Annotated in this window: 211 protein-coding genes, 7 tRNA genes, 2 pseudogenes and 1 riboswitch (2 of these 221 running past the window's edge); of the genes and pseudogenes, 61 read left to right on the forward strand and 159 right to left on the reverse strand. The window is 70.6% G+C overall.

Annotated elements, in window-relative coordinates:
- Both ACFY1L_RS17165 and ACFY1L_RS17170 read right to left on the reverse strand, forming a co-directional pair.
- Nucleotides 1-161, reverse strand: the beginning of a protein-coding gene (locus ACFY1L_RS17165) for a phosphotransferase family protein (protein ID WP_388824122.1). It extends 937 nt beyond the left edge of the window; the window shows 161 of its 1098 coding nt (coding positions 1-161); it begins with the start codon at nt 159-161; its stop codon lies off the left edge, out of view.
- A gap of 13 nt (nt 162-174) precedes the next feature.
- Entirely contained in the window at nt 175-1275 is a 1101-nt protein-coding gene (locus tag ACFY1L_RS17170; RefSeq protein ID WP_388824124.1) for a hypothetical protein, read from the reverse strand.
- Nucleotides 1276-1414: 139 nt separating this feature from the next.
- On the opposite strand from ACFY1L_RS17170, the gene ACFY1L_RS17175 reads away from it, so the two are divergent.
- A complete protein-coding gene (locus tag ACFY1L_RS17175) occupies nt 1415-1663 on the forward strand; it encodes a hypothetical protein (protein ID WP_388824126.1) in 249 nt (82 codons plus the stop codon).
- On the opposite strand, the gene ACFY1L_RS17180 is transcribed toward ACFY1L_RS17175, so the two are convergent.
- A complete protein-coding gene (locus ACFY1L_RS17180; RefSeq protein ID WP_388824128.1) occupies nt 1626-2798 on the reverse strand; it encodes an acyl-CoA dehydrogenase in 1173 nt (390 codons plus the stop codon). The genes ACFY1L_RS17175 and ACFY1L_RS17180 overlap by 38 nt on opposite strands.
- A gap of 350 nt (nt 2799-3148) precedes the next feature.
- Between ACFY1L_RS17180 and ACFY1L_RS17185 the strand changes: the two genes are divergently transcribed.
- A complete protein-coding gene (locus tag ACFY1L_RS17185) occupies nt 3149-4381 on the forward strand; it encodes a glycoside hydrolase family 18 protein (RefSeq protein WP_388824130.1) in 1233 nt (410 codons plus the stop codon).
- Nucleotides 4382-4444: 63 nt separating this feature from the next.
- Here ACFY1L_RS17185 and ACFY1L_RS17190 read toward each other — a convergent pair whose 3' ends face one another.
- The 5 genes from ACFY1L_RS17190 to ACFY1L_RS17210 all read right to left on the reverse strand — a co-directional run bounded on the left by ACFY1L_RS17190 (nt 4445) and on the right by ACFY1L_RS17210 (nt 9570).
- Nucleotides 4445-5104, reverse strand: coding sequence for a TetR/AcrR family transcriptional regulator (locus tag ACFY1L_RS17190; protein WP_388824132.1), 660 nt, complete (start codon nt 5102-5104; stop codon nt 4445-4447).
- A 120-nt stretch (nt 5105-5224) separates the two neighbouring features.
- A complete protein-coding gene (locus ACFY1L_RS17195) occupies nt 5225-5365 on the reverse strand; it encodes an SCO1431 family membrane protein (protein WP_388824134.1) in 141 nt (46 codons plus the stop codon).
- A gap of 142 nt (nt 5366-5507) precedes the next feature.
- Nucleotides 5508-6860 (reverse strand): peptidase C39 family protein, encoded by a 1353-nt coding sequence (locus tag ACFY1L_RS17200; RefSeq protein ID WP_388824136.1) that lies wholly within the window; start codon nt 6858-6860, stop codon nt 5508-5510.
- 231 nt (nt 6861-7091) lie between these two features.
- Entirely contained in the window at nt 7092-8546 is a 1455-nt protein-coding gene (locus tag ACFY1L_RS17205; protein ID WP_388824138.1) for an amino acid permease, read from the reverse strand.
- 73 nt (nt 8547-8619) lie between these two features.
- On the reverse strand, nt 8620-9570 hold the full coding sequence (locus tag ACFY1L_RS17210) for a hypothetical protein (RefSeq protein WP_388824140.1): 951 nt from the start codon (nt 9568-9570) through the stop codon (nt 8620-8622).
- A gap of 274 nt (nt 9571-9844) precedes the next feature.
- Between ACFY1L_RS17210 and ACFY1L_RS17215 the strand changes: the two genes are divergently transcribed.
- A complete protein-coding gene (locus ACFY1L_RS17215) occupies nt 9845-10465 on the forward strand; it encodes a uridine kinase (protein WP_388825371.1) in 621 nt (206 codons plus the stop codon).
- Between the two features lie 427 nt (nt 10466-10892).
- A complete protein-coding gene (locus tag ACFY1L_RS17220; RefSeq protein WP_388824142.1) occupies nt 10893-12758 on the forward strand; it encodes an AAA family ATPase in 1866 nt (621 codons plus the stop codon).
- Nucleotides 12759-12832: 74 nt separating this feature from the next.
- Here the strand turns inward: ACFY1L_RS17220 and ACFY1L_RS17225 are convergent, their stop codons facing one another.
- The 9 genes from ACFY1L_RS17225 to ACFY1L_RS17265 all read right to left on the reverse strand — a co-directional run bounded on the left by ACFY1L_RS17225 (nt 12833) and on the right by ACFY1L_RS17265 (nt 20138).
- Nucleotides 12833-13918: a hemolysin family protein gene (locus tag ACFY1L_RS17225; protein WP_388824144.1), complete on the reverse strand. Its 1086-nt coding sequence runs from the start codon at nt 13916-13918 to the stop codon at nt 12833-12835.
- On the reverse strand, nt 13915-15240 hold the full coding sequence (locus ACFY1L_RS17230; RefSeq protein WP_388824146.1) for a hemolysin family protein: 1326 nt from the start codon (nt 15238-15240) through the stop codon (nt 13915-13917). The genes ACFY1L_RS17225 and ACFY1L_RS17230 overlap by 4 nt, the downstream gene beginning before the upstream one ends.
- 178 nt (nt 15241-15418) lie before the next feature.
- Nucleotides 15419-15862 (reverse strand): PH domain-containing protein, encoded by a 444-nt coding sequence (locus ACFY1L_RS17235; RefSeq protein WP_388824148.1) that lies wholly within the window; start codon nt 15860-15862, stop codon nt 15419-15421.
- Nucleotides 15863-15890: 28 nt separating this feature from the next.
- The gene (gene hisG / locus ACFY1L_RS17240) at nt 15891-16739 is read right to left on the reverse strand and encodes an ATP phosphoribosyltransferase (RefSeq protein WP_388824150.1); all 849 of its coding nucleotides are present in this window, start codon (nt 16737-16739) and stop codon (nt 15891-15893) included.
- A 51-nt stretch (nt 16740-16790) separates the two neighbouring features.
- Complete coding sequence (locus ACFY1L_RS17245; RefSeq protein ID WP_030946750.1) at nt 16791-17063, reverse strand: phosphoribosyl-ATP diphosphatase; 273 nt, start codon at nt 17061-17063, stop codon at nt 16791-16793.
- A 34-nt stretch (nt 17064-17097) separates the two neighbouring features.
- A complete protein-coding gene (gene ribH, locus ACFY1L_RS17250) occupies nt 17098-17583 on the reverse strand; it encodes a 6,7-dimethyl-8-ribityllumazine synthase (RefSeq protein WP_003988915.1) in 486 nt (161 codons plus the stop codon).
- A 25-nt stretch (nt 17584-17608) separates the two neighbouring features.
- Nucleotides 17609-18898, reverse strand: coding sequence for a bifunctional 3,4-dihydroxy-2-butanone-4-phosphate synthase/GTP cyclohydrolase II (locus tag ACFY1L_RS17255; protein WP_388824152.1), 1290 nt, complete (start codon nt 18896-18898; stop codon nt 17609-17611).
- Nucleotides 18895-19536: a nicotinamide riboside transporter PnuC gene (gene pnuC, locus ACFY1L_RS17260; protein WP_388824154.1), complete on the reverse strand. Its 642-nt coding sequence runs from the start codon at nt 19534-19536 to the stop codon at nt 18895-18897. Before pnuC ends, ACFY1L_RS17255 begins: the two co-directional genes overlap by 4 nt.
- Nucleotides 19533-20138 carry a riboflavin synthase gene (locus ACFY1L_RS17265; protein WP_388824156.1) on the reverse strand — a complete coding sequence of 202 codons (606 nt, stop codon included), beginning with the start codon at nt 20136-20138 and terminating at the stop codon, nt 19533-19535. The genes pnuC and ACFY1L_RS17265 overlap by 4 nt, the downstream gene beginning before the upstream one ends.
- 146 nt (nt 20139-20284) lie before the next feature.
- Nucleotides 20285-20415: riboswitch (FMN riboswitch) on the reverse strand.
- A 231-nt stretch (nt 20416-20646) separates the two neighbouring features.
- On the opposite strand from ACFY1L_RS17265, the gene ACFY1L_RS17270 reads away from it, so the two are divergent.
- A complete protein-coding gene (locus ACFY1L_RS17270; protein WP_388824158.1) occupies nt 20647-21534 on the forward strand; it encodes an RNA polymerase sigma-70 factor in 888 nt (295 codons plus the stop codon).
- A 139-nt stretch (nt 21535-21673) separates the two neighbouring features.
- A complete protein-coding gene (locus ACFY1L_RS17275; RefSeq protein WP_388824160.1) occupies nt 21674-22414 on the forward strand; it encodes an SDR family oxidoreductase in 741 nt (246 codons plus the stop codon).
- Between the two features lie 18 nt (nt 22415-22432).
- On the opposite strand, the gene ACFY1L_RS17280 is transcribed toward ACFY1L_RS17275, so the two are convergent.
- The gene (locus tag ACFY1L_RS17280) at nt 22433-23659 is read right to left on the reverse strand and encodes an ROK family transcriptional regulator (RefSeq protein ID WP_388824162.1); all 1227 of its coding nucleotides are present in this window, start codon (nt 23657-23659) and stop codon (nt 22433-22435) included.
- Between the two features lie 164 nt (nt 23660-23823).
- Here ACFY1L_RS17280 and ACFY1L_RS17285 point away from each other — a divergent pair, with 164 nt between their 5' ends.
- Nucleotides 23824-25038, forward strand: a complete 1215-nt coding sequence (locus tag ACFY1L_RS17285) for an MFS transporter (RefSeq protein ID WP_388824164.1) — start codon at nt 23824-23826, stop codon at nt 25036-25038.
- Nucleotides 25039-25128: 90 nt separating this feature from the next.
- Here the strand turns inward: ACFY1L_RS17285 and ACFY1L_RS17290 are convergent, their stop codons facing one another.
- The gene (locus ACFY1L_RS17290) at nt 25129-26388 is read right to left on the reverse strand and encodes an alginate lyase family protein (protein ID WP_388824166.1); all 1260 of its coding nucleotides are present in this window, start codon (nt 26386-26388) and stop codon (nt 25129-25131) included.
- A gap of 138 nt (nt 26389-26526) precedes the next feature.
- Here ACFY1L_RS17290 and ACFY1L_RS17295 point away from each other — a divergent pair, with 138 nt between their 5' ends.
- The gene (locus ACFY1L_RS17295; protein ID WP_388824168.1) at nt 26527-27930 is read left to right on the forward strand and encodes a uracil-xanthine permease family protein; all 1404 of its coding nucleotides are present in this window, start codon (nt 26527-26529) and stop codon (nt 27928-27930) included.
- Here ACFY1L_RS17295 and ACFY1L_RS17300 read toward each other — a convergent pair.
- Nucleotides 27912-29024: a glycoside hydrolase family 6 protein gene (locus ACFY1L_RS17300; protein ID WP_388825374.1), complete on the reverse strand. Its 1113-nt coding sequence runs from the start codon at nt 29022-29024 to the stop codon at nt 27912-27914. The two genes, ACFY1L_RS17295 and ACFY1L_RS17300, sit on opposite strands and share 19 nt — an antisense overlap.
- Nucleotides 29025-29206: 182 nt before the next feature.
- On the opposite strand from ACFY1L_RS17300, the gene ACFY1L_RS17305 reads away from it, so the two are divergent.
- Nucleotides 29207-29902: a DUF5995 family protein gene (locus ACFY1L_RS17305; protein WP_388824170.1), complete on the forward strand. Its 696-nt coding sequence runs from the start codon at nt 29207-29209 to the stop codon at nt 29900-29902.
- Between the two features lie 88 nt (nt 29903-29990).
- Complete coding sequence (locus ACFY1L_RS17310) at nt 29991-30923, forward strand: LLM class F420-dependent oxidoreductase (protein WP_388824172.1); 933 nt, start codon at nt 29991-29993, stop codon at nt 30921-30923.
- Here the strand turns inward: ACFY1L_RS17310 and ACFY1L_RS17315 are convergent.
- Both ACFY1L_RS17315 and ACFY1L_RS17320 read right to left on the reverse strand, forming a co-directional pair.
- Entirely contained in the window at nt 30920-32620 is a 1701-nt protein-coding gene (locus ACFY1L_RS17315) for a flavin monoamine oxidase family protein (RefSeq protein ID WP_388824174.1), read from the reverse strand. The genes ACFY1L_RS17310 and ACFY1L_RS17315 overlap by 4 nt on opposite strands.
- 55 nt (nt 32621-32675) lie before the next feature.
- Nucleotides 32676-33464, reverse strand: coding sequence for a carbon-nitrogen hydrolase family protein (locus ACFY1L_RS17320; protein WP_388824176.1), 789 nt, complete (start codon nt 33462-33464; stop codon nt 32676-32678).
- A 296-nt stretch (nt 33465-33760) separates the two neighbouring features.
- Here ACFY1L_RS17320 and ACFY1L_RS17325 point away from each other — a divergent pair, with 296 nt between their 5' ends.
- Complete coding sequence (locus ACFY1L_RS17325; protein ID WP_388824178.1) at nt 33761-34309, forward strand: hypothetical protein; 549 nt, start codon at nt 33761-33763, stop codon at nt 34307-34309.
- On the opposite strand, the gene ACFY1L_RS17330 is transcribed toward ACFY1L_RS17325, so the two are convergent.
- The 8 genes from ACFY1L_RS17330 to rpe all read right to left on the reverse strand — a co-directional run bounded on the left by ACFY1L_RS17330 (nt 34278) and on the right by rpe (nt 42355).
- Nucleotides 34278-35483 carry an MFS transporter gene (locus ACFY1L_RS17330; protein WP_388824180.1) on the reverse strand — a complete coding sequence of 402 codons (1206 nt, stop codon included), beginning with the start codon at nt 35481-35483 and terminating at the stop codon, nt 34278-34280. The two genes, ACFY1L_RS17325 and ACFY1L_RS17330, sit on opposite strands and share 32 nt — an antisense overlap.
- A 136-nt stretch (nt 35484-35619) precedes the next feature.
- Entirely contained in the window at nt 35620-36072 is a 453-nt protein-coding gene (locus ACFY1L_RS17335; RefSeq protein WP_388824182.1) for an Lrp/AsnC family transcriptional regulator, read from the reverse strand.
- 38 nt (nt 36073-36110) lie between these two features.
- Nucleotides 36111-37589 (reverse strand): amino acid permease, encoded by a 1479-nt coding sequence (locus ACFY1L_RS17340; protein ID WP_388824184.1) that lies wholly within the window; start codon nt 37587-37589, stop codon nt 36111-36113.
- A gap of 233 nt (nt 37590-37822) precedes the next feature.
- On the reverse strand, nt 37823-38311 hold the full coding sequence (locus ACFY1L_RS17345; protein WP_388824186.1) for a GNAT family N-acetyltransferase: 489 nt from the start codon (nt 38309-38311) through the stop codon (nt 37823-37825).
- Nucleotides 38312-38384: 73 nt separating this feature from the next.
- The gene (locus ACFY1L_RS17350) at nt 38385-39827 is read right to left on the reverse strand and encodes a GuaB1 family IMP dehydrogenase-related protein (protein WP_388825377.1); all 1443 of its coding nucleotides are present in this window, start codon (nt 39825-39827) and stop codon (nt 38385-38387) included.
- 171 nt (nt 39828-39998) lie between these two features.
- On the reverse strand, nt 39999-40415 hold the full coding sequence (locus ACFY1L_RS17355; protein ID WP_388824188.1) for a barstar family protein: 417 nt from the start codon (nt 40413-40415) through the stop codon (nt 39999-40001).
- A gap of 131 nt (nt 40416-40546) precedes the next feature.
- Nucleotides 40547-41590, reverse strand: coding sequence for a sugar-binding transcriptional regulator (locus ACFY1L_RS17360; RefSeq protein WP_388824190.1), 1044 nt, complete (start codon nt 41588-41590; stop codon nt 40547-40549).
- Nucleotides 41591-41668: 78 nt separating this feature from the next.
- A complete protein-coding gene (rpe, locus tag ACFY1L_RS17365; protein ID WP_388824192.1) occupies nt 41669-42355 on the reverse strand; it encodes a ribulose-phosphate 3-epimerase in 687 nt (228 codons plus the stop codon).
- Between the two features lie 134 nt (nt 42356-42489).
- On the opposite strand from rpe, the gene ACFY1L_RS17370 reads away from it, so the two are divergent.
- Nucleotides 42490-44649 (forward strand): MMPL family transporter, encoded by a 2160-nt coding sequence (locus ACFY1L_RS17370; protein ID WP_388824194.1) that lies wholly within the window; start codon nt 42490-42492, stop codon nt 44647-44649.
- On the opposite strand, the gene ACFY1L_RS17375 is transcribed toward ACFY1L_RS17370, so the two are convergent.
- Together ACFY1L_RS17375 and fmt are read right to left on the reverse strand one after the other, a co-directional pair.
- On the reverse strand, nt 44630-46048 hold the full coding sequence (locus ACFY1L_RS17375) for an RsmB/NOP family class I SAM-dependent RNA methyltransferase (protein ID WP_388824196.1): 1419 nt from the start codon (nt 46046-46048) through the stop codon (nt 44630-44632). The genes ACFY1L_RS17370 and ACFY1L_RS17375 overlap by 20 nt on opposite strands.
- An 89-nt stretch (nt 46049-46137) precedes the next feature.
- Nucleotides 46138-47070, reverse strand: coding sequence for a methionyl-tRNA formyltransferase (gene fmt / locus ACFY1L_RS17380; RefSeq protein ID WP_388824198.1), 933 nt, complete (start codon nt 47068-47070; stop codon nt 46138-46140).
- 260 nt (nt 47071-47330) lie between these two features.
- Between fmt and ACFY1L_RS17385 the strand changes: the two genes are divergently transcribed.
- The gene (locus ACFY1L_RS17385; protein ID WP_388824200.1) at nt 47331-47873 is read left to right on the forward strand and encodes a hypothetical protein; all 543 of its coding nucleotides are present in this window, start codon (nt 47331-47333) and stop codon (nt 47871-47873) included.
- 104 nt (nt 47874-47977) lie between these two features.
- Here ACFY1L_RS17385 and ACFY1L_RS17390 read toward each other — a convergent pair whose 3' ends face one another.
- The 14 genes from ACFY1L_RS17390 to pyrR all read right to left on the reverse strand — a co-directional run bounded on the left by ACFY1L_RS17390 (nt 47978) and on the right by pyrR (nt 64859).
- On the reverse strand, nt 47978-50131 hold the full coding sequence (locus ACFY1L_RS17390) for a primosomal protein N' (protein ID WP_388824202.1): 2154 nt from the start codon (nt 50129-50131) through the stop codon (nt 47978-47980).
- Nucleotides 50132-50534: 403 nt separating this feature from the next.
- Entirely contained in the window at nt 50535-51743 is a 1209-nt protein-coding gene (gene metK / locus ACFY1L_RS17395; RefSeq protein ID WP_388824204.1) for a methionine adenosyltransferase, read from the reverse strand.
- A 240-nt stretch (nt 51744-51983) separates the two neighbouring features.
- Nucleotides 51984-53186: a bifunctional phosphopantothenoylcysteine decarboxylase/phosphopantothenate--cysteine ligase CoaBC gene (gene coaBC / locus ACFY1L_RS17400; protein ID WP_388824206.1), complete on the reverse strand. Its 1203-nt coding sequence runs from the start codon at nt 53184-53186 to the stop codon at nt 51984-51986.
- A gap of 99 nt (nt 53187-53285) precedes the next feature.
- Nucleotides 53286-53558, reverse strand: coding sequence for a DNA-directed RNA polymerase subunit omega (rpoZ, locus tag ACFY1L_RS17405; protein WP_003988945.1), 273 nt, complete (start codon nt 53556-53558; stop codon nt 53286-53288).
- A gap of 50 nt (nt 53559-53608) precedes the next feature.
- Nucleotides 53609-54166 (reverse strand): guanylate kinase, encoded by a 558-nt coding sequence (gmk, locus tag ACFY1L_RS17410; RefSeq protein WP_361259447.1) that lies wholly within the window; start codon nt 54164-54166, stop codon nt 53609-53611.
- A 58-nt stretch (nt 54167-54224) separates the two neighbouring features.
- Nucleotides 54225-54548: an integration host factor gene (locus tag ACFY1L_RS17415; protein WP_003977346.1), complete on the reverse strand. Its 324-nt coding sequence runs from the start codon at nt 54546-54548 to the stop codon at nt 54225-54227.
- Nucleotides 54549-54892: 344 nt separating this feature from the next.
- Nucleotides 54893-55738: an orotidine-5'-phosphate decarboxylase gene (gene pyrF, locus ACFY1L_RS17420; RefSeq protein ID WP_388824208.1), complete on the reverse strand. Its 846-nt coding sequence runs from the start codon at nt 55736-55738 to the stop codon at nt 54893-54895.
- Nucleotides 55735-56841 (reverse strand): quinone-dependent dihydroorotate dehydrogenase, encoded by a 1107-nt coding sequence (locus ACFY1L_RS17425; RefSeq protein WP_388824210.1) that lies wholly within the window; start codon nt 56839-56841, stop codon nt 55735-55737. The genes pyrF and ACFY1L_RS17425 overlap by 4 nt, the downstream gene beginning before the upstream one ends.
- Before the next feature lie 73 nt (nt 56842-56914).
- Nucleotides 56915-60223, reverse strand: coding sequence for a carbamoyl-phosphate synthase large subunit (gene carB / locus ACFY1L_RS17430; protein WP_388824212.1), 3309 nt, complete (start codon nt 60221-60223; stop codon nt 56915-56917).
- Entirely contained in the window at nt 60216-61358 is a 1143-nt protein-coding gene (gene carA / locus ACFY1L_RS17435; protein WP_388824214.1) for a glutamine-hydrolyzing carbamoyl-phosphate synthase small subunit, read from the reverse strand. Before carA ends, carB begins: the two co-directional genes overlap by 8 nt.
- Nucleotides 61355-61933 carry a hypothetical protein gene (locus ACFY1L_RS17440; RefSeq protein WP_388824216.1) on the reverse strand — a complete coding sequence of 193 codons (579 nt, stop codon included), beginning with the start codon at nt 61931-61933 and terminating at the stop codon, nt 61355-61357. Before ACFY1L_RS17440 ends, carA begins: the two co-directional genes overlap by 4 nt.
- A complete protein-coding gene (locus ACFY1L_RS17445) occupies nt 61930-63216 on the reverse strand; it encodes a dihydroorotase (RefSeq protein WP_388824218.1) in 1287 nt (428 codons plus the stop codon). Before ACFY1L_RS17445 ends, ACFY1L_RS17440 begins: the two co-directional genes overlap by 4 nt.
- Nucleotides 63217-63221: 5 nt before the next feature.
- Nucleotides 63222-64199, reverse strand: a complete 978-nt coding sequence (locus tag ACFY1L_RS17450) for an aspartate carbamoyltransferase catalytic subunit (protein WP_361259469.1) — start codon at nt 64197-64199, stop codon at nt 63222-63224.
- An 84-nt stretch (nt 64200-64283) separates the two neighbouring features.
- A complete protein-coding gene (gene pyrR / locus ACFY1L_RS17455; protein ID WP_388824220.1) occupies nt 64284-64859 on the reverse strand; it encodes a bifunctional pyr operon transcriptional regulator/uracil phosphoribosyltransferase PyrR in 576 nt (191 codons plus the stop codon).
- Nucleotides 64860-65112: 253 nt separating this feature from the next.
- Between pyrR and bldD the strand changes: the two genes are divergently transcribed.
- Nucleotides 65113-65613: a transcriptional regulator BldD gene (bldD, locus tag ACFY1L_RS17460; RefSeq protein ID WP_030946861.1), complete on the forward strand. Its 501-nt coding sequence runs from the start codon at nt 65113-65115 to the stop codon at nt 65611-65613.
- Between the two features lie 177 nt (nt 65614-65790).
- Here bldD and nusB read toward each other — a convergent pair whose 3' ends face one another.
- The 13 genes from nusB to ACFY1L_RS17525 all read right to left on the reverse strand — a co-directional run bounded on the left by nusB (nt 65791) and on the right by ACFY1L_RS17525 (nt 78752).
- Complete coding sequence (gene nusB / locus ACFY1L_RS17465; protein ID WP_388824222.1) at nt 65791-66225, reverse strand: transcription antitermination factor NusB; 435 nt, start codon at nt 66223-66225, stop codon at nt 65791-65793.
- Between the two features lie 2 nt (nt 66226-66227).
- Nucleotides 66228-66794 carry an elongation factor P gene (gene efp / locus ACFY1L_RS17470; protein WP_289919136.1) on the reverse strand — a complete coding sequence of 189 codons (567 nt, stop codon included), beginning with the start codon at nt 66792-66794 and terminating at the stop codon, nt 66228-66230.
- 51 nt (nt 66795-66845) lie between these two features.
- Nucleotides 66846-67952 carry an aminopeptidase P family protein gene (locus tag ACFY1L_RS17475; RefSeq protein WP_388824224.1) on the reverse strand — a complete coding sequence of 369 codons (1107 nt, stop codon included), beginning with the start codon at nt 67950-67952 and terminating at the stop codon, nt 66846-66848.
- A 148-nt stretch (nt 67953-68100) separates the two neighbouring features.
- The gene (locus ACFY1L_RS17480; RefSeq protein WP_388824226.1) at nt 68101-68955 is read right to left on the reverse strand and encodes a Pro-rich N-terminal domain-containing protein; all 855 of its coding nucleotides are present in this window, start codon (nt 68953-68955) and stop codon (nt 68101-68103) included.
- A gap of 165 nt (nt 68956-69120) precedes the next feature.
- A complete protein-coding gene (gene aroB / locus ACFY1L_RS17485; RefSeq protein WP_388824228.1) occupies nt 69121-70212 on the reverse strand; it encodes a 3-dehydroquinate synthase in 1092 nt (363 codons plus the stop codon).
- A complete protein-coding gene (locus tag ACFY1L_RS17490) occupies nt 70209-70724 on the reverse strand; it encodes a shikimate kinase (protein ID WP_388824230.1) in 516 nt (171 codons plus the stop codon). Before ACFY1L_RS17490 ends, aroB begins: the two co-directional genes overlap by 4 nt.
- Nucleotides 70721-71905, reverse strand: a complete 1185-nt coding sequence (gene aroC / locus ACFY1L_RS17495) for a chorismate synthase (RefSeq protein ID WP_388824232.1) — start codon at nt 71903-71905, stop codon at nt 70721-70723. Before aroC ends, ACFY1L_RS17490 begins: the two co-directional genes overlap by 4 nt.
- 181 nt (nt 71906-72086) lie before the next feature.
- Nucleotides 72087-72902 carry a shikimate dehydrogenase gene (locus ACFY1L_RS17500; RefSeq protein ID WP_388824234.1) on the reverse strand — a complete coding sequence of 272 codons (816 nt, stop codon included), beginning with the start codon at nt 72900-72902 and terminating at the stop codon, nt 72087-72089.
- Nucleotides 72902-74635 carry an endolytic transglycosylase MltG gene (mltG, locus tag ACFY1L_RS17505; RefSeq protein ID WP_388824236.1) on the reverse strand — a complete coding sequence of 578 codons (1734 nt, stop codon included), beginning with the start codon at nt 74633-74635 and terminating at the stop codon, nt 72902-72904. The genes ACFY1L_RS17500 and mltG overlap by 1 nt, the downstream gene beginning before the upstream one ends.
- A gap of 121 nt (nt 74636-74756) precedes the next feature.
- Nucleotides 74757-75221: a Holliday junction resolvase RuvX gene (gene ruvX, locus ACFY1L_RS17510; RefSeq protein ID WP_361259939.1), complete on the reverse strand. Its 465-nt coding sequence runs from the start codon at nt 75219-75221 to the stop codon at nt 74757-74759.
- 35 nt (nt 75222-75256) lie between these two features.
- Nucleotides 75257-77929, reverse strand: a complete 2673-nt coding sequence (gene alaS, locus ACFY1L_RS17515) for an alanine--tRNA ligase (protein WP_388824238.1) — start codon at nt 77927-77929, stop codon at nt 75257-75259.
- Nucleotides 77929-78288 carry a hypothetical protein gene (locus ACFY1L_RS17520; RefSeq protein ID WP_388824240.1) on the reverse strand — a complete coding sequence of 120 codons (360 nt, stop codon included), beginning with the start codon at nt 78286-78288 and terminating at the stop codon, nt 77929-77931. Before ACFY1L_RS17520 ends, alaS begins: the two co-directional genes overlap by 1 nt.
- A gap of 8 nt (nt 78289-78296) precedes the next feature.
- Nucleotides 78297-78752 carry a DUF948 domain-containing protein gene (locus tag ACFY1L_RS17525; protein WP_388824242.1) on the reverse strand — a complete coding sequence of 152 codons (456 nt, stop codon included), beginning with the start codon at nt 78750-78752 and terminating at the stop codon, nt 78297-78299.
- Between the two features lie 152 nt (nt 78753-78904).
- On the opposite strand from ACFY1L_RS17525, the gene ACFY1L_RS17530 reads away from it, so the two are divergent.
- Nucleotides 78905-81058, forward strand: a complete 2154-nt coding sequence (locus ACFY1L_RS17530) for an ATP-binding protein (RefSeq protein WP_388824244.1) — start codon at nt 78905-78907, stop codon at nt 81056-81058.
- A gap of 24 nt (nt 81059-81082) precedes the next feature.
- Here the strand turns inward: ACFY1L_RS17530 and rpsD are convergent, their stop codons facing one another.
- The 3 genes from rpsD to ACFY1L_RS17545 all read right to left on the reverse strand — a co-directional run bounded on the left by rpsD (nt 81083) and on the right by ACFY1L_RS17545 (nt 84051).
- Complete coding sequence (gene rpsD, locus ACFY1L_RS17535) at nt 81083-81697, reverse strand: 30S ribosomal protein S4 (protein ID WP_361259509.1); 615 nt, start codon at nt 81695-81697, stop codon at nt 81083-81085.
- A gap of 297 nt (nt 81698-81994) precedes the next feature.
- Nucleotides 81995-83350 (reverse strand): replication-associated recombination protein A, encoded by a 1356-nt coding sequence (locus ACFY1L_RS17540; protein WP_388824246.1) that lies wholly within the window; start codon nt 83348-83350, stop codon nt 81995-81997.
- A gap of 44 nt (nt 83351-83394) precedes the next feature.
- Nucleotides 83395-84051 (reverse strand): vitamin K epoxide reductase family protein, encoded by a 657-nt coding sequence (locus ACFY1L_RS17545; RefSeq protein ID WP_388824248.1) that lies wholly within the window; start codon nt 84049-84051, stop codon nt 83395-83397.
- 146 nt (nt 84052-84197) lie between these two features.
- Here ACFY1L_RS17545 and ACFY1L_RS17550 point away from each other — a divergent pair, with 146 nt between their 5' ends.
- The 4 genes from ACFY1L_RS17550 to ACFY1L_RS17565 are packed head-to-tail and all read left to right on the forward strand — an operon-like array spanning nt 84198 to nt 87725.
- Nucleotides 84198-85064, forward strand: coding sequence for an ABC transporter ATP-binding protein (locus ACFY1L_RS17550; RefSeq protein ID WP_388824250.1), 867 nt, complete (start codon nt 84198-84200; stop codon nt 85062-85064).
- The gene (locus tag ACFY1L_RS17555; protein WP_388824252.1) at nt 85061-85906 is read left to right on the forward strand and encodes an ABC transporter permease; all 846 of its coding nucleotides are present in this window, start codon (nt 85061-85063) and stop codon (nt 85904-85906) included. Before ACFY1L_RS17550 ends, ACFY1L_RS17555 begins: the two co-directional genes overlap by 4 nt.
- Nucleotides 85903-87102 carry a sensor histidine kinase gene (locus ACFY1L_RS17560; protein WP_388824254.1) on the forward strand — a complete coding sequence of 400 codons (1200 nt, stop codon included), beginning with the start codon at nt 85903-85905 and terminating at the stop codon, nt 87100-87102. Before ACFY1L_RS17555 ends, ACFY1L_RS17560 begins: the two co-directional genes overlap by 4 nt.
- Nucleotides 87099-87725, forward strand: coding sequence for a response regulator (locus ACFY1L_RS17565; RefSeq protein ID WP_388824256.1), 627 nt, complete (start codon nt 87099-87101; stop codon nt 87723-87725). Before ACFY1L_RS17560 ends, ACFY1L_RS17565 begins: the two co-directional genes overlap by 4 nt.
- A 47-nt stretch (nt 87726-87772) precedes the next feature.
- Here ACFY1L_RS17565 and hisS read toward each other — a convergent pair whose 3' ends face one another.
- Both hisS and ACFY1L_RS17575 read right to left on the reverse strand, forming a co-directional pair.
- Complete coding sequence (hisS, locus tag ACFY1L_RS17570; RefSeq protein WP_388824258.1) at nt 87773-89035, reverse strand: histidine--tRNA ligase; 1263 nt, start codon at nt 89033-89035, stop codon at nt 87773-87775.
- 13 nt (nt 89036-89048) lie between these two features.
- On the reverse strand, nt 89049-89762 hold the full coding sequence (locus tag ACFY1L_RS17575; protein WP_388824260.1) for an MBL fold metallo-hydrolase: 714 nt from the start codon (nt 89760-89762) through the stop codon (nt 89049-89051).
- Between the two features lie 190 nt (nt 89763-89952).
- Here ACFY1L_RS17575 and ACFY1L_RS17580 point away from each other — a divergent pair, with 190 nt between their 5' ends.
- Nucleotides 89953-90801 (forward strand): peptidylprolyl isomerase, encoded by an 849-nt coding sequence (locus ACFY1L_RS17580; RefSeq protein ID WP_388824263.1) that lies wholly within the window; start codon nt 89953-89955, stop codon nt 90799-90801.
- A gap of 157 nt (nt 90802-90958) precedes the next feature.
- Nucleotides 90959-92188 (forward strand): DUF349 domain-containing protein, encoded by a 1230-nt coding sequence (locus tag ACFY1L_RS17585; protein WP_388824266.1) that lies wholly within the window; start codon nt 90959-90961, stop codon nt 92186-92188.
- A gap of 63 nt (nt 92189-92251) precedes the next feature.
- On the opposite strand, the gene ACFY1L_RS17590 is transcribed toward ACFY1L_RS17585, so the two are convergent.
- The 15 genes from ACFY1L_RS17590 to pgsA form a co-directional block, all read right to left on the reverse strand.
- A complete protein-coding gene (locus ACFY1L_RS17590) occupies nt 92252-94825 on the reverse strand; it encodes a RelA/SpoT family protein (RefSeq protein WP_388824269.1) in 2574 nt (857 codons plus the stop codon).
- A 369-nt stretch (nt 94826-95194) separates the two neighbouring features.
- Nucleotides 95195-95734: an adenine phosphoribosyltransferase gene (locus tag ACFY1L_RS17595; protein ID WP_388824272.1), complete on the reverse strand. Its 540-nt coding sequence runs from the start codon at nt 95732-95734 to the stop codon at nt 95195-95197.
- Complete coding sequence (gene secF, locus ACFY1L_RS17600) at nt 95731-96849, reverse strand: protein translocase subunit SecF (RefSeq protein WP_388824274.1); 1119 nt, start codon at nt 96847-96849, stop codon at nt 95731-95733. Before secF ends, ACFY1L_RS17595 begins: the two co-directional genes overlap by 4 nt.
- Nucleotide 96850: 1 nt before the next feature.
- Nucleotides 96851-98608 carry a protein translocase subunit SecD gene (gene secD, locus ACFY1L_RS17605; RefSeq protein WP_388824277.1) on the reverse strand — a complete coding sequence of 586 codons (1758 nt, stop codon included), beginning with the start codon at nt 98606-98608 and terminating at the stop codon, nt 96851-96853.
- Nucleotides 98609-98743: 135 nt separating this feature from the next.
- On the reverse strand, nt 98744-99235 hold the full coding sequence (gene yajC / locus ACFY1L_RS17610; protein ID WP_388825381.1) for a preprotein translocase subunit YajC: 492 nt from the start codon (nt 99233-99235) through the stop codon (nt 98744-98746).
- 191 nt (nt 99236-99426) lie between these two features.
- A complete protein-coding gene (gene ruvB, locus ACFY1L_RS17615; RefSeq protein ID WP_388824280.1) occupies nt 99427-100497 on the reverse strand; it encodes a Holliday junction branch migration DNA helicase RuvB in 1071 nt (356 codons plus the stop codon).
- A gap of 50 nt (nt 100498-100547) precedes the next feature.
- Nucleotides 100548-101153, reverse strand: coding sequence for a Holliday junction branch migration protein RuvA (ruvA, locus tag ACFY1L_RS17620; protein WP_388824283.1), 606 nt, complete (start codon nt 101151-101153; stop codon nt 100548-100550).
- Nucleotides 101150-101689, reverse strand: coding sequence for a crossover junction endodeoxyribonuclease RuvC (ruvC, locus tag ACFY1L_RS17625; RefSeq protein ID WP_388824286.1), 540 nt, complete (start codon nt 101687-101689; stop codon nt 101150-101152). The genes ruvA and ruvC overlap by 4 nt, the downstream gene beginning before the upstream one ends.
- Before the next feature lie 133 nt (nt 101690-101822).
- Complete coding sequence (locus tag ACFY1L_RS17630) at nt 101823-102575, reverse strand: YebC/PmpR family DNA-binding transcriptional regulator (protein WP_388824289.1); 753 nt, start codon at nt 102573-102575, stop codon at nt 101823-101825.
- Nucleotides 102576-102623: 48 nt separating this feature from the next.
- Complete coding sequence (pdxT, locus tag ACFY1L_RS17635) at nt 102624-103229, reverse strand: pyridoxal 5'-phosphate synthase glutaminase subunit PdxT (protein WP_388824292.1); 606 nt, start codon at nt 103227-103229, stop codon at nt 102624-102626.
- A gap of 20 nt (nt 103230-103249) precedes the next feature.
- Nucleotides 103250-104161 (reverse strand): pyridoxal 5'-phosphate synthase lyase subunit PdxS, encoded by a 912-nt coding sequence (gene pdxS, locus ACFY1L_RS17640; protein WP_388824295.1) that lies wholly within the window; start codon nt 104159-104161, stop codon nt 103250-103252.
- Nucleotides 104162-104310: 149 nt separating this feature from the next.
- Nucleotides 104311-104853, reverse strand: coding sequence for a hypothetical protein (locus ACFY1L_RS17645; protein WP_388824298.1), 543 nt, complete (start codon nt 104851-104853; stop codon nt 104311-104313).
- Between the two features lie 39 nt (nt 104854-104892).
- Entirely contained in the window at nt 104893-106062 is a 1170-nt protein-coding gene (locus ACFY1L_RS17650; protein ID WP_388824301.1) for a glycosyltransferase family 4 protein, read from the reverse strand.
- The gene (locus tag ACFY1L_RS17655) at nt 106059-106967 is read right to left on the reverse strand and encodes a phosphatidylinositol mannoside acyltransferase (protein WP_388824304.1); all 909 of its coding nucleotides are present in this window, start codon (nt 106965-106967) and stop codon (nt 106059-106061) included. The genes ACFY1L_RS17650 and ACFY1L_RS17655 overlap by 4 nt, the downstream gene beginning before the upstream one ends.
- Complete coding sequence (gene pgsA, locus ACFY1L_RS17660) at nt 106964-107701, reverse strand: phosphatidylinositol phosphate synthase (protein ID WP_388825384.1); 738 nt, start codon at nt 107699-107701, stop codon at nt 106964-106966. Before pgsA ends, ACFY1L_RS17655 begins: the two co-directional genes overlap by 4 nt.
- A 217-nt stretch (nt 107702-107918) precedes the next feature.
- Between pgsA and ACFY1L_RS17665 the strand changes: the two genes are divergently transcribed.
- On the forward strand, nt 107919-110117 hold the full coding sequence (locus tag ACFY1L_RS17665; protein ID WP_388824307.1) for an elongation factor G-like protein EF-G2: 2199 nt from the start codon (nt 107919-107921) through the stop codon (nt 110115-110117).
- 218 nt (nt 110118-110335) lie between these two features.
- Nucleotides 110336-111997, forward strand: coding sequence for a hypothetical protein (locus ACFY1L_RS17670; protein WP_388824309.1), 1662 nt, complete (start codon nt 110336-110338; stop codon nt 111995-111997).
- Nucleotides 111998-112000: 3 nt separating this feature from the next.
- Here ACFY1L_RS17670 and ACFY1L_RS17675 read toward each other — a convergent pair whose 3' ends face one another.
- Nucleotides 112001-112558 (reverse strand): HIT family protein, encoded by a 558-nt coding sequence (locus ACFY1L_RS17675; RefSeq protein WP_388824312.1) that lies wholly within the window; start codon nt 112556-112558, stop codon nt 112001-112003.
- 67 nt (nt 112559-112625) lie between these two features.
- Between ACFY1L_RS17675 and ACFY1L_RS17680 the strand changes: the two genes are divergently transcribed.
- Entirely contained in the window at nt 112626-113282 is a 657-nt protein-coding gene (locus tag ACFY1L_RS17680) for a potassium channel family protein (RefSeq protein ID WP_388824315.1), read from the forward strand.
- Nucleotides 113283-113330: 48 nt separating this feature from the next.
- Here ACFY1L_RS17680 and thrS read toward each other — a convergent pair whose 3' ends face one another.
- From thrS to ACFY1L_RS17695, 3 genes are all read right to left on the reverse strand, one after another.
- On the reverse strand, nt 113331-115307 hold the full coding sequence (gene thrS, locus ACFY1L_RS17685; RefSeq protein ID WP_388824318.1) for a threonine--tRNA ligase: 1977 nt from the start codon (nt 115305-115307) through the stop codon (nt 113331-113333).
- A 111-nt stretch (nt 115308-115418) separates the two neighbouring features.
- Nucleotides 115419-116654 (reverse strand): hypothetical protein, encoded by a 1236-nt coding sequence (locus ACFY1L_RS17690; RefSeq protein WP_388824321.1) that lies wholly within the window; start codon nt 116652-116654, stop codon nt 115419-115421.
- Nucleotides 116651-117217, reverse strand: coding sequence for a DUF4365 domain-containing protein (locus tag ACFY1L_RS17695; protein ID WP_361259571.1), 567 nt, complete (start codon nt 117215-117217; stop codon nt 116651-116653). Before ACFY1L_RS17695 ends, ACFY1L_RS17690 begins: the two co-directional genes overlap by 4 nt.
- A gap of 169 nt (nt 117218-117386) precedes the next feature.
- Between ACFY1L_RS17695 and ACFY1L_RS17700 the strand changes: the two genes are divergently transcribed.
- On the forward strand, nt 117387-118112 hold the full coding sequence (locus ACFY1L_RS17700; protein ID WP_388824324.1) for a 3'-5' exonuclease: 726 nt from the start codon (nt 117387-117389) through the stop codon (nt 118110-118112).
- 38 nt (nt 118113-118150) lie between these two features.
- Here the strand turns inward: ACFY1L_RS17700 and ACFY1L_RS17705 are convergent.
- Together ACFY1L_RS17705 and ACFY1L_RS17710 are read right to left on the reverse strand one after the other, a co-directional pair.
- Nucleotides 118151-118222: transfer RNA gene (locus ACFY1L_RS17705), tRNA-Val, on the reverse strand.
- Between the two features lie 39 nt (nt 118223-118261).
- The gene (locus ACFY1L_RS17710) at nt 118262-118708 is read right to left on the reverse strand and encodes an SRPBCC family protein (protein WP_388824327.1); all 447 of its coding nucleotides are present in this window, start codon (nt 118706-118708) and stop codon (nt 118262-118264) included.
- 119 nt (nt 118709-118827) lie between these two features.
- Here ACFY1L_RS17710 and ACFY1L_RS17715 point away from each other — a divergent pair, with 119 nt between their 5' ends.
- Entirely contained in the window at nt 118828-121203 is a 2376-nt protein-coding gene (locus tag ACFY1L_RS17715; RefSeq protein ID WP_388824330.1) for an SCO7613 C-terminal domain-containing membrane protein, read from the forward strand.
- 85 nt (nt 121204-121288) lie between these two features.
- Here ACFY1L_RS17715 and ACFY1L_RS17720 read toward each other — a convergent pair whose 3' ends face one another.
- The 7 genes from ACFY1L_RS17720 to ACFY1L_RS17750 all read right to left on the reverse strand — a co-directional run bounded on the left by ACFY1L_RS17720 (nt 121289) and on the right by ACFY1L_RS17750 (nt 128779).
- Entirely contained in the window at nt 121289-124024 is a 2736-nt protein-coding gene (locus tag ACFY1L_RS17720; RefSeq protein ID WP_388824333.1) for a Tat pathway signal sequence domain protein, read from the reverse strand.
- 115 nt (nt 124025-124139) lie between these two features.
- A complete protein-coding gene (locus ACFY1L_RS17725) occupies nt 124140-124730 on the reverse strand; it encodes a hypothetical protein (RefSeq protein ID WP_388824336.1) in 591 nt (196 codons plus the stop codon).
- Nucleotides 124731-124749: 19 nt separating this feature from the next.
- The gene (locus ACFY1L_RS17730) at nt 124750-125622 is read right to left on the reverse strand and encodes a carbohydrate ABC transporter permease (RefSeq protein WP_388824339.1); all 873 of its coding nucleotides are present in this window, start codon (nt 125620-125622) and stop codon (nt 124750-124752) included.
- On the reverse strand, nt 125619-126575 hold the full coding sequence (locus ACFY1L_RS17735; RefSeq protein WP_388824342.1) for a carbohydrate ABC transporter permease: 957 nt from the start codon (nt 126573-126575) through the stop codon (nt 125619-125621). Before ACFY1L_RS17735 ends, ACFY1L_RS17730 begins: the two co-directional genes overlap by 4 nt.
- A gap of 14 nt (nt 126576-126589) precedes the next feature.
- Nucleotides 126590-127879: an ABC transporter substrate-binding protein gene (locus ACFY1L_RS17740; RefSeq protein WP_388824345.1), complete on the reverse strand. Its 1290-nt coding sequence runs from the start codon at nt 127877-127879 to the stop codon at nt 126590-126592.
- A 333-nt stretch (nt 127880-128212) separates the two neighbouring features.
- Nucleotides 128213-128284: transfer RNA gene (locus tag ACFY1L_RS17745), tRNA-Val, on the reverse strand.
- Nucleotides 128285-128326: 42 nt separating this feature from the next.
- On the reverse strand, nt 128327-128779 hold the full coding sequence (locus ACFY1L_RS17750) for a TIGR02611 family protein (RefSeq protein WP_388824348.1): 453 nt from the start codon (nt 128777-128779) through the stop codon (nt 128327-128329).
- 191 nt (nt 128780-128970) lie between these two features.
- On the opposite strand from ACFY1L_RS17750, the gene ACFY1L_RS17755 reads away from it, so the two are divergent.
- Entirely contained in the window at nt 128971-129384 is a 414-nt protein-coding gene (locus ACFY1L_RS17755; RefSeq protein ID WP_004002642.1) for an SsgA family sporulation/cell division regulator, read from the forward strand.
- 238 nt (nt 129385-129622) lie between these two features.
- A complete protein-coding gene (locus ACFY1L_RS17760; protein ID WP_388824351.1) occupies nt 129623-130183 on the forward strand; it encodes a CGNR zinc finger domain-containing protein in 561 nt (186 codons plus the stop codon).
- 66 nt (nt 130184-130249) lie between these two features.
- Here the strand turns inward: ACFY1L_RS17760 and ACFY1L_RS17765 are convergent, their stop codons facing one another.
- Nucleotides 130250-130426, reverse strand: coding sequence for a hypothetical protein (locus ACFY1L_RS17765; RefSeq protein ID WP_361259961.1), 177 nt, complete (start codon nt 130424-130426; stop codon nt 130250-130252).
- 131 nt (nt 130427-130557) lie between these two features.
- Nucleotides 130558-131001 (reverse strand): hypothetical protein, encoded by a 444-nt coding sequence (locus ACFY1L_RS17770; protein ID WP_388824354.1) that lies wholly within the window; start codon nt 130999-131001, stop codon nt 130558-130560.
- Nucleotides 131002-131229: 228 nt separating this feature from the next.
- On the opposite strand from ACFY1L_RS17770, the gene ACFY1L_RS17775 reads away from it, so the two are divergent.
- Entirely contained in the window at nt 131230-131751 is a 522-nt protein-coding gene (locus ACFY1L_RS17775; protein WP_388824357.1) for a DsbA family protein, read from the forward strand.
- A 55-nt stretch (nt 131752-131806) separates the two neighbouring features.
- Here the strand turns inward: ACFY1L_RS17775 and ACFY1L_RS17780 are convergent, their stop codons facing one another.
- The 3 genes from ACFY1L_RS17780 to ACFY1L_RS17790 are packed head-to-tail and all read right to left on the reverse strand — an operon-like array spanning nt 131807 to nt 134549.
- Nucleotides 131807-132631 (reverse strand): GNAT family N-acetyltransferase, encoded by an 825-nt coding sequence (locus ACFY1L_RS17780; RefSeq protein ID WP_388824360.1) that lies wholly within the window; start codon nt 132629-132631, stop codon nt 131807-131809.
- A 53-nt stretch (nt 132632-132684) separates the two neighbouring features.
- Complete coding sequence (locus ACFY1L_RS17785) at nt 132685-133506, reverse strand: aminotransferase class IV (protein ID WP_388824363.1); 822 nt, start codon at nt 133504-133506, stop codon at nt 132685-132687.
- Complete coding sequence (locus ACFY1L_RS17790; protein ID WP_388824366.1) at nt 133503-134549, reverse strand: chorismate-binding protein; 1047 nt, start codon at nt 134547-134549, stop codon at nt 133503-133505. Before ACFY1L_RS17790 ends, ACFY1L_RS17785 begins: the two co-directional genes overlap by 4 nt.
- A 178-nt stretch (nt 134550-134727) precedes the next feature.
- Here ACFY1L_RS17790 and ACFY1L_RS17795 point away from each other — a divergent pair.
- The 5 genes from ACFY1L_RS17795 to ACFY1L_RS17815 all read left to right on the forward strand — a co-directional run bounded on the left by ACFY1L_RS17795 (nt 134728) and on the right by ACFY1L_RS17815 (nt 135200).
- Nucleotides 134728-134800, forward strand: a tRNA-Gly gene (locus ACFY1L_RS17795).
- Between the two features lie 39 nt (nt 134801-134839).
- Nucleotides 134840-134913: transfer RNA gene (locus tag ACFY1L_RS17800), tRNA-Cys, on the forward strand.
- Nucleotide 134914: 1 nt separating this feature from the next.
- Nucleotides 134915-134986: transfer RNA gene (locus tag ACFY1L_RS17805), tRNA-Val, on the forward strand.
- Nucleotides 134987-135022: 36 nt separating this feature from the next.
- A tRNA-Val gene (locus ACFY1L_RS17810) sits at nt 135023-135094 on the forward strand.
- A 34-nt stretch (nt 135095-135128) separates the two neighbouring features.
- Nucleotides 135129-135200: transfer RNA gene (locus ACFY1L_RS17815), tRNA-Val, on the forward strand.
- 49 nt (nt 135201-135249) lie between these two features.
- Here the strand turns inward: ACFY1L_RS17815 and ACFY1L_RS17820 are convergent.
- The 4 genes and pseudogenes from ACFY1L_RS17820 to ACFY1L_RS17835 all read right to left on the reverse strand — a co-directional run bounded on the left by ACFY1L_RS17820 (nt 135250) and on the right by ACFY1L_RS17835 (nt 137670).
- Nucleotides 135250-135552 carry a zf-TFIIB domain-containing protein gene (locus tag ACFY1L_RS17820; RefSeq protein WP_361259601.1) on the reverse strand — a complete coding sequence of 101 codons (303 nt, stop codon included), beginning with the start codon at nt 135550-135552 and terminating at the stop codon, nt 135250-135252.
- Between the two features lie 61 nt (nt 135553-135613).
- Nucleotides 135614-136567, reverse strand: a pseudogene (locus ACFY1L_RS17825) (phosphotransferase family protein); the annotation flags it as partial.
- A gap of 431 nt (nt 136568-136998) precedes the next feature.
- On the reverse strand, nt 136999-137196 hold the full coding sequence (locus tag ACFY1L_RS17830) for a hypothetical protein (RefSeq protein ID WP_388824369.1): 198 nt from the start codon (nt 137194-137196) through the stop codon (nt 136999-137001).
- A gap of 198 nt (nt 137197-137394) precedes the next feature.
- Nucleotides 137395-137670, reverse strand: coding sequence for a hypothetical protein (locus ACFY1L_RS17835; protein ID WP_388824372.1), 276 nt, complete (start codon nt 137668-137670; stop codon nt 137395-137397).
- A 196-nt stretch (nt 137671-137866) separates the two neighbouring features.
- Here ACFY1L_RS17835 and ACFY1L_RS17840 point away from each other — a divergent pair, with 196 nt between their 5' ends.
- The gene (locus tag ACFY1L_RS17840; RefSeq protein ID WP_388824375.1) at nt 137867-139288 is read left to right on the forward strand and encodes a protein kinase; all 1422 of its coding nucleotides are present in this window, start codon (nt 137867-137869) and stop codon (nt 139286-139288) included.
- Between the two features lie 19 nt (nt 139289-139307).
- On the opposite strand, the gene ACFY1L_RS17845 is transcribed toward ACFY1L_RS17840, so the two are convergent.
- The 10 genes from ACFY1L_RS17845 to ACFY1L_RS17890 all read right to left on the reverse strand — a co-directional run bounded on the left by ACFY1L_RS17845 (nt 139308) and on the right by ACFY1L_RS17890 (nt 152273).
- Complete coding sequence (locus tag ACFY1L_RS17845) at nt 139308-139700, reverse strand: NUDIX domain-containing protein (protein ID WP_388824378.1); 393 nt, start codon at nt 139698-139700, stop codon at nt 139308-139310.
- Nucleotides 139701-139704: 4 nt separating this feature from the next.
- Nucleotides 139705-140523 carry a TrmH family RNA methyltransferase gene (locus tag ACFY1L_RS17850; RefSeq protein ID WP_388824381.1) on the reverse strand — a complete coding sequence of 273 codons (819 nt, stop codon included), beginning with the start codon at nt 140521-140523 and terminating at the stop codon, nt 139705-139707.
- Nucleotides 140524-140587: 64 nt separating this feature from the next.
- On the reverse strand, nt 140588-141820 hold the full coding sequence (cobA, locus tag ACFY1L_RS17855) for a uroporphyrinogen-III C-methyltransferase (protein WP_388824384.1): 1233 nt from the start codon (nt 141818-141820) through the stop codon (nt 140588-140590).
- Between the two features lie 139 nt (nt 141821-141959).
- Nucleotides 141960-146162 (reverse strand): nicotinate-nucleotide--dimethylbenzimidazole phosphoribosyltransferase, encoded by a 4203-nt coding sequence (gene cobT, locus ACFY1L_RS17860; protein ID WP_388824386.1) that lies wholly within the window; start codon nt 146160-146162, stop codon nt 141960-141962.
- Between the two features lie 390 nt (nt 146163-146552).
- On the reverse strand, nt 146553-147764 hold the full coding sequence (cbiE, locus tag ACFY1L_RS17865) for a precorrin-6y C5,15-methyltransferase (decarboxylating) subunit CbiE (RefSeq protein ID WP_388824389.1): 1212 nt from the start codon (nt 147762-147764) through the stop codon (nt 146553-146555).
- An 84-nt stretch (nt 147765-147848) separates the two neighbouring features.
- Complete coding sequence (locus ACFY1L_RS17870; RefSeq protein WP_388824392.1) at nt 147849-148487, reverse strand: GNAT family N-acetyltransferase; 639 nt, start codon at nt 148485-148487, stop codon at nt 147849-147851.
- 141 nt (nt 148488-148628) lie between these two features.
- Entirely contained in the window at nt 148629-149465 is an 837-nt protein-coding gene (locus ACFY1L_RS17875; protein WP_388824394.1) for a MetQ/NlpA family ABC transporter substrate-binding protein, read from the reverse strand.
- A 67-nt stretch (nt 149466-149532) separates the two neighbouring features.
- Nucleotides 149533-150270 (reverse strand): methionine ABC transporter permease, encoded by a 738-nt coding sequence (locus tag ACFY1L_RS17880; protein WP_388824397.1) that lies wholly within the window; start codon nt 150268-150270, stop codon nt 149533-149535.
- Nucleotides 150267-151301, reverse strand: coding sequence for a methionine ABC transporter ATP-binding protein (locus ACFY1L_RS17885; protein ID WP_388824400.1), 1035 nt, complete (start codon nt 151299-151301; stop codon nt 150267-150269). The genes ACFY1L_RS17880 and ACFY1L_RS17885 overlap by 4 nt, the downstream gene beginning before the upstream one ends.
- Nucleotides 151302-151622: 321 nt before the next feature.
- Nucleotides 151623-152273, reverse strand: coding sequence for an HAD-IA family hydrolase (locus ACFY1L_RS17890; RefSeq protein ID WP_388824403.1), 651 nt, complete (start codon nt 152271-152273; stop codon nt 151623-151625).
- 69 nt (nt 152274-152342) lie between these two features.
- Here ACFY1L_RS17890 and ACFY1L_RS17895 point away from each other — a divergent pair, with 69 nt between their 5' ends.
- Together ACFY1L_RS17895 and ACFY1L_RS17900 are read left to right on the forward strand one after the other, a co-directional pair.
- Nucleotides 152343-152702, forward strand: a complete 360-nt coding sequence (locus ACFY1L_RS17895) for a hypothetical protein (RefSeq protein WP_388824406.1) — start codon at nt 152343-152345, stop codon at nt 152700-152702.
- The gene (locus tag ACFY1L_RS17900) at nt 152683-153135 is read left to right on the forward strand and encodes a hypothetical protein (RefSeq protein ID WP_388824409.1); all 453 of its coding nucleotides are present in this window, start codon (nt 152683-152685) and stop codon (nt 153133-153135) included. Before ACFY1L_RS17895 ends, ACFY1L_RS17900 begins: the two co-directional genes overlap by 20 nt.
- Here the strand turns inward: ACFY1L_RS17900 and ACFY1L_RS17905 are convergent.
- The 3 genes from ACFY1L_RS17905 to ACFY1L_RS17915 form a co-directional block, all read right to left on the reverse strand.
- Nucleotides 153125-153622 (reverse strand): GNAT family N-acetyltransferase, encoded by a 498-nt coding sequence (locus ACFY1L_RS17905; RefSeq protein ID WP_388824413.1) that lies wholly within the window; start codon nt 153620-153622, stop codon nt 153125-153127. The genes ACFY1L_RS17900 and ACFY1L_RS17905 overlap by 11 nt on opposite strands.
- Nucleotides 153623-153668: 46 nt before the next feature.
- Nucleotides 153669-154175 carry a sigma-70 family RNA polymerase sigma factor gene (locus ACFY1L_RS17910; RefSeq protein WP_388824415.1) on the reverse strand — a complete coding sequence of 169 codons (507 nt, stop codon included), beginning with the start codon at nt 154173-154175 and terminating at the stop codon, nt 153669-153671.
- A 74-nt stretch (nt 154176-154249) separates the two neighbouring features.
- Nucleotides 154250-155413, reverse strand: a complete 1164-nt coding sequence (locus tag ACFY1L_RS17915) for a glycerophosphodiester phosphodiesterase (protein ID WP_388824418.1) — start codon at nt 155411-155413, stop codon at nt 154250-154252.
- 346 nt (nt 155414-155759) lie between these two features.
- Here ACFY1L_RS17915 and ACFY1L_RS17920 point away from each other — a divergent pair, with 346 nt between their 5' ends.
- Entirely contained in the window at nt 155760-156434 is a 675-nt protein-coding gene (locus ACFY1L_RS17920; RefSeq protein WP_361259634.1) for a lysophospholipid acyltransferase family protein, read from the forward strand.
- An 81-nt stretch (nt 156435-156515) separates the two neighbouring features.
- Here ACFY1L_RS17920 and ACFY1L_RS17925 read toward each other — a convergent pair whose 3' ends face one another.
- The 5 genes from ACFY1L_RS17925 to ACFY1L_RS17945 all read right to left on the reverse strand — a co-directional run bounded on the left by ACFY1L_RS17925 (nt 156516) and on the right by ACFY1L_RS17945 (nt 162382).
- Entirely contained in the window at nt 156516-158039 is a 1524-nt protein-coding gene (locus ACFY1L_RS17925) for an MFS transporter (protein ID WP_388824421.1), read from the reverse strand.
- Nucleotides 158036-158587 (reverse strand): TetR/AcrR family transcriptional regulator, encoded by a 552-nt coding sequence (locus ACFY1L_RS17930; RefSeq protein ID WP_388824424.1) that lies wholly within the window; start codon nt 158585-158587, stop codon nt 158036-158038. Before ACFY1L_RS17930 ends, ACFY1L_RS17925 begins: the two co-directional genes overlap by 4 nt.
- An 83-nt stretch (nt 158588-158670) precedes the next feature.
- Nucleotides 158671-159642 (reverse strand): aldo/keto reductase, encoded by a 972-nt coding sequence (locus ACFY1L_RS17935; RefSeq protein WP_388824427.1) that lies wholly within the window; start codon nt 159640-159642, stop codon nt 158671-158673.
- 84 nt (nt 159643-159726) lie between these two features.
- Nucleotides 159727-161157, reverse strand: coding sequence for an argininosuccinate lyase (argH, locus tag ACFY1L_RS17940; RefSeq protein ID WP_388824430.1), 1431 nt, complete (start codon nt 161155-161157; stop codon nt 159727-159729).
- Nucleotides 161158-161182: 25 nt separating this feature from the next.
- A complete protein-coding gene (locus ACFY1L_RS17945) occupies nt 161183-162382 on the reverse strand; it encodes an argininosuccinate synthase (protein ID WP_388824433.1) in 1200 nt (399 codons plus the stop codon).
- Between the two features lie 194 nt (nt 162383-162576).
- On the opposite strand from ACFY1L_RS17945, the gene ACFY1L_RS17950 reads away from it, so the two are divergent.
- From ACFY1L_RS17950 to ACFY1L_RS17960, 3 genes are all read left to right on the forward strand, one after another.
- Complete coding sequence (locus tag ACFY1L_RS17950; RefSeq protein WP_388824436.1) at nt 162577-163437, forward strand: hypothetical protein; 861 nt, start codon at nt 162577-162579, stop codon at nt 163435-163437.
- Nucleotides 163438-163570: 133 nt separating this feature from the next.
- A complete protein-coding gene (locus ACFY1L_RS17955) occupies nt 163571-164158 on the forward strand; it encodes a pyridoxamine 5'-phosphate oxidase family protein (RefSeq protein ID WP_388824439.1) in 588 nt (195 codons plus the stop codon).
- 3 nt (nt 164159-164161) lie between these two features.
- The gene (locus ACFY1L_RS17960) at nt 164162-164872 is read left to right on the forward strand and encodes a L,D-transpeptidase (protein ID WP_388824441.1); all 711 of its coding nucleotides are present in this window, start codon (nt 164162-164164) and stop codon (nt 164870-164872) included.
- Here ACFY1L_RS17960 and ACFY1L_RS17965 read toward each other — a convergent pair.
- The gene (locus ACFY1L_RS17965) at nt 164859-166316 is read right to left on the reverse strand and encodes a sensor histidine kinase (protein ID WP_388824444.1); all 1458 of its coding nucleotides are present in this window, start codon (nt 166314-166316) and stop codon (nt 164859-164861) included. The genes ACFY1L_RS17960 and ACFY1L_RS17965 overlap by 14 nt on opposite strands.
- A complete protein-coding gene (locus ACFY1L_RS17970; RefSeq protein WP_388824447.1) occupies nt 166313-167053 on the reverse strand; it encodes a response regulator transcription factor in 741 nt (246 codons plus the stop codon). Before ACFY1L_RS17970 ends, ACFY1L_RS17965 begins: the two co-directional genes overlap by 4 nt.
- 149 nt (nt 167054-167202) lie before the next feature.
- Here ACFY1L_RS17970 and ACFY1L_RS17975 point away from each other — a divergent pair, with 149 nt between their 5' ends.
- From ACFY1L_RS17975 to ACFY1L_RS17995, 5 genes are all read left to right on the forward strand, one after another.
- Nucleotides 167203-168555 carry a ferric reductase-like transmembrane domain-containing protein gene (locus tag ACFY1L_RS17975; protein ID WP_388824450.1) on the forward strand — a complete coding sequence of 451 codons (1353 nt, stop codon included), beginning with the start codon at nt 167203-167205 and terminating at the stop codon, nt 168553-168555.
- Nucleotides 168556-168565: 10 nt separating this feature from the next.
- Nucleotides 168566-169021 carry an FMN-binding protein gene (locus ACFY1L_RS17980; protein WP_388824453.1) on the forward strand — a complete coding sequence of 152 codons (456 nt, stop codon included), beginning with the start codon at nt 168566-168568 and terminating at the stop codon, nt 169019-169021.
- Nucleotides 169022-169096: 75 nt separating this feature from the next.
- Nucleotides 169097-170479: a ferric reductase-like transmembrane domain-containing protein gene (locus ACFY1L_RS17985; protein ID WP_388824456.1), complete on the forward strand. Its 1383-nt coding sequence runs from the start codon at nt 169097-169099 to the stop codon at nt 170477-170479.
- A 29-nt stretch (nt 170480-170508) separates the two neighbouring features.
- Nucleotides 170509-171318: an FMN-binding protein gene (locus tag ACFY1L_RS17990; RefSeq protein ID WP_388824459.1), complete on the forward strand. Its 810-nt coding sequence runs from the start codon at nt 170509-170511 to the stop codon at nt 171316-171318.
- A gap of 55 nt (nt 171319-171373) precedes the next feature.
- Entirely contained in the window at nt 171374-172114 is a 741-nt protein-coding gene (locus ACFY1L_RS17995) for an FAD:protein FMN transferase (protein WP_388824462.1), read from the forward strand.
- Nucleotides 172115-172186: 72 nt separating this feature from the next.
- On the opposite strand, the gene ACFY1L_RS18000 is transcribed toward ACFY1L_RS17995, so the two are convergent.
- The 9 genes from ACFY1L_RS18000 to ACFY1L_RS18040 form a co-directional block, all read right to left on the reverse strand.
- Nucleotides 172187-172726 (reverse strand): arginine repressor, encoded by a 540-nt coding sequence (locus ACFY1L_RS18000; RefSeq protein WP_388824465.1) that lies wholly within the window; start codon nt 172724-172726, stop codon nt 172187-172189.
- 19 nt (nt 172727-172745) lie between these two features.
- A complete protein-coding gene (locus tag ACFY1L_RS18005) occupies nt 172746-173942 on the reverse strand; it encodes an acetylornithine transaminase (RefSeq protein WP_388824468.1) in 1197 nt (398 codons plus the stop codon).
- Nucleotides 173939-174847 (reverse strand): acetylglutamate kinase, encoded by a 909-nt coding sequence (gene argB, locus ACFY1L_RS18010; RefSeq protein WP_388824471.1) that lies wholly within the window; start codon nt 174845-174847, stop codon nt 173939-173941. Before argB ends, ACFY1L_RS18005 begins: the two co-directional genes overlap by 4 nt.
- Nucleotides 174844-175995 (reverse strand): bifunctional glutamate N-acetyltransferase/amino-acid acetyltransferase ArgJ, encoded by a 1152-nt coding sequence (gene argJ, locus ACFY1L_RS18015; protein WP_388824474.1) that lies wholly within the window; start codon nt 175993-175995, stop codon nt 174844-174846. Before argJ ends, argB begins: the two co-directional genes overlap by 4 nt.
- Complete coding sequence (argC, locus tag ACFY1L_RS18020; RefSeq protein ID WP_388824477.1) at nt 175992-177020, reverse strand: N-acetyl-gamma-glutamyl-phosphate reductase; 1029 nt, start codon at nt 177018-177020, stop codon at nt 175992-175994. The genes argJ and argC overlap by 4 nt, the downstream gene beginning before the upstream one ends.
- A 45-nt stretch (nt 177021-177065) precedes the next feature.
- Nucleotides 177066-177449: a GtrA family protein gene (locus ACFY1L_RS18025; protein WP_388825387.1), complete on the reverse strand. Its 384-nt coding sequence runs from the start codon at nt 177447-177449 to the stop codon at nt 177066-177068.
- 29 nt (nt 177450-177478) lie between these two features.
- Nucleotides 177479-178429: a glycosyltransferase family 2 protein gene (locus ACFY1L_RS18030; protein WP_388824480.1), complete on the reverse strand. Its 951-nt coding sequence runs from the start codon at nt 178427-178429 to the stop codon at nt 177479-177481.
- A gap of 22 nt (nt 178430-178451) precedes the next feature.
- A complete protein-coding gene (locus ACFY1L_RS18035) occupies nt 178452-181076 on the reverse strand; it encodes a YfhO family protein (protein ID WP_388824483.1) in 2625 nt (874 codons plus the stop codon).
- A 196-nt stretch (nt 181077-181272) separates the two neighbouring features.
- A complete protein-coding gene (locus ACFY1L_RS18040; protein ID WP_388824486.1) occupies nt 181273-181869 on the reverse strand; it encodes an ABATE domain-containing protein in 597 nt (198 codons plus the stop codon).
- 81 nt (nt 181870-181950) lie between these two features.
- Between ACFY1L_RS18040 and ACFY1L_RS18045 the strand changes: the two genes are divergently transcribed.
- The 3 genes from ACFY1L_RS18045 to ACFY1L_RS18055 are packed head-to-tail and all read left to right on the forward strand — an operon-like array spanning nt 181951 to nt 184095.
- Nucleotides 181951-183183: a cysteine desulfurase gene (locus ACFY1L_RS18045; RefSeq protein ID WP_388824489.1), complete on the forward strand. Its 1233-nt coding sequence runs from the start codon at nt 181951-181953 to the stop codon at nt 183181-183183.
- Nucleotides 183184-183232: 49 nt separating this feature from the next.
- Nucleotides 183233-183658, forward strand: coding sequence for a MerR family transcriptional regulator (locus ACFY1L_RS18050; RefSeq protein WP_388824492.1), 426 nt, complete (start codon nt 183233-183235; stop codon nt 183656-183658).
- Nucleotides 183655-184095, forward strand: a complete 441-nt coding sequence (locus ACFY1L_RS18055; protein WP_388824495.1) for a carboxymuconolactone decarboxylase family protein — start codon at nt 183655-183657, stop codon at nt 184093-184095. The genes ACFY1L_RS18050 and ACFY1L_RS18055 overlap by 4 nt, the downstream gene beginning before the upstream one ends.
- Here the strand turns inward: ACFY1L_RS18055 and ACFY1L_RS18060 are convergent.
- Nucleotides 184082-186568 carry an alpha-L-arabinofuranosidase C-terminal domain-containing protein gene (locus ACFY1L_RS18060; RefSeq protein ID WP_388824498.1) on the reverse strand — a complete coding sequence of 829 codons (2487 nt, stop codon included), beginning with the start codon at nt 186566-186568 and terminating at the stop codon, nt 184082-184084. The two genes, ACFY1L_RS18055 and ACFY1L_RS18060, sit on opposite strands and share 14 nt — an antisense overlap.
- Nucleotides 186569-186711: 143 nt before the next feature.
- On the opposite strand from ACFY1L_RS18060, the gene ACFY1L_RS18065 reads away from it, so the two are divergent.
- Nucleotides 186712-186966, forward strand: coding sequence for a hypothetical protein (locus tag ACFY1L_RS18065; RefSeq protein ID WP_388824501.1), 255 nt, complete (start codon nt 186712-186714; stop codon nt 186964-186966).
- Between the two features lie 2 nt (nt 186967-186968).
- Entirely contained in the window at nt 186969-187412 is a 444-nt protein-coding gene (locus ACFY1L_RS18070) for a DUF6314 family protein (RefSeq protein ID WP_388824504.1), read from the forward strand.
- Here the strand turns inward: ACFY1L_RS18070 and ACFY1L_RS18075 are convergent.
- The 3 genes from ACFY1L_RS18075 to ACFY1L_RS18085 form a co-directional block, all read right to left on the reverse strand.
- Nucleotides 187394-187987: a histidine phosphatase family protein gene (locus ACFY1L_RS18075; protein ID WP_388824507.1), complete on the reverse strand. Its 594-nt coding sequence runs from the start codon at nt 187985-187987 to the stop codon at nt 187394-187396. The genes ACFY1L_RS18070 and ACFY1L_RS18075 overlap by 19 nt on opposite strands.
- 118 nt (nt 187988-188105) lie before the next feature.
- On the reverse strand, nt 188106-188543 hold the full coding sequence (locus tag ACFY1L_RS18080; RefSeq protein ID WP_388824510.1) for a GNAT family N-acetyltransferase: 438 nt from the start codon (nt 188541-188543) through the stop codon (nt 188106-188108).
- Nucleotides 188544-188664: 121 nt separating this feature from the next.
- Nucleotides 188665-190101, reverse strand: a complete 1437-nt coding sequence (locus ACFY1L_RS18085) for a PLP-dependent aminotransferase family protein (protein ID WP_388824513.1) — start codon at nt 190099-190101, stop codon at nt 188665-188667.
- Between ACFY1L_RS18085 and ACFY1L_RS18090 the strand changes: the two genes are divergently transcribed.
- Complete coding sequence (locus tag ACFY1L_RS18090; protein WP_388824516.1) at nt 190100-191017, forward strand: DMT family transporter; 918 nt, start codon at nt 190100-190102, stop codon at nt 191015-191017. The genes ACFY1L_RS18085 and ACFY1L_RS18090 overlap by 2 nt on opposite strands.
- 93 nt (nt 191018-191110) lie before the next feature.
- Nucleotides 191111-191305 carry a DUF1918 domain-containing protein gene (locus ACFY1L_RS18095; RefSeq protein ID WP_388824519.1) on the forward strand — a complete coding sequence of 65 codons (195 nt, stop codon included), beginning with the start codon at nt 191111-191113 and terminating at the stop codon, nt 191303-191305.
- A gap of 13 nt (nt 191306-191318) precedes the next feature.
- Here ACFY1L_RS18095 and ACFY1L_RS18100 read toward each other — a convergent pair whose 3' ends face one another.
- Nucleotides 191319-192578 carry a glycoside hydrolase family 10 protein gene (locus ACFY1L_RS18100; RefSeq protein ID WP_388824522.1) on the reverse strand — a complete coding sequence of 420 codons (1260 nt, stop codon included), beginning with the start codon at nt 192576-192578 and terminating at the stop codon, nt 191319-191321.
- Nucleotides 192579-192765: 187 nt separating this feature from the next.
- Here ACFY1L_RS18100 and ACFY1L_RS18105 point away from each other — a divergent pair, with 187 nt between their 5' ends.
- Both ACFY1L_RS18105 and ACFY1L_RS18110 read left to right on the forward strand, forming a co-directional pair.
- Nucleotides 192766-193626, forward strand: coding sequence for a 3-hydroxybutyryl-CoA dehydrogenase (locus ACFY1L_RS18105; protein ID WP_388824525.1), 861 nt, complete (start codon nt 192766-192768; stop codon nt 193624-193626).
- 224 nt (nt 193627-193850) lie between these two features.
- Nucleotides 193851-194108, forward strand: a complete 258-nt coding sequence (locus ACFY1L_RS18110; RefSeq protein ID WP_388824528.1) for a hypothetical protein — start codon at nt 193851-193853, stop codon at nt 194106-194108.
- 108 nt (nt 194109-194216) lie between these two features.
- Here the strand turns inward: ACFY1L_RS18110 and ACFY1L_RS18115 are convergent, their stop codons facing one another.
- From ACFY1L_RS18115 to infC, 10 genes and pseudogenes are all read right to left on the reverse strand, one after another.
- The gene (locus ACFY1L_RS18115; RefSeq protein ID WP_030945812.1) at nt 194217-194756 is read right to left on the reverse strand and encodes an NUDIX hydrolase; all 540 of its coding nucleotides are present in this window, start codon (nt 194754-194756) and stop codon (nt 194217-194219) included.
- A 75-nt stretch (nt 194757-194831) separates the two neighbouring features.
- Nucleotides 194832-196172: a transcriptional regulator gene (locus tag ACFY1L_RS18120; RefSeq protein ID WP_361259708.1), complete on the reverse strand. Its 1341-nt coding sequence runs from the start codon at nt 196170-196172 to the stop codon at nt 194832-194834.
- Between the two features lie 338 nt (nt 196173-196510).
- Nucleotides 196511-197584 (reverse strand): PP2C family protein-serine/threonine phosphatase, encoded by a 1074-nt coding sequence (locus tag ACFY1L_RS18125; protein ID WP_388824532.1) that lies wholly within the window; start codon nt 197582-197584, stop codon nt 196511-196513.
- Between the two features lie 175 nt (nt 197585-197759).
- Nucleotides 197760-200273 (reverse strand): phenylalanine--tRNA ligase subunit beta, encoded by a 2514-nt coding sequence (gene pheT, locus ACFY1L_RS18130; RefSeq protein ID WP_388824535.1) that lies wholly within the window; start codon nt 200271-200273, stop codon nt 197760-197762.
- Nucleotides 200273-201394 (reverse strand): phenylalanine--tRNA ligase subunit alpha, encoded by a 1122-nt coding sequence (gene pheS, locus ACFY1L_RS18135; RefSeq protein ID WP_388824538.1) that lies wholly within the window; start codon nt 201392-201394, stop codon nt 200273-200275. The genes pheT and pheS overlap by 1 nt, the downstream gene beginning before the upstream one ends.
- A gap of 139 nt (nt 201395-201533) precedes the next feature.
- The gene (locus ACFY1L_RS18140; protein ID WP_388824541.1) at nt 201534-202670 is read right to left on the reverse strand and encodes an ATP-binding protein; all 1137 of its coding nucleotides are present in this window, start codon (nt 202668-202670) and stop codon (nt 201534-201536) included.
- Between the two features lie 53 nt (nt 202671-202723).
- Entirely contained in the window at nt 202724-203572 is an 849-nt protein-coding gene (locus ACFY1L_RS18145; RefSeq protein WP_388824544.1) for a TrmH family RNA methyltransferase, read from the reverse strand.
- A gap of 96 nt (nt 203573-203668) precedes the next feature.
- Nucleotides 203669-204052, reverse strand: a complete 384-nt coding sequence (rplT, locus tag ACFY1L_RS18150) for a 50S ribosomal protein L20 (protein ID WP_004933571.1) — start codon at nt 204050-204052, stop codon at nt 203669-203671.
- A gap of 102 nt (nt 204053-204154) precedes the next feature.
- The gene (gene rpmI, locus ACFY1L_RS18155) at nt 204155-204349 is read right to left on the reverse strand and encodes a 50S ribosomal protein L35 (RefSeq protein WP_388824547.1); all 195 of its coding nucleotides are present in this window, start codon (nt 204347-204349) and stop codon (nt 204155-204157) included.
- 111 nt (nt 204350-204460) lie between these two features.
- Nucleotides 204461-205145 (reverse strand): annotated as a pseudogene (gene infC, locus ACFY1L_RS18160) (translation initiation factor IF-3).
- 351 nt (nt 205146-205496) lie between these two features.
- On the opposite strand from infC, the gene ACFY1L_RS18165 reads away from it, so the two are divergent.
- Entirely contained in the window at nt 205497-205871 is a 375-nt protein-coding gene (locus tag ACFY1L_RS18165) for a DUF1844 domain-containing protein (RefSeq protein WP_361259721.1), read from the forward strand.
- 29 nt (nt 205872-205900) lie between these two features.
- Here the strand turns inward: ACFY1L_RS18165 and ACFY1L_RS18170 are convergent, their stop codons facing one another.
- Nucleotides 205901-206632, reverse strand: a complete 732-nt coding sequence (locus ACFY1L_RS18170) for an SseB family protein (RefSeq protein WP_388824550.1) — start codon at nt 206630-206632, stop codon at nt 205901-205903.
- A gap of 150 nt (nt 206633-206782) precedes the next feature.
- Here ACFY1L_RS18170 and ACFY1L_RS18175 point away from each other — a divergent pair, with 150 nt between their 5' ends.
- Nucleotides 206783-207781, forward strand: a complete 999-nt coding sequence (locus ACFY1L_RS18175; protein ID WP_388824553.1) for a serine hydrolase — start codon at nt 206783-206785, stop codon at nt 207779-207781.
- On the opposite strand, the gene ACFY1L_RS18180 is transcribed toward ACFY1L_RS18175, so the two are convergent.
- From ACFY1L_RS18180 to ACFY1L_RS18190, 3 genes are all read right to left on the reverse strand, one after another.
- Nucleotides 207770-208159, reverse strand: a complete 390-nt coding sequence (locus tag ACFY1L_RS18180) for a hypothetical protein (RefSeq protein ID WP_388824556.1) — start codon at nt 208157-208159, stop codon at nt 207770-207772. The two genes, ACFY1L_RS18175 and ACFY1L_RS18180, sit on opposite strands and share 12 nt — an antisense overlap.
- Before the next feature lie 111 nt (nt 208160-208270).
- On the reverse strand, nt 208271-209455 hold the full coding sequence (gene mycP, locus ACFY1L_RS18185) for a type VII secretion-associated serine protease mycosin (protein WP_388824559.1): 1185 nt from the start codon (nt 209453-209455) through the stop codon (nt 208271-208273).
- Nucleotides 209452-211344, reverse strand: a complete 1893-nt coding sequence (locus tag ACFY1L_RS18190) for a hypothetical protein (RefSeq protein WP_388824562.1) — start codon at nt 211342-211344, stop codon at nt 209452-209454. Before ACFY1L_RS18190 ends, mycP begins: the two co-directional genes overlap by 4 nt.
- Nucleotides 211345-211621: 277 nt before the next feature.
- Here ACFY1L_RS18190 and ACFY1L_RS18195 point away from each other — a divergent pair, with 277 nt between their 5' ends.
- Nucleotides 211622-212824, forward strand: coding sequence for an amino acid deaminase/aldolase (locus ACFY1L_RS18195; protein ID WP_388824565.1), 1203 nt, complete (start codon nt 211622-211624; stop codon nt 212822-212824).
- Here the strand turns inward: ACFY1L_RS18195 and ACFY1L_RS18200 are convergent.
- From ACFY1L_RS18200 to ACFY1L_RS18215, 4 genes are read right to left on the reverse strand one after another with little or no spacing between them, the layout of a single operon-like run.
- Complete coding sequence (locus ACFY1L_RS18200; protein ID WP_388825390.1) at nt 212821-213732, reverse strand: DUF2510 domain-containing protein; 912 nt, start codon at nt 213730-213732, stop codon at nt 212821-212823. The two genes, ACFY1L_RS18195 and ACFY1L_RS18200, sit on opposite strands and share 4 nt — an antisense overlap.
- Before the next feature lie 52 nt (nt 213733-213784).
- Nucleotides 213785-214576 carry a 3-oxoacyl-ACP reductase gene (locus tag ACFY1L_RS18205; protein WP_388824568.1) on the reverse strand — a complete coding sequence of 264 codons (792 nt, stop codon included), beginning with the start codon at nt 214574-214576 and terminating at the stop codon, nt 213785-213787.
- Nucleotides 214573-215952 (reverse strand): aldehyde dehydrogenase family protein, encoded by a 1380-nt coding sequence (locus ACFY1L_RS18210; protein WP_388824571.1) that lies wholly within the window; start codon nt 215950-215952, stop codon nt 214573-214575. The genes ACFY1L_RS18205 and ACFY1L_RS18210 overlap by 4 nt, the downstream gene beginning before the upstream one ends.
- Before the next feature lie 8 nt (nt 215953-215960).
- Nucleotides 215961-217325 (reverse strand): glutamine synthetase family protein, encoded by a 1365-nt coding sequence (locus ACFY1L_RS18215; protein WP_361259739.1) that lies wholly within the window; start codon nt 217323-217325, stop codon nt 215961-215963.
- A gap of 95 nt (nt 217326-217420) precedes the next feature.
- Here ACFY1L_RS18215 and ACFY1L_RS18220 point away from each other — a divergent pair, with 95 nt between their 5' ends.
- Nucleotides 217421-218155 (forward strand): FadR/GntR family transcriptional regulator, encoded by a 735-nt coding sequence (locus tag ACFY1L_RS18220; protein ID WP_388824574.1) that lies wholly within the window; start codon nt 217421-217423, stop codon nt 218153-218155.
- Nucleotides 218156-218221: 66 nt separating this feature from the next.
- Nucleotides 218222-218926 carry a gamma-glutamyl-gamma-aminobutyrate hydrolase family protein gene (locus ACFY1L_RS18225; protein WP_388824577.1) on the forward strand — a complete coding sequence of 235 codons (705 nt, stop codon included), beginning with the start codon at nt 218222-218224 and terminating at the stop codon, nt 218924-218926.
- Nucleotides 218927-218968: 42 nt separating this feature from the next.
- On the opposite strand, the gene ACFY1L_RS18230 is transcribed toward ACFY1L_RS18225, so the two are convergent.
- A complete protein-coding gene (locus tag ACFY1L_RS18230; protein ID WP_388824580.1) occupies nt 218969-219904 on the reverse strand; it encodes a LysR family transcriptional regulator in 936 nt (311 codons plus the stop codon).
- A 70-nt stretch (nt 219905-219974) separates the two neighbouring features.
- Between ACFY1L_RS18230 and ACFY1L_RS18235 the strand changes: the two genes are divergently transcribed.
- Nucleotides 219975-221141, forward strand: a complete 1167-nt coding sequence (locus tag ACFY1L_RS18235; RefSeq protein WP_388824583.1) for a TDT family transporter — start codon at nt 219975-219977, stop codon at nt 221139-221141.
- Here ACFY1L_RS18235 and ACFY1L_RS18240 read toward each other — a convergent pair.
- From ACFY1L_RS18240 to ACFY1L_RS18260, 5 genes are all read right to left on the reverse strand, one after another.
- On the reverse strand, nt 221053-221772 hold the full coding sequence (locus tag ACFY1L_RS18240; RefSeq protein WP_388824586.1) for a helical backbone metal receptor: 720 nt from the start codon (nt 221770-221772) through the stop codon (nt 221053-221055). The two genes, ACFY1L_RS18235 and ACFY1L_RS18240, sit on opposite strands and share 89 nt — an antisense overlap.
- 258 nt (nt 221773-222030) lie before the next feature.
- Nucleotides 222031-222609, reverse strand: a complete 579-nt coding sequence (locus tag ACFY1L_RS18245) for a helix-turn-helix domain-containing protein (RefSeq protein WP_388824589.1) — start codon at nt 222607-222609, stop codon at nt 222031-222033.
- Between the two features lie 120 nt (nt 222610-222729).
- Nucleotides 222730-223488 (reverse strand): hypothetical protein, encoded by a 759-nt coding sequence (locus ACFY1L_RS18250; RefSeq protein WP_388824592.1) that lies wholly within the window; start codon nt 223486-223488, stop codon nt 222730-222732.
- 353 nt (nt 223489-223841) lie between these two features.
- A complete protein-coding gene (locus tag ACFY1L_RS18255) occupies nt 223842-226457 on the reverse strand; it encodes an ABC transporter permease/substrate binding protein (protein WP_388824595.1) in 2616 nt (871 codons plus the stop codon).
- On the reverse strand, nt 226450-227480 hold the 3' portion of the coding sequence (locus tag ACFY1L_RS18260) for a glycine betaine/L-proline ABC transporter ATP-binding protein (RefSeq protein ID WP_388824598.1). Its footprint extends 19 nt past the window's final position; the window shows 1031 of its 1050 coding nt (coding positions 20-1050); its start codon lies beyond the right edge, outside the window; its stop codon occupies nt 226450-226452. Before ACFY1L_RS18260 ends, ACFY1L_RS18255 begins: the two co-directional genes overlap by 8 nt.

Here is a 227480-nt window from a genome sequence, read left to right on the forward strand (position 1 = left end):
TCGAAGAGCAGGGTCTCGCTGGACATGCCGTTGGACGCGGGGACGGTGACGCCGACCGCCTTGGCGCCGGGCAGGCGGGTGCCGAGCCAGGCGGTGAGGCGGTGGGCGATCTCCTCCGGGTCGCGGGTGGTGGTACGGGGACGGGGTGCCGTGGCCGCCATGTCGCAAACCCCCTTACGGAGCTACCGATGTGAAGTCCGCGAAGCCGCTCGGGTCGTGCCGCCCGAACGTGCCGTGCTCGAAGATGCCGTGACCGACCCTGCCGTCCAGCCGGAAGCGGGCGGCATGGTCGGTGACCCCGTAGGCGGCCAGGGGGTGCGGCTCGGTGAGGTCGTAGGTCCGGCGGTCGGTCCAGCCGCGGCCGCGCCAGGTGCCGTGCTGCCAGTCGTCGGCGGGCGGGTAGCCGGCGCCGATGGCCAGCGGGGAGGACGTCAAGGTCTCGACCTCCAGCTCCTGCGGCTTGCGGACGTCGCCCAGGTGGATGAGGGCACGTTCCGGGACCCGGGTGCCCGAGCGGTACGTGATCTCCGGCTGGGGCCAGCCGAGTTGGCGGTCGCGGTGGCCGGGGCGGACGAGGGTGGCGTCGTTCAGGGAGCGGTATCCGTCAGCGTCCTCCTGGACGATCACCATCAGGAACCGGTCCTCGAAGCGGACCGGGCACCACAGCCAGTGGAAGCCCTCGGTCGGGTGCTCCTCGGCGAGGCGGCCGCCCTCCTCCCCCGGTATGGGCCGGACACCCCAGCTGCGGTCGCGGGTGCCCGTCCACTGCGTGGCGGTCACCCGGAACTCCTCCCCGGCGGCGCGGATCACGCCCTCCGCGCTGCCCGCCTGGACGAAGCGGCGCCCTTCGAGGGTGAGCCGGTCGCCGCGGCGCTGCAGGTGGTGGGGTTCCCACAGGGCCGGGAAGTCGGCGGTCCAGGTGAGGTCGTACGACAACAACTCGTCGTCGCTGCGGAGCCGCAGTCGCCGCAGTGGCTCCTCGACCTCGATCCTGAGCGGGCCGACGGCGAGCCGCATGCGGTCCTCGCCCAGGGCGTCCGAGGCACGCACCGCGTGCAGTTCGTCGCCGGTCCGCAGGGTCGCGTAAGCGTCGATCACACCGACGTTCGGGTAGACGCCGAGGCCGACGATGAGCAGCGCGCGGCCCTCGTGGTCGAGGACGTGGAAGATGCAGCGGTCGTACGCGTTCCGGTCCCCGGTCGCCACGTGCTTCATGGAGAGGGGGACCTGGTGCACGGGGTACTCGTCGAGCGGTACGGGACGGTCGTCGGCCATGCCAAACCTCCCTGGAGAGAGCCTGGCTGACGGTACGTCAGACGGCCGCAGGTGGCCAGACGCGGAGCCGGACGTCCGCGAACTCACGCCCGATTCCGCCCAGCGGTGACCTGTCCGCCTACCTCCGCGTTGCCCTGGTATGACCCCCTCTTTTCCAGCGATCGGGCGTCAGCGCCGCATCTTCGTCCCGCCACCCGCAGGAACGGTTCCGTCGGCGCCGCCGCAGCACCAGGACCCGCCGATCTACCGCGATCTCATGCGCACCTGGGCCGACCGGGGCCGCACCCTGCCGGGCCGCCACGACCCGGAGTGGGTCAGGCTGGCGGCCCCGCAGGTCGCACCGGGGCAGTTCAGCGGGTTTCCGGACCCGCGAGGTGACGGGCGATGACCATCCGCTGGATCTGGTTGGTGCCCTCGACGATCTGCAGGACCTTGGCCTCGCGCATATAGCGCTCGACCGGGAAGTCCGCGGTGTAGCCGTACCCACCGAGCACCTGCACAGCGTCCGTGGTGACCTTCATCGCGGTGTCCGTGCAGTGCAGCTTGGCCATGGCCGCCTGCTTGGCGAACGGGCGGCCCGCGTCGCGCAGCCGTGCCGCCGCGAGGTACAGGGCTCGGCCCGCCTCGATCTGGGTCGCCATGTCGGCGAGCATGAAGCGCAGCCCCTGGAAGTCGGCGATGGGCCGCCCGAACTGCAGCCGCCCGGTGGCGTACGCGACCGCCTCGTCGAGCGCCGCCTGGGCGAGGCCGATCGCGCAGGCCGCGATGCCGAGCCGGCCGGAGTCGAGCGAGGCCAGCGCGATCGCGAAGCCCTGGCCCTCCTCGCCGACGCGCCGCTCGTCCGGGACGCGCACCCCGTCGAAGTGGACCTGGGCGGTGGGTGAGCCCTTCATGCCCATCTTCTTCTCGGGCATCGCACCGCTCAGGCCTTCCGCGTCGCCGGGGACCAAGAAGGCAGTGATGCCGCGCGGCCCGTCCTCCCCCGTCCGGGCCATGACCGTGTAGAAGTCGGCGATTCCGCCGTGCGTGATCCAGGCCTTGGTGCCGCTGATCACCCAGTCGTCGCCGTCCCGGACCGCCTTCGTACGAAGCGATGCGGCATCGGAGCCGGACGCCGGCTCGGACAGGCAGTAGGCACCCAGCAGGCCTCCGCCGAGCATGGCGGGCAGGTGCTCGACCTGCTGTTCCTTGCTGCCGTATGCGGCGAGTGCGTAGGAAGCGAGCGTGTGGACGCTGACGCCGAGTCCGACGGTGAGCCGGGCCGCGGCGAGCTCCTCGAGGACCTGGAGATAGACCTCGTACGGCTGGTCGCCGCCGCCGTATTCGGCGTCGTAGGGCAGGCCGAGCAGACCCGACTCCGAGAGCAGGGTGAAGACCTCGCGCGGGAAGCGACCGGCGTCCTCCTCCTCGGCCGCCTTCGGGGCGATCTCGCGCTGGGCGATGTCACGGACGAGCGAGATCAGGTCCCGGGCCTCGTCCGTGGGCAGTTGACGGTCCACCGGCTGCGGGGCGCGGTCGGGCATGGCGACGCTCTCCTCCCTGTTTCGGGCACATCGACGGACGTGCGCCCTGGGTGGGGGCGGCTCCGCCGGGTCGTACTGAGGCCTGGCCGATGCTCGCTCTCCCGGGTCTCGGAAGCTGCTGACCAGCGGCTGTGCGCTGTGAGTATGCCCGATCGCAGGCATCCCGTCACCAGTTAACGACCGCTTACTTCAAGAATATCTCGACCCGACCGGAAGTCCTGTCCAGCGGTCGCGAAATTGGTCCGCACCATTGACCGAACTGGTCTAGTCCTCCTACTCTCCATGACCAACGCTTTACCGCGTTCATGCCAATCGGCGCGCGTTCCCTCTCCCCCACGAGGAGACACCCGATGCACATTCCGCACCGCCCCCGCGCCTCCTTCCGGGCGCTCGTCTCGGCCGCGTGTTGCGCGGTCCTGGGCGCAGGGCTGCTCGCCGGCGCGGGCACCGCCTCCGCCAAGCCGTCCGCCCAGGAAGCGGCGGGCTCGAAGGTCGTCGGTTACTTCACCGAATGGGGCACCTACGACCGCAAGTACTACGTCAAGAACATCGAGACGTCCGGCTCGGCGACCAAGCTCACGCACATCAACTACGCCTTCGGCAATGTCACCGGCGGCAAGTGCGCGATGGGCGACTCGTACGCGGCGACCGACCGTGCGTACACCGCGGCCGAGTCGGTGGACGGCGTCGCCGACACCTGGGACCAGCCGCTGCGCGGCAACTTCAACCAGCTGCTGAAGCTCAAGAAGAAGCACCCGGGTCTCAAGGTGCTCTGGTCCTTCGGTGGCTGGACCTGGTCGAGCGGCTTCGGAGAGGCGGCGAAGAACCCGGCGGCGTTCGCCCAGTCCTGCTACGACCTGGTGAAGAACTCCAAGTGGGCGGGTGTCTTCGACGGCATCGACATCGACTGGGAGTACCCGAACGCCTGCGGCAACACCTGCGACACCAGCGGCAAGGAGGCCTTCAAGAACCTGATGGCGGCGCTGCGTTCGAAGTTCGGGAGCAGCTCGCTGGTCACGGCCGCGATCACTGCGGACGCCACGAGCGGCGGCAAGATCGACGCCGCGAACTACGCGGGTGCGGCACAGTACGTCGACTGGTACAACCCGATGACGTACGACTACTTCGGTGCCTGGGACGCGAGCGGCCCGACGGCCCCGCACTCGCCGCTGAACTCCTACTCCGGCATACCGAAGGCGAACTTCTACACCTCGGCGACCATCGCCAAGCTCAAGGGCCTCGGCATCCCGGCCTCGAAGCTGCTGCTCGGGATCGGCTTCTACGGCCGCGGCTGGACCGGTGTCACCCAGGCGGCGCCCGGCGGCACGGCGACCGGCCCTGCGGCGGGGACGTACGAGCAGGGCATCGACGACTACAAGGTGCTCAAGAGCAAGTGCCCGGCTACCGGCACGGTGGGCGGCACCGCGTACGCCAAGTGCGGGAGCAACTGGTGGAGTTACGACACGCCCGCGACCATCGGCACGAAGATGACGTACAAGAACCAGCAGGGTCTGGGCGGCACGTTCTTCTGGGAGCTGAGCGGGGACACCGCGAACGGTGAGCTGATCAAGGCCATCAACTGACCGCGGAAGCACGGTGGTCGGGGCGGGGGCGTCGGAGCCTCCGCCCCTCGCGCGCGCAGCCGGTCAGACGTCCCGGCGGGCCGGCTCCGGAGCCGGGTAGGCGGGGTCCATCTCCTCGATGGCGCGCATGGCACCGCCGAGCATCTTGACCAGAAGTTCGCGCATGGTCTCGCGGGACAGCTCGGGGCGGTCGATCCAGTCGAGGGTGGCGCCCTCCACGCTGCACACCCAGCCGAACAGACCCATGCGGGCCAGCGGGGAGATGTCGGTGCGGCCGTAGGCCCCGTCGGCGACGGTCGCGACGATCGCCTCGCGCACCCCGTCCCGGACCGCGTGCACCTCGGCGTCGAAGCCGACACCGCCGCTGACGATCGTGCGGTAGGCGGCCTGGTTGTGCTCGGCCCAGCGCAGATAGCTCTCCATGGTGCGGTGGACCCGGTCCACCTGCTGCAGTTCGAGTCCGCTCGCCGCGAAGCTGACCAGGTCGGCGACCGAGTCGTGGATGATCGCCAGGTAGTAGCCGCGCTTGGACTGGAAGTAGTAGTAGATCAGCCCCTTCGCCACATGCGCCTGCCGGGCGATGTCGTCCATCGAGAGCGCGTCGTACGACGTGTCGGCGAACAACTTGCGCCCGATGGCGATGAGTTCGGCGCGGCGCGCCAGCGAGCGCTCGGTTCCGCGCGCACGGGGGCGTACGGCCTCGCTCTGTTGGCTGATCTTCAATTTCGACCCTGGTCTCGGGCTGGCGGCGGGACATCCGCAGTATGTCAGAACAACAACGCCCACTCGTTCGAGTCCGATCGAGGAACTGGAGCGGGCGCTACCGGGGTTGCACGGCTCAGATCACAGCAGGCCGAGCTGGGTGACGAGCATCGCGACGACCACGACGAGGGCCCAGCCCATGACGTGCTCGAGGATCTTCGGACCGTGGTCCTCGGGGCCGCCGGTGCGGGTGCGGGCGGCGCTGGCTGTGTGTGCGGTCATGGCGTCTCGCTGAGGTCGGGTGCGGTGGACTCCCCCCAGGGTTCTGGCCACCTTGCCACCCCGAACGGCTTTTGCGGCAGAGATGTTGGTCACAGCGGAAAGGCCCCGGTTTCCCGGGGCCTTCACGCATGAACACATGGGCTCAGCGCACGCCGACCGCCGCGAGCGCCTTGCGCTGGCGGGGCGTGGGCCGCGCCGGGAAGTACAGGTAGCAGACGCCGCCGGTGCCGGAGACGACCTTGCCGCTGGCGTTGTATCGCTTGGTGCGCAGCCAGATGTTCTCCCACTCGCGCCGCTTGTAGACCCGCCGCACGGCGTCGTCGCTCGGCGAGAACGGGTCGTTGGCGATCACGTCGCCGTCGGCGGTGAACCCGATGACGGTCATCAGATGGCCCGAGGTGCCGTAACCCGCCCCCGTCAGCTCCTCCTTGAGGAACGACTGGGACGTTATGGCCGGGATGCCGGCCGCGATCAGCGTCTCCAGGTCGGTGAGCGAGCCGAGCCGGGTGACCACGCCCTGCAGGCCCTTGTAGGTTGCCGCGTAGGCCGCGTTGAACGGCCAGTTGCCGCAGCCCTCGTACTGGTAGTCGAAGGTGAAGCGGGCGGCGTGACAGACCTGCGGGTCGGCGAACGTCGGGTCCACCCAGGCCAGTTGCTCGGGGGTGAGCCGGCCGCCCCAGTACTCGATGATCATCTGCGAGGAGGTGGGGCTGCACCAGGCCTCGCCACCGTTGTCGTACTCGGGGTACTGGCCCTTGTGGATCTCCTGCGAGTAGCGCGGGACGATCAGCTCCTGGGCCAGGCCCGGCGTGGAGGCCGGGACGGTGAAGCGGTCGGGGATGTCCGAGCCCATCGCGCCCAGGCGCCAGACCGTGGGGGTGAGCTTGGTGCCGGGCTTGCGGTAGAGGGTGAGCCGGAGGCGGTACGAGACCAGGCGCAGGCCGGTCGTCGCGTCGTCGATGGCGAAGGTGTCCGTCCAGACGGTGCTCTTGCCGTCCTTCTGGTCGTCCACCGAGGTCCGCTTGATGTCCTGGTCACCGGCGGCCCAGCGGCCCATCACGTACCAGGGGGTCTCGGTGCCGTCGGAGTAGGTGCCGAGCAGTTCCACCTGGAGCCAGGTGCCGGCCGGGGTGTGCGCGTTCCAGGAGGCGATCACCTCTGTGGAGGGGACGCGGAGCTTGTGGACCGGAGCGGTCCAGGTCGCGTACTCCCAGGTGGCGGTCGTGCCGGTGTGCGGGTCCGTGTAGTCGGTGGTGCCGGCGGGGGCGGCGATCACCACGCCGGGGCGGGCGCCGGCGACGGCCCGGGTGCCCTTCGTGGTTCCGCTGCGCCAGTCGGTGTACGAGGTCCAGGAGCGGTAGTCGACGGGGCGGGCCGGGGCCACGGCCGGCTCCTCCGCGTCGGCCACGCCGGCGGTGACCGCGGGGCCGACCACGGCGGCAGCCACAGCGGCGGCGAGGACGGTTCTGCGGGACGGCTGTTCGGCTCTGCTCATGGGCGGAAAGACCCCCAGGTGTCCGAGTCGGGGCAGGTCCAATTGCGCGGTTGCGCTGCACTGTTGTGCGCCAACTATGGCCGCAGGCGGATCGTCCTGCCAGCACTTCGGCCCATGCCGCGCCCACGAATATTGGCCTGGACCACTGGCATGACCTGCTGGGCCGTCCGGCCCGGCGCACCCACCCCGCGGGATACGCCGGGACCGGCCTCGGACGAGGTCCATCGTTACTCAGATCAGGTCCATCGCCGCGACCTCGTCGGGGCGGCCGTAGCTGACCGGGCCCTGGAAGCGGCGGCGGGCGGTGGCGAACCACCAGACCGTGGCGACGACCAGCACGACGGCGAGGGCGATCGGCGCGTAGTTGAAGGAGTCGACGGTGATCGGCGAGGCCTGCGGCAGCATGAACAGGACGCTGCTCAGCAGGATCCAGGCAACCGCCACCACGCCGACGGGCCGGCTCCAGCGGCCCAGGTGCCACGGCCCCGGCTCGAAGTCGGCGCCCAGGTTCAGCCGGAGCAGGATCGGTACGGCGTAGGCGAGGAAGAGGCCGACGACGTTCACGCTGACGATGGCGGTGAACGCCGTGTGCGACCACCAGCCGGGCAGCACGAGCGCCAGGGAGCAGCCGACCGCGAGCCAGACCGCCTTGACGGGGGTGCGGGTGCGCGGCGAGACCGAGTGCCACAGGCGCGAGCCGGGCATCGCGCCGTCGCGGGAGAAGGCGAAGATCTGCCGGGTGTTGCTGGTGAGGTTGGCGAGACCGCAGAAGAGCATTGCGCCGATCACGATCAGCAGGAGCACCTTGGCGGTGCCCACGCCGAGTCCGTCGATGAGAATCTGGACGGGCGGTGCGGAAGCGCTCGCCACATGGTCGTAATCGCGAATGCTGTAAACCAGCGCGAGCATGAGGATCAGGCCGGTGATCGCCGAGTAGCCGATGGCCCGGGTGATCCCCTTCGGTGCGTTGACCGTGGCACGAACCGTTTCCTCGGACATGTGGAAGCTGCCGTCGAAGCCGGTGAACGTCCAACTGGTGACGAGCAGGCCGAGCATCCCGCCGTAAAGGCCGCTCGTGAAACCGGTGTTGTTCGCGAAATGCGTGACGAACGAGGCCGACCGGTGCTGGTCGGGGCCGACGATCAGGGCGCCGACGATCACCACGAGTCCGATCAGCAGCCACCACACGGAGATCCGGTTCAGCAGGGCGACCAGTTGGACGGTGTAGGTGTTGGCGAGCCCCTGCACCACGATGAGCAGCGCCGTGATCAGCACCGTCTGGTGGGCGGTCGGCACATAGGAGGACCACTGCAGGGCGATGAAGGCCTGGATGAAGGTGGCGGCGGCGTAGCCGGTGGCGGCCGTGCCGCCGACCTGGCCCACGAAGTTCAGCCAGCCGGTGTACCAGGACCAGGCGCCCTTGTGCCGTTTGGCGAGTTTCCCGGCTGAGAAATACAGCGCCCCGCTCGTCGGATAGGCCGAGGCGACTTCCGCCATCGCGGCGCCGACCAGGAGAACCATGACGGAGACGCCGATCCAGCCGAAGACGAGAATGCGGGGACCGCCGGCGTTCATGCCGAATCCGAAGCCCGAGAAAATGCCCGAGATGATGTTGATGATGGTGAACGATATGGCGAAATTGTCGAACGCCTTGAAGCGGCGTGTGAGTTTTCTCGGATAACCCATCGCATGCAGGGTGGCGTCGTCGTCGAGCTCAATCGGTTCTGCTGTTCGTTCTGACACTTGCCGGCCTTTCTCTCTATGGGGGGACGGGGAGCCCGCAGGCGCGGCGGGCGCGGGAGAGCTGGTCGGCCGGGTCGCCGAAGGCGGACCAGGGCATGCGCGAGGCGTACGGCCCCATCGCCGCGAAGACCGCCCGCGCCTCGAACTCGCGCTTGCCCATGACCAGCGCGTGCGCGAGGTAGGCCAGGTCGAGGACCGGGGTGAAGCGGTAACCCGCCACCCGGGGCAGCCAGTTCTGGTAGATCGCGAGTGCGGTGGAGCGCCACTGCGGCTGCTCCCAGACGCGGTCGGCCAGCAGCTGGGTCGGGTTGTAGCTCTCGACGAGGGCGACCAGCGGGAGCAGGCGCAGCGGGGAGTCGACGGGCGCGCGCTGGCCGAGGAAGGCGGCGACGTCCCAGGCGGCGTTGACGGAGCCGCCGTGGCGGGCGAAGAAGCAGGCCAGGAAGCGGTGGTGGGCCTCGCGGTGCCACGGGTCGAGGGACAGCACGTGCGCGAACAGCCGCCACGGTCCGGGCGGCGCGGTGAGCAGACCTCGCGGCGCGGGTTCGGTCAGCCGGTGCAGCCGCGCCATGGCCAGCCGCGCGACCCAGGGCGTGGGGTCGGCCGGGTCCGTCGCCGACGCCCGGTCGCAGGCCGCGAGCGCAATGCGCTCCAGGGCCTCTGCCCGCTCGTCCTGCGCGTCGGCCGCGCGCAGCGCCCGCAGCACGGCCACCCGCGCCCACAACAGCGCGGCCTCCGGCGTCGGCTCCTCCGCCAGCCAGCGCTCGGCGAGGTCGGAGTCGGCCGCCTCCGAGGCGAGGACCAGGGAACGATGGGCGCGCAGCCCGAAGTCGCCGCGTGTTTCGGCGAGGGCTTCGTGGGCGCTCAGGTAACGGCCGGCGCGTATGTCCACGCATACGCGCGCGAGCACTCGGTCGTCGGCCGCCGGATGCCACACATACTGCCCTTCGAATAACCCAGCGGCCATCTGCTCCTGTCTCCCCGTACGACGCCTCGCAGTTGTGCACCTGGCACCCTACTCAGCAACGAGCGCAACCGGAACGCGATTTTCGAGATGTTGTCCGTGATTATGCGACGTGAATAAGACTGGCCGCGGGCCAATCAACGAGGACCCCTTGCAACTTGTTCAATACGGCACTACTCATCACCCCGTTCGCCACCCGTCCATTCGCCCCGATATCGCCCGCCACTAGAATGTTCCTGCCGAATATGCCCAACCTCCCGTCGGTCAAGGAATCGCCATTCACCACCTCGCCTCCCGGCTCCGTCACCTCCCCGCGTCCTGCGGCCCGGTCCGCCTGATCGGCGTCGACGGACACGCCGGCTCCGGAAAGTCCACGTTCGCCGGGCAGTTGGCCCGGGCGCTGGACGACGCCCCCGTGCTGCACCTCGACGACATCGCCAGCCACGACGAGCTGTTCGAGTGGACGGGACGACTGCTGACCCAGGTGATCGAACCGCTCGGCCGCGGCGAGAGTGCCTTCTACACCCCCTACGACTGGCGCACCCGCGCCTTCGAACCGCCCCGCGCCCTGCCGCCGGCCCCGGTGATCCTCGTCGAGGGGGTCGGCGCGGGCCGCCGCGCGCTGCGCCCGTATCTGGCGCATCTGCTGTGGATGGAGCTACCGCACGAGGACTCCTGGGCACGCGGACAGCACCGCGACGGGGAGGAGCAGCGGGAGTTCTGGGCCGGGTGGGTCACGGCGGAGCGACGGCACTTCGCCGAGGATCCGTCGAGACCGTACGCCGATCTCCTGGTACGGCAGTTGGAGAAGGGTTACGAGATACTCCCGGGGCCCGCGAAGAGAGTTGGACCGGACCAGATGCTCACGCACGGTGACGGGCCATCGGCAGTGTGCTGAACTTGTGAAGACCCCTGCCGGAGAACTTTCCGGAGTCCCTCAACTCGGCTTGACCGGGGGGCCGTACAGGACTTACGTTCTCAATGTGCGGCCATTCGACGCCGCCCAATGTCGCGAAGCCCCCGGTTGTTCCCCCGTGATCGGGGGCTTCGTTCTGCCCTCGTCTCATTTTCCGGACGCTGCGCGGTGTCTTTCGCTCACCCACGGTCACCGTCCGAAGTACGCCCCATCTGCTCCCACCTCGCCAAACGGCCTGTGCGGCACCCTACGGCGGGCCCCGCCACCGCAGGTACGATGCCCTCGGTGCGACCTGACGGACGGCTGCGCGCACCGCAACTCCGGTCCGCGGCACGGCGGTTCGATCAATGCGGCCGACGGACGCCGGTCCGGCGGACAACCGACGGGGGCACGGTTTGTGGGGGACGTGATGGATTTCGGCACGCAGGGCCCCGAGGCCCCGGCCGACCTCGCCTGGCTGCGAGGTGTGGACGCCTACACGATGGGCGCCTATCCACAGGCGGAGGAGGAGTTCCGGGCCGCGGTGCGGATGGATCCCGGGATGGCCGACGGCTGGCTCGGACTGCACGCGCTGCGCGTCGACACGACGACCGCGCTGCTGCGGATGTTCCGCCACCGGGACCGCTTCGGCGAGCAGCGCGCCCGGCACCGGCGCTCCCTCAACTCCTGGTACTGGCTCGGCTGGTGGGTGCAGCCCGTGCTGGAGAGCCCGCGCGACCTGCTGCTCGCGCACGCCTCGCACTGGCTGGACGGCCGCCATGTCCCGGAGCTGGACCGGGCGCTCGCCGGGCTCCCGCCCGTGGACGCCGACCCCCAGGTCCGCTTTCTGCACGCGTGTCGCGCCTATCTCGTCAAGGACTGGGAGCAACTGGTCCGCCACACCGACCCGTTGATCGACGACGCCCTGCTCGGCATCGAGGCGGGCCTGTTCGGCGGCATGGCCCGGGTCCGCCTCGAGATGTACGGCCAGGCCGAACCACTGCTCTCCGCGGCCTTGATGCGCTGCCGCAGCGAACAGCCGCAGCGCAAGGAACTGCGCTACTGGCTCGCGCGAGCCCACGAGGGCACGGGCCGCTCGGCCGCCGCGCTCCCCCTGTACCGGGCCGTGCACCGCGTCGACCCCGCCTTCATGGACACCTCGGCCCGGCTCGCGGCGATCGCCGAGGGCGACGGGTACGACGACGCGGCCGACCTCGCGGCGATCACGCTCTCCGGCAGCCAGGACGTCCTGGAGGGCCCTGACGCCCTCGACCCGCTGTTCGGCGCCGAGGGCCGGGACCTCAGGCTCACCGAGTCCGACCTGCCGCCGGTCGGCCCGCTGCCCTCGGCGATCGACCCGGCGGTGCGCGAGAAGACCTTAGGACCGCCGGGATCCCCGCTGCCCGCCGGGCCCACCGACCCCGCACTGCTCGAGGAGGCGCTCGCCGAGCTGGAGCGGATGGTGGGCCTGGAGCCGGTGAAGCGCCAAGTCAAGGCGCTGTCCGCCCAGTTGAACATGGCGAGGCTGCGGGCAGGTCAGGGACTGCCGGTCCAGCCGCCCAAACGCCACTTCGTCTTCTCCGGCCCCTCCGGCACCGGCAAGACCACGGTGGCCCGCATCCTGGGCCGCGTCTTCTACGCCCTCGGCCTGCTCGGCGGCGACCACCTCGTGGAGGCCCAGCGGGCCGATCTGGTCGGCGAGTACCTGGGCCAGACGGCCGTGAAGGCCAACGAACTGATCGACTCCGCGATCGGTGGTGTGCTCTTCGTCGACGAGGCGTACTCGCTCTCCAACTCCGGCTACGGCAAGGGCGACGCGTACGGCGACGAGGCGCTGCAGGTCCTTCTGAAGCGGGCCGAGGACAACCGCGACCACCTGGTGGTCATCCTGGCCGGCTACCCGGAGGGCATGGACCGTCTCCTCGCGGCCAACCCCGGCCTGTCGTCCCGCTTCACGACCCGCGTCGACTTCCCGTCCTACCGCCCCCTCGAGCTCACCTCGATCGGCGAGGTGCTGGCCGGGGAGAACGGTGACGTGTGGGACGAGGAGGCCCTCGACGAACTGCGCTCGATCGCCGGGCACGTGGTGGACCAGGGCTGGATCGACGAGCTCGGCAACGGACGCTTCCTGCGCACGCTGTACGAGAAGAGCTGCGCGTACCGGGATCTGCGGCTGTCGACGTATCCCGGGGTGTTGTCACGGGACGACTTGTCGACTCTGCGGCTGCCGGATCTGATGCAGGCGTATGGAGAGGTGCTGTCGGGGCGGGGGCCGCAGGATCCGTCTGCCATGTGACATGGCACTGGCCGCGACATGTCACACGGCACTGGCCGCGGTATGTGACATAGCACAGCCCCCGCCCGCCCCACCTACGTCGCCAGCACTCCCTCCGGCTCCCCGCTGGCCCGCGGCTCCGTCACCCGCACCTCCGGCACCTCCCGGTGCGCAGGGTCCGTGACCTCGCCGACCAGGAGTTCCAGTACGTCCTCCAGGGCGACCAGGCCCAGGACCTTGCCGGACGCGTCGGCGACCTGGGCCAGGTGCGTGGCGGCGCGGCGCATGACCGTGAGGGCGTCGTCCAGGGGGAGTTCGGAGCGCAGCGTCGTCATCGGCCGCCACAGGTGCTGCGGCACCGCCCGGTCCGAGTCCTCCAGGTCGAGTACGTCCTTCACGTGCAGGTAGCCCATGAAGGCGCCGTTCTCCGCCGCGATCGGGAAGCGGGAGTACCCGGTGCGGGCGGTGAGTTCGACGATCCGGCCCGGGGTGACCGACGGGCTGACCGTCACCAGCGACTCGCGCTTCAGGAGCACGTCCGTCACCGGGCGGGAGCCCAGCTCCAGGGCGTCCTCGAGGCGTTCCTGCTCCTCGGGGTCCAGCAGGCCCGCCTGTCCTGAGTCCTCCACCAGGCGGTTGAGCTGCTCGCTGGTGAAGACGGCCTCGACCTCGTCCTTCGGCTCGACGCGGAAGAGCCGCAGGATCGCCTGGGCGACGGCACCCAGGGCGATGGTGATCGGCTTGCAGAGACGGGCGAAGGCGACCAGACCCGGTGCGAGCCACAGCGCGGCCTTCTCCGGGGCCGCCATGGCGAGGTTCTTCGGGACCATCTCGCCGATGACGAGGTGGAAGAAGACCACGGCGGCGAGCGCGATGACGTAGCCCAGCGGGTGGATCATGCCGTGGGGCAGGTGGATCCACTCGAAGACCGGTTCCAGCAGGTGCGCGACGGTCGGTTCGGCGACCGCGCCCAGCGTCAGCGAGCAGACGGTGATGCCGAACTGGGCCGCGGCCATCATCTGCGGCAACCGCTCCAGGCCGTAGAGGACCTGGCGGGCGCGGGCCGTGCCGAGGGGTTCGATCTGGCTGCGGCGTACCGAGACGAGGGCGAACTCGGCGCCGACGAAGAAGCCGTTGGCGAGTACGAGCAGGGCGGCGAACAGGAGTTGGAGCACGCTCATCGGGCGACCTCCACGACCGACCCGGTCCGCACGAGCCGTACCCGCTCGGCGCGGTAGTGGCCGACGCGGCGCACGGTCAGCCGCCAGCCGGGCAGTTCGGCCCGGTCACCGGCGGCCGGAATGCGTCCGAGCAGGTCGGCGACCAGCCCGGCGACGGTCTCGTACGGCCCCTCGGGCACGTCGAGTCCTATGCGCTGCAGGATGTCGACGCGGCAGCTGCCGTCGGCGTCCCAGGCGGGCCTGCCCTCCTCCGGCGGGGCGGCGGCGAGTTCGGGCACGTCCTGACCGTCGTGCTCGTCGCGGACCTCGCCGACGATCTCCTCGACGATGTCCTCCAGCGTGACCACGCCGGCCGTACCGCCGTACTCGTCGACGACGACGGCGATGGGCTGCTCGCTGCGCAGCTGGGCCAACAGGGGCTGCACGGGCAGCGTCTCGGGGACCAGCAGCGCCGGGCGGGCGATACGGCCGACGGGGGTGCGCAGCCGCTCGTGCACCGGGACGGCGAGGGCGTCCTTGAGGTGGACCATGCCGACGACCTCGTCGATCCGCTCCTTGTAGACGGGGAAGCGGGACAGGCCGGTGGCGCGGGTCAGGTTGACCACGTCCTCGGCGGTCGCCGACGACTGCAGCGCGCTGACCTTCACGCGCGGGGTCATCACATGCTGCGCGGTCAGCTCGGCGAGCGACAGGGTCCGTACGAAGAGGTCGGCGGTGTCCTGTTCCAGGGCGCCTGCCTGTGCGGAGTGCCGGGCCAGGGAGACGAGTTCGCCGGGGGTGCGGGCGGAGGCCAGCTCCGCGGTGGGCTCGACGCCCAGGGCGCGGACGAGGCGGTTGGCGACCGCGTTCAGCGCGGCGATGACCGGGCGGAACAGCCGGGCGAAGGCGTGCTGCGGGCCGGCGACGAAGCGCGCGACCTGCATGGGCTTGGACACCGCCCAGTTCTTGGGCACGAGTTCGCCGATCACCATCTGTACGGCGGAGGCCGCGAGCATGCCGACGACCACCGCGACGCCGGAGACGGCGCCCTCGGGGATGCCGATCGCGGTGAACGGGCCGTGCAGCAGCTCCGCCAGCGCGGGTTCGGCGAGCATGCCGACGACGAGGGAGGTGATGGTGATGCCGAGCTGGGTGCCGGAGAGCTGGAAGGACAGCTCCCTGAGCGACTCGGCGACCCTGAGGGCTCGCTTGTCGCCTTCGGCGGCGGCCTTCTCGGCGTCCGTCGACTCGACCGTGACCAGGCCGAACTCGGCGGCCACGAAGAAGCCGTTGGCGAGGATCAGCAGGAAGGCCGCTCCGAGGAGCAGCAGGGGGGTGGTCATGATGCCGCCGCCTCGGTATGTCGTGAGGGGGCGGCGCAGGTACTACAGGACGATCCGTCCATCGCTGGAGGGAGTCACTCCTCGGGTTGCAGGGGGCCGCTGTGGGCCCGGCGGGAACATCAGCGGCGGAGGCGCGACGAAAACGCCTCCGCCAACAGATTAATCAAGACATGGGCCGTTACGGCAGATCCCTTGTCGAGCGAGCCTCGGCGAGCGCACGCAGGGTGCGAGCGTCGGCGATGGCACGCTCCTTGGCGATGCCCGGCTGGATGCCGAGCGCGGGCAGGCTGGTGCCGTCGCTGAGGTTGAGGAACACCCAGGGGTCGCCGGGGCGGAGGTTCACCTGGATGATCTCGGCCCAGTCCAGGCGCCGCCTGCTGGCGATGTTGACGACGGTGACACCGGACTCGTCGGCGACGACCTTGACGCGGGCGAGCAGGGCCAGCACCCCGGCGAGGAGTGCCGCCGTGAAGATGAAGCTCAGGCGCTCGCCCGGGCTGAGCTGCTCCAGCAGGAACGCGACCGTCGTGATGACGACGAAGATCGCGACGCCGGCGGTGAGCAGGACGGCCCGGGTACGGCCCGGCCGGAACGTGACGGGGAGGGTGGGCAGCTCGGACATCTCTCGGTGTCTATCGGATCGGTGTCGCTCAGAGACGGCAGGCGTGGATGGCCGTGGTCAGGATGGCCCGGGCGCCGAGGTCGTACAGGTCGTCCATGATCCGCTGGGCCTCCTTGGCCGGGACCATCGCGCGGACGGCGACCCAGCCCTCGTTGTGCAGCGGGGAGACGGTCGGCGACTCGAGACCGGGGGTCAGGGCGACGGCCTTCTCGAGCTGCTCGACCCGGCAGTCGTAGTCCATCATCACGTACGTCCGGGCCACCAGAACGCCCTGGAGGCGGCGCAGGAACTGCTGCACCTTGGGCTCCTCGCCGTCCGCCCCGGTGCGGCGGATGACGACGGCCTCGGACTTCATGATCGGCTCGCCGAAGACCTCCAGACCGGCGTTGCGCAGCGAGGTGCCGGTCTCGACGACGTCCGCGATGACCTCGGCCACACCGAGCTCGATGGCGGTCTCGACGGCACCGTCGAGGTGGACGACGGAGGCGTCGATGCCGCTGTCGGCCAGGTGCTTGGCGACGATCCCCTCGTACGAGGTGGCGACCGTCTTGCCGTTGAGGTCCTCGACGCCGCTCGCCGCGCCCTGCTTGGAGGCGAAGCGGAAGGTGGAGCGGGCGAAGCCGAGCGGGAGGATCTCCTCGGCGTTGGCGCCGGAGTCGATCAGCAGGTCGCGGCCGGTGATGCCGATGTCGAGCTGGCCGGAGGAGACGTAGATCGCGATGTCGCGCGGCCGGAGGTAGAAGAACTCGACGTCGTTGACCGGGTCGACGATCCGCAGCTCCTTGGACTCGCGGCGCTGCTGGTAGCCGGCCTCATGCAGCATCTCCGCCGCAGGGCCTGACAGGGAACCCTTGTTGGGGACGGCGATGCGCAGCATGAGGTCGGCTTCCTTTGTTCGTGCGTACGGTGCTGGTGTGCGGGTTACGGCTCAGAGGTGGGCGTAGACGTCGTCCAGGGAGATCCCGCGGGCGACCATCATCACCTGAACGTGGTACAGCAGCTGCGAGATCTCCTCGGCGGCCGCTTCCTTGCCCTCGTACTCGGCGGCCATCCAGACCTCGGCGGCCTCTTCGACGACCTTCTTGCCGATGGCATGGACGCCCTTGCCGACCAGTTCTGCGGTGCGGGAAGTGGCGGGATCGCCGTGGGCGGCCTTGTGCTGGAGCTCGGTGAAGAGCTCCTCGAACGTCTTATTGGACATGGTGTCGCTCAGCCTATGCCAAACGGCACCTTCGTCAGCGCCACGGTTCAGATACTGAGCGGAGGGTCGCGGCGGTGGCCACCGCCGCGGTCACCGCCTCGTGCCCCTTGTCCTCGTTGGAGCCCTCGATGCCGGCCCGGTCCAGGGCCTGCTCCTCGGTGTCGCAGGTCAGTACGCCGAAGCCGACGGGGACGCCGGTCTCGACGGACACCTGGGTGAGGCCCTGGGTGACGCCCTGGCAGACGTACTCGAAGTGGGGGGTGCCGCCGCGGATGACGACGCCCAGGGCGACGATCGCGTCGTAGCCGCGGCCCGCGAGGACCTTGGCGACCACCGGGAGCTCCCAGCTGCCGGGGACCCTCAGGAGGGTCGGCTCGTCGATGCCGAGGTCGTGCAGGGCGCGCAGAGCGCCGTCCACCAGGCCGTCCATCACCTTTTCGTGCCACTGCGCCGCGATGACGGCGACCCGCAGGTCTCCGACGTTGCGTACGGACAGCTCCGGTGCGCCCTTGCCGCTCACGTTCTCTTGTCTCCTCGAGGTGCTGTTACTGGTTGCTGCAGGTGGACACCGGGGTGGCGTCCAGCCAGGGCAGGTCGTGTCCCATCCGGTCCCGCTTGGTGCGCAGGTAGCGGAGGTTGTGCTCGCCCGCCTGTACGGGCATCGGCTCGCGGCCGGTGACCTTGAGGCCGTGGCGGACAAGAGCATCCGTCTTGTCGGGGTTGTTGGTCATCAGGCGCACGCTGCGGACGCCCAGGTCCTCCAGGATCTGGGCCCCTGCGCCGTAGTCCCGGGCGTCGGCGGGCAGGCCGAGCTCGAGGTTGGCGTCGAGGGTGTCACGGCCGCGCTCCTGGAGCTCGTACGCGCGCAGCTTGGACAGCAGACCGATGCCGCGCCCCTCGTGGCCGCGCAGGTAGACCACCACTCCCCTGCCCTCGGCCTGGATGCGCTCCAGGGAGGCGTCCAGCTGGGGGCCGCAGTCGCAGCGCAGGGAGGAGAAGATGTCGCCGGTCAGGCACTCGGAGTGGACGCGGACCAGGACCTCCTCGCCGTCGCCGATCTCGCCGTGGACGAGGGCGACGTGCTCGACGCCGTCGACGGTGGAGCGGTAGCCGTAGGCCTTGAACTCGCCGTGGGCGGTGGGGAGATGAGTCTCGGCCTCGCGGCGCACGGTGGGCTCGCTGGTGCGGCGGTAGGCGATCAGGTCCTCGATGGAGATGATCGTCAGGCCGTGCTTGCGGGCGAACGGGATCAGCTCGGGCAGGCGCAGCATGCGGCCGTCCTCGCCGGCGATCTCGACGATCGCGCCGGCCGGGCGCAGGCCCGCAAGGCGGGCGAGGTCGACGGCGGCCTCGGTGTGGCCGTTGCGGGTCAGGACGCCGCCGGCCCGGGCACGGAGCGGGAAGATGTGGCCGGGGCGGACGAAGTCGGTCGCCTCGGCGTCGCCGCTCGCCAGGAGCTGGAGCGTGGTGGCGCGGTCGGCGGCCGAGATGCCGGTGGTCACGCCGTGCGCGCCGGAGGCGTCGACGGAGACCGTGAAGGCGGTCTTCATCGACTCGGTGTTGTCCTGGACCATCTGCGGGAGCTCGAGCCGGTCCAGCTCCTCGCCCTCCATGGGGGCGCAGATCAGGCCGCGGCACTCGCTCATCATGAAGGCCACGATCTCGGGGGTGACCTTCTCGGCGGCGACGACGAGGTCGCCCTCGTTCTCGCGGTCCTCGTCGTCGACGACGACGATCGGGCGGCCGGCCGCGATGTCGGCGATGGCCTGCTCGATCGGGTCGAGCGACCAGTCCTCGATGCCGTCGGTGCTGTAGAGAATCGGTGCCGCGGTCATGCCGGCGCTCCTTCCAGGACGGGCTGCGACGTCCTGCGGGAGCGCAGCCACCAGTCGCGCATGCCCCACAGGACGAGTGCGCCGTAGATGACGTAGACGAAGCCGGAGAAGGCGTAGCCGTTGGCGAAGTTGAGGGGGACGCCGACCAGGTCGACGAGGAGCCAGGCGATCCAGAACTCGACCATGCCGCGCGCCTGGGCGTACATGGCGACGATGGTGCCGACGAAGATGTAGGCGTCCGGCCAGGGGTCCCAGGACAGGGACGGGTAGGCCTTGAAGAGCAGGGCGACCGCGACCGTGCCGACCGCGGCGGCGGCGATCATCGCGCCGCGCTCGCGCCAGGTGGCGAAGCGCGGGGCGATGTGGCCGTCCTCCGACTGGCCCTTGTTGCGGTTCCACTGCCACCAGCCGTACAGGGCGACCACCATGACGACGACTTGCTTGCCGGCGCTGCCCGCCAGGTGGCCGTAGAAGGCGATGAAGAGGACCACGCCGGAGAGGAACTGGACCGGCCAGGTCAGCAGGGAGCGGCGCCAGCCGAGGGCCAGGGTGATCAGGCCGAGGATGTTGCCGATCATGTCCGACCAGATGATGCGCTGGTCGAGGAGGGTGAACGCCTCGGAGTTCAGCCAGTTCACTTGGCCGCCCCCTGCGAACTGGCGAGCAGGCGCTCGACGTACTTGGCGACGACGTCGACCTCGAGGTTGACCGGGTCGCCGGGCTGCTTGATGCCGAGCGTGGTCAGGGCGAGGGTGGTCGGGATGAGGCTGACCGTGAAGTAGTCCGGGCCGGCGCCGACGACGGTGAGGCTGATGCCGTCGACCGTGATGGAGCCCTTCTCGACGACGTAGCGGGTCAGCTCCGCGGGGAGGGAGATCTTGATGATCTCCCAGTTCTCGGACGGCTTGCGCTCGAGGACCCGGCCGGTGCCGTCGACGTGGCCCTGCACGATGTGGCCGCCGAGGCGTGCGCCCACGGCGGTGGGGCGCTCGAGGTTGACGCGGGAGCCAGCGGCGATGGCACCGAGGCTGGAGCGGTCGAGGGTCTCCGCCATGACGTCAGCAGTGAACTCGTCGCCCTCGTGCTCGACGACGGTGAGGCAGACGCCGTTCACCGCGATGGAGTCACCGTGCTTCGCGCCTTCGGTGACGACGGGGCCCCGCACTCGGAAGCGACAGGCGTCGCCGAGGTTCTCGACGGCGGTGATCTCGCCCAGCTCTTCGACGATTCCGGTGAACACTTCCCGGGTCCTCCTGCCACATCGGGGCACGGACTCCGGGGCTGTCGATGACGACAGAATGTACGAGCAGGGACACCGGGGGCGACGCCGGACGCACCCGTCCCGCAGGACGGACCGATACGGCGGCGCGCACGAATGCCCGCCCGCCGCGCACTGCCTCCCATCCGGACTTTAACCGTCGGTCCAGGAATTTCACCTGGTCAACCGGCCGCTGGAAGCGGCCGGGTCGCGGACTGTAACCGCCGGTTCGGACTTTCACCGACCCCGGAGTGCGCTGCTTCTGGTACAGAGCCAGTGTGCCACGCCTGATCGAGGTCCATACGGGTGAACGGTGTGGGGTGGCTCACAAGGGACGTCGCTGGACTTCTCAACCCGCCTTCCCTGATGGACCCTTTGGTCTAGTCCTTTCGGGATCTTCGCAGACCGGCCCGGCGGTGGTGACGACGGCCCTTGCCCGCCGCCGGGCCTCATCATCCGTGTCCGGCCGGGCTCTGGCAGGGTGATGGGTATGACGACTGCGCTCGCCGAGGAGTTCGAGAGTCACCGCCCACGCCTGTTCGGTCTGGCCTACCGCATGCTGGGCTCGGCCGACGAGGCGCAGGACGCCGTACAGGACGCGTATCTGCGTTTCAGCGGCGCCGACCGCGCCGGCATCGAGTATCCGGGGGCCTGGCTCGCCAAGGTCGTCACCAACCTCTGCCTCAGCCGGCTGACTTCGGCGCGGGCCCGGCGCGAGCAGTACGTGGGGGCCTGGCTGCCGGAGCCGGTGGTCACCTCGGACGGCGCCCTCGGCCCGCTGGAGTCGGCCGAGCAGCGCGACGCCGTGTCGATGGCGATGCTGGTACTGCTGGAGCGGCTCACCCCGACCGAGCGCGCGGTGTACGTGCTGCGGGAGGCGTTCGGCTACGGGCACCGCGAGATCGCCGGCGTACTGGACCTGACCGAGCCCAACTGCCGTCAGCTGTACCGGCGGGCGGTGCAGCGGGTGGGCGAGCCGCAGTCCCGGTTCGAGCCGGCGCCCGAGCTGCAGGAGGAGCTCGTCGCGTCGTTCCTCACGGCGGCCCGGGACGGTGATCTGGCCGGTCTGGAGAAGCTGCTGGCGGCCGATGTGACCTGGACGAGCGACGGCGGCGGCAAGGTCAGCGCGGCCCGGCGGCCGGTCGAGGGCCGCGACAAGGTCGCCCGGCTCACGGCGGGCGGCGCCGAGAGGTTCGCCGCGGGCCTGGACTTCACGACGACCGAGGTCAACGGCGAGCCCGGGCTGGCCGCTTGGGCGGGCGACACGCTCGTCGCCGTGGTCGCGTTCGATGTCCGCGACGGTCTTATCGCGCATGTGCGAGCCGTGGTGAATCCGGACAAGCTGGGCTTTGTGCGCCGTCAGCTCGCGCGGTCGTAGTGCTATGTCACATTCCACCCGCGGCGGTATGTGACATACCACCCGCAGTGGCATGTCACATTCCACACCGGCTGCCCGGTCTCAGCTCACGTAGGGCGCTCCACCCGGGAGCGCCCCGCGTCAGAAGGGGCTGAACAGCATGACCACGATCCTGGTGACCGGCGGGACCGGAACCCTCGGCCGGCTCGTCACCGCGCGGCTGCGGGCGGACGGGCACGACGTGCGGGTGCTGAGCCGGCACAGGGAGCCGTACGCCGTCGATCTGCGCCAGGGCGGTGCCGGGCTGGACGCGGCGGTCGAGGGCGTGGACACGATCGTGCACTGTGCGACCACGAAGACCGGCGGCGACGAGAAGGCGGCCGCGCATCTGATCGCGGCGGCGCGCCGGGCCGGGGTGGGTCATCTGGTCTTCATCTCGATCGTCGGTGTCGACCGGGTTCCGTTCGGCTACTACAAGGCCAAGCTCGCCATCGAGAAGGCGATCGAGGAGTCGGGGCTCGGCTGGACGGTGCTGCGGACGACCCAGTTCCACGATCTGCCGGTGATGCTGCTCAAGGCGCTGTCCAAGTCGCCGGTCGTGCTGCTGCCTGCCGATGTGCGGGACCAGCCGATCGAGGTGGCCGAAGTCGCGGACCGGCTGGCCGAGTTGGCGGTGGGCGAGCCCGCCGGGCGGGTCGAGGACATGGGCGGGCCGGAGATCCGCACCTTCGAGTCGCTGGCCCGCGCCTACCTCAAGGCGGCGGGACGCCGGCGGGCGGTCGTGAGCGTGCCGCTGTGGGGCAAGGCGTACCGGGCCTTCCGCGAGGGCGGGCACCTCACGTCGGAACACGCTGTGGGGAAGGGGACGTTCGAGGAATACCTGGCGCGACGGCAGAGGTGAGCCACCTCAGGCGACGGGTCAGCGTTCGGGAGGTGCGAACAGCTCGTCCTGAGCGCGGTCCCGTGCGGTGAGGAGCGCTCCGCGCAGCACGGCACCGCCACCGAGCTCGCCGGCGCGGACCTCGATGGGCAGCGGCGACATCCGGCGGACCCGTTCCTCCACGCGGGCGGCAAGCTCGTCTCCGCCGGCCTGTCCGACCTCGCCGCCCAGGACGACGCATCCGGGGTCGAGGATCGCCACGACGGAGGCGACACCCACGGCGAGCCGGTCGGCCAGGGCGTCCAGGAAACCGGCCGCGGACCCGGCATCGGGGACGAGCACGCCGCTTCCTGCATCCGTCCCCGAAACAACGGCCACCGCCGCCTGTACGACGGCTGCGGCGACCGGTTCGCGTTCCACACCCTCCGCCGCCACTCCGTACTCCCCCGCCAGCTCCACGATCGCCGCCGATCCCGCCAGCGAGTGGAAACCGCCCTCGCAGTCCGTCGCCGAGGGCAGTCCGCTCGACCCCGGCACCGGCAGGAAGCCGATCTCCCCGGTGCCGCCTGAGGCACCGCGCCGCAGCGCGCCGTCCAGGACCACCGCCGCGCCCGTGCCGTGCCCCAGCCACAGCAGCACGAACGTGTCCCGGTCGCGGGCCACGCCGTCGCGCTGTTCCGCCAGCGCCGCGAGGTTGGTCTCGTTCTCGACGTTGACGCGGGCCTCGGGAAAGCGTTCCTGAAGGGCTGCGCACAGGCGACGGTGCCATTCCGGCAGGCCCGAGGAGTCGCGGAGCTCGCCGGTGGACGGGTCGATCAGGCCGGGGGCGCCGATGCCGACGGTGTGCAGCCGGTCCGCCCCGGCCTCCTTCGCCACGCGTTCGACCAGCGCGACGGACTGTTCCACCGCGGGTCCGGTCCCGATGTCGCCGCCGATGGGCACGGACGCTTCGGCGAGCACCCCGCCGATCAGGTCGGAGACGACCACCCGGACGCCTTCGGTACGTACGTCCAGCGCCGCGAGGTGGGCCCGGTCGGCGACGATGCCGTACAGCCGCGCGTTCGGCCCGCGCCGCTGTTCGCCCGCCTCGCCGACCACGGTGATCAGGCCGGATGCCGTGAGGCGTTCCACGAGGTCGGCCACGGTCGGCCGGGACAGGCCGGTCAGCTGCTTCAACTGCCCTGCCGTCAACGGGCCCTCCTGCTGGAGCAGACGCAGGGCGAGCCGGTCGTTGATGGCCCGGGCGGTGCTCGGTGATGCGGGCATGCCGGGATCCTCCCAGATCGACGGGGCCGCGCAGGGGGCGGCCGGATGTCCCCGTCCCGTGGCCGCGGCCATTAATCCTCTATCTATCAGGCAGGGTCCCTGATAGTTTACGCGGCGCGAGTGAGAACCGGAGAAATTCCAGCGGGAACCGGAGGGGGCCGAGAATGGGCGACGTGGTCTACGACCTGCGCGAGGTGAGGCGGGCGCGGTACGCCGTGGCCGCCGTGTTCGCCGTGCACGGCGCGGTCACCGGCTCCTTCGCGACGCGCGTGCCGTGGATCCAGGACCACGCGGGGCTGAGCGCGGGTCAGCTGGGCTTCGCGCTCGCCTTCACGGCATTCGGCGCCTCCTGCTCCATGCCGCTGGCCGGCCGGATCAGCCACCGTTTCGGCAGCCGGACGGCGCTGCGCGGACTGATCGCGCTGTGGACGCTGGCCCTCGTGCTGCCGTCCCTCGCGCCGAACATGCCCACCCTGTGTCTGGCGATGTTCGCGTACGGCGCGAGCGCGGGCATGGCCGACGTCGCGATGAACGCGCTCGGCGTCGAGATCGAGCACCAGCTGAACAAGTCGATCATGTCCGGTCTGCACGGCATGTGGAGTGCGGGCGCCCTGATCGGCTCTGCGGGCGGCACGCTCGCCGCGCACCTCGGTTCGGACGCGCGCCTGCACTTCGCGCTGGCAGCGGCCACCCTCACCCTCCTCGGCGTGCTGGCCTGTCAGTGGGTCCTCGACCTGCAGCCCGCCGAGGACGAGGAGCCGCCGCCCCGGTTCGCGCTGCCGCCGAAGTCCGCGCTGCTGATCGGCACCGTCGGCTTCTGCGCGGTGTTCGCGGAGGGCGCCAGTCTCGACTGGTCGGCGGTCTTCCTCCGCGACCAGTTGGACACCTCGGCGGGCCTCGCCGCGGCCTGCACGACCGGTTTCATGCTCACCATGGCGCTGGCCCGGATCGCGGGCGACGCGGTGGTGAACCGCTTCGGCGCGGTCCGCACGGTGCGGGCGGGCGGCGGGTTCGCCGTGCTCGGCGGGCTGCTGATCGTCTTCGCGGGCCACCCGGCCGTGGCGATGACAGGGTTCGCGCTGCTCGGTCTCGGCATCGCCGTCGTCGTACCGCTGTGCTTCGCGGCGGCGGGCCACAGCGGCCCGAACCCGAGCCAGGCGATCGCGGGCGTCGCGACCATCACCTACACCTCGGGCCTGATCGCGCCCAGCCTGATCGGCGGGGTGGCGCAGGCGACGAGCCTGGTGGTGTCGTTCGTGCTGGTGACCGTCCTGTCCGGCGGCCTCGCGGTCTTCGCGGGGGTACTGCGCACCGGCGACCGCCGCACCCGGTCCGAGGTCGGTCCGCAGGCCGCGGCGGTTCCCGACCCGCGGCCCTGAAGCCGGAGGGACTCCCGGGCGTCGCGGGACGGAGCGGTGGGGACACTCCATCCCGAGCGGACGCTCAGGAGTCCCGGTCGGAAGGCCTGGTCAGCCCGCTATGGAGTCCAGCTGCTCGGCCGCCGGGCGCAGCGCCCAGAGGTCACCGCCGGGCGGTGCCTCCAGCTTCGGTACGGCCTTCTGCGCCGCCCTGTCCCCCGCGTCCGCCGCCGCGTGCACCACGTCGGCCGCCGCGAAGCGGTGGAACTCCAGCTCCGGGTACGGCCACGCGGCGGCCCCGGTCGCGGCGGGCAGCAGATAGTCCACGGCCTTGAACAGGCCCTGTCCGTCCGGCCCTTGATAGGCCCACAGGTTCACGCCGACGTGCCGGCCGATGGCGGCGAGCCGGGTGTACGCGACCAGGTCGAAGGTCGAGTAGTGCCAGCTCCGCGTCCGCGCGAGCTCCTGCGGCTGGCTGCCGTCGGCGGCGATCTGCGGGTCGATGCGCTTGGCGCGCGCGTCGAGGACGGTCCGCCGGGCGAGCGCCTTGTCGCCGGTCGCGTATGCGAGGGCGGCGAGCTGCATGTCGTAGAACGTGCCGTGGTTGTTGGCCGCCGCGCCCTCCTCCTTGCCGAAGTCGCTGTTCTTCAGCCAGCCGAGGAAGTCGGAGTTCCACTTGCCCATGGCGGTGCGGTCCTTGGCGCTCCAGCCCGGGGCTCCGGTCGCGAGGACGGCCTGGGCGTCGAGCACGCTCGTGTACGACTGCGAGAAGTCGATGATGCCGATGGCCCGGCCGTCGTACTTGCAGGGGATGAACTGCGCGTGGTTCAGGTTCGGGTTCATCCGGGTGGCCGGGTCGAGGAACCAGGCGCGCAGGATCTGGGCCGCCTTCTCGGCGTACTGCCGCTTGCCCGTGTAGTACCAGGCCAGGGACAGGTCGTATGTCGAGTCGAAGACGTGCTCGACGTCCTGGCGGTCGGTGCCGGAGTCGACCTCGGGGTTGCGCTGTCCGTCGCGCTGGACGTAGGGGCAGCCCCACGGGTTGTCGGCGGTCGGGGTCGTGGTGGGCCACCAGTAGGGGGCCTGGCTGAGGTAGTCGTGGACGTCGCCGCCGGGTGCGGGCTTCGGCTTGTCGACGACCGTCCAGGGGCCCTGGGCAAGCCAGTTGTCGGCGCGGGTCGTCAAGTTGCGCAGGGCGCGGCGCAGTTGGGGATCGCCCCGGTCCAGCCGGACCTTCGTCTGTTGCAGCCGGCTGCCGTCGAGGACGGCGGTGTCCGGGGCCTTCGGGGTCGCATGTGCCGAGGGGACGAGGACGGCTCCGAGACTCACCATCGCGGCCAGCAGGACGGCCGCACGGGATCTTCCTCTCATCTAGCACTCCGATCCATCGAACGACTGGTCAGGAATGTGAACACGGTTCATGAGTAGGACCGTGCGAGCGTAGAACCCCGAGGTACCCGTGACAATGGTCCGGACAGACTTCACGTACAGAGAAAGCGAAACCCCACCATGGACCTCGGCGTGCGCTGGAAGCTGCACGGAGACGGCCGAACTCCCGCGCCCGGAGCGGTGGTACGCCCCGACGAACGCCTCTCCTGGCCCCGCACGGTCGGCCTCGGCGCCCAGCACGTGGTGGCCATGTTCGGCGCGTCCTTCGTGGCCCCGGTGCTGATGGGCCTGGATCCCAACCTCGCGATCATGATGTCGGGCGTCGCGACCGTGATCTTCCTGCTCGCGACCCGCGGTCGAGTGCCCAGCTACCTGGGCTGCTCGCTGTCGTTCGTGGGCGTGGCCGCCGTGATCCGCGCGCAGGGCGGCACGAGCGCCACCGTCACCGGAGCGGTGCTCGTCGTCGGAGTGGTGCTGTTCCTCGTCGGTCTTGCCGTGCAGCGCTTCGGCGCGCGGATCATCCATGCCGCGATGCCGCCGATCGTCACCGGCGCGGTCGTGATGCTGATCGGCTTCAACCTCGCGCCCGTCACGGCCTCCACCTACTGGCCGCAGGACCAGTGGACGGCCCTGCTGGTCATGCTGTTCACCGGTCTGGCCGTCGTCTGTCTGCGCGGTTTCTGGTCACGGATCGCGATCTTCCTCGGGCTGGTCTTCGGCTACGGCATCTCGTGGGCCTTCGACCGTATCTTCGGCAAGATCCACTCGGTCGACGCGAGCGGCAGGCTCACGGATCACTGGCGGCTCGACCTCTCCGGCGTCGGCAAGGCCGACTGGATCGGACTCCCCTCCTTCCACGGGCCGTCCTTCCAGTGGTCGGCCGTCCTCGTCGCCCTGCCCGTCGTCATCGCCCTCGTCGCCGAGAACGCCGGGCACATCAAGGCGGTCGGCGAGATGACCGGCGACCCGCTGGACGACAAGCTCGGCACGGCGATCGCGGCCGACGGCATCGGCTCGGTGCTGTCCACCGCGGTCGGCGGCCCGCCCAACACGACGTACTCCGAGAACATCGGCGTGATGGCCGCGACCCGCGTCTACTCGACCGCCGCCTACTGGGCCGCCGCCGGCTTCGCCCTTCTCTTCGGCCTCTGCCCGAAGTTCGGCGCAGTGGTGGCCGCCATCCCGGGCGGCGTCCTCGGCGGCATCACCGTCATCCTCTACGGCATGATCGGCCTGCTCGGCGCCCAGATCTGGACCAACTCCCGGGTGGACCTGCGCAATCCGCTGAACCTGGTCCCGGCCGCCGCGGGCATCATCATCGGCGTCGGCAACGTCACGATGAAGTTCACCGACAACTTCTCCCTCAGCGGAATCGCGCTGGGCACGCTGGTCGTCATCACCGGCTACCACGCGCTGCGGGCGTTCGCCCCGGCCCACCTCAAGACGCAGCATCCGCTGCTGGACGAGGGGACCTCGTCGTACGACGAAGCCGCTCGGGACGACGGTCAGCGCGCCAAGTCGTAGGCGTACGACGGTGTGAACGTCCCCGGCGACCCCTTGCAGCCGTCCGACTCCCCCGGCAGCTTCACCCACAGATACGCGTCGATGCGCGCCGCGCCCGTGCTGAGCGTCGGCGCGCGGCCGATCCTGCGGCCCGCCGGGTCGCACCACTGGCCGTCGGCGGGGGCGCCGTTGCCGTTGCGGCTGGTGTCGATGACGGCGCCCAGGTCCGACGGTCCGCCGAGGGCGGCGAGGACCTGTCGGTCGTAGGCGATCTCGTCGGACGTGGTGTGGAAGTTGGAGACGTTGCTGAAGATCCCGTCGGAGGAGGCGGCCGAGGCGGCGCCCGCCTGTTTCAGCAGCGCGGCCTGTTTGCCGGGGGCGTTCCAGCCGGAGTGGCCGGCGTCGTAGTAGACCCGGGCGTTCGGGTTCACGGCCTTGAGGACGCGGCCGGCGCGGGCCAACGAGGCGAAGCGGTCGGCGCGCCCGCCCTCGGAGAGGCAGTCGGACTGGGCTATGGAGTCGGGTTCCAGGACTACGACGACCTCGCCCGAGCCCAGTCCCGCCGCGAAGTTCTCGATCCAGGCGTCGTACGCGGAAAGGTCGGGCGCCCCGCCCTCGGAGGCGCCGCCGCAGTCGCGGCCCGGTATCGCGTACGGCACCACGACCGGCACCCGGCCCTGCGCCGCGGCGCCCGAGGTGACCGCGCGGACCCGGGAGGCGATGGTCGCGGGCGTGTAGTCGGCGAACCACACCGCGGCCGGCTGGTCGGCGATGCGCGACTCTATGACCGACGTGCGCGGGTCGCCCGGGTGGGAGCGGACCCAGTCGAGCACCTGGGAGTCGGGGTGGCGGTAGAGGCGGGCGGACACGGCGGCCGGCTGCCGCTTCTTCTCCGTCTTCGTCGGCGAAGGACTGGCCTTCTTCGACGAACTCGGCGTCGGCGAGGCGGACTTGGTGGCCGTGGCCGACGGGGACGGCACCACCGGCAGCTGCTCCAGCCGCGGCGAACTGGTCACCTCGGGCTTCGCCTCGTCGGCGCCACGGCCGTCGTCGAGGGCCGAGACCATGCCGGTCACCGTTCCGACGGCGACCACGACCGAGGCCGCCGCGACCATGGCACCGCGCCGGGCGGCGCGCCTGCGCTCGGCCCTGCGTGCCGCCAGCCGCTGCGCGCGTAAGCCTGGCACCGTACCGCTCCCCCCACTTTTCCGGCCCTGCGACTCGTGCGTTCCCCCGTTCTGGGGAAGCGCCGGGCCCGCCGACATTCCCGTCAGCCTATGACTGGGACCCTTCCCCCATGGGGCAATTGGAACAGTTCACCAAACCCGTGGACACAGTCGACACAGTCGTCTCACGTATGCGCGCACTGGACGCCACCCTGCCCGAGCGCGACGGCGTGGCCGTCTTCAACCGCGTCTACCTCGCCGTCACCGAGGCGGTCGACCGGCGTATCGACGGCGGTGGGTTCCCGGACTCCCGGGCCGCGATCACGCTGGACGTGCGGTTCGCGGAACGCTATCTGGCCGCCGTCGACGCGGTCGCCCGCGAGCGTCGACCGCCGGCCTGCTGGCGGCCCCTGTTCCAGCTGCGCCGTCATCCCGGAGTACGTCCGCTGCAGTTCGCGCTTGCGGGCATCAACGCGCACATCGGCCACGACCTGGCGCTCGCCGTGGTGGACAGTTGTCGTAGCCTCGGCTGCGAACCGGCCGAGCTGGAGGACGAGTTCGACCGCGTGGGTGACCTCCTCGTCTCGCTGGAGGAGCGCATCCGCGAAGATCTGATGCCGGGCCCCGACCTCCTCCAGATCGCCGACCCGCTGACCCATCTGCTCGGCGCGTGGAGCCTCGAGCGCGCCCGGGACGCCACCTGGACCGCGGCGCGTGCGCTGTGGGCCCTGCGCGGACTGCCGGACGTCGCCGCCGAGTTCACCGAGCGCCTGGACACAGCGGTGGGCTTCGCGGGCCGCATGCTGCTCACGCCGCTGCCGGACTGATCCGGCCACTCCTCCGCCGAGGCCCCTCAACTCCTGGATGAACGTTGTACGTTCGACAGAAGCGGACCTACTGCAAAGGAGCACAGGTATGCCGGTACGGCTCGGACTCGGACTCCCCCAGAACAAGCAGTACGACCTCGGCAGGGACGTCCCCGACGTCGCGCGCACCGCCGAGGAGATCGGCTACGAGAGCCTCTGGGTGTACGAGCGGCTGCTGGTCCCGGATCCCGCCATCCAGGGCCTGTACGGCATCGAGGGCCTGCCCTGGCCGGACGCGTACCGTGGCGTCGCCGAGCCCCTGGTCACGCTGACCCTCGCCGCCGCGGCCACCCGGCGGGCCCGGCTCGGCAGCAGCGTCCTGGTCGCCCCGCTGCATGTGCCGTTCCAGCTCGCCAAGGCCCTGGCCACGCTGGACGCGGCGAGCGGCGGCCGGGTCGTCGCGGGCCTGGGCACGGGCTGGTCGCTCGACGAGTACGCGGCCGCCTCCGTGCGCCCCTTCGAGGAGCGCGGCCAGGTCCTGGACGAGCTGATCGAGGTGTGCCGCGCGGTCTGGGGCCCGGACCCGGTGTCGTACGAGGGACGCGTCACGACGATCAACCCGTCCGTCGTCGGGCCCAAGCCCGCCCGGCCCATCCCGATCCTGCTGGCGGCCGGTTCCAAGAAGGCCAGGCGCCGCCTCGTCGACCATGCCGACGGCTGGCTGCCGGTCGGCATGGGGGGTCCCGAGGCGCTGGCCGCGCAGTGGAAGGAGCTGCAGGAACTGGCCGCCGAACGCGGGCGCACCGAGCCGATCCAGACGGTTCTGCGCGCCAACACCCGCTACCGGCCGGGGGGTTACGTAGGCGCCGACCGTCAGCCCTTCCACGGCAGCGTCGACCAGATCGTCGAGGACCTGGTCGCGCATGCCGAGGTCGGAATCGACGAGATCCTCGTCGATCTCCAGCACGACCTGCGCGACGCCCAGGAGCTCAAGGACCTCGCCGCCGAGGTGTACGAGAAGGCACGTGCCGCCGGGATCTAGTCCTCCGGCAGCTCGACCGGCGCGATCTCCTCGTACACGTCACCCGGGCCCGGGTTGGTCGCGTCGGTCGTGCCACCGAGGTGGTGCATGACGCCCCAGACCGCGTTCAGCGCGGTCTGGATCGCGCCCTCGGCCCAGCCGGCCGTCCAGGAGATGTCGTCGCCGGCGAGGAAGATGCCCCGCTTGTCCTCGGGCAGCCGGTCCTGCATGAAGTGCGTGAACAGGCGCCGCTGGTAGCGGTAGTGGCCGGGCAGGTTGGCCTTGAACGCGCCCATGAAGTACGGCTCGTTCTCCCAGGACACGGTCACCGGGTTGCCGATGATGTGCTTGCGGATGTCGACCTTCGGATAGATCTCGCCGAGCGACTTCAGCATGACCTCCATCCGCTCGTTCGCGGACAGCGGCAGCCACTTCAGGCTGTCGTCGCACCAGGTGTAGGAGAGGCAGATGACGGCCGGCTTGTCGGGACCGTCGTCGAGGAGGTAAGTCCCGCGCGTCATACGGTCGGTGAGCGTCATCGACATGACGTCCCGGCCGGTCTCCTCGTCCTTGTCCAACCAGAACGGCCGGTCGACGGGCACGAAGAGCTTCGACGACTCCATGTAGTGGGTCCGCTCGATCGCCGTCCAGTGGTCGATCGGGAAGAGCGAGTCGTCGCAGGCGATCTTCGAGAGCAGCATCCAGGACTGGGCGGTGAAGATCGCCGCCTTGTACGTACGGATGTCTCCGTTGGCGTCCGTCACGGTGATGCGGTTTTTCGCCGTGCGGTGCAGCCGGGTCACGGCCGGGCGCGGTTCGCCGTTCTCGTGCAGCTTCGCCAGCGAGGTCCCGTGGGCCCAGTGGACGATCTTCTCCGGCTCGCGCTCCCACATGCGCAGCGGCAGCTGCTGGCTGCCGCCGACGATGCCGCGGTGGTGGTCGTCGGCCTCGGTGTAGACGACGCGGAGGATCTCCAGGATGGAGTTGGGGAAGTCGGTGTCCCAGCCGCCGGTACCGAAGCCGACCTGGCCGAAGATCTCGCGGTGCCGGAAGGACTTGAAGGCCTCCGAGTCGCAGAGGAAGCCGTAGAAGGTCTGGTTGTCGAGCTTCTCGACCAGCTTCGCCCAGATCTCGCGGATGCGCGGCACGTCGCGCTCGCGCATCGCGCGGTTCATGTCGGAGAAGTCGGCGCCCTCTTCGAGGCACTTGTTCCAGGCGGCGGCGACATCGCGGTAGACCTGCGGCAGGTCGTCGATCGTCTCGGCGTAGTGCGACTCGCCCTTGAGGTCGACGACGGTCGAAGGGGTCGCCTCCGCAAGGGGGTTGGGGAAGGGCTGGGTCTTCAGGTCCACCAGGTCGATGTAGTGCTGGAGCGCCGTGGAGGAGGGCGGGAAGCGCATCGCGCCCATCTCGGCGGTGAGCCCGTCGGTGCCGGGGCCGTCGAAGCCGACGGTCCGCAGGCGCCCACCGATCCGGTCGGCCTCGTACACGACGGGCTTGAGACCCATCTTCATCAGCTCGTACGCGGCCACGATGCCGGACAGGCCGCCGCCGATGACCGCGACCTCGGTGCCGAGCTCGGTCGCCGGTATCTGGCCGAGGCCCGCCGGATGGGCGAGGAAGTCGTCGTACGCGTACGGGAAGTCCGGGCCGAACATGGTGATCGGCGGCTGGTGCTCGTCTGCGTGCTCGACGGCGTTGGGCACGGTGGACGTCATGGGGTACGGACTCCTTGCACGAAAGCTACTGAGGGGAGGCTTTTTCTGCGGGGCTTCAGACCAGGGACCCGTAGAGGCCGGGGCGGCGGTCCTTCAGGTACGGGTTCGCCTCGCGGGAGGCGGCGAGGAAGGCGGGGTCGGCGTCGGCGAAGACGAGCTCCTCGCCGCGGCCGGCCCGGGCCCGGGCGACCCCGTCGGGACCGGCCAGCGCGGAGAGCCCGACGAAGTCGAACTCACCTTCCTGGCCGACCCGGTTGACGTAGGCGACGTACATCTGGTTCTCGAAGGCACGCACCGGGATCATCGACTCGGCGACGAACTGGAAGGGGTGCATCTGCGCCGTCGGGACGACCAGGAGGTCGGTGCCGGCCAGGGCGTGGGCGCGGACGTTCTCCGGGAACTCGACGTCGTAGCAGATCATGAGGCCGATGCGGAGGCTGCCCAGCTCGGCCTGGACGACCGGCTGCTCTCCCGGCGTGAAGTGCTCGCGTTCGAAGCAGCCGAAGAGGTGGGTCTTGCGGTAGTTCGCGAGGCGGATGCCCTCGGCGGAGATCAGCTGGGCGGAGTTGAAGACCGTCTCGCCGTCCCGCTCCGGATACCCGTACGCGATCGCGAGCCCGTGCCGTCCGGCGAGGTCGGCGATCGCGTCCGCGGAGTCGCCGTCGGCGGGCTCGGCGAGGCGGCCGATGTCGTCGCCGATCGCATAGCCGGTCAGGAACATCTCCGGCGCCACCAGCAGCCCGGCCCCCGCGGCGGCGGCACGGCCCGCGGCAGCGTCGAGGACCTTGAGGTTCTCGACGACGGAGCCGGGGCGTCCGGAGCTCTGGAGCAGGGCGGTGCGCATGCTGGTTCCTCAACGGTACGGAAGGGTTCTGGGGGTCACTTAGACGGTACGGGCGCGGGGCTCGGACCAGCAAGAAGGAGCCGTTGCGCGCTGATGAGCGGTTCGTTGCGTGCGGCGTCCGTCCGGCGGCGATTCGTTGCGCGCCGTCAGGCGTAGTTCCGGTCCTCCTGGAGGCGCAGGGCGCGGTGGTGCCCCCGCCGGGCGGCGGAGGCGGGGTGCCGACTCGGGCGCGATGTGGTCGGGGCGCGGCGCCGGGACAGTGGTGAGCGTCCGCTTCACCTGCAGAAAGGACCGTCATGCAGCGTCGTACTCGCACGAGGATCGCCGTGCTCGGGGCCGTGCTCCTGCTCACCGCCGGCGCGACAGGAGCCGCCGTGGCATCCGGAGACGGCGGCCCCCCGCAACGAGAGGCCGCCGCGCTCACCGGAACCGCGAAGCTCTACCGCGTCGCGGGCGACGACATCACCTTCACTTTCGACGCCCATCTCGCGGCGAAGGACAACGACAACCCGCTCAAGGCCACCGGCAGCTTCCGCTGGAGCCACTACGCGGCGAACGGCGAGGGCGGCTGGGCGAAGGCGAAGGTCGACTGCCTGGTCACCGGCGGCAAGGTGGCCGTCGTCTCCGGCGTCATCACGGACACCGATCTGGACGGGGTCAAGGGTCACCGCGTGGGCATCACCGTCCACGACACGGGCGGTGTCGACCGGCTCGGGTACAGCTGGGCGGCGAGCGAGGACATGGGGCCGAAGGACCTGCCCAAGTGCGTGAGTTCGGCGCCGTTCGAGAAGGTCAGGAAGGGCACCGGCGATTTCAGGGTCGTGCCTTGGCAGCCGGGCTTCTAGTCAGGGCCAGCAGCACCGCCGTCACCAGATACGGCAGCGCGAACAGCGCGAAGGCGGTGCTGTGTTCGGTCCTCGTCGCGATCGCCGCATAACCGGCGTACACGGCGACCGTGACCAGTTCCGTGCCCAGGCCCGCGACCGAGGTGAGGGTGGCCCGGCCGGTGTCGTCGATGCGCTGCTGGAGGCGGACGTCGGCCAGGACGGTCGCCAACTGGAAGCCGCCGAAGGCGAGGGCGACAAGGCCGAGGGCGACCGGGGTCCGGGCCGCGGCGCCCACGGCCAGCGCCACGGCCGCTCCGCCGAGCAGCCAGGCGAGTCCCGGCGTCCCGAGGCGTTCGAACCGGCCGGACAGCAGGCTCCCGGCCGTCGCGCCAGTCCAGATCAGCAGGAGCAGATACGGCACCGTCGCCTCGGCCACGCCGGTGTCCCGCGCGAGCAGCGGTGTGTACTCGTCGAGCGCGCTCCATACGGAGCTGACGACGGGGATGAGCAGGATCGCCCCGCGCAGCGACCGGTCCCGCCGGACCTCCGCGAGCCCGGCCTTCAGGGTCACGGCCCAGCTGTCGCCGCCGCTCTCCCCCGGCACCCGGTGCTCCGGGAACCGGGCTGCCGTCGCGGCGGAGGCCAGACAGGCCAGCACGCTCGCCGCGCCGACGGCCGGGTAGCCGCCCCAGGCGAACACGGGCCCGGCGAGGCCCATCGCCGCCATGACCGCGACGAGCCCCGCGGCCCGGGCCCGGCCCATGACGTGGGCGTACCGATCGGCCGTACCGAGCCGCTCCAGCTCCTCGTAGACGAGGGCCTCCAGCGCACCGGAGCCGAGCGCTCCGCGCGCGCCCCACAGCACGAAGCCGAGGGCGAAGGCCCAGTACGACGGGGTGAGCACCCACAGGGCGAAGCCGGCCGCGGTGAGCAGCGGCCCGACCCAGAGCAGCAGCCGCCGGGAGACGGCGTCGGCCCAGGCGCCGGAGGGCACCTCCAGCACCACGCCGGTGATCGACCAGATGGCGAACAGCGAGGACAGCTGCCAGACGGACAGACCGGTGTCGCTGAACAGCAGCGCGTACACCGGGTAGAGCAGGACGAAGTCGTCGAGGAACGCGTAGCCGTACAGCGTGGCCGTGAGCCGCCGCACGCCGGTGGCGGCGGGCACGCGTGCAGGTGAGAGTGTCATGAGGCCTTCCCGCAGGGACAGTTCGGACGCTCGGAGTACGGCGTCCGAGGCGGCCCTCGGGAGGCACGGCTGGTGGATCAATGTCGCCAGGTCATGTCACCGATGGTAGACAGACCCGGCGCACCCGTCAGGGGTATTACGTCGGCGAACCCGACGAGAAGCGGCGCAGCAGCGGCGACAGCACCAGCACGGACTTGGTGCGCTCGACGAACGGCTCCCCGGCGATCCGCTCCAGGACCCGCTCGAAGTGCCGCATGTCGGAGGCGAAGACCTGGACGATCGCGTCCGCGTCGCCGGTGACGGTCGACGCGGCCACGACCTCCTGGTAGCGCTCCAGGCCCCGCCGGATGACCTCCGGCGAGGTGTTGTGCCGGCAGTAGATCTCGACGAACCCCTCGGTCTCCCAGCCGAGGGCCGACGGGTCCACCCGTACGGTGAACCCGGTGATGGCACCGGTGGCGCGCAGCCGGTCCACGCGCCGCTTCACGGCGGGCGCGGACAGGCCGACGAGCTGCCCGATGTCCGCGTAGGAGCGGCGGGCGTCCTCGGCGAGGGCGTGCACGATGCGTTCGTCGAGATCGTTCAGCACTGGGGGTCGTTCACTTCACTTCTGGTGGCGCGGGCACTTCAGGTGTTTGCGGGCACTTCCGGTGCGGCGAGGCGGGATCGCCGATACCCGTACCCGAAGTAGAACACGAGCCCGACGGCCATCCAGACACCGAAGACCACCCAGGTGACGGCGGACAGGCTGCCCATCATCCAGACGCAGAACGCGAAGCCCAGCGCGGGCAGGACCGGCGAGAGCGGGACGCGGAAGGTGCGGGTCATGGTCGGGCGGGTCCGGCGCAGCACCACCACGGCGATGTTGACCAGGGCGAAGGCGAAGAGCGTGCCGATGCTGGTGGCGTCGGCGAGCTGCCCGAGCGGGATCGCGGCGGCGAGCACACCGCAGAACAGCGACACGATCACGGTGTTGGCGCGGGGCGTGCCGGTCTTCGGGTGGACCTTGGCGAACACCTTGGGCACGAGCCCGTCGCGGGACATCGCGAAGAGGATGCGGGTCTGGCCGTAGAGCACGGTCAGCACGACGCTCGCGATGGCGATGACGGCGCAGGCCGCGAGCAGGGTGCCCCAGAAGCTCTGTCCCGTGACGTCCCGCATGATCTGGGCGAGCGCGGCTTCGGAGTCGTTGAACCGCCGCCAGGGCTTGGCACCGACGGCGACGGCCGCGACGAGCACGTACAGCGCGGTGACGATGACCAGCGACAGCATGATGGCGCGGGGCAGGTCGCGCTGTGCGTTCGTCGCTTCCTCACCGGCGGTGGAGGCCGCGTCGAAGCCGATGTACGAGAAGAACAGCGTCGCCCCGGCGGCGCTCACACCCGCCATGCCGAGCGGCATGAAGTGCTCGTAGTTCCCGGACCTGAACCCCTGGATGCCGATCGCGCAGAACAGCACCAGCGCGGCGATCTTCACGCACACCATGACGGTGTTGGCACGCGCGGATTCCCGGGCGCCACCGATCAGGAACGCCATGGCAAGGAGGACGACGATCAGCGCGGGCAGGTTGAAGACGCCGCCGTCACCGGGCGGGGCCGACAGGGCGTCCGGGATCGTGACCCCGATCGTCCCGTCGAGCAGCTCGTTGAGGTACTCGCCCCAGCCGACGGCCACGGCGGCGACCGAGACGCCGTACTCCAGGACCAGACACCAACCGCAGATCCAGGCGATCAGCTCGCCCATCGTTGCGTATGCGTACGAGTACGAGGAGCCGGAGACCGGGATGGTGCCCGCCAGCTCGGCGTACGAGAGGGCCGAGAAGAGCGCCGTGAGACCGGCGATCACGAAGGAGAGGGTGACGGCGGGACCGGCCTTGGGGACGGCCTCGCCGAGGACCACGAAGATGCCGGTGCCGAGGGTGGCACCGATGCTGATCATGGTGAGCTGCCACAATCCGAGGGAGCGCCGCAGGCTGCCACCCTCGCCCTGGCCGCCCTCCGCGACCAGGCGTTCCACCGGCTTGCGCCGCATGAGGCGCGCGACGGCGCCCGGGGACTGTGGGGCTGTCGGGGTGCGGTCGGTCGGGGGTGCGCCTTGATCCAGCACGCGCTGACTCCTTCGTCGCTGCTGTCTGGGCGGCGGGGACCGGCGGCATGCCTGCGCGAGCAGGAACCCACCGAGCGGGGTCCCCGCCACGCCACGTACAGCGCATGACCCTATTTGCCAGGCCTTCACGGGCGTAATGCAGCAACCTTGCGCATACCCGCAAGATCCTTGCGTTCATCGCATCCGTGCGCGGTTTCGTTGCGCGGGCGTTTTCGGACGTTGCGAGGGGACGGTTACGCCAACCGCTTCGTCAGGAACGTGCACGGGTCGACGCATTCGTGCTCCACGCCGTCCGTGCCGACGTACGTGTAGCGGTCCAGGTAGTCGACCACCGGGCGGTATCCGAGCCGGGCGTACAGCGTGGCGGCGCGCGGGTTGTCCCTGCCCACGCCGATGCCGACCACCGGCAGGTCCCGCTCCCGGGCCAACTCCTCGGCGGCACGGATCAGTTGGGTGCCGATGCCGCGCGAGCGCAGTTCCTCCGGCCAGACGCCCAAACCGCCGATCTCGGGGCAGTCCACGGTGACTTCGGGAGCGTCGCAGCCGATCCAGCGCATCTCCGTGTGCCCGACGGGCCGCCCGTCCAGCCAGGCGACGAGGTACGTGCACTCCCCCGCCTCCTGGCGCGCGAACCGGCGGGCGTGGAAGGACGTGGCCGCGGTCGCGCCCATGTACCGGTCGAGCAGCGGCACATCGGCGGCCCGGCAGACGGTGATCTCCATGCCCCCGACGGTAGAGCCCCGGCACGCGTACGGCTCCCGAATTTCAACGGGGGCCGTACGCCAGGGACTTGGCTCAGCTCCAGCTGGCATGCAGCGGCTTGCCCTCCGCGTAGCCGGCGGCGCTCTGGATGCCGACGACGGCCTTCTCGGCGAACTCCTCCAGGGAGCCCGCGCCGGCGTAGGTGCAGGAGGAGCGGACGCCCGCGATGATCGAGTCGATCAGGTCCTCGACGCCCGGCCGGACCGGGTCGAGGAACATGCGGGAGGTCGAGATGCCCTCCTCGAACAGCGCCTTGCGGGCACGGTCGTACGCCGACTCGTCGGACGTCCGGTTGGCCACGGCCCGCGCGGACGCCATGCCGAACGACTCCTTGTAGAGGCGGCCGTTGGCGTCCTGCTGCAGGTCGCCCGGCGACTCGTACGTCCCCGCGAACCAGGACCCGACCATCACGTTGGACGCACCGGCCGCGAGCGCCATGGCGACGTCGCGCGGGTGCCGGACACCGCCGTCGGCCCACACGTGCTTGCCGTACTTCTTGGCCTCGGCCGCGCACTCCAGAACCGCGGAGAACTGCGGCCGGCCGACGCCGGTCATCATGCGGGTGGTGCACATGGCGCCGGGTCCGACACCGACCTTGATGATGTCGGCGCCGGCCTCGATCAGATCCCGCACACCCTCCGCGGCGACGATGTTGCCGGCGACGATCGGCACCTGCGGGTCGAGCGCCCGCACCACCTTGATCGCGGCGATCATCGACTCCTGGTGGCCGTGCGCGGTGTCGATGACGAGCGTGTCCACGCCCGCGTCGAGCAGCTGCTTGGCCTTGCCCGCGACGTCGCCGTTGATGCCGACGGCGGCGGCGATGCGCAGCTTGCCGTTCGCGTCGACGGCCGGGGTGTACAGCGTGGCGCGCAGGGCGCCCTTGCGGGTGAGGATGCCGGCGAGGCGGCCGTCCTTGTCGACGGCGGGCGCGTAGCGGCGGTTGGCGTGGTCCAGGCGGTTGAAGGCCTCGCGCGGGTCGATGTCCGCGTCGAGCAGCAGCAGGTCCTTGGACATGACGACCTCGAGCTGCGTGAAGCGGTCGACGCCGGTCAGGTCCTGGTCGGTGACGACACCGACGGGCCGGCCCGCCTCGTCGACGACCACACCGGCGTTGTGCGCCCGCTTGGGCAGCAGGGCCAGTGCGTCGGCGACGGTCTGGTGCGGGGTGAGAACGATCGGGGTGTCGAGCACGTGATGGCGGCTCTTCACCCAGGAGACGACGTCGGTGACGACCTCGATCGGGATGTCCTGCGGGATGACCACGAGCCCGCCGCGCCGGGCCATGGTCTCGGCCATGCGGCGCCCGGCGATGGCGGTCATGTTGGCGACGACCAGCGGGATCGTGGTGCCCGTGCCGTCCGGGGAGCTGAGGTCCACGCCCTGCCGCGAGCCGACCGCACTGCGGCTCGGAACCATGAAGACGTCGTCGTACGTCAGGTCGTACGCGGGCTGGATGTCGTTGAGGAAACGCACGTGCTGCACATCCCAGTCGTTCAGAGGTGGCCCCCGGACAGGTCAGCCAGGGGGAAGAGCACGTACTTCATTGTCCCATGTCGACGGGTATGCACGGCCTGGTCGGAACGTCCAGGCAGGCCGACGGACCGTTCGTGTCATCCTCCGACATCGCCCTGAGGTCGGTGCTGATCAGCCCAGCGTCATCACGACGGCCAGACCCGTGTCCGTGTCGCGCCAGTGGGCCGCCGCGTCGGCGAAGATCTCCTGCAGAACACCCCAGCCCTTGGGATCGGCCGCCGCATACGCCTGCCAGTTCCGCACGAGGATCAGCCGTCCCCGCTCGGCGGGCCACCATGACAGGTCGGTCAGGCAGTCGGCGAGGGCGTCCCAGTTGGCGCCGAACCAGTCGGGCAGCCGCAGCGCGACCGCGCTCGCCGCCATGAGCCCGGCCTTGTCCAGGACTCCGGACAGCTCCAGAACGGCCGTCTCCCAGCCCGCGTCGCGGGCTTCGTCCAGGGCTCGCTGCGCCGGCAGTTCGGCGGGCCAGGACAGCACGCCGGGTGGCGTGTCCCCCGACAGGACCTGGACGAGCGGGTCGTGGGTCATCTCAGCACCGCCCTGAACGACGAGTAGTGATCACCGGTGTAGTAGATCTCGTCGCCCGCCCGATGACAATCCGCCGGGCCCTGCGCTCGCGCGAGCCCGACGTGTTCGCCCCTCCGTCGGGGTCCCCTCCGTCAGGGCCCGTCCGGATCCGCCCTGTTGAGCGCCGGCTTCGGTGTCTGACCCGCCGTCATCAGGACGTCCGCCGCCGACGTGTCCGTCACCAGGCTGGTGACGAGCCCCGAGCGCAGCACCGCGTCGATGGCGGACGCCTTGCGCGACCCGCCCGCGATCGCGACGACCTCGGGGATACGACGGAGCTGGTCCGCCTTGACGGTGATGCACCGCTCGCCGAGGTCCCGGCCGACGCGGCGCCCCTCGGAGTTGAAGAGGTGCGCGGACATCTCGGCGGCGACGCCGAGCGAGGCGTAGTGCGCGCGCTCCTCGTCGCTGAGCATGTCGTGCACCGTGGAGATGCCCGGCTCCCAGGAACCGATGGAGACGCAGGCGACGGTGACCTTGTCGAAGTACTCGAAGGCCCGGGCGATCCCGGTCTGGTTGCGCAGCGCCGCCGCGGTCGCCGCGTCCGGCAGCAGCATCGGCGCGTAGATGGGGTGCGCGTCGCCGCCGGACACCTGCGCGGCCCGGCGCACGGCCTCGACGGAGCCGCGCTCGGCGGTCCCGGCGTCGTACACGCCCGTCAGCTGCACCACCGTGCACGGCGGCAGCCGGTCCAGGGCCGCGGCCATGTGGATGGTGGAGCGGCCCCAGGCAAGGCCGAGCACGTCGCCCTCGTTGACGAGTTCGCCGAGCAGGTCGGCGGCCACCTCACCGAGGTTCTCCGGGTCGGGCGAGTCCTCGGCCTCGGCCGGCGACTCGACCACGACGGCGTGCCTGAGGCCGTAGCGGGCGCGCAGCGCGTCCGAGCGCTCGGCGTCCAGCTCGGCCGGGACGCGGATCTCGATGCGTACGAGATCCCGTTCGAGAGCCGTCTCCAGGACCCGGGCCACCTTGAAGCGGCTGACGCCGAACTCCTCCGCGATCTGGATCTTGGACTTGCCCTCGAGGTAGAAGCGGCGGGCCATGGCCGCCGCCTGCACCAGCTCAGCGGGTCCCATCCGCACTGCTGACCGGCCCGCCGACATACCCGACACGGCGATCTCCTCACTGCTGTTCACACTCTGGATTCGCCGTTCATCCTTGCAGATCCGGCGCAGTTGATCCGCCCCGATGGGCTCCGTTCACGTACCTGTGGCTCAGTGGTCGCATGCCCAGGACGCCTTCGCGGTCACCGCCTCCGCCTGGTTGCGCAGTGCACGTACCGCCTCGGCCGGGTCGTCGGCGTTGTACACCGCCGAACCCGCGACGAAGACGTCCGCGCCGGCCTCCGCACAGCGCTCGATGGTGGCGGCGGAGACTCCGCCGTCGACCTGGAGCCACAGCTCGAGACCGTGCTTGCTGATCAACTCGCGGGTGCGGCGAATCTTCGGGAGCATGATGTCGAGGAACGCCTGCCCGCCGAAGCCCGGCTCCACGGTCATGATCAGCAGCATGTCGAGCTCGGGGAGCAGGTCCTCGTACGGCTCGATGGGCGTCGCGGGCCGAAGCGCCATGGAGGCGCGCGCGCCCTTGGCCCGGATCTCCCGGGCGAGTCGCACCGGAGCGGTGGCCGCCTCGACGTGGAAGGTGACGGATCCGGCCCCCGCTTCGACGTACTGCGGGGCCCAGCGATCGGGGGCCTCGATCATCAGATGGCAGTCCAGCGGGGTGTCCGTCGCACGGGCCAGGGACTCTACGACCGGCACACCGAGCGTGAGGTTCGGGACGAAATGGTTGTCCATGACGTCTACGTGGAGCCAGTCGGCTCCTTCGACCGCCTTCGCCTCGTCCGCGAGGCGGGCGAAGTCGGCGGACAGGATGCTGGGGTTGATCTGCACGGCCATGACCCAAGCCTGCCATGTCCGGGCACGTTTGTTCGCGCCGGTCCAGACCTAAGCCGTTCATCGGATGTTGTCCGCGGGCGACGCGTGCCATGCTGGGCCGCCGACCGGCACCACGTACGGCCACGGGGGTCGCCATGAGGCAACTCGACGTTTGGAAGCGGAACTCCATTCGGTTCGTGTGCGGACGGCGCTCCAAGTGGCTGATCGTGGTCCTGTGGCTGGTGGTCCTCGTGATCGCGGCCCCGTTCGGGATGAAACTCAACGACGCCCAGGACAACGACGCCCAGTCCTGGCTGCCCGGCTCCGCGGAGTCCACCCAGGTTCTCAACGCTTCCGAGGACTTCAGGCCCGAGCAGATCCCGGCGGTCGTCGTCTACGCACGCCCGGGCGGACTGACCGTCCAGGACCGGCAGCAGATCGCCGAGGACGCCCGCCAGATCAAGGCGCTGCACGACCACGGCATCCGCGGCGCGGAGACCCGTGGGCCCGTCTACGACCGGCAGACGGCACCGCGGGCCGCGCAGATCTACGTGCCGATCACCATGGACGCGCAGGGCTGGCAGCGCATCGCGCCCGCGGTCGACTCGATCCGCGACCAGACGGGCAAGGGCGGCGGCGGGCTCGCCGTGCACATCACGGGGCCGGGCGGCACGTCCGCCGACTTCTCCAAGGCCTTCGAGGGCATCGACTCGACGCTGCTGTTCTCCGCGATGGCCGTCGTGATCGTGATGCTGCTGATCACGTTCCGCAGTCCGACCCTGCTGTTCGTGCCGCTGATCGGAGTGGTGGCGGCCCTGTTCACGGCGCAGGCGCTGATCTATCTGCTCGCGAAACACGCCGGTCTGACCGTCAACGGCCAGAGCGCGGGCATCCTGACGGTGCTCGTCTTCGGTGCGGGCACCGACTACGCGCTGCTGCTGGTGGCCCGCTACAGGGAGGAGCTGCGCCGCCACACGAGCCGGCACGAGGCGATGGAGCTGGCCATGAACCGGGCCGGCCCGGCGGTCATGGCCTCCGGTGCGACGGTCGTCCTGAGCATGCTGGTCCTGCTGGTCGCCGAGATGAACTCGACCCGGGGCCTCGGCCCCGTGGCAGCCATCGGCGTCGCGATCGCGCTGCTGGCCATGCTCACCCTCTTCCCGGCCCTGCTGCTTATCTTCGGCCGCTGGATCTTCTGGCCGGCGATCCCTCACCACGGGTCCGCCGATCCGACCAAGAGCGGCGTCTGGGCCCGCATGGGCCGCGCCATCGCCCGCCGTCCACGCATGGTCTGGAGCATCACGGCGGCGGTGCTCATCGCACTGTCTCTCGGCCTGTTCCAGCTGCGCGCGTCGGGAATCGCCAACGCGGACGCCTTCACCAACACCCCGGACTCGATCACCGGCCAGAAGGTCTCCGCACGCTACTTCCCGGCGGGCACCGGCGATCCGCTCGTCATCGTCTCCGACAAGGCGCAGGCCGAGCAGGTGGGCCGGGCCGTCGCCGCGGACCGCGGGGTCGTCCCGCAGAGCATCGGCGTACCGCCCGGCACCACGCCCGAGCAGAACGGGCAGGTGCTGTTCGAGGCGACCATGCGCGCCCCGGCCGACAGCGACGCGGCCAAGGCGACCGTGGAGCGGGTCCGCGACGCGGTGCACGCCGTGCCCGGCGCCGACGCCCAGGTGGGCGGCGGCACGGCAGCCCTGCTGGACATGGAGAACGCCCAGACACACGACAACTACCTGGTCATCCCCCTGGTCCTGGCCGTCGTCCTGCTGGTGCTCGGCATCCTGCTGCGCGCCCTGGTGGCCCCGCTGCTGCTGATCGGGACGGTCATACTGTCCCTGGCCACGGCACTGGGCCTGAGCGCCCTGGCCTTCCGGTACGTCTTCGACTACGCGGGCGAGGACGTGGCCTTCCCGCTGTTCGTCTTCGTGTTCCTCGTCGCGCTGGGCATCGACTACAACATCTTCCTGACCACTCGTATCCACGAGGAGGCCAAGCGTCAGGGCACCCGCCCCGGCGTGGTCACGGGCCTGGCCGCGACCGGTGCGGTGATCACCTCGGCCGGCCTGGTCCTCGCCGGGACGTTCGCCGCCCTGGGCACACTGCCGATGGTGGGCTTCGCCGAGATCGGCTTCGCGGTCGCACTGGGCGTACTGCTGGACACCTTCGTCGTCCGCTCCGTGCTGGTCACCTCCCTCTTCCTCGACGTGGGCAAGAAGGTGTGGTGGCCGCACCATCTGGCGCACGAGGACGGGGAGACCCGCGCCGCCGAGGCGGTCGGCGCGAAGGTCAGCCAGTCCTCCGAATGAGGGCCAGGTACATGGCGTCGGTCCCGTGCAGATGCGGCCACAGCTGGACGTCGGGACCGTCGCCGAGGTCCGGCATGCCCGGCAGGAGGGGGCGCGCGTCGATCAGCTCCGCCTCGGGGTGCTGCTTGAGCAGGTCGTCGACGACCGCCCGGGTCTCCGCAAGGTGCGGCGAGCAGGTCGCGTAGCCGATGACACCGCCGACCCGCACCGCGTCCAGGGCGGAGCGCAGCAGGTCACGCTGGAGCGGACCGAACCCCTCCAGGTCCTCGGGACGGCGCCGCCAGCGCGCCTCTGGCCGCCGCCGCAGGGCGCCGAGCCCGGTGCAGGGCACGTCCATCAGCACGCGGTCGAAGGAGCCGGGCCGCCACGGCGGCCGGGTCCCGTCGGCGGCGATGACCTGGTAGGGCCCGGGATTGCCGTGCAGCGCCTTGGCGACCAGCCCGGCCCGGTGCGGCTGCTTCTCGGAGGCGAGCAGTACGGCACCCCGCTCGGCGGCGAGCGCGGCAAGCAGCGCGGCCTTGCCACCGGGCCCGGCACACCCGTCGAGCCACTTCCCGTCGGGCCCGTCGAGGGGCGCATTGGCCAACGCCAGCGCCACGAGCTGACTGCCCTCGTCCTGTACGCCCGCGCGCCCCTCCCGCACGGCCTGGATGGCCCCGGGCTCCCCGCCCTCGCTCAGCCGCACGGCATACGGCGACCAGCGCCCGGCCACCGCGGCCTCCTCGCCGAGCAGTTCCTCGGTGGTGGCCCGTCCGGGGCGCGCGACCAGGGTGACCTCGGGCCGCTCGTTGTCGGCCGCCAGCAGCTGCTCGATGCCGGCCCGGCCGCCGCCGAGCGAGTCCCACAGCGCGGAGACGACCCAGCGCGGATGCGAGTGCACGACGGCGAGATGGTCCTCGGGATCATCGTCGTACGGCGGCGCCACGCGCTCGATCCAGGTGTCGAGGTCGTCCTGCGCGACCTTCCGCAGCACGGCGTTGACGAACTTGGCCCGCCCGTCACCGAGCACGACCCGGGCGAGCTCGACGGAGGCGGACACGGCGGCATGCGTCGGAATCCGCGTCCCGAGCAGCTGATGCACCCCGAGACTGAGCACGTCCAGCACCGGCGGATCGACCTCACGCAGCGGCCGGTCTACACAGGCGGCGATGACCGCGTCGTACGTCCCCTGCCGCCGCAGGGTCCCATACACCAGCTCGGTCGCGAGCGCCGCGTCCCGCCCGTCGAAGTCGCCCTTCTCGCGCGCCTTGCGCAGCAGGGGCGGGAGTACGAGGTTGGCGTACGCGTCCCGCTCGTCCACCGCCCTCAGTGCCTCGAAGGCGAGGATGCGGACGGGGTCCTTCTTGGGCCGCCGGTAGGGCTTGCCGGGCTTGCGCGGCCCACGGGAGGTGTCGCTCACGAAAAAGGTGCTCCGGAAGTTTGTTTTGGATACGCCCCAAGGGTACGTCCCGCTCGTCCCCCCGCTACCCGCCGGGCGCCTCCCCGTTGCTACCCGCCGAGCGTCTCGCCGTCCGCGATGCGCACACCGCGCGCCCAGTCCGCCGCCCGCATCGGCTTCTTGCCCTGGGCCTGCACCCACAGCAGCTCCACGGCGTACGAACCGGTCCCGACATGAACGCTGTTCTTGCCCACGGCGAGCTGACCCGGCGCCAGGTCGGTCCGCTCCGGCACGGGCGTGACCTGGATCAGCTTGAGCCGCTCGCCCCGGAAGGTGGTCCAGGCACCGGGAGCGGGGGTGCACCCGCGCACGACCCGGTCGACCCGCAGGGCCGGGGTGGACCACTCCACCCGGGCGTCCTCGACGGTGATCTTCGGCGCGAGGGTGATGCCTTCGCCCGGCTGCGGTACGGCCTTCAGCGTGCCGTCCTCGATGCCGTCCATGGTCGCGGCGAGCAGCCCGGCACCGGCGAAGGCAAGGCGGGTCAGCAGGTCGCCGCTGGTGTCGGTGGACCGGATCTCCTCCGTGACCGTCCCGTACACGGGCCCTGAGTCGAGCCCTTCCTCGATGAGGAAGGTGGAGGCCCCCGTGATCTCGTCCCCGGCCATGATGGAGTGCTGCACGGGCGCGGCGCCCCGCCAGGCGGGCAGCAGCGAGAAGTGCAGGTTGACCCAGCCGTGGGCGGGGACGTCGAGGGCGACGCGCGGCAGCAGCGCGCCGTAGGCGACGACGGGACAGCAGTCGGGCCCGATCTCCCGCAGCCGCTCCAGGAACTCCGGGTCCCGCGGCCGGACCGGCTTCAGCACCTCGATCCCGGCCTCCTCCGCCCGCTGCGCCACGGGCGACGCGACCAGCCTGCGCCCCCGCCCGGCCGGCGCGTCGGGCCGCGTGACGACGGCGGCCACCTCGTGCCGCCCGGAGGCGATGAGAGCGTCCAGAGCGGGAACGGCGACCTCGGGGGTCCCGGCGAAGACGAGCTTCATGGGTGGGTACGGGCCTCTCGGGCAGGGGCGGTTGCGGGCGACACACAAGTCTATGACCAAGGCTGTGCGGCGAGTTCTCGCGACGACGGGGAAAGCCGCCGACGGCGCACACACCCCCTCCCGGGGGCGTACGCATATGCCCACACGCCCCCACTGCGTGACCCGCGGACCGCTCCCGCGTTGGTCAAGAAAGAGTTGACCACAACGGGCCGCAATCGCGCGGCCCTGTCCTTTTCAACGCCGGTTCGAGAGGCTTGTTCATGGCCGACCACGCAACCCACGACGCCCAGGCTCGGGCCAGCCTGCACTTGCTGGTGCGGGACATCGAGCGGGTCCGCCGGCAGGTGGACGCACTGCGCACGCTCACCGCCCAGTTGGGCAATGTCTACCGCCCGCGCCGCTCCGGCCCCTCCACGGGCTTCGTCGTCTACGGACGCGCTCCCGCCCCGACGGTCCGTCTCGCCCAGGAGCTGCGGGACAGTGTCGAGACCCTGGTCACGGCCGCGGTCGACTTCGACCGTTCCCTCGGCTTCTCGTGGGACGCGGTGGGTTCCGCGCTGGGGGTCACCAAGCAGGCGGTCCACCGCCGTTACGGCGCCCGTCGTGCCGCGGCCCAGGCGGCCGCCGAGACCGAGCGGGCCGCCGAGCCGACGGCACCCCGGACCGTCAGCGTGAACACCGGCATCCCCACGGTGCCGACGGTTCCCGCGGCCCGTTCGATGCCGACCCAGCCGACGGCGGGCAGCCCCGCCCTCCGCGACGAGGTCAGGCCAACGGCTTTCCCCGGCCCCCGCAACGGCTGAGCCACCTTCCCCCCTCCTGCCCTCCCGGCACGCATCCGGGAGGGCAGACGCAGGTCGGGACCTGCTTGCAGGTCGAGCCGCTCCCCACCTCGTGCCGGGCGACCTCAGCCGATGTCGGGCGGATCGATCCGCACCCGGACCACGGCCTCCCCGGCCCCCCGCGCCATCCGCGCCGCCTGCGCGGCCTTCAGCGCCGATGCCAGTGCGGCGCCGCTCCCCGGCGGCACCCTGACAAGCGCTCGCTCCCAGTGCTCCCCCGGCGGCGGTGCCCCCACCCGCCGCGGCCGCCCCGCTGCCGCGACCGGCAACGGCACCGGCCCCAACACCTGGGCCTCCCGCGGCATCTCGACCGCACGCAGGAACTCCGCGACCGCCTCCCCCGTACCGGACACGGCCGCCATCCGCGACACCGGCGGAAAGCCCAGCTCGGCCCGCTCGGCGAGCTCCCGCACCGCATGTCCTACGGGATCCCAGCGCACCAGCGACTGCACGGGCCGCAACGTCGGCTCGGCCACGACGACCACCGTGCCCCCGGCCCCCTGTGGACGCACGAGCGCGGCGGCCGCGATCCACCGTCTGAGCGCGTCCTCGCCGGCGCGCAGATCGGGCCGTCCGAGCATCGCCCAGCCGTCCAGCAGCAGCGCCGCCGCATATCCGCCCTCGGCCACCGGCTCGGCTCCCGGTGTGCTCACGACCAGCGCGGGCGCCCCCGGCACGGTGTCGAGTACGTGCTCGCGCCCGGACGTCCGCACCGGAACAGCGGGAAACGCCCGCCCCAACTCCTCGGCGGTCCGCCGCGCCCCCACCACCTGGGCCCGCAACCGGAACCCACCGCACTCCTGGCAGTGCCAGCCGGCTTCGTCCCGCCCGCACCACCCGCACCGCAGGGCCGTCCCCGATTCCTGCGCCTCCAACGGCCCTGAGCAGTGCCGACACCGTGCGGGCGCCCGGCAGTTGGCGCACGCCATCCGCGGGACGTATCCCCGCCGGGGCACCTGCACGAGCACCGGCCCGTGCCGCAGCCCCTCCCTGACGGCCTGCCAGGCGAGCGTCGGCAGCCGGGCCGCCCGCGCGGCCTCGTCGCGCGCAAGGTCCTGGTCCCCGACGGTCCGCACGAGCGGCGCGGCCCCCCGCACCTGCTCCCGCCCGGCGACGATCGGCCGCGCCCAACCGCTCTCGACCAGCTGGGCCGCCTCCACGGTGCAGTTCCAACTGCCCAGCAGAAACGCGCACTTGTCCTGGGCGGCCCGCAACAACAACACCTCACGCGCATGCGGCTGCGGTGCGTGCTGCTCGCTGTGGCTGTCGTCCCCGTCGTCCCAGATGGCGACGAGCCCGAGATCCTGGACGGGTGCGAACATGGCGGCCCGCGTCCCGATGACCGCCCGCACCGCTCCTCGCCGCACCGCCAGCCACTCCCGGTACCGCTTCTCGGGTCCGGCGTCGGCGGTGAGCACGGCATGCCGCCCGTCCCCCAGCAGCGCGGTCAGCGCGGCGTCGACCCGCGCGACCGCCCGCCCGTCGGGCAGGACGGCCAGCGCGCCACGTCCGGAGGCCAGCGTCGCCACGACGGCCCGCGCAAGCTCCTCGCTCCACTCGGGCCCGGGCAGCGCGTTCCACACGGCGCGCGGCGCACCTCCCGACGCCAGCGACTCCAGAAACGCGCCCCCGTGCTCGTATCGCACCCAGGACCCCGCCTCCGGCGCCGCGGGCGCCGGGAGCGGCTCGGGCGAGGGTCGCTGCTCGGCGCGCGCACTGCGCGGCGGCACGGCAAGCTGCAGCACATCGGCCAGACTCCCCGCATACCGATCGGCCACGGCCCGGGCCAGCCCCAGCAACTCCTCGCTCAGCACCGGCTCGGGCGAAACGACCTGAGCCAGCGCGGCCAACGGCCCGGAGTAGTCGGACTCCGCCAGCCGCTCGACGAGAAACCCGTCGATCAGCCCGCCGCCCTCACGCCGCCCGTCCCGCACGCGATGCCGCCCGGCCCCGAACCGCACCCGCACCCGCACCCCGGGCTGAGCGTCGGCATCCAGCTCTTCCGGCACCGCATAGTCGAAGTACCGGTCGAGATGCAGCACACCCTTGTCGACCAGCACCCGCGCGACCGGCAGCTCCCTGGCCAGCGCGGCCCCCCGCCAGGTGCGCGGCTTGGCCCGCGGCACCTCGGCCTTCCGCACACTCTCCCTGATGAGCGCAAGCTGCTCGGGCGGCGCCCCTTCGACCCCGCCACCCGACTGCTCGTTCTCGCTGCTCACGCTTGCATTCTTACCAAACGCCGCTGACAACCGACGCGCGCCCGAGATCAGTCCGGCGGCGGATCACGAACGCCACGAGGCGCTTCTGCCTTGGGCCACTCGGCCATACCGGTCCGGGACCGGCAGCAGGATTCGAACCTGCGAGGGGATTACCCGGAAGTACCCGCAGCCATCGCACCGGGCCGCATCGGTCGGCTCTCCCGAGATCAGAACGGCAGCGGCACACCGTTTTCCAGATTCACCGCACGCACAGAGCGCACTCCACCGAAGGAACCGCGGCCATCGCACCGGGAGATCATCATGGTACGGATCCACCGGTTCGGACGGCCAGCCAATTCCGGCTGGGAACGCGCCGAGGCCCGGCTCCCGAACGGGAACCGGGCCTCGCGAGGAAGCTCGGGACTTACAGCCCCGCAGCCTTCCGCAGTGCGTCCACGCGGTCCGTCTTCTCCCAGGTGAACTCCGGCAGCTCGCGGCCGAAGTGGCCGTACGCCGCGGTCTGGGCGTAGATCGGGCGGAGCAGGTCGAGGTCGCGGATGATGGCGGCCGGGCGGAGGTCGAAGACCTCGTCGATGGCCTTCTCGATCTTCTCGGTGTCGATCTTGGCGGTACCGAAGGTCTCGACGAAGAGACCCACGGGCTCGGCCTTGCCGATCGCGTACGCGACCTGGACCTCGCAGCGGGAGGCCAGACCGGCCGCGACCACGTTCTTCGCCACCCAGCGCATCGCGTACGCCGCCGAACGGTCCACCTTGGACGGGTCCTTGCCGGAGAAGGCGCCACCGCCGTGGCGGGCCATGCCGCCGTACGTGTCGATGATGATCTTGCGGCCGGTGAGGCCGGCGTCGCCCATCGGGCCGCCGATCTCGAAGCGGCCGGTGGGGTTGACCAGGAGGCGGTAGTTCTCCGTGTCGATCTTGATGCCCTCGTCCAGGAGCGCCTTCAGCTCCGGCTCGACGACGAACTCGCGGATGTCGGGCGCGAGCAGCGAGTCCAGGTCGATGTCGCTCGCGTGCTGCGAGGAGACGACCACGGTGTCGAGGCGGACGGCCTTGTCGCCGTCGTACTCGATGGTGACCTGCGTCTTGCCGTCCGGGCGCAGGTAGGGGATGGTGCCGTTCTTGCGGACCTCCGAGAGGCGCTTCGACAGGCGGTGCGCCAGGAAGATCGGCAGCGGCATGAGGGTCGGCGTCTCGTCGGTCGCGTAACCGAACATCAGGCCCTGGTCGCCCGCGCCCTGGCGGTCCAGCTCGTCCTCGTCGCCCTCGACCCGCGACTCGTACGCCGTGTCGACGCCCTGCGCGATGTCCGGGGACTGCGCGCCGATGGACACCGAGACGCCGCAGGAGGCGCCATCGAAGCCCTTCTTCGAGGAGTCGTAACCGATCTCGAGGATCTTGTTGCGGACCAGCGTCGCGATGTCCGCGTAGGTCTTGGTGGTGACCTCTCCGGCCACGTGCACCAGGCCGGTGGTGATCAGGGTCTCGACCGCGACCCTGGAGGTCGGGTCCTCGCGCAGAAGCGCGTCGAGAATGGTGTCGCTGATCTGGTCAGCGATCTTGTCGGGGTGACCCTCGGTCACGGACTCCGAGGTGAACAGGCGACGGGACACAACGCTCCCTGGGGTTGCAGCGGCTGCTGGCTGATCATTGGCGGACGGGCTCGGGGGCTGCGCCCGGCATCGTCCGAGAACAGTTTATCGGTCGCACTCTGCCACCGGCCCCCCTGTCTCGCCTCTCGGGAGCGCTGTGACCTGCGGCACGGGCATTCTGCCCAATCCCCGGCGGCCTTGACCAGGGCCGCCACACCTCTGTGGCAGAGGTTTGAGGGGACCGAGAAGCGAATGAAACATTCAGCTGAGGCGCTCCGCCACCAGGTCCCAGACGGTTTCGGCCAAATGCTCCTTCGGGCCCCGGTGGACGGGGGTCTCGCTGCCGTCGGCGCCCAGCACCACCGCCTCGTTCTCCTCGGAGCCGAAGGTCTTGCGCTCCCCCACCTCGTTCACCACGAGCAGGTCGCAGCCCTTGCGCTCCAGCTTGGTGCGGCCGTTGGCCAGCACGTCGTCGGTCTCGGCGGCGAAGCCGACGATCACCTGCCCGGGACGGGCGCGCTCCGCCGAGATCTCCGCGAGGATGTCCGGATTCCGCACCAGCACGATGGGGTCCGGGTCCTGGCCGTCCTTCTTCTTGATCTTTCCGGCGGCGTATGTCTCCGGGCGGAAGTCCGCGACCGCGGCCGCCATGACGACGGCGTCGGCGTCCGGGGCCGCCTTGAGGACCGCCTCGCGCAGCTGCACGGCCGTGCCGACCTGGACGACGTCCACGCCCGCCGGGTCGGGCAGTCCGGTGTTCGCGGCGATGAGCGTGACGCGGGCCCCGCGCGCGGCCGCGGTGCGGGCCAGGGCGTACCCCTGCTTGCCGGAGGAGCGGTTGCCGAGGAAGCGGACCGGGTCGAGCGGCTCGCGGGTGCCGCCGGCGCTGACGACGACGTGCCGGCCCTTGAGGTCGGGCTCGGTGACGCCCCGGGACAGTACGCGGCGGCAGATGCCGTAAATCTCCGTCGGGTCGGGCAGACGGCCCTTGCCGGTGTCGACGCCGGTGAGGCGGCCGACGGCGGGCTCGATGACGACGGCACCCCGGCTCCGTAGCGTCGCCACGTTCTCCTGGGTGGCCGGGTGCTCCCACATCTCGGTGTGCATGGCGGGCGCGAAGACGACCGGACAGCGGGCGGTGAGGAGGGTGTTGGTCAGCAGGTCGTCCGCCAGTCCGTGGGCGGCCTTCGCCAGGATGTCCGCGGTGGCCGGGGCCACGACCACCAGGTCGGCGTGCTGCCCGATGCGGACATGCGGGACCTCGTGGACGTCGTCCCAGACCTCCGTGGAGACCGGGTTGCCGGAGAGGGCGGACCAGGTGGCGGCACCGACGAAGTGCAACGCGGAGGCCGTGGGCACCACGCGCACGTCATGGCCCGACTCGGTCAGTCTGCGCAGCAGCTCACAGGCCTTGTAGGCGGCGATGCCACCGCTGACGCCCAGCACGACCTTCGGCTTGTCCACCAGGTCTCCCCTTCGTCGAACCTACGACTCCATGACACACCACAGGCCCGACAGTCGCGCTGCCGGGCCTGTGGAAAAGCCAACTGCAATGTGAAAGTACTACTGCGCGGGGCCCTCAACGGCCTCGGACGTCAGCAGACCCGCGTTGATCTCGCGCAGGGCGATCGAGAGCGGCTTCTCGTGGACGTGGGTGTCGACGAGCGGACCGACGTACTCGAGGAGGCCCTCGCCGAGCTGCGAGTAGTACGCGTTGATCTGGCGAGCACGCTTGGCCGCGTAGATCACGAGGCTGTACTTCGAGTCGGTGGCCTCGAGGAGCTCGTCGATCGGCGGGTTGATGATGCCCTCGGGCGCGGAGATGGAAGAGGACACGCTCTACCTTCCGATGGATGGGAAAAGATCGTCATGATCACAGATCGTGATCACACTACGTCCATCAAGGCTAGCAGCTCGCGCGCCACGTCCTCGACGGAGGTGTTGACCAAGGTCACGTCGAACTCCGGCTCCGCGGCCAGCTCGATCTTCGCCGCTTCGAGGCGGCGCTCGATCACCTCGGGCGGCTCGGTGCCCCGCCCGGTGAGCCTGCGCACGAGCTCCTCCCAGGAGGGAGGAGCCAGGAACACCAGCTGGGCCTCCGCCATGGACTCGCGGACCTGCCGCGCCCCCTGGAGGTCGATCTCCAGCAGGACGGGCTCACCCGCCTCCAGGCGCTCCAGCACGGCCGCACGCGGTGTGCCGTAGCGGTTGCCGGCGAACTCGGCCCACTCCAGCAGCTCGCCGTTGGCGATCAGCTTGTCCATCTCCTCGTCGGTGACGAAGAAGTAGTGGACTCCGTGCTTCTCGCCGGGGCGGGGCTTGCGGGTCGTCGCCGACACCGAGAGCCAGACCTCGGGGTGTTCCTTGCGCATATGGGCGACGACCGTGCTCTTGCCGACCCCGGAGGGGCCGGAGAGCACGGTCAGCCGCGGACGTTCACTCATGCAGCGATTATTCCAGCAATCCCGGAGTGCCCGGGACTCCCGGTCCGGACTGCCCGGATCAGGAGCCGGTGCTGCCGAACTCACGCTCCAGGGAAGCGATCTGGTTGGAACCGAGGCCGCGCACACGACGGCTCTCGGAGATGCCGAGTCGCTCCATGATCTGCTTGGCGCGGACCTTGCCCACGCCCGGCAGGGACTCGAGCAGGGCGGAGACCTTCATCTTGCCGATGACGTCGTTCTCCTGGCCCTGCTTGATGACCTCGTGCAGGGAGGCGCCGGAGTGCTTGAGTCGATTCTTGACCTCGGCCCGCTCCCGGCGAGCCGCGGCGGCCTTTTCGAGCGCGGCTGCGCGCTGTTCAGGGGTAAGGGGCGGAAGAGCCACGCCTACGTCACCTCGGATGTCGAACTGTCGGATACGGACCGGTGAGGAACCTAGTCGCCCCACACCTGGGGAGCCACGAGCAACACGCTTGCCCGTTCACTCTGCGTCGGAGACTAGCGGCCAACTCCGCCAGAGTCAGCGAGAACAGCGGAAAAGTCCTGGTCAGCCTCCGTCAGGCCGGACATTTAGGACATAATGCCCTGGATTTGAGGATGTATTCAGCCTCAAGCAGGCCTCGGACCACTCATCGGAGGTCTCGTGCGAGCTGCTCGAACACCCGCGACGACCGTCGCGAAAGCCGCATACGGTCGTCGCAGAAGTTTCCTACGGTCGTCACAGAAGCGTCAGACGGTCGCCAGCGCAGTCCGGATCTCCTCGGCGAAACGGTCCGCGGAGGCTCGCAGCGCGCTGACGTCGGGCCCCTGCCGCAGCACACCTCGGCTGACGTTCGGGACGACGTTGCGCACCGCGGCCCCGAAGACCCCGGGAAGGTCCGCCGGGGTCGCCCCCTGGGCGCCGACGCCGGGGGCCAGGAGCGGGCCGTTGATGTCCAGGTCGTACGAGGACAGGTCGCCGAGGGTGGCGCCGACGACGGCTCCGAAGGAGCCCAGGGGCTCCTCTCCCTCGTTCTCGGCGGCGAGGTGGGCCAGCATCGTCTCTCCGACGTTCCTGCCGTCCGCACGGACGGCGTGCTGGACCTCGCCGCCCTCCGGGTTGGAGGTCAGCGCGAGCACGAACAGGCCCGTGCCGTTCTCCCGGGCCAGCGCGATCGCCGGCGAGAGCGACCCGTAGCCGAGGTACGGCGAGACGGTGAGGGCGTCCGAGAACAGCGGGGAGTCCTTGCGCAGGAAGGCCTCGGCGTATCCGGCCATGGTCGAGCCGATGTCGCCGCGCTTGGCGTCCATCACGACGAGTGCACCGGCCGCCCGCGCCTCCTCGACCGACTTCTCCAGGACGGCGACTCCGCGCGACCCGAACCGCTCGAAGAACGCGCTCTGCGGCTTCAGGACAGCGACCCGGTCGGCCATCGCCTCGACGACCGTGCGGCTGAACCGCTCCAGGCCGGCCACGTCGTCGTTCAGTCCCCACTCGGTCAGCAGCGACGCGTGCGGGTCGATGCCGACGCAGAGCGGGCCGCGCTCGTCCATGGCCCGTCGGAGGCGTGCACCGAAGGGTTCGAGGACAGTCATCCGTTCTTCCTTACGTCGGCGCCGACCGCGTCGGCGAGGGTGGCGTACGGGCTCGTACGCAGGCGGGCGGCGAGGCCCTTGTGGATGGCGCGGCCCCAGAAGGGACCCTCGTAAATGAAGGCGCTGTAGCCCTGGACCAGCGTGGCGCCCGCCAGGATGCGCTGCCAGGCGTCCTCGGCGTTCTCGATGCCGCCGACGCCCACCAGGGTGACGCGGTCGCCCACGCGCGCGTAGAGGCGGCGCAGCACCTCCAGGGAGCGGGACTTGAGGGGTGCGCCGGACAGGCCGCCGGTCTCCTTCACGAGAGACGGTTCGGATTTCAAACCGAGTCCGTCGCGCGCGATGGTGGTGTTGGTGGCGATGATCCCGTCCAGGCCGAGCTCGACGGCCAGGTCGGCCACGGCGTCGACGTCCTCGTCGGCGAGGTCCGGCGCGATCTTGACCAGGAGCGGGACGCGACGGTTGGTGACGATGCGGTCTGCGGCCTCGCGGACGGCGCTCAGGAGCGGGCGCAGCGCCTCGGTGGCCTGGAGGTTGCGCAGGCCGGGCGTGTTGGGGGACGAGACGTTCACGACCAGGTAGTCGGCGTACGGAGCCAGCCGCTCGGTCGACTTCACGTAGTCCGCGGCGGCCTCGTCCTCGGGGACGACCTTGGTCTTGCCGATGTTGACGCCCACGACCGTCTTGAAGACCGGCTCACGGGACGCCAGACGGGCCGCCACGGCCAGCGAGCCCTCGTTGTTGAAGCCCATGCGGTTGATGAGCGCACGGTCCTTCACGAGGCGGAACAGCCGCTTCTTGGGGTTGCCGGGCTGTGCCTCCCCGGTCACCGTGCCGATCTCGACATGGTCGAAGCCGAGCATCGACATCCCGTCGATCGCCACCGCGTTCTTGTCGAAGCCGGCGGCGAGCCCGAAGGGGCCGTGCATGCGCAGCCCGAACGCCTCGGTGCGCAGCTCGTTGTAGCGGGGCGCGAGCGCGGCGGCGACGAAGGTGCGCAGGACAGGGATGCGGACGGCGCGGCGGATCCAGCGGAAGGCGAGGTAGTGCGCCTGCTCCGGGTTCATCCGTTTGAATACGAGCTTGAAAAAGATCTTGTACATCGAGTGTCCTCTTGAAGTCTCAGGTGACCTCACGAAGAGGGGGACACCGTTTCCGGTGTCCCCCTCAGGGCTGCTAGTCGCGGGCCGCGGTCAGGTGTTCCGCGTGTTCCTGGAGCGAACGGACGCCCACGTCACCGTGGTTGAGGGCGTCGATGCCCTGGACGGCTGCGGCGAGCGCCTGGACCGTCGTCAGGCACGGGACCGACCGCGCCACGGCCGCCGTACGGATCTCGTAGCCGTCGAGGCGGCCTCCGGTGCCGTACGGGGTGTTGACGATGAGGTCGACCTCGCCGTCGTGGATCAGCTGGACGATGGTCTTCTCCCCGTTCGGGCCGGTGCCCTCGGACTGCTTGCGCACGATCGTGGCGTTGATGCCGTTGCGCTTGAGGACCTCGGCGGTGCCGGACGTGGCCAGCAGCTCGAAGCCGTGGGCGACCAGCTCGCGCGCCGGGAAGATCATCGAGCGCTTGTCCCGGTTGGCGACCGAGATGAACGCGCGGCCCTTGGTGGGCAGCGGACCGTAGGCACCGGCCTGCGACTTGGCGTACGCCGTGCCGAAGACCGAGTCGATGCCCATGACCTCGCCGGTGGAGCGCATCTCCGGGCCGAGAACCGTGTCGACACCGCGGCCGTGGATGTCGCGGAAGCGCGACCACGGCATGACCGCCTCCTTGACGGAGATCGGCGCGTCGAGCGGGAGCTCGCCGCCGTCGCCGTTCGCCGGGAGCAGGCCCTCCGCGCGCAGTTCGGCGATGGTCGCGCCCAGCGAGATCCGGGCGGCGGCCTTGGCCAGCGGCACCGCGGTCGCCTTCGAGGTGAAGGGGACGGTGCGGGACGCGCGCGGGTTGGCTTCGAGGACGTAGAGGATGTCGCCGGCCATCGCGAACTGGATGTTGATCAGGCCGCGGACGCCGACACCCTTGGCAATGGCCTCCGTGGAAGCCCTGAGCCGCTTGATGTCGAAGCCGCCCAGCGTGATCGGCGGCAGTGCGCACGCCGAGTCTCCGGAGTGGATGCCGGCCTCCTCGATGTGCTCCATGACGCCGCCGAGGTAGAGCTCCTGGCCGTCGTAGAGCGCGTCGACGTCGATCTCGATCGCGTCATCCAGGAAGCGGTCGACCAGGACCGGCCGGGAGGGGCTGATCTCGGTCGACTCGGCGATGTAGGAGGACAGCCGGGTCTCGTCGTAGACGATCTCCATGCCGCGTCCGCCGAGGACGTACGACGGCCGGACGAGGACCGGGTAGCCGATCTCGTCGGCGATGGCCTTGGCCTCGGCGAAGGTGGTGGCGGTGCCGTGCTTGGGGGCCGGAAGGCCGGCCTCGGCGAGCACGCGCCCGAAGGCGCCGCGGTCCTCGGCGGCGTGGATGGCCTCCGGCGAAGTGCCCACGATCGGCACGCCGTTGTCCTTGAGCGCCTGCGAGAGGCCCAGCGGGGTCTGGCCGCCCAGCTGGACGACGACGCCCGCCACGGGACCGGCCTGCTGCTCCGCGTGGACGATCTCCAGCACGTCCTCGAGGGTCAGCGGCTCGAAGTACAGGCGGTCGGAGGTGTCATAGTCCGTGGAGACGGTCTCCGGGTTGCAGTTGACCATCACCGTCTCGTAGCCCGCGTCGCTCAGCGCGAAGGAGGCGTGGACACAGGAGTAGTCGAACTCGATGCCCTGGCCGATGCGGTTGGGGCCGGAGCCCAGGATGATGACCGCCGGCTTCTCGCGGGCAGCGACCTCCGTCTCCTCGTCGTACGAGGAGTAGAAGTACGGCGTCCTGGCCGCGAACTCGGCGGCGCAGGTGTCGACCGTCTTGTAGACCGGGCGGATGCCCAGCGCATGCCTGACCTCGCGCACGACGTCCTCGCGCAGGCCCCGGATCTCACCGATCTGCTGGTCCGAGAAGCCGTGCCGCTTGGCCTCGGCCAGCAGCTCGCGGGTCAGCTCGGGCGCCTCGGCGAGCTCGTCGGCGATCTCCTTGATCAGGAAGAGCTGGTCGACGAACCAGGGGTCGATCTTCGTGTACTCGAAGACCTCCTCCTGCGTGGCGCCTGCGCGGATGGCCTGCATGACCGTGTTGATACGGCCGTCAGTCGGGCGCACGGCCTCTTCGAGGAGGAGAGCCTTCTCGCCGGGCTCGCCGACGAAGGTGAACTGGCTGCCCTTCTTCTCCAGCGAGCGCAGCGCCTTCTGGAAGGCCTCGGTGAAGTTGCGGCCGATGGCCATGGCCTCGCCGACCGACTTCATGGTGGTGGTCAGCGTGGAGTCGGCCTGCGGGAACTTCTCGAAGGCGAAGCGCGGGGCCTTCACGACCACGTAGTCGAGCGTCGGCTCGAAGGAGGCCGGGGTCTCCTGGGTGATGTCGTTCGGGATCTCGTCGAGCGTGTAGCCGACGGCGAGCTTCGCCGCGATCTTGGCGATCGGGAAGCCGGTCGCCTTGGAGGCCAGGGCCGAGGAGCGCGACACGCGCGGGTTCATCTCGATGACGATCACGCGACCGTCCTCGGGGTTGACCGCGAACTGGATGTTGCAGCCGCCGGTGTCGACGCCGACCTCGCGGATCACGGCGATGCCGATGTCGCGCAGGATCTGGTACTCGCGGTCGGTCAGCGTCATCGCCGGGGCGACGGTGATCGAGTCGCCGGTGTGCACGCCCATGGGATCGAAGTTCTCGATGGAGCAGACGACCACGACGTTGTCGTGCTTGTCGCGCATCAGCTCCAGCTCGTACTCCTTCCAGCCGAGGATGGACTCCTCCAGGAGCACCTCGGTGGTCGGCGAGAGCGTGAGGCCCTGGCCCGCGATGCGGCGCAGCTCCTCCTCGTCGTGCGCGAAGCCGGAGCCGGCGCCGCCCATGGTGAAGGACGGGCGCACGACGACCGGGTAGCCGCCGAGCGTCTCGACACCCTGGAGCACGTCCTCCATGGAGTGGCAGATGACCGAGCGGGCGGACTCGCCGTGCCCGATCTTCCGGCGGACGGCCTCGACGACCTCCTTGAAGAGGTCGCGGTCCTCGCCCTTGTTGATCGCCTCGACGTTGGCGCCGATCAGCTCGACGCCGTACTTCTCGAGGGTGCCCGCCTCGTGCAGCGAGATGGCCGTGTTGAGGGCCGTCTGGCCGCCCAGGGTGGGCAGGAGCGCGTCCGGGCGCTCCTTGGCGATGATCTTCTCGACGAACTCCGGGGTGATCGGCTCGACGTACGTGGCGTCGGCGATCTCCGGGTCGGTCATGATCGTCGCCGGGTTGGAGTTGACCAGGATGACCCTGAGGCCCTCGGCGCGCAGGATGCGGCACGCCTGGGTGCCGGAGTAGTCGAACTCGGCGGCCTGGCCGATGACGATCGGGCCGGAGCCGATGACCAGGACGGACTGGATATCGGTGCGCTTAGGCACGCTGGCCCTCCATCAGGGATACGAAGCGGTCGAACAGGTAGGCGGCGTCGTGCGGACCCGCTGCCGCTTCGGGGTGGTACTGGACGCTGAAGGCCGGCTGGTCGAGGAGCTGGAGGCCCTCCACCACGTTGTCGTTCAGGCAGACGTGGGAGACCTCGGCGCGGCCGTAGGGGGTGTCGGAGACCTTGTCGAGCGGGGCGTCGACGGCGAAGCCGTGGTTGTGCGCGGTGACCTCGACCTTGCCGGTCGTACGGTCCTGCACCGGCTGGTTGATGCCCCGGTGGCCGTACTTGAGCTTGTACGTGCCGAAGCCCAGGGCGCGGCCCAGGATCTGGTTGCCGAAGCAGATGCCGAACAGCGGGGTGCCGCGCTCCAGGACCGCCTGCATGACGGAGACCGGATGGTCGGCGGTGGCCGGGTCGCCCGGGCCGTTGGAGAAGAACACGCCGTCCGGGTTGACGGCGTAGACGTCCTCGGCGGTCGCCGTGGCCGGCAGGACATGCACCTCGATGCCGCGCTCGGCCATCCGGTGCGGGGTCATGCCCTTGATGCCGAGGTCGACGGCGGCGACGGTGAACCTCTTCTCGCCGATCGCCGGGACGACGTAGGCCTCCTTGGTGGCGACCTCGGCGGAGAGGTCGGCGCCCTTCATCTCGGGGGCCTGGCGCACCTCGGCGAGCATGGTGCCCTCGTCGGGCAGCGCGTTGCCGGAGAAGATGCCGACACGCATGGCGCCGCGCTCGCGCAGATGACGCGTCAACGCGCGCGTGTCGATGCCGGAGACGCCGACGACGCCCTGGTGGCGCAGCTCGTCGTCCAGGGAGCGGCGGGAGCGCCAGTTGGACGGCACGCGCGCGGGGTCGCGCACGACGTAACCGGCCACCCAGATCTGCTTGGACTCCGGGTCCTCGTCGTTGACGCCGGTGTTGCCGACGTGCGGGGCGGTCATGACGACGACCTGGCGGTGGTACGACGGGTCGGTGAGGGTCTCCTGGTAGCCGGTCATCCCGGTGGAGAACACGGCCTCGCCGAAGGTCACCCCCACGGCCCCGTAGGCACGGCCGCGGAAGATCCGGCCGTCCTCCAGGACGAGTACCGCGGGAACCTTCGAGGCTCCCCTTGTGGAGGTCGTCATCGTGCGCCTTCCGTTTCCGTCTTGTTGATCATGGAGTTGATGGCGGCGACCCACTCGGTGTGCTCGGCCGCGCGGTCGGAGCGGAACCCGGAGTCGATCAGCCGCTCGCCGTGCGCCCAGGTCACCACGAGCAGCCCGCCCTCGGTCAGGACCTTGCCGGCGATGCCCTTGTCGAGCCGGGCCTCGCGAAGCTGCGCCACGGGGACGAAGAAGTCGCTCGCACCGGGGCGTACGACGTCCAGTCCCGCGTCCGTCAGCGTGAGCTCGACCCGGCTGCGGGTACCGAGGCCGTGCGCCACGATGCGGTCCAGCCACTGACCTGCCGTGGTCGAGCCGTGGTAGCGGCCGCTCATCGTCAGTCTCGCCGCACCCGGCTCTTCCGGCGCGGTGGGCAGCTCCGGGAGGTCGCCCTGGAGCGTGCCGCGCCACTTCCAGCCCTCGCGCATCAGCCAGTAGACGAGCGCGACGAAGAGGGCGAGTCCGACGAGCCAGCCGGCGCGGGCGGCCCAGTCGGTGACCTCGGCCGACTTCTTTTCGGCGGCGAGTCCGGCTGCGAGCAGAGTTGCAGGTGTCACGTGAGCTTCCCGTCGACGAGCGTGGCCTTGCCCCGGAGCCACGTGTGCGTCACACGGCCCGGCAGCTCACGCCCCTCGTACGGGGTGTTCCGGCTGCGCGAGGCGAAGCCCGCGGGGTCCACGGACCCACGGTATTCCGTGTCGACGAGCGTGAGGTTGGCGGGCTCACCAGCCGAGACGGGACGCCCGTGCCCCTTCGCCTGCCCGATCTCGGCGGGCTTGAAGGACATGCGCTCGGCGACCCCGGCCCAGGTGAGGAGCCCGGTGTCCACCATGGTCTCCTGCACCACTGACAACGCGGTCTCCAGGCCCACCATCCCCATGGCGGCCGCGGCCCACTCGCAGTCCTTGTCCTCGTGCGGGTGCGGGGCGTGGTCGGTGGCGACGATGTCGATCGTGCCGTCGGCGAGCGCCTCGCGCAGGGCGAGCACGTCGCGCTCGGTGCGCAGCGGCGGGTTGACCTTGTAGACCGGGTTGTACGACCGCACCAGTTCGTCGGTGAGGAGCAGGTGGTGCGGGGTGACCTCGGCGGTGACGTCGATGCCGCGGGACTTGGCCCAGCGGACGATCTCGACGGACCCGGCGGTCGACAGGTGGCAGATGTGGACGCGCGAACCGACGTGCTCGGCGAGCAGGACATCCCGGGCGATGATCGATTCTTCGGCCACCGCGGGCCAGCCCCCGAGCCCCAGCTCGGCCGAGACGATCCCCTCGTTCATCTGGGCGCCCTCGGTCAGCCGCGGCTCCTGCGCATGCTGGGCGACGACCCCGCCGAAGGCCTTCACGTACTCCAGCGCCCGCCGCATGATCACGGCGTCGTCGACGCACTTGCCGTCGTCGGAGAAGACGGTGACCCCGGCGGCCGACTCGTGCATGGCGCCGAGTTCGGCGAGCTTCTTGCCCTCCAGGCCGACGGTGACGGCGCCGATGGGCTGCACATCGCAGTAGCCGTGCTCCCGGCCCAGTCGCCAGACCTGCTCGACGACGCCGGCGGTGTCGGCGACCGGGAAGGTGTTGGCCATGGCGAAGACGGCCGTGTAGCCGCCGCTCGCCGCCGCGCGCGTGCCGGTCAGCACGGTCTCGGAGTCCTCGCGGCCGGGCTCGCGCAGATGGGTGTGCAGGTCGACGAGGCCCGGGAGCAACAGCTTGCCGCCGGCCTCGACGACCTCGGCGCCCTCGTCGGAGAGCCCCGTACCGACGGCCTCGATGACCGCTCCGTCGATCAGCACGTCCTGCGGCTCGCCGCCGAGCACCTTCGCACCACGGATCAGGATCTTGCTCATGGGTCTTACTTCTCCTCGGTACGGGTGTGGGTGACGGCGGGCTCGTTTCCACCGAGCAGCAGGTACAGGACGGCCATCCGGATGGAGACTCCGTTTGCGACCTGCTCGACGACGGTGCAGCGGTCGGAATCGGCGACCTCGGCGGTGATCTCCATGCCGCGGACCATCGGGCCGGGGTGCATCACGATGGCGTGCTCGGGCATCCGGGCCATGCGGTCGCCGTCGAGGCCGTAGCGCCGCGAGTACTCGCGCTCGGTCGGGAAGAACGCGGCGTTCATGCGCTCGCGCTGGACGCGCAGCATCATCACCGCGTCGGACTTGGGCAGCGTGGAGTCGAGGTCGTACGACACCTCGCAGGGCCAGTTCTCGACGCCGACCGGCACCAGGGTGGGCGGTGCGACGAGGGTGACCTCGGCGCCGAGGGTGTGCAGCAGGTCGACGTTGGAGCGCGCGACGCGGCTGTGCAGGACGTCGCCGACCAGCGTGATGCGCTTGCCGGACAGGTCCTGGCCGAGCCCGGCGTCCCGGCCGACCAGGCGGCGCCGCATGGTGAAGGCGTCCAGCAGGGCCTGGGTCGGGTGCTGGTGGGTGCCGTCACCGGCGTTGATGACGGCGGCGTCGATCCACCCGGAGGTGGCGAGCCGGTAGGGGGCTCCGGAGGCGCCGTGCCGGATGACGACGGCGTCGACACCCATGGCCTCGAGGGTCTGGGCGGTGTCCTTCAGGGACTCGCCCTTGGACACGCTCGACCCCTTGGCGGAGAAGTTGATGACGTCCGCGGAGAGGCGCTTCTCGGCGGCTTCGAAGGAGATACGCGTGCGCGTGGAGTCCTCGAAGAAGAGGTTGACGATCGTGCGGCCGCGCAGGGTCGGCAGTTTCTTGATCGGCCGGTCGGCGACCCGGGCCATCTCCTCGGCGGTGTCGAGGATCAGGACGGCGTCGTCGCGGGTGAGGTCGGCGGCCGAGATGAGATGACGCTGCATCTGTCAGGCTCCGTAAGGCAGTTCAGGTTTCGGGAGAATCCGGGCAGGCGAGGGCGCACCGAGACGATGCGGCCCCTTCGGCTGCTACTGGGTCGACTTCGCACCGAGCAGCACGGTGTCCCGACCGTCCTCCTCGGCGAGCTGGACCTTGACCGTCTCCCGCAGCGACGTGGGGAGGTTCTTGCCGACGTAGTCGGCGCGGATGGGCAGTTCGCGGTGGCCGCGGTCGACGAGGACCGCGAGCTGCACCGCGCGCGGACGCCCGATGTCGTTCAGGGCGTCGAGGGCTGCGCGGATGGTTCGGCCGGAGAAGAGCACGTCGTCGACGAGGACGACGAGGCGGCCGTCGATGCCGTCACCGGGGATCTCGGTTCGGGCCAGCGCACGCGGCGGGTGCATGCGCAGGTCGTCGCGGTACATGGTGATGTCGAGCGAACCGACCGGGATCTTCCGCTCGGTGATCTCCTCGAGCTTGGCGGCGAGCCGCTGGGCGAGGAAGACGCCTCGGGTGGGAATGCCGAGGAGCACCACGTCGTCGGCACCCTTGGCGCGCTCGACGATCTCGTGGGCGATGCGGGTCAACACCCGCGCGATGTCAGGGCCTTCGAGTACGGGCCGGGCATCGGACGCCGGAATTCCGGACGTGTCCTGCTTGTCCATATGAAACGGACCTCCTTCTCCGCCTCACGGGACGGACCTTAAAGGACGTCGGATTTGCGCCATCCACGGTAGCAGCCCCGGGCGACACCCCTGATCACCCCCCTGGCGTAATCGGCCACCGCCGCCACGGAAGAGTCGGTGTGGACCATTCGGCTTGACGCGCAAGAGTCACGCTGCGTAACCTCACAGTGAGTTACCAGACGCGCGGCGCGGGACCACTGCAGCCGCGTCGACACAGTGTCCGGGGAGCTATATGTCCAGCGAATACGCCAAACAGCTCGGGGCCAAGCTCCGGGCCATCCGCACCCAGCAGGGCCTTTCCCTCCACGGTGTCGAGGAGAAGAGCCAGGGACGCTGGAAGGCGGTCGTGGTCGGTTCGTACGAGCGCGGCGACCGTGCCGTGACCGTACAGCGCCTCGCCGAACTGGCGGATTTCTATGGGGTCCCGGTGCAGGAGCTCCTGCCGGGCACCACCCCGGGCGGCGCCGCCGAGCCGCCGCCGAAGCTGGTCCTGGACCTGGAGCGGCTGGCGACCGTGCCGGCCGAGAAGGCGGGCCCGCTGCAGCGCTATGCGGCGACCATCCAGTCGCAGCGCGGTGACTACAACGGCAAGGTGCTGTCGATCCGCCAGGACGACCTGCGCACACTCGCCGTCATCTACGACCAGTCCCCCTCGGTCCTCACCGAGCAGCTGATCAGCTGGGGCGTGCTGGACGCGGACGCGCGCCGCGCGGTCGCCCACGAAGAGGTCTGACGGCTCTCAGGCTCTCAGCAGAAACGTGCCGCCGGGGTGGCCGGAACTTCACGGTTCCGGCCACCCCGGCGGCGTTCTGCGGCCTTGGGGAGCCTCCCGGGCACAGGAACGCCAGGGGGCCCACAGCAGTCACGCTGCGGGCCCCCTGGCAATGCCGTACCTCTTGCGCTCGGCCTCTCAGGCCTCGTCCCGGCGCAGCGAGGGCTTCAGCTCCTTGAGCCGGCCCAGCAGACCGTTGACGAACGCGGGCGACTCGTCCGTGGAGAACTCCTTCGCCAGCTGCACCATCTCGTCCAGCACGACGGCGTCCGGCACCTCGTCGGCCCAGATCAGCTCGTAGGCGCCGAGGCGCAGGATGTTGCGGTCCACGACCGGCATCCGGTCCAGCGTCCAGCCGACCGAGTACTGCGCGATCAGCTCGTCGATGCGCTTCGCCTGCTTCGCGTAGCCCTCGACCAGCTGCATCGTGTACTCGCTCACCGGCGGCTGCCGGGTGTCGCCCCGGGAGAGCCGGATCCAGTCCGCGAGGACCGTCAGGACATCGGCGCCGCGCTGGTCGCCCTCGAAGAGGATCTGGAAGGCACGCTTGCGGGCCGTGTTGCGGGCAGCCACGGTTAGCTGTTCACCCGGCCGAGGTAGTCGCTGGTGCGGGTGTCGACCTTGATCTTCTCACCGGTGGTGATGAAGAGCGGGACCTGGATCTGGTGGCCGGTCTCCAGGGTGGCGGGCTTGGTGCCACCGGTGGAGCGGTCGCCCTGCAGGCCCGGCTCGGTCTCCTGGACGACGAGCTCGACGGCGGCCGGAAGCTCGACGAAGAGCACCTCGCCCTCGTGCTGCGCGACGGTGGCCGTGAAGCCCTCGATCAGGAAGTTGGCGGCGTCGGCGACCGTCTTGCGGTCGATCATCAGCTGGTCGTAGGTCTCCATGTCCATGAAGACGAAGTACTCGCCGTCCATGTACGAGAACTGCATGTCGCGCTTGTCGACAGTGGCCGTCTCGACCTTGACGCCGGCGTTGAAGGTCTTGTCGACGACCTTGCCGGAGAGCACGTTCTTGAGCTTGGTGCGCACGAAGGCCGGGCCCTTGCCGGGCTTGACGTGCTGGAACTCGACGACGGACCAGAGCTGGCCGCCTTCGAGCTTGAGCACAAGGCCGTTCTTGAGGTCGTTCGTGGAAGCCACGGTTGCGGAATCTCCTGGACTGACGTGGACGACCCCGGCGCACGCCACTGCCTAGAGGGCGAGCAGCTCCTTGGTCGTGATGGTGAGTAGCTCGGGTCCGCCGTCCGCCTCGGGGCGGACGACGAGCGTGTCATCGATCCGGACGCCGCCCCGGCCCGGGAGGTGGACCCCCGGTTCGACGGTGACCGGCACGCAAGCGTCCAGTTTACCCATGGCCGAAGGGGCCAGCTGCGGGTCCTCGTCGATTTCGAGCCCCACACCGTGGCCCGTGAGTCCAGGGAGCCTCTCCCCGTACCCCGCCGAATCCAGCACCTGACGTGCGGCACGGTCCACATCGCGGTAGGTCGCGCCGGGTGCGAGCGCCTCCCGTCCGGCGCGCTGGGCGGCGAAGACGAGGTCGTACAGCTCGATCTGCCAGTCCGCGGGGGACGTGCCGATGACGAATGTACGGCCGATCTCGCAGCGGTAGCCGCGGTAGGTGGCGCCGAGACAGACGGAGAGGAAGTCGCCCTCCTCCACGCGCCGGTCGGTGGGCCGGTGGGCACGCCGGCCGGCGTTGGGGCCGGTGGCGACGGAGGTGGCGAAGGCGGGGCCGTCGGCGCCGTGGTCGACCAGGCGGCGTTCGAGTTCCAGGGCGAGGTGCCGTTCGGTGCGGCCGACGAGGATGGACTCCAGGAGTTCCCCGAGCGCCTGGTCGGCGATCTCGGCGCCGATGCGCAGACAGGAGATCTCCTCCTCGTCCTTGACGACCCTGAGCTGCTCGACCGCGCCACCGAGGTCCGCGAGGCGGAGGCGGGGGGCGACGGAGCGGATGGCCCGGTGCCGGGCCACGGTGAGGTGGTGTTCCTCCACGGCGAGGGATTCGGCGCGCTGGCCTTCGGCGAGGTCCGCGGCCGCCACCGCGGGGTCGCCCGCGCCGCCCGACAGGGACTGCACGCGCAGCGCCTCGTCCGGGCGGCCCTCGGCGGCTCGGTCCTCCGGCGGGCCGGTGCAGAGGAGCAGGTCCTCGGTCTTGCCCAGGAGCAGGACGGAACCGTACGGGGCGGGGCCCGCGAGGTAGCGGACGTTGGCGGGGCGGGAGATCAGTGCGGCTTGGCTGCCGCCGGCATTGCAGCGTGCCCTCAGCCGGGCTCGGCGGATCGCGTACACCTCTGACATGAGACGAGCGTAGGAGGGTTGGGCGATTTGTGCCGGTTCTGAGGGCGTTCGGGGGACGGGGTGCGGTTTGAGGTTCTGTGCCGTCTGCAGGCGCGTGGGGGCTGGTGCAGTTCCCCGCGCCCCTTTGGGTCGGTCCAGCCCCCGGCAGCTACCAGGTCGGGGGGCTTGCGATCGATCTTGCCAGTACGTCGTCCAGAACCCTGGCTGTCTGGGGTACGTCCAGTTGGCTGTTGTCGATGATCGGGAGGCCCGAGCCGTACCAGCCCGCCATGCGGCCGTGGATGCGGGCCACCTCCTCGTCGGTGAGGCGGCGGTTGCCGGAGCGTTCCGCGTTGCGTTCCAGGACGATTTCCAGGCCGGGGAGGAGGACGACCGGGAGGAGGCCGGGGCCCACGTGACGCTTCCAGCCGCCGAGGCCGACGACCGGGCGGTCGGGGAAGACGGCGTCGTCGAGGATGCAGGAGATGCCGTTGGCCAGGAAGTTGCGCGCGGCGAAGCCGCAGGTGCGGCGGGCCAGGCGGTACTGGGCCTCGGAGTTGTCGTTCCACCCGGACTGGGGGTCGGCGAAGCCCGAGCGGACCCATTCGCGTACGTCGTCGAGGCTGATGTGGGCGGTGGGCACCCGGCGGTGGTCCGCCCAGTACTTGGCGACGCTCGTCTTGCCGGCGCCCGCGGGGCCGATCAGCAGGACGGCGAGGGTCGTGGCGGTCAGATCGGGCGCGGCCGTGGCCGGCGGCGCGCTGGGCACGGCGACCGGGCCGCCGGGCGGCAGCGGGACATGGCCGGTGGTGTCCGGGACCGGTGGGGCCGGGGCGTGGTGCGGCGCGGGTGGAACCGGGCCCGGGGGTGTGAAGCCCGGTGCCGGGGGCGGCGGGGGCACGGGCGCCGAACCCTGGTGCGGGCCCGGGTTGCCCGGGTGGTGCGCGGCCGGCGACCAGCCGGCGGCCGGTCCGTGCCCCGGCTGGTGGGGCGGCGGCAGCGGAGAACCCACTGCGTGCTGCATCCGGTGCCACTCCGTCTCGTACAGGCAATTGACGCTGGCAGCAGGGTTCGGACCCCGCTCCTTACCGAACGGTACCTTCCCCGGCCGCCGTTTGGTGAACGGCCGGGGACGGCCCGAAGTGCCCATGCCCGTAAGGCAAATCGGACGGACGACGCTCCGCCGGACTTACTCGCCCACTTCTCCGTACGCGGCGAGCAGGACCGCCGGGTCGGGGCCCTCCAGGACGGTCGGCTTGGCCAGGCCGTCGAGGACGATGAAGCGCAGCAGGTCGCCGCGGGACTTCTTGTCGACCTTCATGGTCTCCAGCAGCTTGGGCCACTGGTCGTAGCGGTAGTGGAGGGGAAGACCGACCGATTCGAGGATCGTGCGGTGGCGGTCGGCCGTCGCGTCGTCCAACCTGCCTGCCAGACGGCCGAGTTCGGCGGCGAAGTGCATGCCGACGGCGACCGCGGCGCCGTGCCGCCACTTGTAGCGCTCGTTCTTCTCGATGGCGTGGCCCAGCGTGTGGCCGTAGTTGAGGATCTCGCGGAGTCCGGCCTCCTTGAGGTCCGAGGAGACGACCTCGGCCTTGACCCGGATCGAGCGCTCGATGAGCTCCGCGGTGTGCGGGCCCGCCGGGGTGCGCGCGGCCTCGGGGTCGGACTCGATGAGCTCCAGGATCACCGGGTCGGCGATGAAGCCCGCCTTGATGATCTCGGCGAGCCCGGAGACGTAGTCGTTGACCGGCAGGGACTCCAGCGCAGCCAGGTCGCACAGCACGCCGGCGGGCGGGAAGAAGGCGCCCACCAGGTTCTTGCCCTCGGCGGTGTTGATGCCGGTCTTGCCGCCGACCGCCGCGTCCACCATCGCGAGGACGGTGGTGGGGATCGCGATCCAGCGCACGCCGCGCAGCCAGGTCGCGGCCACGAAGCCGGCCAGGTCGGTGGTCGAGCCGCCGCCGACGCCGACGATGACGTCGGTGCGGGTGAAGCCGGACTGTCCGAGCGCCTTCCAGCAGTAGGCGGCGACCTCGGCGGTCTTGGCCTCCTCCGCGTTCGGCACCTGGATGGCGACGGCCTCGTAGCCCTGCTCGGCGAGGTCGGCACGCAACGCTTCGCCGGTCTCGGCGAGCGCCTCGGGGTGCACGACGGCGACCCGCTTGGCCTTCTCCCCGATCAACCCGCCGAGTTCGCCCAGGAGTTGACGGCCCACCAGAACCTCGTACGGGTCGCTGCCCGCGGTCCCGCCGACCTGGATCCGGGTGACTGCCTCGCTCATGCTTCTTTCAACTCCAGTGCGTCCAGGGCGACTTGGGTGACCTCTTCGGGCGTACGGCCGTCGGTCGCCACGACGACGGTGGCGACCTCCTCGTACAGCGAGCGCCGCGCCTCCATCAGCTCGCGCCACTGCTTGCGCGGATTGACCGCCAGCAGCGGGCGGGCCGCGTTCAGCCCGGTGCGCTTGACCGCCTCCTCGACGTCCATCGAGAGGTAGACGACCCGCTGCCCGGCCAGCAGCGCGCGCGTGTCCGCGTCGAGGATCGAGCCGCCGCCCAGCGCGAGGACGCCGTCGTGCTCGGCCAGCGCCTTCTGCACGGCGGCCTTCTCGATCGCCCGGAAGACCGGCTCGCCCTCGTCGACGAAGATCTCCGCGATCGTGCGGCCCTCGGCGGCCACGATGTCGTCGTCCGTGTCGCGGTAGCCGGCCCCGAGCCGCTCGGCCAGCAGCTGTCCGACGGTGGACTTGCCCACACCCATCGGCCCGACCAGGACGACCTGCGGAGCGCTCACCGGATGGCCAGGTTGTCGAGGTAGGACTGCACATTGCGGCGGGTCTCGGGCACCGAGTCGCCGCCGAACTTCTCCGCCACCGCGTCCGCCAGGACGAGCGCGACCATTGCCTCGGCGACGATCCCGGCCGCCGGCACCGCGGACACGTCCGAGCGCTGGTGGTGCGCCTGCGTGGCCTCGCCGGTGGCCACGTCGACGGTCTGCAGGGCGCGCGGCACGGTCGCGATCGGCTTCATCGCCGCCCGCACCCGCAGCAGTTCACCCGTGGTCAGGCCGCCCTCGGTACCGCCGGAGCGACCGGAGACGCGCCGGATGCCCTCCGGGGTGCCCACGATCTCGTCGTGCGCCTTGGAGCCCGGCACCCGCGCGAGCTCGAAGCCGTCGCCGAGCTCGACACCCTTGATGGCCTGGATGCCCATCAGCGCACCGGCCAGGCGGGCGTCCAGCTTGCGGTCCCAGTGCACGTGCGAGCCCAGCCCGACCGGGACCCCGTAGGCCAGGATCTCGACCACGCCACCGAGGGTGTCGCCGTCCTTGTGGGCCTGGTCGACCTCGGCCACCATCGCCTTCGACGCGTCCGCGTCCAGGCAGCGCAGCGGGTCGGCGTCCAGCTTCTCGACGTCGGCCGGCGTGGGGTACACACCCTGAGGAGCCTTCACGGAGCACAGCTCCACGACGTGGCTGACGATCTCGATGCCGGCCGTCTCCTTCAGGTACGACCGGGCCACCGCGCCCAGCGCCACACGCGCCGCCGTCTCCCGCGCGGACGCACGCTCCAGGATCGGCCGGGCCTCGTCGAAGCCGTACTTCTGCATGCCCGCCAGGTCGGCGTGGCCGGGGCGCGGGCGGGTCAGCGGGGCGTTGCGGGCCAGGCCGGCGAGGATCTCGGGGTCGACCGGGTCGGCCGACATCACCTGCTCCCACTTGGGCCACTCGGTGTTGCCCACCATGATCGCGACCGGGGAACCGAGGGTGAGGCCGTGCCGGACGCCGCCGATGAAGGTGACCTCGTCGCGCTCGAACTTCATGCGCGCACCGCGTCCATAGCCGAGCCGGCGCCGGGCCAGGTGGTCCGCCACCATCTCCGTGGTGATCGGCACGCCGGCGGGAAGGCCCTCCAGCGTCGCCACGAGTGCGGGACCGTGGGACTCCCCCGCGGTCAGCCAGCGCAACCTGCTCAACGGTGCTCCTCAGTGCTCGCGCCCTGGTACTGCCTGCGTACGCGCGTCCTCGCGTACGGCGACGGCGCGACCAGGTGCGCGGCCCCGGCCCGCCACCTCCGATCCTCCCACGTCCGCGAGGCGACTCCGATCGGAGTCCGACAAACGGACAGGGCGAACGGCGCCGGGAGAGCCTGCCGGGTCAGCGGCGCACGGCGGCCTCGCGCATCGCGGCCAGCGGGGAGCGTGGGTCGCCGGTGAACTGGTGGAACTGGAAGACGGCCTGGTGCACCAGTAGGTCGAGGCCGCTGAGTACCGGCCCGCTGCGCTCCTGCCAGGCTGCGGCGAGGGGTGTGGGCCAGGGGTCGTAGAGCACGTCGAAGAGGGTGCCGACCTGGGCGGGGAGCTGTCCGGCCAGTGCGTCGGTGCCTCCGGCGGGCGTCGTGGAGATCACCAGGGGCGCCTCGAAGGCCCGCGCCGCGTCGGCCCAGTCGGCCGGGCGGACCTGGACGCCGAGTCGCTCGCCCCACTGGCGCATCTCGGCCGCCCGCTGCTCGCTGCGCACGTAGACGGTGACCTCGCCCGTGCAGATCCGCGCGAGCGCGGCGAGGGCGGACGAGGCGGTGGCGCCGGCGCCCAGGATCGCCGCCGACTCGGTCTTCTCGACGCCGCGCTCGTGCAGTGCGGCAACCAGACCGGGGATGTCGGTGTTGTCGCCGACCTTCCGCCCGTCGGGCCGGAAGACGACGGTGTTGACGGCCTCCACCGAGGCCGCCGTTTCGGTGATCTCGTCGAGGAGAGGGATCACCGCCCGCTTGAGCGGCATGGTCAGCGACAGCCCCGCCCACTCCGGTCCGAGCTGCGCGAAGAACCCGGGCAGCGCCGACTCCTCGATCTCGAACCTGTCGTACGACCATCCGTCCAGGCCGAGCGCCCGGTAGCCCGCGGTGTGCAGCTGCGGCGACAGGGAGTGGGCGATGGGCGAGCCGAGCACGGCCGCCCTGCGGGGTGTCGTCATCAGTCCTTGTTCCTCGACGCGTTGAACTCGTCGACCAGCTTGTTGTGCTCGGCGAGCGTCTTCGTGAACTTGCTGGTCTTGCCGTCCAGCGAGATGAAGTAGTACCAGCCGTCGTGCGTGGGGTTGAGCGCGCCCTTGAGCGCCTCCTCGCCCGGGTTGTCGATGGGACCGGGGGGCAGGCCCTTGATGTAGTACGTGTTGTACGGGTTGTTGTACTTCCTGAGCTCGGCGATACTCAGGTCGATCTTGCTCTGGTTCTTCACGTAGTTGTACGTGGAGTCGAACTCGAGCGAGCCGTAGGTCTCGGGGTTGCCCGGCTTGAGGCGGTTGTAGACGACCTCGGCCATCTTGCGGAAGTCGTCGTGGCTCGTACCCTCGGCCTGCACCAGGCTCGCCACGGTGAGCAGCTGCCAGGGGCCGTCGAGTCCGAGGCTCTTCGCCTTCTTCTCGAGGCCGAGCTCCGCGTACTTCCCGTTGGCACGGGAGACCATGTCCTTCAGGACCGTCTCGGGCTTCTGGCCCTTGGTGGCCGCATAGCTGGAGGGGTAGAGGAATCCTTCCAGCGGGTCCTTCACATTGGCGTGGTTCAGTGCCCAGGAGGGCAGGCCGAGCTTCTTGTAGTCCTTCTTCGCGACCTTCGCCGTGGTGCCCTCGGCCACGCCCAGGCGGGTGTCGATCAGCTTGTAGACCGCCGAGTTGCGAGAGCCCTCGGCGATGATCAGGTTGCTGCGGCTCTTCGGACTGAGCATCAGCTCGACGGCGCTCGCCGCCGACATCTGCTTCTGCAGCGTGTAGACGCCGTCCTGGATGGTCTTGCCCTTGGGGTTCGCCTGCTGCGCCGAGACGAACGCGTCGACGCTCTCGACGACGCCCTTCTCCTTCAGCTTCTGGCCGATCACATAGCCACCGGCGCCCTTGGGGATGACGACCGTGACCTGGTCGCCGTTGCCGTCGCCCGCGTAGTCGGGTGCCGGGCCGAAACGGTCCTGGTAGAACTGCCAGCCGAAATAGCCGACACCGCCGAGGCCTCCGGCGAAGAGCATCACGAGTACGAGGCAGGCGCATCCGTTGCGGCGCTTCTTCGGCTTCTTGCCGCCGCGCCCCTTGCGGTCGGCCCGCGGGTCGTCGTCCTCGTCCTCGTCCTCGGCCCCGCCTGCGAAGAAGGCGTGTTCGCCCTGGTCGGGCCCGGGGTCCCAGTCGGTCCGCGGCTCGGGCTCGGCCTGCCTGCGGGCGGGGGGCTCGGGCGGCGGGTAGGCGTCGGGCGCGCTGTAGTAGTCGTGCTGCTCCCCGCCGTACCCCGCGGACTGCTGCCCGTACGGATCCGACGGGTCGGTGTACTGGACGTGCCCGTGGGTGCCCGTGCCCCAGCCGCCGTTGTCGTACTGCTGCTGTCCTTGACCGCCGTTGTCGTACTGCTGCCCTTGACCGCCGTTGTCGTAAGGCTGCTGCCCCTGACCTGCGTAGTTCTGCTGTCCCTGGTCGCCGTACTGCTGTCCGTACTGCTGGTCGTACTGGGGGTAGTGCTGCTGCGCCTGGCCGTACGCGGATTGCCCGCCGTTGCCCCAGCTGCCGTAGTGCTGCTGCTGCGGCTGCTCCGGATAGTGCTGTGGCTGGCCGCCGTAGGGGGACTGCTGGCCCGTGTGGGCCTGCTGTCCACCCCATCCGTCGTCCCCGTACAACGGGTCCTCCGGATGCCACGGTTCGGAGCCTTGGCCCCGGCCATACTCAGTCATCGATCCCCTAGAGCCGCGAGGCGGCGGATACGCGGCTTATGGCCGGTTTCCGTTCCGCCTCTTGCTATGCACCGGCTGTTCGAACAGCGGCACAGTCGCGCGGAACGTTACCGTATCGCGATCAGATGACCACTTCGACGCCCTCGCCGGGTGCTTTACCTGACACCCGTTCGGATTCCAAGGCCTGCTGCAGGATGATCACAGCGGCTGCCTGGTCGATGACCGAGCGGCCCTTCTTGCTCTTCACCCCTGACGCGCGCAGTCCCTGACTGGCCGTCACCGTGGTCATCCGCTCGTCCACGAGCCGGACCGGGACGGGTGCGATGCCCTGCGCGAGCTGCTGTGCGAAGCCGCGAACCTTTACCGCGGCCGGGCCCTCGCCCCCCTTGAGGGAGCGAGGGAGGCCGACGACGACCTCGATCGGCTCGTACTCCTCGACCAGTTGTTTCAACCGGCGCTGGGCTGCCGGGATGTCACGTCCGGGGACCGTCTCCACCGGGGTGGCGAGGATCCCGTCGGGGTCGCACGAGGCGACTCCGATGCGGGCGTCCCCGACGTCGATCGCGAGGCGACGGCCCCGGCGCATCACCGGGCCGTCCTCGCCCGACCGTTCCTCGGTGCTCACTTGGCCGTTTCCGCCACGAGCCGCTCCACGGCGTCGACGGCGTCGCCGATCGCGGCCGGGTTCTGGCCGCCGCCCTGGGCGACGTCCGGCTTGCCGCCACCGCCGCCGCCGAGGGTCTTGGCGGCCGTACGGACCAGGTCACCGGCCTTGAGACCGCGCTCGCGGGCGGCGTCGTTGGTGGCGATGACCGTCAGCGGCTTGCCGTTGTTGACCGTGAAGAGGGCGACCACGACGGCCCGTCCGCCCTGGATGCGGCCGCGCACGTCGAGGACCAGCTTGCGCAGGTCGTCGGGGGTCGTGCCGTCCGGGACCTGGCCGGTGACGACGGCGATGCCGCGGACGTCCTTGGCGGACTCGGCGAGACCGGCGGCGGCCTGCAGCACCTTCTCGGCCCGGAACTTCTCGATCTCCTTCTCGGCGTCCTTCAGCTTGCCGAGCATGGCGGAGACCTTCTCGGGCAGCTCCTCCGAGCGGCCCTTGAGCAGTTCGGTCAGCTGGTTGACGACCGTGTGCTCGCGGGCGAGGAAGTTGTAGGCGTCGACGCCTACGAGGGCTTCGATACGGCGGACACCGGAACCGATGGAGGACTCGCCGAGCAGCTTCACCAGGCCCAGCTGGGCGGTGTTGTGCACGTGCGTGCCGCCGCACAGCTCCTTGGAGAAGTCGCCGATGGTCACGACGCGGACCCGCTCGCCGTACTTCTCGCCGAACTCGGCGATCGCGCCCTGCTTCTTGGCCTCGTCGATGCCCATGATGTCGGCGCGGACGTCGAGGTCGCGGGCGAGGACTTCGTTGATCTTCTGCTCGACGTCGGTCATCACGGCCGTGGGAACGGCGGACGGGGAACCGAAGTCGAAGCGGAAGCGGCCGGGCTGGTTCTCGGAACCGGCCTGGGCGGCCGTCGGGCCGAGCGCGTCGCGCAGCGCCTGGTGGGTGAGGTGGGTGGCCGAGTGGGCGCGGGCGATGGCCGTGCGGCGACGGTTGTCGATGGCGGCGTGGGCCTTGGCACCGACCGTGACCTCGCCGACCTGGACGACGCCCTTGTGGACGTAGACGCCCGGGACCGGCTTCTGGCAGTCGCGGATCTCGATGACGGCACCGGTGTCGACCTTGATCCTGCCGGTGTCGCCGATCTGGCCGCCGCCCTCGGCGTAGAACGGGGTGCGGTCGAGGACGATCTCGACCTCGTCGCCCTCGGTGGCGGCCGGGGAGGAGGCGCCGTCGACGAGGATGCCGACGATCGTGGACTCGCCCTCGGTGTCCGAGTAGCCGATGAAGTCTGTCTCGCCCACCTTGTCGGCGATCTCACGGTAGGCACCGGCGCCAGCGTGGCCGGTCTTCTTGGCCTGGGCGTCGGCCTTGGCGCGCTCCCGCTGCTCCTTCATCAGGCGGCGGAAGCCGTCCTCGTCCACGGAGAGGCCCTGCTCGGCGGCCATCTCCAGGGTGAGGTCGATCGGGAAGCCCCAGGTGTCGTGGAGCAGGAACGCCTTGTCACCGGGCAGGACCGAGGAGCCGGCCTGCTTGGTCTCGGTGACGGCGGTGTCGAGGATGTTGGTGCCGGCCTTCAGCGTCTTGAGGAAGGCGTTCTCCTCGGCGACGGCGACCTTCTCGATGCGCTCGCGGTCGGTGACCAGCTCGGGGTACTGCTGACCCATCATGGCGATGACGGTGTCGATCAGGTCGAGCACGACCGGGCCGGTGGCACCCAGCAGGCGCATGTTGCGGATGGCGCGGCGCATGATGCGGCGCAGGACGTAGCCGCGGCCCTCGTTGCCGGGGGTCACGCCGTCGCCGATGAGCATCACCGACGTACGCATGTGGTCGGTGACCACGCGCAGGGAGACGTCCGAGTCGTGGGCGTCGCCGTAGGCCACGCCGGTCAGCTCGGTGGCCTTGTTGATGACGGCCATGGAGGTGTCGATCTCGTACATGTTCTGCACGCCCTGCAGAATCATGGCGAGTCGCTCCAGGCCGAGGCCCGTGTCGATGTTCTTGCTGGGGAGCTCGCCGAGGATCTCGAAGTTGTCCTTGCCGATGCCCTCACCGCGCTCGTACTGCATGAAGACGAGGTTCCAGATCTCGACGTACCGCTCGTCGTTGACGGCGGGGCCGCCCTCGACGCCGAACTCGGGGCCGCGGTCGTAGTTGATCTCGGAACAGGGGCCGCACGGGCCGGGGACGCCCATGGACCAGTAGTTGTCCTTCATGCCGAGGCGCTGGATGCGCTCCTTCGGCACACCGACGACCTCGTGCCAGATGCGCTCGGCCTCGTCGTCCTCCAGGTAGACGGTGATCCAGAGCTTCTCCGGCTCCAGGCCGTAACCACCCTTGTCCTGAGGGCTGGTGAGCAGCTCCCAGGCGTACTTGATGGCGCCTTCCTTGAAGTAGTCGCCGAAGGAGAAGTTGCCGCACATCTGGAAGAACGTGCCGTGGCGGGTGGTCTTGCCGACCTCTTCGATGTCGGGCGTGCGCACGCACTTCTGCACGCTGGTCGCACGCGCCCACGGCGGCTTGACCTCACCGAGGAAGTACGGCTTGAAGGGCACCATGCCGGCGGGGACCAGGAGCAGAGTCGGGTCGTCCGCGATGAGCGACGCCGAAGGGACGACGGTGTGACCGCGCTCCTCGTAGAAGCTCAGCCAGCGGCGGCGAATCTCGGCCGACTCCATCAGTGGTCCTCATTCCGGTTGTACGAGTACGTCTGGTACGTCGAGCCCTCGACGTACTTCGGGCTGTTGCGGTTCTCGATGGCGGCGTACCGCCGGGGTGCGGGGAGTTCGGGGTCGACGGAGGCGTTCAGCCCGAGCGCGTCGCCGAGCTCCTCCTCCCGCTGCGCCATGTTGTCGCGGACATCGAGCGCGAAGCCGACCGCGCGGTCCTTGAGCCGGTGACCGGCCTCGAGCGCCTTGTTGGCCGCGCTGACGGCGAGGTTCTCGGGGGTCAGCTGCTTCAGCTTGCGGTTGACCTTGGTGGTGGCCCACACACCGGCGGCCATGCCTGTGGTGAACCAGAACGTACGGCGGAACATCGGTTCGCTCAGTCCTTCTTTCCGCGGTACTTGCGCTTCTCCCGCCGCGCCGCGGGGACCGTCCGGCCCACGATCACGGTACGCCGGGACTCCTTGGCGGGCACGTCGTCCCGGCGGGCGCCGAGGGCCCGGCGGACGCCATAGCCGAAGGCCGCGACCTTGACCAGGGGGCCGCCGAAGGTGGAGGCGACGGTGGTCGACAGTGCCGAGGCGTTCGACGTGACCTCCTGGACGTCGGTCGCGATCGCGTCGACCCGGTCGATCTGGGTCTGCGCGGAGCGCACCGCCGCGGAGGCGTCGGCCAGCAGCGGGACAGCCTGGTCGGTCACGTCCGCCACCAGCTTGGTGGTCGCCTTGAGCGTCTGGGCCACCCTCGCCAGCGCGACGGCGAGGAAGGAGACCAGGATCGCCCAGAAGACGGCCACCAGGATCCCGGCTACCTCTCCACCGGACACCGTGTGCACCCGCTCCCTGAAACGTGCCTGAACATCGAAAAGTAGTGGACCGAGCCTATCGCGCCGGGGACTGGGCTCCGCACCGGATTACCCTCCGCGCGCTGCCGAGTTGCGCGAAGCGATTGTACGGAACGAACACGCCTCAGTACGCTCCGTATTCCATGCAGGATCATCAGCGCAGCGCCACCTCCGTGGACGGCAATCTGCCCCTGGAACCCGACTCCTTCGTCGGGCGTACGGCCGAACTCGCCGGGCTGGCGCGGGCGCTCGACGCCGCTCGGCTGGTGACGGTGACCGGTGCGGGCGGGGTCGGCAAGTCACGGCTCGCGGCGCGGGCGGCCGCACGGTGCGCGCCGCGTGACGGGGTGTGGCGGGTGGAGCTGGCGCCGGTGCGCGATCCGGAGTTCCTCGACTACGCCGTCGTAGAAGCTCTCGGGCTGACGGACCACACGACGCGGTTGCCGCGGGAGACGCTGCTCGCGCATCTCGCCGAGCGTCAACTCCTGCTGGTTCTGGACGGGTTCGAGCATCTGGTGGATGCGTGTGCCGGGCTGGTCGGCGAGTTGCTGGGGCGGGCGCCCGGGCTCAGGGTGCTCGCCGCCGGGCGCAGACCGCTGGCCGTGGCGGGCGAGCGGGTGTTCCCGCTGGCGCCGCTGGGCGAGGACGAGGCGGTGGCGTTGTTCGCCGACCGGGCGGAACGGCACGGGGTGGCGGCCGGCGACGACCCTGCCGTACGGGAGGTGTGCCGGCGTCTGGACGGGATCCCGCTCGCGGTCGAACTGGCCGCGGGGCGGCTGCGGGCCCTGTCCCCCGGGCAGTTGCTGGAGCGGTTGGACGACCGGTTCCGGCTGCTGACCGGCGGCGGTCGGGACGCGCTGCCCCGGCATCGGACGCTGCGCACGGCGATCGGCTGGAGTCATGAACTGTGCACGCCCCAGGAGCGGTTGCTGTGGTCGCGGCTGTCGGTGTTCGCCGGGCAGTTCGACCTGGAGGCCGTCGAGTACGTGTGCAGCGGGCACGGTCTGGTCGCCGACGACGTCCTCGACGTGCTCACCGAGCTGCTCGCGCAGTCCGTGGTCGCACGCGAGGAGACACCCGCGGGCGTGCGCTACCGGATGCTCGACACGGTCCGGGCGTACGGCGCCGACTGGCTGGAGGCGACGGGTGACGCACTCCGGCTGCGGCGGCGGCACCGCGACTGGTACCTGGGCCTGGCGACCTGGTGCGAGCTGGACTGGTTCTCGCCGCGCCAGGCCGAGGTGGCCGCGCGCGTGGAGGCGGAGCTGCCGAATCTGCGCTGTGCGCTGGAGCACTGCCTGAGCGAGCCGGACGAGGCGCATCTGGGCCAGTACCTGGCGGGCTCGCTGTGGTTCTACTGGGCGGGCTGCGGGCGGCTGTCGGAGGGACGGCACTGGCTGGAGCAGGTCGTACAGTCGACCTCGGGGCACGAGCAGTCCCGGCTGAAGGCGCTGTGGGTGCTCGGCTACGTGGCGATCCTGCAGGGTGACACGGTCCCCGCGCTGGCGGCGCTGCAGGAGTGCCGGGAGGAGGCGGAACGCGCCGCCGACCCGACGGCCGTCGCGTATGCGGAGCACCGCACCGGCTGTCTGGCCCTGGTCAGCGACGACATGGCGCGCGCGGAAACACTGCTGCGCTCGGCGCTGCGCCGCTACCAGGAGATCGGCGAGCTCAACAGCAATGTGCTGATGGCGCAGGTCGAACTGGCGATGACCCGCGCCTTCCAGGGCGATCTGCCGGGTGCGGTGCGGCTGTGCGAGGACGTGCGCCAGGTGTGCGAGGACCACGGCGAACGCTGGACCCGTGCCTACGCCCTGTTCGTCCTGGCGTACGCGGCCTGGGCCGAGGGCGATCCGGCACGGGCCCGTGCCCTGCTGACCGACTGCCTCACCGGCGCCCACGCCTTCCACGACCTGCTCGGGTCGGTGCTGTCGGTCGAGCTGCTGGCGCTGGTCACGGCGGTGCAGGGCGATGTGGCGGAGGCCGCGGTGCTGCAGGGCGCGGCGGGCCGGATGTGGATCTCGGTGGGTCTGCCGCTGTTCGGCTCGGCGTACTACAACGCCCCGCACGAGCTGTGCGAGGCCATGGCCCGCGAGCGGCTGGGCGACGAGCGGTACGAGGAGTGCGTACGGGAAGGGGCGCGGCTGGTGCGGGAGGCGGCTGTGACGCGTGCGCTGGAGCGGCCGCTGAACGCCGTGCCCTCGCCGCGGGGGCCGGTGCGGCACGCGACGGCGCGGGTGGAGATGCACGAACCCGCCGCCTCCCGCGCCCGGAAGGGCGGGGAGACGGCGGGCTGAGGTGGTGCTACCGCCTGCTGAAGATCAGCGGGCGTAGTACTCGACGACGAGCTGCTCGTCGCAGATGACCGGAACTTCCTTGCGGTTCGGCTCGCGGTCCAGGCGGAACGCCAGGGCCTTGAGGTTCACCTGCAGGTAGCGCGGGGTCTCGCCCTCGGGGGCGAAGCCGCCCTCACGGGCGATCGAGAAGAGGGTCTTCTCACGGCTGCGCTCGCGGACCATCACGACGTCGTCGGGACGGACACGGAACGACGGCTTGTCGACCTTCTGGCCGTTGACCTCGATGTGGCCGTGAACGACCATCTGACGGGCCTGGTAGATGGTGCGGGCGATGCCCGAACGCAGGACCAGGGCGTCGAGACGGCGCTCGAGCTCCACGATCAGGGCCTCACCGGTCTTGCCCTGCACCTTGGAGGCACGCTCGTAGGCGCGGACCAGCTGGCGCTCGGAGATGTCGTACTGCGCGCGCAGACGCTGCTTCTCCAGCAGACGGACCTTGTAGTCCGAGTTCTGCTTGCGGCCACGGCCGTGCTCACCCGGCGGGTAGGGGCGGGCCTCGAAGTACTTGACGGCCTTCGGGGTCAGCGCGATGCCGAGGGCACGCGACTTCTTGACCTTGGGGCGGGACTGATTCGCCACTGTCTCTGTCTCATTTCTTGGTTTTCGGCTTGTCAGGGTTGAGGGAGGTCGCATCCGCAGCCGGGGAAACCCTTCTCGTCCGAGTGGACGGGGTGGGCAGCCGCTCCCCTGGTCTGGGCACATACGTGCAGCACGCGAGTGGCCCACCGACCGTTCCCGTCGTACGACGAGTGGTGGTGGGCTGCCCGCGACACCGTTCGACGGTGCGCGACGCTCCTGGAACCCGCTGGGGGTTCCGGCTGGATGTCCTGCTCTGACTGCGCGGGACTCAGCACTTCGGCGAAGTCTACAGGGTGCTCAGGACCGCTTACGACCGAGGTGCTTCCTGGTCCACTCCACCGCGTCCGCGTACCGCGCCTCCGCTCCGTGCCTGGTCGGGGTGTAGTACTCGCGGTCCTTGAGGGCGTCCGGTGCGTACTGCTGCTCGGCGATGCCCTCCGCCAGATCGTGCGGATACACGTACCCCTGTGCGTGCCCGAGCTTGGCGGCGCCCTTGTAGTGGCCGTCGCGCAGGTGCGGCGGCACCTGTCCGGCCAGTCCCTTGCGTACGTCGTCCAGGGCGGCGCCGATCGCGGTCGTCGCGGCGTTGGACTTCGGGGCCAGGGCGAGGGCGATGGTGGCGTGGCTGAGGGTGAGGGCGGCCTCGGGGAAGCCGATCATGGCGACGGCCTGGGCGGCGGCGACCGCTATGGGCAGGGCGTTCGGGTCGGCCAGGCCGATGTCTTCGCTCGCGGAGATCATCAGACGGCGGGCGATGAAGCGGGGGTCCTCGCCGGCCTCGATCATGCGGGCCAGATAGTGCAGGGCGGCGTCGACGTCGGAGCCGCGGATGGACTTGATGAGGGCGCTGGCGACGTCGTAGTGCTGGTCGCCGTCGCGGTCGTACTTCACCGCCGCCCGGTCGACGACCTCTTCCAGGGTCGTCAGGGAGATCTCCGTCTCGCCCTTGTCGAGGGCCGCCCCGGCCGCGGCCTCCAGGGCGGTGAGCGCGCGGCGGGCGTCTCCGCCGGCGATGCGCAGGAAGTGGTCCTCGGTGTCCTCGGGGAGGGTGACGGCGTCCTTCAGGCCGCGCTCGTCGCTCAGCGCCCGCTTCAGGAGGCCCCGGACGTCGTCGTCGGTGAGCGGCTCGAGGGTCAGCAGCAAGGACCGCGACAGGAGCGGGGAGATCACCGAGAAGTACGGGTTCTCCGTCGTCGCCGCGATCAGCGTCACCCAGCGGTTCTCCACCGCCGGCAGCAGGGAGTCCTGCTGGGCCTTGCTGAAGCGGTGGATCTCGTCGAGGAAGAGGACGGTCTCCTTGCCGTACCCGCCGGTGGCGCGGCGGGCGCCGTCGATGACCGCACGGACCTCCTTGACGCCCGCGGTGATCGCCGACAGTTCGACGAAGCGCTTGTTGGTGGCCTTGGAGACGACGTACGCCAAGGTCGTCTTGCCGGTGCCGGGCGGGCCCCAGAGGATCACCGAGGACGGTCCGGCGGGGCCGCCCGCGCCCTCGCCGACCAGTCGGCGCAGGGGCGAGCCGGGCTTCAGCAGATGCTGCTGGCCCACGACCTCGTCGAGGGTGCGCGGGCGCATCCGCACCGCCAGGGGACTGCCGGTCGGGTCCTTCTCCTGGCGTTCTTCTGCGGCTGCGGTGAACAGGTCGGGCTCCACGTCCAAAACCCTAAATCACCGCACTGACAACGCGGCAGGCGATGTCAGCTGGTCCAGAAGTCCCACCAGCGGGTCAGGACCAGCATGCCGATGATGCCGACGTGCAGCACGGGCACGACCCAGGTGAACTCGCCGAAGAAGCTCTTCAGCCAGCGCGGGGTCGGCAGGAAGTCGTTGCGGATGTTGAAGGACGTGACGTACCAGAACATCGTGATCGTCGCTACCCAGGCCAGGGAGCACCACAGGCACAGCGCGTTGATGCGGTACAGCGACTGGAACTGCAGCCAGGTGCAGAAGGCCACGCCGAAGAGCGTGCCGAAGTTGAAGGTGAGCCAGTACCAGCGCGGGAAGCGGGCGCGGGCCAGCAGGCTCATGCCGACGCAGATGACGATGCCGTAGGCGACCAGGCCGAGCATCGGGTTCGGGAAGCCGAAGGCCGCGGCCTGCTTGGACTCCATGACGCTGCCGCAGGAGACGACCGGGTTCAGGCTGCAGCCGGGGGTGAAGGTCTTGCCCTCGACCTTGGCCTCGAGCAGCTTGAACTTGTCGATCGTGATGACCCAGGCCGCGAGCAGACCGGCGGCGCCGGTGATGATCAGCAGCAGGGCGAAGGCACGACTGCCGCCCACCGTGCGCGGCTCCGGGGCCGCGCTGCTCGGCTCGGGCTCGGTGGAGACGTCCTTGACTGTCGTCTTGCTCATCACGCCGATTCCGTCTGCTTGAGAGTTGGACCTTCTTCGGGCACGGGCCATTGTGCCGCACCAGGGCCACTGTCCACCGTTCGGTGGACATAAGGAAGTACGCACGGTCGTCCCTGAGCGTTCGGTTCCGGACGACGATCGACGGCATGACAACACACGCGAACGAACTCGCGGTGGACGTACGGGGGCTGCGCAAGCAGTACGGGGACGTGACCGCGGTGGACGGCATCGATCTGGGCATCCGGCGCGGAGAGGTGTTCGGCCTGCTCGGGCCGAACGGCGCGGGCAAGAGCACCACGGTGGAGATCCTCCAGGGCAACCGGAGCCGGGACGCGGGCGAGGTGTCCGTGCTCGGCGCGGACCCGGCGAGCGGCACGCGCGCGTGGCGGTCACGTGTCGGAATCGTCTGGCAGGACGAATCCGCGCCCGCCGAGTTGACGGTCCGCGAGACCGTACGGCACTTCGCCCGCTACTACCCGCGGCCGCGCGACCCGGAGGAGGTCATCGGCCTGGTGGGCCTGGAGGCCAAGGCGGGCAGCCGGATCAAGGCGCTGTCGGGGGGCCAGCGCCGTCGGCTCGACGTTGCCCTGGGGGTGATCGGCGATCCCGAGCTGCTGCTCCTGGACGAGCCGACGACCGGTTTCGACCCGGCGGCCCGGCGGCAGTTCTGGGACCTGATCCGGCTGCTCGCCGACGAGGGCACGACGATCCTGCTGACCACGCACTACCTGGAGGAGGCGGAGGCGCTCGCCGACCGGCTCGCCGTCGTCGCCAAGGGCCAGGTCGTCGCGGAGGGCGAACCGGCGGCGCTCCGGGAGCGGTACGGCACCCAGGCCACCGTCGAGTGGACCGAGCCGGACGGCGTCACGCGCACCGAGCGCACGGACACGCCCACCCGGACGGTCGCCGGGCTCATGCACCGCTTCGACGGCGAGATCCCGGGCCTGAAGGTGACCCGCCCCACCCTGGAGGACGTCTACCTCCGGCTGACCGGACAGGAGGACGCGCGATGACCACGACCGCCGTACGGACCCGGACCGAGGCGCCCGCCGAGCGGCTGCCCGGAGCGTGGGGGCTGGGGCTGCAGCGGGGCGCGCTGGAGATCAAGCAGTTCTTCCGGCAGCGCGACCAGGTGGTGTTCACGTTCGCGTTCCCGGTCGTGTTCCTCTTCCTGTTCGCGTCGATCTTCAAGGACGACGTGCAGGACGCGGGCATCACCGCCTCCCAGCTGTACGTCCCGGCGATGATGGCGGCCGGCATCATGTCGACGAGTTTCCAGTCCCTCGGCATCTCGATCGCGATCGAGCGGGACGAGAAGGTGCTGCGCCGGCTGCGCGGCACGCCGATGCCGCCGGCCGCGTACTTCCTCGGCAAGATCTGGCTGGTTCTGTTCACCGGTCTGCTCGAGACGGCGATCCTGCTGGTCGTCGGCACCACCCTGTACGACGTCGATCTGCCGTCCGGCGCGACCCGCTGGTTCGACTTCGCGTGGATCTTCGTCCTCGGTCTTACGGCGTGCGCGCTGCTCGGTATCGCGATCAGCTCGGTCCCGAAGTCCGGCAAGAGCGCGACCTCGGTGGTCGTACTCCCCTTCCTCATCCTGCAGTTCATCTCCGGGGTGTACATCGCGATCGACACCATCCCCGACTGGATGCTGAACATCGGGGCACTGTTCCCGCTGAAGTGGATGTGCCAGGGGCTGCGCGGGGTGTTCCTGCCGGACTCGGCGCGGATCCTGGAGCAGACCGGCAGTTGGGAGTTCGGGAAGGTGGCGCTGGTGCTCGCGGCCTGGTGCGTCGGAGGATTGGTGCTGTGTCTGCTGACCTTCCGGTGGAAGAACCGGCGCGACGGATGAACGAGCCGGCGGGGGCGACCGGCGCCTACACCTGGGATCGCTCCTTCCGGCTGTGGGACACCTATTTCGCCCTCATCTGGCTGGCCACCCTGGCGTTCGTGCTCGGCACGGGACACCCGGGGTGGCCGGTCCGCATCACCGCGGCGGCGCTGCTGGTTCCGCTGATCCCCCTTTTCGTGTGGGTGGGCCGTCCGCTGCTGAAGGGTGATCCGCCGCCCGAGCGCCAGGCCCTCGGCTACCTCGTCGCGATGACGGCCCTGTTCCTGCCCTCGGCAATCCTCGTCGGCGAGACGCGGCTCATGACCTTCGCGCTCGTCCCCCAGTGCTTCATGACGCTGCGGATGCGGTGGGCAATCACCACGGTGGCCGTGATCAACCTGGCGCCGGTGGTGGGCTGGGCGCTGCTGTGGTGGCCGAGCGACCAGGACGTCTTCTTCAACGGGCTGTTCGCCGTGGTCACCCTCATCTTCTCGGTGGCCGTGGGCAGTTGGGTGATCCGGATCATCGAGCAGAGCCAGGAGCGTGCGGAGCTGATCGCCGAACTGGACGCGAGCCGCCACGAGATCTCGCGCCTCTCGGCCGCGCACGGTGCCCTGACCGAGCGCGAACGCATGGCCCGCGAGATCCACGACACGCTCGCGCAGGGCTTCACCAGTCTGCTGATGCTGATCCAGGCGGTGGAGGCCGAGCTCGACCACGACCTCCCGCAGGCCCGCCGCCACCTCGCGCTGATGGACGAGACGGCCCGGCAGAACCTCGCCGAGGCCCGCGCCCTGGTCGCGGGCGGCGCACCCGCCGACCTCGACGGCACCTCCCTCCCGGACGCGCTGCGTCGGCTGGCCGCCCGCCACCAGGCGATACTCGACGTGACCGGGCCGGTACGCCCGCTGTCCGCCGGCCCCGAGGTCGTCGCGCTGCGCTCCTGCCAGGAGGCTCTGGCCAACGCCCGCAAGCACGCAGGGAGTTCGGCCGTGGTGGGCATCGAGCTGGCGTACGCCGAGGACACGCTCACCGTCTCCGTACGGGACGACGGCCGCGGCTTCGATCCCGACGTCCCCGGCGACGGCTACGGTCTGGCGGGTCTGCGCGCGCGTGCCGTCGAGGTCGGCGGAACGGCCCGGATCAGCAGCACACCGGGCGACGGCACGACGGTGACGGTCAGTCTGCCCGTATCACCCGTAAGGAGTTCACCGTGATCCGGATCGTCCTCGCCGACGACCATCCCGTCGTACGGGAGGGGCTGCGGGCGATGCTCAGCGCCGAGCCGGACCTGGAGGTGGTCGCCGACGCGGCGAGCGGTCCGCAGGCGGAGGCGCTGGCGGCTGAACTCCGCCCCGACATCGTGCTGATGGACCTGCGGATGCCGGGCGGCGGAGGCGTCGACTCGATCGTGCGGATGGGCGAGGCGAGGCTGCCGTGCCGGGTGATCGTCCTGACGACGTACGAGACGGACCGGGACATCCTGCGGGCGGTGGAGGCCGGCGCGGCGGGCTACCTGCTCAAGGACATGCCACGCAGCGAACTCGCGGAAGCGGTACGGGCGGCCGCCCGCGGTGAGACGGTACTGGCACCGTCGGTCGCGGCCCGCCTGGTCGACCAACTGCGCACGAAGCCCGAGCGGCCACGGCTGTCGGAGCGGGAGAGGGCGGTGCTCCGGCTGGTGGCGGAGGGCTGCACGAACGCGGAGATCGGACGACGCCTGTTCATCGGCGAGTCGACGGTGAAGACCCATCTCCTGCGCGCCTTCGGCAAGTTGGGCGTCGACGACCGCACAGCGGCCGTCACCAGGGCCATGCGGCACGGGCTCCTCGACCAATGACGAAGGCGCCGGTTGCCCTTCAGGCACCCGGCGCCCTTGTCGATCCGCTAGCCGAGCCGAGACTCCAACTCCGCCACGATCTCGTTCACCCCGACCGCCGCCTGCTCCCCGGAATCCATGTCCTTGAGCTGTACGACGCCCTCGGCGAGGTCGCGCTCGCCGGCGACGATCGTGTAGCGGGCGCCGCTGCGGTTGGCGTTCTTCATGGCGCCCTTGAGCCCCTTGGCGCCGTAGGAGAAGTCGGCCGCGATGCCCAGCTTGCGGAGCTCGGTGACCTTCGCGAACAGCACCCGGCGGGCCTCCTCGCCCAGCGGCACCGCGAACACGCTGGTCGTGGAGGGGAGTTCGAGCTCGACGCCCTCCGCCTCCAGCGCCAGGACCGTGCGGTCGACGCCGAGCGCCCAGCCGACGGACGGCAGCGCGGGGCCGCCGATCATCTCCGACAGGCCGTCGTAGCGGCCGCCGCCGCCCACCGCGGACTGCGAGCCCAGACCGTCGTGGACGAACTCGAAGGTCGTACGGGTGTAGTAGTCCAGGCCGCGCACCAGCTTGGGGTCGTCCTCGAAGGAGACGCCCGCCGCCGTGATCAGCTCACGGACCTCCTCGTGGTACGCCTTGCAGGCGTCGCACAGGTAGTCGCGCAGGAGCGGGGCGTCGCCGAGCTGCTTCTGGACCGACTCGCGCTTGTCGTCCAGGACGCGCAACGGGTTGATCTCGGCGCGGCGGCGCGTGTCCTCGTCGATGTCCAGCCCGCGCAGGAAGTCCTGCAGCGCAGCCCGGTAGACGGGACGGCACTCCTTGTCGCCCAGGCTGTTGAGCAGGATGCGGAAGTTGCTCAGGCTCAGCGAGCGGTACGCCTGGTCGGCCAGGATGATCAGCTCGGCGTCCAGCGCCGGGTCCTCCGCCCCGATCGCCTCGGCGCCGACCTGCGAGAAGTGCCTATAACGGCCCTTCTGCGGGCGCTCGTAGCGGTAGTAGGAGCCGGAGTACCAGAGCTTGACCGGGAGGTTGCCCAGCTTGTGCAGGTTGGCCTCCAGCGCCGCGCGCAGCACGGACGCCGTGCCCTCGGGGCGCAGGGCCAGCTTGTCGCCGCCCTTGGTCTCGAAGGCGTACATCTCCTTGGTGACGATGTCGGTGGACTCGCCGACACCGCGCGCGAAGAGCTCGACGCTCTCGAAGCCGGGGGTCTCGATGTAGCCGTAGCCGGAGTTGCGCAGCGGGGCGGCGATCGCCTCGCGGACCGCCAGGAACTTCGCGCTGTCCGGCGGGATCAGGTCGTACGTGCCCTTGGGGGCCTTGAAGGTGCTCACGGGAAGTCTCTCGTCACATTCCTCGTCGGGGAGCGGCATCGGGGTTCGCTCCCGGGCCGGCGGCCACCTGCCGCAGATACGGGTTGGTGGCGCGCTCCTGGCCGATGGTCGTCTGGGGGCCGTGGCCGGACAGGACCACGGTCGAGTCCTCGAGCGGCAGGCACACACGGGCCAGCGAGTCGAGCATCTCGGCCATGTCACCGCCGGGCAGGTCGGTGCGTCCGATGGAGCCGGCGAAGAGCAGATCCCCGGAGAAGAAGACCGAGGGGATCTCGGTCGTCTCGGGCATCTGGAAGGTCACCGACCCCTTGGTATGGCCGGGCGCGTGCGCGACGGAGAACTCCAGACCCGCCAGCGCCAGCTTCGCGCCGTCGGTCAGCTCCTTGACGTCGTCCGGCTCCCCCACGGTCAGCTCGCCCATCAGCGGCATGCCGATGGAACGGCCGAGCGCCTTCTCGGGGTCCGCCATCATGTAGCGGTCCTCGGGGTGGATCCACGCCGGTACGTCGTGTGCGCCGCACACCGGGACGACCGAGGCCACGTGGTCGATGTGGCCATGGGTGAGGACGACGGCGACGGGCTTGAGCCGATGCTTCTTCAGCGCTTCCTCGACGCCTTGGGCGGCCTGGTGGCCGGGGTCGATGATCACGCACTCCTCACCGGCGGCGGGGGCGACGAGATAACAGTTCGTCCCCCAGGCCCCGGCGGGGAACCCGGCAATGAGCACGATCGTCCTTCGTTGTGTCGATTAGGGCGGCTACGACAGCTGTCGGTGAACGGCTGCAGCTGTCGTCAGAGCCTACCGGCGCTGCCGATTCCTCAGCGAACCCATATACGGTACGGGGCACACGCAGGCGGTCGGCTCACAAGACACACGCGTACGGGTCGACGTACGAGACGCATGAGGAGAGAACCCGGTGGTCACCCAGGAACAGCGCAAGCGTCAGCTCGCCCGGGAGAAGTTCTTGCGCCAGCAGCAGCGGCGTACGGATGCGCGGCGCAAGGCGAAGATGCGCAACTCGGTGATCGCGTCGGTGCTCGGCGTGATCCTGATCGGCAGCGTGGCGATCTACACGACCGGGGTACTCAAGGACGACGACAACAAGGCCAACGCGAGCTCGCAGACGAGCCCCAGCGCCGCCGCGACCAGCAAGGCTCCCGACCCGTGCGCGAAGCCGGCCAAGGGCTCGGTGAAGAAGCTGAGCTGGAAGAAGGAGCCGGCGATGACCATCGACAAGTCGGCGAAGTACACGATGAACCTGGCGACGACGTGCGGTGACATAGGCATCGCGCTGAATGCGTCGGCGGCGCCGCACACCGTCAACTCGTTCAACTTCCTCGTCGGCAAGGGCTACTTGGACCACACCAAGTGCCACCGCCTGGTCACCCAGGGCATCTACGTGCTGCAGTGCGGCGACCCCACGGGCACCGGCACGGGCGGTCCCGGCTACACCATCCCGGACGAGAACCTCAAGGACAAGAGCCTCAAGGGGCAGGTGTACCCGGCCGGAACGGTCGCCATGGCCAACCAGTACAACTCCCAGACGCAGAAGGGCCGCAACAGCGGCGGCAGCCAGTTCTTCCTCGTCTACCAGGACAGCCCGCTGCCGGCCGACTACACCCCGTTCGGCACGTTGACCAAGGACGGCATGAAGGTCCTCAAGAAGATCGCCGCCGCCGGAGCCGAGGCCGCCGACCCGACGACGGGCAACACGGCGCCGAACGCGACCGTCGTGATCAACAAGGCCACGGTCACGAAGTCCTGACCGCTCCAGGGGTCTCGTCGGGACCCCGAGGTGCGAATTTCGGTCGCGCGGGATGCGGACAGGCAACCCGCCGGTCGCCTATGTTGGCCGTGACGAAACTGTGGACGATGCCCGGGGGCGCTGAGGCCCCTCGCAGGCATCATGTGGAGGAGGCGCTGTGAGCAGCGACCCGTGGGGACGCGTCGACGAGACGGGGACCGTGTACGTGCGTACGGCCGACGGCGAGCAGGTCGTCGGATCCTGGCAGGCCGGCTCCCCCGAGGAGGCGCTGGCCTACTTCGAGCGCAAGTACGAGGGCCTGGTTGTCGAGATCGGCCTCCTCGAGAAGCGAGTGAAGACCACCGACCTGTCCGCGAAGGATGCCCAGACCGCCATCGACCACATCCGCGAGCAGGTCGACGCGCACCACGTGGTCGGTGACCTGGACGCCCTGCGGACCCGCCTCGACAAGCTGGTCGAGACGGTCGAGAAGCGGCGCGAGGAGCGCAAGCAGCAGCGGGCCAAGCAGTCCGACGAGGCGCGGCACGCCAAGGAGGACCTGGTCACCGAGGCGGAGCAGCTGGCGCAGTCCGACCAGTGGCGGGCGGCCGGTGAGCGGCTGCGGGCGCTGGTGGACACCTGGAAGGGTCTGCCGCGCCTGGACCGCAAGTCGGACGACGAGCTGTGGCACCGCTTCTCGCACGCCCGCTCGGCGTTCTCCAAGCGCCGCAAGGCGCACTTCGCGTCGCTGGACGCGCAGCGCGAGGAGGCCCGCAAGACCAAGGAGCGGCTGGTCGGCGAGGCCGAGGCGCTCTCCGGTTCGACGGACTGGGGTCCGACGGCCGCGCGCTACCGCGAGCTGATGACGGAGTGGAAGGCCGCCGGGCGCGCCCAGCGCGAGCACGAGGACGACCTGTGGAACCGCTTCCGCGGCGCCCAGGACATCTTCTTCGCCGCCCGCAGTTCGGTCTTCGCCGAGCGGGACGCCGAGCAGTCGGAGAACCTGAAGCTCAAGGAGGAGCTGGCTGGGGAGGCTGAGAAGATCCTCCCGGTCACGGACCTGAAGGCGGCTCGCGCCGCCTTCCGCTCGGTCAACGAGCGCTGGGAGGCCATCGGCCATGTGCCGCGGGACGCGCGCCCGAAGGTCGAGGGCCGGATGCACGCCGTCGAGCGTGCCATCCAGGAGGCCGAGGAGACCGAGTGGCGCCGGACCAACCCGGAGGCACGCGCGCGTGCCGAGGGTCTGACCGGTCAGCTCCAGGCCGCCGTCGACAAGCTGAGGGGCCAGATCGACCAGGCGCGCGCTCAGGGCAACAACGCCAAGGCCGACAAGCTCGAGCGGGAGCTGGAGGGCCGCCAGGCACTGCTGGACCAGGCGCTGAAGGGTCTGCAGGAGTTCGGCGGCTGACGGACGCGGAAACGACGAAGAGGGCCCCGCACTTCCGGTGCGGGGCCCTCTTCGTCGTATGTGCTACGTCCTGTTGCGCGCCGACGTCACGCGGTACACGTCGTAGACGCCCTCGACGCCCCGTACGGCCTTCAGGACGTGCCCGAGGTGCTTCGGGTCGCCCATCTCGAACGTGAAGCGCGAGGTGGCCACCCGGTCGCGGGACGTCTGGACGGCCGCCGAGAGGATGTTGACGTGCTGGTCGGACAGGACGCGCGTGACGTCGGAGAGGAGCCGGGAGCGGTCCAGGGCCTCGACCTGGATGGCGACCAGGAAGACCGAGGACTGGGTGGGCGCCCACTCGACCTCGAGGATGCGCTCGGGCTCGCGGGACAGTGACTCCACGTTCACGCAGTCGCTGCGGTGAACCGATACTCCGCTACCGCGCGTGACGAAACCGATGATCGGGTCGCCGGGCACGGGCGTACAGCAGCGGGCCAGCTTGACCCACACGTCCTCGACGCCCTTGACGACGACGCCCGGGTCGGCGCTGGAGCGGCGCTTGCGGCTGCGGCCGCGGGTCGGCGGGACCGACTCGTCGATCTCCTCGGTGGCCGCCTCCTCGCCGCCGAGCGCCGAGACGAGCTTCTGCACCACGTTCTGCGCGGAGACGTGGCCCTCGCCGATCGCCGCGTACAGCGCGGAGATGTCCGGGTAGCGCATCTCGTGCGCGAGTGTGACGAGCGAGTCGCCGGTGAGGATCCGCTGGATCGGCAGGTTCTGCTTGCGCATCGCGCGGACGATGGCGTCCTTGCCCTGCTCGATCGCCTCGTCGCGGCGCTCCTTGGAGAACCACGCCCGGATCTTGTTGCGGGCGCGCGGCGACTTGACGAAGCCGAGCCAGTCGCGGGAGGGGCCCGCGCCGGCCGCCTTGGAGGTGAAGACCTCCACCAAGTCGCCGTTGTCCAGGGTGGATTCGAGCGGTACGAGGCGGCCGTTGACCCGTGCTCCTATGGTCCGGTGGCCGACCTCCGTGTGGACCGCGTACGCGAAGTCCACCGGGGTGGCCCCGGCCGGGAGCGCTATGACGTCGCCCTTCGGGGTGAAGACGAAGACCTCGTTGCGCGACAGGTCGAAGCGCAGGGACTCCAGGAACTCGCCCGGGTCCTCGGTCTCCTTCTGCCAGTCCAGCAGTTGGCGCAGCCACGCCATGTCGTTGAGGTGGTCGTCCTTGCCGGTGCTCTTCGGCGCGTCCGAGCGCACCTTGGAGGTGCCGGCGACGGCCTCCTGCTTGTACTTCCAGTGCGCGGCGATGCCGTACTCGGCGCGGCGGTGCATGTCGAAGGTGCGGATCTGCAGCTCGACGGGCTTGCCGTTGGGGCCGATGACCGTCGTGTGCAGCGACTGGTACATGTTGAACTTGGGCATCGCGATGTAGTCCTTGAACCGGCCGGGGACCGGGTTCCATCGCGCGTGCACGGTGCCGAGGGCGGCGTAGCAGTCGCGGACGGTGTCGACGAGGACTCGGATGCCCACCAGGTCGTAGATCTCCGCGAAGTCACGGCCGCGGACGATCATCTTCTGATAGACGCTGTAGTAGTGCTTCGGCCGGCCGGTGACGGTCGCCTTGATGCGGGCCGCGCGCAGGTCCTGCTGCACCTCGTCGGTCACTATGGCGAGGTACTCGTCCCGCTTGGGGGCACGCTCGGCGACGAGCCGCACGATCTCGTCGTACATCTTGGGATAGAGGATCGCGAAGGCGAGGTCCTCCAGCTCCCACTTGATGGTGTTCATGCCCAGGCGGTGGGCGAGCGGCGCGTAGATCTCGAGGGTCTCGCGCGCCTTCTTCTCCTGCTTCTCGCGCTTGAGGTAGCGCATGGTGCGCATGTTGTGCAGGCGGTCGGCGAGCTTGATGACCAGGACGCGCGGGTCCTTGGCCATCGCCACGACCATCTTGCGTACGGTCTCCGCCTGCGCGGCCTCGCCGAACTTGACCTTGTCCAGCTTGGTGACGCCGTCGACGAGCAGGGCGACCGAGTCGCCGAAGTCGCGGCGCAGCTGGTCGAGGCCGTACTCGGTGTCCTCGACGGTGTCGTGCAGCAGGCCCGCCATGAGGGTGGCCGGATCCATGCCCAGCTCGGCCAGGATCGTGGTCACGGCGAGCGGGTGCGTGATGTACGGGTCGCCGCTCTTGCGCTTCTGGCCGCGGTGCCAGCGCTCGGCGACCTGGTAGGCCTTCTCTATCTGGCGCAGCGTCGCCGTCTCGATCTTCGGGTCGTTGCTGCGCACTATCCGCAGCAGGGGCTCCAGGACCGGGTTGTACGGATTGGAGCGCTGGACGCCGAGGCGGGCGAGGCGGGCGCGGACGCGGTTGGAGGAACCGGAGCGGGCGGGCTGGCCGGTGTTCGGGCGGACCGCGGGCGACGGGGATCCCCCCGCTCGAGCGGAGTCGGGAGCGGGGGACGACAGGGGCCGCTCGGGTGGCGCGGGCTTGGGACGCGACTGCTCGGCCGACTTGTCGACGGGCGCGGACTGGCCGTGCTCCACCGGCCCGCGGGCGTCGTTCTTCGCGTGCGGCGTGGTCGGCGCGGGCTTGGCCGCTGCCGCCGAGGCGGACTCGGGCTTGGCGGCGGTCAGGTGCTGGGCCTCGTCTGGCAAGAGGACTCCTCGTGCGCGATCCGGGTCCCCCGGTCAGGCTCCGGAGACCCCATGGTAGCGATCCTGGGCCGCAGGATCGCCTTCAGGCCAATGTGAGGGCCGTCTACCCGTGAAACACGAGGGGCTGCCGCCGGATTCCTGGGGGTGGCTTGGGGGTGATCCGGGGGTGGCTTTGGGGTGGCTGAGGGTTTGCGTGGGGGGCGGGTCGGGAGTCCCGCGACCGAAGGAGGCCGAAGGAGGCCCAAGGAGGAAGGTGCCGCTCCGCAGGGTCAGTGACGCGAGAACAGACGTCGGGGCGTCCCAAGAAGCCGAGAACGGCCGTCCCAGAAGCCTGGGAACGGCCGTTCTTCGTGGCTCGGGCCCTCGTCGTCAGACGATGAGCAGCGCCTCCAGCGGAGCTCCGGCGAGAACCGGTTCCAGGCGGGTTCGGCCGCCGAGGAAGCCGAGTTCCATCAGGACGGCGAGGCCCGCGACCTCGGCTCCGGCCCGGCGGATCAGCTGGATCGAGGCCTCGGCGGTGCCACCGGTGGCGAGGACGTCGTCGACGATCAGGATGCGGTCGTCGGCGGTCAGGTCCTCGGCGTGTACCTCGATCTCCGCGGAGCCGTACTCCAGGTCGTACGCCTGACCCAGGGTGGCTCCGGGGAGCTTGCCCGCCTTGCGTACGGGGATGAAGCCGAGGCCGGCGCGGACGGCGACCGGGGCGCCGAGGATGAAGCCCCGGGCCTCCAGGCCGACGACCTTGGTGGCACCGGTGTTCGCGGCGATCTCGGCCAGCGCGTCCGTGAGCGCCGTGAACGCCGCCGGGTCCGCCAGGAGCGGGGTGATGTCCTTGAACATCACGCCCGGCTCCGGGTAGTCCGCCACGTCACGGATACGGCTGAGCAGCAGCTCCTCGATGCCGGTCATCGGCGCTTCCCCGACGGACGGCCACGGCCCCGGTTGCGGGACGCGGGCTGGTTGCGCGGGCCGACCACCGCGGCCGCCGCGTCCTCGTGCTCGTCGGCGTACTGCTCGTCCGCGGGCTCCGGCTCGGGCGTCTCGCCCTGCGCGGCGGCCTGGGCGCGCTTGGCGAGCACACGCTTCCTCAGGGCCTTCATCTGCGGCTCGCGCTCCTTGAGGTCGGCGACGAGCGGCGTGGCGATGAAGATCGAGGAGTACGCACCGGCAGCGAGGCCGACGAACAGCGACAGCGAGATGTCGTTCAGCATGCCGGCGCCGAGGAAGCCACCGCCGATGAAGAGCAGGGCGCCGACCGGCAGCAGCGCCACCACGGTCGTGTTGATGGACCGCATCAGCGTGCTGTTGATCGAGCGGTTGGCGACGTCGCTGTAGGTCCAGCGGGTCTGCTTGGTGATGTCCTTCGTCTGCTCCTTGAGGCTGTCGAAAACGACGACCGTGTCGTAGAGCGAGTAACCGAGGATCGTGAGCAGACCGATCACTGTGCCCGGCGTGACCTCGAAGCCGACGAGGGCGTAGATGCCGGTCGTGATGGTGATGTCGTGGATCAGCGCGACGAGGGCCGCGAACGCCATGCGCCACTCGAAGGCGATCGCCAGGTAGATCACGACCAGGACCATGAAGATCGCCAGGCCCTGCCAGGCCTTGCTGGCGATCTGCTCACCCCAGCTGGGGCCGACCAGGTCGGCGTTGATGTTCTCGGAGTTGACCTTCAGGTCGTTGGCGAGCTTGTCCTTGATCGTGTCGGACTTGTCGGTGTCGATGCCCGCGATCTGGATGCGCAGGCTGCCGTCGCCGAGCTTCTGGACGATCGCGTCGTGACCGGAAGCGTCCTCCGCGTACCCCTCGGCCGAGGCGACCGAGGCGGTCATGTGCTTCGGGGTGGTGAAGACGGCGCCGCCCTGGAACTCGATGCCCATGTTCAGGCCGCGCACCGCCAGGCCGACGATGGCCGTGATGGTGATCAGGATCGAGATGCCGTACCAGATCTTGCGGTTGCCGACGAAGTCGTAGCCGACCTCGCCGCGGTGCAGTCGGGCGCCGAGGCTGCCGAGTTTCGACATCTCACGCCTCCTTCGGGTCGACGGGGGCGGGACGGCGGGTGCGGCGCAGCGGTGGCTTGGCGCCGAGGGCCTTCGGGTCGAGGCCGGACCACTTGTGGCCCTGCGCGAAGAACTTCCGGCGGGCGAGGATCGTCATCAGCGGCTTGGTGAACAGGAAGACCACGACCACGTCGAGCACGGTGGTCAGACCGAGCGTGAACGCGAAGCCCTGCACCTTGCCGACGGTGACGATGAACAGCACCGCCGCGGCGAGGAACGACACGAAGTCGGAGACCAGGATGGTGCGCCGGGCGCGCGGCCAGGCCCGCTCGACCGCGGGGCGCAGCGAGCGGCCCTCACGGATCTCGTCCCGGATGCGTTCGAAGAACACGATGAACGAGTCCGCGGTGATACCGATGGCGACGATCGCACCGCAGACGGCCGGCAGGTTCAGCGCGAAGCCGATGGCCGGGCCGAGCAGCGCCATGATCACGTACGTGAGGATCGCGGAGACGATCAGCGAGGGGATCGCGATGACCGACAGGCCCCGGTAGAAGAGCAGCAGGTAGATCACGACCAGCCCGAGGCCGATCGCGCCCGCGATCAGACCGGCGTGCAGCTGCTCACCGCCGAGCGCGGCGGTCACCGTGGTGACGCTGTCCTCCTTGAAGGTCAGCGGCAGGGCGCCGTACGACAGCATGTTGGCGAGGCTCTGGGCCTCCTCCTGGGTGAAGCTGCCGGAGATCTCCGCGCTGCCGCCGGTCAGCGCCTGGCTGACGGACGGGTCGGAGACCACGTCGCCGTCGAGGACGATGGCGAACTGGTTCTGCGGCTGCGTCTTCTGCGCCAGCTGGCCGGTGATGTCGCCGAACTTCTTGGTGCCCTTGCCGGTGAAGTCCATGGTGACGGTCCAGCCGGCGGCGGTCTGCGTGTTGAAGACGGCCTGGGCCTTCTTCACGTCCGTGCCGTCGACCGCGGCGGGGCCGAGGATGTACTTCTGCCACTGGCCCGACGAGTTGCCGCAGGCGATGGTGGCGTCCGTGGGCCTGTAGCCCTTGCCGGCCTTGGCGCGCTGCGCCTTGTTGGTGCAGTCGAGGGCGGCGTACTGCGCCTCGAGCTTGTTGGCGGCGGCGCTCGCGGAGCTGCTCGCGGACGGGGAGGCGCTCGAAGAGGCCTTCGCACCGGAGGAGGCGGTGGCGCTGGGCGACGAGTCGGCCTTCAGGGCGTCCGTGACGGCGCGGCCCTGCGAGGTGGCGGTGGCCGAGGGCGTCGCGGAGGAGGACGCGGTCGACTTGTCCGTCGCCTTGTCGGTGGCCTTGCCCGAGGCGCTGCTGGAGGCGCTCGGCGACGGGCTCGCCGTCGCGGCACCGCCGGAGACCTCGGTGGCGAGCACCGGGCGGAAGTACAGCTTGGCGGTGGTGCCTACCTGCTGCCGCGCCTCCTTGGAGTTCGTGCCCTTGGGGATGTTGACGATGATGTTCTTGTTGCCCTGGGTCTGAACCTCGGCCTCCGAGACACCAAGACCATTGACACGGCGGTTCATGATGTCGACCGCGGTGTCCATGTTGGTCTTGTTGATCGCGGACTCCTGGCCCGGCTCTGCGACCGCCCGGAGCGTGATGCTCGTACCACCGGCCAGGTCGATGCCGAGACGCGGAGTGGTGTGCCCCGAGGCGAACATTCCTCCGGTGAGCGCCACGATGGCGATCAGGATGAGGGCCAGCGAGCGTCCTGGCTTGCTCTGGGCACTCGCGCTCCGGCCCCTCTTAGGTGCTGCCACCTTCTCGTACTCCCTCTCGGGCCGCTCCGCGCCGGGTTCAGCGCGGTGTCGGCCATGACATGGTGTCGGGATCCCCGTGTGCGAGACGCCAGCGTCCCGGGGTGCGCGAGGTCGGCCGCGCGCCCCGGGACGTGACTACTTCGCCTCGGAGTCGCCGTCGGTCTTCTTCGGCTCTTCGTCCGACTTCGCCTCGGCGGCCACGGTTTCGTCGGCCGGCTCCTCGGGCGCGTCCTTCTTGCCGAGGTCGACGGACTTGTCGTCGGAGGCGGCGGCAGCTTCGTCGGCGGAGTCGTCGGTCTCGGTGAGGGAGGAGGCGTCGTCCGGGACCACGTCGGTGTCGGACTTCAGGTCGTGCTCGATGCCGTGGACGATGCGGTTGTATTCGTCGTCGGTGAGGACGGCACCGATGGCGTTCTTCGCGAAGAGGAGCTCGACGCCCGGACCGGCGTCGAGGAGGACCGTGTCCTCGTTGACCTCCTTGACCGTCGCGTACATGCCCCCGATCGTGCGGACGCCGCTGCCGGGCTGCAGCTCGTTGCGCATCGATGCGGCCTGCTGCTGCTTGCGCTTGGCCGAGCGGGTCATGAGGAACATGGCCCCGATGAGCACGATGAACGGGAGGAGCATGCCGATGTTATTCACGGGACGGAATTTCCTTCGCACGACCGCGATGGAGAGCGGCCTCATGGATTGGGGGTATGTATACCGCCGACAAAGGCGGCATCGGCGGAGTCTAAGCGAGTCCGCGCGCATGGAACAACGCTCAGCATGGCACCTGGGTTCCTGACCCGGCCAATGCCCGCGCCGTCACGAAGGCATCACGTCCCGAACAGGTCCTGTTGTCCGTTTCCCGCAGTGGCCGAGCGGGGCGGGGTGAGGCCGAGATGCGCCCATGCGGCAGGCGTGGCGACCCGGCCGCGCGGGGTCCGGGCCAGCAGCCCCTCTCGTACGAGGAAGGGCTCGGCCACTTCTTCGACGGTCTCGCGCTCCTCCCCCACCGCGACGGCGAGGGTGGACAGGCCGACGGGGCCGCCACCGAAAAGCTTGAGCAAAGCCTCCAGGACACCGCGGTCGAGGCGGTCGAGGCCGCGGGCGTCGACCTCGTAGACCTTCAGTGCGGCAGCCGCGATCTCGCGGGTGATCAGCCCGTCGGCCTTGACCTGCGCGTAGTCGCGGACCCGGCGCAGCAGGCGGTTGGCGATGCGGGGCGTGCCGCGGGAGCGGCCGGCGATCTCGGCGGCGCCGTCGGCCTCGATCTCGACGTCGAGCAGGTTCGCCGAGCGGTGGATGACGCGCTCCAGCTCGGCGGGCTCGTAGAACTCCATGTGCGCGGTGAAGCCGAAGCGGTCGCGCAGCGGGGGCGGCAGCAGGCCCGCGCGCGTGGTGGCGCCGACCAGGGTGAACGGGGGCAGTTCGAGGGGGATGGCGGTGGCGCCGGGGCCCTTGCCGACGATGACGTCGACGCGGAAGTCCTCCATCGCCATGTACAGCATCTCCTCGGCCGGCCGGGACATGCGGTGGATCTCGTCGAGGAAGAGGACCTCGCCCTCCTGGAGCGAGGAGAGGATCGCGGCCAGGTCGCCGGCGTGCTGGATGGCGGGGCCGGAGGTGATCCGGATCGGGGCGCCCATCTCGGCCGCGATGATCATCGAGAGGGTGGTCTTGCCGAGGCCGGGGGCGCCGGAGAGCAGCACGTGGTCGGCGGTGGCGCCACGCGCGCGTGCGGCGCGCAGCACCAGGTCGAGCTGCTCGCGGACCTTCTCCTGGCCGATGAACTCGTCCAGGTCCTTGGGGCGCAGGGCGGCCTCGACGGCCTGGTCCTCACGGTCGGCGACAGAGCCCACCAGCCGCTCGGCCGCGGGGGTGTCGGTCGTGTCGTCCCAGTTCATTGAGTGTGCCTCGGGTCTCGTGGGGGCGCGGGTGGTTCAGCAGGCCGTGGTCAGCGGGCTCTGTTCAGAGTCTGCAGGGCCGCCTTCAGCAACTGGCCGACCTGAGGCGTGCCTTGGGCCGCCTCCGCCTGCGGCGCCACGGCGGAGACCGCCTCGTCGGCCTCCCGGGTGGCGTACCCGAGGCCGATCAGGGCGGCGTGCAACTGGTCGCGCCAGCCCTGGGTGATCGGTGCGCCGACCACAGGAGCGCCGATGGGCTCGCCGAGGCGGTCCCTCAGCTCCAGGAGCAGCTTCTGGGCGCCCTTCTTGCCGATGCCGGGGACGGCGATCAGCGCCTTCTCGTCGCTGGTGGCCACCGCCCGGCGCAGGGCGTCCGGGGTGTGCACGGCCAGCATCGCCTGCGCCAGCCGCGGGCCGACCCCGCTCGCGGTCTGCAGCAGTTCGAAGACCTGGCGCTCGTCGTCGTCCACGAAGCCGTACAGGGTCAGCGAGTCCTCCCGTACGACAAGGGAGGTGGCGAGCTTGGCCGGCTGGCCCAGGCGGAGCGTGGACAGTGTGTTCGGTGTGCACTGCACGGCCATGCCGACCCCGCCGACCTCCACGACGGCGGCGTCCGGGGCGAGTGCGGCGACCGTGCCGCTCACGAAGGCGATCATGCCGTACGGCCTTTCGTTGCTTTGGCTGCGTGCAGGGCGACCGCCTGCTGGAGTCGGTTCTGTGCGGGGGCGCGCCAGATGTGGCAGATGGCGAGCGCGAGGGCGTCGGCGGCGTCGGCCGGCTTCGGAGGCGCGTCGAGCCGGAGCAGGCGGGTGACCATGGCGCCGACCTGGGCCTTGTCGGCGCGGCCGCTGCCGGTGACGGCGGCCTTGACCTCGCTGGGGGTGTGCAGGGCGACGGGGATGCCGCGGCGGGCGGCGCAGAGCATGGCGACGGCGCTGGCCTGGGCGGTGCCCATCACCGTACGGACGTTGTGCTGGCTGAACACCCGCTCCACGGCGACGAATTCGGGCCGGTGCTCGTCCAGCCATGTTTCGATGCCCTGCTCGATGGCCACCAGGCGCTGCCCCAAGTCGGCGTCCACGGGCGTGCGTACGACGCCGACGCCGAGCATCGTCAGCGGCCGGCCCGCGACTCCCTCGACGACACCGACACCGCATCGGGTCAGCCCGGGGTCCACCCCCAGTACGCGCACCGCGCCCCTCCCTTCGACCGCCTGTTTGTGCAGGCTATCCGGTGCCACCGACAACGGCCGACATGGCGACGGGCCGACGGGGTGTGTCCCGTCGGCCCGTTGAGCCGCTGTGTCCGCTCGGCTCGCGGCAGCGTTACGCGTCGACCTTCTCCATGATCTCGTCGCTGACGTCGAAGTTGGCGAAGACGTTCTGCACGTCGTCGCTGTCCTCGAGGGCGTCGATCAGCTTGAAGATCTTCTTGGCGCCTTCCTCGTCCAGCTCGACCTGGACGGACGGCACGAAGCTGGACTCGGCGGAGTCGTAGTCGATGCCGGCCTCCTGGAGGGCGGTGCGCACCGCGACCAGGTCGGTGGCCTCGCTGATGACCTCGAAGGTCTCGCCGAGGTCGTTGACCTCCTCGGCGCCCGCGTCAAGGACCGCGCCGAGGACGTCGTCCTCGGTCAGCTCACCCTTGGGGACGATGACGACGCCCTTGCGGCTGAACATGTACGACACGGAGCCCGGGTCGGCCATGTTGCCGCCGTTGCGGGTCATGGCGACGCGGACGTCGGAGGCGGCGCGGTTGCGGTTGTCGGTGAGGCACTCGATGAGCACCGCGACACCGTTCGGACCGTAGCCCTCGTACATGATCGTCTCGTAGTCGGCACCGCCGGCCTCGAGGCCACCGCCCCGCTTGACGGCGGAGTCGATGTTCTTGTTCGGGACCGACTGCTTCTTCGCCTTCTGGATGGCGTCGTAGAGGGTCGGGTTGCCCTCGATGTCGACGCCGCCCATGCGCGCAGCGACCTCGATGTTCTTGATCAGCTTCGCGAAGAGCTTGCCGCGCTTGGCGTCGATCACGGCCTTCTTGTGCTTCGTCGTGGCCCATTTAGAGTGGCCGGACATCTGCCTGTCTCCTTCGCGTAACCCATCTATGAACGAACGCCAGAGATCCTACAAGGACTCCGCTGCCCGGTTCGCGCGAACCATGTCGACGAACAGGGAGTGCACGCGGTGGTCGCCGGTCAGTTCCGGGTGGAACGACGTGGCGAGCGCGTTGCCCTGGCGGACCGCGACGATGTGGCCGTCGTGCTCGGCGAGCACCTCGGCCTCGGCGCCCACGGACTCGACCCAGGGGGCGCGGATGAACACGCCCTCTACAGGATCGCCCGCGATTCCCCTGACGTCGACCGTCGCTTCGAAGGACTCGTTCTGACGCCCGAAGGCGTTGCGGCGCACGATCATGTCGATGCCGCCGATGGTCTCCTGGCCCGAGCGCGGGTCGAGGATCTTGTCGGCGAGCATGATCATGCCGGCGCAGGTGCCGTAGACGGGCATGCCGTCGCGCACGCGCGCGCGTAGCGGCTCCATCACGCCGAACAGGACGGCCAGCTTGGAGATGGTGGTGGACTCGCCGCCGGGGATGACGAGGCCGTCCACCTCGGCGAGTTCCTCGGGGCGCCTCACCGGCCTGGCCACGGCGTCGGCCGCGGCCAGGGCGACGAGGTGCTCCCGGACGTCGCCCTGGAGGGCCAGGACGCCTATGACAGGAGTGCTCATGGGGTGTCTACCAGCGCCTCTTACCAGCCGCGGTTGGCGTAGCGCTCGGCCTCGGGGAGGGTGTCGCAGTTGATGCCGACCATGGCCTCGCCGAGGTTGCGGGACGCGTCCGCGATGATCTTGGGGTCGTCGTAGAAGGTGGTCGCCTTCACGATGGCGGCGGCGCGCTTGGCCGGGTCGCCGGACTTGAAGATGCCGGAGCCGACGAAGACACCCTCGGCGCCGAGCTGGCGCATCAGCGCGGCGTCGGCCGGGGTGGCGACACCACCGGCGGAGAACAGCACCACCGGGAGCTTGCCGAGCTCGGCGACCTCGCGGACCAGCTCGTACGGGGCGCGCAGCTCCTTGGCGGCGGCGTACAGCTCGTTGTTGTCGTAGCCGCGCAGGCGGGCGATCTCGTTCTTGATCTGGCGCAGGTGGCGGACGGCCTCGACGACGTTGCCGGTGCCGGCCTCGCCCTTGGAGCGGATCATCGCCGCACCCTCGGCGATACGGCGCAGGGCCTCACCGAGGTTGGTGGCGCCGCAGACGAAGGGGGTCGTGAAGGCCCACTTGTCGGAGTGGTTGACCTCGTCGGCCGGGGTGAGGACCTCGGACTCGTCGATGTAGTCGACGCCGAGGGACTGCAGGACCTGGGCCTCGACGAAGTGACCGATGCGGGACTTGGCCATCACCGGGATGGAGACGGCGTCGATGATGCCCTCGATCATGTCCGGGTCGGACATCCGGGCCACGCCGCCGTCCTTGCGGATGTCGGCGGGGACCCGCTCCAGGGCCATGACGGCGACGGCGCCCGCGTCCTCGGCGATCTTCGCCTGCTCCGGCGTGACGACGTCCATGATCACGCCACCCTTGAGCTGCTCGGCCATGCCGCGCTTCACGCGCGCGGTGCCGGTCTCGGGGGCCTGGTTTTCGGAGAGCGTGCTGGACACGGGTTGACCTCACTCGGTGAAAGAGGGTTTCTGCAGTCTCCGAGGAAACGGGAGTGGGCCAGTCCACTGCAAGGGCCAATGGCAAGCCGGTGGATCCTTTTCCCGGCTCCCACGGGAGTTCTCGCGGACTACGGCTCCCGAGGACTCTGCTAGGCGGCCCGGTCCACCAGGGCCGTCGGCGGCTCGTCGTCCATCTCGAAGGCCATCGGGAAGGGGGCGTGTCCGGCCAGCCGGAACCAGCGGACCTTGCGGTGCTCCCGGAGCCTGCGGGCCGCGCCCACCGCGTCGTTGTGGAAGCGCCGGGCCATCGGCACCCGCCGTACGGCCTCGGTCAGTTCGCGGGTCGCCGCGTCTCCCCCGGGTGCCTCGCGCACCGCCTCCACCTGTTGGGTCTCCCCGAACACGGCGCGTAGCGCCTGGCTCAGCTCGCTCTCGGCGACCTCCCGCTGCTCCTCCTCGGCCTGCCTGGCCGCGTGCGCCGCCTCGTACAGGACGATCGAGGCGGCCGGGTCGAGGACGCCGGAGGTGGCGAGTTCCTGGGCGACTGAGGCTCGGCGCAGCAGCTGCGCGTCGAGCGCGGCACGGGCGGCGTCGATCCGGGCGTGCAGCCGGTCCAGCCGCCCCGCCGTCCAGCTCAGGTACAGGCCGATGGCGACAAGGACGGCGAGGATCCAGATCAGGGTTGCGGTCACGGGCGGTCACGTTACCGGTGCCGTCACCAGGGGTTGAGCTCAGTCCCGCGCCAGCCCGAACCGGGCCCTCAGCCCCGGCCCCCGCTCGTCGTCCGCCGCGGCGACCGCAGCCGCCCCGTCCGTCACCGTCTCGTACACCGACAGGATGTCCGCCCCGACCGTCGACCAGTCGAAGCGGCGTACGTGCGCGCTGCCGCGCTCGCGCAGCTCGGCCCGGCGCACCGGGTCGCCCAGCAGCCGTACCGCCGCCGCTGCCAGCGCCTCGGAGTCCTCGTTGGGGAACAGCTCCCCCGCCGCGCCCTGGTCGAGGACCTGGGCGAAGGCGTCCAGGTCGGAGGCGAGCACCGGGGCCCCGGCGGACATGGCCTCGACCAGGATGATCCCGAAGCTCTCGCCGCCGGTGTTCGGCGCCACGTACAGATCGACACTGCGCAGGAAGCGGGCCTTGTCCTCGTCGCTGACCATGCCGAGGAACTCGACGCGCGAGCGCAGTTCGGCGGGCAGCGACTCCACCGCCTCCTCCTCGTCCCCGCGGCCGGCGACCAGCAGCCGGGTCCGCGGGCGCTCGGCGAGGATCCTGGGCAGGGCGTTCATGAGGACGGGCAGGCCCTTGCGGGGCTCGTCGATGCGGCCGATGAAGCCGATCGTCTCGCCCTGCCACTCGGCCTTGGGCTCGGCCCGTGCGAAGAAGTCGACGTCGACGCCGTTCGGGATGACGACCGCGTCGCCCCCGAGGTGTTCGACCAGCGTGCGGCGGGCGTACTCGCTCACCGCGATCCGGGCGCTGATCTTCTCCAGGGCGGCCTGGAGGATCGAGTAGGCGGCGATCATCGCCCGCGAGCGCGGGTTGGAGGTGTGGAAGGTCGCCACGATCGGGCCGGAGGCCGCCCAGCAGGTCAGCAGGCCCAGCGACGGCGAGGTCGGCTCATGGATGTGGACGACGTCGAACTCGCCGTCGTGCAGCCAGCGGCGGACCCGGGCGGCCGAGAGGAAGCCGAAGTTCAGGCGGGCCACCGAGCCGTTGTACGGCACCGGGACCGCGCGGCCGGCCGATACGACGTACGGCGGAAGCGGAGTGTCGTCGTCGGCGGGGGCGAGCACGGAGACCTCGTGGCCGAGACGGATGAAGTACTCGGCGAGGTCGCGGATGTGGAACTGGACGCCACCCGGTACGTCCCAGGAGTACGGGCAGACGATGCCGATCCTCACGAGGGCCCCTTACTGGGGTCGAGATCCTTGAGCCACAAGCGCTGCAGCATGTGCCAGTCCTCCGGATGGTCGGCGATCCCCGTGGCGAAGGCATCGGCCAGCGCCTGTGTCATGACAGACGTCTTTTCGGCGCGGGTACCTGTCTCGGGCACCTCGACCGGAGGATGCACGCGTCCCTGCATCACGGGCGACTCGTCGTACCAGAGCGTGACCGGCAGCAGGAGTGCGCCGGTCTGCTGGGCCAGCAGGGCGGGGCCTGCGGGCATGCGGGTGGCCTCGCCGAAGAACTTCACCTCGACGCCCGAGGACGACAGGTCGCGCTCGGCGACCAGGCAGACCAGGCCGCCGTCGCGCAGCCGCCGGGCCAGCGTGCCGAAGGCGGTGCCGCCGCTGTGCGGCAGGACCTCCATGCCGAGGCCCTCGCGGTAGGCGACGAAGCGGTCGTAGAGCGTCTCGGGCTTGAGGCGCTCGGCGACCGTCGTGAAGGGGGTTTCGAGCTTGGTGGTGACCCAGGCTCCGGCGAGGTCCCAGTTGGCCATGTGGGGCAGCGCGAGGACGACGCCCCGGTCGGAGGCGATCCCGTCGGTCAGGTAGTGGACGTCCTTGGGGTCGAAGCCGCCCTTTATGCGCTCGGCGCTCCAGGCCGGGAGCCGGAAGGACTCCATCCAGTAGCGCAGGTACGAGCGCATGCCCGCGCGCGAGAGCTCGGCCAGGCGCTCGGGGCTTGCATCGGGCACCACGCGCGCGTAGTTGCTCTCCAGGCGCCGCACGCCCTTGCCGCGCCGCTTCCAGGCGAGGTCGGCGATGGCGCGGCCGAGCCGTACGGCGACCGGCTCCGGGAGCTTCTTGACCGTGCTCCAGCCCAGGCCGTACAGCCCGTCGGTCAGCTGATCCCGGGCGCTCACTTCGCCGCCTCGCTCCCCTGCGAGGCGTTCTCCTGCGAGGCCGCCGCGGCCTCCGCCTCGGCCGACTCGCGGCGGACGGTGACGACCCGCTGGATCAGCGTGACCAGGCTGCCCACGGCGACGATCCACAGGGCCACGGGCAGCAGGTACTGGATGCCCGGCACGCCGAACTTGTGCAGGCCCGCGAAACCGGCCGCGACCAGCGAGATCACCAGGCGCTCCGCGCGCTCGACAAGGCCGTTGACCGCGACCGGCAGGCCGATCGACTCGCCACGGGCCTTGGTGTACGACACCACCTGGCCGCTCGCGAGACAGAAGATGGAGACGGCACACAGGACATTGTCGTCCCCGTTGCCCGCGTACCACAGGGCGAAGCCGCCGAAGATCGCGCTGTCGGCCACCCGGTCCAGCGTGGAGTCCAGGAAGGCGCCCCAGCGGCTGCTGCGGCCGAGCTGGCGGGCCATGTTGCCGTCGACGAGGTCGGAGAACACGAACAGCGTGATCACGACCGTGCCCCAGAAGAACTCCCCCCGGGGGTAGAAGACCAGCGCGCCCGCGATCACGCCGGCGGTGCCGACGAGCGTGACCGCGTCGGGGCTGACGCCCCGGCGGATCAGAAACGCGGCGAACGGTGTGAGGACACGCGTGAAGAATGCACGCGCGTACTTGTTCAGCATGGCCTTCCCGAGGGTCGGTGTCGCCGTACGGCCCCTGCTGGCCACCGGCTGGCCCATCGTAGCCACGCGCGCGTGTGTGCGACGGTCGGGCACCCGCACCAGGTGTCACGGGCCCGAGGGGATACGGCCGGCGGCGCGATCGCGTCCTTCGTATGGACGCACCGTGACGGGAGTGGAAAGCTCGAAGGACCGCGGGCGTCATCGGAGCCGCCACCGCACGCGGCCCGGCATGCCCGCGCCCACAGTGACCTCACCGTGCACGGGAGGCAAGGCCATGGGCGACAAGGCAAACGCACACCCCGGAGCCGCCGGCAGGGCAACGGCGGCCGACCACCCCGCGTCCGTACGGAATGTGGTGCTGGTCGGCCACTCCGGATCGGGCAAGACGACATTGGTGGAAGCTCTCGCGCTCACCGCGGGGGCAGTGAACCGGGCGGGCCGCGTGGAGGACGGCGGCACCGTCTCCGACTACGACGAGATCGAGCACCGGCAGCAACGTTCGGTGCAGCTCTCCCTGGTGCCGGTGGAATGGGACGGCATCAAGGTCAATCTTCTGGACACCCCCGGATACGCCGACTTCGTCGGAGAGTTGAGGGCCGGTCTGCGAGCGGCGGACGCGGCCCTTTTCGTCGTCTCGGCCTCCGACGGCGTGGACGGCTCGACGCGCATGGTGTGGGAGGAGTGCGCGGCCGTGGGAATGCCCAGGGCGATCGTGATCACGCACCTGGAGGCGGCCCGGGCGGACTTCGAGGAGATGACACGGATCTGCGCGGAGGCCTTCGGCGGGGACGACCCCGACGCCGTGCTCCCGCTGTACCTGCCGCTGCACGGCCCGCAGGGACCCGACGGGCACGCGCCCGTGCACGGGCTGACCGGGCTGTTGTCGCAGAAGGTGTTCGACTACTCCTCCGGTGAGCGCAAGGAATCCGAGCCGGGCGAGGACCAGCTGCCGGAGATCGAGGATGCCCGCAACCGGCTGATCGAGGGGATCATCGCGGAGAGCGAGGACGAGACCCTCATGGACCGCTACCTCGGCGGCGAGCAGATCGACTTCAAGACGCTCGTCGAGGACCTGGAGCGGGCCGTGGCGCGCGGGGTCTTCCACCCGGTCCTGGCGGCCGCCCCCGCGGCCGAGGGCGCCCGGCAGGGGCTCGGCACGGTCGAGCTGCTGGAACTGGTCACGGGAGGCTTCCCGACGCCGTTCGAGCACCCCACGCCGGGAGTCACGACCATCGACGGCAAGTCGCGCGAGATCAAGGCCTGCGACACACAGGGTCCACTGGTCGCCGAGGTCGTGAAGACGGCGTCCGACCCGTACGTCGGCCGGGTCTCGCTGGTGCGCGTCTTCTCCGGCACGCTGCGCCCCGACGAGACGGTCCATGTCTCCGGGCACGGGCTGTCGGACCGCGGGCACGAGGACCACGACGTCGACGAGCGCGTCGGCGCACTGTCCACGCCGTTCGGCAAACAGCAGCGCACGGTGACGCACGCCATCGCGGGCGACCTGGTGTGCGTGGCGAAGCTGAACCGCGCCGAGACCGGCGACACGCTCTCCGCCAAGGACGACCCGCTCCTGATGGAGCCGTGGGAGATGCCCGACCCGCTGCTGCCGCTCGCCATCGAGGCGCACAGCAAGGCGGACGAGGACAAGCTCTCGCAGGGCCTGTCCCGGCTGGTCGCCGAGGACCCGACGATGCGGCTCGAACAGAACCAGGACACCCACCAGGTGGTGCTGTGGTGCCTGGGCGAGGCGCACTCGGACGTCGCGCTGGAACGGCTGCGCAGCCGCTACGGCGTCCAAGTCGACGTCGTGCCGCACAAGGTCTCCCTCCGGGAGACGTTCGCGACCAAGTCGGCGGGGCGCGGGCGGCATGTGAAGCAGTCCGGCGGGCACGGGCAGTACGCGATCTGCGAGATCGAGGTGGAGCCGCTGCCCGGCGGCTCGGGCATCGAGTTCGTGGACAAGGTCGTCGGCGGCGCGGTGCCGCGGCAGTTCATCCCCTCGGTCGAGAAGGGCGTAAGAGCCCAGGCGGCAAGGGGAGTTGCGGCCGGCTATCCGCTCATCGACGTCCGCGTGACGCTGCTGGACGGCAAGGCGCACTCCGTGGACTCCTCGGACGCGGCCTTCCAGACTGCGGGTGCGCTGGCGCTGCGGGAGGCGGCGGCCGACGTGAAGATCCACCTGCTGGAGCCGGTGGCCGAGGTGAGCGTCCTGGTCGGCGACGACTACGTGGGCGCCGTGATGAGCGATCTGTCCGGGCGGCGTGGCCGGGTGCTGGGGACGGAACAGACCAGCGGCAACCGGACTTTGGTGCGGGCCGAGGTGCCCGAGATCGAGATCGGGCGGTACGGCGTGGACCTGCGCTCGCTCTCGCACGGCACCGCGCGCTTCAGCCGTTCCTACGCACGGCACGAGCCGATGCCCCCGCAGATCGCAGAAAGGATTCGTGAAGAGGCGCGCGACGCCTCGTAGTTGGCGCCGGGCGCTCCCGAGTGGCTTTTGTGGAACGCTCCCCTCCGCGTCGGCGGGCGGCTTCGGCCGTCCGCCGACGAATGTCGGTGCCTGCGGATACGCTGAAGACCTGATCAAGTTGTCACGCGATCAACACGGCGGCCTGATCAACAGGTGTGCGGAGCAAGGAAGTCGGGAAAAGCCGCAGAGGCGACATCCGGCAGCGATCGGGGGCGGGAATGACCGTTGACAGCGGCTACGGGGACATCTTCGGTCCGCAGGTGCCGCGCACGGGCGACGAGGGCCAGACGGCGACGTTCGCGCTGGCGTCGGCGGCCTATCGGGACAACCCGGTCGCGGACATCAAGAAGGCGGACAACGAGTGGCACCAGACCACCGTCAAACCCGGCCTGAAGTGGGGGAGCATATTCCGGCCCAACCTGGGTGAGGCCTTCTCCCGCGCGGTGGTCGACCGCATGGTGGGCCCCGGCCGCAAGCCGCTCATCCAGTCCTTCGGCGCCGAGCCGCAGGTCACCGTCGAGCACGCCCTCGCGGCGAACAACATCCGCAAGGCCCGCGACCAGATGCTGAGCATCGTCATGGTGCTGTGCGGTGTGCTGTTCCTGCCGGGGCTGCTGGTCTGGCTGCTGGTCTTCTCGATCCGTACGACGGTCGCCAAGCGGGAGGACAAGCGGGCCGGCGCGATGGCGACGACGCTGCTGGTGGCGGTGGGCGCGCTCGCCGTGATCTTCCTGATCCGGATGCCGTTCACCGGCTTCTGGGCCTGGTATGCGCGCGCGTGCGTCGTGATGCCCGTCATCGGCTGGTTCTGGGCCAGGCAGATCTGCGAGCGCACGGCGAAGGACCTGCGCGGGCGCTGGGACAGCCTGCTGGCCGGCAGCAGCGTCGGCGCCAAGGTGCCCGAGGCGGTGCCGACCAGCCCGGGCGAGACCAAGGCGGACCAGCTGCGCCAGGCGCTCGCCAAGCTCAGCGCCGAGCAGCAGTCCAACTCGGTGTTCTACGCCGGTCCCAAGGGCATCCTCGGCATGGGCACGCGCTGGGGCAGCTGGCAGCTCGCCGAGGACCTGGTGCAGGCCGACCCGACCCGGGAGATCCACCCCTTCCGCAGCTGGGACGTCATACGGTCGATCCACGACCAGCTGCGCATGCTGGAGCGGAACACGCTGAACACGGGCGGTTTCCCGACCCCGTCCGTACGGCACTGGGTCGTCACACCGATCGGGGAGGGCGCGACCGCGGTGTCCCGGCCCGAGGGCACGGACGTGGACGCGTACCAGGTCAAGTCGCACGCGATACAGGACATCTGCAACAAGCAGCAGTTCGGCGCGGGTGACCGGCACTACCTGGGCGTGCAGTGGACGCTGTGGGACGGGCAGCTGGTCATCACCATGATGATCACGGTGACGGTGCTGCACGAGACGCTGCGGATCGAGGTCACCGGGCATGCGCTGGGTCCGGTGAACTCGCTGTTCACCAGCAAGCCCGAGGCGCCGACGAAGGAAGTGCAGAAGTCGTTCAAGCCGTGGGAGACCCGGAAGGTGGCCCTCCCACTGGTCACCACCGACGAGGTCGTACGGCTGGCCGTCCGCGCCCCGATCAGCTGGTACCCGCCGCTGCTGAACTGGCTCGGCGGCACGATAGCCCTGCCCGAGCCGTTCGGCCTGCGGCACGCGTGGGCCGATCAGCCGTGGCGGCACCGCTTCATGGCTGACGACGCGCTGCGCGCCGCCACGCCGGTGCTGCGGGTCGTGCATGCCGCGGCGATACGGGTGCTGGCGGAGAACGGCGTGGACACGGAGAAGTTCGGCACGAGGTCGGCCTTCCTCAGCACGGCTGTGCAGGACCCGACGCCGAGCAAGGCGGACGTGTACGACGCGTAGCGGTTACGCGGGCCAGGCCTCCGCCAGCATCTTCCTCGTGTCCGCCAGCAGCTGCGGCAGCACCCTGGTGTGGCCGACGACGGGCATGAAGTTCGTGTCGCCGCCCCAGCGGGGCACGATGTGCTGGTGGAGGTGGGCCGCGATACCGGCGCCCGCGACCGTGCCCTGGTTCATGCCGATGTTGAAGCCGTGGGCGCCGGAGGCCGTGCGCAGGGCGGTCATCGCCTGCTTGGTCAGGGCGGCGAGCTCGACGGTCTCGGCGTCCGTGAGGTCCGTGTAGTCGGCGACGTGACGGTAGGGGACGACCATGAGGTGGCCGCCGTTGTACGGGTACAGGTTGAGGACGGCGTAGACCTGCTCGCCGCGCCTCACGATCAGGCCGTCCTCGTCGGACTTGGCCGGAATCGAGCAGAAGGGGCAGCCGTCGTCCGCACCCGGGCCGGTCGGCTTGTTCTCGCCCTGGATGTAGGCCATCCGGTGGGGCGTCCACAGGCGCTGGAACGCGTCCTGGATGCCCACTCCCAACTGCTGCTCCGGCTCACTCGTCATGCAGTGCAGCATATGGCGTCGCCCGTTCGCGGCGTGTCGGCGGGGTTGCGGGAAAAGCCCGCCGGGCGAAGCTGGGGCAGTGGACGATGACAGTCGAGTGACCCGTTGGCAGAGGCGCACGGAGCTTCCACTGGCGTTGGCGTCGCTGGCCTTCCTCGCCTCGTACGCGGTCCTGGTCCTGGCCCCCGGCCTGCACGACGCGTGGCAGGACCTGTGTCTCGCGGTGCTGCTGGGCTCCTGGGCGCTGTTCGCCGTCGACTACGCGGTGTCCTGGCGGCTGAGCGGGCAGCGGCTGCGCTTCGTACGGGCGCACGTGCTGGACACCGTGGTGCTGGCGCTTCCGCTGTTGCGCCCGCTGCGGATCGTCAAGGTCTACGAGGCCGTGCAGCGGCGGCACGGCAAACCCCGGCTCGCGCTGCACGCGCGCGTGATGGCGTACGCCGGGCTGGCCACCACATTGCTCGGTTTCGCCGGAGCCCTCGCCGTCTACCAGCAGGAGCGCGGGGCACCGGGCGCGACCATGCGGACGTTCGGGGACGCCGTCTGGTGGACCTGCGAGACCCTCACGACCGTCGGCTACGGCGACATCGTCCCGGTGACACCGAAGGGCCGGCTGATCGCGGTCGGCATGATGGTCATCGGCCTGGCGCTGCTCGGCGCGGTGACCGGTACCTTCGCCTCCTGGCTGCTGCAGGTCTTCTCGCGCGAGGACGACGAGAGGCCCCCGGGAAGCTGATCTCCCGAGGGCCTTTCGTCAACGACCGCCTCCGTACGAGACGAAGGATCAGACCTGCGCCCGCTCCTCGACGACCTTCACGATCTTCGCGATGGCCTCGTCGAACGGGATGCCGTTCTCCTGCGAGCCGTCGCGGTAGCGGAAGGACACCGAGCCGTTCGACATGTCCTCGTCGCCCGCGATGACCATGAAGGGCACCTTCTGCTTCTGGGCGTTGCGGATCTTCTTCTGCATGCGGTCGGAGGAGGAGTCGACCTCGACCCGCAGGCCCTGCTTCTTCGCCGCCGCGGCGAACTTCTCCAGGTACTCGACGTGCCCGTCGCCGATCGGGATGCCGACCGCCTGGACCGGGGCCAGCCACGCCGGGAAGGCGCCCGCGTAGTGCTCCAGGAGCACCGCGAAGAACCGCTCGATCGAGCCGAACAGCGCGCGGTGGATCATGACCGGGCGCTGCTTGGAACCGTCCGGACCCGTGTACTCCAGGTCGAAGCGCTCCGGCAGGTTGAAGTCGAGCTGGATGGTCGACATCTGCCAGGTGCGGCCGATGGCGTCCTTGGTCTGGACGGAGATCTTCGGGCCGTAGAAGGCGGCGCCGCCCGGGTCGGGAACCAGGGGCAGGCCCTGCTTCTCGGCCACCTGGCGGAGGGTCTCCGTGGCCTCCTCCCAGACCTCGTCGGTGCCGACGAACTTCTCCGGGTCCTTCGTCGACAGCTCGAGGTAGAAGTCGGTCAGGCCGTAGTCGCGCAGCAGGCCGAGGACGAAGGTGAGCGTCTTGTCGAGCTCCTCCGACATCTGCTCACGGGTGCAGTAGATGTGCGCGTCGTCCTGCGTGAAGCCGCGGGCACGGGTCAGACCGTGCACGACGCCCGACTTCTCGTACCGGTACACGGTCCCGAACTCGAAGAGGCGCAGCGGCAGTTCACGGTAGGAGCGACCGCGCGCGTCGAAGATCAGGTTGTGCATCGGGCAGTTCATGGGCTTGAGGTAGTAGTCCACGCCCTCGTCGAGCTGCATGGGCGGGTACATGCCCTCGGCGTACCAGTCCAGGTGCCCGGACGTCTCGAAGAGCTTCCCCTTCGTCGCGTGCGGGGTGTAGACGAACTCGTAGCCCTCTTCCTCGTGCCGGCGCCGCGAGTAGTCCTCCATGACCCGGCGGATGATGCCGCCCTTGGGGTGGAAGACGGCGAGGCCGGAGCCGATCTGCTCCGGGATGGAGAACAGGTCGAGCTCGCTGCCGAGCTTGCGGTGGTCGCGCTTCTCGGCCTCGGCGAGGAAGTCGAGGTGCGCCTTCAGCTCCTCCTTGGACGGCCAGGCGGTGCCGTAGATGCGCTGGAGCATGGGGTTCTTCTCGCTGCCGCGCCAGTAGGCGGCCGCGTTGCGCATCAGCTTGAACGCCGGGATGTTCCGGGTGGTGGGCAGGTGGGGACCGCGGCAGAGGTCCTTCCAGCACAGGTCACCGGTCTTGGCGTCCAGGTTGTCGTAGATCGTCAGCTCACCGGCGCCGACCTCGACGTCCGCGCCGTCGTCGCTGGACGCGGAGCCCTTGAGGCCGATCAGTTCGAGCTTGTACGGCTCGGCAGCCAGCTCCTCACGAGCCGCCTCGTCGGTCACCACACGACGGCTGAAGCGCTGACCGCGCTTCTGGATCTCCTGCATCTTCTTCTCGATGGCCTTGAGATCCTCGGGCGTGAACGGCTTCTCGACGTCGAAGTCGTAGTAGAAGCCGTCCTTGACCGGCGGGCCGATGCCCAGCTTGGCCTCGGGGAAGAGCTCCTGCACGGCCTGCGCCATCACGTGCGCGGTGGAGTGGCGCAGGATGTTGAGACCGTCCTCGGAGGAGATCTCCACCGGCTCCACGACCTCGCCCTCGGCCGGGGCGTAGGCGAGGTCCTTGAGCTCGCCGGCCACGCGCGCGGCGACGATCGAGCGCTCGCCGGCGAAGAGCTCGGCGGCCGTAGTGCCCGTCGTCACCACGCGCTCTTCCCGCTCGGAATCGCGTTGGATGATCACACGGACGTCTGACACCGGTCTCTCCTGACTGAAGGTGGGGTGCGGCGCCATACCAGGAGCGCGCGCATTAGGGGATCGTACCGACCCCGACCCACCGACCGCGAAACGGTCACCGACCGCAGGCGCTCAGTCGCAGTCCTCCCCGCTGCACGCCTCCTCGAAGAAGTCGAGGTTCTCCTGCAGCGACTTCATCAGCCGGTCCCGCTCGGCCTCCTCCACCTGCACCGGCGCGACCCCGGAGGCCCCGGTCAACCGCCGGAAACCGCCCCGGCTCTCCAGCCGCCCGTGCACCCGGACCGGCAGTCCCACGAGGTGGGCGTGCCCGGCGATGCGGTAGTCCTCCTCGTCGAGCGTGATCCGCAGATGCGGGATCTCGGCGCCCGCGATCACCCGCAGCCGTACGCTGCCCTCCCCGCGCGGCCCCGGCCTGCGCATCCGTACGACCGTGCCGGTGATCCGCACGGGCACGGACGGTTCGTCGCGGAGATAGCGGGCCCCGGCCTCGCGCAGCACGGGCAGGTCGCCCGGCGAGAACTCGACCGGCTCGACACCCGCCACGCAGTCCTCGGGCACCCCGGCGGCCGGCGCCCACTCCACCCCGATCCTCGCCCCCTCGGTGCCGCGCACCAGGGCGATCAGCGCCTCGGTGAGCTCTCGGCTCACGCCCGCCTCGACGGCGCCGTCGAAGGCGTCCATGCCGCCGGTGGCCCGCTGGTAGTCGATGGCCTCGCGGGCGGCGTACAGGGCCTGGTGGAGCCGTACGGCGAGCGGTCGCCCCCCGCCCACGGGCACGAAGGCGGTGAGCCGGCCGTCGCCGACGGCGGGACCGACGAGGACGCTCTCCAGCAGCGCGGCGGCGGCGCGGCGGTGCCGAGCGCCGTAGTAGCCAGCACGCGCGCGCGTGGCGAGCGCGCCCGCCAGCAGCATCTGGCGGGCGGCGGTGCGCAGTTGCTCCTCGACGACCCAGGGGGCGGCGTCCGCCGGGCCGGTCGGCACGTCCCGCCACCAGCGGATCTCGTCGCTGGGCACGGCGAGTGAGACCAGGACCTCGCGCGCGGAGGGCGTGCCACTGCGGGTCAGGGCGAGCAGCGCCTCGCCGAGAAGGTCGTCGCTGTCGGGGAAGGCGCGGCTCTCGGGCACCAGCAGGCTCGTGCCGCCGCCTCCGGGTCCGGGCGGCGTCCAGCGGCCGTAGCGTCCGACGGCCCCGCCGCGGCGCTGCCAGCCGTGCCGGTGCAGCAGGGCGCTGAGGACCGCGGGGTCGACCTGGTCGGGCTCGGGGGGCCGGTGCCAGGCCGCAGCGGCGATGTCGTCGGGGTGCGGCCTCACCGGCCGCAGTGGCTCCTCCAGGGGGCGGTGCGTCATGGTCTGCCTCCCGTCCCGACCCGCGTCATGATCTCGCAGAGCGCTCGGTCGTCGAAGATGCGTGAGGTCGGTATCCGCACGGTGGTCCGGGTCCGCCCGGTGATCGGGTGCCCGGCGAGGTTGACCCAGTAGCAGCAGTGCCGCAGGTCGAGGCGGTCGTGGCTGGCTCTGAGCCAGTCGTCCTGCGCCCGTGGGACGAGCATCACGACGAGGATCTTGTGCACCGACACCGGGGTGCGCGCGAGCTTGCGCAGATGTTCGTTGTCGAGCGTGAAGGAGAAGAAGCGGCCCGGTGGGTTCGGCGGGATCTGGTACGTGCACTTCAGCTGCACCTTGATGGTCACCTCGTCGTCGACGGTGTGCCCGGGTGAGCCGTGACTGACGTGCCAGTCGATGCCGTTGTCCGGAAAGGGTTGCGACAGTGAGCAGCCGGCCGCCGCGGCGACGGCATGCAGATAGCCCACCTGCAGTGTCTCCATGCAGGCGGTGGTGGCGAGTGTGCCGCGAAGGGGGCCCGTGCGCTCGGGCAGCAGCCCGCCCCGCTCGGGCTGCGCTATCGCCATGACCAAACAGCCTTCCAAGCCAAGTGAATCCCCGCGTCGGGCCGCTGAACTGCAAAGACCCGTACTCCTGTTGTGTCCTTCCGGCGTACGGCGCAAACAGCCCGGGTATCACCAAACAGGCAGAAGACGGGACGTCAGCTGCCGTGGGTGAACGAGGAGTTGTGTAGGCATGACGTGCTGGTACGAGGGGCCCCTGGCCGCCTTCGACACGGAGACCACGGGCGTTGACGTCGAGACCGACCGGATCGTGTCGGCCGCCGTCGTCGTCCAGGACGCCCCGGGCTCCCGGCCCCGGGTGACCCGCTGGCTGGTCAACCCGGGTGTGCCGGTGCCGGAGGCGGCGACGGCGGTGCACGGGCTGACGGACGAACACCTGCAGCGCAACGGCCGCTGGCCGGCGCCGGTGATGTACGAGATAGCGGAGGAACTGGCCGAGCAGGCGGCGATGGCCCGCCCGCTGGTCGTGATGAACGCACCCTTCGATCTGACGCTCCTGGACCGCGAGTTGCGCCGCCATCGCGCCTCGTCGCTGGACGGCTGGTTCGAGACGTCGGCACTGCGTGTGCTCGATCCGCGGGTGCTCGACAAACACCTGGACCGCTACCGCAAGGGCCGCCGCACCCTGACCGACCTCTGCGCCCACTACGGCGTCACGCTGGAGGGTGCACACGACGCGGCCGCGGACGCACTGGCCGCGCTGGATGTCGTACGAGCGCTCGGGCGCCGTTTCGCCGCCCGGCTGGAACGCCTCTCCCCCGCCGAACTGCACACCCTGCAGACGACCTGGCACGCGGCCCAGGCGCGCGGTCTGCAGGCGTGGTTCACGAAGAGCGGCGCCGAGGAGATCGTGAACACGGAGTGGCCGCTGCGGCCCGATCTCCCGGCGGCAGCATGACAAAAGCCGGTCCGCTGCTGCGGACCGGCTTTCCCCGGTGGGCGATACTGGGTTCGAACCAGTGACCTCTTCGGTGTGAACGAAGCGCTCTCCCACTGAGCTAATCGCCCGGGAACGGACTGAACAATACAGGTCCGCAGGGGCATGCATCAAACCGCTTCCAGGTACGCGACCAGCCCCCGTCGTCCGGCCCGCATCATCAGCCGGTGGTTGACGCGGAACACCGGCCGCCCCGGCACGGCGAACCGCCTGAGCAGCGGCTTGTGCACGTCGACGACCTGCTCGTAGCGGGCCAGGGTGCCGGTGCCGTCCGCGGTGAGCGTCCAGCGCGCCCAGCCCTCGAGGTCGCCGGACATGGCGATCTCCAGTACGCCGGCCACCGGGTCGCGGCGCACCTCACGGGCGGTGAAGTGCAGGTCGTAGGGGAGGACCGACCGGATCCGGATGACGCCGGTGGTGTCGTCGAGCCGCGTCACCTCCCGCACCTGCGGCCACCACCGGGGGTACTCCTCGGCCTGCTCCAGCGCCTCGTACACGGCGGCGGGCGGCGCGGCCAGGGCCCAGCGGCAGCGGAAGCGGTAGTGCGTCCAGTCCATGAGGGAAGTCTGCCCGTACCCGGTCGCTCCGTCCTGGATCCGAGTACGTTCCGGATCTGAGTACGTCCTGAGTACCTGCACTCATGCCGTACGACGTGACGCGGACCACACTCCGAGACATGACGCATGTTCCGCCCCCGGCGGAGGAGTTGCGGCTCCTCGACGCCGAGCTTTGGCAACTGGACGCCCGTCGGGCCCAGTTGCTGACCCGCCGGGCCTGGCTGGTCTCCGCCCTGCAGCAGCCCGCGCCCGTGTGGCCGCTGCCGGTCGCGCCGCCGCGCCCAGAGGCCGGCGCACCGCGGGTGCAGAACGTGCTGCTCCTCCTCGGCGGGGTGCTGCTGACCATCGCGGCGATGGTGTTCACGCTGGTCAGCTGGGGGCATCTGGGGATCACCGGGCGGGCCCTGGTGCTCGGCGCGGTCACGCTCGCCGTCCTGGCGGCGCCGGCCGCGCTGCTGCGACGCGGGCTGGGGTCGACGGCCGAGTCGGTGGCGGGACTGGGCCTGGCGCTGACGGCGCTGGATGCGTACGCGCTGCACGAGACCGTGTTCGCGCGGACGGACGGCACGTCGTACGCGGCGGTGACGACGGCGGTCCTGGCCGCCCTGTGGACGGCGTACGACCGCCTGCTGGTCACCACGAGCCGCGCCTCGGCGGAGGGTGCCCTCCGCCTCCCCCTGTCCGCCGCGTTGGCAGCGGCCCAACTCCCGTTGCTGCTCTGGGCGATCGCAGTCTCCGCGGGTCCCTACGGCATCACGGCCGCACTCCTGCTGACGGCCGGGTTCGACACGATTGTGGCGCTCCGAAGCACTGCCACGGCCGTACGTCTCGTCGCCGCTCTCGGCGCGTACGGCATCGGTGGCTGGGGCGCACTGGCGGCCGGCTGGCTCTCCTGGGACGCAGCCGGCCCGAGCGCCGCCGCCCGTGCGGCGGCGCTCCTCACCCTTGCCGCGGCGATCGCGCTGGGCGCGGCCTGGCGGCTGCCCGGCCCGGCCGCGGCGACCGGAACCGCCGTGGCGGCCGGTCTGTTCCTGGTCGCGGCGGGCGGTGGCGTGCTGCGGGTGGTGCTGCCCGCCGGCTGGACGGTGCCGGGGTATCTGGCGTGCGGTGTCGCGCTGTTGGCGGCGGTGCGGGTGGGGCTGCCTCAGCCCGTACGCCGGGGTCTGGTCCTGGCCTCCGGTGCCGTGCAGGCGGCTGCCGTGGTCTGTGCGCTGCCGCTGATCGCGGTCGCACTGTTGGGCCCGCTGGGCTGGGCGGAGCGCCCGTGGTCCGGCGTGCCGGCGGACGCCCGCGCCGCGGTCACCATCCACACGCCATGGCCGCCGTTCCCCGCCCAACTGCTCCTGGGCCCGCTGGTGGTCGCCGCCGTACTGGCCCTCCTGGTCCGCGGCGAAACCCGACGGCGGCACGCGCTGACCGGCGCGACGGTCCTCGCCTGGGCCACCGTCACGGCAGTGCCGGCGGTCTTCCAACTCCCCTACCCAGCAGCCCTGTTGCTGGAAGGCGCGACGACGATCGCGGCCCTCGCAGCTGCGGTCTTCCTGGTCCTCCCCGTGACCGCCACCGCCCTCGCCCTGGGCGGCTCACTCTCCCTCGCCTTCCTCGCCCTGCCCTCCCAGGCAGCCACGCTCATCGTCCTGTCCGTCCTGACGGCCGTGTTCGCGACGGCCTCCGTACGACCGCACCTCACGCCCGTCTTCGCCCCGACCGCACTCGTGTACGCCGCCGCGCTGGCCTGCGCGACGGGCGCGGCGGCGGACTGGCAGCCGCAGTACACGGCGCTGCTGGTCCTGGCGGTCCCGGTGGCTGCGACACTCCTCGCCCCGCGTCAGGGCAATGCCCACGCGCGCGTGCCCGTCGAGCTGACCGGTGCCGCCGCCGGCCTCCTCGCGATCGGTCTCGCGGTCACCGACCCGCCGATGCTCGCGCTGGTGCTGGCGCTGTGCGGAGTGATCGCCGCCGGCACGGCGATACGCCCCGACCGCAGGTCCGTCGGTTACGCAGCGGCCGTGCTGTTCCTGCTGGCCACGTGGGTACGGCTCGCGTCCTGGGGAGTCGGCACGGTGGAGGCTTACACGATCCCGGTCACGGTCCCCGCACTGTGCATCGGCGCCTGGCGCAGGCGCCGCGACCCGATGGCCTCGTCCTGGACGGCGTACGCCCCCGGCCTCGCCGCCACACTCCTGCCGAGCCTCACCGCAGCCTGGCACGACCCACACTGGACACGCCCACTGCTCCTGGGCACGGCGGCCCTGCTGATCACCTTGCTGGGCGCCCGCCACCGCCTCCAGGCCCCACTCGTACTCGGCGGCTCGGTGCTGGCCCTGGACGCCATGCACGAACTGGCCCCGTACCTGGTCCAGTTGACCGGCGCGCTCCCCCGTTGGCTACCTCTCGCCCTCGCCGGCCTCCTACTGCTCACCCTCGGAACGACATACGAGCGACGCATCAGGGATGCTCGCCGCATACGGGACATCCTGGAAGGCATGCACTGAAGCAAGCGCCCCGTCAGGGGCGCGGGGGACTGCGCGACCAGCCACAACCGACCCGCAGTCCCCCACGACCATCCCCGCTACGGCGCTAGGGCATCTTGTCCCCGAGCAGAGCCAAATTCTCGATGGCTGCAAGCCCATACAGGGCGGTGTCATTCGTGGACACCCAACTCGCCTCACTCCCGGCGACCAACGCCATCGGCCCAGTCACCTTCTCCGTCTTCCACGGCGAGGACTCGGTGTACCCGTCCGAGCCGTAGAACTTCGTCCACGCCCGCTTGGCGAGCCCCTCGTCACCGGTCTTGACGGCCGCGTACGCATCGAGCCGCGAATGCCCCTGGAAAAGCAGCAGACTCCCGAAGTCGGAGCCGTAACGAGCCTTCTGCTCGGCCTTGGTGGCGTTGAAGTACCGGCAGTAGTCGAAGTACGCCTCGTTGAACTTCGGGATGTCGACCAGGTCGATCAGCTCCGCGCACAGCTCGTTGAGCCCGAAGACGGCGGACAGGTGCGACACACCGACCACCGGCGTCGTGGCGACAGCGAACCTGCCGGTGTCGAGGTCGTACAGCCCACTCCCCTGGACAAAGCCGTTGGGCTGCGCGGCGATGCCCTCCATCGTCGACAGCACGCGCGCCTTGGCCTTCTCCCACTTAGGCCCCTTGCGCTCCCACTCGGTCAGCCAGGCCGACACGAGACCGCTCCAGTCCGTACCGAAGCCGATCGACAGGGCGTGCCGGTCGGGCGTGTAGGGATCGGTACGCACCTTCCGCAGCGGGTCCAGGACCAGGAACGTCTCGTCGGAGTCGACGTTGGCGTGCATGAGGTCGCCGACCCGCTCGTCGGCGGTGAGGAAGTAGTAGTAGCGCCGGTACGTGGTGTTGGCGATGCGCTGCTGCTTGGCGCTGTCGGCGAAGTGCTGCACACCGTGCCGGGTGCCGAGGCCCGCCCACTTGCCCAGGTGGTAGACGTCGACCTCGCCGGTGTGCCGGGTCATGGCCTCCGCGAACCGGAAGATGTCCGCGCGACCGGAGCGCAGATACGCGAACCAGAGCCAAAGGTCGGGCGACAACTCGGAGTTGTCCCAGGCGTAGCCGCCGATGTCGTACCGCCACACGTGCCGCACGGTGTCGTACGTGTGCATGATGTCGCCGTAGTCCCAGAAGCCGTACCAACGGCGTTGCTCCACCTGGTCCTTGTAGTAGGTGAAGAGGAAGTCGAGGTGGTCCTCGATCTTCGCCTTGGCCGGTGTGGAGCGGTCGGGCTCGGAGTAGAGGCCCGGTCCGAACACCTTGGCCCTGATGAGCTGTTTGGGCGGGGCGGCGAGCTGCGGCAACACCCGTACGGCTTCGACCTGTTGGGCCAGCTTCTCCGGCGACGGCGTCGACTCGTTGGCCCAGAAGAGGAGTTCGGAGGTGCGGGCGATGCCGTACGGGGTGCCGAACTCGGGCTCGTAGTCCTCGTAGGTGATGTTGAGGCCTTCGAGCTGCTCGGCGTACGTGTCCTGGCCCATGCCGTCGTGGTAGAAGCGCAGGTCCATGGGCTGTGCCTCGGGCGACCAGAGCCAGAGGGTCACCTCGGCCTCGTCGGTCTGGGCGTCGCGGATGTCGAGCTGGGCGGGGTGCTTCTCCCAGAAGTCCCGCAACCCGAAGGAGAATCCGCCGCTCGCGCCACCGACGTAACCGAAGCCGGAGGCCCGCTTGCCGCCGCCGGCGCCGATCCAGCCGTACCCCTTCCTGGTCCTCTTCCGCAGTGTGAAGGCGTCGGCGGACAGCTGCGAGAGCGTGTAGTCGCCCCACGCCGGGATGTACTGCAGCCGGGTCGTCACCCGCTGGTCCCAGGTGGACGGGTCGGGCAGCTTCTGCCCCGCGTACTGCGCCGCCTGCACGGCCGCGCCCGGGTCGCGGCGCAGACCGGTGATGCCCTTGACGGCCTCCCGCAGCAGCCCGGTCCCTTCGCCGCCGATGCGGATGTGCCGGTCGTAGGCGGCATCCCGCATGGGCACGGTGAAGCGCACGCCCAGCCCGCGGATGAAGTCGCCGCTCCCCTTGCCGGGTTCCTGTGTGCCGTCGTAGGTGATGGTGTGCACCATGCGGAAGGAGTCGGCACCGGCGTAGAAGTACAGCCGGATCGAGAACGGCAGCCAACTCCGGCTGCCCTTGCGGTGCTTGCCGTCGATGCGGACCACGGCACGGACCGGCCCGTCCTGCTCGACCGTCACCTCGCCGATGGCACCGTCGAAGCGCTCGGTCCTTACCGTGCCCTGGTCCTCGTCCTCGATCTCGGGCTGGCGGATGAGGACGAGCCGACCGTTCTTGGCGATCTCCGTGGATCCTCTGGTGACCGACTTGACGAGGGTGGAGCCGTCCTTGCCGATCTTCACGGTGATGACGCCGGTCGACACGTCGACCGTCCCGCCGCTCTTGTCGACGGTGACCTTCTTGTCGGGCGCGGCCGCCTCACCCGCGCCGAGGGTGAGCTTGCCGGAGCCCGAACTCACCGCGTGCGCCGACCACTTCAACGACCCGTCCGGCCAGTAGGCGATCGGCCAGGACTGCACGGGTACGTCCTTGCCGTCCGCGTCCGTGAGCGCGAAGGTCTGGTCGGCCTCGTAGACGCCCTTCGGCCACGGGACACCGACGGTCGAGCCGGGCGCGGCGCCCAGGCCGCCGTCCTCCAGCCAGTCCAGGGTCACCGGATCGGCGTCCGCGGCCTCGGCTCTGGGCGCGGCCTGCGCGTCCCTCGCTCCAGTCGCCCAGCTGAACTGCGCGGCGGCACCGGCGACGGCGGCCGCCTTGAGGAGGGACCTGCGGGGGATGGGAGACATCAGAGTTCAGCCTTTCCTTTCCGTGCGGAACGTCTTGTTCCGTGCAGCTGGTCAGGGGCATGACAGATAGAGGTACGACGCGCGGTGCGCCGACCCGGTACTGCGGCACCGCTCGTCAGCGGTGCCGGTGGCGTTCCTCCACGGCGACGGCGGCCGCCGCGACGGCTCCCAGGACGGGAACCGCCAGCGGCGCGATGAACCAGGCGGACAACGCCACGACAGCCAGCCCGCCGACGATGAGGAAGGACCCGGCGGGATCGAGCACGGTCCGGCGCCCGGCGTCCGCGACCAGCGCCCGCCAGGAAGCGCCGGGCGTCCAGACGGCGGCCGCTCGTAGCAGAGCCACGACGAGTCCGATCAGCGCGAAGACGCCGACGGCCCCGGCGACCGGCCCACCGGGGATCCCGGCCCGCGCGGCCAGGACGTCCAGCCAAACCGCCGCGGCGGCCGCCCAGCCGACGAGCCCGACGGCCCACCCGCCGCGCACGGCCGCCCGGAAGTCCGCGACGAACTCCCGCAGGCCACCCCTCTCGTGGGCCGTGCGACGCCGCAGATGCCGTGCGCCGGCGGCGAAGGCTGCGGGGTAGGTGACGCCCCCGAGACAGGCCACGGCGATCCACACGCCGGTGAGCAGGCACTCGGCGAAGACCGCGAAGCGCTCGCCGAACACGGACTCCTTGCGGGCCTTCACACGTGCTTGCGCCATGGTGACCGCCTCAGTCCTTTCACTTCAGTCCGGAAGTCGCCATGCCGTCGATCAGATAGCGCTGGAAGGCCATGAAGAAGGCGACGACCGGCACCAGCGCCACCAGCGACATCGCGATCATGCTGCCGTAGTTGGAGATGCCCTCCTGGTCGCGGAACATCATCAGGCCAAGCGAAACGGTGTACTTGGAGGGGGTGTTGAGGTAGATCAACGGCCCCATGAAGTCGTTCCACGCGTTGATGAAGGTGAAGATGGCGCTGGTGATGATCGCGGGGCGACACAGTGGCAGCACTACGGACCAGTAGGTCCTCAGGTGTCCGCAGCCGTCCAGCTTGGCGGCCTCGTCCAGCTCGCGCGGCAGCCCGCGCATGAACTGCACCATCAGGAAGACGAAGAACGCCTCCGTGGCCAGGAACTTGCCGGCGACGAGCGGCACCAGCGTGTCGACGAGCTCGAGCTTGCGGAACATCACGTACTGCGGAATGAGAAGCACGTGATACGGCAGCAGCAGCGTCCCGATCATCAGCGTGAACAGCAGGTTCCGCCCGGCGAACCGGATCTTGGCGAAGGCGTACGCGGTCAGCGAGCTGGACAGCACGACTCCGACCACGGCCAGCACCGCGTACATCAGCGAGTTCACGAAGAAGCTGCTGATGGAGATGCCGGAGATGCCGTCGGCGAGCCCGGAGAAGTTCGCCCAGACCGGTTTGGCGGGCAGCAGGTCGAGGCTGGCGATGATGTCCTTGCTCGGCTTGAACGCGGCCCCGACCACCCAGAGCACGGGATACAGGACGACCGCGAGGACGAGCAGCGCGCCCACGTGCCAGGCGATCGATCCGGTGCGCCGCCGCTCGTCTGTGGTGCGCACGACAGGGGTGCTGACACTGGTCACTTGGCGGCCTCCTCGTAGTGCACCCACTTCTTCTGCGACCAGAAGAGGACCGCCGTGACGAGCGCCACCGCGATCACCAGCGTCCAGGCCATCGCGGCGGCGAAGCCCATCTGGGCCTCCTTGAAGCCCTTCTGGTAGAGGTAACAGGTGTAGACGAGCGTGGCGTCGGCGGGCCCGCACCGGGTGTCGGAGACGACGTACGCAGAGCCGAACACCTGGAACGCGTGGATGGACTCCAGCAACACGTTGAAGAACAGCACCGGGGAGATCATCGGCAGCGTGATGTTCCAGAACCGCCGCAAGGGACCGGCCCCGTCCATCGCGGCGGCCTCGTACAGCTCCTGCGGGACCTGCTTGAGCCCGGCCAGGAAGATGACCATCGGCGCGCCGAACTGCCAGATGCTCAGGGCCACCAGGGCGTAGATGACGTAGTCCGGATTGCCGATCCAGCCTCCGACGTCGAGGCCGAAGATCTTCTGCGTACGGTCCACGATCGCGTCGTCCGAGAACAGCGCCCGCCACACGAAGCCGACGGAGACGCTGGCACCGATGAGCGAGGGCATGTAGAACGCGGCCCGGTACAGTCCCTGTCCGCGCCGCTTCTGTGCGAGCAGCAGCGCGACGCCGAGTGCGAGCAGCAGCTTCAGCGGGGTGGCCACGACGACGTACTTGAGCGTGACCTGCACCGACTTCTGCCAGCGCGGGTCCTGGAACATCGTCGTGAAGTTGTCCAGCCCCACCCACTTGGGCGGCGTGAACAGGTTGTAGCTGGTGAACGCGTAGTACAGCGACGCGATCATGGGCCCCGCCGTGAGCAGCAGGAACCCCGCGATCCACGGCGACATGAAGAGGTATCCGGCGAGGTTCTCGCGGCGCCGCCCGCGCCGCCCGGCGGCGGGAGCGGCGGACCGCTTCTTCGCCGGGTGCGCGGGCGCTTCCTTGACGAGCGTCATGGTGGTACGTCCCCTCAGCCCGCGAACGCGGCCTTGGCCTCGGAGAACAGCTGCTTCGCCGCGTCGGCCGGCTTGCTCTTGCCCTGGGCGACCTCGCCGCCGATGCGCAGGAACGCCGCCTCGATGACATCGGCGCCGGACGGGTGCGGGGTGATCTTGCCGAGGACGCCGGCCTTGGCGACCTCCTCCTCGTAGGCCGCGATGCCCTTGTTCTGGGCGTCGGCGGGCTTGAACGCGTCGTACTGCTCGGTGGTGGCGAGAATGCCGCGGTCGTAGCCCATGATCTTGCCGACCTCGGGGTCGTGGACCATGAAGTCGATGAACTGGGCGGCCTCCTTGGGGTGCTTGGTCCCGGAGAAGGCGCTGAGCATCAGCGAGCCGAGGTACTGGCCGGTGTGCTTGCCGTCCGTGGTGGGGATCGGCGCGAGCCCGTAGTCCGACTTGCCCTCGCCCTCGTACCGGATGGAGAAGTTGTCCCAGGTGAACTCGGACGCGGCGAGCCCGGCCGACAGACCCGACTTGGGCTTGACCTGCTCGATCTTCTTCGGGTCGGCGACGAGCCCGGACTTCACGCGCTTGTAGCCGTCCTCCCACCACTGCGTCAGATCGTCCTCGGTGAAGCCGAGATCGGTGTCGGTGAAGAAGGCCTTGCCGTTCTGACGCAGATACAGGTCGTAGAGGTACATGATGGTGAAGTAGCCGGTGTCACCGGCGATCTTCAGCTTGTCCTGGATCGTCTGCAGAGCGTCGAAATACTCGTCCCAGGTCCAGCCGAACTTCGCGTCCACGCCCGCCTTCTTGAAGGCCTTGAGGTCGATGACGAGGGCCATGGTGTTGGCTCCGACGGGTATGCCGACCTGCTTGTCGTCGACCTGACCGTTCGCCAGAACGCCGTTGCGGAAGTTCTCCAGGTTCAGATTCCCCGCGTTCCCCTGGGACTTGAGATCCATCAGAACACCGCGCTTGTCGTACTTGCGCAGAAAGCCGACCGCATTCTGGAAAACGTCCGGCGGATTCCCACCGGAGGCCTGGGTCTGGAACTTCTCCCAGAACGCCTCGTAGTCGGTGAATTCTGGCTTGATTTTGATCTTCGGGTACTTCTTCTCGAAGAGCGCGATCGTCTTCTTGATGGCGATGGTGCGCGGCTCGCCACCCCACCACGCGTAACGGAGCGTCACCGTCCCGTCCGCCGACGTCCCGCTGTCACCCCCGCACCCGGTCGTCGCGGCCAGCCCCAGCGTGGCCGCCGAAGCCCCCACGGCCTTCAGGACCGTACGCCTCTCAACATTCCTGCTGGTTCCCACAGTCGGGCCCTCCCCGGCGTCGTTGCCACCTGCATGAATCGTTTCAAGTAAGCGCTTGCTGGCACAAGTTACGGAGGGCCTCGGGGTGCGTCAATGATTCGGACAGGAATTTCTTGCGGGGCGGCCGGGAGAGTTGACGGCGCATCAGCACCGGAAGCCGCCACCGTCAGAGCGACTCCGCAGGTGAAGCGCACGCGATCGACGGGCCGAACATCAACTGGCCGTCCGCACATGGATGTCGCTGGGCCGAAACCCTTCGGAGTGCGGAGCCCGCACGAAGGGGCACGTACGACTGCGGCCCGCCTGCTCTCGCAGACGGGCCGCCGATCCGGGTGGGCGATACTGGGTTCGAACCAGTGACCTCTTCGGTGTGAACGAAGCGCTCTCCCACTGAGCTAATCGCCCGGACGCAGGGAGAACATTACCCCAAGTCAGAGGGTGCCCGTGTCACTGGTCCTTGATCTTCCAGGGCATGACGACGCCGAACTTCCAGAGGTAGATGCCCACCAGGACGCCCACGATCACCAGGCCGATCACGGTCAGCGTGATGTTGCGGCGGCGCACCTTGGGATCGAGGGCCCGCTGGGCCGCCTCGGTGACCTTGCGTTTGGTCCAGCGGAGCACCAGCTGCGCCCAGACGAACTCGGTCGCCCAGATGGCCATGCCGGCGAAGATCACGACCCAGCCGGGTCCCGGCAGCGGCAGCATGATGATGCCGAGGCCCACGACCGCGAGCCCGATGACAAAGACGCCGACCTGCCAGCTCAGATGCAGTGCGCGGCGCGCCTTGATGAACTGCGGCGCCCTGGAGCCGAGCCCCTGCTCGCTCTGCGCCCCGTCCGCCTTCGTCTCGTCCGATGCCACGGCAACCTCGCCCGGCTCGTCACTCCCCGTATTCATACGGCCAAACTTTACCCGAAGGAAACCAGTCACCGGAATGGTCGTACCTCGCGAACGCGCTCTCGGCCGGAAGAGTTACGTAAAGGCACGCAAAACACTCAGAGGGGTTTACAACGGCACCGTAGGTGGCATGTCGATTTCGCCGACGTGCGAATCCCCGAGCGCACACTGAGCGAAAGGCCCTGGCGCTTATGAACACCACGGTCAGCTGCGAGCTGCACCTGCGCCTCGTTGTGTCGAGCGAGTCCTCCCTGCCTGTCCCCGCAGGCCTGCGGTACGACACGGCCGACCCCTACGCCGTGCACGCCACCTTCCACACCGGAGCCGAGGAGACCGTCGAGTGGGTGTTCGCCCGCGACCTCCTCGCGGAAGGCCTCCACCGGCCCACGGGCACCGGCGACGTCCGTGTCTGGCCGTCGCGCAGTCACGGTCAGGGCGTCGTGTGCATCGCCCTGAGCTCCCCGGAGGGCGAGGCCCTCCTGGAGGCCCCGGCGCGGGCGCTGGAGTCCTTCCTGAAGCGAACGGATGCCGCGGTGCCTCCCGGCACAGAACATCGGCATTTCGATCTCGATCAGGAGCTCTCGCACATCCTGGCGGAGAGCTAGGGCGAGGCTCTGCAAAGCCGCCCGGCGCCGTCTTCTCGGGGTGACGGCTCGGGCCAGGACAACTTCATACGGTACGCACCGGCGCCGCCCAGTCATGGGCGGCGCCGAATGCGTTCGTGTCGGCCTCGTCCGGAAGCGGGCCCCGCACGGGCCGGAGCCGGTACGGCGCCCGGGGAAGCCACTACCATCGGCCAGCAAAGGCGGGCATCTGCCCGATCCGCAGGCCAGGGAGCGAAACGTGCTGATCACCCACGACACCCGGTGCGCCCTCGACGCCGTGGTCGATCTGGTGAACACCGCACCGGAGGACGCGACGACGCCGGACGGGCTGTCCGATGTCGCGGCTCTCGAGGATTTCGTACGAAACCACGAAATCAGCGATGTCGGGGTGCTGTCGGAGTTCGATCTCTCCGCGGTGCGCAAGATCCGCGGACGGTTCGCCTCGGTCTTCGCGGCGCCGGACGCCCGGACCGCCGCCGGGCTGATCAACGAGCTGATCGCCGCCGCGGGCACCACTCCCCGCCTCACGGACCACGACGGCTACGACTGGCATGTGCACTACTTCGCGCCCGGCGCCTCCGTCGCCGATCATCTGTCGGCCGACTGCGGGATGGCGCTGGCGTTCTTCGTGGTGGCCGGAGAGCAGGAGCGGCTGCGGCGCTGCGAGGCTCCCGACTGCCGGCGTGCCTTCGTCGACCTCTCCCGCAACCGCTCGCGGCGGTACTGCGACAGCCGTACCTGCGGAAACCGCCTGCATGTGGCCGCGTACCGGGCGCGGCGCAAGGAAGCGGCGGGCTGACGTCCGACCGGACGGGTGGTGTCGACGTGGTCCCCGGCGGGTGGCGCCGGGGACCACGGGTACGGCTCAGAGCAACAGCAGATCGTGCAGCGAAGCCATGAGCAGCAGACACCCGATCACCGCAAGGAAGATCATCAGCGGTGGCTGGGAAAGGGCGAAAAGACATCCGCGCGGCTCGTCCTTCGGCGGCGCGGCATCGCTCTGTGTCGTGTCCAGCATCTCGCGGGCGATGATGACGCACACGGCACCCCTGGCGCGATCAACACGCCCGGAATGAGCGGTAGTTCGCCGGAATACGTGATGTCCCGCACCGGGCGTGATCGTTTCGCGGCACAGCGCTGATCCACTGTGTCGTTTCAGCCGTCATGCGCGGGTCATATGCCGTGCTTCTTGAGGATGGCCTCGATGTCGCTGAAGTCCTCCGCGGACTCGGTGCGGGGCGCGGTCGCGGGCCGGGTCGCCGCGCGGGTCCCCGGCCCCAGGGAGGCCGCCGAGGCCGTCGGGGCGACCGCGTCGCGGCGGCTCGCGGCCCTGGCCTCCTTGCGGTCCTTGCGGGTGCCGCCCCGGCGGCGCTCCACCGCGCGTGTGGTGGAGAACAGCAGCCAGGCGGCGCCGAGGACACCGAAGCCGGCCCAGGCCGTCGGGCTGAAGGCGGTGTCCGCCAGCCACTCCACGATGCCGGTCATCACCAGACCGATGGGCACGAGCGAGTAGGCGGCGATGCGGGCGGCCGCGAGGAAGCGCTTGCGGTACGCCGTGACCGCCGCGATGCCCAGGCCGGCCGCGGAGACGGCGGAACAGACGGTCTCGGCAATCATCCGGTCCTCCAGGGCAGGGCTGGTCGGGCAGGGGCAGTTCGTCCCTTCCATCCTGCACCGACCGGACCCCCCGCGGCCATGCTCCGGGCGGACATCAGGGACATCTCCGGGTCGGCTCCTCCGCAAGTGCCGGTCGCGGGCCCTCCCCTGGTTGCGGTCGGGGTCGGACCAGGGGCGCCGTCCCCGGTCCGATTGGGTCGGCCGGGCCGGGACTGGGAGACTGTGCGCATGAGCGACTCCTCCCCCGTTTCTCCCGCCGCGCCCGTTCTCGACGTCTGGTGCGAACTCCAGTGCCCGGACTGCCGGAGCGCCCTGGAGGACCTCCGTGCCCTGCGCGCCCGCTACGGCGACCGGCTGGAGCTGCGGCTGCGGCACTTCCCGCTGGAGAAGCACAAGCACTCCTTCGCCGCCGCGCAGGCCGCCGAGGAGGCCTTGGAGCAGGGGAAGGGCTGGGAGTACGTCGAGGCCGTGCTGGGGCGGGTCGAGGAGCTGGACCGTAAGGGAGAACCCTTCCTGGTCGAAGCGGCCGGTGAACTCGGTCTCGACGCCGAGGAGTTCGACACCGCGCTGATCGACGGCCGGCACATCCTGATCGTCGACGCGGACCAGGCCGAGGGCAAGGCGATCGGCGTGACCGGTACGCCCACGTACGTCATCGGCGGGGAGCGGCTGGACGGCAGCAAGAGCCAGGAGGGGCTGCGCGAACGGATCGAGGAGATCGCGGACCGACTGCTCGCCCAAGAGGCCTGAGCCTCGGAGAACCCAAACGGCCCGAGCCTCGGCGAAGTTCTCTCGCAGCAGTTCCTCAGAACAGCTCTTTGGCCAGGTTGTACTGGATGGTCTCGTAGCCGAGTGACTCGTAGAGCCGCTCGGCCGCGGCGTTGTCGGCGAAGACGTGCAGGGCGATGCGGTCCTTGCCGCCGGCGACCGCCTGGGCCTCGGCCAGCAGCATCAGTGCCCGTCCGTGGCCTCGGCCGCGATACCGGCCATCGGCCTCGACATCGAGCACGTAGGCCGTCTCGGGCCACAACCCCAGCCACAGCGTGCCGACCGGCGTCCCCTCGTGCTCCAGCACGCTGATCAGGGTGTTCTCGGTGGCCAGGCCGTCCGGCAGAAACCTGGCGTGCCCGGCGTCCGCCCTGGTGTACGCCTCGTCGGCGGGCACCCCCCGTTCGATCATGCTCCGGGCGAAGTGCTCGAGCTCGTGCGCCGTCCACGGGCCGTACTCGGCCTCGGTCATGGGCCGGGCCGTGCTGCCCGCGGGAAGCTCGGGCGGGGTCGCGTCCAGCCGCTTCGCCATGTTCCGGCTCCGCAGGACGTACCCGAGCGCGGTGGCGAGCCGCAGCGCGGTGTCGGCGTCGCCGGGCACGGGTGCCTCGATGCGCTTGCAGCCCCAGCTCCGCGCGATCTCCTCCGCGGCGAGCGCGGCCACCGTGCCGCGGCCCCGCCTGCGGTCGGGCTCCTCGATGTGCAGGTCCGAGACGCGGGCCACGTTCGGCCCGGACTCGGGGACGGTGGAGAGGCGTATCCCGCCCACGGGACGGCTGTTCACGCACACCTGGTAGCGGCGTGACTGCGCCCCGTCGGCGGTTCGCTGGAGCGGCTCGGTGGGCCGCAGGGTCGTGGTCATCAGGGGAGTTCTACCCGCCGCGCCGACCCTCGTCAGCCCATTTTCCCGGGCTCTTACGGATCCAGGTCGTGCCCGGACCGCTCGTCGAAGATCCGCACAGCCTTGGCAGTCACCGGGCCCGATGCGCCGGGCAGTTCGCGGTCGTCGACGCGGTGCACGGCCTGGATGTCGCGCAGGCTGGAGGTGAGGAAGACCTCGTCGGCCCGCTCCAGGACGTCCAGCGGCAGGTCGGTCTCCTTGGCGCCGGTCCACTCGACGGTCAACGCGCGCGTGATGCCCGCGAGGCAGCCGGAGGCGACCGGCGGGGTGTGGATCTCGCCGTCGAGGACGACGAAGACGTTCGACCCGGTGCCCTCGCAGAGCTGTCCGACGGTGTTCGCGAACAGGGCTTCCGATGCGCCGTGTTGGTGGGCGCGGGCGAGGGCCACGACGTTCTCGGCGTACGACGTGGTCTTCAGGCCGGTGAGTGCGCCGCGCTCGTTGCGGGTCCACGGAACCGTGATCACGGCCGTGGAGTCGGGGCGCCGGGTCGTCTCGCCGAGGGCGACGACCAGGGTCGGACCGTGCTCGCCCCGGTCGGAGCCGAGGGGGCCGTGACCTCCCGTGTAGGTGATGCGCAGGCGGCCGAGCGGCATGGGGTTGGCCTCGATGACGGCGGCGCAGGCGCGGCGGATCTCGTCGTGGTCGGGGTCGGGCAGGCCGAGGCCGCGTGCGGAGCGGGTCAGCCGGTCGAGGTGCCGGGTGAGCGCGAACGTCCTGCCGTCCACCGCCTTCACGGTCTCGAAGATGCCGTCGCCCACGGTCAGCCCGTGGTCGAAGACGGAGACGCGGGCGGACTCGATGTCCTGCAGAGCGCCGTCGAGCCAGATCTTCACGTCGTGATTCCCTCTCCAGTCACCGCGTATGTCCCCGACGCTACCGCGAGCAGCCGGGCCGCCTTCAGTTCGGTCTCCCGCCACTCAGCCTCGGGGTCGGAGCCCCAGGTGATGCCTGCGCCCGTACCGAAGCGCAGCACCCCTTCGGCCCGGTCGATCCAGAAGGTACGGATGCCTACGGCCAGCTCACCGGTTCCGCGGTCGGCGTCGACCCAGCCGATGCCACCGCAGTACGGGCCGCGGGGCGCGGTCTCCAGTGCGTCGATGATCCGCAGTGCGCTGGACTTGGGCGCGCCGGTGACCGAGCCGGGCGGGAAGGTGGCGTCGAGCAACTCCGGCCAACCCGCTTCCTCGCGCAGCTCGCCGCGGACCGTGGAGACGAGGTGCACGAGCCCCGGGTGCTTCTCCACCGCGCACAGGTCGGGGACGGTGACGCTGCCGGTGGCGCAGACACGCCCGATGTCGTTGCGGACCAGGTCCACGATCATCACGTTCTCGGCGTAGTCCTTCTCGAGCAGATCCGCCTCGGTGCGCCCGGTCCCCTTGATCGGCCCGGACTCGACGACGCGGCCGGCACGCCGGAGGAAGAGCTCGGGTGAGGCCGTGGCTATCTCGACCCCGTGCCCCGGCAGGCGGATCGTTCCTGCATACGGCGCCGGGTTGCCGCGGGCCAGCAGTGCGGTGAGGGCGTCCACGTCCGCGTCGGGCGCCACGGGCGCGGAGAGCACCCGGCAGAGGTTCGCCTGGTACACCTCGCCGGCCGCGATGTGCTCCCGGATCCGCCGCACGCCGGCCGTGTACGCGGCGCGGTCGAGGGAGGACGTCCAGTCACCGGCCCCGGGCCCCCGCCACTCCCCCGGCACCGGGGCGGGCACGTGTTCCTCTCGTACGTCCTCGAAGCGGGCGCAGGTCAGGCGGCCCTCGAAGTCCGCGACCACGGCCCAGAAACCGGTCGAGTCGAGAGCCGCGGGATCGCTGGTGACGTCGCGGAGCCCGGTGGCGACGCGGGTGCCGAAGCGGGCGAGGGGAGGGAGGTCGAGCACGCAGTCGAGTCTATGGCCGGTGTCCGAAAGGTGGCGTCGGCATGTCCCTGCGGATGCGCTGGCCACGCACGTGAGCAGGCGCAGCGCAGCACGCTGCGCAAACGCGTTTTTGTGCTGGCCCCGGAATCCGCTAGAGTTCAACTCGTCGCCGGGCCGCGGGAGCGGACCGAAACGACAAGCGGACGTAGCTCAGTTGGTAGAGCGCAACCTTGCCAAGGTTGAGGTCGCGAGTTCGAGCCTCGTCGTCCGCTCGATGGAAACAGGGGATCTTCCCGAACCCCTGCACTCCTGGTGGAGTGGCCGAGAGGCGAGGCAACGGCCTGCAAAGCCGTCTACACGGGTTCAAATCCCGTCTCCACCTCCAAGGACGATTAGCTCAGCGGGAGAGCGCTTCCCTGACACGGAAGAGGTCACTGGTTCAATCCCAGTATCGTCCACTGGATCTTCCAGCACGTACGGCAAGATCCGCACCCGCGCGATTAGCTCAGCGGGAGAGCGCTTCCCTGACACGGAAGAGGTCACTGGTTCAATCCCAGTATCGCGCACGCAGTACCCACGACCTGCGGGTTGTGGTCCCGAGGACGATTAGCTCAGCGGGAGAGCGCTTCCCTGACACGGAAGAGGTCACTGGTTCAATCCCAGTATCGTCCACACACCGAAGCCCCCGGCCCTGCGGCCGGGGGCTTCCTCGTGGTTCCGGTCAGCTGGAGAACAGCATGTGCCCGAAGCTCTTGTGGCGGTGGTGACCGCCGTGGTGTCCGCCGTAGTGACCACCGCCGTGGCCGCCGTGCGGGGCTCCCCAGGCGGGCGCGGGCGGAGCCGGGTAGGCCTGCGGGGCGCCCGGGGGCGGCGGGGCGGGCTGCTGCCACTGGGACTCCAGGCGGGTCAGCGACTCCAGCTCGCCGTAGTCGAGAAAGATCCCGCGGCAGCCGCTGCACTGCTCGATCTGGACGCCGTTGCGGTTGTACGTGTGCATCGGCGCATGACACTTCGGACACTGCATGGTCGGCTCAACTCCTCGCCGGTCGGTCCTGCTTCGCGTTTCGCCAGGACAGACTCTGTCAGGGTGCGGTCGGTTGCACCCTACTTCGCGAATTCCGGGCCCAACTCCGGCGGAGGGAGCCGATTCGGGCACATGCGTCGATCATGGACAGTTCGACCTCGTCCAGGGGGCGGTCCTCCGCCACGGCCTTGGCTGTCGCGCGGGCGGCGGTCTGCACGGTGAGGGCGCGGGCCGGGACGTCCAGGGCCGGCCAGGGGTCGCCGTCGGCGGGGACGGCCGGGCCGCCCGCTGTGCGGTAGGCGGTCAGGAAGCGGGTCCACTCGTCGGCCGGGAGGAGGCCGCAGGCGTACCAGGCCGCCGGGCGGGCGAGGTCCCAGGCCGGGACGCCGGTGCCGAGGTCGTCCACGTCTATGAGGAGCCAGGGGCCGTCGGGGGCGGGGTGGCGGACCAGCTGGCCGAGGTGGAGGTCGCCGTGGCACAGGGTGGTCGTGTCCGGCATGGGGGTCTCGGCCCGGGCCCAGGCGGGGAGGGTTTCCCAGGCGCGCAGGACTGGCGGTACGGCGGGGTGCGGGCCGATGCCTTCGAGGCGGGCGACGGCTCGGGCGGCCTTGGCGGGCCCGCGCATGGGCGGCAGGGCGGTCGGGAGGGGGGTGTTGTGGAGCCGGGCGAGGAGGGTGGCTGCGGCTTCCCAGGGGGCGGCGTCCGGGTCTTCCGGATTTACGGGGGTGCCGTAGGGCCAGAACGTCACGAGGCGGCCGTGCAGGTCTGCGGAGGCCTGGGTGAGCGGGGGCAGGAGGATGCCGGGGAGGTGGGTGGCGGCGGTGAGGCGGGAGGTGAGGTCGGTGGGGGGTGTGTCCGGGGCGTGGGCCTTGGCGACCGTGTTGGCGTGGCGGACGACTGTGGCGTCGGGGCGGTCGGCGAGGGTGGCTGCTCCGCAGGGGCAGGAGGATGTGCGCGCGTGTGCCGTGGCCTTGGCTCGGGCGGTGAGGTCGGAGAGCAAGGGGGTGGGGGTCACGGGGCTCCCTGCGGGCGGGGGGTCTGGTCGTGAGGGTACGGGGGTTGGGTGCGGCGGGGTGGTGCCGGGGGTTTCTCGCCCCCCGCCGCCCCTACCCGTCCCATCCCCAGGGGCGCTGCCCCTTCGACCCCGCCAGGGGCTCCGCCCCTGGACCCGGCGGGCACTGCGTCCCCTGCACCCCTCACGGGGCTCCGCCCCTGCACCCCGCCGGGGCTCCGCCCCGGACCCCGTTCGGCCCTGAAGAGCCTGGTCCTCAAACGCCGGACAGGCTGAAAGAACCAGTGATCAAGTGCGCGGTTCCGGGCAAAGCAATGCCGGCGCAGCTCCCCAGCTGCGCCGGCATTTTTGCCGTCCGCCGCACCCCCGTCCCCACGGGGTTTCATGGGTGGATGTCCCCGCCCGGACCGCTCTTCCGGGCCTGGGGTCGCCGCTCAGCGCCCCAGCATCACTCCCACGGACGACGCCTGTGTTGCCACTGTCTCCCAGCCGTCGAAGACGAAGAAGAGCAGGGCCGCCAGGGGAAGGGCCATGAGTGTCGCCACCAGGGGGTGGCGGCGGCCCGTGCGGCGGGGGCGGAGCGAGATGCGCTCCTGTGTGCGGATCAGTGTCCGCGGTGCCGTTAGGGCCATGGTCCCTCTCCTGACCGTTCTCGGTTGTGGTTGGCAGCGGCGGGTGTCTGACCTCGGGGGACGAGTGCTGCACCCGCCGCTTGACCTCAAATCTAGGCTTCGGACGCTCTGCGCACGTCATGCCCTCGTACCGATTGCCGGGCCTCCCGGAGGATGAGCCACCGGCCTGGGAGTACTCCCCTGGGTGGAGACGAAGACCTAGGTCTCAGGGTCTTCCCCGAGGGGGCGCCCGCTGTGTACCGGCTTTTCCGAGCTGTCCTCCCTCGGTACCGGCTGCTCGACCAGGGCCAGGACCCGGGTCGCCATGAAGCGGGCCGTGCGGACCACGGAGCCGCTGCGGGTGACTTCGCTCACTTCCACGACACCTCGGCGTACCGCCGTCTCCACCCTGCGTCCCGCTCTGCTCGCCACCACCTCGTACGTGCGGGTCGTGTCCCCCGCGTCCACGACTATCTCCACGCGATCACCCTTCACGGGTTCAATCCCCCTTCTGTGATGGGTGGTTGGGAACGCGGATGTGGTGAAGTCCGGCTGTTCGCGCGCTCCCTGACCACCCCTCAAGTCTCCCACCCGGCACTGACAATCGATCTGGGCGAGAGGGCGCGGCCTCTGCGCGCGGGCGGCCGTGGAAACGTAAGCTGTGCCACGTCACACGGACCGGGCAGCGGGGATGAACATGGCGATGATGCGCCTGAGGCGCGAGGACCCGCGCGTCGTCGGCTCGTTCAGGCTTCACAGACGGCTCGGCGCGGGTGGAATGGGCGTTGTGTACCTGGGCTCCGACAAGAAGGGGCAGCGGGTCGCCCTCAAGGTCATCCGGCCGGATCTGGCGGAGGACCAGGAGTTCCGGTCGCGGTTCGCGCGTGAGGTCTCCGCCGCACGGCGGATCAGGGGTGGGTGTACGGCTCGGCTCGTCGCCGCCGACCTGGAGGCGGACCGGCCGTGGTTCGCCACCCAGTACGTGCCCGGGCCCTCGCTGCACGACAAGGTCGCCGACGAGGGGGCGCTGAGCGCGGCCGACGTCGCGGCCGTGGGAGCGGCCCTGTCGGAGGGGCTCGTCGCGGTGCACGAGGCCGGTGTCGTGCACCGGGATCTCAAGCCGTCCAACATCCTGCTGTCCCCGAAGGGGCCGCGGATCATCGACTTCGGTATCGCCTGGGCGACCGGGGCGTCCACCCTTACGCATGTCGGGACCGCCGTCGGTTCGCCCGGCTTCCTCGCGCCGGAGCAGGTGCGCGGCGCCGCCGTCACGCCGGCCACGGACGTGTTCTCGCTCGGGGCGACCCTGGCGTACGCCTCGATGGGGGACTCACCCTTCGGGCACGGCAGTTCCGAGGTGATGCTCTACCGCGTGGTGCACGAGGAGGCGCAGCTGCACGGCGTTCCGGACGCCCTGGCTCCGCTGGTGCGCGCGTGCCTCGCGAAGGACCCCGAGGAGCGGCCCAGCACGCTCCAACTGTCGCTGCGCCTCAAGGAGATCGCCGCCCGCGAGACGCAGGGTCTGGCGGATGTACGTCCGCCCGCGCCCCGCACCGCGGAGGCGGACCGGCCCACCGGACGGCTCGCCGACACCTACCCGGAGCCGCAGCGCCAGGAGCTGCGTGAGCAGCGGCGGCCGCAGGGGCCCCCGCCGCCGCGGGGTACCTCGTCGCGCGGTCCCGCTTCGCCTCGGGGCCCGGTGCCTTCGCGAGGCGGCGGTGCGGCGCGGGGCGGTGCGATCCCGCCGTCACGGAACGCCGGGGCCTCGTCCTCGCGCTCCGGGGCCCGGCCCACGCCGGCCCCTCGCAACGCGGGCCGCTCGGGCAATGCCGGTCGGCCCGCTCCGCGCAGCGGTGCCGGGCGTCCCGGCCCCCGGCCCACGGGGACCGGACGGCGGCCGGCCAATCCGCGGCTGCTGCGCCAGCGGCTGTTCGTGTTCGTCGTCGTGACGCTGCTCGTGGCGCTCGGCATCGCCGCGGCCCAGGGCTGCCAGGGGCCATCGCGGGGACTCGGCGACGACCGCGACGTCGTACGGAAGCAGTCGTCTCAGGTGCAGGTGGACGAGCGGTCGGGGCGTACGGCGGTGGACCCGCCCGTCACGTCCGAGCGGTAGGGAGCCGCCGTCAGCGGCGTCAGAGGTTCGGCAGGATTCGTTCGAAGAACTCTCGGTCGCCTTCGAAGATCGGGGTGAGCACGAGGAATTCCTCCGGAGTGACCCAGCGGGTGTCGGCGACCTCCCCCGGGTCGGGGATCACCTCGCCGGCGGTCGCGTCCGCTGTCCACCAGTGGAGGCGGAACTGGCCGTCGTCGGTGTCCGACTCCCAGACCTTGGCGTCCGCGGTGACTGTGAGGCCCACCTCCTCGTGGACCTCGCGGATCAGGGCCTCCTGCTGGGTCTCCCCCGGTTCGACCTTGCCGCTGAGGGGCTGCCAGTAGCCGGGGCGGGCCACGGCCGGGCCGCGGCGGATCGCCAGCACCCGGTCCCCACGGCGCAGGACCGCGACGATCGCCTCCCGCTGCGACAAGGCGCTACACCTGCGGGCGGCCCGTGGCCACCGCGTAGAAGGCGACCGCCGCGGCCGCGCCCACGTTGAGCGAGTCGACGCCGTGGGACATGGGGATGCGGACCCATTCGTCGGCGGCGACCAGGGCCTGGGTGGACAGGCCGTCGCCCTCGGCGCCGAGCATCAGGGCCACGCGGTCCATCTTGTGCGGGGCGGCCTCGTCCAGGGACCTGGCCTTCTCGTCGGGGGTGAGCGCGAGGAGCGTGAAGCCGGCCTCGCGGACCGACTCCAGGCCCTTGGGCCAGGTGTCGAGGCGGGCGTAGGGGACGGAGAAGACCGCGCCCATGGAGACCTTGACGCTGCGGCGGTAGAGCGGGTCGGCGCAGTCGGGCGAGAGCAGGACCGCGTCCATGCCCAGGGCCGCCGCCGAGCGGAAGATCGCGCCGATGTTGGTGTGGTCGTTGACCGACTCCATGACGACGACCCTGTGGGCGGTCTGCAGGAGTTCGGCCGCCGTCGGCAGCGGCTTGCGCTGCATGGAGGCGAGCGCGCCGCGGTGCACGTGGTAGCCGGTGACCTGTTCGGCGAGCTCCGGGCTGACCGCGTAGACGGGGGCCGGGAGCTCGTCGATGACGTCGCGCATGACGTCGACCCACTTGGCGGACAGCAGCATCGAGCGCATCTCGTACCCGGTGTCCTTGGCTCTACGGATGACCTTCTCGCCCTCGGCGATGAACAGACCCTCGGCCGGTTCGCGCTTGCGGCGCAGTTCGACGTCGGTCAGGCCCGTGTAGTCGCGCAGGCGCGGGTCGTCGGGATCCTCAACGGTGATGAGATCGGCCACAGGGTGATACTGCCTTGTCCTGGGTGTGGTGCCAACGGCTGGGAACGAGTTGGGTTACCCGCGGTTACGCGGATGCCTGCGGGCCTACGTTGACGACCTCGCCGATGACAATGACCGCCGGCGGCTTGACCTCCTGCGATCGGACCGTCTCGCCGACCGTCGCCAGGGTCGCGTCGACGCGGCGCTGGGCGGCCGTGGTGCCCTCCTGGACGAGGGCGACGGGGGTGTCGGCGGGCTTGCCGTGCGCGACGAGCGTCTCGGCGATCTTTCCGATCTTGTCGACGCCCATGAGGATCACGAGGGTGCCGGTGAGCCGGGCCAGGGACGGCCAGTCGACCAGGGAGCGCTCGTCGTCGGGGGCGACATGACCGCTGACCACCGTGAACTCGTGGGCGACACCGCGATGGGTGACGGGGATGCCGGCCGCGCCCGGGACCGAGATCGAGCTGGAGATGCCGGGGACGACGGTGCAGGGGATGCCGGCCTCGGCGAGGGCGTGCAGTTCCTCCATGCCGCGACCGAAGACATAGGGGTCGCCGCCCTTGAGTCGTACGACCGACTTGCCCTGCTTGGCGTGCTCGATCAGGGCGTTGTTGATGGCCTCCTGGGCCATGAAGCGGCCGTACGGGATCTTCGCCGCGTCGATCACCTCGACGTGCGGCGGGAGTTCGGCGAGGAGGTCGCGCGGGCCAAGGCGGTCGGCGATGACGACGTCGGCCTCGGCGAGCAGACGGCGGCCTCGGACCGTGATGAGGTCCGGGTCGCCCGGGCCACCGCCGACGAGGGCGACGCCGGCGGTGCGGGTGCGGTGGTGGGGGGCGACGAGGGTGCCGTCGCGCAGGCCCTCGACGACCGCGTCGCGGATGGCGGCGGTGTGGCGGGGGTCGCGGCCGCGGGCCTCGGTGGTGAGGACGGCGACCGTGACGCCCTCGCTGTGGCCGGTCGCCGGGGTCCAGGCCGTGGCGGCATCGGCGTCGTCGGAGCGGACGCACCAGACGCGGTGCGCCTCTGCCTCGGTCGATGCAGCGGCGTTGGCCTCGGGATCGCTGGTGGCGATCAGGGCGTACCAGGCGTCCGAGAGATCCCCTTCGGCATACGAACGCTTCTGCCAGGTGATCTCGCCCGCGTCCGCCATGGCTTCGACGGAGGGGGTCGCCCCGGGCGATACGAGGAGGACGTCCGCGCCTGCTGCGATCAGCGCCGGGAGGCGGCGCTGGGCCACCTGGCCACCGCCGAGGACGACCACTTTGCGGCCGGTGAGGCGGAGGCCTACGGGGTAGGCGGGGCTTTCGGCCATGAGGTGCGGCTCCTCGTCCTGGCAATGCGATGGGTGCTACGGCGCTGGAGCAGCCCTGACGTGCGGATTTCAAAGATGGGTTCAGCGTACGGCCGGGGTGGGGCGCACGCAGGAGCGCGTACCCCACCCCGCTGCGGAGTCACTTCTCGGTGACGCCCGCCGAGTCGAAGGTCGCCACCTCGTGCATGGCCCGGGCCGTGCTCTGCACCAGCGGCAGAGCGAGGAGGGCGCCCGTGCCCTCGCCGAGGCGGAGGTCGAGGTCGACCAGGGGGCGCAGGCCCAGCTTGTTGAGGGCGGCCACATGGCCGGGCTCGGCGCTGCGGTGGCCCGCGATGCAGGCCGCGAGGACCTCGGGGGCGATGGCGCGGGCGACCAGGGCGGCGGCACCGGCGCTGACGCCGTCCAGGATCACCGGGGTGCGGAGGGAGGCGCCGCCCAGCAGGAGGCCCACCATCGCCGCGTGTTCGAAGCCGCCGATCGCGGCGAGTACGCCGATGGGGTCGGCCGGGTCCGGCTGATGGAGCTCGATGGCGCGGCGGACGACCTCGGTCTTGCGGGCCAGGGTCTCGTCATTGATGCCGGTGCCGCGGCCGGTGACCTCGGCGGGGTCGGTGTCCGTGAAGACCGAGATCAGGGCGGCGGACGCGGTGGTGTTCGCGATGCCCATCTCGCCGGTGAGAAGCGCCTTGTTGCCGGCCGCGACCAGGTCACGGGCCGTCTCGATGCCGACCTCGATGGCCTGCTTGGCCTCCTCGCGGGTCATCGCGGGGCCGGTGGTCATGTCGGACGTGCCGGCGCGGACCTTGCGGGGCAGGAGGCCGGGCGTGGCCGGGAGGTCGGACGCCACGCCGACGTCCACCACGCAGACCTCGGCGCCCACCTGTCCGGCGAAGGCGTTGCAGACCGCGCCGCCGCCGAGGAAGTTGGCGACCATCTGGGCCGTCACCTCCTGCGGCCAGGGTGTGACGCCCTGGGCGTGCACGCCGTGGTCACCGGCGAAGATCGCGACGGCCGCGGGCTCCGGGATCGGCGGCGGGCACTGGCGCGAAAGCCCGGACAGCTGCGCGGAGATGATCTCCAGCATGCCGAGCGCACCGGCCGGCTTGGTCATCCGCTTCTGCCGCTCCCAGGCCTCGCCGAGCGCCTTGGCGTCCAGCGGGCGGATCTGGGCGACGGTCTCGGCGAGCAGGTCGTGCGGCTCCTCGCCGGGCAGCGCACGACGGCCGTACGTCTCCTCGTGCACGACCCACGACAGCGGGCGGCGCTTGGACCAGCCGGCCTGCATCAGCTCGGGCTCGTCCGGGAACTCGTCGACGTAACCCACGCACAGGTAGGCGATCACTTCGAGGTGCTCGGGCAGCCCCAGCGCGCGGACCATCTCGCGCTCGTCGAAGAAGCTGACCCAGCCGACACCGAGGCCCTCGGCGCGGGCGGCGAGCCAGAGGTTCTCGACGGCGAGCGCGGCGGAGTACGGCGCCATCTGCGGCTGCGTGTGGCGGCCCAGGGTGTGGCGGCCGCCACGGGTCGGGTCGGCGGTGACGACGATGTTCACCGGGGTGTCGAGGATGGCCTCGATCTTCAGTTCCTTGAACTGCTTGGCCCGGCCCTTGGGAAGGGACTTGGCGTACGCGTCCCGCTGCCGCATGGCCAGTTCGTGCATGCTGCGCCGGGTGTCGGCGGAGCGGATGACGACGAAGTCCCACGGCTGCGAGTGGCCGACGGAGGGAGCGGTGTGCGCGGCCTCCAGGACACGGAGCAGCACCTCGTGCGGGATCGGGTCGCTGCGGAAGCCGTTGCGGATGTCGCGGCGCTCGCGCATGACCTTCATGACGGCCTCGCGCTCGGCCTCGTCGTAGGCGGGCGCGGCCGGACCGGTGGACTGTCGTACTTCTTCCACTGCGGCCGTGCTCTCTTCTTCCTGGTCGGCGGCCCGGGTGTCCAGGTCCTCCGCGTGCTGTACGAGTTCGGTGTCGGCCTGACGGGGGCCGGGGACCACCGGGACCGGCTGCGGCGCCTGCGCTTCCTCCGCGGGCACCCTGAACGCGTGCGGCGGGGTCGGGGCGAGGTGCGGGGTGGTCGGCACGGAGCCCTCGACGGGGACGAACTCGCCCAAGGGAGCTTCGTCCTGGGGGTGCTGGGCGGGAAGCACCGGGTCCGTGTGCGGGAGCTCGCCGGCCTCTGCGAACCGGGGCTGCTCGGCGGGGTCGGCCGCGAACGGCTGGGGGGTGGGGTCCTGCGGGGCGGCCGGGCCGAGGTCGGGGGCCTCGACGGCTTCCGCGGGGAGTTCGGGGTGAGGCTCGGAGGGGGGTACGGCGGTCTCGGGCGCGGGCTCGGCGGGGGCAACCACGACGGGCGGCTCTGTCGGATACGCGGTGAGGGCGGTGGCCGGGTCAGCGGCGAGAGCAGTCGGACCCGGGGCCACCTCGGCTGCTGCGGGCAGGGGCTGCGCGGTGACGTCCTCGGCGATCGGGGCGTCGGCGGCCACGGCGAGCGGGTGCGCGTCGGGGGACGGCTGTGCGTCCGGGGTGGACTGCGCGACCAGGTCGAGAGGCGCGAGCTCGTCCTGGGGAGTCGGCTCGGCGTCCGTGGGCTGGAGGGTGGGGGCCGGTGCGACGGTGAGGTCCACGGCCGGCGCCGGGGAGGCGTCCGCGGGAAGCGGGGTGGAGGTTGCGTCCGCAACCGCCGGGACGGGGTCGCCTTCGACGGCCTCGGGTGCGGGCGTGGGTACGGCCTGCTCGGCAACCTGGACGGGCTCGGCCTCGGCAATCCGGACGGGCTCGACGGTGACAGCCTGGGCGGGCTCGGGGGCGACAGCCTGGGCTGCATCGAGGTCTGCGACCTGGGCGACGGCGTCCGAAGCCACCGCTTCGGCAACCGGCGCGGGCTCGGGCACGACCGCCTCGGGCAGCTGCCCGGCATCGGGCGCGGCCGTTTCGGGTGTGTTCACGAACTCGGGCGCCACGGCCTCGGGAAGCCGGCCGTTCTCGGGCGCAATGCCCTCGGCGACCTGCTCGCTCCCGGGCGCGACGCTCTCAACGATCTGCTCGCTCACCGGCACAGGAGCCTCGGCGACCCGCGCACCCTCGATGACGACAGCCTCCATGAGCTGCTCGGGCACGGCAGCCTCCGCGACCTGCGCCGCCTCGGCCTCCATCACCGCCTCCGGAGCCTGCGGGGTCACGGGAACCTGAGGGGCTTCCGGCACGGTTCCGGCCTCGGGAGCTGCCTCGGGCTCGTGCCCGGCCGCAACTGCATCGGCCCGCCCGCCCTCCGGTGCGAACCCTGCGCCGGACATCGGCACGGACGCGGCGTCGTCAACCGGCCCCGCTTCCGCGGCACTTACAGGGCCAAGGCCCTGGTCGCCGTCCGCGGCAGATCCGGCGTGAGGAACATGCCCGCCGTCCGCAGGCGCCCCCGCCGGAGCAACGTGTCCGCCGTCCCCGGCCGAACCGCCGACAGCAGCATGGCCAGTGTCCACGGCCGTTCCGCCGGGAGCGATGTGTCCGCCCTCCCCGGCGAAACCGCCCGGGGCGACCTGGCCGCCCTCCGCAGCGAACCCGCCCTCGACGGACCCGGCCGGTGCACCGTGCCCGCCCTCTACGGCAGACACCCCCACCGGAACCTGCCCGCTCTGCGGGCCGTACGCCGCCTGCGCGCCGTATGCGGACTCAGGGGTCTGAACACCGTGGGCGAAGTCACCGTTCGGCGTCTGCGTCGGTGCCTCCGTCTCCGTCGCGATGCGGGCCATGACGGCCTGGGCCGCGCCCACCGGTTCGGCGTTCGGGGCCGGGGTCGGAACAACCGTTTCCGCAGCCGTCACCCCGTGGCTCACCGGAGCCTGCGCCTGCGCGCCCCAGGGGACCGCGCCCTGCGGGGACATCTCGCGGAGGTGCGGGGCGTCGAGGTACTCGGGGCCGGCGGCCGTCGCCGGGCCGGACGGGCGCACCGGTGCGCCCGCGGGGCCGCGGTCGGCCAGCGAACGGACCGGGCTCGCGGACGCGTCGGGGATCGGCGGGCCGAGGTGCAGCGGGCGACGCGGCGGCACGGGAGCCTGCGTCGGGTTGGGCAGGCGGACCCCGCCGAGGTCGACCGAGCCGCTGTCGCGGCCCGCCGTCTCGTGCGGGCCCGGCTCGTGGACGGCCTCGACGACCGGCTCGGGCGCGGGCGGGGCCACCTCGTTGCCCCAGGGGCTCTGCGCGCCCGGCAGCAGCAACAGGTCTTCGTCCTCGGCGGTGGTCTCGGAGAGGTAGGTGTACGCACCGTGCGCGGGGGCGCCCGGCTGCTCCACCATGCCTGCGTTCTCCGGCAGTCCCTCGCCCGGGACCTGGCCGGTGTCGGTCATGCGTACCCCTCGCCCATCGGTTAGTGCTTCTCGGTCCAGCTCACCGGGGACGGCGCACCGACCGCCCCGCAGTGAAGAACGAGCGTGCGCGCCCAGCGGCACGAACGACCCGCCCGGAAAAGGCGACAAAGCCATTCAGTGGCATTGTCCCGGTCGTCCCACCGCCGCGACAGGTTGATCCGCAACGGCCCGCTGTGGACTGCGCCACGTTGCGCGTCCTCCGGTTCTGCCGTACCACACCCACCCCAAAAGGGGCGTGTTTTCCGGACATTGACGAACGAAGTGCCGGGCCACCCGGTGCGGTGCAACGGTCGGCCAGCCTACCGCGAGCGATACGACTACAGGATCACCGGGACGGCAGAAAACAGGATCACTGGGACGGCGCCCGGGTCACGTTGCGCGCTCCGGGAGCGTGCCGCTGAGCAGGAACGCGACGCTCCGCTCCCTCTCCGTCCAGGCCCGCGTGTCGAGTTCGACGGACTGGAGCAGGGCGCACTCGACCTCGTAGCCGTGCTCGGTCAGGTCGCGGCCGATGAGTTCGGCGGCGTCGCGGGTCGCGGCGTGCGTGACGATGCGCTGCGGGCGGCGGTCGGCGACCGCCGAGACCACGGCCGCTCCCCCGCCGCCGACGCGCACGACGTCCGGCTCGGGGAGGTTCTCCAGGACGTGCGGAGCGGTGCCCTGGACGATCTGCAGCTGGACCCCGAACGCACGGGCGTTGGACCCGGTGCGTTCGCAGGCCCGTGGGTCCCGGTCGACGGCGATGACGGCGGCCCCGGCCCGGGCGGCTTCCGTGGCGAAGGCGCCACTGCCGCAGCCGATGTCCCACACGAGGTCGCCGACGCGCGGGCCGAGCCGGGTGAGTTGGGCCGCCCGGAGCGGTTCCAGTTCCCCTTCGCCCATGAGGCCGCCGTAGGACTCGGCGGGCTGGGTCCAGCCGCGCGGTGCGGCGCCCGGGTCGCGGCCGGCGATCCACCCGCTGCCGTCGGCCGCGGTGCTGGTGCCGCCGATGACGATGACGATGTTCGGGTCGCGCCAGGTGTGGTCGGGGGCCTTGTCGGAGGTGACGACGGTGACCTGTTCGCGTTCGGTGCCGAGTTCCTCGCAGATGACGAAGGTGCGGTGGACGCCATCGAGGAGCAGGCCGAGTTCGGCGGGTCCGGCGCCCGGCGAGGTGAGGACGGCGACCTTGGTGTGGGCGCGGCACACATTCACCGCGCGTCGCAGGGTGCGGCGGTGTGCGACGACCACCTGTGCGTCGTCCCAGGGCATCCCGGCGCGGGCGAAGGCGGCGGCGACGGAGGAGACGGCGGGGACGACCTCGACCTCGAGGCCGAACTCCGGTGCGCGCAGGGTCCGTACGACTCCGAAGAACCCGGGGTCGCCGTCGGCGAGCACGACCGCGGTGCCACGGTGGCCGGCGATGCGGCGGGCGGCGAGGGCGACGCTGCCGAGGCGGATGCGCTCGGCGGTGGGCGGCACCTCGGGCAGCGCCAGGTGGTGGGCGGCGCCGGCCACCAGCGTGGCGGCGCTCAGGGCGGAGCGGGCCGCGGCGGTCAGGGGCGAGCCGTCCCAGCCGATCACCGTGACGCGGTCGGCCATCGTCGTCAGTCTCCAGGGGGTCTTGCGCAGGTCGGGCTCCGTGAGGGTACCTGGTGGCAGGTGCGGGCCCTCGAGCCCCCGGGTTCAGTTCCAGTCGGTGAAGGTCGTGAAACCACCGGTGTCGGCCAGCTGATCGCCCGCGCCGTCGAGGTCCTCGGGCAGCAGGCTCCAGACGATGTAGTCGGTGCGTACGTCGGCCCAGGTCCCGTCGTCGGCGCGGACGTGCGCTATGCAGGCGCCCCGCAGCACGCCCTCGCTGATGCAGCCGATCTTCTGGGCGACCTGCTGGGAGGCGGTGTTGTCGGCCGCCGTGCGCAGCTCGATGCGCTCCAACTTCTGGTCGCCGAACAGCCATTGGGCGGTGGCGAGCGCCGCCTCGGAGGCGTAGCCCTCGCCGCGGGCCCAGGGGGCGATGATGTACGACAACTCGGTGGAGCGGACGTGCCAGTTGGTCTTGGCGAGCTGGACGATGCCGACCAGGCGCTGGGTGAGGAACTCGGTGACGGCGAGGTCGAGTCCACGGCCCGACTCCCGCTCGGCGGGCGCGTACTCGGTGATCCAGCTGCGGGCCTGGTCCTCCGAGTAGGGCTGGGGCACGTCGGTCCAGGCGCCGACCTGCTCGTCGTTCATCATCGCGGCCAGTTCCCGCACATCGTCCTCGTCGAGGGGACGCAGCACCAACCGCTCCGTGCTGATGGAGATGTTGGGGAAGGTGCTAGTCATGCGCCGCTCCGTAACCTTCGGAAAACCTTCAGGGCCTGCGAACTGCCCAGCATGCAGCATGAAAGCAATGAACGGCACCACGGGGTCCACTCCTGGTGAGCGAGTGGACCCCGTGCGTGGCGATACGCGGTATACGCACCGTCAGAAGGACGCGACGACCGAGCCCTGGTACTTGTCCTCGATGAACTTCTTCACCTCGGGCGAGGTGAGGAGCTTCGCGAGCTTCTTCACCCGCGGGTCCTTCTCGTTGCCCTTCTTCACGGCGAGGAAGTTGCCGTACGGGTTGTTCTTCGCCGACTCCAGGACGAGGGCCTCTTCGGCGGGCTTGATCCCCGCGGAGATGGCGTAGTTGCCGTTGACGACCGCGGCGTCCACGTCCTCCAGGGAGCGTGCGGTCTGGGCCGCCTCGACCTCCTTGAACTTGAGGTTCTTCGGGTTCTTGGCGATGTCCTGCGGGGTCGCCTCGTTGCCCGCGCCGTCCTTGAGCGTGATGAGGCCGTTGGCGGCGAGCAGCTTCAGGGCGCGCGCCTCGTTCACGGCGTCGTTCGGGACGGCGATCGTCGCACCGCTCTTGAGCGCGTCGGCCTTCTTGACCTTGTGGGAGTAGAGGCCGAGCGGCTCCAGGTGGACCGTGACGACGGGCACGATGTGGGTGCCCCGCTTCTTGTTGAAGTCGTCCAGGTACGGCTGGTTCTGGAAGTAGTTGGCGTCCACCGAGCCGTCCTCGGTCGCGGTGTTCGGGACGATGTAGTCCTGGAACTCCTTGACCTCCAGGTCGAGTCCGGCCTTCTTCGCCAGGTTCTTCTTGACGAAGTTCAGGATCTCGGCGTGCGGGGTCGGGCTCGCGGCGACGACCAGCGGTCCGCTGTAGTCGGAGGAGGTCGAGGCCGAGTCCGTGCCCGAACCGCACGCGGTGAGCCCGAAGGTGAGGGCTCCGGCGGCGAGGACGGCGGTGGTGAGCTTTGCGGTGTTACGCACGAAAAGTGCCTTTCCTTATGGGTGCAGCGACCCCGCGGTTGGTGGTGCGGGGAGTCTGAGGGGGTGCTTACGCGGCCTGGTTGACGTCGGCGGGAGCCGGCTCCTCGGCCTTCAGCAGGCGCAGCTTCGGCGCCGGGCCGGAGCGGCCGCCGCGGCTGTGCAGGGAGCGGGCCGCGAAGTCGCCGGCGAACTGGATGACCGAGATGACGACCGCGAGGATCGCCACGGTGATCCACATGAGCTCGGTCTCGAAGCGCTGGTAGCCGTAGCGGATGGCGATGTCGCCGAGGCCTCCGGCGCCGACCGTGCCGGCCATGGCGGAGTAGCCGATGAGCGCGACGATCGTGGTGGTGGTGCTGGAGATCAGCGAGGGCAGCGACTCGGGTACGAGGACCTTGCGGACGATGGTCCAGGTGCTGCCGCCCATCGACTGCACGGCCTCGACCAGTCCGCCGTCCACTTCGCGGACAGCCGTCTCGACGAGGCGTGCGAAGAAGGGGATCGCCCCGATGGCGATCGGCACGATTGCGGCCTCGCGGCCGATGGTCGTCCCGGTGACCCAGCGCGTGAAGGTCGTCAGCGCCAACATCAGGATGATGAACGGCATCGACCGTGCGATGTTCACGATCTGCCCGATGACCTTGTTGGCGACGATGTTCTGCAGCAGTCCGCCCCGGTCCGTCAGGACGAGGAGGACGCCGAGCGGAAGTCCGCCGACGACGGCGATGAGCGTGGACCAGCCGACCATGTAGAGGGTGTCCCAACACGCCTGGGACAGCAGCGGCGACATCTCCGACCAGCTCACTTGACACCCTCCACAAGCAGAACGGGCTCCTGGCCCACGACATCGATCTGCAGGCCCTGTTCGCGCAGGAAGCCGATCGGCACGACGTTGTCCTCGTAGCGGCCGGGCAGTTCGATGCGCATACGGCCGACCTGGAGGCCGCCGACGGTGTCGATGGCGGCGCCGAGGATCGAGATGTCGATGTTGTAGGTGCGCGAGAGCTGGGAGATGACGGGCTGGGTGGCGGCCTCGCCCTGGAAGGTGACGTCGACGACGGTGCGGTCGGCGTCGGTGGCCTCGCCGCCCACGGGGAAGAGCGCGGCGGCCAGCTCGGAGCCGGGGGTCGCGAGCAGCTCGCTCACCGTGCCGGACTCGACGATGCGGCCCTGCTCCATGAGCGCGGCGGAGTCGCAGATCGACTTGACGACGTCCATCTCGTGCGTGATGAGCAGGACGGTCAGGCCCAGCTGCCGGTTCAGGTCGCGCAGCAGCTGGAGGATCGAGCGGGTGGTCTCCGGGTCGAGGGCGCTGGTGGCCTCGTCGGACAGGAGGACCTTGGGGTCGCCGGCCAGGGCGCGGGCGATGCCGACGCGCTGCTTCTGGCCGCCGGAGAGCTGGGCGGGGTAGGCCCTGGCCTTGTCGGCGAGCCCGACGAGGTCCAGCAGCTCCAGCGCCTTCCGCGAGCGCTCCTTGCCGGACTTGCCGAGGATCTCGAGCGGCAGCTCGACGTTGTCCTGGACGGTCCGCGAGGACAGCAGGTTGAAGTGCTGGAAGACCATGCCGATACGGCTGCGCGCCCGCCGCAGCTCCTTGCCGGCACGGGGCCCGCGCCCGGCGAGGGCCGTGAGGTCCTGCCCGGCGACGGTGACCGTCCCGGACGTCGGGCGCTCCAGCAGGTTGACGCAGCGGATGAGCGAGGACTTGCCGGCGCCGGACTGGCCGATGACGCCGTACACCTCGCCTTCGCGGACGTGCAGGTCGACACCGTCCAGGGCGGTGACCTCACGGCCGCGCGAGCGGTAGACCTTGGTCAGGCCTGATGTCGTGATCACAGGGGTGTTCCGTCACTGTCGAGTACGCGGGCGTGGGTGTGCCCTGGTACGAAAGGGAAAGTCATGCGCGGGCGGCTCGGTCACGTACGGCGTTCATGGCGTACGGACATGCCGCGGCAGCTCGCTTCGGGGCGCGAGGCTCAAGGGTGGTGCAGGGGCCCTCTAGAAGGCGCGCATTCGACACAGACAACGAGCACCGGGCGTCAGGGTCGCCTCGGTCGCAGAAGTGCGGCAGCTCGTCGTGGTCATGCGATCAGTAAATCAGACGTATTGAAGTGACCAAGAACCGCTGTCCGCATGCCGGACAGCGGTGGACAGTTTTCAGCCGCGGACGGAGATCTCCACTCCCCCGTCGGTGACCAGTGCGGACAGGGCCGAGAGGTCCTTGACGACCAGGTCCGCGTCGAGCTCGTGAGCATGGTGGGTTGTGGTCAATGCCACGGTGGTCATGCCGGCGGCGCGCCCGGCCGCGAGACCTGCGGGCGCGTCCTCGAAGACGATGCACCGGGCCGGGTCCACGCCCAGCTGCCGGGCGGCGAGGAGATAGGGCTCGGGGTCGGGCTTGCCGCGGGTGATGTCGTCGGCGGCGATCAGGGTCTTGGGCAGGATGCCGACGGCGTCGAGCCGGGCCTCGGCCAGCCGCCGGGTGGCCGAGGTGACGACGGCCCAGCGGTCGGCGGGCAGCGCGTCGAGGAAGTCCTTGGTGCCGGGCAGCAGGTGTACGCCCCCGTTGGGCACGTCCTCCACCTCCAGCTGCTCGATCCGCGCGACCGCCTCCGGCACGACCTCGGCGGGCAGCAGGTCGGCGGCTATCTCCACGGCCGGCCGCCCGTGCAGTTCGACCCGGCCGAAGTCCTCGGCGGTGAGGCCGTACTCCTGCGCCCACCGCGTCCAGCAGCGCTGCACGGAGTCGAGGGAGGAGACGAGGGTGCCGTCGTTGTCGAACAGAAGAGCCTGTGCCTGGAACATCATGGTCTAGACCCTACGGCGTACAGCGGGGGCGGCGGCATCGGGTCCTTTGGCCCGTAATAAGGTCGCGGCATGCTCAATGCCCTGACGCTGGCGACCGGTGTCGCAGCGCTCCTGCTCGCCGCCTGGTGCGGGTGGGCCGCCTATCGCGATCAGCCGACCAAGGACTGGCACTTCATCGGTATGGGCGTGGTGTCGCTGCTGGCCGTGGTGCAGCTGGTGATCGGGATCGTGCAGCTGGCGCGGGGCGAGAAGCCGGACCAGGGCACGACGATCTTCGTGGCGTATCTGCTGGGCGCCTTCGCGTGCATCCCGGCGGCGGGGTTCATGTCGCTGGCCGAGCGCACCCGGTGGGGCTCGGTGACGGTCGCCGCCGGCGGTGTGGTGCTGGCCGTGCTCGAGGTGCGGCTCTATGACATCTGGGGAGGCTGAGGTGGCCGTGGCGGAGGAGAAGCCGGCGAAGCCCGCGAGGACGCGGCTGATCAGCGGGCCGGGCATGCTGCTCGTCTGGTTCTACGGCGTGATGGTCGTCGGTGCGGTCTCGCGCTCCGTCTACCAGATCGCCACGGAGTTCGACCGCGCACCGCTGGCCTACTCCCTGTCCGCGATCGCGGGCGTGGTGTACGGCTTCATCACGTACACACTGGTCCGCGGCGGCGAGACGGCCCGCAAGGCGGCACAGGTCTGCTGCGCCGCCGAACTCGCGGGTGTCCTGATCGTCGGCACCTGGACCCTGGTCGAGCCCTCCGCCTTCCCGGACGCCACGGTGTGGTCGGACTACGGCATGGGGTACGTCTTCATCCCCGTACTGCTGCCGCTGTCCGCGCTCTACTGGCTCCGCAGGAACCGCACCGTCACGCAGTAGCCACGTACGCGCCGGCCGGCTTCTCCAGGACGATCATCGGTACCCCGTCGTCGCCCTGCGCCGTACCCACGGCCTGGTAGCCGACCCGGCGGTACAGGCGGAGGTTGCCCTCGCTGCGGTGGCCGGCCTCGAGACGGAACCGCGTGGCGCCGCGCTGCTCGGCGAGGGCCGATTCGGCCGCGCGCAGGAGCCGGGCGCCGATGCCGTGGCCCTGGAGGCGGGGGTGGACGCAGAGTTTGCCGATGGCGGCCGAGCCGTCCTCGGTGACCCGGCCGCGCACCGAGCCGACCACTTCTTCGCCGAGCCGAGCCACGAAGACGCAGTCCGCGGCCACCTCCTGACGGACCGAGTCCAGGGTCTGGACGAGCGGGTCGATGCGGTAGTTGCCGTACAGCGCCGCCTCGCTCTGGAAGCACAGGTACTGGAGCTTGAAGATCTGCTCTGCATCCTGCTCGGTCGCCACCGAGATGGTCACGCTCATGCCCATGTGCGCACGCCTCCCGCTCACCTGATCGCCAAGTTGTCCCTCACTCCTATCCCCGCGGTTCGCGGGCCGCAACCTCCGGCGCGAGCAAACGACGCAGACATCCCAGGCATCTGGAACGTTCCGGGCCGAGACTTCCCTGTGAGATACCCAACTCCCCCGCGATTTCCCGGTATGTCAGGTCTTTCGGGGAGAGCAGGGCCTCCATGAGGCTGGGGCAGCGGCCGGGCAGCCGGCGGACCGCGTCGCGCAGCGCCCGGCGCCGGGCCGCCGCGAGAGCGAGGAGTTCGGGGTCGCTGTCCACGTCCTCGACGGGTTCGATGCCGTACGGCCGTTCGAGACGGGTCGTACGGCGGGTGCGGCGCACCTCGGAGCGGACGGCTCGGCGCAGCCAGTCCTGCGGGTCGGGCGGCGGGCCGTCGGAGTCGAGGCGTTCCAGGAGGCGGAGCCAGACCGCCTGTTCCAGGTCGCCGGGCTCGGTACCGGAGGCATGCGCCTCCGCGGAGGCCTCGGCGGTGAGCAGTGGGCGCAGGGCGGCGACGAGGTCGTGCGTCATATGCGGCACGACGCGGCCGCCCGGGCACGAGGTTGCCCGGGCGGCCGACTGTCACCCCAACCGGGGCCGGTGGCTCAGCCGTTGACGAAGTCCTGGCGGGCCAGGACGCCGGTGTCGGCATTGTCGGTGAAGACACCGTCGATGCCGGTCGCGAAGTAGGTCCTGAAGGCGCCGAAGGGGTCGCCGTAGCCGTCCGCGTCGGTGCCCTTGCGGAAGTCCGCCGGCAGGAAGGGGTTCTCGTTGCGCATGGTGTACGGGTGCAGGATCAGGCCGACCTTGTGTGCGTCGGCGACGAGGGTGGTCGTCTTGTCGAGGCTGCCGTCCGCCTTCTTCGTGATGATCAGGTCGAGGGTCGGGCCGAGACCCTGCGCGTAACCGGCGATCTCCCTCAGGCCCTTCGGGGTGATCAGGTCGGCGACGGTGCGCGGGTCGCCCGCCTCGACGAAGTCCCAGGGGCGGGTGCTGGCCGCGGACAGCAGCACGACGAGGGGGTTGTCGACCAGGGTGTTCAGGCGCTGGATGCTGCTCGGCTCGAAGGACTGCAGGATGACCGGCGAGTCCCGCTTGTCCTTGCCGTACTTGTGCAGCAGCTTGGCGACCCGCTCCTCCAGGCCGAGGCCCAGCTTGCGGAAGTAGGTGGGGTGCTTGGTCTCGGGGTAGATCCAGACCTGCTTACCGCGCTTGCGGGTCTGCTCGTCCTGCCACCTCAGGACTTCCTCGAAGGTGGGGATCTCCCAGCGGCCGTTGTAGATCGTGTTGTGCGGGCGGTTGGCCGGGATGCGCTCGATCGCGCGCAGCGTCTTCAGCTCGGCGAGCGTGAAGTCCTCGGTGAACCAGCCGGTGGTGGAGACGCCGTCGAGGACCTTGGTGGTCTTGCGGTCGGCGAACTCCGGGTGGTCGGCCACGTTCGTCGTCCCGCCGATCTCCGGCTCGTGCCGGCAGACCAGATGACCGTCCTTGGTGGGCACCAGGTCGCCGGCCTCGACGATGTCGGCGCCCAGGTCGAGGGCGAGGTTGTACGAGCCGAAGGTGTGCTCCGGCCGGTAGCCGCTGGCGCCGCGGTGGCCGATGATCGTCGGCTTGGGCAGGCTCTTCAGGCCGCCGCCCCCGTGCCCGGCACCCGCGGCTCTCGCCGTACCGGACAGGCCGAGGACGGCTCCGCCCGCGCCCAGCACCGCCGCACCGAGGAGCGCGCGTCGCCCGGTGCCGCCTGTCTGCTCGTTCTCCTGCGTTCCCATGAGCGCCTCCCCTGACGTCGACTCCTTCGGATGCGGGCCGATCGTAGGTGCGTGGACATGACGGGTGGGAGACCTCGGCCGGAACACGTGGGTGACTCGGGATGTCGTATGGGAAAGCAGTTCTGACGAACCGTGGCGGAGCGCTGCGGCTCCCCCGTTCGGCGGCGCGACCTCGGTCACATCGTTCCGTCCCGGTTACCGGCAGGCAACGGGGCGTCACCCCAGGTGAACCCACGTCAACAGTGCGTAAGACCTCGGTGAACCCGATGTGCAAGACCCGGGAGACCGGGAGTATCGTCCTCACCTGCACAGACTCATACCGAAACCCTTGACATCGGAGGGCCCGTTGTCCCGCTTCGCGCTCATCAAGGCAGTGCTCGGACCGATCATGCGCCTGATGTTCCGCCCACGGGTGGAAGGCGCGGAGCACATCCCGGGCGACGGTCCGGTCATCCTGGCCGGCAACCACCTGACCTTCATCGACTCGATGATCCTGCCGCTCGTGTGCGACCGGCAGGTGTTCTTCATCGGCAAGGACGAGTACGTCACCGGCAAGAGCCTCAAGGGCCGCCTGATGGCCTGGTTCTTCACCGGCGTGGGCATGATCCCGGTCGACCGCGACGGCGGCCGGGGCGGGGTCGCCGCGCTGATGACCGGGCGGCGCGTGCTGGAGGAGGGGAAGGTCTTCGGGATCTACCCAGAGGGCACGCGGTCGCCCGACGGGCGGCTGTACCGGGGGCGTACCGGGATCGCGCGGCTGACCCTGATGACGGGGGCGCCGGTCGTTCCCTTCGCGATGATCGGCACGGACAAACTGCAGCCGGGCGGGGCGGGTATGCCCCGGCCCGGGCGGGTCACTGTTCGGTTCGGTGAGGCGATGGAGTTCTCCCGTTACGACGGGATGGACCGGGATCGGTATGTGCTGCGGGCGGTGACGGACTCCGTGATGGCGGAGGTCATGCGGCTGTCCGGCCAGGAGTACGTGGACATGTATGCGACCAAGGCCAAGGAAGCTGCGTAAGGGTTCGTTGTCGGGCGCGGATCAGTGGGGGTTGCTCGCGCCCACGCGGCGGAGCCGCACATCGACACGGCCCCGCGCCCCTCACTGCCTGCTGTCCAACCGTTGGTCGCGGAGCATGAACCATGCTGCCAGCGCCGTTGTCAGCAGGACGATTGCACCGACCGCCGACGCGATCGAGAGGCCGTTGACGAAGGCGTCTCGGGCCGAGGCGAGGAGTTCCTGACCCGCATCCGTCGGCATACCGGCCGCCGCCTCCACCGCGCCGCCCAGTGACTCGTGCGCCCCTGCCGGAGTGCCCGCCGGAGCGGTGAAGCCTCGGTAGACGCCCGTCACGATCGTGCCCAGGATGGCGATTCCGAGCGCCGCACCCAGTTCGTATGCCGTCTCCGATACGGCTGAGGCTGCGCCCGCCTGTTCCTTCGGTACGGAGGAGAGGATGACGTCGGCCGTCACCGTGAAGGAGAAGCCGGCGCCGACTCCGACGACCAGGAGCGCGGTGCCGAGGAGCGGGTAGCCCGTTGACCGGTCGATCAGGGTCAGGGCGGCCAGGGCGAGGCCCACCGCCGCCAGGCCGCCCGCGACCACCGCGCGGACCGAGAAGCGGCGTGCCACGCGCCCGGCGACGAGACCCGCCGCCACCGCGCCCACCGCTGCGGGCAGTTCGGCCAGACCCGCCTCGAACGGGCGCCTGCCCTGCACGAGTTGCAGATACTGGGAGAGGAAGAACACCAGCCCGGACAGGCCGAGGATGGTCAGCAGGTCGGCCAGGACCGCGGCGCTGAAGCCGCGGTTGCGGAACAGGCGCATGTCCAACAGGGGGGTGGGCAGCGTGAGTTGGCGGCGGACGAACCAGGCCAGGGCTGTGGCGCCCAGTGCGCCTGCGGCGAGCACCGGCCACTCGAAGCCGTGCGTCGCGGCCTCCTTGACCGCGTAGACGACGCCGATCACACCGACCAGCGACAGGACGACGCTGGTCAGGTCCCACGGACCCGGGTTCGGGTTGCGGGACTCGGGCAGCGTGCGGATGCCGACCAGGACCAGGACCGCCATCACCGGCAGGTTGATCAGGAAGACCGAGCCCCACCAGAAGTGCTCGAGGAGGAAACCGCCGGCGATCGGGCCGATCGCCGTGCCCGCGGAGGCCGTCGCGCCCCAGATGCCCACCGCGAGGCTGCGTTCGCGCGGGTCGTGGAAGAGATTGCGGATCAGGGCGAGGGTGGCCGGCATGAGGGTCGCGCCCGCGACGCCGAGCAGGGCGCGGGCCAGGATCATCAACTCCGGTGTCGTGGCGTAGGCGTTGAGGACCGATATCGCTCCGAACGCCGTGGCGCCGACCAGGAGGATGCGCTTGCGGCCTATGCGGTCGCCGAGGCTGCCCATCGAGACGAGCAGTCCGGCGATGACGAAGGAGTAGACGTCGCCGATCCACAGGAGTTGCGTGCCGGAGGGCTTCAGGTCCTCGCTGATGTAGGGGGTCGCGAGACCGAGGACGGTCGCGTCGACGGCCACCAGCAGCACGGCGAGCACGAGGACGGACAGCGCGAGCCAGCGGCCGGGGCGCTTCACCGCCTCGGTCGTGGTGGCCGGCTGCAGGGTGCTGGTCATGCTTCCTCTCTCCGTAGTGCGCCGCCGAGCAGCAGCTCGGCGGTCATGTGGGTGAAGTCCTTGGGGGCGCCCTTGCCGCTCTGCACCATCCAGGCGCCGGAGGCCAGCAGTCCGAACAGCGCCTCGGTGAGCCAGGCGGGCGTGAGGTCGATGCGGAACTCGCCGCTCTGCTGACCGCGCCGGAACAGGGCGGTGATGCGGTCGTCGATCCGGGACCAGCCGACGTTCTGTTCCTCGCCCTCGAACAGCTGGTTCTCGGTGTAGAGGAAGGCGAGCAGGCCGGCGGCGGGTTCGATCTCGCGGACGAGCCGTCGCACGGCGTCGCCGGCGGGGCCCTCGTCCAGGCGCGACGCGTCCAGCGCCGCCTCGCACTCGGCGATGCCGAGCGACTCCAGCGCCCGTACCAGCGCGTCGCGGCCCGCGAAGTGGCGGTGCAGTGTGGCCCGGCTGATTCCGGCCGCCTTGGCGACCTCGTCCATCGTCGCGGTGGATCTGCGGGTCAGCAGTGCTGCGGCGGCGCGCAGCATGTGGTCACGATCGACAGCCATGAGACAACCATAGCCCAAGTGAGACGTCAGTGTCTCATCATGGGCATGCGCGTCTCATGGGCGGATGGGTCGTGCCGGTTGCCTCAGTGCCAGGGCAAGCGGGCGCGCGTCTCCCAGTACGCCTGCGGGTCCTCGACGAGTGCGGCCAGGCGGGTCAGCTGGTCCTCGTCCAGGTCCACGACCGCCGCGTGCAGGTTGGACGCCAGCTGGTTGATCGTCGCGGCGCCGGAGAGGACGACGCCTGCCCAGGGTTGGCGCAGGATCAGGGCCAGGGCTACGGCGTCGCAGCCGAGGGACGTCTCGGCGGCCACGGCCTTCAGGGCTTCCGGGGCGTGCGGGGCCGCGAGACGGCCGTTGGCCATGGCCTCCTTGACGATCACCGTGAGGCCGGCGTCGTGGGCCTCGGCGAGGGCGGGGGCGGCCGAGGTCTCCAGGGCGTTGTACGTCGACTGGACGGTACGGAAGAGGGGTTCGCCGTCGACCGTCACGGCGAGGGCGGCGCGGATCGCTTCCGCCTGCGCCGGGCCGCTGGTGGAGAAGCCGATGGTGGTGCCCTGGGCGGCGGCCTCCGCCAGCCTGGCGTGGAGTTCCTTGTCGGTGAGGGCCGGGCTGTCCGGGGTCACCGAGTGGATCTGGTAGAGGTCTAGGTGGTCGCCGAGCAGGTCGGCGGTCTCGGCGCGCTGGCGTTCGTACGTCTGGACGCTGTGGTCCTTGACCTCGTGCGTCTCGGCGTCCGCCGTCCAGCCGGCGGTGTAGGTGTAGCCCCATTTGCTGCCTACGACGATGTCGTCGAGGTCGGGGCGGGTGTTCAGCCAGTCGGCGAGGAACTCCTCGCTGCGGCCGTAGGAGCGGGCCGCGTCGAAGTAGCGGATGCCCTGGGCGTAGGCGGCGTCGAGGAGTTCGTGGGTCCGGGTGCGCAGCGCGTCGACGGTGCGGGCCTCCGGGAGGTCCTCTTCACGGCCGAGGTTGATGTAGCCGGGGCGGCCGACTGCGGCGAGGCCCAGTCCGATGTGGCAGGTGGGGGTTGTTGCTGATGCCAGGCGGGCGAAGGGCATCGCGGGCTCCGTTCGGTCGGGTCCGGTACGGCTCCTGACCAACGTAACCCGTGATGACCTTCGCCTCAGAGCTCCGTCAGGGCACTACTTCTTCCTGGCCGTCGCCCACTCGTGCTGGGCCGCCACGTCCTGCTTCACCTCTGCCAGCTGGATCGCCACCGCGCTCGGGGCAGTGCCGCCCCGGCCGTTGCGGGCGGCCAGGGCGCCCGGGACGTTCAGGACCGCGCGGACCTCGGGGGTCAAGTGGGCGGAGATCTTGGCGAACTGCTCGTCCGTCAGCTCGTCCAGTTCCTTGCCCTCGGCCTCGGCGACCTTCACGCACTCGCCGGCGACCTCATGGGCGACGCGGAACGGGACGCCCTGCTTGACCAGCCACTCGGCGATGTCGGTGGCGAGGGAGAAGCCGGCCGGGGCCAGTTCCTCCATGCGCTCGCGGTGCACGGTGAGCGTCGCCATCATGCCGGTGAAGGCCGGGAGCAGGAGCTCCAGCTGGTCGATGGAGTCGAAGACCGGCTCCTTGTCCTCCTGGAGGTCGCGGTTGTACGCGAGCGGGAGGGCCTTGAGCGTGGCCATCAGGCCGGTCAGGTTGCCGATCAGACGGCCGGACTTGCCGCGCGCCAGCTCCGCGATGTCCGGGTTCTTCTTCTGCGGCATGATCGACGAGCCGGTGGAGAACGCGTCGTGCAGAGTCACGAAGGAGAACTCCTTCGTGTTCCAGATGATGATCTCCTCGGCGATCCGGGAGATGTCGACCCCGATCATCGCCGTGATGAAGACGAACTCCGCCACGAAGTCACGGGACGCCGTGCCGTCGATGGAGTTGCCGACGCTGCCGTGCTCGAAGCCGAGATCCTTCGCCACCGCCTCCGGGTCCAGGCCGAGGGAGGAGCCCGCGAGGGCGCCCGAGCCGTACGGCGAGACCGCCGTCCGCTCGTCCCACTGGCGCAGGCGCTCCGCGTCCCGGGAGAGGGACTGCACATGTGCGAGGACGTGGTGGGCGAACAGGACCGGCTGGGCGTGCTGGAGATGGGTGCGGCCGGGCATCGCCACGTTCGGGTGGGCCTCGGCCAGGCCGATCAGGGCGTCCTGGAGGTCGGCGATCAGGCCGCCGATGGTGCGGGCGTGGTCGCGCAGGCACATGCGGAAGAGGGTGGCGACCTGGTCGTTGCGGGAGCGGCCGGCGCGGAGTTTGCCGCCGAGGTCCGGGCCGAGGCGCTCCAGGAGGCCGCGCTCCAGGGCGGTGTGGACGTCCTCGTCGGCGATCGTGCCGACGAACTCGCCCGACGCCACGTCCGCCTCGAGCTGGTCGAGGCCCGCGATCATCCGGGCCAGTTCGTCGTCCGTGAGCAGGCCCGCCTTGTTCAGCACGCGCGCGTGTGCACGCGAGCCGGCGATGTCGTACGGCGCCAGCCGCCAGTCGAAGTGGACGGACGCGGACAGCTTCGCCAGGGCCTCGGAGGGGCCGTCGGCGAACCGGGCGCCCCAGAGCCGGACGTCACCGCTGTTGCTGCTCACTTGCGTTGCTCCTAGGGAGGGTGGGTCAGTGTTGGGCCAGGTCGCGCTGGGCGGCCATCTTCGACGACAGACTGTAGATGTCGATGAAGCCCTTGGCCGCGGCCTGGTCGAAGGTGTCACCAGTGTCGTACGTCGCGAGGTTGAAGTCGTAGAGCGACGTGTCGGAGCGGCGGCCCGTCACGACCGCGCGGCCGCCGTGCAGGGTCATCCGGATGTCGCCGTTGACGTGCTGGTTCGCCTCGTCGATGAAGCCGTCCAGGGCGCGCTTGAGCGGGGAGAACCACTGGCCGTCGTAGACGAGTTCGCCCCAGCGCTGCTCCACCTGCCGCTTGTAGCGGGCGAGTTCGCGCTCGACGGTGACGTTCTCCAGCTCCTGGTGGGCCGTGATGAGGGCGATCGCGCCCGGGGCCTCGTACACCTCGCGGGACTTGATGCCGACGAGGCGGTCCTCGACCATGTCGATCCGGCCGATGCCCTGGGCGCCGGCGCGCTCGTTGAGCTGCTGGATCGCCTGCAGGACGGTGACGGGCCTGCCGTCGATCGCGACCGGGACGCCCCGCTCGAAGGTGATGATCACCTCGTCGGCCTCGCGGGCGAGGGCCGGGTTCTGCGTGTACTCGTAGATGTCCTCGATCGGTGCGTTCCAGATGTCCTCCAGGAAGCCCGTCTCGACCGCGCGTCCGAAGACGTTCTGGTCGATGGAGTACGGGGACTTCTTGGTGGTCGCGATCGGGAGCTGCTTGGCCTCGCAGAAGGCGATCGCCTTGTCGCGGGTCATCGCGTAGTCGCGGACCGGGGCGATGCACTTCAGACCGGGGGCGAGGGCGACGATGCCGGCCTCGAAGCGGACCTGGTCGTTGCCCTTGCCGGTGCAGCCGTGGGCGACGGTGGTGGCGCCGTGCTTCTGCGCGGCGGCGACCAGGTGCTTGACGATCGTCGGGCGGGAGAGCGCGGAGACCAGCGGGTAGCGGTCCATGTAGAGGGCGTTGGCCTTGATCGCCGGGAGGCAGTACTCCTCGGCGAACTCGTCCTTGGCGTCGGCGACTTCGGCCTCGACCGCGCCGCAGGCGAGGGCGCGCTTGCGGATGACGTCCAGGTCCTCGCCGCCCTGGCCGACGTCCACCGCGACGGCGATGACCTCGGCGCCCGTCTCCTCGGCGATCCAGCCGATGGCGACGGAGGTGTCCAGACCGCCTGAGTAGGCGAGTACGACGCGCTCGGTCACGGGATTCTCCTCAGCACTGCATTCACTGACATGCATGAGTATGCAAGGCTCTGCATGATTCGTCAATCTCGGGGGCGCTTGAACACCCGCAACCGCTTTCCCGTACCTCACGCCGAACGCAGGCGCCGCGTTTGTACACACCAGCCACACAGCAGTGACACACCTGTCACCCCAGACCCGAGTGAGGCATCCGCATGTCCAGGGCTCTTCCGAAGTACAACAAGCGTCGCGTCGTGATCATCGGCGGCGCTGCCGCGGTGGCGCTGTCCGGGGCGATCATCGCCGGTACCGCCCTCGCCGGGACGCCGTCCAAGAGCAGCGGCAACAACGCGCGGACCCTGGCCGCGTCCCCCGGCACCATCACCTGCCCGGACGTCGCCCCGAAGCTCCCCGCGATCCCGGCCTCCGCCCAGGCCGAGGTCACCCGCAACCTGACCCTCCTGCAGACCCAGATCGACGAGGCCAACAAGCGCCTGGTCGACACGGTGGGCCAGGGCGGGCCGAACTTCGTGAACAACGCCATCCTGGGCCCCCTCAAGGACAAGCGCGTCGCAACGATCAACCGCATCGCCACCGCGATCGGCCGTACGGCGGCGAAGCCGACCGGGCTGGACTCGCTGGCGCCGTGCACGCTGAACGCGGGAGGCACCAACTCGGGCAGCACCGGTACAGGCAACGCGGGCAACGGCGGCTCCGGTGCCGCGAGCTCCGCCACGCCCAGCGCGTCCGCCTCCACGGCGGCCGGCAGCGACGCCTCCGCGGTCGGCACGATCACCTGCCCGGACGTCGCCTCGAAGCTCCCCGCGATCCCGGCCTCCGCCCAGGCCGAGGTCACCCGCAACCTGACGCTCCTGCAGACCCAGATCGACGAGGCGAACAAGCGGCTGCAGTCGACGGTCGGTCAGGGCGGCCCGAACTTCGTGAACAACGCGATCCTCGGCCCGCTGGCGGACAAGCGGAAGTCAACCGTCGACCGCATCGCCATCGCGATCGGCCGTACCTCGACCAAGCCGACCGGCCTGGATTCCCTGGCCGCCTGCACGCTCACCAAGTGACGTGACAGGCGCTGTGGCCGCCCCGATGCAGCGCCGGCCGGGGCGGCCACGGCCGGAGTCCGGCGACCTCCCCGGCAACCGGATCCCGCAATTCCTTAGACAGGCGAAAGGCTTGCGCGCATAATCATTAGACGTGGGAAAGACTTATGAGCGCATAGACGGCAGACTGCGTACGTTCATCGAGGCGCAGCCCCTCTTCTTCACCGCGACCGCTCCCCTGTCGGGCGACGGCACGGTCAACCTCTCCCCCAAGGGCCTCAAGGGCTCCTTCGTGGTGCTCGACGAACTCACCCTGGCCTACCTGGACTTCGCCGGATCCAACGCGGAGACGATCGCGCACCTGCGCGAGAACGGCCGGATCACGCTGATGTGGTGCGCGTTCCAGGGGCCGCCGAACATCGTGCGGGTGCACGGCCGCGGGGAGGCCGTCTTCCGGGACGACCCCCGCTTCAAGGAACTGCTCGGCCGCTTCCCGGACATCGATCCCGCCCTGCACGGCCTGCGCGCGATCATCGTCGTGACGGCCGAACTCGTCCGCGACTCCTGCGGTTACGCGGTTCCCTTCATGACCTACGACGAGGACCGCGATCTGCACGGCAAGCGGTTCGCGCGCGAGGACGACGTGTCGCTCAGCGAGTACTTCACGAAGAAGGAGCACATCGCCACGAGCCTGGATGGACTACCCGGGCTGCCGTTGCCGCTTCCGCCGTCTACGGTCTGAGCCATGCGATCCGCTCTCGCCGCCGGCGCGCTGGTGTGCGCGTCTCTGCTCGTGCTCGGTGCCGTGCCGGCCGCGTCGGCCGCGAGCCCGCCCCTTCCCGCGCGCATGGCCGACACGGGTGGCGGCACGCAGCTGATCACCGCGGTCGCCCCGAGGGCGAGCTCGACGACCGGCACCGTCACCTGGTGGGACCTGCGTCACGGCCACTGGGTGAAGGCCGGTTCCGCGTCCGCCCGGTTCGGGGCGAAGGGGCTCGTCGAGGGTGTCTCCCGCAAACAGAGCACGAACACCACACCGACCGGCCTGTACGACCTGCCGTACGCCTTCGGCATCGAGCCCGCGCCCGCCGGGACCCTCTACAAGTACCGTCCCGTGCACCAGAGTTCATGGTGGTGCGAGGACAACGCCTCCCGCTCCTACAACCGTTGGACCGAGCCCCGGCCGGCCGACTGCCGCGCGTCCGAGTCGGAGCACCTGGTCTCGTACGAGACGCAGTACGCGTACGCGCTTGTCATCGGGTTCAACTACCACCAGCGGGTACGGGGTCGGGGCGCCGGCATCTTCCTGCACGTCAACGGGCGTGGGGCCACGGCTGGTTGTGTGTCCGTGCCGAGCGATGCGATGCGGGAGATTCTCCGCTGGGTCCGTCCTTGGAGCGAGCCGCACATCGCCATCGGGACGACGGACGGGAGCACGGCGATCACTCGCTACTGAGTCGTACGGTGAAGGTGGTCGACCCCGGCCCGCTCTCCAGCCCCACGCTGCCGCCGTGCGCCTCCGTCACCGCCGCCACGATCGACAGGCCGAGGCCCGCTCCACCGCCGGGGGCGTCCGTGCGACGGCGGTGTTCGGCTCGGGTGAAGCGTTCGAAGACGCCTGGCTGGATGTCCTCGGGAACGCCCGGTCCGTCGTCGTGGACCTTGAGGACGGCGGTGGGCCCGCGGGATTCCAGGGTCACCGTGACCTTGGTGCCGACCGGCGTGTGCACGCGCGCGTTGGCCAGCAGGTTGGCCAGGACCTGGTGGAGACGGTGTTCGTCGCCCGTGACCGTGACCGGTTCCTCCGGGAGTTCCAGGGTCCAGCGGTGGTCGGGGCCCGTGGCGCGGGCGTCGGTGACGGCGTCGAGGACCAGGCGGGTCAGGTCGACGGGGAGGCGTTCGAGCGGACGGCCCGCGTCCAGGCGGGCCAGGAGGAGGAGGTCGTCGACCATTGCGCCCATGCGGGACGATTCGGCCGCGATGCGTTCCAGGGCGCGGGTGACCTCCGGGGGGACCGGGCCCGGGTGCAGCAACGCCAGTTCCGCATGGCCGCGGACCGAGGCGACCGGTGTGCGCAGTTCGTGGCTGGCGTCGGCGGCGAAGCTGCGCAGGCGCTCCTCGCTGGCGTGCCGTTTCGTCAGCGCGTCCTCGACGTGGCCCAGCATGCGGTTGAAGGCGCCCGCGACCCGGCCCACCTCACTGCGCGGGTCGGTCTCGGGGGCCCGCGGCGGCAGGGCCACCTCGCCGCTGGCCAGCGGGAGTTCGCTGACGCGGGTGGCGGTCGCCGCGACCCGGCTCAGTGGCCGGAGGGACCAGCGCACCCACAGGGCGCCCGCGACCCCGGCGAGGGTGAGGGCCGCGCCGAAGACGATCCCGGCGACCAGTTCAAGGCGGTGGACCGTGGCTTCCACGGGCTCCAGGGGCAGGCCGGTGATCAGGACGTCGCCGTCGAGGCCCTTGGACGCGAGGACCCGGTAGTCGCACAGGGCGGAGATGTCGACGCTGTGGCCCCGGCCGTCGACCGGGACCGCGGCGAGCCGCTTGTTGTCCCTGGCGGTCAGGGTGACGTCGACGACGCCCGTGGGCCGGACGACCGCCGCGTTGGTGGCCGTACCGTCCACCAGACGGGCGCCGAAGGTGCCGGTGGCCTGTCTGCGGTCGTCGCCCCGCTCGTCGCCGTCGTGGTCGTTCGGCAGCTTGCCGCCGTGTTCCAGGCTCGCGGCGAAACGGGGGCCGACCTCGCCGAGCTGTTGGTCGAGGCGGCTGGTCAGGAAGCCGTTCAGCTCGATCACGGCAGCCACGCCCACCGCGGCACAGCTGACCGCCAGCAGTACCACCAGGCCCACGGTGAGACGGGCCCGTAGCGTTCGCGGGCGCGGCAGGCGCCGTAGCAGACTCATGGGGTCACCGGCTTGAGGACGTACCCGGCGCCCCGCACCGTGTGGATCATCGGCTCCCGGCCCGCGTCCACCTTCTTGCGCAGGTAGGAGATGTACAGCTCGACCACGTGGGCGCGACCGCCGAAGTCGTAGGACCAGACGCGGTCGAGGATCTGTGTCTTGCTGAGCACGCGGCGCGGATTGCGCATCAGGAAGCGCAGGAGTTCGAACTCGGTGGGCGACAGCTCGATCAGCTCGCCCGCCCGCGTCACCTCGCGGGCCTCCTCGTCCATGACCAGGTCGCCAACCGTCAGCCGGGGGCCCTCCTCCAGCTGGCGGGCCATGCCGGCGCGGCGCAGCAGGCCGCGGACCCGGGCGACGACCTCCTCCAGGCTGAAGGGCTTGGTGACGTAGTCGTCGCCGCCCGCCGTGATGCCGGCGATGCGGTCCTCGACGGCGTCCCGAGCGGTGAGGAAGAGGACGCAGACGTCCGGTTTCACGGTGTGCAGGGAGCGCAGGACCGCGAAGCCGTCGGTGTCCGGGAGCATCACGTCCAGGACGACCGCGTCCGGCATCAGCTCCCGGGCCTCGGCGAGCGCGGAGGCGCCGTCGCCGGCCGAGCGGACCTGCCAGCCCTCGTAGCGCAGGGCGCCGGACAGCACCTCGGCGAGGTCCGGGTCGTCGTCGACGACAAGGACGCGCAGCGGGGTGCCGTCGGGACGGGTGAGGGCGGGACGGCCGGAGCGGGTGGTGTTCATCGCCCTACCAGGATCACCCCTGTGGGGGGCGGCAGGCGGCGCACGAAGCTCTGAGTTTCCTCTGAGTGGGCTCGGTGCCGTCCGCTTCAGAGGGGCTTGAGAAGTTACGGCGGCACAGTGGCGTCCGGTACAGGCGAAAGGACGCACACATGACCACCGTGTACGAGCGACGGACGACGCCGGCCGTGGCGCCGGCCGCGCGGCGCTCCCCCGCGGGCGCCGTGCTCGCGCTGGTGTGGGCCGGGGCCGCGGCCGTGGTCGCCCTCTGGTGGGCGGACACCGGGTCGGTGGTCGGCAGCGCGGGCTGGCTGACCGGGGCAGGGCGGATCGCCGGGCTGTTGTGCGGGTACGCCTGCGCGGTGCTCGTCGGGCTGATGGCGCGGGTGCCGCTGCTGGAGCGGCGGGTCGGCTCCGACCGGGTGGCCCGCTGGCACGCGATGGCCGGCCGCTACACGGTCTGCCTGCTCGTCGCGCACATCGGGCTGATCCTCGCCGGGTACGCCGCCCAGGACCGCGCCTCGCTCTGGCACGAGACGGTGACGGTGGTCCTGGACTACCCCGAGATGCTCAAGGCCACGGCCGGAACCGTCATCCTGTTCGCGGTCGGCATCACCTCCGCGCGTGCCGTGCGCCGCCGTACCACCTACGAGTTCTGGTACTACGTCCACCTCCTCACGTACGCCGCCGTGTTCCTCGCCTTCGGCCACCAACTGGCCCTGGGCAACGAGTTCAACGGCCACACCGGGGCCACGGCCGCCTGGTACGCGCTGTACCTCGGCGTCGCCGCCCTGGTGGTGTGGTTCCGGGTCCTCGTGCCGGTGCGGCTGAACCTGCGGCACCGGCTGCGGGTGGAGTCGGTGCACAAGGAGGCGCCGGGCGTGTACTCCGTCGTCGTACGGGGACGGCGGCTGGACGAACTGGGCGCGCGGGCGGGGCAGTTCTTCCGCTGGCGGTTCTTCGGCGAGGGCATGGGCTGGACCTCGACGCCTTACTCGCTGTCCGCCCCGCCCCGTCAGGACCTGATGCGGATCACCGTCAAGGCGCTCGGCGACCACAGCGCGGCCGTCGCCCTGCTGCGGCCGGGCACACGGGTGTGGGCGGAGGGGCCGTACGGCTCGCTGACCCAGGACCGGCAGACCGCGCCCAGGTCCCTGCTCATCGCGGGCGGCGTCGGCATCACCCCGCTGCGGGCCCTGTTCGAGACGCTGCCCGGCGAGGTCACCCTGCTCTACCGGGCCCGTACGGCCGAAGACCTCGCCCTGGGCGGGGAGTTGGAGGCCGTAGCGCGGTGGCGGGGCGCGAAGGTGCTGTACGCGCTCAACGGCCCGGACGGCCGGCGTCCCAGCCTGACCGCCCAGTCCCTTCGTGCGACCTTCCCCGACCTCGCCGACCACGACGTATACATATGCGGCCCGCACGGCTTCGCCCGCGATCTGTACGTGCAGCTGCGCACCGCCGGTGTGCCGGACCGCCGTATCCACCACGAGTCGTTCGAGCTGTGAGGCCGTAGAAGTGCACGCGTTGAAGAAGAACCGCCCCCTGCGCCGCATCGTGCTGGCAAGTGCCGCGACCGTCTCCGGGATGGTGCTGTTGCTGTCGCTGAAGCCGCATTCGTCGCCGGAGACCGCGCTGGCGGTGCCCGCGCCCTCCAGCAGCTCCAGTACGGGCACGTCCGGCGGCTCCACCTCCGGCACGAAGACCGTCACCGGCGACACGATCCAGACCCGCTGGGGTCCCGTCCAGGTCCGGATCACCCTCAAGAGCGGAAAGCTCACCGAGGTGACGGCCCTGCAGTATCCGACGGACAACCCACGCGACCAGGAGATCAACAGCTACGCGCTGCCCCGGCTGCGCAGCGAGGCCCTCCAGGCCCAGAGCGCGAGCATCGACACCGTCTCGGGTGCCACGTACACAAGCGACGGTTACCGCCAGTCACTCCAGTCCGCACTGGACTCGGCACGCGGCTGAACGCACCGGCGTCGCGGCACGTATCTCTGGGCCAAGGGACCACGCCACCCCCCTTGCCCCCGCCCCGGAGGAACAGTGACCACCACGCTCGCAGGCGGCCGCGCCGCCCGCCGCCAGACGATGCGCCGCATCCGCCCGCGCCGCTCCCCGGCGACCGTCCTGCTGCTCGCGGTATTCGCGGGCGCGGTCGGCGTGCTGTGGCTGTGGTGGCACAACACGCCGTCCATCGCCGACAACAACGGAAAGATCCTCAACGCGGGCCGGATCACAGGTCTGTTGGCCGGCTACCTGATGGCACTGGTCGTGCTGCAGATGGCTCGGGTGCCCGCACTCGAACGGCGCGTCGGCTCCGACCGGGCGGCCCGCTGGCACGCGATGAGCGGGCGCTACACGCTCTGCCTCATCGTCGCGCACATCTTCCTCACCATGTGGGGCTACGCGCTGCAGGCGGGCAAGTCGCTCGGCGACATCGTCCAGCAGACGATCGACTCCATCAACCAGCTGCCGGACATGGGCAAGGCGGCCATCGGCACCGGTCTGTTCGTGCTGATCGGGCTGACCTCGATCGGGCCGGTCCGCCGCCGGATTCCGTACGACACCTGGTACCACGTCCACCTGCTCACGTACGCGGCCGTGTTCCTGACGTTCTGGCACCAGATCACCACCGGCAACGACTTCGCCGTCGAGCCGACCGCGAAGACCTTCTGGTACGCGCTGTACGGGTCGGTCACCGCGCTCGTCGTCTGGTACCGCATCCTGACCCCGATCCGGCTGAACATGCGGCACCGCATGCGCGTCGAGGCGGTCATCGAGGAGACGCCGGGCATCGTCTCGGTGCTCATCGGCGGGCGGAAGCTGCACCGGATGGGCGCGCAGGCGGGGCAGTTCTTCCGGTGGCGGTTCCTCGCGCCGGGCATGCGGTTCTCCTCCCACCCGTACTCGCTGTCGGCGGCGCCCCGCCCCGACATGCTGCGGATCACCGTGAAGGCGATCGGCGACCACAGCGCCCGGCTGCGCGAGCTGACGCCGGGCACCAAGGTGTGGGCCGAGGGCCCGTACGGGGCGATGACCGCGCAGCGGCGCAGTCGCGGCAAGGTGCTGCTGGTCGCGGGCGGTGTCGGCATCACGCCGATGCGGGCGCTGTTCGAGACGCTGCCCGGCGCGTCCGGCGACATCACGCTCCTGTACCGGGCCAACACCACGCAGGACCTGGCCCTGTGGGACGAGCTCGCCGCCATCGCCGACGACCGCGGCGCCCGGCTGATGTACGCGGTCAACAGCCCGGACGGGGAGCGCCCGGACATCTCGGCGGACCGGCTGCGGCAGAAGCTGCCGGACATCGAACAGCACGACGTCTTCATGTGCGGCCCGGCCGGGTTCGCGCAGACCGTCTACGAAGCACTGCGCGGCGCGGGAGTGCCCGCCCGCCGCATCCATCACGAGTCGTTCGAGATGTGAGCGACGGGACTTCAGGAGCTTAGGAAGCGATGAGGAAGAGTCACCCCATCCGGCGAGTCGTGCTGGCCACCGCCGCGACCGTGTCCGGCGTCGTACTGATGCTGTCGCTGAAGCCGGCGTCCGACCCGAACGCCGAGGCCGCCGGCGCGACCCCGCAGCAGACCGCGGGCGCGCAGGAGTCGCCGCAGGGCGGTGCCTCGGCAACCGGTTCAGGCAACGGCACGGTCGACGGCAACGTGGCCCAGACCCAGTACGGCAACGTCCAGGTACGCCTGACCGTCGCGGGCGGCAAGATCACCAAGGCCGAGGCGATCCAGGCACCCAAGGGCGGCACCAGCGACCAGAAGACCGCCCTGTCCATCCCCAAGCTCACCCAGGAGACGGTCGCCGCGCAGAGCGCGCAGATCGACTCGGTGTCCGGAGCTACGTACACGAGCAACGGCTACAAGCAGTCGCTGCAGTCCGCGATCGACAAGATGAAGGCGAGCGCGGGCTCCTCGCAGAGCGGCGCCGGTCCTTCCCAGGGCAGCGGCGGGGGCTCGGGTTCCGGGTCCGGTGCCGCCCAGGCCAAGACCGTGACCGGCAAGGTGGCACAGACCCAGTACGGGCCGGTCCAGGTCCGGATCACCGTCGCGGACGGCAAGATCACCAAGGCCGAGGCCGTGCAGGCGCCCAAGGGCGGGCTCAGCGACCAGAAGACGGCGATGGCCATCCCCAAGCTCAACCAGGAGGCGGTGGCGGCCGGCAGCGCGAAGATCGACGCGGTGTCGGGTGCCACGTACACGAGCAGCGGCTACACGCAGTCGCTGCAGTCGGCGCTGGACCAGGCCGGTGGCTGAGTCGGTGGCGGAGAGGGCGGAAGCTCCCGCCGCGGTGCGTCATGCGGAGGAGGTCATGGGGACCGTCTTCTCCTTCGACGTCCGCGGCGGGGAGCCCGGTGCGGTGCAGGCGGCACTGGAGGAGGCGGTCGCCGGACTGCACCGGGTGAACGAGGTGTTCAGCACCTACCGCGAAGAGAGCCAGGTCTCCCGCCTGGCGCGCGGTGAGCTGAGCGTCGAGGAGTGCGATCCCGAGGTCGCCGAGGTGCTCCGACTGGGCGCCGAGGCGGAGCGGGTGAGCGACGGCTGGTTCAGCATGCGGTACGAGGGCCGTCTCGACCCGACCGGGATCGTCAAGGGCTGGGCCGCGGAACGGGCCGCCCGGCAGCTGGCGGCGACTCCCGGGGTGAGCGGCGTGAGCATGAACGGCGGCGGTGACGTCCAGCTGCTCGGCGCGCCCGAGCCGCACCGGCCCTGGCGGGTCGGGGTGGCGGACCCGCTGCGTCCGGGCGGGCTCGCGGCGGTCGTCTCGGCGGCGGGCGCGGACGAGTTGGCGGTGGCCACGTCCGGCACCGCCGAGCGCGGCGCGCACATCGTCGACCCGCGCACGGGCCGGTCCGCGGTGACCGACCTGGTGGCGGTCACGGTCGTGGCCCCGAAGCTGACCTGGGCGGACTGCTGGGCCACGGCGGCCTTCGCGATGGGCTCGCGGGACGGGCTGCGCTGGCTGGAGTCCCTGCCCGACGTGGAGGCGCTGCTGATCACGGCGGGCGACGAGGTGCGCTGCACGGGCGGGCTGGCGGCGCGCCTGGGCTGAGCCCGGGTGGAACCCCCATGCGAGTCCGGGGCGTCACGGGAAACCATCCCGTGCGCCCCGGACTCGTACGTGTCAGTGGCCGTTCTGGGCGAGTCGCAGCAGATGCTCGGCCAGTGCCTGCCCGCCCGTCGGATTCCGGCTGATCAGCAGCAACGTGTCGTCGCCCGCGATCGTGCCGAGGATGTCGTGCAGTTCGGCCTGGTCGATGGCGGACGCCAGGAACTGCGCGGCACCCGGCGGCGTCCGCAGCACCACGAGGTTCGCGGACGCCTCGGCCGAGATCAGCAGCTCCTGGGACAGCCGCCGCATCCGCTCTTCCTTGGCGGACTCCCCCAACGGTGCCCGGGGGGTGCGGAAACCCCCCTCGCTCGGCACCGCGTAGATCAGGTCGCCGTCGTTGTTGCGGATCTTCACCGCGTTCAGCTCGTCGAGATCCCGGCTGAGCGTCGCCTGCGTGACGTTCAAGCCGTCGTCCGCAAGCAGCTTCGCCAACTGACTCTGGGAGCGCACCGGTTGCCGGTTGAGGATGTCCACGATCCGGCGGTGGCGTGCGGTGCGGGTCTGCGGCACGGCAGGCCCGGCGTGCTGTGCGTCGTCCTGCGCCTGACTCATCGTCGTCCCATTCTCCGGATCATGTGTCCCCGCCTGCGTGGTCCAGGATGCCGGGGAGTGCCCCGAGCAGCGCGTCCACGTCGTCGTCGCCGAGGCTCAGTGCGGGCATCAGTCGTACGACGTCGGGGGCGGGCGCGTTCACGAGGAAACCGGCGTCCTGAGCCGCCTGCTGCGCCCGGGGCGCCAGCGGCTCGGTGAGCACGATACCCAGCAGAAGGCCCGCGCCCCGGACATGCGCGATCAATGGATGCCCCAGTGACTCGATTCCGTCCCGCAGCTTCTCGCTCTGCCGCTTGACGTTCTCCAGCAATCCCTCGTTCGCAATGGTGTCCAGTACGGCGAGGCCGGCGGCGCACGCGACCGGATTGCCGCCGAAGGTCGTGCCGTGCTGGCCGGGCTGCAGCAGTTCGGCGGCCCGTCCGAAGGCGACGGTCGCGCCGAGCGGCAGCCCGCCGCCGAGGCCCTTGGCGAGCGTGACGACGTCGGGCAGCACGCCCTCGTGGGCCTGGTACTCGAACCAGTGGCCGGTACGGCCGACACCGGTCTGCACCTCGTCGAGGACCAGCAGTGCCCCGGTGGCCGCGGTGATCGCGCGGGCGGCCTTCAGATAGCCGGCGGGCGGGACGACGACACCGTTCTCGCCCTGGATCGGCTCGATGATGACGAGGGCGGTGTCCTGGGTGACCGCGGCCGCGAGGGCCTGCGCGTCGCCGTACGGGACATGCGTGACGTCACCGGGCAGCGGCAGGAAGGGTTCCTGCTTGCCGGGCTGGCCGGTCAGCGCGAGGGCGCCCATCGTGCGGCCGTGGAAGCCGCCCTGCGTGGCCACCATGTGCGTCCGGCCGGTGAGGCGGCCGATCTTGAAGGCACCCTCGTTGGCCTCGGCGCCGGAGTTGCAGAAGTAGACCTTGCCGTCCCGGCCGAAGAGCTGTAGGAGGCGTTCGGCCAGGGCGACGGGCTGTTCGGCGATGAACAGGTTGGAGACATGGCCGAGGGAGGCGATCTGCGTGCTGACCGCCTCGACGACCGCCGGGTGGGCGTGGCCAAGGGCGTTGACCGCGATGCCGCCGACGAAGTCGGTGTACTGCTTGCCGTCGGCGTCCCACAGCTTGGTGCCCTCGCCGCGGACGAGGGGCAGGCGCGGGGTGCCGTAGTTGTTCATCAGCGAGCCCTGCCACCGCTGGGTGAGCTCCGCGTTGGTCGAGGTCTCGGTCATTCGGCATCCCCCTCTTCGGCGTCCGGCACGACCATCGTGCCGATGCCCTCGTCGGTGAAGATCTCCAGCAGGATCGAGTGCTGGACCCGCCCGTCGATGACCCGGGCCGTGGTCACGCCGTTGCGCACGGCGTGCAGACAGCCCTCCATCTTCGGGACCATGCCGGAGCTCAACTCCGGCAGCAGCTTCTCCAGTTGGGCAGCGGTGAGACGGCTGATCACCTCGTCGCTGTTCGGCCAGTCCTCATAGAGACCCTCGACGTCCGTGAGGACCATGAGAGTCTCCGCTCCAAGAGCAGCAGCGAGTGCCGCAGCCGCCGTATCAGCATTGACGTTGTAGACATGTCCGTCGTCCTGGCTACGGGCGATCGACGAGACGACCGGGATGCGGCCGTCGGCGAGCAGAGCCTCGATCGCGCCCGTGTCGATCGCGGTGATCTCGCCCACCCGCCCGATGTCGACCAACTCGCCGTCGATCTCGGGCTGGTGCTTGGTGGCGGTGATGGTGTGCGCGTCCTCGCCCGTCAACCCCACGGCCAGCGGCCCGTGTTGGTTGAGCAGGCCGACGAGCTCACGCTGGACCTGCCCGGCCAGAACCATCCGTACGACGTCCATGGCGCCCTCGGTGGTCACGCGCAGGCCGGCCTTGAACTCGCTGACGATGCCGTGCTGGTCGAGGGCGGCGCTGATCTGCGGGCCGCCGCCGTGCACGACGACCGGCTTGAGGCCGGCGTGGTGCAGGAACACCACGTCCTGGGCGAACGCGGCCTTCAGGTCCTCGTCGATCATGGCGTTGCCGCCGAACTTGATGACGACCGTCTTGCCGTTGTGCTTGACCAGCCAGGGCAGCGCCTCGATGAGGATCTGGGCCTTGGGCAGTGCGGTGTGCTTACGAGTAGTGCTCATGAGGAGTACGCGCTGTTCTCGTGGACGTAGTCGGCGGTGAGGTCGTTGGTCCAGATGGTGGCGGTCTCGGACCCGGCGGCGAGGTCGGCGACGATGTGCACCTCGCGGTAGCGCATGTCGACCTTCTCGCGGTCCTCGCCGACGCCGCCGTTCTTGCAGACCCAGACGCCGTTGATGGCGACGTTCAGCTGGTCCGGCTCGAAGGCTGCCTTGGTCGTGCCGATCGCGGAGAGCACCCGGCCCCAGTTGGGGTCCTCGCCGTGGATGGCGCACTTGAGGAGGTTGTTGCGGGCGATGGAGCGGCCCACCTCGACGGCGTCGTCCTCGCTCGCCGCGTTGACCACCTCGACCTTGATGTCCTTGCTGGCGCCCTCGGCGTCCCGGATGAGCTGCTGGCCGAGGTCGTCGCAGACCTGCCGTACGGCCTCCGCGAACTCCTCGTATTCCGGGGTGACTTCGGAGGCGCCGGACGCGAGCAGCAGCACGGTGTCGTTCGTGGACATGCAGCCGTCGGAGTCGACGCGGTCGAAGGTCGTGCGCGTGGCGGCCCGGAGCGCCCTGTCCAGTACGTCGCTGTCGAGCGCGGCGTCGGTGGTGAGGACGACCAGCATGGTGGCGAGGCCGGGGGCGAGCATGCCCGCGCCCTTCGCCATACCGCCGACGGTCCAGCCGTCCTTGGTGACGACGGACGTCTTGTGGACGGTGTCGGTGGTCTTGATGGCGATGGCGGCCTTCTCGCCGCCGTGCTCGGAGAGCTGGGCGGCGGCGGTCTCGACTCCGGGGAGCAGCTTGTCCATCGGGAGCAGGACGCCGATGAGGCCGGTGGAGCACACGGCCACCTCGATGGCACCGCGACCCAGCACCTCGGCGACCTTCTCGGCGGTCGCGTGCGTGTCCTGGAAGCCCTTGGCGCCCGTACAGGCGTTGGCGCCACCGGAGTTGAGGACTACGGCGGACACCTCGCCGCTCTTGAGCACCTGCTCGGACCACAGCACCGGCGCGGCCTTCACACGGTTGGACGTGAAGACACCGGCGGCGGCGCGGCGCGGACCGTTGTTGACCACGAGGGCCAGGTCCGGGTTGCCGTTCTGCTTGATCCCGGCGGCGATGCCGGCCGCCGTGAATCCCTTGGCTGCCGTGACGCTCACGGTGCGACTCCGATCGTGGAAAGCCCCGTGGACTCGTCGAGCCCGAGGGCGAGGTTCATGCTCTGGACGGCACCGCCCGCGGTGCCCTTGGTCAGGTTGTCGATGGCGCTGATCGCGATGATGCGGCCCGCGGCCTCGTCGTACGCGACCTGCACCTGAACGGCGTTGGAACCGTAGACGGACGCCGTGGCGGGCCAGTGGCCCTCGGGCAGCAGGTGGACGAAGGGCTCGTCGGCGAAGGCCTTCTCGTACGCGGCGCGCACGGACTCGGCGGTGACGCCCGGCTTGGCCTTCGCGCTGCAGGTGGCGAGGATGCCGCGGGGCATCGGCGCGAGGGTCGGCGTGAAGGAGACGCTCACGGTCTCGCCGGCCGCCTCGCTGAGGTTCTGGATCATCTCGGGGGTGTGCCGGTGGCCGCCGCCGACACCGTACGGCGACATGGACCCCATGACCTCGGAGCCCAGCAGGTGCGGCTTGGGCGCCTTGCCCGCGCCGGAGGTCCCGGACGCGGCGACGATCACGGCCTCGTTCTCGGCGAGAGAGGCGGCGTAGGCCGGGAAGAGGGCCAGCGAGGCGGCCGTCGGGTAGCAACCGGGCACCGCGATGCGCTTGGACCCCTCCAGCGCGGCGCGGGCACCCGGCAGTTCGGGGAGGCCGTAGGGCCAGGTCCCGGCGTGCGCGGAGCCGTAGAACTTCTCCCAGTCGGCCGCGTCCTTCAGCCGGAAGTCGGCGCCCATGTCGACCACGAGGACATCCGGGCCGAGCTGCTCGGCGACGGCGGCGGACTGGCCGTGGGGCAGGGCGAGGAAGACGACGTCGTGACCGGCGAGGACCAAGGGGGTGGTCTCCTGGAGTGTCCGGTCGGCCAGCGGCAGCAGGTGCGGCTGGAGCGCGCCGAGCTTCTGACCCGCGTTGGAGTTGCCGGTCAGGGCCCCGATCTCGATCTCCGGGTGCGCCAGGAGCAGACGCAGGAGCTCTCCGCCCGCGTATCCGCTCGCTCCGGCCACTGCCGCACGTACCGCCATGTCATCCTCCTCCTGGATGGCATGACTATACGTATCGCTGCACGTTTATGCAATCTCGGCCGGTTCCACCTTCGGGAGCATGATCCGGCGGGACACGACGAATGTCACCGGGATCGCCGCCAGGGAGGCGAGCAGGGGGGCGTACCGGCTGCCGAAGTGCAGGAGGTCGACGAGCACGTAGACGCCCACCGTCGTGACCACGAAATTCGCGGCGTTCGTCAGCGGGAACAGCAGGAATTTCCGCAGGGTCGGACGCGTCCGGTAGGTGAACCGCGCATTGAGGAAAAAGGATCCGGTCATGCTGATGGCGGTCGCGAGAATATGAGCGACGAGATACGGGAAACGGGTGAGGAACAGCAGGTACGGAGCGTAGTACGTACCGGTGTTGACGACACCGATCACGGCGAAGACAACCATCTGCCTCGACATCAAGGAACTCGGCAGCAGGGAACTCGGCATCAGGGAATGAGGTCCTTCGCTCGTTTCACGTTGGTCGCCTTCACCAGGAAGTGCGGACGCCCCTTGACCTCGTAGTAGATCCGGCCGGTGTACTCCCCGATCACCCCGAGCATGATCATCTGGACTCCGGCGACCCCGGTGACGGCGGTGATGATCGTGACGTAGCCGGGGGTCTGCACCCCGTTGACGAGCGCGGCGCCCACGATCCACGCGGTGTACAGCCCGGCGATCGTCAGCAGGACCATGCCGAGGTGCAGGGCGGCGCGCAGCGGGCGGTTGTTGAAGGAGAGCAGTCCGTCGAGTCCGTAGTTGAGCAGGCCGCGGAAGCTCCAGGAGCTGTGGCCGGCCTCGCGCACGGCGTTCTCGTACTCGAAGGTGGTGCTGGGGAAGCCCACCCAGGCGAACAGGCCCTTGGAGAAGCGGTTGTACTCGGTCAGGCCCAGGACGGCGTCCACCACACGGCGGGACAGCATCCTGAAGTCGCCGACGCCGTCAACGAGTTCGACGTCGACGAGGCGGTTGACGAGCCGGTAGTAGAGGCGGGCGGTGAGGGTGCGGGTCATGCCGTCGCCGGTCCTGTTGCGCCGGGCGATGACCTGGTCGTAGCCCTGTCCGTGCAGGTCGACCATGCGTTTGATCAGTTCCGGCGGGTGCTGGAGGTCGGCGTCCATGACGACCACGGAGTCCCCCGAGGCATGCCGCAGGCCGGCGAGCAGCGCCGCCTCCTTGCCGAAGTTGCGGCTGAAGGAGACGTACCGGACGCGCGAGTCGAGGTCGGCGAGCCGTTCCAGGACGGTGAGCGTGCGGTCACGGCTGCCGTCGTCGACGTAGACGAACTCCATGTCGTGGCCGAGCGGCAGGAGTTCCTCCGCGACCTTCTGGACCTCGTCGTGGAACCGCTCGAGGACGTCTTCCTCGTTGTAGCAGGGTGCGACGATCGATATCAGCACGGGATTCTCCCCCGGGGGCAGGTCAGAGAGCGCCGCTCACGCGCTCGAGCGGTCGAGTGGTCGTGGGCGCCGGCGGTCGGATCCGCCGCCGTCGGCGTACGGCGGTGAGGACGCCGAGCAGGATCAGGGCCAGCAGCGAGGCGGCCCCGACGGTCGTGCCGAGCCGCAGCCCGGGCGGGTGGAAGGTGCAGGTCAGGCTGGTCGAGGAGCCGTCGAGGGGGACGGCGATCAGGCCGTGGTACCCCTTGGCCGGTACGGGGCCGGCGTCGCCCGCGGCGCAGCGCCAGCCCGCGATGCGGGGAGCCGCGACGACGGCGGTTCCCTTGCTGCCCGCCGGGAGTTCGGCCCGGATCGTGGCGTCGGAGACGGTGACGTGGCTGGCACCGGTGGCCTTGAGGTGCTCGACGGCGTTGTGCAGCCGGGCGGTGTCCAGGCAGCCGACCGCGCTCCGCGGGACACGGCTGGTGCGGTCGGGAGTCAGGTCGATGCGGAGGCGTCCGGACGCCGGGACCGTGCCGAGCCGCTGCATCGGGGCGATCTTGGTGACCCGGGCGTCCGACCTGAACCGCCCGGTGGGCCCGTCGGTCATCCGCGCGCTGCCCGAGTAGTGCGGCGCCCACAGGTACACCTCGCTGCCGGCCGGGCACCGCGCCGTGATGGTCGGCTTCCGTACGGTCCCGGGCGCGGGGGCGCCGATGAGCAGCCCGGGGTGTTGGGTGTCGCCCGCGTGCGGGGCCTTGCCGGTGCTGGTGCGCACGGTGAGGCGGGGCACGGTGTAGACGCGGGCACCGAGCAGGAGTTCCTGGTTGCGGTACGGCGACGGTCCGAAGGCGGCGTGGGACGCGCCCGGCGGTCGTAGCGTGACCAGGGGCGGTGCGTCCTGCCGGGTCACGGTCAGCCGTTCGCCGTTCTGCGGGAACCAGTTCTGGTGCGGGTCGGGCGGAGAGTGCACCCGCGCGCCCACGGAGAAGATCGCGTCGGTGACCGCGTTGTCGAGGCTCTGCAGGCTGCGGCCGCGCGAGGTCCAGCCGTCGCCGAGGGCGGTGAGGGTGCGGCTGAGGACGTCCGATGTGAGGCTGCTGTAGTACTGGGCGCCCTGGCCACCGACCACCAGCGGGTCGTTGCCGACGGTCTGCTCCCGGCCCGGCTCGGTGCGGTACCGGGGCCAGCCGTCCGCCCGCGCGACCGCCTCCGCCTGCCGCTGCTGCCGCTCGCCCCAGGGCGCGTAGTCGTCCATGTGGCCGAGACGGAGGCGGGTGGCGACGGCGGAGGTGGCCATGGCCTCCCCGAACTGGCCGCCGAAGAGCAGGACCAGCGCGAGTGCGGCCAGGGCAGTGCGCGGCCCGCCTTCGGTGCGCCCGAGCAGCGCCAGTCCGCCGAGCGCGCCTACGACGGCGAGCAGCAGCACCGCCCATCCGACGGGGTGCACCAGAGCACTCCGGCTCGCCACGGCGGTGATCAGTACGAGCAGCGCGGCCGCGGCACCCAGGGCGCGCAGGTCGGGCGGGCCGTACGAGAGGGCGTGCCAGGCGGCGATCACCAGCAGCGCACACAGGACGAAGGCCTGTCGGTAGGCGCTGCCCTGCGGGGTGGCGAAGGCGTGCCAGACCAGATGGGTCGGCCCCCACTGCAGCGACAGCGCCACCGCGGCGACCAGCAGTGTCCACCCGGCACGCACCCGGCGCGGAACCGCCCGGTGGAAGGGCAGGGCGAGCGCGAGCAGCAGCGCCGTGGTGCCCACGTAGAGGGCCGGGCTGCCGAAGCTGTACGTCGTCGGCAGCAGCCGGGCCAGCACATCCTCCGTCGGCACCGGCTTGAAGTGCACAACTCGGCCCGGATGGGCGTGCTTGGTGCCGAAGTACACAACGGTCACGAGCGGCGCGGCCAAGCCCACGCCCAGCACGACGGTACCGGCGGCGCGGCCCGCGGCCTTGAGCCGCTCCCGGTTCGGGAGTCCGGACAGCCACAGTCGCAGCAACAGCACCAGACCGGCGCCGATGGTGGCCATGTACGCGGTGTAGAAGTTGGCGATCCAGGCGAGCGCCACGATCAGTACGCCGAGCAGGGGGCGCCGCTTGTGCAGCGTCCACTCCCCCACCAGGCACAGCAGCGGCAGGGCGACCAGGCCGTCGAGCCACATGGGGTTGTACGAGGCGACCGCGACGCTCCACCCGCACAGCGCGTACGAGGCTCCGAGCAGCCCGGCGGCCCACCAGCGGCCGGGGCGCAGGACGACCAGCAGCCAGGCCATGGCGGCGCCCGCGGACGCGGTCTTCAGCACGGTGATCACGTACACCGCGAGGTCGATCTCGTGCCGTGGGAACACTCCGACGAGCAGGGCGAACGGGCTGCTGAGGTAGGTGCCGAGGTCGGGCAGGAAGCTCGAGCCATACCCGGACTGCCAGTTGACGAAGAGGCCGCCGTCGGCCCGACCGTGCAGCAGATCCCACAAGTGGGCGTGGAACGGCACGTACTGGTTTCCCAGGTCGTTGACGCTGCGGGTGCGGGGCCCGAAGGGATAGCTGCCGGCGAGGGCGTCGGCGGCGCAGAACACGGCGGTGGTGATGGCAGCGGCGAGCAGGGCCGCGGCCTTCTTCAACGAGAAATGGCCCCTCGAAACGACAGTGGACAGGGTCGAGCGATCCATTCCTACTTACTCCCCGCGGTAATTGATTCGCCGACTAAGACGGCCCGAGTTTGGGATCGGTTGTGCCGTCCGCGGAAAGTGGCAGAGCTTGTTCCGAATGCATCCGCAGGCTTATACGAATGGGATGATGAACATAAGGGAAACAGGGATTTCCCAGAATGTAATTAATTGGTGAACTCACCGCCGGACGGTGAACTCACCGCCCCTTGCGCGCCGCGTACGCGCGCGCCGCCCGCACCCGGTTGCCGCACTTCGTGGTGCACCAGCGCCGGGCGCCGTGGGAGCGCAGGAACCAGCGGGCGCAGCCCTGGGCGGCGCACTCGGTGAGCTGCTCGGCCTCGGTGCCGGTGAGCAGGTCGGTGGCGTCCTCGGCGAGGAGGGAGAGCGCGGCCGCGGCCGGGTTGCCGGCGTCGGGTTCGTCGGCGCGGTGCGGGCCGTCGGCGCCCCAGGCGAGCCGCGGGGTGGAGGGGGCCGCCGCGAGCGCGGAGTTGAGCGTGGCGAGGTCCTCGGCCGCGGGCCGCTTCCGGGTGCCGTACGCCTCGAAGAGGGCGCGCAGGGCCTCGCGCAGGGCGAGGAGCCTGCCGAGCTGCCGGCCGTTCAGGGCCACCCGGTCGGGCAGCAGCTCGTGCCGTACGAGCCACAGGTGCGCGGCCTCGGTGTCGTCGAGCAGGTCGACCTGGCCGTGACTGAGGGTGAAGCGGGTGTTGACCAGGGCCAACGAGAGGTAGCGCTCCTCGCCGGGGACCGGGAGCTGGTGCAGGTAGACGGGGGCCTCGTGATCCACGGCTCTCATGGTAATGCTTGCGATTCTCCGTGAGGAGGCCTAGCGTGCCTCACGGAAAAAGGACAACAAAACCGTGAGAGGTGAGAAGCCGTGGGCTTCGACGTGGATGAGCTGCGCAGGGACTTCCCGATCCTGGAGCGGACGGTGGACAGCGGCGCCCGTCTCGTCTACCTGGACTCCGGCGCGACCACCCAGAAGCCGCTCCAGGTCCTCGACGCCGAGCGGGACTTCTACCTCACGCACAACGCGGCCGTGCACCGCGGCGCGCACCAGCTGGCGGGTGAGGCGACGGAGGCGTACGAGAACGCACGGCACACGATCGCCCGCTTCGTCGGGGCACGCGACGACGAGGTGGTCTTCACCAAGAACACCACCGAGGGCATCAACCTCGTCGCGTACGCCCTGGGCAACGCCGGCCGGATCGGCCCCGGCGACCGCATCGTGGTCACGGAGATGGAGCACCACGCCAACCTCGTGCCGTGGCAGCAGCTCGCCGAGCGGACGGGCGCGACGCTGGACTGGTTCGGCCTGACGGACGAGGGCCGCCTGGACCTGACCCGGATCGACGAACTGCTGGACGAGCGCACGAAGGTCCTCGCCGTCACCCACCAGTCCAACGTCCTCGGCACCATCAACCCGGTACGCGAACTCGCCGACCGCGCCCATGAGTTCGGCACCCTGGTCGTGGTCGACGGCGCCCAGTCGGTCCCCCACCGCCCGGTCGACGTACGCGAACTGGGCGCCGACTTCCTGGCCTTCTCCGGGCACAAGATGCTCGGCCCGAACGGCATCGGAGTCCTCTGGGGCCGCCGCGAACTCCTCGCCGAACTCCCGCCGTTCCTGACCGGCGGCTCGATGATCGAGATCGTCGAGATGGACCGCACGACCTTCCTGCCACCGCCGCAGCGCTTCGAGGCGGGCGTCCCGATGACGTCCCAGGCGGTCGCCCTCGCGGCGGCCGTGGACTACCTGGAGGCCCTGGGCATGGCGGAGGTGGCGGCACACGAGGACCAACTGACCACTCGCGCCCTGGCGTTGCTCCAGGAGATCCCCGGGGTACGCGTCATCGGCCCCCACGACCTCACCGCCCGCGGCTCGGCCGTCTCCTTCACGGTCGACGACATCCACCCGCACGACGTCGGCCAGATCCTCGACGACCGCGGCATCGCCGTACGCGTGGGCCACCACTGCGCCCGCCCGATCGTGAAGCGCTACGCCGTCCCGGCGACGACCCGGGCGAGCTTCTACGTGTACAACACGGAGGCGGAGGTGGATGCCCTGGCCGAGGGCGTCCGGGCAGCTCAGAGGTACTTCGGCGGTTGATCGGAAACGGGCTTGACCTGGAGCGCGCTCCAGGTTCTACGGTTTCTTCATGACCAGCGGACACCCCCTCCCGCAGGGCCGGGAGCCGACCCTGACCATCGCCGAGGTCGCCGAGCGCACGGGCCTGTCGCACGACACCCTGCGCTACTACGAGAAGGCCGGCCTGATCGAGCGGGTCGGCCGGACCACCGGCAACCAGCGCCGCTACGACGCGGCGGACCTGGCCTGGTTGGAGTTCCTGCTGCGGCTCCGCGAGACCGGCATGTCGATCGCCGACATGCAGCGGTTCGCAATGCTGCGGGCGCGGGGGGACGTCTCGGTGGCCGACCGGCTGGCGATGCTCCGCGAGCACCGCGCCGAACTGACCGACCGGATCCGGGCATTGCGCCGCAGCGCCCGCGCGCTGGACGACAAGATCGACTACTACGAACGGCTGCTCGCCGAGACGCAGCCGGGATCGGAAGACCCGACATGAGCGAGAGCACCACCCGCGAAGAGCGATTCGCCCACGGCCTCGAGGTCCTGACGAAGGTCGACGGCGAGGCCGGACAGCGGGTCGTCGACTCGCTCGCCGACATCAACCCCGAGCTCGGCCACCAGGTTGTCGCCTGGGCCTTCGGTGAGATCTACGACCGGCCCGGACTCGCCCCGCGCGACCGCCAGTTGGTGACGCTGGGCATGCTCACCGCGCTCGGCGGCTGCGAGGCCCAGCTCGACGTGCACGTCAACGCTGCACTGAACGTGGGCCTCACCCCCGAGCAGATCGTCGAGGCCCTGACCCACTCGGCGGTGTACTGCGGCATGCCGAAGGCCCTGAACGCGACCTTCGCCGCGAAGAAGGTCTTCGCCGAGCGCGGGCTGCTGCCACTCGGACAGCAGCCCGCGGGAGAGGAAACACCTACCTCTGCTTGATCCGCAGGAACGTGATCGAGTTCGCCGGGAAGGTGTACGAGAACTTGTCGGCAACCCCGTCGAAGGTGGACGTCACCGGAGCGACGGCCGTCTTCGTCTCGGTGTTCACCGCGTCCGGCGCGGCGGCCAGCGTGGTCACCCGCGCCTTGGCCGCCACCTTCGCCCCACCCAGGTCGATCGCCGTACGGGCCGCCGAGGACTGGGCGTTGACGACCTTGACGATCAGGTCACCGGTCTTCGCGTCCTTCGTGACGACCTGACGAAACGGCTCGGCCGGCTTGTCGTCGGTGAAGCTGCCCCACTCCTGACCGTCGAGGTACAGGGTCACCTGACGGCCGCGCACCTTGACGTCGATGTCGTAGGTACGGCCCGTCTCGACCGACCCCGCCTTGGAGATCAGCGTCGACTTGCCGCCGTCCACGGCCTGTTCGACGGCGGACTGGGTGTTGTTCCAGCCGCCCAGGTTCCACCAGTAGTAGTTCCCCGTGTCCTTGACGCCGAAGGCGACGAGGAAGCCCTCCTTGCCGGACTTCTTGGTGGCCCTCACCTGCAGGTCGTAGTCGTGCCAGGATGTGTCACCGGCCTGGACCATGGTGTTCTCGGCGGTGTCGGAGGTCTCGACGTACTGCCCGTCCTGCACCGACCAGCTTCCGCCGCCCGTGTGCGTCCACTGGGAGGCGTCACCGGAGAAGTCGTCGCTCAGCAGCGTCTTCCCGTCGGCGTCCGTCACCTTCACGTCGTCGTACGCGGCGCTCGTGTTCCACGTCGACAGACCGACGGCCCCGGTGATCGGACCGAGCAACGAAGGCGTCCCCGTGGCGCTCGAAGGCACCACCCGGTCGCCGACGTTGTTCATGAACAGCTTCTGGACCTCGTAGTTGGCCGAGCCCCAGGAGGCGTGGTTGTTGAACCACACCATGTCCGGGCTCCACTGGACGTAGTCCTCGTTGGCGAACAGCGGTGCGTAGGAGGCGAGTTTGACGACGTCGGCGTTGCGCTCGAGACCGGTCATGTACGCCGCCTCGGCGAGCCCGTTCTTGAAGGCGTTGCCCCAGGAGGCGTACTCCCCGAGGAAGACCTTCGGACCGCTCCTGTCGTAGGAGTCGTAGCGGTCGTTGTTCGGCAGGAACCACTGCGGGCTGTTGTAGTAGTGCTCGTCGACCATGTCGACCTTGGCGTCCTTGTTCAGCTGCCAGGCCGTGTCGAAGGTCAAACCGGCGTCGTCCGGGCCGGAGTTGGAGATCACCTTCATGTACGGGTACTTGGCCTGGATGGCGGCCCGGAACTGCTTGAAGCGGGCGAAGAACTCGTTCGGGAGGTTCTCCTCGTTGCCCACCTCGATGTGCGTGAGGTGGAAGGGCTTCGGGTGGCCCATCTGCGCACGCTTCTTGCCCCACTCGCTGGTCACCGGCCCGTTGGCGAACTCGACGAGGTCGAGGGTGTCCTGGATGTGCCGCTTGAGCAGCGCGTCGTTGTCGACCGCCTTGTTCTGGCCGCAGCCGGTCACCAGGGCGGGCACGACGGGCAGCGGCATGGCGCCGATGTCCTCGGCGAAGCGGAAGTACTCGTAGTAGCCGAGGCCGTAACTCTGGTTGTAGCCCCAGAAGTTGGAGTTGGTGGCGCGCGTCTCGACCGGCCCGATGGTGTCCTTCCACTGGTACGAGCGCTTGCGCTGGTAGCCGGAGGCCTCGCTGTAGTCCTCCATGGAACCGGTGTTGACCAGGCAGCCGCCGGGGAAGCGCACGAAGCCCGGATGCAGGGCGGCGACCTTCTCGGCGAGGTCCTTGCGCAGACCGTTCGGCTCGTGCTTGTAGGTGTCGCGCGGGAAGAGGGACACCATGTCGAGCGCGGCCGCGGCGGAAGAGCCCACGGTGAGACGGCCGTTGGAGCTGGTGCGGGTGGCGGTGAAGGTCGCCCTGTACCGGGCCCAGCCGCCCTTGCGCACGGCCACCTGACGGGCGGTGGCCAGCGTGCCGTCGCCGTCCTGCAAGGACACGGTCAGCGTGGTGCCGCTCTCGGCCCGGGCCCAGACCGAGAAGTCGTACTTCTTGCCCTCCTCGACCCGGACACCGGTGTTGTAGCCGGCGTTCGTGACGGACGAACCGGCGCCCAGGGAGAGGTAGTTGCGGTTGTGGGCGTTGAGCCGCCCGTCGTCGTCGACGACCTGGGCCGTGCCGTCGACCGTCCAGGCGGTCAGCGGGGTGTACGACTTGTTGTCGTCGGTGGAGTACTCGAAGGACCGGTTCTGCACGAGCTCGGCGTACAGGCCGCCGTCGGCGGCGCGGTTGATGTCCTCGAAGAAGACGCCGTACATCGTGTCGTCGATCTTCGCGCCCTTGGTGGCAGGGTCGACGGTGATCGAGTAGTCGGTGACGTCATCGGCATGGGCGGGGGCCGGGACAAGGCCGGCGGCCAGTAGGAAAGCGCTTGCTCCGAGGCCAAGTCTCAGCCGGTTCCGGATGGTGCGTGACATGGATGCTCCGCGGCTCTTGGGGATCGTTCTGAACGGCTCGATCGTTCGAAATATCAGACAGCGGTCAGCACTTCGAACGGCAAGATAGGGAAGGGGTATGAGCACGTCAATGGGGCGGACGTGGACGACGTAAGGTCGAACGCATGGAAGCGCTGCTGCCGTACCTCGTCGCGCTCGGCTGCCTGGGCCTCGTCATGGGGTGTCTGACCTGGTGTGCACGGCTGATCCGCCGCCGCGGCGGCACGGGCGGCGGACTGGGCGCGGCACTGGCGGCGTACGAGGAGGCCTTCCGCGCCACCAGTCACGCATCGCACTACGAGATCCGGGCACAGGCCGACCGCAAGGACCCCCTCGAGTCCCCGGACCGGCGGCGGCGCCGGTCGCGGAAGAGGGCGTGATCATGGGCGAGTTGTGGCCCGTGCCCGATGTGCTGGCGCACCTTGCCGGGCGCTGGCGCGTGGAGCGGACCGTGCGGGATCTCGCGGGCGGCGACGAAGGGCGTTTCGAGGGCACGACACTCTTCAGCGCTCTCCCGGAAGGCGGGCTGCTCCACGAGGAGTCCGGCACGTTCGTCTGGCAGGGCGTCGCGCGCCCCGCCGAACGCACCCTGCGCTTCCTGCCGGGCAGTTCACCGGGCACGGCCGACGTCCGCTTCGCCGACGGCCGCCCCTTCCACGACCTGGACCTGACCTGCGGACACCACATCGCGGACCACCCGTGCGCGGCGGACCTCTACCGCGGCGAGTTCACCGTGCTGGACGCGGACCACTGGCGGACGGTGTGGCGGGTGGGCGGCCCCGCCAAGGACCTCGTGCTCACCACGGACTACGTGCGCGAGGGCTGAGTCGGCACCCCGTCGAAACGGAGGTTCCAGCGGCCGGCGTGGCCCGTCACGGTGGTCGTCGAGAGGGGGCGCACGTCGATGTTCCAGTACGTCGACGGCGGCGCCTTCAGGGCGTACACCAGGGCCGCGCGGATGACGGACGGCTCGGCCACGGCGACGATACGGCCGCCGTCGTCGACGGGCCGGGTGTCGAGCCAGCCGCCGACCCGGGCGACGAAGGCGAGCAGCGACTCACCACCGTGCGGGGTGGCCCGCGGGTCGGCGAGCCAGGCGTCCACGGCCTCCGGCTCGCGGGCCATCGCCTCGCCGAGGGTCAGCCCGCGCCAGCGGCCCATGTCGCAGTCCCGCAGGGCGAGTTGCACCAGGGGTGCGTAGCCGAGGGCGTCACCGGTGGCGCGGCTGCGCGGCGTGGGCGAGCAGTAGCGCAGCTCGGCCGCCGCCAGCGGGATCAGGTCGTGGGCGACGCGCTGCACCTCGTCCCAGCCGGCCTGGTCCAGCGGCCGGTCGTCCTCGAAGCGTTCGGCGAGCAGCGGGGAGCTGCGCGCGGCGGCGACGAATGTGACCCGAAGTTGCATGCGGTGATGGTGTGCCGTGAAGGTTCGCAGGTCAAGGTGTGTTGTCCGCAAGTCACCAAGGGTTGTCGGAACCTTACTTCGGGGTCAGGACCTTGGCGGACAAGTCGCCCGAACCGCCTCACTCGAACTCGAGCGCCATCCAGATGTCGGGCTGCGCCAGCTCCCGGAACCCGAGCTTCTCGTAGACCCCGTGCGCGTCGAGCGTGGCGAGCAGGATGCGACGCATTCCGTACGGCCGCAGGTGCTCGCGTACGGCGGCGACCATCGCCGTACCGACGCCCTTGCCGCGCACGGACGGGTCGACGTAGACGTCGCAGAGCCAGGCGAAGGTGGCCTTGTCGGTGATCACGCGCGCATACGCGACCTGATCCCCCGAAACCGCCTCATACACCCCGAAGTTGAGCGACCCGGCGATCGCCCGCTCCTGCTTCTCCCTTGCCCGCCCGACCGCCCAGTAGGCGTCGCCGGACAGCCACCGGTGCACGCGATCGACGTCGAGGCGGTCGGGGTCGGTGGAGAGCTCGTAGCCGTCGGGGAGGCTCGGGGTGTCGGTCATGGCGGGAGATTCGCAGGTCGGTGCTGCCTTGTCGACGGGTTTTCGGCTGCTGCACCAGACCCCGCTCGGGGCAGCGGGTAGGCGCAGTTCCTTGCAGCAGACCTGATCCGCCGGACAGACGCTAGAGCACCTCGTCGCATGCCGTACGAAGCCGCCTTATCCCCTCGCCGATCTCCCCCGTCCCCGCCACCGCCGCGAAGCTCAACCGGACGTGCGGTGCCGGGGACTCCGCGCTGAAGTACGGGCGGCCGGGGGTGATGGCGACGCCCGCGCGGAGGGCGGCCGCCGTCAGGGCCCCTTCGTCCGTGCCGTCGGGGAGGCGGAGCCACAGGTGGTAGCCGCCCGACGGGATGTGCGGGAGGGAGAGTTCGGGGAGGTCCAGGCGCAGAGCCGCCGTCATCGTGTCCCGGCGGAGCTTCAACTCCGTCGAGATGGTGCGGAGGTGGCGCGGCCAGGCCGGTGAGCCGACCAGTTCCAGGGCCGCTTCCTGCAGCGGGCGGGGGACGAAGAAGGTGTCGACGACCTGGATCGCGCGCAGCCGTTCCAGGACCGGGCCGTGGGCGGCCAGGGCGCTCACCCGGAAGCTGGGCGAGGTCGCCTTGGTCAGCGAGCAGACGTGGACCACGACTCCGTCGGGATCGTCGGCGGCGAGCGGGCTCGGCAGCGGCCCGGCGTCCTCGTGCACGAGCCGTCGCACGAAGTCGTCCTCGACGACGAACGCGCCGGCCTCGCGGGCGATGCGGAGCACTTCGCCGCGCCGCTCGGGGGCGAGCACGGCGCCGGTCGGGTTCTGGAAGAGCGGCTGGCAGACGAAGACCCGGGCGCCGGTCGCCCGGAACGCGTCGGCGAGCAGAGCGGGTCTCACGCCGTCCGCGTCCACCGGGACCGGCACCGGCCGCAGGCCCGCCGCCCGGGCGATCGCCAGCATGCCCGGATACGTGGGCGATTCGACGAGCACCGGCGCCCCGGGCGGAGCCAGCGCACGCAGGGCGGTGGTCAACGCGGACTGGCCTCCGGCGGCCACGAGCACCCCGGCGGCCGTGACCCCGCCGCCGATGCTGCGCGCGAACCACTCCCGCAGCTCCGGCAGCCCCTCCATCGGCGGCCGCCCCCAGGCACCGGGCCGGCGGCCCGCCCGGGACAGCGCCGCCGCCATCGCCCGCTCCGGCTGCAACGACGGATGCAGATAGCCGCCGTTGAACTCGACGACCCCGGGCGGCGGGGCGGCGAGCGAGACGGTGACCCCGGAGGCGTCCACGGAGCGCGGCACGAGGTCGGCGGCGCCGTCCGCGCTGAGGGCGACCTCCTGCCAGGAGGTGTCACCGGCGGGAGCGGTCGTCGCGCCGCGCGGCTCTGCACGGAAGGCACCGGCTCCCGGCCGGGTTACCACCAGCCCCTCGGCGGCCAGCTGGCCCAGCGCACGCGAGACGGTCACCGGGCTGACACGGAACCGTTCGACGAGAGCCCGGCTCGACGGGAGTTTTCCACCGGGCGAGTAGCGGTCGAGCTCCCGCCTCAACTGATTCGCCAGTTCACCGGCACTGCTACGCTCTTGCATGAGAGCACAGAGTAGCGCTACTGCCCCGACCTCGATAGCGGTGAACGTCCCGGGGAGGACCGGCACCACGGGCACCCTGCTGGCCGCCCTCGGCGTCACCGCCTTCTCCCTCACCTTCCCCGCCACCGCCTGGGGACTGGAGGGCTTCGGGCCCTGGGCGCTGGTCGCCGTACGCAGTGTGCTCGCGGCGCTGATCGCCGGCGTCTGTCTGCTCGCACTGCGCATCCCGGTGCCGGACCGTCGGCACTGGACCGGCCTCGCGGTCGTCGCCGCCGGTGTCGTCGTCGGCTTCCCGCTGCTGACCACGCTCGCCCTGCAGACGTCGACCACCGCGCACGCGGCCGTCGTGGTCGGCCTGCTCCCGCTCACCACCGCGCTGCTGTCCGCCCTGCGCATGGGCACCCGGCCCTCCCGCACCTTCTGGACGGCGGCCCTCGCGGGCGCGGCCGCGGTCGTGGCCTTCACCGTGCAGCAGAGCGGCGGCGCGCTGACGACCGCCGACCTGTATCTGTTCGCCGCGCTGCTGGTGTGCGCGGCCGGCTACACCGAGGGCGGCCGGCTGGCGCGGATCATGCCGGGCTGGCAGGTGATCGGCTGGGCGCTGGTGCTGTGTCTGCCGCTGAGCGTGCCGGCCGCCGCGCTGGCGCTGTCGTACGAACCCGTGCAGCTGACCGCGCACAGTGTGGCCGGACTGCTGTGGGTCGCGGCGGGCTCGCAGTTCCTCGGCCTCGTCGTCTGGTACCGGGGCATGGCGGCGATCGGCATCCCCAAGGCCAGCCAGTTGCAGTTGGCCCAGCCGCTGCTCACACTGGTGTGGTCGGTGCTGCTGCTCGGCGAGCACCTGACGGTGGCTGCTCCGCTGACGGCCGCGGCGGTGCTGGTGTGCATCGCCGTCACCCAGCGGGCGCGGGGCTGAGCGGCACGCACGCGCCGGTTCCAACCCCGGCCCGGCGCCGTAAACTCAAGGCCACGGACCGCTGCTCCCGTACATGGTGAGGAGGCCCTACAGATGCGTGCAACCGTGGGCGACCAGCTTGTCCAGCACGGCAGGGTGGTCGGACAGCACGACAAGGTCGGCGAGATCGTCGAAGTGATGGGCCAGGGGGGCAATCCTCCCTACCGCGTCCGCTTCGAGGACGGGCACACGGGGATCTGCTCCCCCGGCCCCGACACCGAGATCAGGCACAAGGAAACGCAGCAGTAGACCAGCCGGAGGATCAGCGCGGGGGCTTCGCCGGCTGCCGGTAGTGGTCGGCGACCACCCTCGCCATGGCCCCGATCCGGTCCGTCGCCACATCCTTGGCGGCGAAGAAGACATGCCCGCGCACCTGCGGGTACTGCTTGGCCAGGGTGAGGTGCCGGGAGAGTTCGGCCGGGTCCTGCCAGGCCGCGGGCTGCGCCGGGTCGCCCGCCTTGTACAGCGCCTCCCCCGCGTACACCTGCGTCGCGGTGCCCCGCGCCGCCTCCGCCCACCAGGGCAGCAGCTTGGCGTAGTCGGCGGCGGCGAGGCCGATGTTCCAGTAGATCTGCGGGCAGATGTAGTCGATCCAGTGCTCGCGCACCCACTTGCGGGTGTCCGCGTACAGGTCGTCGTACGTCTGCACACCCGCCCGTGTGTCGGAGCCGCGCGGGTCGGTCGCGGCGTTGCGCCAGACCCCGAAGGGGCTGATGCCGAAGCGCGCGGTCGGCCGGATCTTCTTGATGCGGGCGCCCATCTCGCACACCAGCCGGTCGATGTTGTCGCGGCGCCAGGCGGCCCGGTTCGGGAAGCCGCCGCCGTGGCGGTCGTAGGCCGCGTCGTCGTCGAAGGTCTGGCCGGCCACCGGGTAGGGGTAGAAGTAGTCGTCGAAGTGCACGCCGTCCATGGGGTACCTGCGCACCGCGTCGAGCATCGCTTCCTGGACGAAGGCGCGGACCTCGGGCAGCCCCGGGTTGTAGTAGAGCTTCCCGCCGTAGGGCACCACCCAGTCGGGGTGCAGGCGCGCGGGGTGCGAGGCGGCGAGTTTCGTCGGGTCCGGCTGGTTGGCGATGCGGTACGGGTTGAACCAGGCGTGCAGTTCCAGACCTCGGGCGTGTGCTTCCTCGACCGCCGTCTTCAGCGGATCCCAGCCGGGGTTCCTGCCCTGCGTGCCGGTGAGGTACTGCGACCACGGCTCGTACGGCGAGGGCCACAGCGCGTCGGCGGTCGGGCGCACCTGGAAGAACACGGCGTTGAGGCGGTTGCGCACCGCCACGTCGAGGTGGCCGATCAGTTCCGTACGCTGCTCGGCCGCGCTCAGGGCCGGGCGGGAGGGCCAGTCCCGGTTGGCCACCGTCGCCAGCCACATGCCCCGCATCTCGGTGATCGCCCGTCGGCGTCCCGGTTCGCCGCCCGCCATCGCCGCACTCGCCGCCACCGCACCGCCCCCCGCCGCGAGAGCCGACAGGGCCGTCACCGCGAACGCCCGCCGCGACAGCCGAGACCTCCGGTGCAGCATTCCCCTACCTCCATGAGCCGATACGCAGAGTCCGGTCGCGATTCTCGACCGGGACGACCTCCGGCGTCAGACTGCCACGCGGTACCCGAACGATCGATCAACGATCGCCGGAGGTAACGTGCAGGTTTGGAGCAGGCACCGAACCACGGGCGTCCTGCCGCATTCGTAGATCTGCGAAGGGGACGATGTGACCGACATCGAGCGCGTCGGAGTGGTCGGCTGCGGCCAGATGGGAGCGGGCATCGCCGAGGTGTGCGCCCGTGCCGGACTGGACGTGAAGGTCGCCGAGACCACCGGCGAGGCCCTGGAGATCGGCCGGACCAGGCTGCTCAACTCCCTGACCAAGGCGGCCGAGCGCGGCAAGATCAGCGACGAGGAGCGGGACGCGACGCAGGCGCGGCTGAGCTTCACCACCGACCTCGGCGAGTTCGCCGACCGCGACCTGGTGATCGAGGCCGTCGTGGAGAACGAGCAGGTGAAGACGGAGATCTTCCAGGTGCTCGACCAGGTGGTGACCCGCCCCGACGCCATCCTGGCCTCCAACACCTCCTCCATTCCGCTGGTGAAGCTCGCGGTCGCCACCTCGCGCCCGGACCACATCGTCGGCATCCACTTCTTCAACCCGGCCCCCGTGCAGAAGCTGGTCGAGCTGATCCCGGCGCTCACCACCTCCGAGGGCACCCTCAGCCGCGCCCAGGTCTTCGCCGAGAAGGTGCTCGGCAAGCACGCGATCCGCGCCCAGGACCGCTCCGGCTTCGTGGTCAACGCGCTGCTGGTGCCGTATCTGCTGTCCGCGATCCGCATGTTCGAGTCGGGCATCGCGGGCCGCGAGGACATCGACAACGGCATGGAGATGGGCTGCGCCCACCCGATGGGCCCGCTGAGGCTGTCCGACCTGATCGGCCTCGACACCATCGTCTCGATCGCCAACTCGATGTACGAGGAGTACAAGGAGCCCCTGTACGCCGCTCCCCCGCTGCTGCAGCGGATGGTCGACGCGGGCCGGCTCGGCCGGAAGTCCGGCTCGGGCTTCTACACCTACAGCTGACGCTTCAACAGGTCGGTGCACAGTGCCCGTTCCAGGGTGCTGGTTACACAGTGCGACCAACGCGGGCCCGGTACTCCCAGGAGTGCCGGGCCCGCGTCATTCACACACCGTGTGCGCGCCGGGCACGCATATGCCGCTCGCACACGCTCCCCATGCGTCCACCAGGCGAGTTGACTCTTCATGCGCATGCAACGGATGTGACGACTACGGAAAGGAGCGGACCCGTGACCGCCGACCCGGAGCATCCCGTGGTCCAAGGAGAACTCGCAGAGTTACGCCGCCGCCTCGATGTCGCCTACACGCGCGTCGAGGGAGGGCTGGCTCTGCTCACCCATCGCACGGAGGAGACCGACAAGGAAGTCGACGACCTGAGCGCACGCATCGTCGCCCTGGAGCACGCCCGTTGGCCATTGCCCGCGATAGCGACACTGACCGCGGTGGGCGCGCTCGTGGCAACGATATGGCAGGCCCTGGGCCACTAGGCCAAGGACCGGTTCGGCAGCGCCCGAAGGGGCGCGGGGAACTGCGCGACCAGCCACGACGGCGCCGCAGGGGACTCGCGACAGGTCGCGGCTCCACCAGCGGAGCGCCTACGCGTCCTGCCCGAGCCTCAGGTGGTGCAGGAGCAGTAACGCGGCCGCCATGTTGGCGGCCGGGACCTCGCCGCGGGCGACCATGTCGGGGACGAGTTTGAGGGGGACCCATTCCCGGCGGTCCGACTCGAAGTCGTCCACGGGGTGTCCGACGTACTCGCCCTCGTCGGCCCAGTAGATGTGGTGCCGGGCGTCGGTGAGCCCGTTGGACGGCTCGACGCTCATCAGGTGCTGCAGGGGTCCCGGTCGCCAGCCGGTCTCTTCCTCGAGTTCCCTGGCGGCCGCCACGGCGATGTCCTCGCCGTCCTCGACCACACCCGCGGCCAGTTCCCACCCCCAGCTGTCGGTGATGAAACGGTGGCGCCACAGGAGGAGGACTTCATTGGCCTCGTTCACCACCGTGGCCACGGCGACGGGCCGCAGCCGTATCAGAAAGTGGTCCAGGTGCCGCCCGTCCGGCAGTTCCACATCTGCCAGGTTGACGGTGAACCAGCGGTTTGCATACACCGTTTGTTCGTTCTGTTTCGTCCACTGCACGGTTCTGCCACCTTCCGTCGAGTAAGTGGCAATATCGCAGCAGGGACTGTGGGGCGTCGGCGCTCGGAAACCGGTCTACAGCGGTACGCGCAGTGCCCCGTCGATGAGTTCGGCCGCCTCGGCGGTGCCCGCGCAGCCGTTGCGCACCAGGTGCTCGCGCACCGCCCGGAGTCTGTCGCGCAGCCGCTGGGACTCCATTCCGCGGGCCTGTTCGGCCATCTGCACGGCGGTGGCCACGGCCTTGTCGGCGTTGCCCTGGCGCAGTTCGATCGTGCTGAGCATGGCGAGCCGGTGCACCCGGCCGCGGTCGTGGGCGGGATTTCCGACGGCGGCCGCGGCGTGCTCCCCCGCCGCCACGAGTTCGCCGAGGCTGAGCAGTGCCTCCGCCACCTGGACGTTGACCAACCCCGGCTGGACATAGCCGGTTTCGTCGGGTTCGTATCCGCGCCGGATGCGTTCGGCGGCCTGCTCGGCACGCCGGATGCAGGACAGGGCACTCGTGCCGTCGCCGAGGTGTGCGTACGCCTTGGCCTGCATCGCGTACAGGTCCGAGGCGAGCGCGGGGGTGATGTGCTTGCCGGCGGCGCGCAGCGCGGCCTCCGCGAAGGCGACCGCCTGCCGGTACTCCCGCATGAACAGCGACTGGTTGACCAGCAGGGCGATCACATACGCGCCAAGACCCCGGTCCCCGCTGGCCTTCGCGAGCCGCAGGGCCTGGTGGAAGTAGCGCTGGGCGAGCCCGTGCGCGTCGGAGTCGTACGCGCAGATGCCGGCGATCGCCACCAACCCGCCCGTGGCGCGGTGCAGTTGGCGGCCGGTGGCGTCGGTGTAGCTGCCGCGCAGCAGCGGGGCGGCCTCGGCGTTCAGGAACCCCACGATCCGCGTACGCGTCGCAATCCCACCCGCCTTCCGGTACATCTGCTCGTAGTGGGTACGGGCGGCGCGCAGCATCTCGAGGTCACCGTGGGTGACCCGGTGCCGGCCGCCGCGGGAGACGTCCACGTCCTCGGGCGGGTTCTCCCACTCCCACACGGGCATGACCGCGGGCGTGCCCGTCACCGCGGGCGCACCCAGGATGTGCGGGCGCTGCTGCTCGTCGGAGCGCCACAGCGCGGTGGCCCGCTCGACGAAGCCGGACAGGGACGTTCCGTGCGGGGTGGACGGCTCGCCGGGCACACCGAGGCCGATGTCGTCGAGCGTGACCGGCCGGTGCAGCCGCCCCGCAAGCACCTCGCAGATCAGGTCGGGCACCTGACCGCGCGGCCGCTGTCCCTTCAACCACCGCGCTACGGCGGTGTGTTCGTACCGGAGCGCGAGGCCGCGCGCCCGCCCCGCCTGATTGACGTGTGCTGCCAGCCCCGCATGCGAGATCCCGGCCTCGTCCAGGATCGCGTCGAGCAGAGTGTTGGGCTGCATATATGCCCCCCGGATGGCTCGGTGCCGTCAGAGTAGTGCGAACGCCTTCACACGGGGTGTGAACGGAGTGCTCGAATCCGCAGCGTGCGCGCACTGTCGCGGAGAGTTTCCAGCCGGTTGACTGAAATGCCTCGCAAGAGGCCGGCCGGGCCGCCGGCTCCCCCTCGTACAGTGCGGCGGCCCGAATCCGCGCCGTCCGCCCAGCTGCCTGCCCGACACTCCGTGGCGGGGCGGACGGCGCGCCGCGCAAAGACACCACACCCGAGGGGAACCCCGCCCAGACCACGCGGGAGCGCCGGGCGCACCGCGGGGGAGCGTGGCGCATCGCGGCCTCGACGTCACGTGAGGCGGTGCGCCCGGTGTCCGACCGGCTCGCCATGGGCCGGTACGACATGGCGGCGGTCGTTGCGCAGGACGAGCAGTGCGACGTCGTCGGCGGGCCTTCCCCCGGAGTGCCGCAGCAGCCCGGCGAAGACGGCGCGCAGCACCGACTGCGGACACACCGGCCCGCCGGCGACGGCCTCGGCCAGCATGGCGGCCAGGGGAAAGAACCGGCCACGTCCGTCACGGGCGTCCTCGACACCGTCCGTGTGCAGGAACAGCGCCTCGCCGGGCAGCAGTTGACCGCAGCGGACGGCGGTCAGCTCGGCGGGCAACGGGAACGGCCCGAGGGGAGGCAGCGGTTCGGCCCGGGCCAGCAGTTCGGCCCGGGCCGGCCCCAACAGATACGGCCAGGGGTGCCCGCAGTTGAGGGCGCGCATCTCGCCGTCCGACCGGATCTCCAGCAGCAGTACGGTGACGAACTCCTCGGCGACCGGGCTGTCCGGTTCGAGTCCGGCCGAGGGGTGTTCGCTGCGGGCCCGCTCGCGCAGATGGCGGGCCAGGGCGCGCTCCAGCCGCCGTAGCACATGGCCGAGTTCGGGCTCGTCGTGCACGGCCTCGCGGAAGCTGCCGAGCACTGCGGCGACGGTGCTGATGGCGGCCAGTCCGTGCCCGCGCACGTCACCCATCACGACCCGCACGCCGTGCTCGGTGGCGATCACCTCGTACAGGTCACCGCCGACGGTGGCGCCCCGGTCCGCGGAGAGCTGGGCGGCGGCGGTGTTCAGCCCGTCGATACGGGGAGGCAGCGGTCGCAGCAGCACGCTCTGGGCGGCACCCGCGACCTGCCGGGCCTCCCTGAGTTCACGCAGCAGCGCATGCCGGACGTGGAGTATCAGCCCGGTGCCCACGGCGAAGAAGACGGCGCTGGTGACGATGCGCGCCTCCAGCCCGTTCTGCCGGGCGAGCGGACAGGCCAGTTTGTACGTGATCGCCATGGCGCCCCACACGGTGGGCAGCCCCAGCGCGAGCACCCGGCGCAACGGCCGCCTCCCCGCACTGCGGGGAACCCCAGCCTTGATGCGGATCATGCCGATGGCCCCCCAATTAGGCCCCGAAAGCGCAATCGGACCGACCTCGAAAGGCCGGTCCGATTCTGTCGACCGCATGGCCGGATTGGGCCAGATCACCCGGACTTGTCACCCGAATGAGTGAGCACGCTCCGGACATCTGCATTTATGCAGGTGGGGGCATATGCGGGGAGCTCTAACCGCGCAGAACGGCCCCCGTACGCTCACCCGCCAGGGCAACGGCCGCATCCCGAGCCGCAGACGCCTCGTCAACGGTCAGCGTCCGGTCCCCGGCCCGGAACCGCAGCGCATAGGCCAGCGACTTCTTGCCCTCACCCAGCTGCTCGGCGTTGTCGTACACGTCGAACAGGCGGATCCCCTCGAGCAGTTCACCGGCACCCTCGCGCAGGGCGGCCTCCACGTCGGCATGCGGCACGAACGCGTCGACGACCAGCGCGACATCCTGCGTGGCCACCGGGAACGTCGAGATGCTCGGCGCCTGCGGGGTGTCGTTGCCGACCGCCTCCAGCACGTCCAGGTCGATCTCCATCGCACTGGTCCGCTCGGGCAGCCCGAGGGCCTTCACCACCCGCGGGTGCAGCTCGCCGGCATGGCCGACGACCGTCTCCGCCCCGTCGGCCACGACCACCAGCTCGGCGGTCCGACCGGGGTGCCAGGGCCCGTACTGCCCCTTGCGGACGACCAGTTCGGCACCGGCCTCCCGGGCAACCGTCCGCGCCGCCTCGACCGCGTCGGCCCAGTCGGCCGGACGGCCCTTGCCCCACCAGCCGGCCCGCTCGCGGGCGCCCGCGAGGACGACGGCGACATGGCGCGGCTGCTCGGGCAGCGCAGCGTCCAGCTCGGCGATCTCCTCGTCGGTGGGACGCCGGTCGACGGGCAGCGAGACGGCGGCCTTCTGCTCCTCGCGCGGGAGGAAGACCAGGCCGGTCTCGAACAGCGCCAGCTCGTGCGTGCCCCGGCCGTCGTTGCGCCGCAGGGCGGCGAGCAGACCCGGCAGCAGCGACGTACGGAGCGCGGGCTCCTCGTCGTTGAGCGGGTTGGTGAGCTTGACGACGCGGCGCTTGGGGTCGTCGGCCTCCAGCAGCAGCTGGTCGAAGACCTGCTCGCCGATGAAGGGGTAGTTCGGCGCCTCGACGTACCCGGCACCGGCCAGCGCCCGCCCGACGCGGCGGTGCAGCCGCTGCCGGTGGGTCAGGCCGCGGCCGGAGGGCAGCTTGGGCAGCGTGGAGGGCAGGTTCTCGTAGCCCTCGAGGCGGATGACCTCTTCGGCCAGGTCGTTGACGTCGTCCAGGTCGGGCCGCCAGGACGGCACGGTGACGATCAGCTCGTCCTGCCCGTACACGTCGCAGCCGACCTCCTGCAGCCGCCGTACGACGATCTCGCGGCCGTAGTCGACACCCGCCACCTTGTCCGGGTGGTTGGCCGGGACGGTGATGGTGTGCGGCGCGGACGGTGCGATCACCTCGGTGACACCGGCCTCGGCGGTGCCGCCGGCGAGCAGCACCAGCAGGTCGACGGTGCGCTGGGCGGCGGCGGAGGCGGCCTGCGGGTCGACGCCGCGCTCGAAGCGGCGGGACGCCTCGGAGGACAGCTTGTGCCGGCGGGCCGTACGCGCGATGGAGATCTGGTCGAAGTGCGCGGCCTCGATGACCACGTCGGTCGAGGCGTTGTCCACGTCGTCGTGGTCGGCGATCTCCGTGTTGGCGCCGCCCATGACGCCCGCGAGCCCGATCGGGCCGCGGTCGTCCGTGATCACCAGGTCCTCGGCGTGCAGCTTCCGCTCGACGCCGTCGAGGGTGACGATCTTCTCGCCCTCGGCCGCGCGGCGGACGCCGATCGTGCCCTGGACCAGGTTGCGGTCGTAGGCGTGCAGCGGCTGGCCGAGCTCCATCATCACGTAGTTGGTGACGTCGACGGCGAGCGAGATCGGGCGCATGCCGACCTTCTGCAGCCGGCGCTGCAGCCAGAGCGGGGAGCGCGCCTCGGGGCTCAGACCGGTGACCGTACGCGCGGTGAAGCGGTCGCAGCCGAGCGGGTCGGAGACCTGGACCGGGTAGCCGTACGCGTTCGGGCCGGGGACGTCGAGGAGCGCCGGGTCGCGCAGCGGCAGGCCGTAGGCGATGGCGGTCTCGCGGGCGACGCCGCGGATGGACAGGCAGTCGCCGCGGTTGGCGGTGACGGCGATGTCGAGGACCTCGTCGACCAGTTCGAGCAGCTCGATGGCGTCCTTGCCGACCTCGGACTCCGGCGGCAGCACGATGATGCCCTTGGTGCCGTCGTCGCCCATGCCCAGCTCGTCGCTGGAGCAGATCATGCCGTGGGACGTCTTGCCGTACGTCTTGCGCGCGGAGATCGAGAAGCCGCCCGGCAGGGTGGCGCCGGGCAGGACCACGACGACCTTGTCGCCGACGGCGAAGTTCCGGGCGCCGCAGACGATCTCCTGCGGCTCACCCGTGCCGTTGGCCTGACCGACGTCGACGGTGCAGAAGCGGATCGGCTTCTTGAACTCCGTCAGCTCCTCGATCGTCAGCACCTGGCCGACGACGAGCGGCCCCTTCAGGTCGGCACCGAGGTGCTCGACGGTCTCGACCTCGAGGCCCGCCGAGATGAGCTTGGCCTGGACGTCACGACCGGTCTGAGTCGCCGGCAGGTCGACGTACTCCCGCAGCCAGGAAAGCGGGACCCGCATCAGATCTCCATCCCGAACGGCCGGGTGAACCGGACGTCACCCTCGACCATGTCTCGCATGTCTTCGACGTTGTGGCGGAACATCAGCATCCGTTCGATGCCGAACCCGAAGGCGAATCCGCTGTACTTCTCGGGGTCCACGCCACAGGCGGTGAGCACCCGCGGGTTGACCATGCCGCAGCCGCCGAGCTCGATCCAGCCCTCGGAGGAGCAGGTGCGGCAGGGGCGGTCGGGGTTGCCGACGGACTCGCCGCGGCAGACGTAGCAGACCATGTCCATCTCGGCGGACGGCTCGGTGAACGGGAAGAAGTTCGGCCTGAGCCGGGTCTTCATGTCCGCGCCGAACAGGGACTGGACCATGTGGTCGAGGGTGCCCTTGAGGTCGGCCATGGTCAGGCCCTCGTCGACGGCCAGCAGCTCGACCTGGCGGAAGACCGGGGTGTGCGTGGCGTCCAGCTCGTCGGTGCGGTAGACGACGCCGGGACAGATCACGTACACCGGCAGCTCGCGGTCGAGCAGGGAGCGGATCTGCACGGGCGAGGTGTGGGTGCGCAGCACGACGCCGGACTCGGTGCCGCCGTCCGGGCCCTCGATGAAGAAGGTGTCGGCCTCACCACGGGCCGGGTGGTCCGGGCCGATGTTCAGGGCGTCGAAGTTGAACCACTCGGCCTCGACCTGCGGACCCTCGGCGACCTCGTAGCCCATGGCGACGAAGACGTCCTCGATGCGCTCGGAGAGCGTGGTCAGGGGGTGGCGGGCGCCGGCCGGTACGCGGTCGTACGGCAGCGTGACGTCCACCGACTCCTCGACCAGCACGCGCGCGTCGCGCTCGGCCTCGAGCTCGGTCTGGCGGGCTGCAAGCGCCTTGTTCACGGCGCCGCGGGCCTGGCCGACGAGCTTTCCGGCGGCTGCCTTGGCGTGCGGGGGCAGGGCGCCGATCTCGCGGTTGGCGAGGGCCAGCGGGGAGGTGCCCCCGGTGTGGGCGACCTTGGCCTCCTGGAGCGCGTCGAGGGAGCTCGCTGCGGCAAAGGCGGCGAGCGCCTCGTCCCGCATGCGCTCGATCTCTTCCGGTTTCAAGGCCTCGACCTCTACCGGGTCGTACGACTTATTCGGTGCCGACATCTCTTCCCGTGCTTCCGATTGGCTGGCTGAAGGTCCCCGTCACCGACTCACGCAGAGGTCAGAGGGCCGTCCATGGGACACAAAGGTGCCAAAGGCCGAGTCTAACGGGGTGGAGGTATACGAATGCGCCCGTGGCCCGTCAGGCGAGATACGCCGGCGCCGCCACGGGCAACGTAAATCGGAACTCGGCGCCGCCCTGGGGGGCGCGGCCGACCGTGATGGTGCCGCCGTGGGCCTCGACGATGCCCTTGACGATGTAGAGCCCGAGGCCCGTGCCGCCGCGCTTGCTGCCCCGCCAGAAGCGGGTGAAGACGCGGTTCATGGACTCCTCCGGGATGCCTGGCCCCTCGTCGCTCACCGTGACCGACGTACCGGCGTCCTCGTCTTCGCGCGGGGACGCCGTGGCCGTGACGTCAATCGTGACGGTTCCCTCGCCGTGCCGCACCGCATTTTCCAGCAGGTTGCTGAGCACCTGGTCGACCTTGTCGGGGTCGGCCCACAGGTCCGGCAGCGGCTGCTCGATGCGCAGCAGGAACCGGTCGGCGGGCTGCCCGGCGGCGACGTACGCCTGGATGTGCCGTCCGACGGCCGCGCCGATGTCGACGGGCTGGCGCCTGACCTCCAGCCGCCCGCTGTCGATCCGTGAGATGTCCAGCAGCTCGGCGATGAGCCGGGTGACCCGGTCGGCGTCGGCGTCGACCGTCTCCAGCATCAGCCGCTTCTGGTCGTCGGTGAACCGTTCCCACTTGGCGAGCAGCGTGGCGGTGAAGCCCTTGACGGAGGTCAGCGGCGAGCGCAGTTCGTGGGCCACCGTCGCTATCAGCTCGGCATGGCTGCGCTCGGTGCGGCGCCGGGCCTCGGTGTCGCGGAGGGACACGACGACGCGGCGGACGGGCCCGGTGGGCTCGCCGCGCACATACCTCGCGGACACGAGAACCTCCCGGCCGCCGGGCAGCAGGAGGTTCCGCTCGGGCTGACGCACACGAATGGCCAGCCCGCCGTAGGGGTCGGTCAGCTGCCACCAGCGCCGCCCCTCCAGGTCCTCTAACGGCAGCGCCTTCTCCAGCCGCTGCCCGAGGGCGTCCTGGGCGGAGACGGCGGTGATGCGCTCGGCGGCGGCGTTGAAGCAGATGACGTGGCCGTGCTCGTCGGCGACGACGAGACCGTCGGGCAGCTCGTCGGGGTCGATGCCGAGCTCGGCGAGATCGCCGTGCCGGGGCGCGGGCGTCCGGTGCACGTCCCGTGCGCCCCGTGCCCTGCTCGTGCCGACACTCATCCCCGTACCCCACCTCTCAGACGGCGCAGGTGGCCCCCGAGCTGGTCACCCTACTAGCTCTCGGTGACGGAGCGGCACCCTCCGGAGGCGCGCTGTGCACGGGCCGACGCATAGAGACATACGGCGGCCGCGGTGGCGAGGTTCAGGCTCTCGGCCTTCCCGTGGATCGGCACGCGCACGACGGCGTCCGCCAGCGCGCGGGTCTCCTCCGGAAGCCCCCACGCCTCGTTCCCGAACACCCAGGCGGTCGGCCCGCCCATGGTCCCCTTGTCGAGCTCGTCGTCGAGGTCGTCGGTCCCGGCCCCGTCGGCGGCGAGGATCCGGACACCGGCACCCTTGAGCCCTGCCACCGCCTGCTCGACGGGCACGCCGACGGCGACGGGCAGATGGAACAGCGAACCCACGGAGGCCCGTACGGCCTTGGGGTTGTAGAGATCGACGGACGCGTCGGTGAGTACGACGGCCTCGGCGCCGGCGGCATCGGCGCACCGCAGCACGGTCCCGGCGTTCCCGGGGTCCCGGACGTTCGCGAGTACGGCGACGAGCTTGGGCCGGGCGGCGAGGATCTCCTCGAAGGGCGTGTCGAGGAACCGGCAGATCCCGACGAGCCCCTGCGGCGTGACGGTCGTCGAGATGTCGGCGATCACGTCGTCAGCGGCGAGATGAATCCGGGCGCCGACGGCTCGCGCCTCCCCGATGATGTCGGCGTACCGCTCCGCGGCCTCGACGGTGGCGAACAGCTCGACCAGTGTGTCCTCGTACGCCGCCGCCTCCCGCACGGCCTGCGGCCCCTCGGCCAGGAACAGCCGCTCCTTGCCCCGGAAGTTCCGCCGGGCGAGCCGCCGGGCGGCGGAGACGCGGGGGGACCGGGGAGAGATCAGCTCGGGGCTGGCGGAGGGCATGGGGTTCACCTTCGGAAGCTCAGGAAACAGCGGACCCGCAGGCTTCGTCAGCCTGCGGGTCCCTCATGTCACGTCGGCTCTGGGCCAGCGTCGACGTCACGCCGCCTTCGGGGCGTTGACGTCGGCCGGAAGGGCCTTCTGCGCGACCTCGACCAGCGCGGCGAACGCCGTGGCGTCGTTGACGGCCAGCTCGGCCAGGATCTTGCGGTCGACCTCGACGTTCGCGGCCTTCAGACCCTGGATGAAGCGGTTGTACGTGATGCCGTTGGCGCGGGCAGCGGCGTTGATGCGCTGGATCCACAGCTGGCGGAAGTCACCCTTGCGCTTCTTGCGGTCGTTGTAGTTGTAGACCAGCGAGTGGGTGACCTGCTCCTTGGCCTTGCGGTACAGGCGCGAACGCTGACCGCGGTAGCCGGAGGCCTGCTCGAGGATCGCCCGGCGCTTCTTGTGGGCGTTGACTGCCCGCTTGACGCGTGCCACTTGTTTAACTCCTTGTAGCGGGGCCGTGGTTGGACTCACACGGCCCGGAATCGATTGGGTCCCGGTCCAGACGTACGGCGCTCAGTCAGGGCGCCGCGTACGTCACTTGCCGAGAAGCTTCTTGATCTTCGCGGCGTCGCCCGGGGCCATCTCGGCGTTGCCGGTGAGGCGACGCGTGCGGCGGGACGACTTGTGCTCGAGCAGGTGGCGCTTGCCGGCGCGCTCACGGAGCACCTTGCCGGAGCCGGTGATCTTGAAGCGCTTGCTGGCACCGCTGTGCGACTTGTTCTTCGGCATAGCGCCGTTCTCTCCTCGTCGGTGGCGTTCCGGTGCCCGGTCGTGAAACCGGGCACGGTGGAACGTCGCTGTTGTATCGGGTACGTCCTTGGGGACTTGCGCCCCCGTGGATCACGCCTCGGCGGAAGCCTCGGCAGGCGCCTCGGACTCCTCCACGACGCTGTCGGCGTCCGCGGCGTTCTGCGACTTGCCGGGGTTCGCCTTCGCGGACGCCTTGCGGGCCTCCTGCGCCTGGCGGGCCTCGGCCATCGCCTCGGTCTTCTTCTTGTGCGGACCGAGAACCATGATCATGTTTCGGCCGTCCTGCTTCGGGTTCGACTCCACGAAACCGAGGTCCTGGACGTCCTCCGCGAGCCGCTGCAGCAGTCGGTAGCCCAGCTCGGGCCGGGACTGCTCGCGACCACGGAACATGATCGTGATCTTGACCTTGTCGCCCTGCTTGAGGAACCGGACGACGTGACCCTTCTTGGTGTCATAGTCGTGCGGGTCGATCTTCGGCCGGAGCTTCATCTCCTTGATGACCGTGTGCGCCTGGTTCTTGCGCGCCTCACGGGCCTTCATGGCCGACTCGTACTTGAACTTCCCGTAGTCCATGAGCTTGCACACGGGCGGACGGGCGTTCGCCGCGACCTCGACCAGGTCCAGGTCGTACTCCTGCGCAAGCTCCAGTGCCTTGGCCAGCGGGACGATGCCCACCTGCTCGCCACTGGGACCGACAAGTCGCACCTCGGGAACGCGAATCCGGTCGTTGATGCGGGGCTCGGCGCTGATGGATCCTCCTCGGTTAGCACCACACGGCGGTCTGGCGGACAGCCGCGTTTGTCTCTTTTCGACAGACCTAACCGCGCCGAAGCACAAAAAATGCCCCGGACGATCACAGGCGGGGCTCCAAAACACTGCCGGAGCACCGCCGCGATCTCGCGGGGCGCGCTTTCGGGCGACTCCATCGTCCGTACGGAACGATGGTGGCCGCCTGACCGGGGTGACCCGCCGTCCCGGAGGACAGTCGGGTGGGAGATCGGAGCCTCCACTTGTGGGCCGGTCACACCGATCTTGCTTTGGGCGTGTCCAGCCGGTCGTCACACAAGGTTAGCAGCTGCCCGGGGGTGGTGCGAACCGTCGTGCACCGGGGCCTATCGTGTGGGGCATGAGTGACACCCCTCCTGAGTCCACCGAATCGTCCGAGGCTCCCGACTTCGACGAGATGACCCGCGACATCGCGGAGGTCCCCGCGGTCGAGGTGATCGTGACGGTCGCCGTCAATCTGATGAGCGCCGCCGCCGTGAAGCTCGGTCTGACCGAGGAGGGCGACAAGTACAAGGACCTGGACGAGGCCCGCAAGCTGGTGCACGCCCTCGCGGGCCTGCTGGACGCGTCCGCGACCGAGATCAGCTCCTTCCACGCGGCCCCGCTGCGCGACGGCCTGAAGTCGCTGCAGCTGGCGTTCCGCGAGGCGTCGATCGTCCCGGACGAACCGGGCCAGGGCCCCGGCGAGAAGTACACCGGCCCGATCTACGGCTAGTCCCCACTCGTTTCGTTCCTACGACGGGTTCATCCCCGTACGTACAAGGGCTCGCCCGGCGGCGTCGCCCCGGCCGGCAGCAGTGCCAGGTCGAGGCCGCGCAGCAGGCGGGCCCTCAGCGTTTCGTCGGCGGCGAGCCGCTCGGCGACCGCGCGGGCGGCCTCGGCGGGAGCGGCCGCCGGATCGAGTACGAGGGCGAGGGTGCCGTCGGCCTGCCCCGGCCCGAGGTGGGCGCTCAGCACGGCGGGCTCGGCGGCGACGGCGGTGCGCACCGCCTCCCGTACCGCAGGGTCGGCGAGCGGGTCGGTCGTCGTACGGCCCTCGGCGAGCGCGAGCAGCGCGGGTCCCGTCAGCTCGAAGGGCACCGGCCCGGCCATGTCCAGCACCACCGTGTCCGCCTTCTCGTGCGCGGCGGCCTGCAGGGCCTGGTGCAGGGGTACGGCGACGGGGCGGGCCGCCGGGTCCCAGCGGGCCAGCGAGTCGGTGGACGTGAAGGCCGGCAGGGCGGTGCGGGATCCGGCCCTGAGGGTCGGGACGGCCATGTCGCTGGTCTTCTCGCGGCGCAGTCCGTTCTCGTCCTCCTCGACCTCGCCGAGCACGGCCACCACGGGGACGAGCAGCCGGGCGCCCGTGAGCGCCTCCAGGACGGGGCCCACGGCGGTGCGGTCCTCGGCCCAGGCGGTGAGCGCGGCGCTCAGCCGGGGGTCGGCGGAGCCGTCGTCGTCGGAGAAGCCGGAGTCGGGAATGTTCTTGTTCGCCACGGTCACCGACCCTATAGGGGGGATGCTGCTGGGCTTGTGCGGCCCCGGAAACCGCTTGTTCACGGGCTTCACGGCTTTCTCAGATTTCCCTGACACACATCTAACTTCCCTCTAACGGCGCACACAGTCGGCGCCCCGAGCATCGCGGGCATGGAGTCCTCCAGAGCCCGCCGAAGCCGCCGCTCTCGTCCCTCCCGGACGCGCCACCTGCTCTACACCGCACTTGCGGTGATCGCCGTCGTGGGCGGTACGGCGGCCGGGACCGTGTATGTGAAGGCCCAGGCGCACTCGGGTGCGAGCCCCGTATCGTCGTCGGCGTCGGCCTCCACCTCGGCCACGGCCGACGGGGAGGAATCGGTGGAACCCGTGGCGGAGCCGACGGTGGACTACGACGCGCTGCTGGCCGAGGCGATGGAGTCGGTGTCCGTCGCGGGCAAGGCGGAGGTGTCGGTGGCGGTGCTGGACCTGGACTCCGGCGACAGCGCCTCTTACGGAGACGGTGCCTTCGACACCGCGAGCATCGTCAAGGTCGACATCCTGGCGACGCTGCTGCTGCAGGCGCAGGACGACGGCCGGCGTCTGACGGCGACCGAGAAGTCGTACGCCACCACGATGATCGAGAACAGCGACAACACAGCCGCGTCCGCGCTGTGGCGGACCATCGGCAAGGCGGAGGGGCTCGAGGCCGCGAACAAGCGGTTCGGACTCACCGACACCGAGGGCGGCGACGACATGCTGTGGGGGCTGACCCAGACCACCGCCGCCGATCAACTGACCCTGCTGCAGCAGGTGTTCGGGGACGACTCGGAGCTGAGCGAGGCCTCGCGGACGTATCTGCAGGGGCTGATGAAGCAGATCGAGGCCGACCAGCACTGGGGGGTGTCGGCGGCGGCCGACGGCTCGAAGTGGGCGCTGAAGAACGGCTGGCTGGACCGCAGCACCACGGGTCTGTGGGACATCAACAGCATCGGGCGGGTGACGGCCGACGGGCGCGACTGTCTGGTGGCGGTGCTGTCGAAGGGCAACTCGACGCAGGCGAAGGGGATTTCGCTGGTCGAGAAGGCGGCGAAGGCGGCGGTTTCGGTATTCGCCGGGGACGCCTCGTCCTCGACGTCCGCATCCGCGACCCCGTCCTCCTCAGCCTCGTAGCAGCCTGCTGAATCCCGCCTGCAGGGTGTGCTGCGTGACGGTGCCTCCGCCGAGGTACTCGGCCTTCTCACGGAGCCGGTCCACGACGGCGGGGCCCGGGTCGCCGTACACGTCGATGGATCTCATGCGGACGAGCGCGCCGAACGCGCGGAACTTCGGTCCGCCGAGTTGCAGGTGCAGCTCCAGCGACGCGGCGTCGGGGTGGACGGCCACCGTGGTCATCGTGGACCCCGCCCGGTCGATGTAGAAGTGGTAGGAGATGAGCCGAGGTTCGCGGTTCTCGACGAACTCGGCCAGGTCGCGCATCCCGGTACGGACGTCCGCGAGCCTGCCCTCGCGGATGTCCGAGCGGTCGACGTAGAAGATGGGTTCCGCCATGGCGCCCCAACGTAGCGCCCGTCCCCGGGCCCGGCCGCCGGGCGCGCGGCCGTCTCCTCGGCCTTCCCCCGATGCGCCGATCCACGCGGGCGCTGCGGGGTGCGGAAGGCGTCAGAAGTCGTCGTAGCGCGGTCGTCGGCCGCGCCACAGGACGACCGCCACGACGAGCAGCACCCCGCCGAAGCCGCCCGCGAGCGGCGCGGCCCAACTGCTGGTGTCGTCGTCGGACTTGGCGGTGTCCGGGCCGGAGCCGAAGTACTTCTCGCCGTACGACGCCACCTGCAGGCCCTCCGGCTTGAGGCGGCCGGCCGCCTTGATGGCGGCCGCCGGGTCGATGAAGCCGAAGCCGCGGGAGTCGTCGCGGCCGCCGACGGGGGCGTTGCGGGCGGTGTCCTCGAGGAGCTGCTTGATCTGGGCGGGGGTCAGCCCGGAGTGGGCGGCCTTGATGAGGGCGACCGCGCCCGAGACGAACGCCGAGGCCGCGCTGGTCCCCCAGCCCTCGTAGTACTTGTGGTCGGGGTCGGCGATGACGATCTTGTCGCCGGGGGCACTGACCGTGGAGTACCAGCGCCGGGTGGAGAACGAGGCGCGGGTGCCGTAGCGGTCGACGGCGGTCGCGGCGATGACGCCCGGGTAGGCGGCCGGATAGGAGACGTGGTCGCCCTTGTCGCCGCCGTTGCCGGCCGAGGCGACGACGACCACGTTCTTCTTCAGGGCGTACTGGACGGCCTCGTCCTCGGCGGGTTCGGGGTGGGCGGAGGCGGAGTCGTCGCCGAGGGAGAGGTTGATGACGTCGGCGCCGTGGTCGGCGGCCCAGCGGATGCCCTCGGCGAGGGCGTTGCCGCGGGTGGAGCGGGCCTTGCCGCGGGCCGAGTCGCCGTCCTCGAGGATCACGCGGACGGGCAGGATCTTCGCCTCGGGGGCGATGCCCATGACGCCGTCGGCGTTGCCGGGGCCATGTCCGTGGCCGGCGATGATGCCGGCCATGGCGGTGCCGTGCCGGGCCCAGGCCCGCTGCCCCTGCTTCGCCCCGAAGCCGATCATGTCCTTGGCGGGCAGCACGTTGCCGTCGAGGTCGGGGTGGTCGGCCTCGACGCCGGTGTCCAGGACGGCGACGGTGATGCCCTTGCCCTTGGTGGTCTGCCAGGCCTGCTGGGTGTGCATGGCGTCCAGGGCCCACTGCTGGGCGCGGATGCCGTCGGCGTGCGCGGCGGTGGGCGGGACGAGGGCGACGGAGGCGGCGAGCAGGACGCCCAGCGTTCCGATCCGACGACGGCTGTGGCTGCGGCGCTTCACGAGGGCTGCTCCGTGGGCGACGAGGTGACGTCTTTCCTGAGGGCCCGCTCGATGCGGTCGGCGAGGCCCTGGGCCTCGTTGCCGAGGCCCGCCTGGGCGGGGGCCGTGGTGGCGCCGGACTGCATGGCCTGTTCGGCGGGTTGCGGGGTGTCGACGGTCCGGCCGTCGGCCCAGCCGGAGACGGAGTAGACGACGACGGGGGCGTCGGTGAGGACGGAGACGGTCCACGAGGCGCGCTGCTTGGTGCCGAAGCGGGCGGCGACGGTGTCCTTCGCTGCGTACGTGCGGGGCATGAGGTCGGTGCGGTCGCCGAGGTCCTCGCTCCGGAAGCGTTTGGCGAGGGCTTTCATCGTGGTGGCGTCGGCCTTGGTGAAGAGCAGTCCGACGGTCGTGACGAAGCTCTGGGTGGCGTCGGTGTAGGTGGCGCGGAGCAGCCGCCGGCAGCCGACGGGGGCGAGGGCCTTCTTCAGCAGCGGGTCGAAGGCGTCCTTGCAGCCGCTGTCCGGTGCGACGGCGACGCGCGTCCAGGTCCGGTCGGCGCCGCCGGGTCCGGCACCGCTGCCCTCCACGGTCTGCGGGAACAGCCGGTCCACGGGCACGCTGTGCCACAGGCTCCCGGCCGTGGCGAACTTGTCGCGGGTACCGCCGTCCTCCGAGTCCCCGACCAGCCAACTCCCGGTCACGGCCCCGCCGATGAGCCCCAGCCCGAGCACGATGCACGCGGCGACGGCAGCGGTGCGCGACCGCACCCGCCCGCCGAGCGGCCGGGGCCGGGCCTGCTCGTCGTACCCCTCGGGCTCCCCGAACGACACGACGGGCCGCCCGGCCCCGAGCGTCCCACCGGACAGGGTCGGGGCACTCCAGGAGAGCGCCGGGTCCGGTACGACGACTCCGGAGCCGAGGGGGGCGTCCGGGGGGCCGTCCGGCCTGGCGGGCGCGTCCGCCGGGGCGGGGCGACGCGGCGGATCGGCGGGCGGGGAGGTCGGGCGCGGGGGTGCCGCGGGAGGCGTGGCGGGACCCGGACGGGCCTCGGGCATCGGCGGAACGGCCGAGCCGGGGCGGCGGACGGGTTCGGCGGACGAGGGGGCCCGGGGTGGCGTGGTCGTCCCAGGACGCCGTACCGGATCGGAGGCCGGGCTGTCCGCGGGGACCGGGCGCAGCCGGGTGGTGGTTTCCTGCACGGTCTCGGCCGGGGCGTCCGGGCGGTGGCTCGGGCGGGGCGGCACGCCGGTGCCCGACCGGTTCGCACCCCCATTGCCGGCCGCCGGAGGAGCGTCGGGGAAGCGGGCCGAGGCCTGCGGCGGGGGCGGCGTCAGCGGGGAGGTGTCCCCGGCGAAGGGCGCGCGCAGCCGCGGGAAGCGGGGCGGGGTGTCCGGGGAGCCGGAAGGGGAACGGTCGGCCTCGGGCTTGGCGCCATGCGTGGAGGAGGCGCCCGATTCCTGCCGGTGGAGCGAGGAGTTCGCGTCCGTCACGCCGCCGCGTCCCGAAGACGAACGCCCCTCGGACCGGGGACCGCCGCGAGGCGACGAGTCCGCGTCGACCCCGTCCTCGGCGCCTCCGCCGACGCCCTTGGACGCCGGGCGGTGCCCGAAGGCCTCGAAGCGTTCGGTCTCGCGCCAGGGCGACCAGGCGGGGGCGGAAGGGTCCGCGGTCGCCGCACGGTCGGTGGTCGTGCCGTTCGTCGCAGCCGGGCGCCCCGTGTCCGTCGAAACGCTCCCCGCCGAAGCTGCGTGGTCCGCGGTGGTGTCGCCGTGCGTCGAGGCCTCCGTGGTCGTACCCGTCGTGCCGGGTCTGTCCGCGCCGTCCTCGCCCGTCGCCGGCGGGTGAGGTGGCCGTGGTGGGTGCGTCGGGCGCGGAGGGGTGGAGGCATGCTGCGCTTCCGTGCTCATGCACCCCCCGTTTCCTCGCGCCCGGGCCGTCTACCTGTACGCGGGCCGTCGTCCTTGTGCTCAATCGGTCGACGCCGGGCCCTTCCCGTCCCGGACACGCATACCCGTACGAACGGTCCGGCATCCGGTGCACGGGCTGCCGCCGACGTCGTTCCGCCGTACGTGCGCGTCACTCTACGGGTTGCCCCTGTCGGAACGGGAACCAGTCCACGAGCCCGGGGCATCTGCCCGGAACGTCCCCCTACCCTGCGGTAATCCAGTCTGGCAGGCTTCGTTCATGACTGCGCGCGCCGCCGACCGGGCCCGTTACGACCGGGCCACCGCCCATCTCGAAGCCCCTCTCGCGATCGTGGACCTGGATGCCTTCGACGCCAACGCGGACGATCTCGTCCGCCGCGCGGCGGGCAAGCCGATCCGTGTCGCCAGCAAGTCCGTACGCTGCCGGGCCCTGCTGGAGCGGGTGCTCGCGAAGGACGGCTTCGCGGGCATCATGTCCTTCACCCTCGCCGAGTCCCTGTGGCTGGCGCGCGGCGGCTTCGACGACGTCCTGCTCGCCTATCCGTCCGCGGACCGCGCCGCGTTCGCCGAGCTGGCCTCCGACCCCAAGCTCGCCGCCGCGGTCACCGTCATGATCGACGACCCGGCGCAGCTGCGGCTGATCGACGAGGCCCGCGAGGGCGGTCGTGAAGTCATCCGTGTCTGCCTGGAGTTGGACACCTCGCTGAAGCTGCTCGGCGGACGCGTGCGCGTCGGCGCGCGGCGCTCGCCGCTGCACTCCCCCGCCCAGGTCGCCGACCTGGCCCGGGCCGTGGCGCGGCGGCCGGGGTTCAAGGTCGTGGGGATCATGGCGTACGAGGGTCACATCGCCGGCGTCGGCGACTCCGTCGCGGGCCAGCCCCTCCGGTCGCGTGCGGTACGGCTGATGCAGGCCACCGCGCGCCGGGAGCTCGCCGAGCGGCGCGGCGAGGTCGTGCGTGCGGTGCGGGCCGTCGTACCGGATCTGGAGTTCGTCAACGGCGGCGGCACCGGCAGTGTGCAGCACACCGCCGCCGAGGACGCCGTCACCGAGATCGGCGCCGGGTCCGGGCTGTACGTGCCGCGGCTGTTCGACAACTACACGTCGTTCAGCGGCCGTCCGGCGGCCCTCTTCGCCCAGCCCGTCGTACGGCGGCCGGGCGTCGGGGTCGTGACGGTCCTCGGCGGCGGATACCCCGCCTCCGGTGCGCCCGGGCGCGACCGGCTGCCCGTCCCGTACCTGCCCGAGGGGCTGCGCTACGACCCCCAGGAGGGGCCCGGCGAGGTGCAGACGCCGCTGCTCGGCTCGCCCGCGGACGACCTGCTGATCGGCGACAAGGTGTGGTTCCGGCACGCCAAGGCCGGTGAGCTGTGCGAGCGGTTCGACGTGCTGCAGCTGGTCGAGGGGGACGCCGTGACGGCGACCGTCCCGACGTACCGCGGCGAGGGCCACACGTTCCTCTAGGGCTGGTCCGTCGGGCCGATGCTGCTGCCCACGCCGCCGCCCGTGGACGCGTCGTCGACGGATCGGATGCCCCTGGTGATCCGGTCCATGTCGGCGAGCGGCGGGCCGTCCTCGCCCACGTCGAAGACGAAGCGGACGACCACCGGCGCCTCGGTGCCGACGCTGGAGGGGAAGGCGAGCGACTCGACGTAACCGCCGGGCCCCTTGGCCGTCTTGACCCGCCAGCGGACGAAGTACCCGGCGCGGCCCGCCACCGCGATCTGGCCGGACTCGACCTGCTGGTGGGACTCGATCCCGCCGAACGGTCGGCGGCCGACGCGGTCGCGGTCGTAGGCCGCGTCGGCCGCGTCCGGGATGTCCTGCTCGGCGAGCTTCCTCGGGGAGCTCTCGTCGTTCTCGGTCGCCGTGCGCGTGATGACGAGGCCGTGCCGGCAGACGCCGGAGTCGCCCGGGCAGTCGTAGGTGCCGTCCGTGGTCATGACGACGTCGTGCTCGCTGACGTACTTCGGCCGGACCCAGCCGTCGAGCAACGGCAGTGTGATGCCGTTGAGTTGGTCCACGACGACGGACGGGTCGTCGGCGGACGGTTCTGAGGTGGACGCCGAAGGCGAGGGGCTGTCGGTCGTCGGTGCGGCGGTGGCGGTGACCGGGTTCGGCACGGTCTGGACGTCCGCGCCCCCGTCGTCGTCCTTGCCGAGATAGACCGCTCCGGTGACGATCGCGGCGACGAGCACGACCCCGGCGGTGGTGAGCGCGACGACCTTGGCACGACCGGAACCGCCGCCCCCGGAAGGCGGCGGTCCGGGGGCCTCCGGCGCGCTCCAGTGCTCGGTCCAGGCGGTGCCGTCCCACCATCGCTGCAGGTGGGGGGCCGACGGATCGGGGTACCAACCGGGCGGGGGCGACATGCTCATTCCGGCACTCTAGGGCGGTCCCCGAAGCTCGTGGTCCGCTTCGCGCCTACAGGGGTGTGACGTACGCGCCCGCGATTCCGCCGTCCACCAGGAAGTCGGTGGCGTTGACGAAGGAGGAGTCGTCGCTGGCCAGGAAGGCGACGGCGGCGGCGATCTCCTCGGCCTCGGCGAAGCGGCCGACCGGGATGTGGACCAGGCGGCGGGCGGCCCGCTCCGGGTCCTTCGCGAACAGCTCCTGCAGGAGCGGGGTGTTGACCGGCCCGGGGCAGAGGGCGTTCACGCGGATGCCCTCGCGGGCGAACTGCACGCCCAGTTCGCGGGACATGGCGAGGACGCCGCCCTTGGACGCCGTATACGAGATCTGGGACGTGGCCGCACCCATCCTCGCCACGAAGGACGCCGTGTTGATGATGGAACCCTTGCCCTGCTGCCGCATGTAGGGGATCGCGGCCTTGCAGCACAGGTAGACGGAGGTGAGGTTGACCTCCTGGACGCGCTTCCAGGCCTCCAGGCCGGTCTCCAGGATGGAGTCGTCGTCGGGCGGCGAGATGCCCGCGTTGTTGAAGGCGATGTCGACGCTGCCGTAGGTGTCGAAGGCCGTCTTGAAGAGGGCCTCGACCTGCTCGGGGTCGGTGACGTCGACCTTGACGAAGATCCCGCCGACCTCGTCGGCGGCGGCCTTGCCACGGGCCTCGTCGACGTCGCCGCAGACGACGTGCGCGCCCTCGGAGGCGAGCCGGCGCGCGGTGGCGAGGCCGATGCCGCTGCCGGCTCCGGTGATGACGGCGGTGCGGCCGACGAGCCGCCGGCAAATGTTCTCTGCGGACGATGCGGTCACTGTGCGGGGCCTTCCGTGCTGATGAAGACGTTCTTGGTTTCGGTGAAGGCGGTCAGGGCGTCCGGGCCGAGCTCGCGGCCGATGCCGGACTGCTTGAAGCCGCCGAATGGAGTCCAGTAGCGGACGCTGGAGTGGGAGTTGACGGACAGGTTGCCCGCGCGGACGGCCTGCGAGACGCGCAGGGCGCGGCCGACGTCCCGGGTCCAGATGGAGCCGGAGAGGCCGTAGTCGGTGGCGTTGGCGAGCGCCACGGCCTCCGCCTCGTCCTCGAAGGGAAGGACCACGGCGACCGGGCCGAAGACCTCCTCGACGGCCACGCGCGCGTGCGCCTCGACGCCGGTGAGGACGGTGGGCGGGAACCAGAAGCCGGGGCCCTCGGGGGCCTTGCCGCGGATGCCGGGCGCGTCGGCGTCGACGTACGAACGCACGCGGTCCAGCTGGACCTTGGAGATCAGCGGGCCCATGTCCGTCTGCTCGTCGGCCGGGTCGCCGACCGTCACCGCCTCGATCGCGGGGCTCAGCAGCTCCAGGAACCGGTCGTGGGCGCCGCGCTGGACGAGGATACGGGTGCGGGCGCAGCAGTCCTGGCCGGAGTTGTCGAGGAAGGACATCGGGGCGGCGGCCGCGGCCGCTTCGAGGTCGGCGTCCGCGAAGACGATGTTGGGGCTCTTGCCGCCGAGTTCGAGGGTGACGCGCTTGAGCAGCGCCGAGCCCTTCGCCAACACCTGTTTGCCCACGGCCGTTGACCCCGTGAACACGATCTTCGCGACGCCCGGGTGCTCGACGAGCGCGTTGCCCGCGACGGGGCCGTGACCGGGGAGCACCTGGAACAGGCCTTCGGGCAGGCCCGCCTCCAGGGCGAGTTCGGCCAGCCGCAGTGCGGTCAGCGGGGTCGTCTCGGCGGGCTTGAGGAGGACGGCGTTGCCGGCCGCGAGCGCGGGAGCCGTGCCCCAGGCGGCGATCGGCATCGGGAAGTTCCAGGGCGCGATGACGCCGACCACGCCCAGCGGTTCGAGGATCGTGACGTCGAGGCCGCCGGCCACCGGGATCTGCCGTCCCGTCAGCCGCTCCACTCCCCCGGCCGCGTAGTCCAGCAGGTCGCGCACATTGCCGGCCTCCCAGCGGGCGTTGCCGATGGTGTGGCCGGCCTCGCGGACCTCCAACCGGGCCAGTTCTTCCAGGTGTTCGTCGACCTTCGCCGCGAACCGGCGCAGCAGCCGGGCTCGGTCGGCGGGCGGGAGTGCGGCCCACTTCGCCTGTGCCGCCGCGGCTCGTACGACGGCGGTGTCGACGTCGGCCTCGGTGGCGGCGGGGACGGTGGCGACGACCTCCTCGGTGGCGGGGTTCAGTACTTCCAGCGCGTACTCGGCAGACAACAGGGGCCTCACATGCGTTCGAAGGAGCGGCGCAGCTCCCAGTCGGTGACCGCGGCGTCGAAGGCCTCGAGCTCGACGCGCGCCATGTTGCGGTAGTGCGCGACGACCTCGTCGCCGAAGGCGGCCTTGGCGATCGGGCTGTTCTCCCAGAGCTCGGCGGCCTCGCGCAGAGTGGTCGGGACGTGCTCGTACTCGGCGGTGTACGCGTTCCCCGCACAGGGCTCGGGCAGCTCCAGCTTCTGCTCGATGCCGTGCAGCCCGGCCGCGACCAGCCCGGCCACGGCGAGGTGCGGGTTGACGTCACCGCCGGGCAGCCGGTTCTCGAAGCGCAGCGAGCGGCCGTGGCCGACGACCCGCAGCGCGCAGGTGCGGTTGTCGTAGCCCCAGGCGACGGCGGTCGGCGCGAACGAACCCGGTTGGAACCGCTTGTAGGAGTTGATGTTGGGGGCGTAGAGCAGCGAGAAGTCCCGCAGGGCGGCGAGCTGTCCGGCGAGGAAGTGGCGCATGACGTCCGACATACCGCCCTCGCCGTCCCCCGGCATGGCGTTGTTGCCGGCCGCGTCCGCGAGGGAGAGGTGGATGTGGCAGGAGTTGCCCTCGCGCTCGTTGTACTTGGCCATGAAGGTGATCGACACGCCCTCCTGGGCGGCGATCTCCTTGGTGCCGGTCTTGTAGATCGCGTGCTGGTCGCAGGTGACCAGGGCGTCGTCGTACCGGAAGGCGATCTCGTGCTGGCCGGGGTTGCACTCGCCCTTGGCGGACTCCACGGTCAGCCCCGCGCCCGCCATCTCGTTGCGGATGCGGCGCAGCAGGGGCTCGATCCGCCCGGTCCCGAGCACCGAGTAGTCGATGTTGTACTGGTTGGCCGGCGTCAGCCCTCTGTAGTTGGCGTCCCAAGCCTGCTCGTAGGTGTCCTTGAAGACGATGAACTCCAGCTCCGTGCCCACCTTGGCGGTGAAGCCGTGCTCGGCGAGGCGGTCCAGCTGGCGGCGCAGGATCTGCCGCGGGGCGGCGACCACGGGCGTTCCGTCGTTCCAGGCGAGGTCGGCGATGAGCATGGCCGTACCGGCGTTCCAGGGCACGCGGCGCAGGGTGCGCAGGTCCGGGTGCATGGCGAAGTCGCCGTAGCCGCGGTCCCAGGACGACATGGCGTAGCCGTCGACGGTGTTCATCTCGGTGTCGACGGCGAGGAGGTAGTTGCAGCCCTCGGTGCCGTGGTGGAGGACCTCGTCGAGGAAGAAACGTGCGGCGAACCGCTTGCCCTGGAGCCGCCCTTGCATGTCGGGGAAGGCCAGGACGACAGTGTCGATCTCACCGCTGGCGACGAGGGCGTGGAGCTCCTCGACGCTCAGCGGGGGTGTGCGGTCTGCCACGAGAGCGCTCCTTCAGCTTCTGCGCGTTTTTTCGGCCGGGCCTGAAGCCATAAGGTATTTCGGAGAACCATTGCTTGGGAAGGGGGTGCGGCGGGATGTCGCTGGATCCGGACGGCAGCCTGGAGGACCGGTTGACACCGGTGCTCCGGCCGGTGCGCGCGGGCAACGGCTTCGAGGAGGCACTGGAGCAGATTCTGCAGGTCGTACGGCTGGGCCTGGTGCCGGGGGGCGAGCGGCTGCCGGCCGAGCGGGAGCTGGCGGAGCGGCTCGGGATCAGCCGGGTGACGCTGCGCGAGGTGCTCAAGGTGCTGCAGGACCAGGGCCTGGTGGAGTCCCGGCGCGGACGGTACGGCGGGACGTTCGTCCTGCCCCGCGCGGACGCGGGCGGCGAGGACGAACTGCGGCGCCGGATCGCCGCGGTCGACATCGAGGACGTGCTGCGCTTCCGGGAGGTCCTGGAGGTGGGCGCGGCGGGTCTGTGCGCGGCGCACGGCCTCACGGACGAGCAGGCGGACCGATTGCGGGAGGCTCTGGCCCGCACGCACGACGCGCCGCTGTCGGACTACCGCCGCCTGGACACGCTGCTGCACCTGACGCTGGCGGAACTGTGCGGCTCACCCACGCTCACGGCCCAGTACGCGGCGGTACGGGCGTCGGTGAACGACCTGCTCGACTGCATCCCCCTTCTCGTACGCAACCTGGAGCACTCGCAGCGTCAGCACATCGCCCTGGTGGAGGCGGTGCTCGACGGGGATGCGGACGGGGCGCGGGAGATGATGCGCGAGCACTGCGGTGGGACGGCGGCGCTGCTCAGGGGGTTTCTGGCGTGACCTTGCCTTTCCGGGGCAACTCGTCAAAGGTATGAACGTGACCCATTGTTCCGGGCGGGAGGACGCATGGCGGGCAGGCCGCTGATCGGCATCAGCACGTATCTGGAGGCCGGCGCGCGCTGGGGCGTGTGGGAGCTGGAGGCCGCGCTGCTGCCGGCCGGCTATCCGCGTCTCGTGCAGCGGGCGGGCGGACTCGCCGCGATGCTGCCGCCGGACGCGCCCGAGCACGCCACGGCGACGGTCGCGCGTCTCGACGGCCTGGTGATCGCGGGCGGCCCGGACGTAGAACCGGTCCGTTACGGCGCCGAGCCCCACCCCCGGACGGGCCCGCCGGCCCGTGCCCGGGACGCCTGGGAACTGGCACTGATCGAGGCGGCCTTGGCGGCTCGCATCCCCCTCCTGGGCATCTGCCGGGGCATGCAGTTGCTGAACGTCGCCCTGGGCGGAACGCTCGTCCAGCACATCGACGGTCATGCGGAGGTCGTCGGCGTCTTCGGCCACCACCCGGTCAAGCCGGTGCCCGGCACGCTGTACGCCGCCGCCGTCCCGGACGAGACGTCCGTACCGACCTACCACCACCAGGCCGTGGACCGCCTCGGCACCGGCCTGGCCCCCTCCGCGCACGCGGCGGACGGGACGGTGGAGGCGGTGGAACTGCCGTCCGCCGCGGGCTGGGTGCTGGGCGTTCAGTGGCATCCGGAGATGGGCGACGACCTGCGGGTGATGCAGGCACTGGTCGAGGCCGCCACGGCGTCTGCAGCCGCCTCCTGAGCCGGACGAGAGGGCTTCCGGCCGCTTCCGGCCGAACAGGCCTTACGTCCGCGTCAACGACAACAGGTCCCGCGCCGGCCCCACCGGCCGATGACCCGTCGGCCACACCGCCCGCAGGTCCCTGGCCAGCGCGACGCCGTCCAGCGGCACCCGCACCAGCCGCCGCATCGCCAGCTCCTCCCCCACCGCCAGTTCACTGAGCACCGCCGGACCCGCCCCGCTCACCGCCGCCGCCTTGACCGCGGTCGTCGACGACAGCTCGATCAGCGGCCGCGCCAGCCCGCCCAGTGCCGCGTCCAGAACCTGCCGCGTTCCCGAGCCCTTCTCGCGGAGGATCAGCGGCGTCGCCGCCAGCTCCGAGGCCTCCAGCGGGCGTCGCCGCCGCGCCCACGCATGCCCCGGTGCGGTCACCACGATCAGGTGGTCGTGCGCGATGACCGCAGAGTCCAGGCCGGAGGGCACACTGACCCCCTCCACGAACCCCAGATCCGCCTCGCCCGACAGCAACCGCTCCGCCACCACCGTCGAGTTGCCCGCGAGCAGCGACACCGCCGTGTCCGGGCGCTGGGCGCGCAGCGCGAGCAGCCAGCCAGGGAGCAGATACTCGGCGATCGTCATGCTCGCCGCCACCCGCAGCCGCGAGTCACGCCGGTCCCGCAGCGCCTGCGCCCCCGCGTCGAACGCCTCCGCCGCCTCCACGACCCGCCGGGCCCAGTCCGTCACCAGCGCGCCCGCGTCCGTCAGCCGGGAGCCACGCGGCGAGCGGTCCACCAGTGCCACGCCCAACTGCCGTTCCATGGACCGGATCCGGCTGCTGGCCGCCGGCTGTGTGATGCCCAGCTCCCGCGCCGCCGCGCCGAGACTCCCGCGCCGCGCCACCGCCAGCAGCAGCTCCAGCGCCCCGAGGTCGGGCACGCGATGGGACAGCGTGCCACCGACGGCGGTCCGGGCGTCCCTCGCCTCTTCGTCACTGCTCATAACCCCAGCTTATGCCCCCATAGACACATACTCCCTGGTGGCAGACGTACCCGGGCGGGACGGTGGAACCATGGTCACCGCAGCCCAGCCCCTCCCGCGTGCCACCGCACGCCCGCCGCGCGCCACCGCCGTCCGTCACCTCGGGCCGAACTGGTACGCCACCGTCATGGGCACCACCATCGTCGCCACCGCGGGAGCCGCCCTCGGCATCCCCGGCCTGCGCCCCGTCTGCGCCGCCGTGTGGGCGTTCTCCCTCGCCCTCCTCCTCGCCCTGCTCGCCGCCCGCGCACTGCACTGGGCGCACCACCGCGACCAGGCCCGCGCCCACCTCCTCGACCCGGCGACGGCGCCCTTCTACGGCTGTCTCGCCATGGCCCTGCTGGCCGTCGGCGGCGGTGCGCTCACCGTCGGCGCGGACTGGATCGGCACCGGGCCCGCGGTCGCTCTCGACGCCGTGCTGTTCACCGCCGGGACGGTGGTGGGGCTGGCGGCCGCCGTCGCCGTGCCGTACCTCATGGCCGTACGACACAAGGTCGAGCCGGGGCAGGCCACGCCCGTGTGGCTGCTGCCCGTGGTCGCGCCCATGGTGTCGGCGGCGCTCGGTCCGCTGCTCGTGCCGCATCTGCCGGCCGGGCAGCCACGGGAGACCCTGCTGCTCGCCTGCTTCGCGATGTTCGGGCTCAGTCTGCTCGCGACCCTGCTCATGCTGCCGGTGATCTTCGCCCGGCTGGTCACCGGCGGCCCGCTGCCGCTGGCCCTCACGCCGACCCTGTTCCTGGTGCTGGGGCCGCTCGGGCAGTCCACCACCGCCGTCGGCAAGTTCGCGGACGTCGCCCCCGGTGTCGTACCGGCGCCGTACAGCGAGGGATTCGGCATCCTCGCCGTGCTGTACGGCGTGCCCGTCATGGGGTTCGCGCTGCTGTGGTTCGGGCTTGCCGCCGCCCATGTGGTGCGGGCGCGCCGGCACGGCATGGGCTTCGCGATGACCTGGTGGGCGTTCACGTTTCCCGTGGGGACCTGCGTCACGGGTGCCGAGGCGCTCGCGCGGCACACCGGGCTCGTCGTGTACGACTGGCTCGCGGTCGGACTGTACGTCGTGCTCGTCGCCGCCTGGGGCACCGCGGCCGTCCACACCGTGCGCGGTCTGCTCAGCGGTGAGCTGCTCGCAGGGCCTCGCCCAGCACCCGTGGTGCCTCGGCCAACGACGGTCCGTACCACGTCAGATGCCGTCCGCTGACGAGTGCGCAGGGCAGCCCGGGGAACGCCTCCGGGCCGTCCTCGGCCGTGAAGCGGTACGGCTCGTCCGGGAGGACGACGACGTCCGGGGCCGCCGCGCGCAGCTCCTCCACCGGGATGCGGGGATAGCGGTCGGGGTGGGTCGTGTACAGGTGGTCGACGCCGAGCCGGGACAGTACGTCGCCGGCGAAGGTGTCCCGGCCCAGCACCATCCAGGGACGGCGCCAGATCGGGACCACGGCCGTCGTACGGCGCTGTGGTGGCGGGAGGTCCGACCAGGCCGTCTGTGCCTCGTCCAGCCAGCCGGGGCGGGACTTCGCGCCGCATGCGGTCAGCATCCGCTCCAGCTCCGCGAACGCCTGTGGTATGTCACATACCACCGTCACCAGGACCTCGACGCCCGCCGCGCGCAGCGCCGCCAGGTCGGGCTCCCGGTTCTCCTCCTCGTTCGCGACCACCAGATCGGGGGCGAGCGCGAGGATGCGCTCGATCTTCGGGTTCTTGGTGCCGCCGATGCGGGGCACGTCCAGGTCCGCGGGGTGGGTGCACCAGTCCGTCGCGCCGACCAGGGAGCCCGGCAGCGACACCGCCACCGCCTCCGTCAGCGACGGGACCAGAGAGACGACCCGCACGCCCATTAGGACCTCTCTTTCGGATCAGCTCGGCGTCGCGGGCCCTGGCACGCACTCCCCCACTGCCCTAAAGGCGTGGGGGGACCCCCAGCCGCGTTGTCGTCACTCGCCGACTCCCCCACTCTCGACTTCGCTCGAGCGGGGGGACCCCCATCGCGTCGACTCCCTCCTCCGCCTTGCAGCTGCACGCACCAGACCCCGCTCGGGGCAGCCAAGAAGCACCGTCTCCCGAGACCGACCTGATCCGAAAGACAGGCCCTACCGCGAGCGGTCCCGGACCGCCTCGATGTGCTCGGCCACCGCGACGACGACCACGCGCGTGTCCGACACGGTCGCCCGCCAGCGGTGGCGCACCCCGCCGGTCAGGTACAGGGTGTCGCCGCGGCCGAGCCGGTAGGCGCGGCCCTCCGCCTCGATCTCCACCGCGCCGTCGGCGACGTACATCAACTGGTCGTTGCGGTACTGGAATTCGCGGCCCGCGTCATGGTCGCCGGTGAACTCCGAGGCATGCATCTGGTGGTGACCGCGCACCAGGGACCGCACCCGTGGCTCGGCGGCCGGGTCGGGCGTCTCGGCCCGCACCACGTCCACGCTGCACGCCGGGTCCGCCGCCGCGAGGAGTTCCACGGCGGTCGTCCGCAGGGCGTCGGCGACCTTTTCGAGGGACGTTCTGCTGGGCCGCGCGCGGTCGTTCTCGACCTGGCTCAGGAAGGGCACCGACAGGCCGCTGCGCTCGGCCACAACGGCGAGGGTGAGCTCCAGCGCCCGGCGCCGCCGCCGCACGGCCGCGCCCACTCGCAGCGACTGCTCCTTGTGGTCGTCTTTGTGGTCGCCCATCGCTCCGGCTCCCTCCTTCGCTCCGTCGGTCCCTTTACTTCTGATGAGTTCTCTGCACCTTACGCAGGTTCGGCAAACCGTTTCATGCGCCCGTCACATCCCCGTAAACACCGCGTGCGGTCAATTCGCCAACTCTCGCCAGTAGATGAGCTCCCCGGACTCGCCGGGTGCGGATTCCTCCTTCGGGACGAAGAGGCTGACCAGCAGGGCCGGACGGCCCTCCGGGTCGGTGACGAGGCCGGCCGACGGGTTGGCGAAGGCGCGGCTGCCTCCGGGGGTGCGGATCGCCACCTGGCCGGCCCGTCCGGAGGCGGGATCGTAGGCGTACGTCCGCCAGCTCCCGAAGTCCCCGCGCCGCCGCTGCGCCTCGATCAGCACGAGGCTCTCGCCCTTCAGTTCAATGCGCGAGCGGTCCCCGATGTTCCCGCCCGTGCCCCATGCCAGCAGGGCGCGATCAAGCCTGTGATCAGGCGTTGCCTGCCAGGTGGTGAAGTCCCGCAGTACGGCGCGGAGTTGGCGGTCGGTGTCGCAGTCGGCCCGGTAGTGGCCGGTCAGTTCGACTCTCTCGCCGTGCACCGAGGTGATGTCCGGGGTGCCTTCGGCGCAGCGGGAGAGGGTGCGCGGCGCCTCGAATGTGCGGGCGGCATTTCCGGTCAGGAGGGCGGCGAGGCTTGGGTAATGGCGTAGCGCTATGTGGTTGGCCGGATCCTTTTCGTACGCGAGGACGTATCCGCCGGTGTCGTCGGCGGCGAGCGCGGGCTGGCTGGTACCCGCGCCGAAGTCGTGACGGCGGGTCCAGGTGCGCAGATCGGCACAGCGAGAGCAAGCCGCTTGGTGCTTATCGCCACGATCGAGTGAACCGTCAGATGATCCGTGCATCTGGTCGGCGGCCGTGTGTACCTTAGGCGGTGCGATCTGGGACGCCGGGCGTGGCGTCAGCAGTCGGGGCCCCCGCTCCACCAGCGAGATGGTTCGGGGCCTCCCCGTCGCCTCTGGTCACGCCCACTCGGCCAGGTCGTGAGGGAATCCGCCCGCCTGGCACGGACCGCACGCACGACGTACGTCGCCGCCCGGGATGCGAAAGCGGAGGACCAGCGCACCCAAGACCGTTCGGGGGGCGCCGGCGGGCCTTGCTCACTGCCCAGGAACGGTGGCCTTCGCCACACGCTGAGGCCTTCTCACGCGTGCGTGGGCGGTCGGTTTCGAGACGGATCGCCCACGCACGCGTGGTCCTACTGCGGGGTCATCCGGCTCACCATGTCCGGGTGCTCCTTCAGCCAGGCGGCGACCGCTTCCTCCTCATGGCCCTGACCGCGCTTGTTGATCTCGCCCTCCAGGCTGCCGAGCTCGGCCTCGCTCATCCGGAAGTTCTTGATCCACTTGGTGAGCTGCGGGTACTGCTCGGGGAACTTCTCGTTCGAGATCGTGCGGATCGTGTTGCCCTCGCCGAAGAGCTTCTTGTCGTCCTTCAGCTTGGTGAGGTCGTAGCGGCTGTACGCCCAGTGCGGCGACCACAGCACGACCGCGACGGGCTCCTTCTTGGCGTAGGCGCGCTTGAGCTCGGCCAGCATCGCCGGGGTGGAGCCGTCGACGACCTTGTACTCCTTGTCCAGGCCGTAGCCCGGCAGAACCTTGGTCTTCAGCAGGTTCATCTCGCCGGTACCGGGCTCGATGCCGATGATCTTCCCGCCGAAGGTGGAGGCCTTGCCCTTGAGGTCCTCGTAGGACTTCACGCCCTTGACGTACGAGGGCACGGCGACCTCCAGCGAGGTCGGCTGGTACCAGGTGCCGAGGTCCTTGAGTCTGTCCTTGCTCTTGTCCCAGTAGTTCTTCTGCGCGTACGGCAGCCAGGCGTCGAAGTTGACGTCGAGGTCGCCGGAGGCGAGGCCGGTGTAGACCGGGCCGACGTCCATCTGCTTGAGGTTCAGCTGGTAGCCGCGCCGCTCCAGGACGTTCTTCCAGAGGTAGGTGACGGCGATGTCCTCGTCCCAGGGGAACCAGGCCACGTTGACGGTCCGCTCGGCCTCGGCCGGGGCGGCGCTGCTCGCGACCGGGGCCAGCTTGTCGACGACTCCCGGGTTCTTCCTCAGCCAGGCGCGCACGGCGTCCTGCTGCTTGCCCTTGCCCGCCTTGTTGATCTCGGCCTCGAGGCTGGTGAGCTGCTTCTCGCTCATCCTGAAGTTCTTCAGCCACTTGCCGACGACGGGATTGTCGTCCGCGAAACCCTTGCGCGCGACGGTGTGCACGCCGTCGCCCTTGCCCCAGGCGCCCTTGGGGTCCTTGAGCTTCTTCAGCTTGTAGTCGTTGTACGCCCAGTGCGGCGACCACAGCGTGACGACGATCGGGTCCTTCTGGCTGTACGCCCGCTTCAGCTCCGCCAGCATCGCCGGGGTGGAGCTGTCGACGACCTTGTACTCCTTGTCGAGGCCGTACTCCTTGAGGACCTTGCTCTTGAGCAGGGCCATCTCACCGGCGCTGGACTCGATGCCGGTGATCTTCCCGCCGAAGGTCGACGCCTTGCCCTTGAGGTCGTCCAGGGAGTCGATGCCCTTCATGTACGACGGGACGCTCAGCTCCAGGGACGTCTTGCCGTACCAGGCGCCGAGGTCGTCGAGCTTGCTGCCGTACTTCTTCCAGTACTGCTCGTGGGTGGTGGGCAGCCAGGCGTCGGTCTGGAAGTCGACGTTGCCCGCGGAAAGGGCCGTGTACAGCGGGCCGGCCTCGAACTGCTTGGCGTCGACCTGGAAGCCGCGCTCCTCGAGGATCTCCTTCCAGAGGTACGTGGAGGCGACGCCCTCGTCCCACGGGATGTAGCCGATGCTGATCTTCTTGCCCTGGCCGACGTTCTTGGCGTCGGCGACGGGGGTGGAGCCGCCGCTGTTGCCGCCGAAGACGCCCATGCCGCCGGCGACGAGGGCGAGGATCACGATGCCGATCACGGCGACCTGCGGGCGGGGGCGGTACGACCAGATCTTCAGGCCCCCCTGGGCCGCGCGGGCCTTGGCGGCGGCTCGGCGGCCCAGCGGGGAGACATGGGTGCCCAGGGCGCTGGTCATGCGGTCGAGGTAGATCGCGAGGATCACGATGGCGACGCCGGCCTCGGAGCCGAGGCCGACGTTGAGCTGGCCGATGGCCTCGTTGACGTCGCCGCCGAGGCCGCCGGTGCCGACCATGCCGGCGATCGCGGCCATGGACAGGCCGAGCATGATGACCTGGTTGACGCCCGCCATGACGGTCGGCAGGGCGAGCGGCAGCTGGACGCGCAGGAGGGTGTCGCGGGGCGAGGTGCCGAACGCCTCGGCGGCCTCGACCAGTTCCTTGTCGACCTGGCGGATGCCCAGCTCCGTCATGCGCACGCCGGGGGCGAGCGCGAAGATCAGGGTGGCGACGATGCCCGCGGAGGCGCCGGTGCCGAAGAACAGGATGGCCGGGATGAGGTAGATCATCGCGGGCAGCGTCTGCATGAAGTCCAGGACGGGCCGGACGAGTCCGCTGACCCGGTTGGAGCGGGCGGCCCAGATGCCCACCGGCACCGAGATCACCAGCGCGATGATCGTGGCCACGAGGACCAGCGACAGGGTGATCATCGCGTCCTCCCACAGTTCGAGGGAGTCGATGAAGGCGAAGCCCACGAAGGTGAGGACACCGGCGGTCGTGCCGCGCAGCCAGAACGCGAGCACGGCGAAGATGCCCGCGAGCAGCAGGGGTGCGGGGGCCTGGAGGACGGCGTTGATGCCGTCGTAGGTCCCGGTGAAGACGGTCTTGAAGAAGTTGAAGAGCCAGGACACGTGGCTGAGCAGCCAGTCCACCGTGTCGTTGACCCAGTCGCCGAGCGGGATCCTAGGCATGGGTGACCTCCCCGTTGCCGAGGAAGCCGACCAGGCGCGCCTGTGGGACGACTCCGACGAGTCTGCGTTTGTCGTCCAGGACGGCCACCGGATGCGTCAACCGGGCGCTGATCGCGCAGAGTTCGGTGAACGGTGTGTCGGGCGTCACGGTCTCGCAGTCGCTCTCGCAACCGCAGTCGGCCTCGTCGCCGCGGACGTCCCGGTCCATGACGGCGGACGTTGTCAGCACCCGGGAGCGGTCGACGTCCTTGGTGAAGGAGGCCACGTAGTCGTCGGCGGGCCGGATGAGGATGTCCTCGGCGCTGCCGATCTGCACGATGCGGCCGTCGCGCATGACGGCGATGCGGTCGCCCAGGCGCATGGCCTCGTTGAGGTCGTGGGTGATGAAGACGATGGTCTTCTTCAATGTCTGCTGCAGCTGCAGCAGTTGGTCCTGCATGTCGCGGCGGATCAGCGGGTCCAGCGCGCTGAAGGACTCGTCCATGAGGAGCAGGTCGGCGTCGGTGGCGAGGGCGCGGGCGAGGCCCACGCGCTGCTGCATACCGCCGGAGAGCTCGTCGGGCCAGGACTTCTCCCAGCCGGCCAGTCCGCACAGGGCGAGCGCCTCGCCGGCGCGCTGCTCGCGCTCGGCGCGGGGCACGCCCTGCACGGCCAGGCCGTAGGCGGCGTTCTCCAGGACGCTGCGGTGCGGGAACAGCGCGAAGTGCTGGAAGACCATGCTGATCTTGTTGGCGCGGACCTGGCGCAGCTCGCGGGCGCCGAGGGCGGTCAGGTCCTGGCCGTCGAAGCGGACGTGTCCGGCGGTCGGTTCGAGCAGGCCGTTGAGCATCCGCAGCAGGGTGGACTTGCCGGAGCCGGACAGGCCCATGACGACGAAGATCTGGCCCGGTTCCACGGTGAAGGAGGCATCGATCACGGCGGCGGTGGCGCCGTCGGCGCGCAGCTCCTCGCGGTCGGCTCCCTGCCGGAGCTTCTCGACTGCCTGGTCCGGTCGCCTGCCGAACACCTTGTAGAGCTGTTCGG

Origin of the sequence: Streptomyces sp. NPDC001663 (assembly GCF_042893105.1) — a bacterium.
Taxonomy (GTDB): domain Bacteria; phylum Actinomycetota; class Actinomycetes; order Streptomycetales; family Streptomycetaceae; genus Streptomyces.

Coding starts and splice junctions, on each gene's coding strand:
- ACFY1L_RS17895 (WP_388824406.1), top strand. CDS start 152,343: ATGCTCAATGCCCTGACGCTGGCGACCGGTGTCGCAGCGCTCCTGCTC.
- ACFY1L_RS18095 (WP_388824519.1), top strand. CDS start 191,111: ATGCGTGCAACCGTGGGCGACCAGCTTGTCCAGCACGGCAGGGTGGTC.
- ACFY1L_RS17180 (WP_388824128.1), bottom strand. CDS start 2,798: ATGCCCGACCGCGCCCCGCAGCCGGTGGACCGTCAACTGCCCACGGAC.
- ACFY1L_RS17915 (WP_388824418.1), bottom strand. CDS start 155,413: ATGGGAACGCAGGAGAACGAGCAGACAGGCGGCACCGGGCGACGCGCG.
- ACFY1L_RS17255 (WP_388824152.1), bottom strand. CDS start 18,898: ATGACCGCGGCACCGATTCTCTACAGCACCGACGGCATCGAGGACTGG.
- pyrR (WP_388824220.1), bottom strand. CDS start 64,859: ATGGACAAGCAGGACACGTCCGGAATTCCGGCGTCCGATGCCCGGCCC.
- ACFY1L_RS17890 (WP_388824403.1), bottom strand. CDS start 152,273: ATGATGTTCCAGGCACAGGCTCTTCTGTTCGACAACGACGGCACCCTC.
- ACFY1L_RS17225 (WP_388824144.1), bottom strand. CDS start 13,918: ATGAGCGTGCTCCAACTCCTGTTCGCCGCCCTGCTCGTACTCGCCAAC.
- fmt (WP_388824198.1), bottom strand. CDS start 47,070: ATGAAGCTCGTCTTCGCCGGGACCCCCGAGGTCGCCGTTCCCGCTCTG.
- ACFY1L_RS17305 (WP_388824170.1), top strand. CDS start 29,207: ATGGGGCAATTGGAACAGTTCACCAAACCCGTGGACACAGTCGACACA.
- ACFY1L_RS17245 (WP_030946750.1), bottom strand. CDS start 17,063: ATGTCCAATAAGACGTTCGAGGAGCTCTTCACCGAGCTCCAGCACAAG.
- ACFY1L_RS17175 (WP_388824126.1), top strand. CDS start 1,415: ATGACCCCCTCTTTTCCAGCGATCGGGCGTCAGCGCCGCATCTTCGTC.
- ACFY1L_RS17695 (WP_361259571.1), bottom strand. CDS start 117,217: ATGGCGATAGCGCAGCCCGAGCGGGGCGGGCTGCTGCCCGAGCGCACG.
- ACFY1L_RS18040 (WP_388824486.1), bottom strand. CDS start 181,869: ATGAGAGCCGTGGATCACGAGGCCCCCGTCTACCTGCACCAGCTCCCG.
- pdxT (WP_388824292.1), bottom strand. CDS start 103,229: ATGAGCACTCCTGTCATAGGCGTCCTGGCCCTCCAGGGCGACGTCCGG.
- ACFY1L_RS17280 (WP_388824162.1), bottom strand. CDS start 23,659: ATGCCCGCATCACCGAGCACCGCCCGGGCCATCAACGACCGGCTCGCC.
- pheT (WP_388824535.1), bottom strand. CDS start 200,273: ATGCGGGTCCCGCTTTCCTGGCTGCGGGAGTACGTCGACCTGCCGGCG.
- cobA (WP_388824384.1), bottom strand. CDS start 141,820: ATGGCCGAAAGCCCCGCCTACCCCGTAGGCCTCCGCCTCACCGGCCGC.
- ACFY1L_RS18230 (WP_388824580.1), bottom strand. CDS start 219,904: ATGAGCAGTGACGAAGAGGCGAGGGACGCCCGGACCGCCGTCGGTGGC.
- ACFY1L_RS17345 (WP_388824186.1), bottom strand. CDS start 38,311: ATGGAGATCACCGTCTGCCGGGCCGCCGATGTGCCGCTGCTCGACCGG.
- ACFY1L_RS18050 (WP_388824492.1), top strand. CDS start 183,233: ATGACCAGCGGACACCCCCTCCCGCAGGGCCGGGAGCCGACCCTGACC.
- ACFY1L_RS17725 (WP_388824336.1), bottom strand. CDS start 124,730: ATGGCGCAAGCACGTGTGAAGGCCCGCAAGGAGTCCGTGTTCGGCGAG.
- mltG (WP_388824236.1), bottom strand. CDS start 74,635: ATGACTGAGTATGGCCGGGGCCAAGGCTCCGAACCGTGGCATCCGGAG.
- ACFY1L_RS17295 (WP_388824168.1), top strand. CDS start 26,527: ATGGACCTCGGCGTGCGCTGGAAGCTGCACGGAGACGGCCGAACTCCC.
- ACFY1L_RS17185 (WP_388824130.1), top strand. CDS start 3,149: ATGCACATTCCGCACCGCCCCCGCGCCTCCTTCCGGGCGCTCGTCTCG.
- ACFY1L_RS18220 (WP_388824574.1), top strand. CDS start 217,421: ATGTCGCTGGATCCGGACGGCAGCCTGGAGGACCGGTTGACACCGGTG.
- ACFY1L_RS18100 (WP_388824522.1), bottom strand. CDS start 192,578: ATGCTGCACCGGAGGTCTCGGCTGTCGCGGCGGGCGTTCGCGGTGACG.
- ACFY1L_RS17235 (WP_388824148.1), bottom strand. CDS start 15,862: ATGTCCGAGCTGCCCACCCTCCCCGTCACGTTCCGGCCGGGCCGTACC.
- pgsA (WP_388825384.1), bottom strand. CDS start 107,701: ATGGGCCAGCCGGTGGCCAGCAGGGGCCGTACGGCGACACCGACCCTC.
- ACFY1L_RS17355 (WP_388824188.1), bottom strand. CDS start 40,415: ATGACCCACGACCCGCTCGTCCAGGTCCTGTCGGGGGACACGCCACCC.
- ACFY1L_RS17905 (WP_388824413.1), bottom strand. CDS start 153,622: ATGGGCATGAGCGTGACCATCTCGGTGGCGACCGAGCAGGATGCAGAG.
- ACFY1L_RS17735 (WP_388824342.1), bottom strand. CDS start 126,575: ATGACGCTCGTCAAGGAAGCGCCCGCGCACCCGGCGAAGAAGCGGTCC.
- ACFY1L_RS17840 (WP_388824375.1), top strand. CDS start 137,867: ATGAACATGGCGATGATGCGCCTGAGGCGCGAGGACCCGCGCGTCGTC.
- ACFY1L_RS18125 (WP_388824532.1), bottom strand. CDS start 197,584: ATGATCCGCATCAAGGCTGGGGTTCCCCGCAGTGCGGGGAGGCGGCCG.
- ACFY1L_RS17775 (WP_388824357.1), top strand. CDS start 131,230: ATGAGCGACTCCTCCCCCGTTTCTCCCGCCGCGCCCGTTCTCGACGTC.
- ACFY1L_RS18140 (WP_388824541.1), bottom strand. CDS start 202,670: ATGAGTGTCGGCACGAGCAGGGCACGGGGCGCACGGGACGTGCACCGG.
- ACFY1L_RS17450 (WP_361259469.1), bottom strand. CDS start 64,199: ATGCAGCGTCATCTCATCTCGGCCGCCGACCTCACCCGCGACGACGCC.
- ACFY1L_RS17970 (WP_388824447.1), bottom strand. CDS start 167,053: ATGAACACCACCCGCTCCGGCCGTCCCGCCCTCACCCGTCCCGACGGC.
- ruvB (WP_388824280.1), bottom strand. CDS start 100,497: ATGAACTGGGACGACACGACCGACACCCCCGCGGCCGAGCGGCTGGTG.
- ACFY1L_RS17370 (WP_388824194.1), top strand. CDS start 42,490: ATGAGGCAACTCGACGTTTGGAAGCGGAACTCCATTCGGTTCGTGTGC.
- ACFY1L_RS17520 (WP_388824240.1), bottom strand. CDS start 78,288: ATGTTCCGCCGTACGTTCTGGTTCACCACAGGCATGGCCGCCGGTGTG.
- ACFY1L_RS17990 (WP_388824459.1), top strand. CDS start 170,509: ATGAGGAAGAGTCACCCCATCCGGCGAGTCGTGCTGGCCACCGCCGCG.
- ACFY1L_RS18250 (WP_388824592.1), bottom strand. CDS start 223,488: ATGCACGGATCATCTGACGGTTCACTCGATCGTGGCGATAAGCACCAA.
- ACFY1L_RS17220 (WP_388824142.1), top strand. CDS start 10,893: ATGGATTTCGGCACGCAGGGCCCCGAGGCCCCGGCCGACCTCGCCTGG.
- ACFY1L_RS18085 (WP_388824513.1), bottom strand. CDS start 190,101: ATGCAAGAGCGTAGCAGTGCCGGTGAACTGGCGAATCAGTTGAGGCGG.
- ACFY1L_RS17310 (WP_388824172.1), top strand. CDS start 29,991: ATGCCGGTACGGCTCGGACTCGGACTCCCCCAGAACAAGCAGTACGAC.
- aroB (WP_388824228.1), bottom strand. CDS start 70,212: ATGAGCGAGGCAGTCACCCGGATCCAGGTCGGCGGGACCGCGGGCAGC.
- ACFY1L_RS17445 (WP_388824218.1), bottom strand. CDS start 63,216: ATGAGCAAGATCCTGATCCGTGGTGCGAAGGTGCTCGGCGGCGAGCCG.
- ACFY1L_RS18025 (WP_388825387.1), bottom strand. CDS start 177,449: ATGTCGAGGCAGATGGTTGTCTTCGCCGTGATCGGTGTCGTCAACACC.
- ACFY1L_RS17195 (WP_388824134.1), bottom strand. CDS start 5,365: ATGACCGCACACACAGCCAGCGCCGCCCGCACCCGCACCGGCGGCCCC.
- ACFY1L_RS17935 (WP_388824427.1), bottom strand. CDS start 159,642: ATGCCCTTCGCCCGCCTGGCATCAGCAACAACCCCCACCTGCCACATC.
- ACFY1L_RS17270 (WP_388824158.1), top strand. CDS start 20,647: ATGACGACTGCGCTCGCCGAGGAGTTCGAGAGTCACCGCCCACGCCTG.
- ACFY1L_RS18120 (WP_361259708.1), bottom strand. CDS start 196,172: ATGCAGCCCAACACTCTGCTCGACGCGATCCTGGACGAGGCCGGGATC.
- ACFY1L_RS17830 (WP_388824369.1), bottom strand. CDS start 137,196: ATGGCCCTAACGGCACCGCGGACACTGATCCGCACACAGGAGCGCATC.
- ACFY1L_RS17750 (WP_388824348.1), bottom strand. CDS start 128,779: ATGAATACGGGGAGTGACGAGCCGGGCGAGGTTGCCGTGGCATCGGAC.
- ACFY1L_RS18180 (WP_388824556.1), bottom strand. CDS start 208,159: ATGGCGGAACCCATCTTCTACGTCGACCGCTCGGACATCCGCGAGGGC.
- ACFY1L_RS17555 (WP_388824252.1), top strand. CDS start 85,061: ATGACCACGACCGCCGTACGGACCCGGACCGAGGCGCCCGCCGAGCGG.
- ACFY1L_RS17320 (WP_388824176.1), bottom strand. CDS start 33,464: ATGCGCACCGCCCTGCTCCAGAGCTCCGGACGCCCCGGCTCCGTCGTC.
- ACFY1L_RS17630 (WP_388824289.1), bottom strand. CDS start 102,575: ATGTCCGGCCACTCTAAATGGGCCACGACGAAGCACAAGAAGGCCGTG.
- ACFY1L_RS17900 (WP_388824409.1), top strand. CDS start 152,683: ATGACATCTGGGGAGGCTGAGGTGGCCGTGGCGGAGGAGAAGCCGGCG.
- ACFY1L_RS17325 (WP_388824178.1), top strand. CDS start 33,761: ATGCAGCGTCGTACTCGCACGAGGATCGCCGTGCTCGGGGCCGTGCTC.
- ACFY1L_RS18035 (WP_388824483.1), bottom strand. CDS start 181,076: ATGGATCGCTCGACCCTGTCCACTGTCGTTTCGAGGGGCCATTTCTCG.
- ACFY1L_RS18060 (WP_388824498.1), bottom strand. CDS start 186,568: ATGTCACGCACCATCCGGAACCGGCTGAGACTTGGCCTCGGAGCAAGC.
- ACFY1L_RS17545 (WP_388824248.1), bottom strand. CDS start 84,051: ATGAGCAAGACGACAGTCAAGGACGTCTCCACCGAGCCCGAGCCGAGC.
- ACFY1L_RS17930 (WP_388824424.1), bottom strand. CDS start 158,587: ATGGCTGTCGATCGTGACCACATGCTGCGCGCCGCCGCAGCACTGCTG.
- ACFY1L_RS17690 (WP_388824321.1), bottom strand. CDS start 116,654: ATGACGCACCGCCCCCTGGAGGAGCCACTGCGGCCGGTGAGGCCGCAC.
- ACFY1L_RS18165 (WP_361259721.1), top strand. CDS start 205,497: ATGAGTGACACCCCTCCTGAGTCCACCGAATCGTCCGAGGCTCCCGAC.
- ACFY1L_RS18195 (WP_388824565.1), top strand. CDS start 211,622: ATGACTGCGCGCGCCGCCGACCGGGCCCGTTACGACCGGGCCACCGCC.
- ACFY1L_RS17670 (WP_388824309.1), top strand. CDS start 110,336: ATGACCGTTGACAGCGGCTACGGGGACATCTTCGGTCCGCAGGTGCCG.
- ruvA (WP_388824283.1), bottom strand. CDS start 101,153: ATGATCGCCTTCGTGAGCGGCACGGTCGCCGCACTCGCCCCGGACGCC.
- ACFY1L_RS18075 (WP_388824507.1), bottom strand. CDS start 187,987: ATGCAACTTCGGGTCACATTCGTCGCCGCCGCGCGCAGCTCCCCGCTG.
- ruvX (WP_361259939.1), bottom strand. CDS start 75,221: ATGCGCCGGGGCCGTCGCCTCGCGATCGACGTCGGGGACGCCCGCATC.
- ACFY1L_RS17205 (WP_388824138.1), bottom strand. CDS start 8,546: ATGGGTTATCCGAGAAAACTCACACGCCGCTTCAAGGCGTTCGACAAT.
- rpe (WP_388824192.1), bottom strand. CDS start 42,355: ATGGCCGTGCAGATCAACCCCAGCATCCTGTCCGCCGACTTCGCCCGC.
- ACFY1L_RS18055 (WP_388824495.1), top strand. CDS start 183,655: ATGAGCGAGAGCACCACCCGCGAAGAGCGATTCGCCCACGGCCTCGAG.
- gmk (WP_361259447.1), bottom strand. CDS start 54,166: ATGAGTGAACGTCCGCGGCTGACCGTGCTCTCCGGCCCCTCCGGGGTC.
- ACFY1L_RS17315 (WP_388824174.1), bottom strand. CDS start 32,620: ATGACGTCCACCGTGCCCAACGCCGTCGAGCACGCAGACGAGCACCAG.
- bldD (WP_030946861.1), top strand. CDS start 65,113: ATGTCCAGCGAATACGCCAAACAGCTCGGGGCCAAGCTCCGGGCCATC.
- ACFY1L_RS17700 (WP_388824324.1), top strand. CDS start 117,387: ATGACGTGCTGGTACGAGGGGCCCCTGGCCGCCTTCGACACGGAGACC.
- ACFY1L_RS17950 (WP_388824436.1), top strand. CDS start 162,577: ATGTCCAGGGCTCTTCCGAAGTACAACAAGCGTCGCGTCGTGATCATC.
- ACFY1L_RS18090 (WP_388824516.1), top strand. CDS start 190,100: ATGAGAGCACAGAGTAGCGCTACTGCCCCGACCTCGATAGCGGTGAAC.
- ACFY1L_RS17170 (WP_388824124.1), bottom strand. CDS start 1,275: ATGGCCGACGACCGTCCCGTACCGCTCGACGAGTACCCCGTGCACCAG.
- ACFY1L_RS17595 (WP_388824272.1), bottom strand. CDS start 95,734: ATGACCGGCATCGAGGAGCTGCTGCTCAGCCGTATCCGTGACGTGGCG.
- ACFY1L_RS17300 (WP_388825374.1), bottom strand. CDS start 29,024: ATGGTCGCGGCGGCCTCGGTCGTGGTCGCCGTCGGAACGGTGACCGGC.
- ACFY1L_RS17200 (WP_388824136.1), bottom strand. CDS start 6,860: ATGAGCAGAGCCGAACAGCCGTCCCGCAGAACCGTCCTCGCCGCCGCT.
- ACFY1L_RS18005 (WP_388824468.1), bottom strand. CDS start 173,942: ATGACCGAGACCTCGACCAACGCGGAGCTCACCCAGCGGTGGCAGGGC.
- argC (WP_388824477.1), bottom strand. CDS start 177,020: ATGGCGGTACGTGCGGCAGTGGCCGGAGCGAGCGGATACGCGGGCGGA.
- ACFY1L_RS17995 (WP_388824462.1), top strand. CDS start 171,374: ATGGGGACCGTCTTCTCCTTCGACGTCCGCGGCGGGGAGCCCGGTGCG.
- ACFY1L_RS17530 (WP_388824244.1), top strand. CDS start 78,905: ATGCAGGATCATCAGCGCAGCGCCACCTCCGTGGACGGCAATCTGCCC.
- ACFY1L_RS17975 (WP_388824450.1), top strand. CDS start 167,203: ATGACCACCGTGTACGAGCGACGGACGACGCCGGCCGTGGCGCCGGCC.
- ACFY1L_RS17820 (WP_361259601.1), bottom strand. CDS start 135,552: ATGCAGTGTCCGAAGTGTCATGCGCCGATGCACACGTACAACCGCAAC.
- ACFY1L_RS17285 (WP_388824164.1), top strand. CDS start 23,824: ATGGGCGACGTGGTCTACGACCTGCGCGAGGTGAGGCGGGCGCGGTAC.
- ACFY1L_RS17925 (WP_388824421.1), bottom strand. CDS start 158,039: ATGACCAGCACCCTGCAGCCGGCCACCACGACCGAGGCGGTGAAGCGC.
- yajC (WP_388825381.1), bottom strand. CDS start 99,235: ATGCTCCTCCCGTTCATCGTGCTCATCGGGGCCATGTTCCTCATGACC.
- argB (WP_388824471.1), bottom strand. CDS start 174,847: ATGAGCACTACTCGTAAGCACACCGCACTGCCCAAGGCCCAGATCCTC.
- ACFY1L_RS17770 (WP_388824354.1), bottom strand. CDS start 131,001: ATGATTGCCGAGACCGTCTGTTCCGCCGTCTCCGCGGCCGGCCTGGGC.
- ACFY1L_RS18000 (WP_388824465.1), bottom strand. CDS start 172,726: ATGAGTCAGGCGCAGGACGACGCACAGCACGCCGGGCCTGCCGTGCCG.
- ACFY1L_RS17475 (WP_388824224.1), bottom strand. CDS start 67,952: ATGTCAGAGGTGTACGCGATCCGCCGAGCCCGGCTGAGGGCACGCTGC.
- ACFY1L_RS18070 (WP_388824504.1), top strand. CDS start 186,969: ATGGGCGAGTTGTGGCCCGTGCCCGATGTGCTGGCGCACCTTGCCGGG.
- ACFY1L_RS17675 (WP_388824312.1), bottom strand. CDS start 112,558: ATGCTGCACTGCATGACGAGTGAGCCGGAGCAGCAGTTGGGAGTGGGC.
- ACFY1L_RS17710 (WP_388824327.1), bottom strand. CDS start 118,708: ATGGACTGGACGCACTACCGCTTCCGCTGCCGCTGGGCCCTGGCCGCG.
- ACFY1L_RS17480 (WP_388824226.1), bottom strand. CDS start 68,955: ATGCAGCACGCAGTGGGTTCTCCGCTGCCGCCGCCCCACCAGCCGGGG.
- ACFY1L_RS18200 (WP_388825390.1), bottom strand. CDS start 213,732: ATGTCGCCCCCGCCCGGTTGGTACCCCGATCCGTCGGCCCCCCACCTG.
- ACFY1L_RS17330 (WP_388824180.1), bottom strand. CDS start 35,483: ATGACACTCTCACCTGCACGCGTGCCCGCCGCCACCGGCGTGCGGCGG.
- ACFY1L_RS17210 (WP_388824140.1), bottom strand. CDS start 9,570: ATGGCCGCTGGGTTATTCGAAGGGCAGTATGTGTGGCATCCGGCGGCC.
- ACFY1L_RS17230 (WP_388824146.1), bottom strand. CDS start 15,240: ATGACCACCCCCCTGCTGCTCCTCGGAGCGGCCTTCCTGCTGATCCTC.
- ACFY1L_RS17560 (WP_388824254.1), top strand. CDS start 85,903: ATGAACGAGCCGGCGGGGGCGACCGGCGCCTACACCTGGGATCGCTCC.
- ACFY1L_RS17720 (WP_388824333.1), bottom strand. CDS start 124,024: ATGTCTCCCATCCCCCGCAGGTCCCTCCTCAAGGCGGCCGCCGTCGCC.
- ACFY1L_RS18065 (WP_388824501.1), top strand. CDS start 186,712: ATGGAAGCGCTGCTGCCGTACCTCGTCGCGCTCGGCTGCCTGGGCCTC.
- alaS (WP_388824238.1), bottom strand. CDS start 77,929: ATGGAGTCGGCCGAGATTCGCCGCCGCTGGCTGAGCTTCTACGAGGAG.
- ACFY1L_RS17665 (WP_388824307.1), top strand. CDS start 107,919: ATGGGCGACAAGGCAAACGCACACCCCGGAGCCGCCGGCAGGGCAACG.
- ACFY1L_RS17960 (WP_388824441.1), top strand. CDS start 164,162: ATGCGATCCGCTCTCGCCGCCGGCGCGCTGGTGTGCGCGTCTCTGCTC.
- ACFY1L_RS17290 (WP_388824166.1), bottom strand. CDS start 26,388: ATGAGAGGAAGATCCCGTGCGGCCGTCCTGCTGGCCGCGATGGTGAGT.
- pheS (WP_388824538.1), bottom strand. CDS start 201,394: ATGTCGGCACCGAATAAGTCGTACGACCCGGTAGAGGTCGAGGCCTTG.
- ACFY1L_RS18225 (WP_388824577.1), top strand. CDS start 218,222: ATGGCGGGCAGGCCGCTGATCGGCATCAGCACGTATCTGGAGGCCGGC.
- ACFY1L_RS18235 (WP_388824583.1), top strand. CDS start 219,975: ATGGTCACCGCAGCCCAGCCCCTCCCGCGTGCCACCGCACGCCCGCCG.
- pyrF (WP_388824208.1), bottom strand. CDS start 55,738: ATGACTGTCCTCGAACCCTTCGGTGCACGCCTCCGACGGGCCATGGAC.
- ACFY1L_RS17425 (WP_388824210.1), bottom strand. CDS start 56,841: ATGTACAAGATCTTTTTCAAGCTCGTATTCAAACGGATGAACCCGGAG.
- ACFY1L_RS18255 (WP_388824595.1), bottom strand. CDS start 226,457: ATGCCTAGGATCCCGCTCGGCGACTGGGTCAACGACACGGTGGACTGG.
- cbiE (WP_388824389.1), bottom strand. CDS start 147,764: ATGGCCGACCGCGTCACGGTGATCGGCTGGGACGGCTCGCCCCTGACC.
- secF (WP_388824274.1), bottom strand. CDS start 96,849: ATGTCGAAACTCGGCAGCCTCGGCGCCCGACTGCACCGCGGCGAGGTC.
- ACFY1L_RS17275 (WP_388824160.1), top strand. CDS start 21,674: ATGACCACGATCCTGGTGACCGGCGGGACCGGAACCCTCGGCCGGCTC.
- hisG (WP_388824150.1), bottom strand. CDS start 16,739: ATGCTGCGCATCGCCGTCCCCAACAAGGGTTCCCTGTCAGGCCCTGCG.
- ACFY1L_RS17715 (WP_388824330.1), top strand. CDS start 118,828: ATGACGCATGTTCCGCCCCCGGCGGAGGAGTTGCGGCTCCTCGACGCC.
- ACFY1L_RS17910 (WP_388824415.1), bottom strand. CDS start 154,175: ATGACGCACGACCTCGTCGCCGCCCTGCGCCCACTGCTCACCGCCGAG.
- ACFY1L_RS18190 (WP_388824562.1), bottom strand. CDS start 211,344: ATGAGCACGGAAGCGCAGCATGCCTCCACCCCTCCGCGCCCGACGCAC.
- ACFY1L_RS17385 (WP_388824200.1), top strand. CDS start 47,331: ATGGCCGACCACGCAACCCACGACGCCCAGGCTCGGGCCAGCCTGCAC.
- ACFY1L_RS18145 (WP_388824544.1), bottom strand. CDS start 203,572: ATGCCCTCCGCCAGCCCCGAGCTGATCTCTCCCCGGTCCCCCCGCGTC.
- ACFY1L_RS17965 (WP_388824444.1), bottom strand. CDS start 166,316: ATGAGTCTGCTACGGCGCCTGCCGCGCCCGCGAACGCTACGGGCCCGT.
- ACFY1L_RS17755 (WP_004002642.1), top strand. CDS start 128,971: ATGAACACCACGGTCAGCTGCGAGCTGCACCTGCGCCTCGTTGTGTCG.
- ACFY1L_RS17550 (WP_388824250.1), top strand. CDS start 84,198: ATGACAACACACGCGAACGAACTCGCGGTGGACGTACGGGGGCTGCGC.
- carA (WP_388824214.1), bottom strand. CDS start 61,358: ATGACGACCTCCACAAGGGGAGCCTCGAAGGTTCCCGCGGTACTCGTC.
- cobT (WP_388824386.1), bottom strand. CDS start 146,162: ATGACCGACACCGGCCAGGTCCCGGGCGAGGGACTGCCGGAGAACGCA.
- ACFY1L_RS17500 (WP_388824234.1), bottom strand. CDS start 72,902: ATGACGACACCCCGCAGGGCGGCCGTGCTCGGCTCGCCCATCGCCCAC.
- ACFY1L_RS18245 (WP_388824589.1), bottom strand. CDS start 222,609: ATGGGCGACCACAAAGACGACCACAAGGAGCAGTCGCTGCGAGTGGGC.
- ACFY1L_RS18080 (WP_388824510.1), bottom strand. CDS start 188,543: ATGACCGACACCCCGAGCCTCCCCGACGGCTACGAGCTCTCCACCGAC.
- ACFY1L_RS17870 (WP_388824392.1), bottom strand. CDS start 148,487: ATGACTAGCACCTTCCCCAACATCTCCATCAGCACGGAGCGGTTGGTG.
- rpmI (WP_388824547.1), bottom strand. CDS start 204,349: ATGCCGAAGAACAAGTCGCACAGCGGTGCCAGCAAGCGCTTCAAGATC.
- ACFY1L_RS18175 (WP_388824553.1), top strand. CDS start 206,783: ATGGAGTCCTCCAGAGCCCGCCGAAGCCGCCGCTCTCGTCCCTCCCGG.
- ACFY1L_RS17780 (WP_388824360.1), bottom strand. CDS start 132,631: ATGACCACGACCCTGCGGCCCACCGAGCCGCTCCAGCGAACCGCCGAC.